Source organism: Providencia sp. PROV073 (assembly GCF_033688125.1).
GTDB lineage: Bacteria > Pseudomonadota > Gammaproteobacteria > Enterobacterales > Enterobacteriaceae > Providencia > Providencia hangzhouensis.
Map to the genome: position 1 here is coordinate 576,716 of NZ_CP096353.1, position 230,686 is coordinate 807,401.

Sequence of the window (230,686 nt, forward strand, 5' to 3'; positions counted from 1 at the left end):
GTGACAATTGCTACACTCGCGCTGGCACCTACACGGTTTGCGCCAGCTTCAATCATTTTAATTGCGGTTTCACGGTCACGCACACCACCGGAGGCTTTTACACCGACTTCATCACCAACCACTTTACGCATCAGGGCGACATGGTGCTCTGTTGCACCCATTGTACTGAAACCTGTTGAAGTTTTCACAAAACCGACTTTAATTGTGCGGCAAATTTCACAAACTTGTGTAATTTCTTCATCAGTTAATAGGCAGTTTTCTAAAATAACTTTTAATGTTGCTTTACCGCAGGCTGCAAATACCGCTTCGATATCACGACGGACAAAGTCTAAGTCGCCACTTTTTAGCATGCCAATGTTGATAACCATATCGACTTCATCAGCGCCACGGCGGACAGCTTCTGCGGCTTCAAATGCTTTGGCTTCAGTTAAGCATGCCCCTAGTGGAAAGCCTACCACACAGCAAACTTTAACGTCGCTGTTTTTTAAAAGTTCGCTGGCTAAAGGAACATAACCTGTGTTCACACATACAGAGGCAAAATGGTGTTCAGCAGCTTCCGTACACAGTTTAGTAATATCGCTGACAGTCGCATTCGCAGCAAGTAAAGTGTGATCAATATATTTTGCTAAGTCTTGCATTTTCAACTTTCCTATATAAATGTGGGATAGACAACAAAGAATGAGGAAATGTGGTAGATATAACACTTGATCATTCGTTATTCGAGATCCTAATCACAAATGATATTTTTGCAACATGATAATGTTACTATCATATCATTATGTGATTTATTTAACACGAGGGACATTATGGATATAGCAGTTATTGGTTCAAACATGGTTGATTTGATCACTTATATCGATCAAATGCCAAAAGAAGGCGAAACGTTAGAAGCGCCAGCTTTCAAAATTGGTTGCGGCGGTAAAGGTGCGAACCAAGCGGTTGCTGCTGCTAAGTTAAATTCAAAAGTGATCATGTTAACCAAAGTCGGCGATGATATTTTTGCAGATAATACGATCCGCAATCTTGAGTCTTACGGTATTAACACCCGTTATGTGGAAAAAGTACCTTGTACCTCAAGTGGTGTCGCGCCTATTTTTGTTAATCAAAATTCATCAAATAGCATTTTGATCGTCAAAGGGGCGAATAAATTTTTATCCCCGGAAGATATCGATCGCGCAGCGGAAGATCTGAAAAAATGTAAATTGATCGTCCTGCAATTAGAAGTCCAGCTTGAGACGGTTTATCACGCAATTTCATTCGGCAATAAACATGGGATCCCAGTGTTGCTCAACCCAGCTCCAGCGCAACGTACGCTCGATCTCGATTTTGCTTGCCGATGTGATTTCTTTGTACCTAATGAAACGGAATTAGAAATTTTAACCAATATGCCAGTAGACACGATGGATAACATCCGTCGTGCCGCACAGTCTTTGCTGGATAAAGGGTTAAAAAATGTCATCGTGACATTAGGAGATAAAGGGGCGTTATGGATGACTCGCGACAGTGAGTTACATATACCCGCAATTAAAGTGAATGCCATTGACACCAGTGGTGCAGGGGATGCCTTTATCGGCTGTTTCTCTCATTACTATGTCCATACGGGGAATATTGAAGAAGCACTGAAAAAAGCAGTGATGTTTTCGGCCTTCAGTGTGACAGGGAAAGGGACTCAATCTTCTTATCCAAGTGTTGAGCAATTTAATGAATTTGTGCAAATCAACACAGCTAATGAATAGCTAAATAATAATAGTCCAACGTAGCTATATACCCTTTGAATAATTAAGTGGTCATCAGAGCCACATAGCCACTCATCGGGTATAAATTATAAAAATATAAGGGTTACTATGAACATTAAGAACATCACTCAGTTACCGGATGGCTACCTGAGTAAGACTCCTCTATTCCAATTTATCCTACTATCGTGTCTGTTCCCATTATGGGGATGTGCTGCAGCATTAAATGATATTTTAATCACACAGTTTAAAAGTGTCTTTGAACTCAGTAACTTCGCCTCTGCTTTAGTGCAAAGTGCATTCTATGGCGGTTATTTCTTAATCGCTATTCCAGCGTCGTTAGTGATCAAAAAAACCAGTTATAAATATGCCATTATGGTGGGGCTGATCCTATACATCGCGGGTTGCAGTATGTTCTTCCCTGCGTCTCATATGGCGACTTACACCATGTTCTTGGCAGCTATTTTCGCCATTGCGATTGGTTTAAGCTTCCTTGAAACCGCAGCAAATACATATAGCTCAATGATAGGGCCTAAACAATACGCGACATTGCGTTTAAATATTAGCCAAACTTTCTACCCAATTGGCGCAGCGGGCGGGATCTTGCTAGGTAAGTATCTGGTATTTTCCGAGGGGGATAGCTTACAAAACCAAATGGCAGGAATGAATGCGGAACAAATTCATGAATTCCGTTTAGCCATGTTGGAAAATACCCTCGAACCTTACCGTTATATGATTATGGTATTGGTTGTGGTAATGATCTTATTCCTTATTACCAAGTTCCCTAAATGTAAAGTGGCAGAAACGCAAGATCATAAGCGTCCTACTGCATTAGAAACCTTAAAATATTTAGCGAAAAATAGTCGCTTTAGAAAAGGAATCATTGCCCAATTTTTATATGTCGGTATGCAAGTGGCTGTGTGGTCATTTACCATTCGTCTCGCATTAGAGATGGGGGATATTAACGAACGCGATGCCTCAAACTTTATGGTGTATAGCTTTGCCTGTTTCTTTATTGGGAAGTTTATCGCCAATATTCTAATGACTCGCTTTAATGCAGAAAAAGTCCTAATTATCTACTCGGTGATTGGGGCGTTGTTCCTGATTTATGTTGCGTTTATTCCGAGTTTCACTGCGGTGTATGCAGCGGTCATGGTGAGTATTTTGTTTGGACCTTGCTGGGCAACCATTTATGCAGGTACTTTGGATACCGTTGATAATGAGCATACCGAAATGGCTGGGGCGGTCATTGTGATGGCGATTGTCGGTGCTGCGGTTGTTCCTGCCGTTCAAGGCTATGTCGCAGATATGCTGCACTCATTACAACTTTCATTCCTCGTTTCCATGCTGTGCTTCGTGTATGTCGGTATTTACTTCGTTGGTGAACGCCGCTTTAAAGCCAAACAAGCTGCAAAATAGTGCTCAAATTGGGTAGTGTGAGCTACCCAATTCCATTTATCTTATTAAACCGTGAGTATGAAAATGAATACATTGATACCTCTTCACAAAAGCTTATTTACGGAAAACCCGACGCTTATTTTAAAAAATAACCAATTTACTGCCACTGCATTTCGTTACCAAACTGGCGTGGAAGGGCTACGAATTGAAAATCAGCAAGGGTATTTAACGATTTTACCTTTTTTAGGACAAATGATTTGGGATGCACAATTTTGTGGCCAAAATCTGAAAATGGAAAATATGTTTTCAGCGCCAAAACGTGTTCCAACGGTAGTTGAAACCTACGGTTGCTTTGCATTCCATTCAGGTTTAATCAGTAATGGTTGCCCTTCACCAGAAGATTCACATCCATTACATGGGGAAATGCCTTGTGCAGCAATGGATAGCGCTTGGCTTGAACTGACTGGCGAAAGTTTAAAAGTCGTCGGCGAATATGAGTATGTGATGGGTTTTGGTCATCATTATCGTGCGACACCGTCAGTGCAATTAAACTCAGATAGTGCATTATTTGATATTCATATGTCAGTCACCAATTTAGCATCGGTGCCTATGCCTCTCCAATATATGTGCCATATGAATTATGCTTACGTGGAGAATGCAACATTGACACAAAATATCCCCGAAAATGCGATTAAATTGCGTGAATCAATACCGGGGCATGTACAGCCAACTGAAAAATGGCTCGCATTTAATGAAGCGTTGAAATCTGGCAAAGTCTCATTAAATCAGCTTAATCAGCCACAAATGTGTGACCCTGAAATTGTGTTTTTTATGGATGACCTCAGCCAATATACCGCAACGCCTGAGTTTAGGATGATTTCACCCGCAGGAGATACGTTTGTAACGCGTTTTAAATCTAATGAGCTAAATTATGCAACTCGTTGGATTTTGTATAATGGTGACCAAAAAGTTGGCGCATTTGTACTCCCTGCAACTTGTCGTCCAGAAGGTTTCCTTGCGGCGAAAAATAACCAAACACTGATTTGGTTAGAGGCAGGGCAAACTCGTGAATTTACTGTCACTACTGGTGTTGAAAAGTAGTTTTTTACTTTAAAAAGGCAGCACATTGCTGCCTTTTACTCATATTGCTGACATTCTTCTTCTAAATCGCGCAGAAGCGCCGCGGCATCATAAACTAATGTTTTTTCCCCATCAGACTGCATCATCAATGCAACCTTAATATTTGCTTCATGCATATCAGGCAGAATTTCTGTCATCAGGTGTTTAAGGGTAAATAGCATTGGCGTAAAATTTGCCCATTCACCCGTTAAACACAACTCAACAAATGCTTTGGCAGGCCATAGGGGGAGAAAAAGACATTTTTCATCATTCCATGCGGTAACGATATTTTTCCCATCACCGAGGCTCCATACCTGTTCCCAGTCAGCGATTTTACCGACAAAATAGTTATACTGTTGGTATGGTCTAAGGGCATGGACATTTTTTATTTCTTTATCATTTGGGGAAAATAGGTTGTTATTCATTATTGGATAATCTAAAAAGTACCTGATAATTATTGGGAAAATTATCTTTATAATTGTTATCTTAATAACAAGATAACGAAAAACAATACACAGTAAAACAAATAAAAATAAGATCTATCAGGTAAATTTTAGGGCGGTTAGAAATGATAGAAGCATTACTTGAAAAATATGCGATTGGTATGACCTTAATTGCGACTTTTCTCGCAATCTATTTAGCTTTTGAGATTGTACATAAACGCCGTAAGCATAAACATAAACGCAAAAGTATTTTGATCAATGTGATTCAAACTGTTGTGCTGTGTGGCGTGGTTATTGTTATTGCTCAATATGTAGACATGGCCGCAAAAGATTTTGATTTAACCTTTATTTCCACTTCTTTGGTTAATTTTATTACCATCTCATTGATTGCATTGATTTTAATGCGAAAACTGTTCCAACTAGCGAACCGACTAGAAAAAGCACAGATTAAAAAAGGCAGTGACCCCACTTCGGCACGTATTGTTGCCCGCGTGTTTAAAACAGCGATATTTGTCATTATGGTACTGCTGTTTGGCGAGCATTTTGGGATGAGCCTTTCTGGTTTGATGGCGTTTGGCGGGATTGGCGGTATTGCTATCGGTATGGCCGGTAAAGATATCCTGAGTAATTTTTTCTCTGGGTTAATGCTCTACTTTGACCGGCCCTTCAATATTGGCGATTGGGTCAGCTCACCGGATAGAAACATTGAAGGCACGGTGGTTGAAATCGGCTGGCGGATCACTAAAATTATTACGTTTGACCACCGTCCGCTATACATTCCCAACTCGGTTTTTTCTTCTATTAGTGTGGAAAACCCGGGGCGCATGACTAACCGACGTATCAAAACTGAAATTGGTTTGCGTTACGAAGATTCAGACAAAATTGGAGCTATTGTCGATGATATCCGCACGATGTTACAACAAGATGTGAATATCGATACCAGCCAAACCTTATTAGTTTATTTCGATGCTTTTGCCGACTCTTCGTTAAATATTATGGTGTATTGCTTTACCAAAACAACGGTTTGGGCTGAATGGCTAGCCGCACAGCAAGCGGTGTATTTGAAGATCATTGAGATAGTTAAACGCCACGATGCTGACTTTGCATTCCCATCACAGACTTTGTATGTGGAAAAAAACAACTAACGTCCCATTACGGATAAATTGACCGATTAATTTGTGGTGTTCACAGGGTTAATTGGTTAATTTATCTTTTTATTATCTTTATGACGGCCTGAAGTATGGGGGAGTGGGGTGTGATGAGATAGAATTTTTATGCTATTAACCAGTGGCTTATAAAATATATTCGACTTTCCAAATCTTGCCCTCTTTTCTTACCATGCTAGTCATTTCAATTCCCTGATCTATCAAGTATATTGTCCGCCTCTTTTCCTCAGCTAACTAAGAGCCAGACTGCTATGAACAAAATCAATGTGGCATGTAGCCAGGGGGTCGCAATCTATTTCACTAATGAATTTCAGTGGGTAGATATTCGCGATGCACAGTTAAACAATATTGCCGCTGTCGTGCTATCTGAACAAGATGCCAACCAAGGGCTGTGGGAAAGAGTTGTTGAGAGTCAGCTGAGTATTCCGCTGTTTATCATTAGTGATAAACAGCTGCCAACCGATGAAAATTTACCACCTTATTTAACGGCGCTATTACCGCCAGCCCCGGCTGCTCGTGAAGAAAATAGCCGTCAATTGCTCGATGCTGCAAATCAGTACCTTGAGCAGTTATTACCGCCATTTTTTGCTCGAATGATGGATTATGCTGCGGGCCATAATGTGACTTTCGCCTGTCCGGGGCACCAAGGCGGCCAATTTTTCCGTCGCCACCCAACAGGGGAGCAGTTTTATCAATTTTATGGTGAAAACCTGTTTCGTACCGATTTATGCAATGCCGATGTGGCAATGGGCGATTTATTGATCCACGAGGGCGCAGCGAAAGAGGCACAAAAATTTGCCGCGAAAGTTTTCAATGCGGACAAAACTTATTTTGTCTTAAATGGCACCTCATCATCCAACAAAGTCGTGCTAAATGCGCTATTAACACCGGGTGATTTAGTTTTGTTCGATCGTAATAATCATAAATCAAACCACCATGGGGCGCTGATACAGGCGGGGGCAACACCGGTCTACCTAGAAACGGCACGTAATCCTTTTGGCTTTATTGGCGGTATTGATGCGCACTGCTTCGATGAAAGTTATTTACGTGGGCTTATCCAAGAAGTGATGCCTGAAAAAGCACAAGCCCAACGGCCATTTCGCTTAGCGGTGATCCAACTTGGAACTTATGACGGTACTGTGTATAACGCAAGGCAAGTGGTTGATAAAATTGGACATTTGTGTGATTACATTTTATTTGATTCTGCGTGGGTGGGGTATGAACAATTTATTCCAATGATGCGCCAGTGCTCGCCATTGCTACTTGAATTAAATGAAAATGACCCCGGTATTATGGTGACTCAGTCAGTTCATAAACAACTGGCTGGTTTCTCACAAGCGTCACAAATCCATAAAAAAGATAACCACATCAAGGGGCAAGAGCGCTTTGTTTCACACAAAAAACTCAACAATGCTTTTATGATGCACGCTTCGACGAGCCCATTTTATCCCTTGTTTGCCTCTTTAGATGTCAATGCACGTATTCACCAAGGTGATGCAGGCAAAATGATGTGGATGGACTGCGTGAAAGTGGGGATTGAGGTAAGAAAATCGATACTTCAGCACTGCCGTTATTTTAAGCCTTTTGTTCCTGAAATCGTTGATGGCAAGTTATGGCACGAATACCCAACAGAGCAAATCGCTGCTGAGCAACGCTTCTTTAACTTCATACCGCAAGAACGTTGGCATGCGTTTGATGGCTATGCACAGGACCAATACTTCGTTGACCCCTGTAAATTGATGCTAACGACGCCAGGTATTGATGTCGAAAGTGGAGAATATGACGCTTTTGGCGTGCCTGCGACGATTTTGGCGCATTTTTTACGTGAACACGGCGTGATCCCTGAAAAATGTGACTTAAATTCAATTTTATTTTTGTTAACACCCGCAGAAACCCGTGAAAAACTGGAACTGCTAGTATCCCATTTGGTCCGTTTCGAACAGTTACTGGATGAAGATGCGTTATTAGAAGATGTATTGCCTTCGGTTTATCAGCGTTATCAAGACCATTATCAGGGTTATACATTACGCCGTTTATGCCAAGAGATGCACCAACTCAGCATTAATGACAATATTAAACAGCTGCAAAAAGAGATGTTCCGTAAAGCTCACTTCCCGGAAGTGAAAATGGCACCTCAACAGGCACATTTAGAGTTTATTCGTGGTAACTGTGAATTATTGCCATTAGATGAATTGGAAGGGCGTATTGCCGTTGAAGGGGCATTACCGTACCCACCGGGCGTATTGTGTGTCGTACCTGGGGAAGTGTGGTCGGGGCCAGTACTGCGTTATTTCAAAGCACTAGAAACGGGTATTAATGCATTACCGGGCTTTGCTCCTGAGTTACAAGGTGTGTATATTTCGAAAAATGAAGGTGAGAAAAAACGTGTCTATGCGCATGTTTTAAAATAAATTTCTAAGTATTCAGATATTAAGCATAGATTTTACCTTGCTAGCTGGTTAAATTGGGGTCAGTGCCATTTCTGACTCCAATTTTAATAAGGTAAGGTATGAGCAAAAAAATAATCCTCGATTGTGACCCCGGCCATGACGATGCTATCGCGTTATTACTGGCTTATGGTAACCCTGACATTGAATTATTGGCGGTAACAACCGTTGCTGGTAATCAAACCCTCGAAAAAGTCACTCATAATGCACTGGCTATCGCTGAAATGGCGAAGATTAGCGGTATTCCATTTGCTGCGGGCTCGGTACGCCCTTTAGTTCGGGAAATTGAAGTTGCGCCTGATATTCATGGGGAATCAGGGCTTGATGGGCCTGTATTACCGACACCAACATTGAAGCTTGATGAAAGACATGCAGTTTCACTGATTATCGAAACCATTATGTCTCACCCGCCTAAAACGGTGACTTTAGTTCCTACTGGCGCATTAACGAATATTGCGCTTGCTGCTCGTCTTGAGCCTCGCATTGTCGAACGAGTTAAAGAAGTGGTGCTGATGGGAGGGGGCTATCATGTTGGGAATTGGAGTGCGGTAGCTGAATTTAACATCAAAATTGACCCAGAAGCGGCTCATATTGTTTTCAATGAAAAATGGCCGTTAACCATGGTGGGCTTAGACCTTACCCATCAAGCGCTAGCAACTCCTGATGTAGTGAAACAAATTGCTGCGATTGGCAGTGATTGTTCACAATTTGTCGTCGAACTACTGGATTTTTTTGGAAAAATGTACAAGCAAGCTCAAGGCTTTGATGCTCCGCCAGTACACGACCCTTGTGCGGTTGCTTATGTTATTGACCCTAACGTAATGACCACACAAAAAGTGCCTGTAAATATTGAACTGACTGGGACGCACACGTTAGGCATGACGGTGGCTGACTTCCGCTATCCTGCGCCTGAAAATAGCCATACTCAAGTTGCTGTTAAATTAGATCATCATAAATTTTGGCAGTTGATTATCAACGCATTAAAAAATATTGGGTAATAAATGGATAATGAAATAGAACAAATGCCTTATGAGGCATTAATTGAACGTAGCATGAATGCGTTACAGACCAAAAACCAATTTCATTGTGATACATGGAAATTAGATGAAGCCGATTGGTCAGTGAACCAAGACGAAGGAACCATTATTTTTCATGCGCCTGATAATATAATGGCAACAGCGCCCGTTCAAATTGTTGGTACTTATGACCAAAGCCAAGGCAGTTGGATGTGGAGCTGGGCAAACAGTTCTATCGACAGCGCTTTAACACAAGATGCAATCGCGGTGAAAGCTTATGGCGAGCGGAAAGACAACGCATTATTAACCGCCCGCATTAGTCAAATCGAGGAGTATGACGCATGGCAATTAACGGCATTGGCTTGCGAACTCAATAATCAGCAAGGGGTGTACCGTGGAATTGCGGGGCACACTTTGGTATTTATGACATTTGGTGAAGTTTCTCTTAAACAAATTTAGGTTGTATTGGTGCTTTATCTCTGGTCGATAAGGCATTTTAGCGCCTTTATTCCATAACCTATCCGTTATACTCATTTTCTTTTTCAATGAGGAGCTTGGTCATGTTAAATATTGCACTCGAAGCCGCTAAATTAGTCAAAACCATGACAGTAGACGCTTTTGAAGGGGCGGGAAAGTTTGATTATAAACCCGATCGTTCCGTAGTTACGGAAACGGATACCCGAGTTGAAGAAGAAATTAGGGCATTCTTTGCACAAAAAACACCGAATATCGCTGTTTTAGGTGAGGAGTTTGGCTTTGTCGGTGAGCAGCAATTCAGTTCTGGTTGGGTAATTGACCCGATTGATGGTACGCGTGCATTTATTTATGGAGTGCCGTTATTTAGTACGTTAATTACTTATGTGGAAAATGGGGAACCATTACTTAGTGTGATTAGTTTTCCCGCGATATCCACACTCTACTTTGCCTCACAAGGGGAAGGGTGCTGGGTGCAAACAGCTAGTCAGGCTCCAAGACAGCTTAAACTCGAAAGCCAATCGCCTAAATCATTATCAGAAGCAGTGGTAAGCGCATCAGGCATTCATAATAGTAATTATAATTCCCGAGAAGGGTCGCAAATTTATCATTTGGATGCGGTTGTGGGCCAAGCAAGGGACTTCATTTTTGCTAATGACGCTTATCAGCATGCCATGGTTGCCAGCGGTCGCATTCATGGTGCGATTGATACCATTATGAAACCTTGGGATAGTGCGGCACTTATTCCGTGTATCCGAGAGGCGGGCGGGGAAGTTTGTGCATTAAATGGACAGCGTAAGCAAGCCATGTTTGCGGGAAGCTTGCTATCAGCCGCAACGCCAGAATTAGCTGAGCAAATTATTGAGTTGATGAATAGTTGAAGATGAGAGCGTGAAGATAAGCCTCTTCACGCGATTTAGTTGATATAAATTAGCTAAAATCAAAATGCAAACGTAGTTTTTTGCAATGTAAACAACGGAATAAATAACCTTGAGCAGAGCTATCTTGATGGAGAATATTCGCGAGCTCTGAAATTGAAAAACCATAATCAGCGATATCATTTTCAAGGGAAACAAATTCATCGAGTCTATCTTTGATGTCATCCCAGTAAACATAGCCTATGAATTCACAAGGCTCTTGGCAGTGTGCGAGCCAAATTTCTTGTTGCCACCCTTGATAGCCCGGTGTTCGTTTAATTAGTTCATCAAACATTTCAGTAGGGTAGGGGTTTAGAGTATGTGAAAACTCGCCGTCCTCGTCATATTCGCAATCAATACCTTCAACACTGGCAGAGTCTTGAAACTCACCATCAAATTTTGCACTGGCAGAACCATCAGCAATACACCAAGGACACAAAGCATCAATATCCTCAGTAGAATAAAACGGGCTTTCATAATAAATATCAGTAGGTTGCTTACAACAATCACAGGTTACTGTTTTATCCGTCAGAAAAGCTTCTGTTTCAATAGGGTTCGGGTGGTACCTAAATGTAGGGAGTGTTCGGTTATTGAGTGGCATATACAGTTCCTATTAAAGGTTGCGCGAGAAGTAAACCAACTTTGGGAAAGCATACCACAAGGCTGCTTGATTATATCTTTCGGTTTTATTCCATTGTGAGTTTCAGATAAAGTACATTGTTCATTTAATTTGAATAAATTGAGCTATATTATTAGCTTTAACCTAAATAACATTGTCGATATGATGCCTTCATCGCAGACAACAAGGGTTGTCTCATCGAATAAAAAATGAAGGAATTAGACTATGAACATGTTAAAAACTTTGATGGCAGCTTCTGTATTATCTTTCGTCGCATTTGGTGCATCAGCAGCAACAATCACCGCAACAGGTGATACGCTAGCTTCAACAGAAGCGAAAATTGCAGCTAAAGCTAAAGCAGCGGGCGCAGATAGCTATACAATTACCAGTGCTCGTATGGGGAATTTTGTCACAATGAGCGCAGAAACTAAATAACGAATTGTGTGAATTCATCTTGTTGAAATATTTTTGATAAAAAGTGGTGTTTTAGGCGCGATAAGCAGATTAAATACCACTTTTGTTTTATCTGAACCCACATAGAGTACTTTTCTAATCATTGAGGAGTCGTTGATATGAGTTTCAAATATAACCGCCTAGATAAAGATAATGCAGCTGTATTACTTGTTGACCATCAAACGGGTTTGTTATCGCTAGTTCGTGACCAAGACCCAGATAAATTCAAGAACAGCGTGTTAGCACTGGCCGATTTGGCAAAATATTTTAACTTACCAACTATTTTGACTACATCTTTTGAAGATGGTCCTAATGGCCCGTTAGTTCCTGAATTAAAAGAAACATTTCCTGATGCCCCTTTCATTGCTCGCCCTGGTCAAATCAACGCGTGGGATAACGAAGAGTTCGTTAAAGCTGTCAAAGCCACAGGTAAAAAACAGCTGATTATTGCCGGTGTTGTGACAGAAGTATGCGTGGCATTTCCTGCACTATCTGCACTGGAAGAAGGCTATGAAGTTTTTGTGATCACTGATGCCTCAGGTACATTTAACCCGATTACACGTGATGCCGCGTGGGATAGAATGTCAAAAGCAGGTGCTCAATTGATGAGCTGGTTTGGTGCCGCTTGTGAATTACACCGTGATTGGCGTAATGATGTGGAAGGGTTAGGCACTTTGTTTTCAAACCATATCCCTGATTACCGCAACTTAATGACCAGCTATGCACTGCTTTCTGCGAAAAAATAGTGCGTAACTGGGTATTAAAATGACATAATTGGTTTAAAAATCCTCGATACGACATTGCTCATATCGGGGGTTATTTCGTTAAATTAACTGAGTTCAGCCGCTCATTTTCGTCATCATCGCACTTAATTCGCTCTATGTTATAATAGCCTGCTGTTTTTGCTTGGCTCCTTACTTTTGGGGGCTATCCATTTGATTTCAATACACAAGACCACCATGCATCAAAATACCTCAAAACAAGGCTACACCAACCTAAACCGATTTTCCGTTGCGCCGATGCTCGATTGGACAGATCGCCATTGCCGTTATTTTCATCGCTTATTAAGCAAAAACACCTTGCTGTATACCGAAATGGTCACAACAGGGGCGATTATTTACGGAAAAGGGGACTATCTTGCTTTTAGTGAGGAAGAGCATCCTGTTGCGTTACAGCTTGGTGGTAGCGATCCTGCCGCATTAGCGCAATGTGCCAAATTGGCACAAGAGCGTGGTTATGATGAAATTAACCTAAATGTAGGTTGCCCATCAGATCGCGTACAAAATGGGCGTTTTGGTGCTTGTTTAATGGGAGATGCGCAGCTTGTTGCTGATTGTGTGAAAGCCATGCAAGACGTGGTTTCTATTCCTGTAACCGTAAAAACTCGTATTGGTATTGATGAGCAAGACAGCTACGCGTTTTTATGTGATTTTATTGAAACTGTTTCTGATAAAGGCGGCTGTGAAATGTTTATTATCCATGCACGTAAAGCATGGTTGTCCGGCCTTAGCCCAAAAGAAAATCGCGAAATCCCACCACTTGATTACCCGCGAGTTTATCAATTAAAACGTGATTTTCCTCATTTGACCATGGCGATTAATGGTGGAGTCAAAACGCTGGAAGAAGCAAAAGAGCATCTTCAACACCTAGATGGCGTCATGGTGGGGCGCGAAGCCTATCAAAACCCGTCTATTTTAACGGCGGTTGATAACCAATTGTTTGGTGAGCACTTTCCTGTCACTAATGGTGTTGACGCTGTTAGAGCGATGTACCCTTACATCGAAAAAGAGTTATCGAAAGGCGCTTATTTAGGCCATATGACCCGCCATATGTTAGGGATTTTCCAAGGTATCCCCGGCGCACGTCAGTGGCGTCGTCATTTAAGTGAAAATGCGCATAAAAAAGGGGCTGACTTAGTCGTTGTTGAGCAAGCTCTCGAGTTTGTGACGCGTGGCGAATAGCTATCATGTGGGGAAAAAAGCGCCATTTGGCGCTTTTTGCATATTGAGTCGCTTATTATGGAACCAATAAACTCGAACCTTGGGTTTTTCTTGATTCGATAGTGAGGTGAGCTTTTTGTGCATCTTTTAAAGCAAAAATTTGTGATTGCGGCACATCTACATTCACTTTTCCGCTTAAAATCATATCAAATAAGGCATTACTAGCTTGGTCTAGCTCAGCACGGTTAGTCACATAGACACCAAGTGATGGGCGAGTGACGTATAATCCGCCTTTTTGGTTTAAAATTCCTAAGTTTACACCGGTAACAGGACCAGAAGCGTTACCAAAACTCACCATTAAGCCGCGACGCTTGAGCGAGTCTAAAGAAGCAATCCATGTGGATTGGCCCACTGAGTCATACGCCACATTCACTTTCTCGCCATTAGTGATTTCTTTCACGCGAGCTGCAATGTCTTCTGTTTGGTAATTGATGACTTCCCATGCTCCGGCATCTTTGGCTCTTAACGCTTTATCTGCAGAACCCACCGTGCCTATCATCTTGGCGCCTAGCGCGTTTGCCCATTGGCAAGCTATCAACCCAACGCCACCTGCAGCGGCGTGGAACAGAAAGACTTCGTCACGTTTCAGTTGATATGTCTGATGGAATAAATAATAAACCGTCATGCCTTTTAATGAGCTGGCTGCGGCTTGTTCAAACGTAATGCCATCAGGGAGATGGGCTACAGCATTTTCAGGAACATTATGGACTTCGCTATAAGCACCTAGAGGGCCTTGCGCATAAACGACACGGTCACCGGGCTTGAAACCTGTGACATGGGCACCAGTTTTCACAACAACACCTGCCGCTTCTGTACCAAGGCCACTTGGTAGCTTAGCAACAGGGTATAAACCGCTGCGAACATAGGTGTCGATAAAGTTAATCCCGATAGCACGGTTTTCTATTTGAATTTCATTATCTGCTGGGTTTGCTGGGGAATAATCTACTAAGTTAAGTACATCAGCGCCGCCATGTTGCGCGAATTCAATACGTTTTGCCATGACAATCTCCAATAAGGACTATTCATTTTAATTACAATAACAATCGTTTTATCATAACGCCATGTTTCAATCAGAAGAATTATAGGTTTGTGCTTTCAGTGATGTATTTTATCTTGTGATTACTTTGCGCAAAGACGCAAAGAAAACCACAAAAAAATAAGATTGGCGTATACTAAGCGCAGATCGTTAATTATAGACTTGGATATTAATGTATGGCTAAAAAACCCTCATCAAATTTTAAAACGGATGCCCCACGAGACCACCAAATGGAAGGGTTAAAACTTCCACCACATTCTCTCGAAGCGGAGCAGTCTGTTTTAGGGGGGTTAATGTTAGATAACGAGCGTTGGGATACCGTTTCTGAACGTGTGACCCACGCTGATTTCTTTAGCCGCCCCCACCGTACCATTTTCTCACAGATGCAATTTTTGCTTGAGCAAGGCAAACCTATTGACCTTATCACCTTATCAGAATCACTAGAACAGCAGGGTGAGTTGGATAGCGTCGGTGGTTTTGCTTATTTGGCTGAGCTATCTAAAAATACGCCAAGTGCGGCGAATATTAATGCTTATGCAGACATCGTCCGCGAACGTGCGATTGTTCGGGATATGATTTCAGTCGCTAATGAAATTGCAGATGCAGGTTATGATCCACAAGGGCGAAGCAGTGAAGATCTCCTCGATTTAGCCGAAACCAAAGTATTCCAAATCGCTGAGTCAAGAGCGAATAAAGACGAGGGACCAAAAGGTATTGAAGCCATTTTGTCTGAAACCGTTGAAAAAATTGAGCAACTTTACCAACAACCGCACGACGGTGTTACTGGGGTTTCAACAGGTTACCAAGACCTCGATAAAAAAACCGCAGGTTTACAAGGTTCTGATTTAATTATTGTGGCCGCGCGTCCATCGATGGGGAAAACCACTTTTGCAATGAACTTGTGCGAAAACGCGGCGATGACGGAAGAAAAACCTGTTTTAATCTTCAGTTTAGAGATGCCAGGAAACCAAATCATGATGCGTATGTTGGCATCATTATCCCGTGTTGACCAAACCCGTATTCGTACTGGGCAACTTGATGATGAGGATTGGGCGCGAATTTCAAGCACGATGGGTATTTTGATGGAAAAGCGCAATATGTACATCGATGACTCTTCGGGCCTGACTCCCACAGAGGTTCGTTCACGTGCGAGGCGTATTTATCGTGAACATGGTGGTTTAAGTTTGATCATGATTGACTACCTCCAATTGATGCGAGTTCCTGCTCTTTCTGACAACCGTACGTTAGAAATTGCCGAAATTTCACGTTCACTTAAGGCGCTAGCGAAAGAATTAAATGTACCTGTGGTGGCTCTGTCGCAGTTAAACCGTAGTCTTGAGCAACGTGCCGATAAGCGCCCTGTTAACTCGGATTTACGTGAATCAGGGTCTATCGAGCAGGATGCGGACTTAATCATGTTTATCTATCGTGATGAGGTTTATCACGATAATAGTGAGCTCAAAGGGGTTGCGGAAATCATTCTCGGTAAACAGCGTAATGGGCCGATTGGTACGGTGCGGTTGACGTTTAATGGGCAGTGGTCGCGCTTCGATAATTATGCAGGGCCAGCTTATAATGATGAGGACTAAATCCTCATCATAAATACTCGTCATATTTTGCGCTGTCACGGTGTTGGCTGCACTCGGCTACGCGAATCATATACTTATGTATGCTTCTTGGATTAGCTCAATCGCCGCCTAGCGACAATGCAAACTATTTAGAGTATTAAAGTTAAACTAGTTTGAATAATTTTTTCTTTATACAGAAACAAGATCGAATGGAAATTGATATTTTTTAGCGTATAACAAATAGAGAATATATTGGGCTGCCAAAGGGCAGCTTAATTTTTAGCGGGTTTAGAGAAAAAGAACGAGGAAACAATGAAAGCGGCAACCGCATTGATAAACCGCCGCGCTCTGCGACACAACTTGCAACGGGTGAAAGAAATTGCACCAAATAGCCAGATGATTGCAGTTGTCAAAGCAAACGCTTATGGTCATGGGTTAGTAGGGGTTGGTCAGGCAGTAGAAGAGCTGGTGGATGGCTTTGGTGTGGCAAGACTCAATGAGGCGCTACTATTACGGCAGCACGGTGTGATAAAACCGATTGTTTTACTGGAGGGTTTTTTTGAACAATCTGACTTGTTGTTAATGGCAGAACACCAGATTGACACCGTGATCCACTGTATAGAACAGCTTGAAATGCTAGAAGCTACCAAATTACCCTATCCTCTTAAAGTTTGGATGAAACTGGATACAGGTATGCACCGCCTTGGCATACTTCCTAAAGATGCCGAAGGCTTTTATCAACGTTTACAACGCTGCCAGCAAGTTCAGCTCCCTATCAATATTGTTAGTCATTTTTGCCAAGCGGATGCCCCCCATTTACCGACAACTGAAAAACAAATTGCCTGCTTTAAACAGTTTATTGACGGTAAAGAGGGTGAGAAATCCATTGCCGCCTCCGCAGGAATTTTACTTTGGCCAGAAGCTCACTATGACTGGGTTCGTCCAGGGATCATGATGTATGGCGCTTCGCCACAAGAAGGGAAAAGTGCAGAAGACTTCGGTTTGCTTCCTGTGATGACACTAAAATCAACATTAATTGCGGTTAGGGAGCATGCGGCAGGACAATGTGTAGGTTATGGTGAAACATGGTGTAGTGACAAAGACACACTGCTTGGTGTTGTTGCAATCGGCTATGGTGATGGTTATCCACGTAACGTACCTTCAGGCACACCGGTGTTAATTAATGGGCGAAAAGTGCCTATTGTTGGGCGAATTTCCATGGATATGACAGTGGTGGATTTGGGACTAAATGCCGATGATAAAGTGGGGGATGACGTTATTTTGTGGGGAAATCAACTACCGGTTGAAGAAATTGCCACACAAACAGGCATTATCAACTATGAGTTACTGACGAAGTTAACCTCTAGAGTTGCAATGGAATATGTAGACGAATAGCCAGCAAAGGGTTATTTTCAGATAACAACGTAAAAATGGCGCTAAATATGGCAAATCATCGCTTGGTTTATTTAGCGTAAAATAATGATTAGGAGATGTCCTGTGTTCGAACATGTTGATGCTTATCCGGGCGACCCAATTCTGTCGTTAATGGATGAATTTAATAAAGACTCTCGTGAAAATAAAATTAATTTGAGTATCGGTCTTTACTATGATGGTGACGGGAAAACCCCTGAACTGGCGACAGTCGGTACGGCAAAAGCGGCGTTAAATAAACTGCCTGCAAGCGCATCACTGTATTTGCCTATGGAAGGTTTGAAAGATTACCGTACTGAATTACAAAAATTAGTATTTGGTGAGGATTGCCCGCTAATTGCACAGGAACGTATCGCTACCGTCCAAACGATTGGTGGTTCTGGTGCGTTAAAAATTGGTGCTGATTTTTTACATCAATATTATCCCGATTCCGAAGTGTGGTGCAGTGACCCAACTTGGGAAAACCATGCCTCTATTTTTTCAGGTGCGGGAACAAAAGTGCATTACTACCCGTACTTTGATGAAAAAACCAAAGGTGTTAAATTTGATGAGATGCTAGCGACATTCAAACAATTGCCTGCTAATAGCATCATCCTAATGCACCCGTGCTGTCATAACCCAACAGGCTCCGACCTGACTCCTGCACAATGGGATGAAGTCACTAAGGTAGCATTAGAACGCAAATTGATCCCATTTTTAGATATTGCTTATCAAGGTTTTGCAGAAGGCATTAATGAAGATGCTTATGCTATCCGAGCGATGGTTAAAGCTGGCTTACCCGTGTTTGTCAGTAACTCATTTTCTAAAATCTTTGGTATCTACGGTGAACGTGCAGGTGGGCTTTCTGTGATCTGTGAAAACCAAGATGAACGTGACCGTGTGTTAGGCCAGTTAAAAGCGGGTGTTCGCCGTTTATATTCTAGCCCGCCATCTAATGGTGCAAAAATTGTTGCTGCGGTATTAACCAACAGCGCTGAAAAAGCCAAATGGTTAGCGGAAGTGGAAGAGATGCGCTTACGTATTTTAGACATGCGTACGGTATTGGTCGATGAGCTAAAAAAAGCATTACCAAATCAAAATTTCGATCACTTATTAAAGCAGCGCGGCATGTTCAGCTACACTGGTTTTTCTAAAGAGCAAGTGGCTCGCCTGAAAGACGAATTTGCGGTTTACTTGGTTGGAACTGGCCGTGTTTGTATGGCAGGTGTCAATCGCCATAATGTTAAACGCATTGTTGAAGCATTTGCTGCCGTTAGCCAATAATTCTTAGCTATCGTAATAATTATCAGGGAACAAAATGCTCCCTGATAATCTTCTTACTTATTTTTTAATGGCCTTTCTACTTAGTAGCCGCGTTCTAAAATCGTTTTTAAGAACCGTGCGGTGTGAGATTTTTCACACTCAGCCACTTCTTCTGGTGTGCCTGCAATTAAGATTTCACCGCCGCCACTACCCCCTTCAGGGCCTAAATCGACAATCCAGTCCGCTGTCTTAATGACATCAAGGTTGTGCTCAATCACCACAATGGTGTTTCCTTGGTCACGAAGCTGATGTAAAACGACTAAGAGCTGTTGAATATCAGCAAAGTGCAGGCCAGTTGTTGGTTCATCCAAAATATAGATAGTTTGCCCTGTACCGCGTTTAGATAACTCTTTAGCTAATTTCACACGCTGTGCTTCACCACCAGAAAGCGTCGTCGCTGATTGACCGAGGCGGATATAGGATAAACCAACGTCCATCAGCGTTTGTAACTTGCGGGCAAGGGCAGGTACGGCATCAAAAAATTCACGAGACTCTTCGATGGTCATATCCAGCACTTCATGGATATTTTTACCTTTATATTTAATTTCTAGCGTTTCGCGGTTATAGCGTTTGCCTTTACATTGGTCACAAGGGACATACACATCAGGCAAGAAGTGCATTTCAACCTTGATAACCCCATCACCTTGGCAAGCTTCACAACGACCGCCTTTAACGTTAAAGCTAAAACGTCCTGGGTTATAACCACGAGTCCGAGACTCAGGCACACCGGCAAATAGTTCACGCACAGGTGTAAACACACCAGTATAGGTGGCAGGGTTCGAACGTGGTGTACGGCCTATTGGGCTCTGGTCAATATCAATGACCTTATCAAAGTGCTCTAAACCTTCTACATCTAAATAAGGGGCAGGGGTGATGGTTGTCGCCCCATTTAATTGGCGTTGAGCAATAGGGAATAGCGTATCGTTTATCAGTGTTGATTTACCTGAACCAGACACGCCAGTGATGCAGGTAAATAACCCAACAGGGACTTTTAACGTCACATTTTTCAGGTTATTACCCTTTGCCCCAAACACCGTCAGCATTTTATCTTTATTAATTGGAACGCGTTTCTGCGGGATATCAATTCTGCGCTCACCACTTAAAAATTTACCAGTGAGTGAATCAGGGTTTGCGACAATATCTTCCAGTGTTCCTTGGGCAACAATTTGCCCACCATGCACCCCAGCACCCGGGCCGATATCAATCACATGGTCTGCGGCGCGGATCGCGTCTTCGTCATGTTCAACGACGATCACGGTATTTCCTAGATCACGCAGGTGGATCAAGGTTTCAAGTAAGCGGTCATTATCACGTTGGTGTAAGCCAATTGAAGGTTCATCAAGGACATACATCACACCGACTAAACCTGCTCCAATTTGGCTTGCTAAACGAATGCGTTGTGCTTCGCCACCAGACAAGGTGTCAGCAGAGCGTGAAAGTGTCAGATAATTAAGCCCAACATTGACGAGAAATTTCAGGCGATCGCCAATTTCTTTTAAAACTTTTTCTGCGATTTGAGCGCGCTGGCCTGTGAGTTTTAGATTTTGGAAAAATTCCATTGCGTGGCCAATGCTGTAATCTGCGATTTCGGGCAATGTTGTATTTTCAACAAATACAAAGCGCGCCTCTTTACGTAAGCGCGTCCCATGGCAAGAGACACATGGACGGTTGCTGATATATTTTGCTAATTCTTCACGGACAGCCGTTGATTCTGTTTCTTTATAACGGCGTTCCATATTATTGAGCACGCCTTCAAAAGGGTGCCGGCGCACAGTGATGTCGCCACGGTCATTACGGTATTTAAACTCAATCGTTTCTTTGCCTGAACCATATAAAATAATTTTTTGAATGGCAGGACTCAGACTGTCATAAGGCGCTTCCACATCAAATTTATAATGCTCAGCTAATGACATCAGCATTTGGAAATAGTAAAAATTACGGCGATCCCAACCCCGAATTGCACCACCTGCGAGTGAGATTTCAGTATTTTGAATGACTCTTTCGGGATCAAAAAACTGCTGAACACCTAAGCCATCACAGCTTGGACAGGCCCCTGCAGGGTTGTTAAAAGAAAATAGGCGAGGCTCAAGTTCCACCATACTGTAGCCGCAAACAGAGCAGGCAAAATTGGCAGAAAAAACCAGTTCTTCTGCATTCGCATCATCCATATCCGCGACAATTGCGGTACCGCCAGAGAGTTCTAGTGCAGTTTCAAAGGATTCGGCTAAACGCTGAGCGATGTCATCACGAATTTTAAAACGATCGACAATGACTTCAATCGTATGTTTTTTCTGTAATTCGAGCTTTGGTGGATCGGATAGATCGCAAACTTCCCCATCAATTCGGGCACGGATATAGCCTTGGCTGGCTAAGTTATCGAGTAACTTAACGTGCTCCCCTTTACGTTCTTTAACGACAGGAGCAAGTAGCATCATTCGGCGATCGGTGGGTTGAGCCAGAACATTATCGACCATCTGGCTAACAGTTTGAGCCGCAAGCGGTATGTCGTGATCAGGGCAGCGAGGTTCACCAACACGTGCAAATAATAGCCGCAGATAGTCATGAATTTCTGTGATGGTTCCGACCGTCGAACGTGGGTTGTGTGAAGTGGATTTTTGTTCAATCGAAATTGCAGGGGATAACCCTTCAATATGATCGACATCCGGTTTCTCCATTAAAGAAAGAAACTGGCGAGCATAAGCAGATAAAGATTCAACATAACGGCGCTGACCCTCTGCATACAGGGTATCAAAAGCTAAAGATGATTTCCCTGAACCAGATAACCCAGTAATAACAATGAGTTTGTCGCGAGGGATGATGAGATTGATGTTTTTCAGATTATGCGTGCGTGCGCCGCGGACTTCGATATTATCCATTTACCACTTCCCGGATGATTTGATATTGAACAATCGCAAGAGACTATTATCACATATTTATGGCTGAATGGATATACAGTATTTCCTATTCGTCATATTTCAAACCGTGGCGTTGTTGGCTGCTCTCAGCTACGCAGGTCACATACTTTTGTATGCTCCCCGCGATACCTTCGCTTGCCGCCTAGCCACAGCTTGAACTATTTAGAATAGGTTCTGCTCGTCATATTTCAAACAGTGGCGGTGTTGGCTGCTCTCAGCTACGCAGGTCACATACTTTTGTATGCTCCCCGCGATACCTTCGCTTGCCGCCTAGCCACAGCTTGAACTATTTAGAATAGGTTCTGCTCATCATATTTCAAACCGTGGTGTTGTTGGCTGCTCTCAGCTACGTAGGTCACATACTTTTGTATGCTCGCTGCGATATCTTCGCTTGCCGCCTAGCCACTGCTTGAACTATTTAGAGTAAGATTTTAATGGTGAAACAGAAAAACAGAAAAACAGAAAAACAGAAAAACAGCGATCTGAATTTATCGAAAAGATAGATGCGGTGTGTATTATTTTGTGTCTATACTGACAAAAGCACTATGGAATTTCACTAAAAGCTGGAAAGCGTTTCGCAAATTAACAAGCTTAATTTCAAATATTGGTGCAAATCAGCTCTGTCGTGGTAAACTTCACGGCTAATCCAGAGATTAAAATTCAATGCATCAGGAGTAATAAATGGCCAGCAGAGGCGTAAATAAAGTAATTCTTATCGGTAACCTAGGACAAGATCCAGAAATCCGTTATATGCCTAACGGCGGAGCTGTGGCAAACCTGACTCTGGCAACTTCTGAAAGTTGGCGTGACAAGCAAACCGGTGAGATGCGTGAAAAAACCGAATGGCACCGCGTGGTTATTTTCGGCAAATTAGCGGAAGTGGCAGGTGAATACCTGAAAAAAGGTTCACAAGTCTATATCGAAGGTTCTCTGCAAACACGTAAATGGCAAGACCAAAGTGGTCAAGACCGTTACACGACAGAAGTTGTTGTGAATATCGGCGGCTCAATGCAAATGCTAGGTGGCCGTGGCGGTGATGCAGCATCACAAGGTCAAGGCGGCCAAGGCGGTTGGGGCCAACCTCAACAGCCGCAAGCAGCACAGCAATTTAGTGGTGGCGGAGCTCCAGCCGCACGCTCATCAGCGCCTGCTCCACAGACTAATGAACCACCAATGGATTTCGATGACGATATTCCGTTCTAATTTATTTGCTGATTAGAATGCACAAAAAATAAAGGCTTCCTTGTGAAGCCTTTATTTTTTAATAAAGATAAATGTATAAAATTATATATCCAAAAAATTATTATTTTTTTATTAAGATAGTAAAGTAAATATAAAACTGAAACCTTAAGGTTTTATTAATTTTAAATTAAGGTTTTCTTAACTAAATGGGAAATAATAAAGCCCCAGTAGTTAACTTACATGGGGCTTTGTATTGGTAGTGTTATTAAAAAAGGAAATATAAATTTTATTTTCATATTAGCGTATCAAGCTACTTTAGGTTCCAGTAGTAATGGGTCATTTTGACTTTCACCCGATAGGCGATAGATTGACGGTGACGTACCTAAATAAGCTCTAAATCGCTTTGCAAAAGATTGTTGGGAGTCGAATTGGTATTTTAATGCAATATCAATAACTTGAAGCTCGGTGGAACATAGGTCTTTAGCAGCTTCACAAATTCTCCTTCGGCGAATATATTCACCTAAAGGCATACCTACGACTTTTCTAAATACTCTTTGTAAATGCCATTTTGTATATCCTGATCTGAGTGCGATATCATCGAGTAATAAACGACTGGTTAAGTTCATTTCAATCCAAACTAATATTTCATTAACAACTGTAGATTGAAATTCTGTGTATTTCCCATTACAGGGAACAGGGATTTCTTTATACATAATATCTTCCTATTAGTTACTTTTTAATCTTATCCGTCATTAAGTCAATAGCCAATAAATAAATGGTAAACAAAACCGAATACAGTTTGTTAATTTGTAAAATAGACAAAACACCGATTTTTAATTAGTTTATAGCCAGTAGAGTTTATCTTAAGGAGATATATTCATAATGATATCGATTAGCAACAGATGAAACTATTACGCCCTTTGAATATAAAAACACGGTACTATGGTAAAGCTCTTCATTGGTTGCTGGGGATATATTTCTTTAGCTTCCAGAAACTAATTAAAATTATGGCTGAGATGACGACAGATAGGGTATTCATCGTCTGCCAACCGAATGTGAAGAAAAGAACCCCTGCTCCTAAGCTACCTATTCCACCGAAGAAATAGATAAGAAAATCGGTCATTCCCTGCACTTTAGCGCGTTCATGAGCTTCATAGGTATGTGGTAATAGGTTAGTAGTGCTGATTAAAATTAAATTCCAGGCGACACCGACAAAAATACCCGCCAACAAATAATTGTAAAAATGGTTACCTAGCAGGTTCATAGTCGCTGATAAAATTAACAATATGATACCGCAGAAAATAATGCGTTTTGTCCCTAAATGATGAATTAATGTTCCAGTGAAAAATGACGGTGCAAACATACCTAATACATGGAATTGAAATACAATTGCAATAGAGGAAAAGGCGAAATCATGTTGTTTCATAGATAACGGTATCGAGGCAAAGGTGAAAACCACAATGGCATATCCAACCGCGCTAACAATGGCGATTAATTTTAAAATAGGTTGTGAATACAATGCACTGTAGTCGCGTTTGACTAACACTTCATCCGATGGCGTTTTCACTATTTTCTTTAATGGCACAATTAATAATAGAATAAATGCGATTACATAAATGGCGGCTAACGTGATGAACGGCCCTGCAAACGGGTATTCTGTAAAAAATCGTTGGGTGGTAATAGCTAATGTTGGGCCGATTAAGGCTGCGGCAATGCCTCCACTCATAACTAGGCCAATGGCTTTTGCTCGTAAAGAAATGGGGGCTTCTTCAATTGCGGCAAAACGGAATTGTTGTGCAGTACCAATAGCAATCCCAGTAAAAAACAGTCCAATAGAAAAATAAATTAAATGGCTTTCTATCACGCCCAGAATAGAAAAGCCTGCGCCGATTAACCCACCGATGTTACCAATAATAAAGCCTACTCTTCTCGAATACTTTTGCATTAAAAACGCGATCGGAATAGTTGCTAGGATTAAGCCAACGTACTGGCTTACCAGTGGAATTGTTGCATAAGTTGGGTTGGTAGCCAGTTTTTCGCCAATAACCACTGCTACAGAAAGGACAATAGCATTTCCTGTGATAAATAATGCAAGTGTGATGGCTAACCACCAAACGGATTTTGGCATATATCCCTCTTTTTATTAATTAAAAATCAATTAGTTAATATTTCCATCAAGGGCGCAATCCCCTTGATTGGAGCAAAGGATACAACTTGAAGTTGACTTTAAGTCAAGGTTTTTTGGGTGATTTAAAATAGCGATTAATGCTGTATTTTTTTGTTTTTGTAGATAATATCTCCATTAGAGTGGTGTGTGATGAATGTCGCAATTATCATTCCTTTGGAATAAAACAAGAAAAAATGATTGTCATCCTGAGAAATTTATGTTTTCTTAAGAAAAGAAATTGAAAAACAATAATCAATAAATTAGACAGACTAAACAGGAAAATCCCGTGAACATGATTACTAATCACTCAAACCTACTACTAACCGCGCCATGTGCCGCGGTGGTCGTGCGTGTGGTGGTGGTCGTGGGCTTAGCGCCGTAACGGGTACAAATCAACGCAGATTTAGAAACCCCGCCGGCGCAAACCGAGCGGGGTTTTTTATCACCTCTCGCTCGGATCCGCAGGCTAGCAAAGGATAATTATGATGAGCGAATCGGGCACCACAACATCACATAAAACCCGCTTTACGGGTGCGGAATTAATCGTACATTTACTGGAAAAACACGGTATTACTATCGTTTCAGGCATTCCAGGTGGAGCGGCTTTACCTTTTTATGACGCATTAGGTCAAAGCCAGAGAATCCGCCACATACTGGCACGTCATGAGCAAGGCGCAGGTTTTATAGCTCAGGGAATTGCTCGTACCACGGGAAAAGCCGCGGTTTGTATCTCTTCAAGTGGCCCTGGTGCGACAAACTTAGTGACCGCTATCGCAGATGCAAAGCTGGACTCTATCCCGCTGGTTTGTATTACTGCTCAAGTTTCTTCATCAATGATTGGTACAGATGCTTTCCAAGAAGTTGATACCTATGGTATTTCGATTCCAGTAACGAAACATAACTATTTGGTTCGTAATATCAATGAATTGCCACAAGTGATATGTGATGCTTTTCGTATTGCAGAGTCAGGCCGCCCTGGACCTGTTTGGATTGATATTCCAAAAGATGTTCAAACAGCCACAATTGAACTAACTGAAATACCAGAAGTATTACCGAAAGATAAAGCCCCTGCATTTGACATGGAAAAAGTGCTACAAGCGGCTGAAATGATTAATAACGCGAAACGTCCAGTACTGTATTTTGGTGGTGGAGTAATTAGCTCCGATTCTACAGAAACGGCGATTGCATTTGCGGAAAAAGCATCATTACCGACAACCATGACACTAATGGCACTTGGTACTATCCCGATGCGAAACCCCTTATATTTAGGGATGTTAGGTATGCATGCTGCCGCAAGTACTAACATGATTATGGAAGAATCAGATTTATTAATTGTGATTGGCGCGCGTTTTGATGATAGGGCGATAGGGAAAGCTGAGAAATTTTGCCCTAACGCGAAAATCATCCATGTGGATATCGATAAAGCAGAAATTAGCAAAATTAAGCGCCCAGATATCGCCATTCATGCTGATGCGGGTCAAATATTGGAATTGTTATTGCCTTTAGTTGAACGTAATGAGCGCACAGAATGGATGGCGCAAGTTAATCAATTAAAAGAGAAATATCCATTGAATTTTAGCGAGGCTGATAACCCGTTAAACCATTATGGTTTAGTTCTGTCTACGGCACGTGCAGCAGGCGAAGATGCGATTGTGACAACGGATGTTGGTCAGCACCAAATGTGGGCAGCCCAAGCTTATCCTCTGTCTCGCCCACGTCAATGGCTGACATCAGGTGGGTTAGGTACCATGGGTTTTGGTCTGCCTGCCGCCATTGGTGCTGCGCTGGCAAAGCCCGAAAAAACCATTGTGTGTTTTTCCGGTGATGGCAGTTTGATGATGAATATTCAAGAGTTGGCAACCGCAGCGGAGCATCAACTGAATATCAAAATCATCTTAATGAATAACCAAGCGTTAGGAATGGTACATCAACAGCAAGATTTATTTTTTGAAAACCGCATATTTGCTGCAGCTTATCCGTATCAAACGGATTTTATCAAGATTGCGGAAGGGTTTGGTCTGCAAACTTGCGATTTAAATAATGAAGCAGACCCAGAAATGGCATTAGAAGCGATAATGAATACCAAAGGTCCATGTTTGATCCATGCCTTGATTGATGTTAATCAAAAGGTATATCCAATGGTTCCGCCGGGTGCAGCTAACATTGATATGATTGGAGCGTAATTATGGTATTTGAACATCATCCGATTGCTTTAGAGCTAATTGTTCGTAACCACCCAGGTGTTATGTCACATATTTGTGGTTTATTTGCCCGTAGAGCATTTAACGTTGATGGCATTCTATGTATGCCGATTAAAGATAAAGATGAGAGCCGTATATGGCTATTAGTACAAAAAGATGAGCGCTTGTCGCAAATGATTAACCAAGTTGAAAAATTAGAAGATGTTCGGGAAGTACGCTTTAGTGATGATTTGCGTCTTTTCGAAACAATGGAAAATTATTTGCAGTAATTCTGATATTAAACTTTATGACTTAAATAGCCCATTCAATTGCATGGGCTATTTTCTTTTACATTTAATTATAGTGATAATTTAGGGTTTCCTAAAACGAACAAGGATGATATAAAATCAGCTACTGAATAATGATTCTCTGAATGTATTGCAGGTTTGTATTTCGCAATATGAATAATAAACAGGTATAAAATTATGCAAAATAATATCTATTTGTCGGACACCTATCAGTATGAAGTTGAAACATCCCTACTGGTACAAGGGCATGATGATGAAGGTCATTGGATAGCTTTAAAAGATAACATTTTTCACCCACAAGGCGGCGGACAACCCATGGATACAGCATGGGTGAATGATATACCTGTTCGTATTAAGAAACAATCGGGTGGGCTAATTGTAGGATACATACCTGAAGGTGTTACTTTTAGCCAAGAAAATAATGTGGTTGCAAGGGTGGACAAAGAAAAACGTCAGCGCTACGCTGCTCTTCATACCGCCGGTCATTTGTTGAATTGGGAATTGCGTCGTTTTGGCTGGCTTGCACAAAAAGGCCATCATTTTCCTGATGAATCTCGAGTGGAATTTAGCATGATGGAAGGGGATGTTACTCCTTTTGATGAACTCGATAGCCAATATATTGAAGATATTGTTAACCAAAGCATTCGTAGTGGACGCTCCGTTGCAATAAAGCAAAAGGATGATTTACGGATCAGTTATATCGACCAAACTGAAGAAATGCCTTGTGGTGGAACACATGTTTCTTCGCTAGATAATATTCAGCATTTTTCAATTAAGTCGATGAAATTTAAAAAGGGGACACTGCGCATTAGTTATGATGCACAACATGCCGTAATTTAAACGCTATCACTAAGATGGGAGTAGGTCATAACAACAGTTGCTTGAAGTTCTCCTTCCATACAGAGATAACTATGTGGGAAATCACCACTGAAAGCATAAAAGTCCCCCGCCTCTAAGACGATATTTTGGTCGTTATGCAGTCGTAACATGAGTGAGCCAGAATTCACCATAATGTGTTCATGGGTTCCACTCATATGGGCGGGGCTATTGATGATAGCGCCTCTCTTCATGGTCAATTGCCAAATTTCAGAGATATTTCCCATGCTAATGCGAAATTTAAACTGTTGTGAATACTCTTTTTCGCTGGGAGTGGCTTTGAGGAAATAGGGATAAGCCTCATGTTGCCGAGTAAACAGGTCGCTAAGTGGAAAGCGTAGGGCAATAGCAATCGACTCTAATGTATCAATACGTGGGTTTGAGTCACCGGACTCCAGTTTGGATAAAGCCGCTTTCGATATTCCTGATATACGCGATAGTTCGTTTAGCGAAAGGTCTCTTGCTTGCCTCAGTAAGCGAATTTTTTGCCCGATTTTTATATTAATTTTTTTATCCACAATGTGTCTTTACCTGAATTTTAATTTATTGTGCTAATTCTGTATTACTCAGAGAAGCAAATTATACACGCTTAATTGTATATTGTATTTAAAGCGGCTATTTTGTTTTTTGATATAGATTTGAAATTTAAAACCCTACAAAAATAAAACTATTTTCTGTATTTGAAAGAAACTATAGTGAGGATGTTAAAAAACGTCTGGAGTTTAGGTCATGCCGTTTGAATTATTATCACCAGAAATGGCGATTTGTTTCTCAACACTGCTTTTTGCTTATTTGGTTTTTGGCATGGCGGGCTTTGGTTCAGCCCTGATTGCAACACCAGTATTAGCAATGTATTTGCCGTTAAATATGATTGTTCCAATTTTGGCGTTAATTGATTTAACTGCCGCGATTTTAAATTTATTTAAAGATGGTAAAAATGCGGATTATCAGGAAATTAAATGGATAATTCCACTAATGATAGTGGGGAGTTTAGTCGGTGCTGCGATTTTATTAAAAACTCGCCCCGATATACTCGTATTACTACTTGGGTTATTCGTTGTAGGCTATGTACTCCATGCTTTCTTTTCTAAAAAAGCAAAATCACCCTTTTCAAAAGCATTGGTTGTTCCATTTAGTTTAGTGGGTGGTGTTTTTAGTGCTTTATTTGGTAGTGGTGGCTTTATTTATGCCATGTATTTATCTAGCCGAATTGAAGATAAACAGCGTTTTCGTATCACTCAAATGACATTAATTGGGTTTAGCACACTAACTCGAGTCGTGATATTTTTAGTGATGGGGGTGTATCTCAATCTAGATATTTTATTGATTGCTTTAGCGTTTTCTCCCGCCATGTTAATTGGTACGTGGGCTGGACGGCATATAACATTAAGAATTTCACGTGAAAGCTTTTTAAAAGTTATTAATGTCATCATTTTATTATCAGGTGTTGTGCTGCTTTATCGGTATTTTTTCGTCCTTTAAGTATTTAGAACGTCAAAAATAGTTTCATAAAGATAAATAGCAGAATATATAAGTCGTGTTACAATCACCGCAAACATTATTAGTTTCACTAGTAATGATGTGGTTTTTTATTTTTCATAATAATCTATTTTATGGAGTTAAAATCTGTTCTTTTGTAAAAAAGAAACGGGTTAATTTCAACATGAGCTCTGATAATCAGCGTTTACAAAATTTTCGTCGTTCCCCATCTTTTGCTATTTTTACTATCACTATGAGTATTGCGGTCATTGGTATCGTTATTGGGCTAAGTATTCCAATGGTTGCGCTTAGGCTAAATAACTATGGTTTCAATGAGTTGTATATTGGCATTATTTCGGCGGCACCTGCATTAGGCATGTTTTTAATTGCACCAGTGGTTCAACGTATTGTGCGTTGGTCAGGTAAGCGAAAAGCAATGCTATTGGCAACGATTGTTTCTGCCATTAGCTTATTACCATTATTGAGTACGTTACCTCTTTGGTTATTATTTCCGTTACGGTTAGTAATGGGCTTAGCGAGTGGTGTGATGATTTGCTTGGGGGAAACGTGGATTAACGAATTATCGCCTGAAAATAAACGGGGCCGTATTTTGGCAATTTACACTACAGTCTTCACAGTAAGCCAGCTACTTGGGCCTTCATTTATTGCTTATTATGGTGTGGAAGATAAATCACCTTTATTGATTTGTACGTTGATCCATTTAATCTCTGTGGTGCTATTTATTTTAATGGATCAAAAAGTCGGTGACCGTTTAGCTGAAAATGCCGCGAAATCTAATTTTTCAATTATTCAATTTGTAAAAATCGCACCGGGTATTTGTGGTGGAATTTTATTTTTTGCCTTCTTTGATGGAACCATTTTATCGATGTTCCCGATTTATGGTATGGGAATGGGGCATACAGAGGCGGTTGCTGCATTAATGATTAGCGCCATTCTTGCTGGGGATGCCATTATGCAGTTACCTTTTGGCTGGCTAGCAGATCATATGAATAGAGAAAAACTGTACCGAATTTGTGGCATTATCACACTTGCAGCCAGTCTATTATTGCCCTTCCTTATTACTCAACCTTATCTAATTTGGGTATTGTTGTTTGTTTTAGGGGCGACTGCAGGGGCAATTTATACCATTGCTTTGGTTCAAATCGGCCAATATTTCAAAGGGAATGAGTTGATCATCGCTAATGCAGCTGCCGCTATGCTGTGGGGAATTGGCAATTTATCAGGGCCATTACTTGCTGGGGTTGCGACTTCAATCTCACCTGTAGGTTTACCGGTGTTATTGGTTCTGTCTGTAACAGTATTTTTATGGTTCACACGAGAAAAATACAGCGCCCAAACGGTTGAACAAGTTACCCAATAAGTTGATTTGCGGTGCTTTACTCAAATTAGCGAGCACCGCATATAAATTATTCAATAACTTTATACACAACTAGATTTTCTCGGAATTCATCTGGGCGGTGATTGTGCCAGAATAACTCCATGCCTTGTGGTGCAGGTTTAATCGTTTTTGAGAGTACAATTAGCCAGCGGCATTGTTCAGGTTTTTCAAACCGGTCTTGGCGTTGGTGTAATACGCCAGTGTAATAGTAGAGCATTGGCGCTTCAGATTCGCCAATATTATCAGAAGCCATACAATCATTTTCTGTAAATTGGCCAGATAAATGCTGGTTTAAATCGACAAAAACCCCTTCGAAACCTTTTGCGTAGTCTATCCACCCCAAAAACAAGGTTAAAATTACCCCCCAAACAGCACATAAGCCTAATAACCAGTTTTTCATCATATGAAAAGCAGGTGGTATAGGGTTTGGAATAATTTTATTGCGTAAAAACCATACCAATGTAATTAACAAAGCGCAGATAAATGCAATGGGAGAAAATGGCATTTGGTAGCTCATGGGGAGCCAGCGGCTAAATGGAGCTAACCATTCTTGTTGATGACCAGTCAAGGCGATGAAATAGCAAGCCCATAAAAAAAGAATGAGTACAGACCATAAAATAGCCGCAAATCGGGCAATTCCATTAAGGATTTTTTCAGGGAAACTAAGTAGTGTTTGGGTTCCTAAAACGGCCATTGGGGCAATAAAAGGCAATAAATATAGTGCGCGACCAGAAGCTGATATCTGTAGGAAAACAACGCCTAATAAAGGAAATAGCGCTAACAGAAATTCGTTTGAATTAAATAAACGCTTAATTGGGTGCCTTAGAAAATAAGCGACAGCTAGTAAACCGGAAGGAAAGGCAAATAAGGAAACCGCTGCAGGGATCCGCGTTAGGTTAGCTTTTGCGCCTAATTTCTCAACAGAAAAACCAAAGAAACGGCCGATATTATTTTCCCAAAACCACACTATAAATAAATCAGGATGCTGAAGGTAGAGTTGGATAGGCCAAGGTAAAATAGCGATAAGGGCGATTAAGCCTGCGGTTAAGCTGTACAACCAAAATTGCTTAGTCCGGCACTGAGCAAGAAAAATGGGAGATAAGAACAGGCAAATCCAGAGAACTCCGGGGATGAAAACGCCTTTTGACAACATGGTGACGATGGTTCCAAGAGATAACCAAAGTGCAGACATGCGCATTTTTTGTTGTTGTATCAGCCCCAATAACCCATACAGACCAATGGTTGCGCCTGCCATCAGTGCAACATCGGTAAACATATCATGACTATGCCTGATAATCCCGGGGGCACAGGCATACAGTGCAAAAGCGACCCAAATGCGAATATCAGTGAAGTCTGTGGCTTGGAAAAAACGACGTGCCAAAAGAATAAAAAATGAAAAATTGATCACCGAAAAAAATAAGCTTGCACTACGAGCTGCATCATAAAGTGGCATGAAGCTTGAAAATAAATGAGAGGTAATAGCTGCAACCCAATAATAAAGCGGGGGTTTTTCCATAAATGGCTCACCCGCATTTGTAGGTACTAACCATTTACCAGTCTCATACATAGTTTGAATAATACCAAAACTATAATTTTCATCTTGTTTCCAAGGGCTGTGGCTATATATTCCTGGTAATAAATACATAGCAAGAAAACTAATGAAAAGTAGTAAAATACTCCGTTGTAATATGATTAATGGTGCATTCTTATTTGACATTTTTAATATGTTTTATGTGTTTTTTACTTGATTAAATTGAAACTATAACTGCAGTTGATAATAATTCAGGTTATATACTTAAATATATATTTACTCAGCAAGTGATATTTATTTTTTAATAAAAAACAACAGGAACTGTTTTTTTAGCTCTATTTTTAGAAGACGCATATTACCACCAGTAAATAAGTTTTTAGCTATTGGTTTTGTAAGCAAATATTCTGGGATTGTATCAAAAAAATGATCCCCCTCTTTAAACAGACACTATATGAAAGGTATTTAGCTATTTTTACGTAAAGTAAATGTAACTAAAAAGAATCATTATTTGAAAATAATCTTTATTGCATAAGAATCTGCATATTTGGGTGCTAAAAACAGCAAATGGGTAAGAAATGCTAAAAATACTTGATCATTCCCCCTGTTTAGAATGATAATTACCCCCCTCACGATACGTTTTATTCTATTTTAAAAGCCAAACGATTGCGCAACTGTTTTTATTGGGTTTTTTTCTCAGTTAGTTTATTTTTTCTTAAAAACGTAATCGTTTACGTCAACGTATAGGTTAGTTGTTAGCAGTATTTGAGAATCTTCGTTTTCCATTAACAGCAGAGGTATACCATGTCAGGCCAACAGGCTTCATCCAGTTGCAAATTGGATTCATTTTTCAAGATAACAGCGCGCGGCTCTTCAGTTCGCCGTGAAATCATTGCAGGATTAACCACATTCTTAGCGATGGTTTATTCTGTCATCGTTGTACCTGGCATGTTAGGGCAAGCAGGGTTCCCTCCAACTGCGGTCTTTATTGCAACCTGCTTAGTGGCTGGTTTTGGTTCTTTATTGATGGGGTTATGGGCCAATCTACCAATGGCGATTGGCTGTGCTATTTCACTGACTGCATTTACCGCATTTAGTTTGGTATTAGGGCAGCAAATTAGTATTCCTGTGGCATTAGGTGCCGTATTTTTAATGGGGTGTTTGTTCACCATCATTTCTGTTACAGGTATTCGTAGTTGGATATTACGCAATATGCCAATGGGTATTGCACATGGTACAGGTATTGGTATCGGTTTATTTTTACTGTTAATCGCTGCTAATGGAGTGGGTTTAGTGATCAAAAACCCAAATGCAGGCCTGCCTGTTGCTCTTGGTGAATTTACGTCTTTCCCTGTTTTGATGTCACTCATTGGTTTAGCGGTTATTTTTGGTTTAGAAAAACGTCGTGTTCCGGGTGGTGTACTCCTCGTTATTATTGCAATTTCAATTATTGGTTTAATTTTTGATCCCGCAGTGAAATATCAAGGTTTCTTCAAGTTGCCTTCATTGGGTGATGACGGGCTTTCATTGGTTTTCAATATGGATATCATGGGCGCATTACAGCCAATGGTATTGCCAAGCTTACTTGCATTAGTCATGACGGCGGTTTTTGATGCGACAGGCACTATTCGTGCGGTGGCGGGGCAAGCGAATTTATTGGATAAAGACGGTCAAATTATTGATGGTGGTAAAGCGTTAACTGCAGACTCTGTAAGCAGTATCTTTGCGGGTGCGATTGGTGCATCTCCTGCGGCGGTATATATTGAATCTGCAGCAGGTACCGCCGCTGGTGGTCGCACAGGTTTAACCGCCGTGGTTGTCGGCGTACTGTTCTTACTTATTCTCTTTTTATCGCCGCTATCTTATTTGGTGCCTGCCTATGCAACAGCTCCAGCATTGATGTATGTTGGGCTTTTAATGTTAAGTAATGTCTCTAAGCTTGATTTCGATGATTTTGTGGATTCAATGTCTGGCTTATTGTGTGCCGTATTCATTGTTCTGACTTGTAATATCGTCACGGGGATCATGTTAGGCTTTGCTGCTTTGGTTATCGGCCGCATTTGCGCAGGCGAATGGCGCAAATTGAATATTGGTACTGTGATTATTGCTGTACTTTTAGTGGTGTTTTACGCTTCAGGTCTGGCAATCTAAAGTGGATTATTTCAAAAAGGTGGCTAATGTTGCCACCTTTTTAACTTATTGTATTAATTAATCATAAAGTCTCAATTTTTTCCCCGAAAATGGATGGCTAGGGATAAAATAGAGAGAAGGCGGTTAATCAAGTGGATGTGCATGATTTCCACTGGTTACTGGCTTAGTCTTAATTATCATGGTCTGGACGGTGCTATCTCTTACTATGCGGCGGCAGGCAAAATTTTAGGTTCTAGTCGCTAGGTTAATTCAGTAAGGGCAACATGGAAATTTTCTTTACTATTCTTATTTTGATTTTAGCTGTCTCTGTTTCAGGGGTAGCCGCTAAAATTCTTCCTATTCGTATTCCTCTTCCTCTCATTCAAATTGCTATCGGTGCGCTGTTGGCTTGGCCTCAATTCGGCCTGCATGTCACCTTTGACCCAGAACTTTTTATGGTTCTGTTAATCCCACCTTTGTTGTTTGTTGATGGGTGGAAAACCCCAACACGCGAGTTCTTTCAAAATGGTCGAGAAATTTTTATTTTAGTGTTGGTTCTCGTGCTGGTTACAGTGATTGGGATTGGTTATTTAATTTACTGGTTGATGCCAGGTATTCCATTGATTGCTGCGTTTGCTCTAGCGGCTGTGCTATCTCCAACTGATGCCGTTGCGTTATCTTCAATTGTTGGAAAAGGGCGTATCCCTAAACGGATGATGAGTGTGCTAGAAGGGGAGGCATTGATGAATGATGCCTCTGGTCTGGTTGCATTAAAATTTGCGGTAGCAATTGCCATGGGAACCATGGTGTTTAGTGCTTCTGGTGTTACCATTGAATTTTTCAAAGTTGCGGTTGGCGGGCTACTCGCAGGTATTATCGTGACTTGGCTGTACAGCAAATCGTTACGTTTAATGAGCCGTTGGAGTGGTGATGACCCAGCAACCCAAATTGTATTTATGCTATTGCTGCCATTTGCATCATACATGATTGCGGAACATATTGGGTTTTCAGGTATTTTAGCCGCCGTAGCGGCGGGTATGACCATCACAAAATCGGGGGTTATCCGTAACGCTCCATTAGCGATGAGGCTACGTGCTGATAGCGTTTGGTCGATGCTTGAATTTGTCTTTAACGGGTTGGTTTTCATCATGTTAGGGCTTCAATTGCCCGGTATTTGGGAAACGTCTGTTATCCAAGCAGATCTTGACCCAAGCGTAGAAACGTGGATGCTATTTGCCGCGGTGGCAATTATCTATTTTGCTTTACTGTTATTGCGTTTTTGTTGGCTATGGCTGATGAAAAGGTTTAGCCGTTTATTCTTAAAGAAAAGACCACTGCAATTTGCGAACTATACCGTACGTGAGCTTTGGCTAGCCTCTTTTGCAGGGGTACGCGGGGCGATTACCTTAGCGGGTGTGCTCTCTATTCCGTTATTTTTAACGGATGGCTCGCCATTCCCTGCTCGTTACCAGCTCGTGTTTATTGCCGCGGGAGTTATCTTATTTTCCATTTTTGCAGGTGTGGTCGCTTTACCGCTTCTGCTGCGTAATTTTAAAGTAGGAGATAAAGAAGCGGATGCCAATGAAATTCGCATGGCAAAAGCCGCGATGGCGGAAGTGGCGATTGTCAGCTTAAATAAAATGCAGGAACGTTTATCTGCTGACGTTGATGAAAAACTCGATTCAGAAGATATCAGTGAAGTCGCTTCCCGCGTGACGGGTTATTTAAGGCGACGTACCGCAGGACAAGATGAAATTGACCATAATTTGCTGGTTGAAGACCTTGAACGGCGTTTCCGTTTAACGGCATTACGCGCAGAACGTGGTGAGCTTTATCACTTGCGCGCAACCAAGAAAATCAGTAATGAAACGCTACAAACGTTACTGGTTGACCTGGATTTATTAGAAGCCGTCTTGATCGAAAAAGAGCATTAAAACCAAAAAGCGAGTATTCTAGCCAACATTCTTAAGTTTGGGGCGAAATACAGCATTATGTGGTTACTTGTTATCACGACGCTGCTTTGGGCAGCGTCGTTTAGTCTTATCGGCGAATACCTTGCGGGTCAAGTAGATAGTTGGTTTTCAGTGTTAGTGCGGGTTGCACTGGCTTCGCTGGTTTTTTTACCTTTCCTACGTTGGCGCCAATTTAGCGCTAAAGTGATTGCGCTCTATATGCTAGTGGGCGCTTGCCAACTAGGTATCATGTACCTGTTTGTCTTCCATGCTTATCAATACCTTACTGTTGCTGAATTTTTGCTTTTTACGGTATTAACGCCGCTATATGTCACGTTAATTTATGACTTATTAGAACGGCAAAAGCTGCGTAAAGGCTATTTGTTTAGCTCACTATTAGCGGTAATCGGCGCTGCAATTATTCGTTATGACCACTTGAGTGAATCTTTTTGGTTAGGTTTACTTTTTGTGCAGTTAGCAAATATCTTTTTTGCGATTGGGCAGGTGGGGTATAAACGTCTGATGGAGGTGCATCCAATCCCTCAACATCAGGCTTTCTCATGGTTTTACCTTGGTGCAACGCTAATTGCATTACTTGGATGGCTGCTATTTGGTAATAAATCGATGATGCCGACAACGACTCTCCAGTGGGGCGTCTTACTGTGGTTGGGTATTGCAGCTTCAGGCATTGGCTACTTTATGTGGAATTATGGCGCAACCAAAGTGGATGCCGGAACCCTTGCTATTATGAATAACATGATGGTCCCAGCGGGGTTATTAGTGAATTTTGCTATCTGGCAACAACATCCGGATTGGCTGAGTTTTACCATAGGATCGAGCCTGATAGTTGCTTCTCTTTGGGTGCATAAGCGTTGGATCCTTTCGCGGCCTTCACATAAGACAAGTTCTCCACGGCGTGGTCCGTCGTCGTCTCAGTAAACGCTTCAATAGCTGGCTGGCGCTGTTCTCCTTCACGGCAAGCTGCATACAGCCGGCTCCATAAACCGCTACCCAAGGTTTTGGTTTTTACTAGCCCTTGTTTTTCAAATGAATCAACCGCCCAGTGAGGTAGTGCGGCAATGCCCATTTTGGCTGCAACCATTTGGATTAAAATTAATGTGTTATCGACATTTTTCACATTAGGTGACACGCCCGCAGGTTGCAGAAAATGGCGCCAAACATCGAAGCGATCCCGTTGTACAGGGTAGATAAGCAGTGTTTCATCTGCCAAATCATGGGGCTCAATATGCGGCCTTTTGGCTAACGGGTGGTCATTCGCTACAATCAATTTCACTTCATAATCAAACATTGGCGTATAGTGGATGCCTTGATCTGGCAAAATGTCAGAGGTCATCACAATATCCAATTCCCTTGACAGTAATTCAGGTTGAGGGTCGAACGTCACCCCTGACTTAAAATCTACGCTGACTTGTGGCCAAGTTTGTCTGAATTGTTGTAATGCAGGGGTTAACCACTGAATGCAGCTATGGCATTCAATCGCGATGCGTAATGCACAAACCCCAGGCTCATTACATACTCGAATAGCATCTTTCACCAATGGCAGAACCTGTTGCGCCAATTGTAATAAGACTTCCCCTTGTGGCGTAAAGCGCAATGGCTGGCTTTTACGAACAAATAACCGGAAACCTAGCCGATGCTCTAAATCACTAAACTGATGTGATAAAGCAGATTGTGTCTGGTGCAAGTGAGTTGCTGTTGCCGCTAATGAACCGTATTGGCTGAGCGCTTGCAATGTTTTTAAATGTTTTAGTTCGATCATGAGAAACCTTCACGGTGACAATGAAAAATTTGCGCTTGTGCTTTATACAGTACCTGTTGATTATGGATGTGTAAACATCTAGACGGCTAAATATTTTAAGGGGTCAATATGTCTGTTATAAATCATACACTTGGTTTTCCACGTGTCGGTCTAAAAAGAGAGCTAAAACGTGCACAAGAAGATTATTGGGCAGGCAAGATTGACCAAGCCGCTCTATTAGAAACTGGTTATCAACTACGTGCACGCCATTGGCAGCAACAAAAAGAGGCGGGTGTTGAGCTATTACCCGTTGGTGATTTCGCTTGGTATGACCAAGTGCTGACAACCAGTTTGTTATTAGGCAATGTGCCGCCACGCCATCAAAATGATGATGGTTCGATTGATTTAGATACCTTATTTCGAGTAGCCCGCGGTCGCGCACCAACGGGCAAACCCGCTCCAGCAGGTGAGATGACGAAGTGGTTCAATACTAACTACCACTACATCGTGCCTGAATTTCAAAAAGGGCAACAATTTTCCCTGTCTTGGACACAACTGTTTGACGAAGTCGATGAGGCATTAGCATTAGGCCATAATGTGAAACCGGTTATCATTGGCCCTATAACCTACCTTTGGTTAGGTAAAGTGAAAGGGGAACTATTTGACCGCTTATCATTATTGAATGAATTATTACCTGTTTATCAGGAGATCTTGTCGCGCTTAGCAGAAAAAGGTCTTGAGTGGGTGCAAATTGATGAGCCTGCATTAGTGTTAGATTTACCAGATCAATGGCAGCAAGCTTATCAGCAGGCTTACCAAGCGCTATCAGGCCAAATAAAAATACTGCTAACCACCTATTTCGATGGTATTAGTCACCATGTAGACTTGATTAAGCAACTCCCTGTGCAAGGTTTACATGTTGATGTGGTTGCAGGTGCTGATAATATTGAAAAACTACATCAAATACTGCCAGCAGACTGGGTATTATCACTAGGAATCATTAATGGTCGTAACGTATGGAAGGCTGACTTAGGGGAAAAATTCTTACAGGTGAAGCCGCTCTTAGGTCAGCGTGATATATGGGTAGGAACGTCATGTTCATTACTGCACAGCCCAATTGACTTAAATGATGAGACACGTTTAGATGCTGAAGTGAAAAGCTGGTTTGCTTTCGCTATCCAAAAATGCGAAGAACTTGCTCTGTTAACAAAAGCGTTAAATCAGCCAACAGACAGCCATATTGCTGAATTAGATACATACAGCGCACCTATTCGAGCGCGTAGAACATCAGCTCGTGTGAATAATGCATCAGTGGCTCAGCGTTTGGCCGCAATCAGTGTAGGGGATACCGAGCGTTATAGCCCGTATCCACAGCGAGCAGCGCGCCAACGTCAACGCTTTAACTTACCATTATGGCCAACAACCACGATTGGCTCATTTCCTCAAACAAGTGAAATCAGAACATTACGTTTAGACTTCAAAAAAGGGAATGTGGATAAAACCTACTATCGCACCAATATTAGTGAACATATTAAGCAAGCCATTAAAGAACAAGAAATTTTAGATATCGATGTCCTTGTGCATGGTGAAGCTGAACGTAATGACATGGTGGAATACTTTGGTGAGCACTTTGATGGCTATGTATTTACCCAAAATGGTTGGGTGCAAAGTTACGGTTCACGTTGTGTAAAACCACCGGTGATTATTGGTGATATTAGTCGCCCAGAGGCCATTACCGTGGAGTGGGCGAAATATGCTCAGTCCTTAACGGAGAAACCCGTCAAAGGGATGTTAACTGGTCCTGTCACTATTCTATGTTGGTCATTCCCACGTGAAGATGTTAGCCGCGAAACGATAGCGAAACAAATTGCGCTAGCGTTACGTGATGAAGTGGACGACTTACAAAAAGCGGGTATCGGTATTATTCAAATCGATGAGCCTGCACTGCGTGAAGGGTTACCATTGCGTCGAGACGAGTGGGCAGCTTACCTCAAATGGGCGGTTGATGCTTTCAAGCTCAGTGCTGCGATTGCGGATGACGACACGCAAATTCACACCCATATGTGCTATTGCGAATTCAATGACATCATGGATTCCATTGCGGCATTGGATGCCGACGTGATTACGATTGAAACATCACGTTCAGATATGGATTTGTTAGATGCATTCGAAGATTTTGATTATCCAAATGAAATTGGACCCGGTGTTTATGATATTCACTCACCAAATGTACCGAATGTGGAATGGATTGTTGCGCTATTAAGAAAGGCGGCGAAGCGTGTTCCGGTTGAGCGCTTATGGGTTAACCCAGATTGCGGCTTGAAAACTCGTGGCTGGCCAGAAACTCGCCAAGCATTAGCTAACATGGTTGAAGCAGCGAAACAGCTCAGAAATGAGCAGTAAAATGGTGATTAGTTAGTGTGTCAAAAAGGCAGGTTTTCCCTGCCTTTTTAGAAAATATTAACCAAATAATTTAGATTTCAGTAAGTTCATACCGATAGAAGCCAAATCTAGGTTTTCTGGGACTTCGCCATTTGGTGTGGCGCTATCAACCAACTGAGGAAGATATTTAGCAATCATTTCTGAGGTTGCTTGAGGCTCTAAGCCAACCTGTTGAGCTAATTCTTGGATATTTGCATTTCCAAAAACTTGCATTAATTGGCTGGCATCGATAGGTAAATTATTTCCTTCACTGATCCACGATGCAATAACACCGCCTAAGCCTTGCTCGTTAAATTTTTCGATAACACCTTGAAGGCCACCTTGCTCCTCAACCCAGTTTATTACTGATTGAAATTGTTGCATTTTATCGCCTGCAACCATACCCATCATTTGCTCAAATAACCCCATGTTATCTCCTAGGCAATCCGCCAATTTATGCTCTCATCCATAGTATGGAGCATTATTCAAAAAATTGTAGTCGGCTATTTTCAGCAATTTGAGTTTTAGGTCAATAGAAATGATGCATTGAATATAGCCCAGTAGAGAAACAAAGATTTTTCATTTGTGAATTAAACGTGAATAAACATAACGAGCGTCACATTTTCTATCACATTATTCTGTGAAAGCACTCTCAAGGTGGTTTTGTATTTATTTTGTTTAAATTCAATATATTATGATTTAATTGTTTGTTTTTTATATTATCTCGAATGTGATATTAGTCATGTGTTTGTGAATTTTATTGTGTGAAAATTCACATCAGTCACGAAGATTAACAACATCAGGGGTTATTATGGGAAATTTCGTTAATAAAATTGGCGTGATTGGCCTAGGTTCTATGGGGATGGGGATCGCACAATCTCTTATAAAAAATAACATTCCTACCTATGGATTTGATTTAAACCAAGATGCATGCAAAACCCTACTTAACGCAGGCGCAATTGCAGTGGGGCCAAATGCAGCGGAATTTGCCCATGAAATTGATGCTTTGTTGCTGGTGGTGGTCAATGGCCGTCAAGTTGAAGCCATTTTATTTTCGGGTGAACAGCCTTTAGTTGAACAACTACGCCCCGGTACGGTTATTGTGTTGCACAGTACCTTGGCTGCGGAACAAACTAAAAATATCGCTCAGCGTCTTGCTGTATATCAATTACCGCTTGTTGATGCGCCTATTTCAGGTGGCTCAATTAAAGCGGCTGAAGGGAAATTGACTGTAATGGCTTCAGGTGAACCGGCTCTATTTGAGCAGCTTTCACCCGTATTTAACGCTATTGCTGAGCGCTTATATCGCGTAGGGGATGAAGTTGGCTTAGGTTCAACCGTCAAAACGATTCACCAGTTATTAGCTGGGGTGCATATAGCTGTTGCCGCAGAAAGTATGGCTTTAGCCGCCAAGGCGGGTATTGACCTTGACGTGATGTACGACATTGTTACCCATGCAGCTGGAAATTCATGGATGTTTGAAAACCGTATGCAACATGTCTTAGACGGTGATTATACCCCAAAATCATCAGTTGACATTTTTGTCAAAGACTTAGGGCTAGTGATGGAAACAGGGAAAGCATTAAATTTCCCGCTACCACTTGCTTCAACAGCCCATCAAATGTTTATTTCAGCGAGCAATGAAGGCTTTGGTCAGCAGGATGACAGCGCGGTGATCAAAACATTTAAAGGTATTACTTTACCGGAGAAAAAAGCATGACAGTGAAGTTAGGCGTAATAGCGGATGATTTTACCGGTGCGACAGATATTGCAGGCTTTATGGTGCAAAACGGTTGGAAGGTTGTTCAGCTATTGAATGAACCTGATGAAAATACACCAGTACCAGAAGATGTTGATGCGATAGTGATCAGTTTGAAAAGCCGCTCTTGTCCTGTCGATGAAGCTGTTAGTGCATCGACCAATGCGTGCAAGTGGCTGAAGCAGAAAGCAAATTGTCAGCAAATTTTCTTTAAATATTGCTCAACGTTTGATTCAACCGAAAAAGGCAATATTGGCCCCGTTACAGATGCATTAATGGCCCAACTGGGAACAGATTTAGCATTAGTTTGCCCAGCGTTACCTGTGAACGGCAGAACGGTTATTCACGGTCATTTATTTGTGAATGGCCAGCTACTTAATGAAAGTGGCATGCAGCATCACCCTGTAACCCCAATGACCGACGCAAATTTATTGCGTGTGATGGAAAAACAATCAAAAGGTAAAGCAGGTTTAGTCAAACTTGAAGATATTCAAAAAGGCAGTGACGTTGTTAGCCAAAAGCTTGCCGAGTTAGCTCAACGAGGTGTGAGTTACGCGGTCGTTGATAGCTTAACGATGGATGATTTGCTTCCTATCGCACAAGCGGTTAAAGCCATGCCACTGTTAACTGGGGGCTCCGGCCTCGGCGCTGCATTAGCGAATGTGGATAGCCAATGCCCATGGGGCGGCACAACACAACGTGGCGAAAAACCAACAGGTAAAAACAGAAAAACGGTTGTTTTATCGGGGAGTTGCTCGGTAATGACCAACAAACAAGTGCAAGCTTATCAGCAAGTTGCTCCTGCAAAAATGTTGGATGTGGGTGAATGTTTAAATAACTCAGAGTATGCCAAAACATTAGCTGATTGGGTGCAAGCACAGCAACTAACCGGTTTAGCGCCAATGCTTTATGCCACTCAATCCCCTGAATTATTGAAACAGACACAAGAAAAATATGGCGCAGCGGAATCAAGTTTCGCGGTCGAGAAGGTATTTGGTGAAGTTGTCGCACTGTTGCAAGCGAAAGGGTATGACACCTTTATTATTGCGGGTGGCGAAACCTCAGGAAAAGTGGTTCAAAGCCTTGGAACAGAACAATTAAGTATTGGTTCACCAATTGCCCCTGGTGTGCCATGGGTACAGGATTTAGCAAGCGGTAACTGGTTGGCGCTGAAATCAGGTAATTTCGGCCAAGAAAATTTCTTCCAGTTTGCACAGGAGATGTTTAATGAGTGATGAAAAGGCGCTGCGCCAAGAGTTAGTCGATTGGGCTAAATCAATGTTTAACCGCGGATACAGTAGTGGTGGTGCAGGAAATATTAGTGCTCGGTTACCTGATGGTTCGATTATTGTGACACCGACAAACTCCAGTTTTGGTGATTTAGACCCTAACAAACTGAGTAAACTCGATGCACAAGGCAATTGGATTGGGGGTGATAAGCCGACAAAAGAAGTTTCTATGCATATGGCGATGTATTTGCAACGCCCTGATTGCCAAGCAGTTGTTCACCTTCACTCACCTTGGTTAACGGCGTTGTCTTGCTTACCGGGGTTAGATACAACAAATTGTTTACCTCCCATCACACCTTATTATGTGATGCGAGTGGGGAAATTACCATTGATTGAATACTTGCCACCGGGGGATGACCGAATTGGTGAGGAAATTGCAAAATTAGCACCGACACATAATGCGGTATTGCTATCAAATCATGGTCCGGTCGTGGGTGGCAAAACGTTAAGACAAGCTTTCTTCAATGCAGAAGAGTTAGAAGATACCGCTCGCTTATATATCACATTACGCCCACATGGCTTTACAACATTAACGCAAGAGCAAGTTGAACAGCTCGAAAGTCGTTATCCACAAAAGTAGCGAGGCGAAAATGGCTAAATTTGCTGCAAATTTAAGCATGATGTTTACCGAAGTGCCTTTTATACAGCGCTTTGAACGTGCTGCAAATGCGGGGTTCAAAGGTGTCGAATACCTCTTCCCTTATGAAGAAGATGCCGATGTCATTGCGGGGGAGCTGAGTAAACACCATCTAACACAAGCTCTGTTTAATATGCCAGCGGGAAATTGGGCACAAGGGGAGCGTGGTATGGCTTCGATCCCAGGTCGTGAGAAAGAATTTGCCGAAGGCGTACAAACGGCCTTGAAATACGCAAAAGCCTTAGGCTGTAAACAAGTTCATGCGATGGCGGGGAAAGTGAATGAAAACTATACACTTGAACAGCAAACTGCATGCTATATCAAAAATATTCAATATGCGGCGGATGTGATGGCTGAGCACGGTATTCGTGTGCTTATCGAACCCATCAATACCCGCGATATGCCTGGATACTTTTTGACGACACAAAAACAAGCTGAAGCATTACTACCTGAAATTGCTCGTGAAAATGTATTTATCCAGTTGGATTTATATCACTGCCAAATTATGGAAGGTGATTTATTGAAAACAATTGAACGTTTATGGGGTAAATTTAGTCACATTCAGATAGCGTCAGTTCCTTATCGTCATGAACCGGATAGCGGTGAAGTCAATTACCCATGGATTTTTAAGCAGTTGGATGAAATGGGGTATGAAGGCTGGTTAGGATGTGAATACCATCCTGCAGGCCGCACCGAAGATGGATTAGGCTGGCTTAAACAAGCAAATTCATAATTAGGAGAACCTATGCTCCCTTCTGAGCGTCGTGATTTTATTTACCGTTACGTGCATGAACATCAAACCGTATCGATCAGTGACTTGGTTGAGCTAATGAATGTCTCTCATATGACAGTGCGACGTGATATTCGGATGTTAGAAGAAGAAGGGAAGGTACTCAGTATTAGTGGTGGCGTTAAGTTAAATGATGTGCTGCGCCAAGAGTTACCTTGGAGTGAAAAAGCGCGGTTACATCATCGCCATAAGCGTGAAATTGGCCAGTTTGCCAGCTCACTAGTTGAAGATGGGCAAGTGGTGTATCTCGATGCGGGAACAACTACCTTTGAGATAGCACGCGTACTCGGCGAGCGTTTCAACTTAACGATTGTCACTAATGATTTTTCGATTATGCAGTACTTAATGAATAAGTCGCAGCTAAACCTATACCACACCGGGGGATTGGTGGATAAACGTAACCATTCTAGTGTAGGAAATACGGCTGCGATGATGCTGAAAACCCTCAATGTTGATATTGCTTTTATCAGCACCAGTTCATGGGATTTGCAGCACGGGGTTTCTACCCCGCATGAGGAAAAGGTTCAGATAAAACAAACGCTATTGGATGTTGCTCGCCGTTGTGTGCTGGTTTCAGACAGTAGTAAGTTCGGCAAATATGGCATGTTTCGTGTTTGCCCATTGAATCAATTGCACGACATCATTTGTGATGACCAATTACCAACTGATGTGGTGCAGCGGATAACAGAACAAAACATAAAACTTCATTTAATCAAGACATAAAACATAAATAATCTTACCTAAAACTGCATAGCCAGTTAAAAGGCTATAGCAAGGAGAATTACAATGAAAGTTATTATTACTGGTGGCGCAGGCTTTCTGGGCCAGCAGCTAGCCGCTGCTTTGCTTAAAAATAGCCAGGGTTTAAAATTTGACCACCTTGTTTTAGCCGATATTCAATGCCCTACATCACCGGTTGAAGATGCCAGAGTCAGTTGCGTCGCGTTAGATTTAACGCAAGCAGGGGCGGCTGATAAACTGATTGATGCACAAACCGATGTGGTTTTCCACCTTGCAGCTATCGTAAGTAGCCATGCTGAAAGTGATTTTGACTTGGGTATGAAGGTTAACTTTGAAGCCACTCGTCAATTATTGGAAGTCGCTCGTGCCAAGAACCCTGCAATCAAATTTATGTTCACCAGCTCCCTCGCTGTGTTTGGTGGTGAGCTACCTGATGTCATCACAGACTTGTGTGTCGTTAACCCACAATCGTCCTATGGTGCTCAAAAAGCCATGTGTGAATTGATGGTCAATGACTATTCACGTAAAGGCTTTGTTGATGGCCGTGTGATGCGTTTACCAACCATTAGTATTCGTCCGGGTGTGCCAAATAAAGCGGCCTCTTCATTCGCAAGTGGCATTATTCGCGAGCCATTAAATGGGGTTGAAAGTGTTTGTCCTGTCTCCCCTGACCTAGCGCTGTGGTTATCTAGCCCTGAAACTGTGATTAACAACTTTATTCATGCGGTCAGTATCCCTGCTGAAAAATTTGGTAAATCACGCACTGTGAACCTGCCAGGTATCACCGTTACCGTCCAAGGTATGATCGATGCTCTGCGTGATGTTGCAGGCCAAGAAGCTGTGGATCTTATTCGCTTTGAGCCTGATGAAGCCATTAACCGTATTGTGGCGAGCTGGCCGGGCAAATTTGATATCAGCCGTGCATTGGATCTCGGTTTTCGTGCAGATGGCTCGTTTGGTGATGCGATCCGTTCGTTTATCACCCACCACGGTTCGTCTAAGTAGGAGATAGCCTATGTCCTATATTCCTATTATTGGCCTCGCAGTGGCCATATTTGTCCTGATCTTCTTAGTATTACGAACGCGTGTTCATGCGTTATTAGCAATGCTAATTGCCGCAGCAATCGCAGGTATATCCGGTGGTTTGACCGCAGCAGAGACAGTGACAGTCATTACAAAAGGCTTTGGGTCAACACTCGGTAGCATCGGTATTGTTATCGGACTCGGGGTAATGATGGGAAGGGTGCTGGAAGTTTCAGGTGCTGCTGAACAGATCGCTTATAGCTTTATCAAATGGTTAGGAAAAAAGCGTGAAGAATGGGCGTTGGCAATTACCGGTTATATTGTCAGTATTCCTATCTTCGTTGATTCCGCTTTTGTGATTTTATACCCATTGGCAAAAGCATTAGCCAAAAATGGTAAACGTAGCATACTGACTTTAGGCGTTGCACTCGCTGGTGGGTTAGTGGTGACACACCACACCGTTCCACCAACACCTGGGCCTTTAGGCGTGGCAGGGATCTTTGGTGTCGATGTTGGCGCAATGATCCTGGCAGGAATGAGCCTCGCTATTCCTTGTGTTATCGGTATTGTTCTTTACGCAAAATGGTTAGGGACTAAATACCCTGAATTTATGCCAGATGAAACGGGTAGTGAAGACCTGAAAGAAGTTCACGCTCGTTATATGGAAGAAAAAGCGAATAAACCATTACCAAGCCTGTTCTTATCGCTTTTACCGATTATTACGCCTATTTTGTTAATTTTCATAAATGCAATTAATGGATTAATTCTTAAAACAGAATCTTTCCAAGGTATGGAAAGCAATTGGTATTTCCAAACATTTGAATTTTTAGGCGCACCCATTATTGCATTATCAATTAGTGTGTTGATCTCTGTTTACACATTAATGCCAAAAGCAACGAAAGAAGAAGTCATCGACCGTATGGAAGAAGGCTTACAAGCAGCCGGTATTATTCTGCTTGTTACGGGGGCTGGTGGTGCATTAGGCGCGGTACTGCGCGATAGTGGCACAGGAAACATTCTTGCTGAGCATGTAGCAAATCTGCCAATTACACCTGTATTGATTCCGTTTATCATCGCGACGTTGGTTCGTTTGATTCAAGGTTCGGGTACAGTAGCAATGATTACCGCAGCATCTATTTCTGCACCAATCATTAGCCAAATACCTGATATTAACTTATTGGTCGCAGCGCAAGCGGCAACCATGGGGTCTCTGTTCTTCGGTTACTTTAACGACAGCCTGTATTGGGTTGTGAACAGAATGATGGGAATTAAGGACGTTAAACAGCAAATCATTGTTTGGTCTATTCCGACCACCATTGCGTGGGCAATAGGTCTAGTTGGTGTCCTCGTTCTTGATGTAATTCTCTAATATAGCGTTACTACTTTTAGTTCTGCCAAATAATCAAAGCGCCCAGCAATCAGGGGCGCTTTTGTCGTTATGTCAAACTTTCATCTATACTGATGACAATGGATTTTAAAGAGAAATAAAACCAATGAATAAATGTGATGTAAATCACTTAATGATGAAATCAAGCTTTTATTGTTTTCATTAAAAGTGACATTCATCACTAAAAAATTATGGCTTTATCGCTATATTATAAATAACGATTAATCAGTATTGACTGATTTAATGATGCCATTGTGTAAAGGAGTTTGAAATGTCTGACGTTTTCCACTTAGGTTTAAAGAAAAGTGACTTACAGGGTGCGACCGTAGCGATTGTTCCTGGGGATCCTAACCGTGTTGAAAAAATTGCACGTCTGATGGATAACCCTGTACACCTTGCGTCATTGCGTGAATACACCTCTTGGCGTGGTGAGGTTGACGGAAAAGCCGTTATTGTTTGTTCAACCGGTATCGGTGGCCCATCAACGTCTATTGCAGTCGAAGAACTTGCGCAGCTTGGTATTCGCACTTTCTTACGTATTGGTACAACAGGTGCAATCCAAGAAGATATCAATGTCGGTGATGTTTTAGTGACAACTGGAGCAGTTCGCTTAGACGGTGCTAGCCAACACTTCGCGCCATTAGAATACCCAGCAGTTGCCGATTTTGATTGTACCAATGCGCTTTATGCCGCAGCGAAAGATGCAGGTGCAACCGTTCATGTTGGTGTAACTGCATCATCTGATACCTTCTACCCAGGTCAAGAGCGTTATGATACCTATACTGGCCGTGTGATGCGTCATTTCAGAGGTTCGATGAAAGAGTGGCAAGACATGGGCGTGATGAACTACGAAATGGAATCAGCCACATTGCTGACTATGTGTTCTAGTAGTAAAGGGTTACGTGCTGGTATGGTTGCGGGTGTTATCGTAAATCGTACCCAACAAGAAATTCCAAATGAAGCGTTACTGAAGAAAACTGAAGGTAACGTATTAAGTATTGTGGTTGAAGCTGCACGCCGCTTACTGTAGTCCGTGATTTACTGGCCCGTTTACTTGACTTTCACTCGGTTGTGGACAAAAAGTAAGCGGGCTTAGTCCTTTTACATACCTCTTATTTCTCTTTATTTCCTTTATAAATGTTACAATTGTTAATCAATTTACAGGAAATATTCTGATCCTCTTATTCGCTAGATCTGTTATTGTCATAAAAACAATTATCAATATTATGTGCCCTTAAATTGTTCAGGTTACATTTGTTTTATTGCTAACTGGAATGAAAGCTGTAGGGCGAAAAGGAATTATTATGTCAACAACACCTTATCTTCATCCTTCTGTTTTGCCTTTAAAAGGCGGTATTAACTTCCGCGATCTTGGTGGTAAAAAACTCGCTAATGGTGGGAAGATCAAGCCTGGAGTCCTGTTTCGTTCCGGTGCGTTAGACCGATTAACTCAAGAGGACGAAGCTGTTCTACGTTCACAAAATCTTTTCCAAATCATTGATTATCGTGATGAAGCTGAAATCTTAGATAAGCCTGATGTCATTTGGCAAGGCGCGCATTATGTGCATGCACCAGCAAATCCGTTAGCAAAAGAGGTCACAGCAAATTTAGATAAACTTACGCCAGAAATATTGGAACAATTTGACCCGCAAGCTTTTATGTTCCGTTTATATGAATTATTACCACTGAACAATCCTGCTTATCACCAATTGGTCAATTTACTCAAACAGCCAGAAAAAGGTGGTATCGTACAACACTGTGCGGTAGGAAAAGACCGTACAGGCGTCGGGTCCGCATTAGTATTATTTGCTTTAGGTGCAGATTTAGACACTGTAATGGAAGATTACTTACTGACTAATGAAACACTTGCACCATACCGCAAGCATTTACTCGAAGAGCATGCAAAAACGATGGACGAAAGCATTGTGAAAAAATTTGAGTATGTCTATTCGGTACGTGAAGACTTTTTAAGAACGGCTCTAAACAGTATTGAAAGCCATTATGGCAATGTTGACCAATGGCTAGAAAAAGATTTTGGCTTAGGAAGGCAACAACGAGAAGCACTGCAGAGTCAGTTTTTGGACTAAGTTTCACTAACTGTAAGATGAGTTGTGGATAATCCATTTTTCCGTATCCACAACTTAGTTTTTCTAAAAGTGTTTCTGCTTTGTTTAATCTTGATTTACCACTTTTTCGCTACAGTATTCTGATTATTCCCTAATGAAAGGAACTGACCGTGACACTCAATGAAATTGTCACCATAGTGACGGACTTTACACGCGAACATGAAGTATGGGCGCTTCCTATTATTTTCTTTTTGGCGTTTGGGGAATCTTTGGCATTTTTGTCACTCCTGTTACCAGCAACGGTTATTTTACTCGCGCTTGGCGCTTTAATTGGTGAAAGTAATATTACTTTCTGGCCAATATGGTTAGCAGCAGCTCTCGGTGCTTTCTTTGGGGACTGGCTCTCTTATTGGATTGGTTATCATTACAAAGAAAATGTACGCCATATGTGGCCGATTTCTCGTAACCCACAAATGATTGATAAAGGGCAGCGTTTCTTTGACCGATGGGGTATTTGGGGAATTTTCTTTGGGCGCTTCTTCGGGCCGTTACGAGCTATTGTTCCCTTGGTTGCAGGGATTTGCGCCATGCCACAACGGCATTTCCAACTTGCGAATATTGCTTCTGCGATGATTTGGGCATTTGGTATTTTAGCGCCGGGAGCGCTCGGCCTGAAATGGTTCGCAAGTTGGATAGGCTAAGCTTGCGAAGTGCTTCGCAAAATTTTCTTCGATGGCTAAATTACCTCTGGACACTTATACAGTATCCCATTACCTTACACTAGACTTTGTAAAGTAAGGATTTAACCGTGGATACCTCTCTTTTATATGCTGTTATTGGTGCGTTGAGTGGCGTTTTAGTTGGTGGTTTAGCCGCTTGGTTCTCTATTGCCCAAAAAATTGCGCAAAAAGATCAGGAACTACAACAACTCAACCGCCAACTTGCTGCAAGTGACGAAAAAAACATCCACCTTGCGCAATGGAAAGAAGAGTATGACAGGCTAGATCAAGAATTGCGCACTCAAAGGGATATTAACCGAGAACAAGAAGCGGAGCTTCGCGAAGTTATCACTCGTTTTGAACAGAACCAGCTAGCCAACGAAGAAAAACAGCGAATTTTACAAAATAGCGAACAACGGCTGACAGCACAATTCGAAAACTTAGCAAATCGTATTTTTGAACAAAATGAGCGTCGTGCATCAGAGCAACAACAAAAAAGCCTATTGGCGATGCTGTCACCTTTTCGTGAGCAATTAGAAGGTTTTCGTCAGCAAGTTCAGCAAAGTTTTGGTGAAGAAGCGAAAGAACGCCACACTTTAGCCTATGAAATTCGGCAATTACAGCAGCTCAATAATCAAATGACCAAAGAAGCGGTTAACCTGACACGAGCCTTGAAAGGGGATAACAAAATTCAAGGAAACTGGGGGGAAACTATTCTTACCAGGATCCTCGAAGTCTCAGGTTTACGTGAAGGAAGTGAGTTTGAAACCCAAGTTAGCATCAATACAAGTTATAATAGCCGCTATCAACCGGATGTGATTATCCATCTTCCTGAAGGGAAAGATGTGGTTGTTGATGCCAAAATGTCGTTGGTTTCCTATGAACAGTACTTCAATAGCGAAGATCCACATGAACAGCAACAGGCGTTAAAAAACCATGTGGCATCTATCCGCAATCACATGCGTATGCTAAGCCGCAAGGATTACCATCAGTTACCGGGAATTCGTTCATTAGATTACGTTTTAATGTTTATCCCTATTGAACCTGCGTATTTACTGGCTTTGAAAGAAGCACCTGAGTTACTTGATGAAGGAATTAAACAGAATATTATGTTAGTTTGTCCTTCGACATTGTTAGTGGCGGTGAGGACAATTAATAATATTTGGCGGTATGAACGCCAAGGGCAAAATGCCCAGGAGATAGCAAATAGAGCAGCGAAAATGTATGACAAGCTGCGCTTGTTTGTGGATGATATGCAGGTTTTAGGCACCAGTCTTGATAAAGCAAATAATACTTACCTATCGGCAATGAAACGCCTTGCCGAAGGGCGTGGAAATTTAATTAGCCAGGCGGAAAGTTTTAAAGAGCTTGGGGTCGAAATTAAACAACCTATCCAGCCCCAATTGGTTGAGCGATCAGATACGTCTAATTGTGCGGAATCTTAGACTTCTGATAGGGTTTTGGCCCAAAGACTGTTACACTTCCTACAAAAGTTTGAATGATAAGCAGGCATAAGAGAAATGACTGAACCAACTAAAGAAACCATTGATTTCGGTTTCCGTACTGTCGGCAAAGAAGATAAAGCTGGCCTAGTAGCGAATGTTTTTCACTCAGTAGCATCAAAATATGACTTAATGAATGATTTGATGTCATTCGGTATCCATCGTATTTGGAAGCGTTTTACCATTGAAGCGAGTGGGGTACGTCGTAATCAACGAGTACTTGACCTTGCAGGTGGAACGGGTGACTTAACCGCTAAATTTTCACGTTTAGTCGGTGAAAAAGGTGAGGTCATACTCGCAGATATTAATGATTCAATGCTAAAAATGGGGCGTGAGAAATTACGTGACCTAGGCATTGTTGGTAATGTTAATTATGTACAAGCCAATGCAGAAGAACTGCCATTCCCTGATAACTATTTTGATTGCATTACTATCTCTTTTGGTTTGCGTAATGTCACCGATAAAGACAAAGCGCTACGCTCTATGTTCCGAGTGTTAAAGCCGGGTGGGCGCTTATTGGTGTTAGAGTTCTCTAAGCCAATTATTGAGCCACTGAATAAAGCTTATGATGCCTATTCATTCCATATACTCCCTCGTATTGGTCAGGCGATCGTTAATGATCCCGATAGCTATCGCTATTTAGCTGAGTCAATCCGTATGCATCCAAACCAAGAAACACTAAAAGGTATGATGGAAAATGCAGGGTTTGAACAGGTGACGTACACTAATATGACAGGTGGAATTGTCGCATTGCATAAAGGGTTTAAATTCTAAGATGGAAGCACCATCAACACATACCGAAAATCAAAATACAGTTTTGTATTCTTTGATAACAGCATTGATGGAAACCTCTCTTAACCACATGTTGTTTAAAGAAAAAGTTCTACAGCCAGCTAGAATGCGCTTGGCCGGCAAGGTTATGGCTATTGAACTTAAAGAACTGAATAAAACGTTAACACTCGTTTTTGCTGAAAATCATGTTGATGTGTTAAGCCAGTGGGTTGAGCCTGCGGACTGTACCATTAAAACATCCATCTTTACGCTAGTTAAATTGAAAGACAAACAGCAATTATCTCAACTTATCAATCGTGGTGATATCGTGATTGAAGGGGATATGCAAATTGTACAGCACTGGTCTTCTTTACTTGACTTAGCAATTTGGAATCCTGCTCATTATCTATCACCTTACATTGGTGATGTTGCGGCAGAAGGTCTTAGCAAGTTCCTGAATAAAGGTGCTTGTCTTGCATCTCATTTAGTAAAACGGCAAAAAACGTATATCAAAGACGCAATAATTGAAGAATGGAAGATGGCGCCTAGCCAGCTTGAACTTGCTCATTTTAGTGATGAAGTTGAGCAAGTAGAAAATTCAATGAGTGCACTTGAGCAACGTTTAAGCCAGTTGGAGGAGAAGAATGACACCCGGTGAAATAAAACGACTTTACTTCATTATTCGGGTTTTTCTCTCTTACGGATTAGATGAGTTAATCCCCAAAACTAAACTAACGTTACCATTAAGAATAGGTCGCTTAGGTTTCTTTTGGATTAAAAATAAGCATAAAGACAAAACATTGGGCGAAAGACTTCGTCTCGCCCTTCAAGAACTCGGGCCAGTTTGGATCAAATTTGGCCAAATGCTATCGACTCGCCGAGATCTTTTCCCACCTGCAATCGCAGATCAATTGTCATTATTACAAGACAAAGTGGCAAGTTTTGATGGCAAACTGGCACGAGGCTATATTGAGGAATCTCTCGAAGGGCCTTTAGAACAGTGGTTTGATGACTTCGATGAACAAGCTTTAGCTTCTGCGTCTATTGCTCAGGTGCATACCGCAACGTTAAAAGAAAATGGTAAAGATGTTGTCATCAAGGTTATTCGTCCTGATATTCTGCCAATTATTAAAGCTGATATTAAGTTAATGTATCGTATTGCAAATTGGGTTCCTTTGCTGCCAGATGGGCGGCGATTAAGACCCAAAGAAGTCGTGCGTGAATACGAAAAAACCTTGATCGATGAGCTGAATTTGCTCCGTGAATCGGCAAATGCCATTCAGCTTCGTCGTAACTTTGAAAATAGCGCCATGCTGTATATACCAGAGGTATATCCAGATTATTGCCGTGAAAACGTGATGGTGATGGAGCGTATCTACGGGATCCCAGTTTCCGATATTACTGCGCTTAAAGCGCAGGGAACGAATATGAAACTGCTGGCAGAGCGTGGTGTTAAGGTCTTCTTTACACAGGTTTTCCGCGACAGCTTTTTCCATGCTGACATGCATCCAGGAAATATCTTTGTTAGTTACGATCATCCAGAGGACCCTAAATACATAGGGATAGACTGTGGGATAGTCGGCTCATTAAACAAAGAAGATAAGCGTTATTTGGCAGAAAACTTCATTGCTTTTTTTAATCGTGATTATCGTAAGGTAGCAGAACTGCACGTTGACTCCGGCTGGGTTCCTTCAGACACAAATGTGGAAGACTTTGAGTTTGCTATCCGTACCGTATGTGAGCCTATTTTTGAAAAACCATTAGCTGAAATTTCGTTTGGGCAAGTATTATTGAATTTATTTAATACAGCACGTCGTTTCAACATGGAAGTTCAACCACAGTTGGTATTATTACAAAAAACATTATTGTATGTAGAAGGCCTAGGACGGCAGCTTTACCCACAGCTTGATCTCTGGAAAACCGCAAAACCATTTCTAGAGGACTGGGTTCATAGCCAAGTAGGGATACCTGCAATTACTCAGGCATTAAAAGAAAAAGCACCTTATTGGGCAGAAAAAATGCCTGAAATACCGGATTTAATTTATGGTGCATTACGGCAGCATAAGTACTTACAATCAAATATCGATCAACTAACTCAACAACTGAAAAGTCAGCGTAATAAGCAGCGTAAATCTCAGTACCTTTTAGGTATCGGTGCTACATTTATTCTCTGTGGGACTCTATTCCTCATTTCTAATCTCACACCGTTTGGAATTGTATTTATGGTGGCAGGTGCACTGTCTTGGTTGTTTGGTTGGTGTAAAACCGGCGGAAATTAAGTAAACTTTGTTTTGCGACAAGTTTATAAGGCTGTGAACATTTCCGTATTTTGTGTTGGTTGTATATAATAGATCTAATAACAATTGATCCCAAAACTATATAGAGGTATTAACAATGGAATCAACTATTGCAATGGCTGCTTTCGGTAGTCCTTGGCAACTCATTATCATTGCTTTACTTATTATTTTAATTTTCGGCACCAAAAAATTGCGTTCTTTAGGCTCAGATTTGGGTGAGTCACTCAAAGGCTTTAAAAAAGCAATGAGTGATGACGAAAAAGCAAAAGCAGAACAAGAAAAGCAAGATGCTGACTTCGCACCTAAAAATATTACTGAACAACAGGCTGCTGAAAAGAAAGAAAGCCCAGTTGAGAGCAAAAACAAAGAGCAGGGTTAAACCGTGTTTGACATAGGTTTTAGTGAACTGTTGCTTATTGCAGTTATTGGTCTCGTTGTATTAGGCCCTGAGCGGTTACCAGTGGCAGTGAGAACTGTCGCTGGGTGGATCCGTGCGATGCGCTCTATGGCTGCAAATGTACAAAACGAGTTATCGCAAGAGTTAAAGCTGCAGGAGCTGCAAGAAACGCTGAAAAAGGTGGAAGAAAAAGCTAATTTAGAAGCGCTTTCTCCTGAACTTAAGCAGTCAATGGAAGAACTGCGTACAGCGGCACAATCGCTTAAAAGCGATTACCAAGCGACAACCAATGATATTGAAACAGAGTTAAACAAAGCAAAAGAGATCACTGACAGTTACGATAGTGCTGTAAAGGAAGCGAAAGATAATACTCAGCAGTCACCTGAAGAGTCTGATCCAAACCCAGAGCATGCTGCTAAAATGGCGGCTGTTGTTGAGGATGAAAAGCCAGAAGATTCAGTTGCCGTGAAAACAGTAGAATCACTCGATGCTAAAGTAAAAAACTCTAATCAAACTGAAAGTGAAAAATAACACATGGCTGTAAATGATACACAACCACTTATTAGCCACCTCATTGAACTTCGCAAACGGCTGTTAAACTGTTTAATTACAGTTTTAATTGTTTTTGCTGCGCTTGCTTATTTTTCAAATGATATCTATCGGCTGGTAGCAGCCCCTTTGATTGATAAGCTACCAGTAGGTTCGCAAATGAGTGCGACAGATGTGGCGTCAACATTCTTTACCCCAATTAAATTGACAATGATGGTTTCGGTTTTTGTATCGATACCGGTTATTCTCTATCAAATTTGGGCTTTTATTGCACCTGCCTTATACAAGCATGAACGCAAACTCATGTTGCCTTTGCTTGTTTCAAGTAGTTTCTTGTTTTATTTGGGAATGGCATTTGCCTACTTCGTTGTTTTTCCGCTCGCATTTGGTTTCTTTGTTAAAACGACCCCAGATAGCGTTAACTTTATTCCCGATATCAGTAAATATCTTAGTTTCGTCATGACATTATTCATGGCTTTTGGTGCGGCATTTGAAGTACCTATTGCAATTATTTTACTGTGTTGGACAGGCGTGACTACACCCGAATCTCTGAAACGTAAACGTCCTTATATTTTAGTTGGGGCATTTATCGTTGGGATGTTTTTAACGCCGCCAGATGTACTCTCTCAAACTTTGCTTGCTGTTCCAATGTATTTGCTTTTCGAGCTCGGAGTTTTACTATCCAATTTCTATGTTGGTAAAGGTAGAAACCGGCAAGAAGGGGCAGAGGAAGAAGAAAAAGAAGAGTCTTGATTTGCATTAAATTATCTTTAATTTGCAATGCAAAAAGGTGAAAAGCCCTTTAAGAAGGGCTTTTGATTGCTTAAAGCGTTCAATCTGTATTTTTTTTAAATTGCGTATTATCAACCACTTTAGGTACACTTTTATTTAAAATATTCAGTAAAAGAATAGAACGATACTCTCCATTAGGCTCATCAAAAATAGCTTGTACTCCCGCGAAAATACCTTCGGTAATTGTCACTTGGTCGCCATGTTTTGGTATATCTGGTGCGACGGAATAACTAACGGGGGTTTGTTGTAATAGCTCAATAATTTCTTCGGGGACTTCCGTCGGAAATTGGCCAAAACGAATAAAATGGCTAACCCCTCTTGTTGATTGGATAGTTGTCGTATGAATTTCATTATGATCAAATTTCACAAATAAGTAGTTTGGAAACAGGGCTTCTTGCACTGTCACCCTTTTCCCTCTAACCACCTTTTCCATTTCAGTCATGGGCGTCATACAAACAACATTCTGTCGGTTTAAATGCTCCATAGCCCGTTCAATTTGGCCGCGTTTGCAATAAAGCAAATACCATTTTTCCATTTTTTTGAATTCCATCTGACAAAACTATGTTTATGATAACAAATTACGACATAACAATGTGACTAATGAAGAACAGAACCATATTATTGATATGCTTAGGTCTATATTAACCGAATATAGTCTTATGATAACTGTAATGCAAAAACCAAATCAGTAGGAGACATAATGGATATCTTTTTGTTGAGTAACGGTAAGCTACCAGGCAACCCGGTATGGCTCAGCTACGCCTTACCTCGAATCAAAGAAATGATTGTTCGTAAGAACATAAAGTCAGCAGTTTTGGTTCCGTATGCAGTTCTTCTCGGTTCACATGACGAAAGAGCAGAACAGCTTTCAGATGCGTTGGGAATAAAAGTTACGTCTATTGAGCACTTTTCTAGTCCTGTGGAAGCGATTGAGCAGGCAGAATGTATTCTTGTGAGTGGTGGTAACACTTGGTGGTTGAATAAATGCCTACATGAGAACGGGTTGATAGTTGCGATTCAACGTGCGGTTCGTGAGCGTGGTGTGCCATATATCGGCTGGAGTGCAGGATGCAATGTAGCGACTCCAAGTATCCGTACTACGAATGATATGCCTGTTAGTAATGCTGCAATTATGCCATCTCTGGGGCTATTTCCATTACAAATTAACCCTCATTATATTGATGCTCATATTTCTGGTCATATGGGCGAAACTCGTGATGAACGATTACAAGAATTTTGTGTGATTAATCCTCATGAAGTTGTTGTTGCGCTCAGGGAAGGAAGTGGGTTACAAATTAAAGATAATGAACTTCATTATTTCAGCGGAAAAGATGAAGGTTTTAAACTATTTCAGCATAATAAAACATTCTCAGAACAATTTGATACTTTACTATTAGAAAAATTAGTCCCTTTTGATTGCCAGTAAAATGGTATACTAAACCAGAAAAAGATTGATTTTAAAGTATTTTATACCCTAAATAATTTGAGCTACAGGAAGGCGACAAGGGAAGATAGGCGAAGAGCATAGATAAACTATGTGACTCGGCTAGGCTAGCTGAGCGTAGTCACTTATACTTCAACGAAAAGCGCTGTAACTTGAAGGATTAAGGGTATAGACAGTAACTTGTAACCTTGGCCGGACGTCTTATAATGGGACTCCCTCTGTAACAGTAAAAGAAGATAATGAAATACCGTGACCTTAGAGATTTCATCTCGCAACTTGAGAAACAAGGCGAGCTAAAACGCATTACAATGGAAGTCGACCCCTATTTGGAAATGACTGAAATTGCAGATCGCACACTAAGAGCAGGGGGACCGGCCCTATTATTTGAAAATCCCAAAGGCTATAACATGCCAGTCTTGTGTAACCTTTTCGGAACAACTAAACGTGTTGCAATGGGGATGGGGCAAGAAGACATAAAAGCATTACATGATGTAGGCAAATTACTCGCTTTTCTGAAAGAGCCCGATCCTCCGAAAGGCTTTCGTGACCTTTTCGATAAACTACCAAAATTCAAGCAAGTGCTAAATATGCCTGCAAAACGGCTAAGCTCTGCGCCTTGTCAGGAACAAATTTGGGCTGGTGAAGACGTTGATCTTACAAAAATCCCAGTTATGCATTGTTGGCCTGAAGATGCCGCTCCTTTAATTACATGGGGGCTGACAGTGACTAAAGGCCCACATAAAGAAAGGCAAAACTTAGGTATTTATCGTCAGCAAGTTCTTGGAAAAAACAAAGTTATTATGCGTTGGTTGTCTCATCGCGGTGGCGCTCTGGATTTTCAAGAATGGTGCCAAGCGCATCCCGGTGAAAAATTTCCTGTTGCAGTCGCCCTGGGTGCAGACCCAGCAACCATTTTAGGCGCGGTAACACCGGTCCCTGACACATTGTCAGAATATGCTTTTGCGGGGTTATTACGTGGTAATAAAACCGAGGTTGTTAAATGCATATCGAATGACCTTGAAGTTCCCGCTGGCGCTGAAATTATTTTAGAAGGGTATATTGAGCCAGGTGAAATGGCTCCCGAAGGTCCTTATGGTGACCATACCGGTTATTATAATGAAATAGACAGTTTCCCGGTATTTACTGTGACTCATGTGACTCAGCGTCGTGATGCAATTTATCATTCAACTTATACGGGAAGGCCACCAGATGAGCCCGCAGTATTAGGGGAGGCGTTAAACGAAGTCCTTGTTCCCATTCTTCAAAAACAATTTCCTGAAATTGTTGATTTTTATCTTCCTCCTGAAGGGTGCTCGTATCGTCTTGCCGTTGTGACAATGAAAAAACAATATGCAGGACATGCCAAAAGGGTCATGATGGGGGTCTGGTCATACCTGCGCCAATTCATGTACACTAAGTTTGTTATTGTTTGTGATGACGACATTAATGCACGGGACTGGAAAGATGTTATCTGGGCAATTACAACTCGGATGGACCCTGCTCGTGATACCGTGATGATGGAAAACACACCAATAGATTATCTCGACTTCGCTTCCCCTGTGTCTGGGCTGGGTTCAAAAATGGGGCTTGATGCCACCAATAAATGGCCGGGTGAGACAGATCGTGAATGGGGGCGTCCTATCGTAATGACAGAGAGCGTTAAATCTCGCATTGATGATATTTGGGAACAATTAAATATTTTTGACAAAAAATAAGAGGGAAACCATGGCAACTTTAAGCTGTAAAGTAACATCTGTTGAATCTATCACGGATACGGTTTATCGGGTGATTTTGTTGCCAGATGGTCCTTTTCATTTTAAAGCAGGCCAATATTTAATGGTCGTGATGGATGAGCGTGACAAACGACCATTTTCAATGGCTTCAACTCCTCACAATAAAGAAACTATTGAGTTACATATCGGTGCTTCTGAAATCAATCTATATGCAATGGCAGTAATGGATAGAATTTTGGATCAAAAACGTATTGATATCGACATCCCACATGGTAAAGCTTGGTTTCGAGAAAATAGCAGTAATGCCATGATCTTAATTGCTGGTGGGACAGGTTTTTCCTATACCCACTCAGTATTGCTTGCGGCTTTAGCTGAAAACCCGAATCGTGATATCACTTTCTATTGGGGTGGTCGTCAATTGGAGCACTTATACGATCTTGGCGAATTACAGGCTCTTAGTGAAAACTATCCTAATTTAAAGATCACACCAGTTGTAGAGCAACCAGATGAACTATGGCGAGGCAGAACAGGAACGGTTCTGAGTGCAGTGCTAGAAGATTTCGGTGACTTATCAGGTCATGATATCTATATTGCAGGCCGTTTTGAAATGGCGAAAATAGCTAGAGAACGGTTTTGTAATGAGCGCGGAGGTAAACCGGAGCAGTTATTCGGTGATGCTTATGAATTCATTTAACCCGTCCTAGTTCGAATTGTAGGGGTGTTGGCTTCATTCATTCGCCCTAGTCACATACTTTTGTATGCTCCTAGGGGCTCATTCACTTGCCGCCTACCTACAATTCAAACTATGAGGGTTAAACTTGTTATGGCTTTTGCGTGAAAACAGGCCAGTTCAAATTGTCGGGGTGTTGGCTTCATTCATTCGCCCTAGTCACATACTTTTGTATGCTCCTAGGGGCTCATTCACTTGCCGCCTACCTACAATTCGAACTATGAGGGTTAAACTTGTTATGGCTTTTGCGTGAAAACAGGCCAGTTCAAATTGTCGGGGGGTTGGCTTCATTCATTCGCCCTAGTCACATACTTTTGTATGCTCCTAGGGTCTCATTCATTTGCCGCCTACCTACAATTCGAACTATGAGGGTTAAACTTGTTGTGGATATTTGGCTAGAAAGAGGCAAAAAAAACCCGCCCCTGACTAGGCGGGAACATCGACAAAATACAATGTTTGCGAAAACTAAAAATAAATTGTTAAACTCGTTCGATAATTGTGGCTATACCTTGGCCGAACCCGATACACATGGTGGCTAAACCAAACTGTTTATCGTTTTGTTCTAAATGATTAAGCAAAGCTGTTGAAATTCTTGCTCCTGAGCATCCCAAAGGGTGGCCAAGTGCAATAGCCCCTCCGCTGAGATTTACTTTATCATCTAATTGGTTTTCTGATAGCTTCAAGCCTTTTAGACATGCAATAGATTGTGCCGCAAAAGCTTCATTTAATTCAATAATATCAATATCATTTAAAGTTAGTCCTGCTCGCTTTAAAGCGAGCTCACTTGCTGGCACAGGCCCAAATCCCATGATTGATGGGTCACAGCCAACAACGGCCATTGCGCGTATTTTAGCTCGTGGTTTAATTCCTTGCTGAGTGGCATAACTTTCGCTGGTCAGTAACATCGCAGACGCACCGTCAGATAGAGCAGATGAATTACCTGCGGTCACCGTCCCACTAACAGGGTCGAAGGCAGGGCGAAGAGCCGCTAAACCTTGCAAGCTTGCATCAAAGCGAATCACTTCATCATAATTTACTGAAATGAGGTTACCTGTGGCATCATGGCCATTAATTGGAACGATCTCGTTATTGAACTTCCCTTTTTCCGTTGCAAGGGCTGCAAGCTGGTGAGACCTTAATGCAAATGCATCTTGCTCTTCTCGGCTAATTTTATACATTTTGGCAAGCATTTCAGCGGTCAGTCCCATAGCGCCTGCGGCTTTAGCAACTCGTAAAGTCAGTTTAGGGTTGAAATCTATACCATGAGTCATTGGTACGTGACCCATATGCTCCACTCCACCAATGAGTACTGATTTTGCATCACCCGTCATAATTAACCGGCTCGCATCATGTATTGCTTGCATTGATGAACCACAAAGGCGATTTACTGTAACGGCAGGAACCGTATGAGGTATAGCCGTGAGTAATGCTGCATTTTTAGCAATATTAAACCCTTGCTCCAGTGTTTGCTGAACACAACCCCAGATGATGTCATCCAATTCTTTGTTACTTGCGTTTGGATTACGTTCAAAAATCGCATTCATGAGGTGTGCAGAAAGGTCTTCAGCTCTAACATGGCGAAATACCCCACCTTTTGAACGGCCCATTGGTGTACGTATTCCATCAATAATGACGACATTTTCCATAAAATTAACCTCTCGCAACTTTTTTGACATCAATCGCCACTACAGGTGGCTGTGGGTAATATCTTGCATTGGTAGCCGCTTTTTCTTTTAAGCCATTAGGCGCATGATATAGAGGACTTAAATGCTGTAAAGATTCCGTCGTTTTTAAGTAAGACTGGCTGCCTAAGGTATCTAAATAGCAGAACACCCCTCCTCTGAATGGTGGAAAGCCTAAACCATAAACTAAAGCAATATCTGCATCTGAAGGGCTTTGAATAATACCTTCCTCTAAGCAACGAACAACTTCGTTAATCATAGGAGCCATCATTCGAGCAATAATTTCTTCTTTGGTGAAAGTGCGCTTTGTTGGGCAAATAGTAGCAAGTAATTCATCAGCCCTAGGGTCATTAATTTTTTTCGGTTTCCCTTTTTTATCTTTTTCATATTGATAAAACCCTTGGCCATTCTTTTGACCAAAGCGTTGTTGTTCATACATCACATCGATGGCATTTTTGCCTTTTTTCCCCATTCGTTCAGGAAAACCTTGAGCCATAACTTGCTCTGCATGAAAAGCAGTATCAATACCAACAACATCAAGAAGATAAGCAGGCCCCATTGGCCAGCCAAACTCTTTTTCCATGACTTTGTCTATTTCTCTAAAGTCAGCTCCATCTTGTAGCAGTAAGTTAAAGCCCGCAAAATAAGGAAAAAGTACCCGGTTAACAAAGAAGCCAGGGCAGTCATTGACAACAATAGGGGTTTTCCCCATTTTATTGGCGTAGGCAACAACCTTGGCAACAGTGTTATCAGAAGTTTGTTCTCCTCGGATAATTTCAACTAATGGCATCCGATGCACTGGGTTAAAAAAGTGCATACCGCAGAAATTTTCTGGGCGTTTTAGTGATTTTGCGAGGGTTGAAATTGGAATAGTTGATGTATTTGAAGCCAGTATAGTTTCACTTGTTACTAAGGACTCAACTTCAGATAATACAGCGGCTTTGACTTTCGGGTTCTCAACAACGGCTTCAACGACGATTTGGCTATTTTCCACCCCGTTGTAAGATAATGAGGGATGAATAGATGATAAGGTTGCCGCCATTTTCGCTGCGGTGATTTTTCCACGCTCAAATTGATTACTTAATAGCTTTTGTGCTTCTTCAATTCCTAAGTCTAATGACTTAACATTAATATCCTTCATTAAGACAGGTACGCCTTTACTGGCAGATTGATATGCAATGCCTCCGCCCATAATCCCTGCACCTAATACGGTAGCATGCGTTGGAATATCAACATGTTGTGCGATTTTTTTACTGTTTGACTTAACTTGTTGGTCATTTAGAAAAATATTCACTAACGCACGTGCAACATCACTATGCGCTAGAGGAACAAATGCAGCTGTTTCATGCTTCAAGGCTTCATCACGAGTGCAATTTGCTGCCTTTTCAATCGTATTTACAGCAGTCATAGGCGCTGGATAGTGTTTGCCTGCAACCTTGTACACCATCCCCTTAGCGACATTGAAACTCATCGTTTGCTCAATAGGTTTCAATTGTAGAGGGCTAAGCTTAGGTTGACGTTTTTTATGCCAATTGAAGGCCCCAGCAATTGCAGATTCAATGACTTGCAGCGCTGACTGTGCGAGAGCTTCTGTATTAACAACCGCGTCAACAAGGCCTAGTTTTAAAGCTTGCGAGGCATCGACATCTTTACCCGCAGTAATAATTTCTAATGCGCTATCCAAACCAATTAATCGAGGAAGCCGAACGGACCCACCAAAGCCAGGCATGATCCCAAGTTTTGTTTCAGGAAGCCCAATTCGAGCATCAGGTGAAGCGATGCGAAAATCAGTGGATAAAATGCATTCACAGCCACCACCTAATGCATAGCCATTAATGGCACAAATCGTTGGAACAGGTAGGTCTTCAATGCGATTAAAAATACTATTAGCGTAGTGCAACCAATCGCTTAGTGTTTCTTTTGACGCTTCAAAGAGTGAAAGAAATTCTTTGATATCAGCGCCAACAATAAAAGCGGGTTTATCAGAACGGAAAATTACACCTTGCAGCTCGGTTTGTTGCTCAAGAACAGACACGGCTTCATCAAGTGAAGCAACGGTGTGGGTATCCAATTTATTAATTGGCCCTGGTGAGTTAAAAACCAGTTCTGCAATCCCTTGTTTCAACCATTGAATATAGATAGTGTCACTTTGATAAAGCATTCTGCTCTCCTCTACGTGGTAGTGTTATCTGGTACGACCAGATGAGGTGAGTGTGACTAGAATGTTAATTAATTGCAAACTTTTAATAACAAAAATGGAAGGTTGGTCACAGCAATTAAGCGAAATAATTAATGATTTAAATGATAAAGGTATTATATATCAATTAATTAATGATGGTTTGCAACAGAGTGCATATCCGTTAATAACAGAACGTGGTAAGCTTGATTTTTCTAATTAATGCTGAAAGGTTGAAAGAAATGGAAAAACTGACTGCACTCTACGCTGAACACATTAAAACGTTACAAAACAGAACTCAGCAAGTTTTACAGCGCAGCAAATTAGATGCCATATTGATTCATTCGGGTGAACCCCTACGCATCTTTCTTGACGATAGCGACTATCCTTTTAAAGTTAATCCTCATTTCAAAGCGTGGGTGCCTGTTACTGATGTTCCACATTCATGGTTATTAGTTGATGGCGTAAATAAGCCTAAGCTATGGTTTTATTCACCTGTTGATTATTGGCATAGTGTTGAACCACTGCCGAACAGTTTTTGGACCAAAGATATTGAGTTAATCCATTTAAAAAATGCAGATGACATTAAAACCTTCCTAGCAAGTCTACCGAAAGAAAATGTGGCTTATATTGGTTCTGCAACTGCAAGGGCTGAGTCATTAGGGATTTCGCTACATAATATCAATCCCAAACCTGTTTTAGATTACTATCATTATCATCGTTCTTATAAAACAGATTATGAACTTTACTGCATGCGTGAAGCGCAAAAAATGGCTGTAAATGGGCACCTCGCTGCTCTTGAAGCATTTCGCGCAGGAATGAGTGAGTTTGATATTAATATCAGTTATTTACAATCAACCGGGCATCGAGATACCAATGTCCCTTATGGTAACATTGTTGCACTGAATGAAAATGCAGCTGTATTGCATTACACTAAACTACAGCAAACGGTACCGAACGAATTACGCAGCTTTCTTATTGATGCAGGTGCTGAATATAACGGTTATGCTGCTGATATTACGAGAACTTATGCTGCAAAAGGGAAAGATGAATTTGCTGAATTAGTTGCGGATGTCAATACGGAACAGCTCGCTTTAATTGATACAATCAAGGCGGGAGTACGCTACACAGACTATCATGTAGATATGCATCATAGAATTGCTAAGATACTGACTAAACATGATATTATTAAAGGTATTAGTGAAGAGTCAATGGTGGAAAGTGGTTTAACAACGCCATTTTTGCCTCACGGTTTAGGGCATCCGCTTGGTTTACAAGTTCATGATGCTGCTGGTTTTATGCAGGATGACAGTGGTACACATCTCGCGGCTCCTAAAATGTATCCATTCTTGCGTTGTACTCGTGTTTTAGAACCTAAAATGGTGTTAACTATTGAGCCTGGGCTCTACTTCATTGAATCTCTATTATCTGAATGGAGAAATGGGGAGTTTAGCCAGCACTTTAATTGGGATAAAATCGAGTTCTTCAAACCTTACGGTGGTATTCGTATTGAAGATAATATTGTGATCCACGCAAATCGTATTGAAAATATGACTCGAGACTTACATTTACGTTAATGAAACCTTATTTAATACCGGCTGAAACTATTTCTTTTACAGAAGAGATCAAAAAAAGCCAATTTATTACGTATTTAGCTCATACAGATGGTATTGAAGCGGCAAAAGATTATATTCAATCAATTAAAACTCAATACCCAGATGCCCGGCACCATTGCTGGGCATTTGTTGCTGGCCGGCCTGATGATTCACAAAAGTTAGGGTTCTCTGATGACGGGGAACCGACAGGAACAGCAGGAAAGCCCATTATGGCGCAACTATTAGGTAGCAACCTAGGGGAGGTTACCTGTGTCGTCGTGCGTTATTTTGGTGGAATAAAGCTAGGGACGGGGGGGCTCGTTAAAGCCTATGGAAATGGTGCCCAGCAAGCATTAAAAATATTACCCACAAAGACAAAAGTACCACAAAAAATCTTTAACTTAGAGTGTGACTATTCATTGATTAATGCAATTGAACAACTGCTTGTTCAAGTGAATGGCACGGTTTTGCACAGTGATTATAATGAAACTGTCTCTTTACAAATTGCAATTCCTGCTACTCTTGAGCAGGAGGTCAATGATAAATTACGCGATGTAAGTCGTGGAGCCTTAACGCTCACGCCAGAATCGGAATAGTAAACAGTTTTATCAAGGAACCTGCCGAATGCATTTTCGTGCAATAACCCGTATAGTCGGGCTGCTTGTCATCATCTTTTCTTTTACCATGGTTATTCCTGGTATTGTTGCGCTAATTTATCGTGATGGTGCAGGGCGAGCTTTTAGCCAGACTTTTGTCACGGCTTTGCTAATTGGCCTTTTTTTGTGGCTACCAACCCGTAATAGCCGGCACGAACTTAAAGCAAAAGAAGGTTTTCTTATTGTTGTTTTATTTTGGACTGTGCTGGGAAGCGTTGGGGCATTGCCGTTTATTTTTTCGGAAAGACCCAATCTTTCGGTAACTGATGCTTTTTTTGAATCGTTTTCAGGCTTGACTACAACTGGTGCGACAACGCTAACAGGGCTTGATTCCTTGCCCAAAGCTATTTTGTTTTATCGGCAAATGCTTCAATGGCTTGGGGGGATGGGGATAATTGTACTCGCTGTTGCAATCTTACCGCTTTTGGGCGTTGGGGGAATGCAGCTATACCGCGCAGAAATGCCGGGTCCTTTGAAAGACAATAAAATGCGCCCTCGTATTGCAGAGACGGCAAAAACATTATGGCTTATATATGTACTACTCACAATTGCTTGTGCGGTGGCTTTATGGATAGCCGGAATGGATGTTTTTGATGCCATTTCTCACAGCTTTTCAACCATTGCTATCGGTGGGTTTTCAACTCATGATGCCAGTATTGGTTATTTCAACAGCCCTGCGATTAACACTATTATTGGTATTTTCCTGATTATCTCTGGTTGTAACTTCGGTTTGCACTTTGCTGTATTAACCGGACGTAGTTTGGGAATTTATTGGCGCGATCCTGAATTTAGAATGTTCATAAGTTTCCAATTTGTCTTAGTGGTCATTTGTACTTTAGTGCTTATGTTTCATTCTGTTTATAGTAGTTTTGGTCAAACGCTTGACCAAGCCTTCTTCCAAGTTGTTTCAATGGCAACGACGGCTGGTTTTACAACGGATAGCTTTTCGGGATGGCCTCTTTTCTTACCAATGCTTCTATTATGTGCTGCATTTGTTGGGGGGTGTGCAGGCTCGACAGGTGGTGGGTTAAAAGTTATTCGTATCTTGTTACTTTTCTTACAAGGTTCGCGTGAGTTAAAACGCTTAGTTCATCCTAATGCAGTCTACACAATCAAACTGGGGCAAAGAGCATTACCAGAAAGAATAATTGAAGCCGTTTGGGGGTTCTTTTCTGCCTATGCACTTGTTTTTGTTGTTAGCTTATTATTGCTGATCGCAACAGGTGTTGATGAGTTTTCTGCGTTCTCAGCAATAGCGACCACACTCAATAACTTGGGACCAGGTCTTGGGACTGTCGCAGATAACTTCACATCAATGAATCCAACTGGGAAATGGATTCTAGTGGTGACTATGTTATTTGGGCGCTTAGAGGTTTTCACTTTATTAGTGTTACTGACTCCCACTTTTTGGCGTGAATAGTCGAGCGCAACTAATAAATAATATTACCTATATAGAAATGATAATAATCTAGGAACAATAATGAGCTATTTACTTTTACATTCCAGTACGGATGGGCAAACTAAAAAAATTATTTTAAAAATAGCAGAACAACTGAGGAATTCAGGTCGTGAATGCGATATTCGTGATTTAAATACTGACCAACAGCTTAATTTATCAGGTTACGATAAAGTATTGGTAGGAGCATCCATTCGTTATGGGCATTTCAATAAAAAACTACAACGTTTTGTGACCTCCCATCAAAATCAATTGAACTCAATGAAAACAGGTTTTTTTGCTGTAAATTTGACGGCAAGAAAAGAAGGTAAGAATACAGTAGAAACTAACGCATATACGCGGAAGTTTTTAGAAGCGTGCCCTTGGAAGCCAACATTGAAATCTGTTTTTGCCGGAGCACTGTTTTACCCTCGTTATACATGGTTTGATAGAATGATGATCCGCCTAATTATGAAAATGACAGATGGCCCAACCGACCCAAAAACAGAAGTTGAATATACTAATTGGGAAAAGGTAGCCGAATTCGCAACTGAATTTGATAGTTTGTAGGTCGTAATTTCAACAAAATGTAGTTATTTTATGTTTTTTGTTTAATAAATCATCGCTTGGTAAAATAAATCAAAAAAACACTTGCGAGAATTTTTCGACTCCCTATAATGCGCATCCGTTGTCACGACAAACCGGTTAGAAGAAAGCTTCATAACCCAGTGATAACAGAGGTGAGAAAGAAAAAAGTTGAAAATAAACGCTTGACTTTCTAAATAAAAAACGTATTATACGACACCTCGCGACAACGACCGTGATTCACGGAATCCGGTTCAAAAATCGAAAGATTCAGTCGCAACGCTCTTTAACAATTTATCAGACAATCTGTGTGGGCACTCACAGGACACTATCAAAAAAATATTTGATTTTAAGTCTTGAAGAGTGACTAACACGTTAATTCATATATATGAACTAATAGGTAATATGTTTTCGCAAGAAGACATACGACAGTAAACATTCTTTGAGCATCAAGCTTTTTAATTGAAGAGTTTGATCATGGCTCAGATTGAACGCTGGCGGCAGGCCTAACACATGCAAGTCGAGCGGTAACAGGGGAAGCTTGCTTCCCGCTGACGAGCGGCGGACGGGTGAGTAATGTATGGGGATCTGCCCGATAGAGGGGGATAACTACTGGAAACGGTAGCTAATACCGCATAATCTCTCAGGAGCAAAGCAGGGGAACTTCGGTCCTTGCGCTATCGGATGAACCCATATGGGATTAGCTAGTTGGTGAGGTAATGGCTCACCAAGGCGACGATCCCTAGCTGGTCTGAGAGGATGATCAGCCACACTGGGACTGAGACACGGCCCAGACTCCTACGGGAGGCAGCAGTGGGGAATATTGCACAATGGGCGCAAGCCTGATGCAGCCATGCCGCGTGTATGAAGAAGGCCCTAGGGTTGTAAAGTACTTTCAGTCGGGAGGAAGGCGCTGATGCTAATATCATCAGCGATTGACGTTACCGACAGAAGAAGCACCGGCTAACTCCGTGCCAGCAGCCGCGGTAATACGGAGGGTGCAAGCGTTAATCGGAATTACTGGGCGTAAAGCGCACGCAGGCGGTTGATTAAGTTAGATGTGAAATCCCCGGGCTTAACCTGGGAATGGCATCTAAGACTGGTCAGCTAGAGTCTTGTAGAGGGGGGTAGAATTCCATGTGTAGCGGTGAAATGCGTAGAGATGTGGAGGAATACCGGTGGCGAAGGCGGCCCCCTGGACAAAGACTGACGCTCAGGTGCGAAAGCGTGGGGAGCAAACAGGATTAGATACCCTGGTAGTCCACGCTGTAAACGATGTCGATTTGAAGGTTGTTCCCTAGAGGAGTGGCTTTCGGAGCTAACGCGTTAAATCGACCGCCTGGGGAGTACGGCCGCAAGGTTAAAACTCAAATGAATTGACGGGGGCCCGCACAAGCGGTGGAGCATGTGGTTTAATTCGATGCAACGCGAAGAACCTTACCTACTCTTGACATCCAGAGAATTTAGCAGAGATGCTTTAGTGCCTTCGGGAACTCTGAGACAGGTGCTGCATGGCTGTCGTCAGCTCGTGTTGTGAAATGTTGGGTTAAGTCCCGCAACGAGCGCAACCCTTATCCTTTGTTGCCAGCGATTCGGTCGGGAACTCAAAGGAGACTGCCGGTGATAAACCGGAGGAAGGTGGGGATGACGTCAAGTCATCATGGCCCTTACGAGTAGGGCTACACACGTGCTACAATGGCGTATACAAAGAGAAGCGACCTCGCGAGAGTAAGCGGAACTCATAAAGTACGTCGTAGTCCGGATTGGAGTCTGCAACTCGACTCCATGAAGTCGGAATCGCTAGTAATCGTAGATCAGAATGCTACGGTGAATACGTTCCCGGGCCTTGTACACACCGCCCGTCACACCATGGGAGTGGGTTGCAAAAGAAGTAGGTAGCTTAACCTTCGGGAGGGCGCTTACCACTTTGTGATTCATGACTGGGGTGAAGTCGTAACAAGGTAACCGTAGGGGAACCTGCGGTTGGATCACCTCCTTACCATTGAAGTGTACTTGTGAAGTGCTCACACAGATTGTCTGATAGAAAGTAGAGCAATGGCTTTACGTGGGAGACTTATTCGGAAGAATAGGACTTACATGAGATAAGCAACGAAATAGTTGTGCAATATCTTGTGTCCCCTTCGTCTAGAGGCCTAGGACACCGCCCTTTCACGGCGGTAACAGGGGTTCGAATCCCCTAGGGGACGCCAATTGCGCCGATATCGAGTGAAAGACGATGTCCCCAATAATGATTAAGCCAATTATATTGTAGTTGGTTTAACAATTATGCTCTTTAACAATCTGGAACAAGCTGAAAATTGAAAACAACGCACATTGTTTATCGCTTAAACAATGTGAGAGTCTCTCAAAATTTCAGACCTGAAATTTTCGGTCACAAACTCGAGTGGCATGAGCGAGCAGTCAGTCCTTCGCGGCGGCCAGCGCACAGCAAGCGCAGCATACATAAGTATGTGAGCATTGCGAGCACTGCCCAACAAAGAAGGAATGCACGCACAGCCATGACAGTAAAGTGAACGTTGAAACAATTTCGGGTTGTGAGGTTAAGCGACTAAGCGTATACGGTGGATGCCTAGGCAATCAGAGGCGATGAAGGACGTGCTAATCTGCGATAAGCGTCGGTAAGGTGATATGAACCGTTACAACCGACGATTTCCGAATGGGGAAACCCAGTGCAATCCGTTGCACTATCGTTTGATGAATACATAGTCAAACGAAGCGAACCGGGGGAACTGAAACATCTCAGTACCCCGAGGAAAAGAAATCAACCGAGATTCCCCTAGTAGCGGCGAGCGAACGGGGAGCAGCCCAGAGTCTTAATCAGCATTAGCATCAGGAGAACGGTCTGGAAAGTCCGGCAGTAAAGGGTGATAGCCCCGTATCCGAAGGTGTTAGTGTTGTGAACTCGACGAGTAGGGCGGGACACGTGTTATCCTGTCTGAATATGGGGGGACCATCCTCCAAGGCTAAATACTCCTGATTGACCGATAGTGAACCAGTACCGTGAGGGAAAGGCGAAAAGAACCCCGGCGAGGGGAGTGAAATAGAACCTGAAACCGTGTACGTACAAGCAGTGGGAGCCTTGATTTATCAGGGTGACTGCGTACCTTTTGTATAATGGGTCAGCGACTTATATTCTGTAGCAAGGTTAACCGTATAGGGGAGCCGTAGGGAAACCGAGTCTTAACTGGGCGAATAAGTTGCAGGGTATAGACCCGAAACCCGGTGATCTAGCCATGGGCAGGTTGAAGGTTGGGTAACACTAACTGGAGGACCGAACCGACTAATGTTGAAAAATTAGCGGATGACTTGTGGCTGGGGGTGAAAGGCCAATCAAACCGGGAGATAGCTGGTTCTCCCCGAAAGCTATTTAGGTAGCGCCTCGTGAACTCATCTTCGGGGGTAGAGCACTGTTTCGACTAGGGGGTCATCCCGACTTACCAACTCGATGCAAACTACGAATACCGAAGAATGTTATCACGGGAGACACACGGCGGGTGCTAACGTTCGTCGTGAAGAGGGAAACAACCCAGACCGCCAGCTAAGGTCCCAAAGTCATAGTTAAGTGGGAAACGAAGTGGGAAGGCTCAGACAGCCAGGATGTTGGCTTAGAAGCAGCCATCATTTAAAGAAAGCGTAATAGCTCACTGGTCGAGTCGGCCTGCGCGGAAGATGTAACGGGGCTAAACTATGCACCGAAGCTGCGGCAGCGATATGTAAATATTGTTGGGTAGGGGAGCGTTCTGTAAGCCTGTGAAGGTGTGCTGTGAGGCATGCTGGAGGTATCAGAAGTGCGAATGCTGACATAAGTAACGATAATGCGGGTGAAAAACCCGCACGCCGGAAGACCAAGGGTTCCTGTCCAACGTTAATCGGGGCAGGGTGAGTCGACCCCTAAGGCGAGGCAGAAATGCGTAGTCGATGGGAAACGGGTTAATATTCCCGTACTGGTGATAATTGCGATGGGGGGACGGAGAAGGCTAGGCTATCCGGGCGACGGTTGTCCCGGTTTAAGGATGTAGGCAGGTGAATTAGGCAAATCCGGTTCACTATATGCTGAGGTCCGACGACGAGTCACTACGGTGATGAAGTAGCTCATGCCCCGCTTCCAGGAAAAGCCTCTAAGCTCTAGATTATCATTAATCGTACCCCAAACCGACACAGGTGGTCAGGTAGAGAATACTCAGGCGCTTGAGAGAACTCGGGTGAAGGAACTAGGCAAAATGGTGCCGTAACTTCGGGAGAAGGCACGCTGGCATTAGGTGAAGTGATTTACTCATGGAGCTGAAGCCAGTCGCAGATACCAGCTGGCTGCAACTGTTTATTAAAAACACAGCACTGTGCAAACACGAAAGTGGACGTATACGGTGTGACGCCTGCCCGGTGCTGGAAGGTTAATTGATGGGGTTATCCGTAAGGAGAAGCTCTTGATCGAAGCCCCAGTAAACGGCGGCCGTAACTATAACGGTCCTAAGGTAGCGAAATTCCTTGTCGGGTAAGTTCCGACCTGCACGAATGGCGTAATGATGGCCAGGCTGTCTCCACCCGAGACTCAGTGAAATTGAACTCGCTGTGAAGATGCAGTGTACCCGCGGCAAGACGGAAAGACCCCGTGAACCTTTACTATAGCTTGACACTGAACATTGAGCCTTGATGTGTAGGATAGGTGGGAGGCTTTGAAGCGTGGACGCCAGTCTGCGTGGAGCCAACCTTGAAATACCACCCTTTAATGTTTGATGTTCTAACGTTGCCCCGTTATCCGGGGTGCGGACAGTGTCTGGTGGGTAGTTTGACTGGGGCGGTCTCCTCCCAAAGAGTAACGGAGGAGCACGAAGGTTGGCTAAGCATGGTCGGACATCATGCGGTTAGTGCAAAGGCATAAGCCAGCTTGACTGCGAGAGTGACGGCTCGAGCAGGTACGAAAGTAGGTCTTAGTGATCCGGTGGTTCTGAATGGAAGGGCCATCGCTCAACGGATAAAAGGTACTCCGGGGATAACAGGCTGATACCGCCCAAGAGTTCATATCGACGGCGGTGTTTGGCACCTCGATGTCGGCTCATCACATCCTGGGGCTGAAGTAGGTCCCAAGGGTACGGCTGTTCGCCGTTTAAAGTGGTACGCGAGCTGGGTTTAGAACGTCGTGAGACAGTTCGGTCCCTATCTGCCGTGGGCGTTGGAAGATTGAAAGGGGCTGCTCCTAGTACGAGAGGACCGGAGTGGACGCACCACTGGTGTTCGGGTTGTCATGCCAATGGCATTGCCCGGTAGCTAAGTGCGGAAGAGATAACCGCTGAAAGCATCTAAGCGGGAAACTTGCCTTGAGATGAGTCTTCCCTGACTCTTAAAGAGTCCTAAAGGAACGTTTAAGACTAAGACGTTGATAGGTTGGGTGTGTAAGCGTAGCGATACGTTGAGCTAACCAATACTAATGAACCGTGAGGCTTAACCTGACAACACCGAAGGTGTTTTAGAGAGATAGAGTTGTTTTCGAGAGAAGTGAGAAGCCGAAAGGTGAAGGACACACAGCTTGTTTGAGATTGAGGTTCTGGTTTGCGAAGAGTAATAAGCGCAAACGGGAACGAAACAGAATTTGTCTGGCGGCAATAGCGCGGTGGTCCCACCTGACCCCATGCCGAACTCAGCAGTGAAACGCCGTAGCGCCGATGGTAGTGTGGGGTCTCCCCATGTGAGAGTAGGGAACTGCCAGACATTAAATTAGTGAGAAAGCCACCCATAGGGTGGCTTTTTTGCGTTTGGAGAAAAAAAGAAAAACAGTGGATGTTGAGGTTAGGTGGGGTGCCTAAGCTTTAGTTCCTCAGTTCCTTAATGCTTTACTCCCTAATTTTAATCCCCTTTTTATCGCTTACTTTCTCATTAGACGATGTATTACACGTCTCTTCATCTTTTTTAACTACTCTTGGGGCTCCCCTCTATCTATCACCATCATTAATGAGCGTGCGTGATGCAAAGTAGTGAGTAACAGCTCACAGATTGTTTAGGGTAGCGGAATTTTAATAAAATCAAATAAATATTGTGGGTTGGGTGTTTCCCCATCATGGTGATGAATGACATAGCTTGAATCAAAGAAGTCAGTAACAACTCACCTCTCTTTTGACCGGGACGAGGTGGGTAGGAGGAAAAACTCAATTCCTTGTATTTAAATGATGGATGCGATTAATAAACATAAAGTAGTCAGTAACAACTCACTTGTTGAAGGAGACGGTGGCTGTTGGTGAAGGTGGGATAACAGGGGCTAGGAGAAGTAATGGAGGGGAGCGGTTGTATTGGTGCGCTGAATGGATATTGTGAATACAAAGTAGTGAGTAACAGCTCACAGATTGTTTAGGGTAGCGGAATTTTAAGAATATCACGAGAGTACTGTGGATTGGGTGTTTCCCCATCACGGTGATGAATGATACCGCTTGAGCCAAAGTAGTCAGTAACAACTCACTTGTTGAAAGGGCGGTGGCTGTTGGCGATGGTGGGATGACAGGGGTAGGAGAAGTAATGGGGGGAGCAGTTGTATTGGTGTGCTGAATGGATATTGTGAATGCAAAGTAGTGAGTAACAGCTCACTAGTTATGGGAGTTGGACGTTTAAATACATAGTATTGTATACCATAGAATAGCTAACTTATTGCTAATGTATTGAAATGGGGAATGTATTTAGCAGATATAAAGTAGTGAGTAACAACTCATTTGGTATGGTAATTAAACGATATCTGGTAGTAGAATCAAAAAATATAGTGAGCAAGGTTGTAGTGAATTTTATATGATTACTTATTATATAAATAGGATAATATAAGGGAAGTTTACTGATAAATAGAATGTATTTGATAAGTTAAAGTTAAGGATAATATTTATTATTGAGGGTGGTGAAATATTAAATATTAACAAATTTATCATGCTTCTACCCTGAAATTAAACTAGTGCTATTATTAATTAATGATATTAAGAATAATTAATTAAATTATTTTTCCTCTATAATGTATTTTTATAATATTTCTAGGTTTAGATAAGTATTTTTATAATTAAAATGCAAGATTAGAAAATTAAGTTATAAATAAAAATATGATAAAACATATTTATTTGAAATCTAATAAAGGAAATTCTTCCAATATTTTTTTAAACCACGGTGTGAAAACTTCAGGATTAAGAAGGATCTCTTGTTTTAATTGAGTAAGATTTACCCACCTTATAGATGAGACTTCTTCTCTATTTGGTTGGATATCCTTGTTATAATGTCCAATAAAGATATGGTCATACTCATGTTCAATTAATCCTCCCTGAACATCAGCTTTATAAATTAAGGAACCTATATGCGTTAATGGAGTGACAAAGCCTAGCTCCTCTTGAAGTCTACGTTCAGCGGCTTTCTGAGTATCTTCATTAGGTTTAGGATGACTACAGCAAGAATTTGCCCATTGCCCAGCTGAATGATATTTATGAAGAGCTCGTTGCTGAATTAGTAGCTCATTTTGCTCATTAAAAATAAATACTGAAAATGCTCGGTGAAGATGACCGAGTTGATGCGCCAATAATTTAGGCATAACACCAATAGGTTCATCATGTTCATTTACTAAAATTAATTCATCTTCCATTTATATTATTTTCCTTCATAAAAATGATTTCAGTAGTTTAGTATAATTAAAAATATAAGTTTGCATATTAGAGCTATTTACTAATGAATATAATTATTTTTTACTCGCAGCTATCATAAGGTTATATAGCTGCGAGTATAAAATTATTTTTGTTGTAAAACCCAAACTGCAGCTTCGACCCTTGATTTTAAATTGAGTTTTTTAAGTAAATGTTTAACATGTACTTTTACTGTGCTTTCTGCAATATCTAGTTTACGAGCTATCATTTTATTTGATAAACCCTGAGAGATCAGTTCTAAAATATCGGCTTCTCTTGGTGTCAATGAAGCAATATTATTGTCATCCTGTGTGGTGTTATCTCTTAGTGATTCAGCAAGTACAGATGCTAATGTTGGGCTGACAACTAACTTACCGCTTGCTGCTTCTTTAAGGGCTACGATAAGCTCTTCAGGCTCCATATCTTTTAGTAAATAACCATCGGCACCTCTTTTTAGTGCATTGACTAAATCATCACTATAGTTAGAAACGGTAAAAAGAATAATTCTACCTGACAACTCTCGCTTCCTGAGTTCATCGAGAGTTTCAAAACCATTCATACCTGGCATGTTGAGATCCAGTAAGATAAGGTCAGGATCTTGCTCTTCAGCGATTTGGATACCTGTTTTACCATCTCCCGCCTCACCGATAACTTGTAATGAAGGTTCCAAACTAATCAATTGTTTGACTCCATTTCTTAGCATCGGATGATCATCAATAAGTAGAATGGTTGATTTTTCGTTCACTATATTTGTATTTTCCATAGATGATTTTTCCGGTATGTTAAGCGTCAGATAAAGGGAAGGTAACTTTTACCTCTGTTCCACCTTGAGGCCTAGGTGTAATACAACAGTTGCCATTAAGGCTTAATGCTCTTTCTCTCATAATAATAAGCCCATAATGATTAAGTTTATCAGTATTTGACGTGATCCCTGTACCATCGTCAGTAATTGTAATAGTCACAATACCATCATACTGGTTTAATGAAACCTCAGCCCATTTTGCATTAGCATGTTTTAAAATATTGGTTAATGCTTCTCGGACTATTTGTATAATATGAATAGATTGATGCGGTGAAATACTTTTTGCGGGTAGGTCGTAATTTAAGTCTATTTTATACCCCATACGTTCGCTAAATTCATTAATGGTACTTTCTAATGAGGGAAGCAGACCTGGTTCCGTTAGTTTAAGCCTAAATGTGGTTAATAGCTCTCTCAATTGACTATATGCGGTATTAATCTCGCTACGCATTTCCGTTAACAACTGTTGTGGCTTTTCTGGTAATGGATCAGGTTGTAATTGCAGGTAACTAATTTGCATCTTCAAGCAAGATAGAGACTGGGCGATAGAGTCATGAAGTTCTCTGGCAATAGCAGAACGTTCATCCATGATAAGCAACTGTTGCTGTTGTTCTATTTGGTGTTCCATTGCTAACATGCCAGAAATTTGTTTTGCTAAAACAGAAACGAGATTGTTTTGTTCATCTGAAAGTATTTGATTATCTTCAATCTCACCAATAATAATGCCATAACGATGCATATTGTCTGATAAATCCCATTGCAAGCTAAGAGGTTTCTCGGTTGTGACTTGTTGTTTTAGTTGCTTTGTATTTGCTTCAGATAATCCGGTTGAATGGCAGCATATTTCATGAAAATATGCTTCATTGCTTTCTTCATACAACCGTAAACTCAGATTTTTGAGTATGGTAATGTTTTCTAGTTCAATAAGAACTTTTTGTAATCGCAAGTAGAGGGGATCCGAGGAATGAAGGATTTGGTTTGATTGATATAAATAAGATAACACCTTATTTTTTGTGATTAAGTCTGCAGTTTTTTCTGCGACTCTTTCTTCAAGCTGATGATAACTTAGCGCTAATTCATCTGACATCTGGTTCAGAGTTTCTCCTAGCGCATTTAATTCATCTTGCCTATTATTTTTAGGGTAGCGTTGGCTAAAATCTTTTCGTCCAATTGCATTGACCATTGATAATAATTTAACCCATGGGTAATAAATTTTTCTTCTCAGGTGCCAGATAGTTCCCATCAGTAATAAGAATACTAAACTGATAAAAATCAGTTGTGTCATGGCAACATAAGCAATCTTTCTTTCCGTTTTCTCATCGATGTTATGAACTAATTCATCTAGTTTACTTACAAATGATATAACTTCGTATCTTGCATCGTTAGGTGCATTTGCTTCCATTAATGAGGGTTTTAAGATATGTAACCAATAATTGTAGAGTTCATCAAATTGAGGCGTTAAATTTTCGATCTTTACAACTTGAGTCAGCTCTGGGCTGATGAGGTCAGATTCTAATGCATCGAGATAACGCTGATTCTGGGTATTTAAAGGGACTAGAGAAAGCAATCTGTAGCTCTGCATTCGTAGTGAACCAGATTTATTTATTGCATGAGCGTTACCCTGCACACTTAAAATCATTCGATTGGAAATCGTCATCCCAATAATTCCTAAGATCGCAATAAGTAGCATAAGGCCGATCACTTGGTTAATAATTGAAAATCGACGATACAGTGTGGGCATGTGTCACTTCCTTAAAGAGTAGCGCTAGCGAACTTAAAATGCATATTTCTCGTATTGTTCATAAAGGGTCGAATATTAAATATACTACTTTGGTAGTAATTTTCTGGATCTATAACGATATAGATAATAAAAAATAAAATTTTTCTTTAAGTTTTATGCTTTTATTTATTGATATATAAGATTAAATTTGGTTTGACTGGAAATAGGTTTACGTATTATAGCGTAAATTAAAGATGAGTTTCTTTTGATTTAGATCAGTTTAAATATCGAAGTAAATCAATATGTAAAATAATATACATCGAAAGTGTCTTTGATAATCATATCAATGATAGAAAGAGAGGCAGCCCTAATTGATAGAGCTACCCTTTTGTTTTAAGCTTTTTTTAATTTTTTGAATAGTGAGATTATCGCAACAAGGATTAGACCTGTTACTAGCCCAAAAAATAAATTAATTATAGTCGGTAAGATAAACTGCATAGTACTGCCAATGATGGGCGTTAAGGTTGCTGTAAAAGATATTTCGGTGATCCATTCTGAAATATAGCTGATACCGTGGGTTAGAATACCACCACCGACCATAAACATCGCGGCAGTTCCTACAACAGATAATGTTTTCATCAGATAAGGAGTGACATAAATTAATGAATTACCACATTTTTTTAATAAAGAAGAGGTTTTCTTCTGTAAATAAAAACCTAAGTCATCTAATTTGACAATCCCTGCAACTAAGCCATATACACCGATAGTCATTACGATAGCAATGATAGAGAGTACGGCCACTTGGTTGATAAAAGTGGTAGTGGAAACAATACCTAGTGTGATGGCAATAATTTCGGCTGATAAAACAAAATCAGTACGTATAGCCCCTTTGATTTTTTTACTTTCAAATTCCTTAAGTTGTTCTTCTGATAACTGTAATTGATTTTGGGAAACAGTATCTTTTACGTTAGAATGCAAGAGCTTATGAGTTATTTTTTCTGCGCCTTCAAAACAAAGGTAGGCTCCACCAATCATAAGTAGTGGTGTGATAGCCCAAGGAAGAAAGGCACTGATTAATAACGCTAAAGGAACAAGTATTAATTTATTAATAAATGACCCTTTAGCAACGGACCAAACAACAGGAATCTCTCTATCTGCACGAACACCTGTGACTTGCTGGGCGTTTAGCGCGAGGTCATCACCTAAAACCCCAGAGGTTTTTTTGGCAGCCATTTTCGTCATGACGGAAACATCGTCTAGTACAGCGGCAATATCATCAAGTAATGTGAGTAAGCTACTTCCAGCCACAAGGGTATCCTCAATATTTTTTAAGGTGTCATTAATGTTTATTAGGTCAGTTAATGGATAATTAGTTCACTACAACATAAACCATATGTACAAATAAGATAATTCCACTGCAACTGATAAGTCTGAATTTTGAATTATTAAATTTTTATGACAGTGGAACCAATATGGTTTTTTCTTTTCTAACTTATTAATTTTAGTAAAGTAACATATTGCTATCTGCTATTTTACTTTATATTCGGTTTAATTATTTAGTTTATAAATAAATTTTAATAGATAGGTATAGGGTTAATACATGTCTTCTCAGCCAGTTTTGAGTATTGTCGTTGCTGTATATAATGGTGAAAAATTTTTACCTCAGTTTTTTGATAGCTTAATTGCGCAAAAGCTAGAAAATTGGGAGCTGATCGTTGTAAATGACGGCTCTAAAGATAAAAGTGAAGATATCATTAAGTCTTATGCAGATAAATTTGTACATTTGAAAGTGCTTTATCAAGAAAACCAAGGTGTCTCAGTTGCTCGTAATACGGGGATGGCTGAGGCTACGGGAAAATACATTACATTTCCTGATATTGATGATGAAATTAGCCCACAAATGTACGGACGTTTATTAGAAATCGCATTATCAAATGACCTCGATGTTGCAACTTGTAATGGGACTTATGTTTATACTAATGGCGATGCTCCAAAGGCAATTTTCCCACCGAATAAAGTCCCGTCAACTGGGGTGATTTCAGGCCCTGAGTGGCTTGAAATTGGCTTAAGTTCACGCAAGTTTTTGCATGTAACTTGGCTGAATTTATATCGTTTAGACATGTTGCGCCAACACAAATTTTTCTTTGAGCCCAAATTACATCACCAAGACATTCCTTGGACAACAGAAGTGTTGCTCGTGGCGAAGCGCGTGCAATTTATTAATGAACAATATTATCGATATTTAATCCATAACCAATCTGTTTCACACTCATTGAGTGGTGATGAGCGCTCAGTCCGTAAGATAAAAACCTATTTGAAGATTATTGATATGCTGTTAAATATTTACCAGCGTTATCCTGAACAAGTTAAGCAAGCCCCTGCTTGTTTATGGCAGGTAGGAAAGGAAGGCTTAGGGGTGATTCAAGCGCTATTAGCTATCAAATCACCAGATGTACAGAAGGAAATGGTACAACTATTTTTTGATAAGGGTTATTGGCAAATTGTGTGGGCGCATGCAACTACAGTAAAATTAAAATGGCGATTAATTAGACGTTACACAAAACTAAAAGAAATTATCAAATCATAATTTACTGAAAAGGTAGCTATTTTTATAGGCTACCTTTTTTGTTTCTATTTTGCTAATTGCTTTAGAGAAGCAATAAACATATCCCATAACTTTGGGTTATCTAACTTTGTAGCGACTTGTGTGTGGCAATCTGCTTTAGCGGGGTGGCGAAAGTCAGTCACCGTCATACCCGTTGTTAAAGCACCTTGCAGTTCGATATCAATCGGAGCTTTAATCGTTTCCATTATGGATGGGTCGATAACATAAGCAACAGCACATAGGTCGTGGACAGGGGCATGGTTAGTATAGCCATTACGTCTGCGGTAACCTGCAGTGTAGTAATTTAGGGATTCAACAACAAAATCACTTACAGGTGTGTTTAACGCTGCAATTGTTTCCATTATTTGGTCGTCTGGCCTTGCTTGATGTGTAAGATCTAACCCAATCATAGTGATAGGCCAAGTTTCATTAAACACAATATGAGCAGCCTCAGGGTCTATAAGGATATTGAATTCAGCGACTGCAGTTCGATTGCCTGTATGGTAGCCTCCTCCCATTAAAACAACTTCTTTTACTAATTCTACAATTTCAGGTGCTTTTCTCACTGCCAAAGCAATATTTGTTAGCCCCCCAATAGGAACGAGAGTAATTGTTTTAGGCGGATGTGATTTGAGTGTATCAATAATTAGGTCAACAGCATGGCGCTGATCAATAGGGAGCTTGGGGTCGGGGAGATGAGTACCGTCAAGGCCTGTTGTACCATGAACTTCTGGCGCAGTCTGTATTGTTCTCACTAGTGGCCTAGAGCAACCTGCAGCGATAGGGATATCATTTGCACTAACGAATTCCATAATTGCGCGTGCGTTATGAGTGACTTTATCTAACGTTTGGTTTCCGACGACTGTAGTTACCGCAAGTAACTCTATATTTGAATTGCCTAATGCTAAGAAAATTGCCATTGCATCATCGTGGCCGGGGTCACAATCGATAATAATTTTATTGTTAGACATTATTTCTCCATTTATTAGGTTATTTACGTTTAATTGACATAATATATGGATATATTTATTTTTATGTGATGTAAGTTCTATTTTTGTGAATACTAATGTAATGAAATTATTCATTAGGGTTACTAATGGAGAGTGATGTGATTAACATATTAATAACAATCGTGTTGAGTTTATAAAGATAATGTGTTCTTTATGTAGTTTTAAGCAATATAAATGAAACCGCCCAGATGGTTTTATTAACGACTTAATGATTGAGGAGGCAGAATGGAGAACTATCTAGAAAGATTACCTGATGTTATTGATTCTGTTGCAACTAATCAGTTTTATCCTAATTTATTATCATGGTTGTCTTCACTTATTGCATTCGATAATGCGATTGTTTACTCCTTTGAAAAAGGAGCTCCACCTCGATTTCTTTCCAAAGTAGAGCGCCGTAATAGCGATAGTATTAACAGAATCTATCAACGAGGTGCTTATTTAATGGACCCATTCTACCAAGAAATCCAAAAAGGCGGGGCTTCTAAAGTATTAACACTAAAAGAACTCGCACCTAAAGGATTTTATCATACAGACTATTATCTCAATTTTTATCGTAAAACAGGGTGGTGCGATGAGGCAGGGTTGCTGTTAGATATTTCAACTAATAGGCAGTTAGGTATTTTTTTTGGTAATGAAGATAGGCCTTTTTTCTCGGAAAAATATACGCAAGCGCCACTTAAAGACGCCTTCGATATCATTCGTAGTATGGTCAAACTTCATAAAGATGTTTCTCCTTCTTCGGTGTCGAATCACTACCAAAATACAGACATGCAAACACGATTTGGGTTAACACCGAGAGAGTGTGAAGTTGTCGAATTAATCTTAGCGGGCAAAGGTTCACCACAAATTGCACAGGCACTTTTCATTAGTTTAGGGACAGTGAAAAATCACCGTAAGAATATCTATCAAAAATTAAGTATTAATTCACAGGTTGAATTATTTAACTTATTAATGAATAGGTTAAGCTAAGTATAATGTGTTTTTATATTTATTTTAACCTAATGATTTAAAAGTGTTTTATGGCTGTTATCTTTTTTATTGCTGCGTTATTTTTTTGTTTTTGTCTAGATGACCTTAATAAACTAAAATTCAATTAATAATCATCATTATTAATATGGTAATAGTTGTATAACTAATTGTTTATAATCTTATATTTTTTGATTTTATAAATTTTATTATAATTTAAATATTCTACTTGCATCACAATTGTTAACTTTATGTTTCGAATGTCCCTAAAGGGATATGTAATTGTTAATTTAAGGTTAAGATAATCAGGTTATCGAAAGATACTAAACAGGGTATCCATAATGAATAACCAAGTAGAATCATTGACTTACTATGCTGCGACTAAGAAATATGACTTACGTTTTCCTACATTAAAGGAAGATCTTGATGTTGACGTCGTGATTATTGGTGGCGGCTTTTCTGGGATCCATACCGCACTTGAGTTGTGTGAGAAAGGGATTACCAATATCGCTATTTTGGAAGGACGGCATCTTGGCTACGGTGGCTCAGGGCGTAATGGCGGCCAAGTGATGGCGGGTATTGGTCATGATATCGATGCAATTAAAAAATATGTCGGGCCAGAGGGTTTAGAAACAATTTTTAAACTCAGTAATATGGGCGCAGGGATCATGCGTGATCGCATCGCTAAATATGATATTGATGCAGACTTTTGCCGTGGTTATGCATACTTAGGAAGCAATAAGCGCCAAGAAAAGACCTTGCGTAGTTGGTTAAAAGATTTCAAGTCTGTCGATCCTGAGGAAGAAATTGAATTTTACAGTGGTTCAGAGCTAAAACAGATTATTGGTTCTGATGCTTATACCTGTGGTATCAAACACATGGGCGGTGGGCATGTACATTCATTGAACTTATTGTTAGGTGAAGCGAAAGCGGTTAGTGAAATATATGGCGCTAAAATATTTGAGAATAGCCAAGTATTAAATGTTGAGTATGGTAATACCATCAAGGTTAGAACTGCGATGGGAACGGTCAAAGCACAAAAAATGCTGTGGGCTTGTGATTCATTTTTAAATGGCCTTGAGCCGACGATTTACCCTAAGACCATTAATACTTATGCATATCAATTAATGACGGAAGAGCTGCCTGATGAATTGATCGAGCAAATTAGCCCAATCCGTGGTGCTTATAGTGATATTCGTCCAGTTATTGATTACTACCGAGTGACGAATGAAAATCGCCTCTTATTCGGCAGTTCAACGCATTTTCTTGAATACATTCCATCTGACCTTAAAGCATGGAATCGTAACCTAATGCTAAAAGTCTTTCCCTATCTCAAAGATGTCAAAATTGAATTAGCTTGGGGTGGACCAATGGCATGTAGTGCAAATTTATTTCCACAAATTGGTTCATTACCACAACATAAAAATGTGTTTTATGCGCAGGGCTATTCAGGTTTTGGTGTTACGCCTAGCCAGATTGTGTGCAAAGTTCTGGCTGAAGGGATGGTAGAAGGTTCTCATCGTTATGACTTAATGAGTTCTATCCCGCACGCCAATATTATTGGTAAAGATAGCATGCGTAATGTGATTGTTTCACTGGCAAAAATAATGCATCAAACATCCGGTTATTGGCAAGGTCGCCGTTAATTCGTTATCCGCCTAACTAGTTTATTTAAATCGATTAAAGGTAAAAAATTATGATTAGTCCATTACTGTTAAACAAACCACTGCCAGAACTATTAAATATTGGTAGCGTGACAAATTTAGGTTCTGTGGTTGTTGAAGGCGATCCTCAAGCGAGTGTTGCGATGATCCACGGTGAACCAACGGATAATCTAACCTGTGGTATTTTTGCTTGCACTAAAGGTAAGTTCAAAATGGTGTATCCATTTGATGAAATGGCGACAGTCCATGAAGGTTCGGTGAAGTTAACGGATGTGAAAACCGGTGTGACGGTTGAATACCATAAAGGTGATACATGGTTTGCTGCGAAAGGTACCGAAGTTTTATGGGAAATTGATGTACCACGCTTCGTAAAACATTACCTAGCTTGTGTAAATGCCTAATTAGTTTCTATTGAGTGGAGTGATAACAATGAGTGAGTTAATCCTATTACCAGAAGTCAGCGAGTTCTTGAAGCGTCAACACGGCCATTTTATCAACGGGTTACCGGTTTCTGGCAAGGGCGATACTTTTTTTGATGTTGTTAACCCTGCCACTGAACAGGTTATTGCTAAAGTAAAAGAAGGGACTTTAGCAGAAGTTGATGCCGCAATGGATGCGGCTCATACCGCATTTAAAGGGGTTTGGGCAAATACCACACCAATGGAAAGAGGGAATTGCTTAAACCGCCTTGCTGACCTACTTGAAAAACACCTTGAAGAATTAGCCCAGCTAGAGACGTTATGTTCAGGTAAAACCATTCAATTATCTCGTTTTCTTGAAGTGGGCTCATCTGCCCAGTTCTTGCGTTATTTTGCCGGTTGGGCGACAAAAATCAGTGGAGAGACATTGAATGTCTCATTGCCTTCTTTTAATGGTGAGAAATATTCTGCATTTACTCAGCGTGAACCCGTTGGCGTTGTCGCCGGTATCATTCCTTGGAATTTTTCGATCATGATTTCCATTTGGAAATTAGCTGCCGCTTTAACATGCGGTTGCACGATTGTGTTGAAACCAAGTGAATTTACCCCGCTAACTATGCTAAGGGTGGTGGAATTAGCAAAAGAGGCAGGGGTACCTGACGGTGTAATTAATATCGTGAATGGTGGTGGTCGTGAAGTTGGACCTGCACTGATTCATCATCCACTTTGTTCTAAAGTGACATTTACGGGTTCAGTACCAACAGGTCTGGCGGTAGGGCGCTCAGCGATGGAAGGTAAATTAACCCGAGTCACACTTGAACTTGGTGGGAAAAACGGCGCTGCATTCTTAGCTGACCTACCGGTTGAAAAAATTGTTAATGGGATTATTGAAGCGGGATATCTAAATCAAGGACAAATTTGTGCGGCTGCTGAGCGGTTCTATATTCCCTCTAAATTGATGGATGAAGTACTAGCAGAACTAAAAACGCGTTTGTCTGCGATGAAAGTGGGTTCTCCATTAGATGAAACAACCGAAATGGGGCCGTTGGCAAATAAAGCGCATTATGAAAAAATCTTAGGTCTATTTGAAAAAGCTCGCCAAGATGGCAGTGAAATTATTTATGGTGGTCAGCCCATTGCAGGTGCTGGGTATTTTGTGCCTCCAACCATTATTCGTGCTAATAGCCCAAATGATGTATTGATGAAAGAGGAAACATTTGGGCCAATAGGGACTTTCTTAAGCTACGATGATGAAGAAGAACTTATTGAGATGATGAATAGCACTCCATTTGGTTTAGCTGCGAGTTTATGGACAAATGATCTCAGTAAAGCGATGCGTATGATTTCGCGCATTGAAGCGGGAACCGTATGGGTGAATATGCATACCTTCCTTGACCCAGCAGTCCCATTTGGTGGTGTTAAGTCATCGGGTATTGGCCGTGAATTTGGTAGCGCCTTTATTGAGTATTACACAGAGTTAAAATCTGTCATGGTGCGTTATTAGTGTTCGATTTATATTTAATTAATCAACATTTCCCGGCCATCGTGCCGGTTTTTTTTGTATTTCAATACAGGAAAAGTAAAAGCGTGAGTTATGAAGAAGGTGGATAATGATTAATTGTCGAGAAAGCGATGAAAATAGATGCCGTAGGTGGTCGTTAAACAAATTAGAGCTTTTCTTGGCGAATGATAAACCCTGATGATACAAGCTCGGTTCGGTTCGTCACATTCGCTTTAGTGAAGATATTGCGTAAGTGGGTTTTCACTGTTGATAGTGAAACTCCCAATAATAATGCAATTCGCTTATTACTTGCGCCTTCCCGTACTAAATGGATGATTTCTTGTTCTTTAGGGGTATAAGACACTAGCGAGTCGGGTAACACATCGAATGTCATTAGTTCAGCGACAGGCAAGATAGCATTTAATCGCATGATTTCTTGCTGGCTAAATGGGCTGTCTCGCAGCACCGAAATCCCCGCAATAATTTTATTTTTACGGCGAATAAATATTTCTGCCATATCAGCCATGTTATTTGGCTGCATAAAATCATGGAAAAAAGCCTGATTTTGCTGGCGTATTTCAGAATCCATTCTCACTAAGCGTAAGTCATCACTGCGAAAATGGTCAGGGTGCAAAGGGTCTAATTGGTGAAAATAAGTGAGATATTCTTCGTGCATTTTTGCTGAGATCCCATGAAGAACGTAGTTATCTGGCTGGCAATGATCATTCACGAGGTAATACACCAATGCGGAAACCGGAATAATATGAGCAATGGTATTTAGGCAGCAATCAATTAATGTTTGTTGATGAGGCTCGAATAATGGTGAAGTCATCATATTCCCTTGCGTATTAATCGAATTATTATCATGCCTCTTAATGCGGTTAACATAAAATAAACATATTAATAACGTGAAGTTGATAACAGTATTTAAAACTGATGAAAACCCCATAAATATTGATTTGGTGCTTTTTGGTATCTTTAGGGAGTTGTTTATTAATATATTAATGAGTAATTTATTTGCTATATATTGATATTACTTTGATTATTTTTTTTGCCCTTCAAAATATGGGTACTTTTCGCGAGTTGTATTTTATTTCCCCTCTCTCTAGGTATCGTTCTTTAGGACGATAGCAGCTTGTTTAGGCTTATTTCTATAGTGGATATGTAGTTACTTTGTTTTTACAAAAAATTCACATTTATGGCTGAGTAGAGAGTGAGAGGGATGTAAAATGAATTTATCCTCAAAATTGTCGACACATTTAGAAAAAGGGAAAGTTGGCTTTCCGACTACATTGGCGAGTTCTGCCGGCTTGATTATGGCTAGCCCCGTTATTTTAACCGTTACGAGTGGATTCGGTATTGGTGGTGATACATTCGCCCTAGCGGTGTTATTCAGCTTCATTATGATGCAAGCTCAGCTAACCACATTTTCGGAGGCTGCGGCTATTCTACCAACTTCAGGGTCGGTATATGACTATATATCGTGTGGAATGGGGCGTTTTTGGGCGATAACTGGCGCACTTTCGGCTTATTTGATTGTGCATGTGTTTGCAGGAACTGCCGAAACGATCCTTTCAGGAATTATGGCGCTCGTTAACTTTGAGCATCTCAATACTGTCCTAGAGACCAGTAATTCATCTTGGATGGTCGGCGTGGGATTAGTTGTCACGTTTGGGATTTTAAATGCATTTGGTATTGAGGCCTTTGGTAAGGTCGAGGTTGTACTGACATTCGCCATGTGGTCTACGTTAGTGATTTTTAGTGTGAGCGGTTTGATGTTGCCGTTTCATGTCGATATGGACGGCTGGTTTGGTCAGCCACTCAATACGGATCCAACGCTCATCCTTAGTTTTGTGGGGATGGCAATGTTTATGTTTGTTGGTTGTGAACTTGTTACTCCAATGGCGCCTGAAATTAAAAATTCTGCCAAGGTGATCCCTCGCGCGATGACCACGGGTTTATTCTGCGTCGCACTCTGTATGGTGTTATTCGGTGCAGCTCTAGCGAACCAAGTGGAAAATGTGGTCGTTGACCCACAAACAGGCACACGCTTACTTGAAACACCGATGGCAATCCCTGCATTCGCCGAAATTGTCATGGGTGAGTTTGGGAAGTATTGGATAGGTGTCGCATTATTATTGGCTGGTGGAGCAACCATTAATACGTTAATGGCAGCGGTTCCTCGTATTCTTTATGGAATGGCGCTTGATGGGGCATTGCCACGTATTTTTGCTTATTTGCATCCGCGTTTCAAAACCCCGGTATTCGGTATTTTAGTCGCTGTGATGATCCCATGTTTGCACGCTTTTGCTATTCAAGGTGACCTTGACCGTATCATTCCATTGGTACTGGCGGCAGTGTGTTCTTGGGGGACGGCTTACTTGTTGGTAACGATTTCAGTGGTGTTATTGCGCATTCGTCGACCTGACTTACATCGTGCCTATCGTTCGCCTTTTTTCCCTATACCGCAAATTATTTCGAGTGTCGGAATTATTTTAGCTATTGTGTATATCACTCCTCCTGGCATGAATGAGTCGGATGTCTATATTCCCTTTGCCATTATGTTAGGTTTAACAGCAGGATATGCATTAATTTGGACTGTTTTCGTACAGAAAGTTAACCCATTTAAACCTGTAGATGTTGAATCCGTTTTATCGAATTCCTTTACTGATGAAGAAATGGAAGGAGGCCAACTTGAGCCATTACGTAACCTCGCCTAAACCATCTTTGTGGGAAAGAATCGGTAAGCTCACTCAGCAACGTTTGCCTGCCGGATATCAAACAGGATTGACACTTAACCGTGTTGAAAAGGACATGGCGCCTTATCCATGTGAGTGGGGAGCACCCGGAGTGCTCCTTGTACAGCCTCAGCCTGAGCTAACCATTGAGGTAACTGAGCGACCAAGAAAATTGTTTCTCGCTTTTATCGTATATAGCCGCTTTGCCGTATCTGGCCAGTGTACTAATGATATCAATGCAACAATTGAAGTAAAAACCCGTGGGAGTATAAAGAAAAAACATATCCATTTCGTATCGAAACAAATGGATGGTCATAAAGTTATCGAGTGGTTGAATGAATATCCCGTTATTCGGCAAACATTAGAAGAGCTGGAATTTAATCATTGCAAGATAGAGTTTAGCAGTGGCCGTTGGCGTTGTGAAATAGAGCCTTATACGGCATCAGAAATGGTGAGCCGCATCCCAGCGACTCGTCGTTATTTGAGATTAATACAAAAACAACGTTATTATTTATTGAGTGCGCTGCAGTTAATTAACCAACTGATGGAAAAACGTGCTGTGAGCCATTGAGTTTAAAAGAGTTTTTTGATAGTAATAATTATTATCAATTGACTTGCTGGAATTTGATGTGAAATCTTTGCCTCTTTTAGGTTGTATGTTGTTGTCATCTGCTGCAATGGCAACGCATTCTGACTGCATACGTTTATCTGAGCTTTCCTTTGCTGAAGGGGTGCATGATAGCGAAGGTCATAGTTGCTTATCTTTTGAAGTATCACAGCAAGATTTTATAAAACAACGTGGTGAAGGTCTTTCCAAGGTCCTGTTATTGGATTCCAATAAGCAGCCAGTGCGTGCATTGCAAGAGTATGGTTCAGTACAAGAGCCCCATAGCGCGGATTATGTAGTATCAGAAAATGGGGTTTATTATCTAGTGTTGAATGGTGAGCCGGGTAAACCTTGGCAATTAAAGTTTGACATCAGCCAGTACCAGCCTTTAGCCATTAAAAAAGATAATGAACCTATTAGCCCGATGCTACAAAGTTTGCTTGATGAACATTATCAAAATGGTGATACAAGCGCATTTTGGCAAGCTGTCGCCGCGCAAGGAACCCCTCTGGTTGAAGCGTTTTCAAATCGACAAAAACGCGTGACATTTCTTTGGCGTGGCGCGAAAGCAAATGCCTATATTCTAGGGGCGCCGTCAGGTAATCACGAAAGAATGGCCCACTTGGCGGGAACGGATATTTGGTATCGTTCTTTTATCATTCCTAATGATACGTTATCACAATATAAAATTGCACCGGATATACCTTCTGTGCCTGAGGGCGGCTTTGCTCAACGTAAAGCGATTTTAGTCACAGCGCAGTCTGATCCTTATAATTCTCATGTTATTCCTTCGCAACGCGTAGATAAATATAACCGTTTTTCGTTGTTATCATTGGTACCGAACATACGCCAATGTCACTTCCCTGATGTAGAAAACAGGCAGATTAAAGGCCGTTTAGAGACATTTACGTTGACGAGCCAGGTATTAAAAAACGAAAGAAAAATAACGGTTTATCAGCCTAATATACCAATGGAAGCTCCGGCGCTATTGGTGTTATTAGATGGACAAATTTACCTGAAAGACTATCAGATGGAGAAATTTTTTGATAAGTGGATAAATCAGGGGAATTTTCCTGCTATGAATATTGTATTTGTGGATAGCATCAATTCAGCGCGTCGTGGTGATGAGCTTCCTCCTAATGATGCCTTTCCTAAGTTGCTGGCGGATGAACTTATGCCCCAACTCGCGGAAATGGGAATTCAAGCACCTGCAAGCCATACGATTATTGCGGGTTCCAGTTATGGAGGGCTTGGGGCGACATGGAATGCGTTACAGCATCCTGAAATTTTCGGTAATGTCATTAGCATGTCAGGATCTTATTGGTGGGCTCCGAAGGATAAAGACCCTGAATGGTTGATTCGTGAAATCGAAATGATGCCAACACAACCGATCCGTTTTTTCCTTGAGGCTGGCCTTTTTGAACAACGTGGTAGTTGGGGGGGAATTATTCAAAACCACTACCGGTTATTCGATGTTCTAAAACATAAAGGTTATCAAGTTGATGCCATTGAACTCCCTAGCGGGCACGACTACGTTTCTTGGTGTGAAACGCTTTATGAGGGAACAAACCAACTTGCGTCACAATGGTAAATAGCCCTAACGCTCATTCACAAAAAGCAGCTTATATTTAGCTGCTTTTTTACATTTATGACTAACGTCTTCATTTCGCCATAAAAGCGTCATTCAACTGTCATCTGGCTCCTTTAGCATGCCTTTCATTATTTGAAATATACATCTTCTCTTTTCATTATTGATTGGCAAGGAAACAGTTATGACTGGTAATTTTATGAAATCCCTTTTAGCTGTCACGGTAAGTACTTTAATTTTGGGGAGTACAGTCCCTGCCTACGCGGCTGATAAAAATGATGCGGTGTCAGAAAATCGTGCAGCGCAAGGTGATATCACCAAATTTGGTGGTGCGCGTCGTTTAGCGACAGAGCAAACTGATATCATGAAAGCCGCACTTCACAATGGCCAAGCCAAAAATGTGATTTTATTTATTGGTGATGGTATGGGTGACTCTGAGATTACTGTTGCTCGTAACTATGCAGAAGGCGCTTCAGGGTTCTTTAAAGGTATTGATGCCCTGCCAATCACTGGCCAATATACCCATTATGCGTTAGATAAAAAAACACAAAAACCCGACTATGTAACTGACTCTGCGGCGTCTGCCACCGCGTGGTCTTCCGGTGTGAAAACCTACAATGGTGCATTAGGGATTGATGTATTTGGTAATGACCATGAAACATTAATTGAGATAGCTAAACGTAATGGTAAAGCGACGGGTAACGTCACAACTTCCGAGATTCAAGATGCAACGCCTGCTGCGCAATTTTCGCATGTGAGTGCGCGTAAATGTTATGGCCCTGAGGAAACAACAGAAAAATGTGCGGCTAACGCGCTAGAAAATGGCGGTCGTGGTTCAATTTCAGAACAACTGTTGGTAACTCGTCCTGATGTCACGCTTGGTGGTGGCGCTAAGAGCTTCAAACAAGAAGCAAAGGCGGGTGACTACAAAGGTAAAACGTTGGAGCAACAGGCGATTGAGCGTGGGTATAATATTGTGCGTGATGCTAAGTCATTAGACAGCATCAAAGTTGCAAATCAAGATAAACCCGTTCTGGGCTTATTCCATGATGGTAACATGACCGTTGCATGGGAAGGCCCGAAAGCGGTTCACTACGGTAATATCAACAATGCGCCATTGGAATGTAAACCGAATGCGAAGTTAGACCCTAATGCACCAACATTGGCTCAAATGACGAAAAAAGCGATTGAGCTGTTAGAAGTCAATCCAAATGGTTTCTTTTTGCAGGTTGAAAGTGCCTCTATCGATAAGCAAGACCATAAAGCAAACCCATGTGGCCAAATTGGTGAAACTGTTGCTCTCGACCAAGCTGTACAAGTCGGCTTAGATTTCGCTAAAAAACATGGTGATACATTAGTTATCGTGACTGCTGACCATTCACATTCAAGCCAAATTATTCCAGAAGGAACAAAATCAACGGGCTTAACGCAAGCGTTGATTACTAAAGACGGCTCTGTGATGGTGGTAAATTACGGTAACTCTGAAGAAGATGATTCTCAAGAGCACACCGGTGCTCAGTTACGTGTGGCGGCTTATGGCCCACATGCGGCAAATGTAATGGGTCTAACTGACCAAACTGATTTGTTCTTTACCATGCGCGATGCAATGGGATTGAAGCAATAAACCAACCCTGTAGTGAAAATTCTCCGCAATAGGATGTTGCGGGGGATTTTTTTATTTTCTAGTATATTTTCTCCTTATTTTTCAACCGTTCCTCAATAAACTTACTAAATATTTGCACTTCTTTTTTTATCCGTTATCTTGAGAAATTGAATCATCTGATAACTATAAATGTGCTTCTTCATAGGCACAAATAATGAGAATGGCATAATGAGAGAAGTTCGCGAACTACAACGAGATGAAATCCCATCTGTTTGGTCTATCGACCGCACTGAATTAATTGAAAACCTTTATCTGTATCAAAATGGCGAATTGGTGCTATCCAAACAACGGTTTGATATGAAAGGTTGGCCAGAAGGCGAACCTGAAGCCTATACCCCTCATTTGTTGGAAAGTTACGACCTAGGGGCGATATTTCTTGGGGTTTTTGAGCAGGGCAAGTTAATTGCTGCCGCAAGTTTAGATAATGTGTGGCGCGGTGAGCAAAAAAATTTACTGCAATTATCTTTCCTGCATGTGAGCCACTCGTACCGTGGCCAAGGTTTAGCAGGGATGTTATTCCAACAATGCGCTGAAATGGCGATGCAAAAAGGGGCAAAGGGCTTATATATTTCTGCGACGCCTTCAGAAAATACAGTGCATTTTTATCAACACCTAGGCTGCACCTTAATTGCACAACCTGATCCTGAATTATTTGCATTAGAGCCCGAAGATATTCATTTTATTTATCTATTTTCGTAAGTTTTTATTTTGTAAAATAAGTGTTAATTTATAGGGGGTGAAATAAAAAAGCATTGAAATTTACTAAAAACTAGATATGATTGATAATCATTATCATTTAAGAGTGTTGAGGTCACTATGCCAACTAGCATATCAAAAACCACAGGTTTAAAGCGTATAGGCGCTGGCCTTTGGGGAGTCTTTGCTGTGATATTGTTGAGCATTGCTTATGTACTCAATAATATGGGCTTAGATAATCTAAAAATCATTATGATTATCATGATGGTAGCAACTGCAGGGATGTTATTTAATCGCGGTTCTCGTCGTTTATTGATTATCCCAGCTGTGATTTCACTTGCATGTTTTATGATGGCCTTTGTACTACAAAGGTAGCTCTATAATCTAATTAATAATTAAATAGAACAGAAGAAAGTGGTATCGAAAGATATTGATAATTGAATGCTATTCAATATAACGGTTTATTCAAATGATTTACTATTGTCTTATAGTAAATAGTCAGATAAGGCAGCGTTAGCATTACAGAGAAGGTCAAAAGGGCAAGACGTTATAAAAAAATGACTGACCAGTGGTGCGAAAGGGGGGACTTGAACCCCCACGTCCGAAGGACACTAACACCTGAAGCTAGCGCGTCTACCAATTCCGCCACCCTCGCAATACCTAACTAAACTTTGATTCATCAATGCTTTTAACCAGCAATAATGTGGTGCGGATTTTAGGCTAATTTCGACGAACGTCAATAATTTTTTTATGTAGTATCTTTGATTGATGAAAAAATGGCCGGTGAGGGTTCACCCGCCATTAAGTCGTATGAAAAATTGTGCTTTAGTTTAATTCATTCGCGAGTAAATTAACGCTTAACAGCTTGGTAAACTTTGAATTTTCCCGTTTTGGCAAGTACTTCATGGCTACCAAATGCTTTATCGAGTAAATCAGGGTACGGTAAGAAAGCATTCGCGACGATCCGCAAATGGCCACCTTTTTTCAGGTATTTAGGGGCTTGGTAAATCATATTTTCAACCGCACGATAACTGGTGTTTAGGCCATCATGGAATGGAGGGTTAGAAATAATCCAATCGAATTTATCGTTAATATCTGAGTAAGCATCACTTGCGATGATTTCGCCAGCCAGTTTGTTTGCCTCAAGAGTGGATGCAGCGGAATCTAGCGCAGACGCACTCACATCACTTAAGGTGAGTTTTAGCTCTGGATTTTGCGAGCCGAGAACTGCGGCGATCACCCCATTACCACAAGCGAGATCAAGCAGATCGCCGCTCATTGGATCAGTTAGCGTTGATAACAGTAGATCACTACCGATATCAAGCTCATTATGGCTAAATACCCCTGGTAGTGCGTTAATTCTAACATTATCAATCTGATAATGACGCCACCAGCGAGTAATATCAAAGGTTGTCGGTTGTTCTAATTCACCATAGTACAAGCCACAGCGGCGTGCTGAGTCAATTTTTTGTAAGCTAGCGATCCCTTCCATAATGGATTCGGCGCTTTTAACACCACTACGGTTTTCGCCAACGATAAAAATTTGGCTACCCGCAGCGAGGTGAGTACAGAGGTCATCGAGTTGGAAACAGGCTTCTTGCTTGTTTTTTTGCCAAAAATAAATGAGAGTATCGCAAGGCTGGATAAATTCCGCGGGTGTTGTGGCAGAGAATAACGCCATATCGCCCATTAACGGTTGTAAGCGTTGCCAGTGATGATACTGGTTGGTGATGACACGAACACTAGCTGCTTCTAAGGTTGCAGCGAGCTCATCCTGAATGTCACCAGCCAAAATGACATGACGATCTGTAAAATGTTCGAGATGGCGTTGAATAACTTCGCTGGCAGGTGTCAGTAATGACATATTCTGTCAATCTCCTAAAATAATAAAAAAACCGATGACCATCTTACCAAAGATAAGAGAAATAGCATTGCTCTGTTGGCGCTATTAATCCCCTTTGATAAGATGTGGTTGTAAAATTGCGACTGGAAAATCAAATGACACGACGTGACAGGCTTTTAGAACAAATGGGGATCACTCAATGGATGGTGAGAAATCCTGCCGTGTTACGTGGTGAACGTGGTGTAAGGATCCCAGCGTCGACTAAGCTTATTATTATTACTGATGAGAACCTTGATTTAAATAGCCAATTGCTAAAAGATATTTTTCTTTCCATGAATATTGCACAGGACGATGTGGTTTGTGTCAATTCAGAGCAATTAGGTTTAATCCCAACACCAATAATAACACCATGTTGGGTATTAGGTGATGAAATCCAGCCTGAAGGTTCAAAAGTCATGTTTACTTCACCTGTTTTGTCTGAGCTAAGTACAAGCTATAGCGCTAAACGGGCACTATGGAAACAAATTTATCAATATGATGAAAATTTCAACACTAAAGCAATCTGATCTCGCAACCGCCTACTTAATTGAGAAGTTAAGCCATGATTTTCCATGGACTGAGCGAGTTTTTTATGGGAACCAAGGGGAAAAGTACCATAACATAAAAATATCCGTTAATAATCAGATTATTGGTTATGCAATAACACAGTGTGTTCTTGATGAAGCGACCTTGTTTAATATTGCCATACACCCTGATTACCAAGGGAAAGGGTATGGCCGCTTGTTGATAGAACAGCTTATCGAAGAACTTGTAAAGAAAGGCATTCTCACGTTATGGCTAGAAGTGAGGGAATCAAATGCATCTGCTTTGCATCTATACGATAAGCTAGGTTTTCACCAAGTGACGGTACGTAAAGATTACTACCCTGCTAAAAAAGGCCGAGAAGATGCTTTAGTACTTGCTTTGACTCTATTTTCTGATGAATAAATTTAAGTAACGAATAATTTATTATTAATATAATTAAAACCCCAATATGTGTCATAACATATTGGGGTTTTGTGCTTTTATGGACGACTATTTTTCAATTTCAGGAAGAATAGGTTTATTAATTAGTTGGATATTATCTTTTAACTCTTTTTTTGCTGCAGCTTGTGCGTTAACTTCTTCATTGAGGCCTTTATATGTGGAATAACACATAATTAGCATCATGATGGATAACGGTACAGCCATGGCGACCAGTGCAGATTGCAAACCAGATAATCCGCCGGTCATAATTAGTACGATCGCGATTGCTGCAATAATGACACCCCAAATGGTTTTAGTGACATGAGACGGATTTGGGTTCCCATTTTCACTGACCATTCCCAGTACAAATACCGCCGAGTTAGCTGATGTGATAAAGAAAATCAGTACCAAGGCAATAGCTAAGACACTAATAAATGTCGATGCAGGGAAATAATCTAAGAACTTAAACAGTGCAGATGTGACATCGTTTTTTACAGCATCTGCTAGTGCGGTTTGCCCTAAGTTTTGAATTAAATGGATGGCAGAACCGCCCATAACTGCAAACCATGCAAAAGCACTTAATACAGGAATAAATACTGCGCCAATCATAAATTCTTTGATTGTTCTTCCTTTTGAAATACGAGCCACAAAGCTGCCAACTAACGGTGCCCATGCTATCCACCAACCAAAGTAAAACAGTGTCCAGTTAGCAATCCAAGTACCGTCATTATAGGGTTCAGTACGAAATGACATACTGACAAAATTTTGGACGTAATCACCAATACCTTGGAATAAAACTTTTAAGATAGTTTGGGTTGGGCCAGATAGAAAGATAAATGCCATTAATCCGAGAGCAAGTATGATATTTAAGTTTGATAGGTGTTTTATTGCCCCTTGTAACCCGGAAATCGTCGAAGCAATATAAACAACAGTAATAATAGCAATCAAACCAATTTGTACATAAATACTAATGGGCAATCCCCATAAGTAATTCATACCACTGTTAACTTGTAGTGTACCAAAGCCTAATGATGTGGCGATACCAATGACGACGGATAACATCACCAATATATTGATCCATTTCCCGACAGAGCCGTAGATCCGATCCCCAATCAATGGATAGAAAACAGAGCTGAGTGAAGATGGTAGTTTTTTTCTAAATTGGAAATAGCCTAAAGCTACACCGACAAGCGCATAACAGGCCCATGCAGAAACCCCCCAATGCAGATAGACATATTGCATGGCTGCTTTAGCAGACTGTTCTGTTGAACCTTGGCCAATCGGCGGGCTGATATAATAGGAAACAGGCTCTGCTACCCCCCAGAACATCAAACTTATACCAATTGAGGCACTGAATAACATCGCAATCCAAGTGACTGTACGGTATTCCGGTTTGTCATTATCATCGCCAAGGCGTATGTGACCAAATTTGGAAAAACCAAGAAACATACAGAAGCTGAAAAAGATAAAAACGGAACCTAGAATAAACCAACCTAGATTGTTATAGATAAAACTTAAGGCGGAATTTGAAAAAGCTTCCAGCTTATCAGGAATAAATGCACCAAAACTGATTAACGCTAGGCTAAAAGCTAGCGACACGTAAAATACGGATTTTTTGTTATTCATCATACCTCTTCTCCAGTTGCTCACTTATTTTTCTTTTATGAGAGTTGGCTTGCAGGGAATACTCGTTGTGTTTTAAGGATACTTTTTTATTAGATGCTACTTTTGGTTTACAAAGAATAGCCATGCAAAGATTGTGCAGTCAACAAGAAATTAACCAATTATTAACATGTGAGTTAAGGGTGATTGGTTTAACTGATTGTTATTATTAATTTAATCGTTTTTGGTTAAAAAATTATCAATATTTCATTTGATCATTAATGCGATCTGCATTAACATTCCTAAAAAAGATGTTAACTATAAGTTTACATAAGTGAGGGCAATTATGAGCAATGCAGCTAAAGTCATTTCGATTAATGATCACCTTGATATTGATAACGCATGGACAATCCCTGCGCGTTATTACACGTCTAATGATGTTTTTGAGTATGAAAAAGAAAAAATATTTGCTAATTCATGGGTTTGTGTCGCTCATGTTAGTGAAGTAAAAGAAAAAAATTCCTATATCACTCGTGAGCTCATTGGCGAAAGCCTTGTGATTGTTCGTGGTCGTGATGATGTATTACGTGGTTTTTATAATGTATGTCCACACCGTGGACACCAGTTGATCAGCGGTGAAAGTGGCAAAGTCAAAAATGTGATTACTTGCCCTTACCACGCGTGGGCATTCAAGCTAGATGGCCAATTAGCACATGCGACTAATTGTGAAAATGTGAATAATTTTGAAGCCGATGCAATGTCATTAAGTAGCTTCCATGTTATTGAACATGCAGGGTTTATCTATGTAAATATGACTGTAGGTGAGCCTCAGCCTATTGAAGAGCAACTTCCTGGCTTAGCCGAAAAAATGCAAGAAGCTTGTGGAGTCATTAGCGATTTAAAATTGGCAGCGCGTTTTGTTAGCCATACTCCTGCTAATTGGAAAACTATCGTTGATAACTATATTGAATGTTATCACTGCCCAACCAATCATGTGAGTTTCGCCAGTTCCGTGGATGTCAACGTATACGAACACCAATTATTGGATAATTGGACTGTTCAAATTGGCAAGGCAAAACCCTCTGAATCCTCCTATCAGTTTGATGAATCTGTTTTAGACCCACGTTTCTTTGGTTTTTGGATTTGGCCAAGCACCATGTTCAATATGCCTCCAGGCGGGGATTTCATGACGGTAATTTATGAGTTTCCAGTGAACGCAGGGGAAACCTTGCAGCACTATGATATTTATTTCCTCAATGAAGAACTGACTGAATATCAGAAAAACTTAGTGGAATGGTATCGCACCGTATTCCGCCCAGAAGATCTGCGCTTGGTAGAAAGCGTACAAAAAGGATTACACTCACGGGGTTATCGTGGCCAAGGCCGCATTATGGCAGATAGGCAACGTAGCGGGATCAGCGAGCACGGCGTTGCCCATTTCCATAAAATCGTCGCTGGTGCGCACACTGAGTAATCACGTTATTTATTATAAAAATAAAAGGAGAAGTCACAAATGCATCATTTAACTCACCCTGCACTATTTCGTCAGTCATGTTACATCAATGGGCAATGGGTTGATTCAGATAAAAAAATCCCTGTGACTAATCCTTTTGACCAATCTGTGCTGGGAACGATCCCCAGCCTGTCTGCAACACAAGTGGATGAGGCTATTGAATATGCCCATTCTGCAATGGAAGGTTGGAGTAAGCTGACTGCTAAAGCGCGTTCTATCATTCTACGCCGCTGGTTTGAGCTGATTGAAGCCCATGTTGATGATCTTGGGCGTTTAATGACGCTCGAGCAAGGTAAGCCACTGAATGAGGCAAAAGGTGAAGTTCGCTACGCAGCTTCCTTTATTGAATGGTTTGCGGAAGAGGGGAAACGTGTTTATGGGGAAACCATCCCGCAAACAGTGGGAAGTAACCGCATTTCAACGATTAAACAACCGATCGGTGTGTGTAGTGCGATTACTCCGTGGAATTTCCCCGCAGCGATGATCACCCGTAAAGCAGCACCAGCACTGGCCGCAGGTTGTAGTATCATCATTAAGCCTGCAACAGAAACGCCTTTTACGGCGCTTGCCTTAGCACAGTTAGCAGATGAAGCGGGCATTCCTGCTGGAATATTTAACGTCATTACTGGGGACTCTCGCATTCTAGGCGAACGTCTAACTAAACATGAGCTTATCAGTAAATTTTCGTTCACCGGTTCAACGCAAGTTGGCCGAGTTCTGTCTGAGCAGTGTGCATCGACGATTAAGAAAACATCACTCGAACTGGGAGGAAATGCGCCTTTTATTGTTTTTGATGATGCTGATATCGATAAAGCGGTAAAAAGTGCGGTTCAAGCCAAATTTCGCAATGGTGGGCAAACCTGTGTTTGTGTGAACCGTTTTTATATTCAAGATACTATTTTCGATGAATTTCAGACCAAGTTCATTGCAGAAGTCGTTAAATTGCAAGTCGGTAATGGCCTTAAAGCAGGAACTGATATTGGGCCTATGATAACGACACGTGCCATTGATGGTATGAATGAGTTGTTGCAGGATGCATTAGCGAGAGGTGCACGCCAATTAACCTTAGGTAATGAAGTAGCGGAGTATGGCAATTTCTTTAATCCAAAAGTCCTTGTTGATGTTGATGACTCAATGAAGATTGTTCATGAGGAAATTTTTGGTCCCATTGCAACATTGATTCGTTTTAGTGATGAAAATGAAGTGATTACTCGCGCCAATAATACGATTTATGGCTTAGCGGCTTATTTCTTTTCTCGTGATGTGAGTCGTGTATATCGTGTAGCTGAAAAACTACAAAGTGGCATGGTCGGTATCAATACAGGCTTAATTTCTAATGAAGTTGCTCCCTTTGGTGGAGTGAAACAATCAGGTTTAGGAAAAGAAGGCTCTCGATATGGTATTGAGGATTATTTAAGTACTAAGTATCTGTGTTTAGATATTGAATGATGAGAGGGGCACTGTGATGAACCAACAAAAAATTGCAGTCAATGTCAGTCGAATTGAGCAAATTAGCCCAAATATTAAAATGTTCGAGTTTGTTGCACAAGAGGGCGCGCTAATGCCTTTTAGCGCAGGCAGTCACATTACCGTTCATATGGGCGAGCAGGCTGGTTTACAACGTGCATATTCGTTAATCAGCGACCCGCAGCAGTGTGGCAGTTATTGTATTTCTGTCTTGCGTGATGAAAACTCGAAAGGCGGTTCTGCATTTATGCATGAGCAGCTATCGCCAGGGGATAGCTTGTATCTGTCCCCAGCACAGAATTTTTTCTCGTTAGCACCGGATAACCAATGTAAGCATATTTTGATCGCCGGTGGGATTGGGATCACGCCATTTCTCTCTTATCTCTATGAATTAGAAGAAAATGGAATGGATTTTGAACTTCATTACTGTTTTCGTGATAGTACAACGGCGGCATTTCTTGAACATTTACAACAGCGTATTGGCTCGCGTTTATTTCTTTATGACGGTAGCCAAGGGCAGCGAATGTCTGTCGAACAGTTAGTTAAAGCACAAGGAAGTAATAGCCATCTGTATGTATGTGGCCCTCAATCATTAATTAATGAGGTGATTGAAAAGGGTCATCAGCACTTGGGTGAATCACAGGTTCATTTTGAAAATTTTGGCGAAGTTGCCAGCGAAGGGGACTCATTTGAAGTCTATTTCCAACGCTCAGGCTTTAGTTTAGAAGTCGGTAAAGATGAGTCTATTTTGCAGGTAATCGAAGCAGATAAGCGCATTAACGTGGAATGTTTATGCCGTAATGGGGTTTGTGGAACTTGCGAAACGGCAATACTTGAGGGAGAAGCTGATCATCGTGACCACTACCTTGATGATGATGAAAAAGCTGAGCAGAAAACGATGATGTTGTGCGTTTCACGAGCTAAATCTAAACGATTAGTCCTTGATTTATAATCAAAGTTGCCCCGCTTAGGCCATAAGTGGGGCAAAATACCTGTTTTAAATATCTTTTAATTCAAACATTAAAAAAGGCTGTTTTTCATCATTAAAGTGTTGATAAGCCGTAATTTGCTTGTCTTGAAATACGATTTGACCACGCCCTGTACGAAATACTTCATCTAACCATGGCTTATGGTTGATCACTAATTGATATAATAAACGTTGTAGTTCAAGGTAATCTATTTCAGTCGATTGATTGTGTAAGTTGCTGGCTAATATTTCGCCTGCTTTATCTGTAAATACGACTAAGTGATTGAAATGAGATAATAATACATCAAAATAGCATTTGATTTTACGTAGGCGTAGTTCGGTATTTTTACGTTCGGTGTTGTCTAAACTGATCCCAACCAGCTTTGTCACTTTGCCATTAGGGCCTCTGACTCCTGTTGCTCGGGATGTGATCCAACGGTAATCGCCTTCCCAGTTAATTTTAAAATCCATTTCATGGGCACCGCCTTCACGAATAATTTTAGAATATCCATTAACTAATTTTTCTTTGGAGTCATGGCTCATTAAAGCCCAGAAATCTTCATTACTGGTGATTTTGATACCATAAACGGCTTCAACGTTGTCCGAGTAGTTCAATTCCCCAGTTAATAAGTCCCACTCCCAGGTCACGATATCTGCGGATTCTTGAAGATGGACTTCGTTGATGTTGCGCATGACGCCTGAATTGCTAACAGTGACTTGGTTATTGGTATACTCACCGTATTTCAACCATATCTTGTCGACATCCAATAACGTGGCGAGCTTTTCAAGATTATCTTCATCAATCATGCCGCCTTTCGTCCATTTGTTAACCGCCGTTCGGGAAACACCAAGGGCTTCAGCGGCTTTTAATTGACTCATTTTTTTCTGTTTTAGCAATTTCAACAAACGTTCTTTGAATGTCTCTGTTTCTGTCATCAATTCATGTTTACCTTATAACTTATGGAGTTAACTAAAAACCATGTGATAAGTGAGTAGCAAGGTATTGCTCTAGATTTTCGATAAAGACTCTAAGATTAGCACTCGTTCGGAGACTTCTCGAATATACAGCATAAACATCTGCAGTTTGATGCCATTGCGGTAACACTCGTACTAATTGGCCTGACTGTAACTCAGGCTGCACACTCCATTGGGAGCGCAATAGGATCCCTTCACCACTTAAGCACCATTGCTTGGCGACTTCACCATTATTGACGGTTAATTTGCTATTGGGAGTGACCGTCATACTTTCTTGCTGATGTTCAAGCTTCCATACCGCGGGGGCTTGGTTACGTTCTTTAATCGCAATACAAAAGTGCTTTTGTTCCAGTTCTTGTGGGTATTTTGGGTAGCCGTGTGTTGTTAAGTAGGTTGGAGAAGCGCACAGAATACGTTGGTTCCGTGCAATTCGCCTAGCAATAAATTGCTCAGCTATCGTACCGCCAATACAGATATCAACGTCAATGTTTTCACTAATAATATCGACAGACTTATCGGTCAAAGTGAGATCAATACCTAATAAAGGATAACTCCCCCGGAGTGTGAGTATAAACGGGTTAATATAAGTACTGCCAAACCCTGTGCTACAACTGATACGTAGATTGCCGCGGATCTCTTCGCGACAGGCGTTCAGTTGTTGTTGCATCTGTTCCAGTTCAGCTAGCATCACTTCACTGCTACGTAAAATAATTTGCCCTTCGTGAGTCAGCTTAATTGAGCGAGCCGTTCTAAAAAATAAAGTTTGTCCTAAATTTTCTTCTAGCAACTTAATGCGTTTAGAAACATAAGCTGGGGATACCAACAGCTGTGATGCGGCTTGAGAGAAACTCATCAAACGGGCAACTGTGACAAAAACGCGGATATCCTCTAATGAAGGAAGCTTGTTCATAGTTTGTAAACCTAAGGATTACACTTCATATCTATACTTTATCACAGCAACCCCTAAACTGGAGAACAAACAGACATAATTCATTTATCAGAGGTTTTCACAATGTCACAATTTAACATAGCGGTTATTCCTGGTGATGGTATTGGTACCGAAGTGATCCCTGAAGGATTAAAAGTATTAGCAGCGGCAGCCAATAAACACAATGTAAAACTTAACTTTACCCATTTTGATTGGTCGTGTGAAACCTATCACCGTACAGGGCGTATGATGCCTGAAGATGGTTTAGAACAATTAAAGAAATTTGATGCGATTTTTCTCGGTGCGGTAGGGTTCCCTGGTGTTCCTGATCATATTTCGTTATGGGGGCTGTTATTACCTATCCGTCGTGCTTTCAACCAATATGTTAATTTGCGTCCTGTTCGTTTATTTGATGGCATTAAATGCCCATTAGCAGACAAAAAACCGGGAGATATTGATTTTTATGTCGTGCGTGAAAACGTTGAGGGGGAATACTCTGCGATTGGCGGTATTCAGTACGAAGGTACGGATGAAGAAATGGTACTGCAACAAAGCGTTTTTACCCGTAAAGGTACCGACCGTATCTTAAAATATGCTTTCGATTTGGCGCAGTCACGTGAGAAAAAACATTTAAGTTCAGCGACGAAATCCAATGGGCTATTTCATTCAATGCCTTATTGGGATAGCCGTGTAGCCGAAATGGCGAAGCAATACCCAGATATCAAAGTTGACCAATTTCATATTGATATCTTTGCTGCAAACTTAGTGAGAATGCCAGAGTTCTACGATGTGATTGTAGGGTCAAATCTATTTGGCGATATTTTGTCTGATTTAGGGCCTGCTTGTACGGGAACTATTGCGATTGCACCCTCGGCCAATATTAACCCAGAAAAACAATTCCCATCGATGTTTGAGCCGGTTCATGGGTCAGCACCTGATATCGCAGGGCAAAATATTGCCAACCCGATTGGTACAATTTGGGCAGCCGCCATGATGATGCAGCATTTGGGATGTCCTGAAATGCATGATTCGATTATGTCCGCAGTAGAAACAGCGATTAAACAGCGCCAACATTTGACTCGTGATATGGGCGGCGATGCCAGTACGCAGGCGTTAGGGGATGAAATAGCCCGTTTGGTTAGTGCTTAGTTGATGCATAAAGACGGTGTTTATTGAGTCAATTTAGTGAGCCATCGAGGGACTGTTTTGCCTGTTCCTCGATGCTTTGATTGTTAATACCCCCAAGATCTGCGAAAATATCCGCCAATTTTGATTAACAAGACGGATTTGCGACGCCAAGAGCCACATTGAGCCTCTTCGAATGCTTATACAAATCTGTATATAAACGAAAAGAACGGTTAAATGACAGATCAGAACTTTCTCCATGAAGTTAGCACACGCAGAACGTTTGCTATCATATCCCACCCCGATGCGGGTAAAACCACAATAACCGAAAAAGTGTTATTGTTTGGGCACGCTATTCAACGTGCTGGTACGGTAAAAGGCCGTGGCTCTAACCAACACGCTAAATCTGACTGGATGGAAATGGAAAAGCAGCGTGGTATTTCGATTACCACCTCTGTTATGCAGTTTCCTTATAATGATTGTCTTGTTAACTTATTGGATACCCCAGGTCACGAAGACTTCTCTGAAGATACTTATCGTACATTAACGGCAGTTGACTGCTGCTTGATGGTCATTGACTCGGGTAAAGGGGTTGAAGACCGGACACGTAAACTGATGGAAGTCACTCGTCTACGTGACACTCCAATCTTAACTTTCATGAATAAGTTGGACCGTGATATTCGTGACCCAATGGAATTAATGGATGAAGTGGAAAATGAGCTGAAAATTGCTTGTTGTCCAATCACATGGCCTATTGGTTGTGGTAAATTATTCAAGGGTGTTTATCATTTATTACGTGATGAAACAATCCTATACCAAACAGGCCAAGGTCACACTATTCAAGAAGTCCGTATAATTAAAGGGCTGAATAACCCAGATCTTGATGCTGCCGTAGGTGATGAATTAGCGGCACAGTTACGTGATGAGCTGGAATTGGTTCAAGGGGCATCTCATGAATTTGACCATGACGCATTCTTGCAGGGTGAATTAACCCCTGTCTTTTTCGGAACAGCGTTAGGTAACTTTGGTGTTGACCATATGCTAGATGGCCTAGTGGAATGGGCTCCTCAGCCACAACCGCGCCAAACAGATTTACGCCAAGTTAATGCGACAGAAGAAAAGTTCACTGGTTTCGTATTTAAAATCCAAGCAAATATGGACCCGAAACACCGTGATCGTGTTGCGTTTATGCGTATTGTTTCAGGTACTTATGAAAAAGGCATGAAACTACGCCAAGTGCGTATCAAAAAAGACGTGGTCATTTCTGATGCTTTAACCTTTATGGCGGGGGATCGCTCTCAGGTCGAAAACGCCTATGCAGGGGACATCATTGGGTTACATAACCATGGTACGATTCAAATCGGTGATACCTTCACACAAGGTGAAGAGCTCAAATTTACGGGTATTCCTAACTTTGCCCCTGAATTATTCCGCCGTATTCGCTTACGTGATCCGCTAAAACAAAAACAACTGTTAAAAGGCCTCGTTCAGTTATCTGAAGAGGGTGCAGTACAGGTGTTCCGCCCGTTAACTAACAATGATTTAATTGTTGGTGCGGTAGGTGTGCTGCAGTTTGACGTGGTGGTTTCACGTTTAAAAAGCGAATATAACGTTGAAGCTATTTATGAAGCCGTTAACGTTTCTACTGCGCGTTGGGTTGAGTGTGATGATGCGAAGAAATTCGAAGAGTTTAAACGCAAAAATGAGCAAAACTTAGCCCTTGATGGTGGCGACAACTTGTCTTATATCGCACCGACTATGGTGAATTTGAACCTGACTAGTGAACGTTACCCTGACGTTAAATTCCGCAAAACACGCGAACACTAATTGTGTTTATGACCCACGACTAGCATAGTTAGTGGGTCATCTTATTTCGAACTTCATTTAAAGCAACTTTCCCTGTTTTTTTATGCTTATCATCAAGAATATTCTGTCTTTATCACCTTTCTCTTTATTTTTTATGTTTTTTTACTTAGGCTATATTATTCGTTGTCCATTGCAGTGAAAGGAAGGTTTTTATGAAAAAAGCAAAACTATTGAGTTTGTTAGGAGTTATTGGGTTGAGCTGGGCGCTCGCGGCTTGTAGCTCATCATCAGATAGCGCTTTGAAAAAACAAGCCTCAGAAACCTGGGACAGTGCATCTAAGACCGTTGAAATGGCAGGTAAAGATACTGGGAATGCCATTTCGAGTGGCGCTAAAAACACCGGTGACTACATTGATGACTCCGCGATTACGGCGGATGTAAAAGGAAAATTACTGGGTACGAAAGGTATTTCGAGTAACAGCGTATCAGTAAAAACAGTCAATGGTGTTGTTTACTTATCAGGCTTTGTTAAATCAGCCGATCAAATTGATAAAATTACCCAAGTGGCATCGCAAGTTAATGGGGTAAAATCAGTACAAAATGGTTTAGTCATCGCTAACTAATCAGTAAATAAATGTCTCAATAGCTCATATTGCTGAATATTTATTGTACAATGCGGATAGAATGGGCTTTCAAAGGGAAGCTCATTCTGTTTTTGAGCTATTTAAAGTGAACTTCTGTCATTCAGAGGCATTATGGGAAAACACGTTTCAGTTACACTCGGCACGATTGAGCCGCTTGCATTCTTTGATAATATCAACTCGGGAAAAACTGCTCTGATTTGTGAAGGTGGTGGTCAACGAGGGATTTTTACTGCGGGTGTACTGGATGAGTTTCTTATTTCTGATTTCAACCCTTTTGACCTGATGATAGGCACTTCAGCTGGGGCTCAAAATCTTTCTGCGTATATTTGTGGGCAAGCAGGTTATGCTCGCCGTGTGATCACGCGTTATACGACTAATTCGGCATTTTTCAATCCACTGCGCTTTATCCGCGGCGGCCATCTGATTGATTTAGATTGGCTCGTCGACACCACAGCAAAAGAATTCCCATTACGTATACAAGCAGGGCTCGATTTATTAAATTCAGGCCGTGAATTCTATATGGGAGCAAGCCGCAGTGATGATTTTTCCGCTGCTTTTCTAAAGCCTGACGCAGACAACTGGCTCGATATTATTCGTGCATCCAGCGCTATTCCGGGCTTTTATCGTGAAGGTGTCGAATTTGATGGCACGCTTTACCAAGATGGTGGCATTAGTGCTGCTATCCCAGTTGAAGAGGCATACCGCCGCGGTGCAGAGACTATTGTGGTGATCCGTACCGTTCCTTCCCAAATGTATTTTACCCCTGAATGGGTGAAAAGAATGACTCGGTGGCTGGAAGGGGATAAAAATGGCCTACAACGTATGGCCGCGATGCTAAAAGTTCATCTGAAAAGCTACCGTAGAACACAAGAATTTATTGAAAACCCACCAAAAGATGTACAGGTCTTTGAGATTTATCCACCTGTTCCACTGAAAAGTAGTGCGCTGGGTAGTAAGGTATCTTCGCTTAATCAAGATTACCATACGGGGCGCCGGTGTGGTCGCTATTTTATTGCAGCACTGGGTGATGCCTTTGACCACAACACAAATCGCTTTAGCCATACTTTGGCACAGAAAATTGAGTCTAACCCATTAGATATTCAGCTTGAGCCACAAGTACCGAATGAGCTCATTCCTGAATTGGCGGTGGAGCCTGTTACCTCAATGCCTTTGGCCGCAATATCCGCAAATGAAAATCGTGATGGCTAAACGTCAATTTATTGATACTCATTGCCATTTTGATTTCCCACCTTTTAGTGATTCCTTCACTGAAAGTTTGCAGCTTGCTCAACAAAGTGGGGTGAGTGATATTATCATTCCTACAGTGAGTATGGATAATTTTGCACGAGTTTGGCAACTGGCACAGCAGTACCCGCAGTTGCATGCCGCTATGGGGTTTCATCCGTTATACTTGAGTCAGTTTCAAGAGCAACATATTGATATATTGACTGATTATCTAGCTAAAAAGAATAAAAAGTGTGTGGCGATAGGGGAGATTGGGCTTGACCTCTATATGCAAAACCCGCAATTTGAGCGCCAGCAAGTGGTGTTGTCCGCACAATTAAAGTTAGCGAAACAGTTTGATTTACCAGTTATTTTACATTCACGTAAAAGCCATGACCCATTAGCTGCGATGCTACGTCGTTTTGATGTCCCAGCTCGTGGCGTTGTGCATGGTTTTGCCGGCAGTCTATCTCAAGCCCAAGCCTTTGTTAAACTTGGCTATTATATTGGTGTTGGTGGCACAATTACTTATGACAGAGCGAATAAAACTCGCCATGTGATGTCGCAACTCCCTTTGACTTCATTATTATTCGAAACGGATGCCCCTGATATGCCAGTTTCAGGTTTTCAAGGCGAACCAAATCGTCCTGAACGTATTGAGTGGGTTTTTCGTTCATTATGTGAGCTTCGCCACGAATCCCCTGCAGAAATAGCCCAACAACTTTACAACAATAGTTTGTCGTTATTTAATCTCACCAAGTAAAACCGCATACAGAATCATAAATAATATTTATATAATTTCACTAATTGGCTATTAAAATCTATTCGGTTTTTATTGTGCTTAATTGGGACTTTAGTGCCTTTCCAGATTAAACTGAATGGATTTTGTGACTTTTGTCACATTATGTGAATTTTTGTTGTTTATTGCAGTATGTATTTGTGATGAGTATTGCGGGTTATTGGTGATGACTAGGTATAATCATCAAATTAAGAGTCAAGGTGACTTACACGTTTCCTTATATATCAACCTAAAATAAAGTGAACAGGGATCCTTCCATGCAGCTCATTATGAGTATTATCGGAATGGCGGTACTTATCGCGATAGCTATTCTATTTTCCAGCAATCGCCGAGCAATTAGACTACGCACAGTTGGCGGCGCATTTTTAATTCAATTAGCCATTGGTGCATTTGTTCTTTATGTTCCAGCGGGGCGTAGTGTGCTCCAAGGGATGTCTGACGCGGTTTCTAAAGTTATTGGATATGGTCAAGATGGGATGAGCTTCATCTTTGGCGGCCTTGTTTCCGATAAAATGTTTGAACTGTTTGGTGGCGGTGGCTTTATTTTCGCTTTCCGCGTTTTACCAATTATTGTTTTCTTCTCATCATTAATTGCTGTCCTTTATTATTTAGGGATCATGCAGTTAGTGATTAAAGTTCTTGGTGGTGGTCTGCAAAAAATATTGGGAACCTCAAGAACAGAATCGTTATCTGCAACAGCAAATATCTTTGTTGGGCAAACGGAAGCACCATTGGTTGTTCGCCCTTATATTGCAACAATGACGACATCAGAGCTATTTGCCATTATGTGTGGTGGTTTAGCTTCTGTAGCAGGTTCAGTTTTGGCCGGCTACGCCCAAATGGGTGTACCAATGGAATACCTGATTGCTGCCTCCTTTATGGCCGCTCCAGGTGGTTTATTATTCGCCAAACTGATGGTTCCAGAAACAGAAGATGTAAAAGATAGGGTTGATGCGACAGATTTAGTCGCTGAAGATGAACGCCCTGCCAATATCATTGATGCGGCCGCTTCTGGGGCATCATCAGGGATGCAACTGGCGCTGAACGTAGGGGCAATGTTATTGGCCTTTATCGCTTTGATTGCATTGATCAATGGCATCTTAGGTGGTATTGGTGGCTGGTTTGATTATCCACAATTATCACTGGAATTATTATTAGGTTGGCTATTTGCCCCAATCGCATACTTGATTGGTGTGCCGTGGAGTGAAGCGACAATTGCCGGTTCTTTTATCGGCCAAAAAGTTGTTGTGAATGAGTTTGTCGCATTCATGAACTTCGGTGAATACATGAAAGCGGATGCTGAAGTACTGGCGGCAGGTAAACAAGTGCTTTCCGACCATACTAAAGCGATTATTTCGTTTGCATTATGTGGTTTTGCTAACCTTTCATCCGTCGCTATCTTACTCGGTGGTTTAGGCGGAATGGCGCCAAATCGCCGTGGTGATGTCGCTCGTTTAGGTATGAAAGCGGTTATGGCTGGTACCCTGTCTAACTTAATGAGTGCAACCATTGCTGGCTTTTTCTTGACGTTAGGCGCAGCAGCCGTAATTTAATTTATATTTGCTATCAGCTAATCCAATTAAACGGAAGGGGAATAATCCTTCCGTTTCCATTTTGATTCGTTATATTTTTTTATGACTTTTTATATTAATCGTAAATTTTCAACTATTCTTAACTTAGTCAATTAATGATAAAGAAAATATTGAAAAAGCCATTTGAGAGAAGAATTGGTGGCGATAGATGGTATAATTTGATCTATATCACATTTTTTATTTTAATAATGTAACATTCAGTCGATTAATGTGATTTGTAGCACATAAAATGGCATCATTCCATGGTCAAATAGGCATTAGTAAGCTGCTATGGAACTGCTAGTTCTCAGAGTCTAGGACTCTAGGGCATGATGCGGTGAGAAGGATCTCAGCTGCTCAGTTCGGAAAGAATCCGACTAGCATCTTTAAGGAACCAAGCCCGCTCGCCAACAAAGAACGTGTCGTTCTGAAGAATTAACAACGTTGGAGAGTTATATGACTGATTTAAAAGCGGCCGCACAACGCGCGCTGTCACTTATGGATTTAACCACTTTAAATGATGACGATACTGATGCGAAAGTCATCGCACTGTGTCATCAGGCGAAAAGCCCAGCAGGCAATACCGCTGCAATCTGTATTTACCCTCGTTTTATTCCCATTGCACGTAAAACATTACGTGAGCAAGGCACTCCAGATGTGCGTATTGCAACGGTTACGAATTTCCCACACGGTAACGATGATATTGATATCGCATTAGCTGAAACCAAAGCAGCAATTGCTTACGGTGCGGATGAAGTTGATGTTGTTTTCCCTTATCGTGCGCTGATTGCCGGTAATGAACAAATTGGTTTTGATTTAGTGAAAGCCTGTAAAGACGCTTGTGCGGCTGCGAATGTGTTGCTGAAAGTAATCATTGAGACAGGTGAGTTAAAAGATGCAGCACTAATCCGTAAGGCTTCTGAAATTTCAATTAAAGCGGGCGCTGATTTTATTAAAACCTCGACAGGTAAAGTACCTGTTAATGCAACATTAGAAAGCGCGGAAATCATGATGCAAGTCATCCGTGATATGGGCGTTGAAAAAACAGTCGGCTTTAAACCTGCTGGTGGTGTACGTACCGCAGAAGAAGCAGCAGAATACTTAGCGTTAGCGGGACGAATTTTAGGTGACAATTGGGCAGATAGCCGCCACTTCCGTTTTGGTGCTTCTAGCCTATTAGCAAATTTATTAAATACGCTAGGTTTTGACGTTAAAAAATCAAGCAGCAGTTATTAATTTTCGCAATATTGTTAGCCGATAAATTCGACTTTAAAGGAGAATATTGTGTTTCTGGCACAAGAAATTATCCGTAAAAAACGTGATGGTAAGCCATTAAGCGAAGAAGAAATTCGTTTCTTTATCAATGGTGTTCGCGATAACTCAGTTTCAGAAGGTCAAATTGCTGCATTGGCAATGACTATCTATTTTAATGATATGACCATGCCTGAGCGCGTTGCATTAACGTTAGCAATGCGTGATTCAGGTACGGTTCTGAACTGGAAATCACTCAACCTCAATGGCCCATTAGTTGATAAACACTCAACTGGCGGCGTGGGTGATGTGACTTCACTGATGCTTGGCCCTATGGTCGCTGCTTGTGGCGGTTATGTACCGATGATCTCAGGCCGTGGTTTAGGCCATACTGGTGGAACACTAGACAAGCTTGAAGCGATCCCTAATTTCGATATCTTCCCGGATGACCTTCGTTTCCGCGACATTATCAAAGATGTCGGGGTGGCAATTATTGGGCAAACTAATTCATTAGCACCTGCCGATAAACGTTTCTATGCGACCCGTGATATTACAGCGACAGTGGATTCAATTCCGCTAATTACCGCTTCAATCTTAGGTAAAAAATTGGCTGAAGGCCTTGATGCTCTGGTGATGGACGTTAAAGTCGGCTCAGGCGCATTTATGCCAACTTATGAGAAGTCAGAAGAGTTGGCTGAGTCAATTGTGAAGGTCGCTAATGGGGCGGGTTGTAAAACTACGGCATTATTGACTGACATGAATGAAGTGCTAGCTTCCAGCGCAGGTAACGCAGTTGAAGTTCGTGAAGCGGTTCAATTCTTAACGGGTGAATACCGTAACCCACGTCTTTATGAAGTCACCATGGCGTTATGTGTAGAAATGCTGGTATCTGGTTCATTAGCAGCAAACCGCGAAGAAGCACGCCAAAAATTACAGGCAGTATTAGACAATGGTAAAGCGGCAGAAGTGTTTGGCCGTATGGTAGCAGCTCAAAAAGGGCCTGCTGATTTTGTTGAAAATTACAACAAATACCTGCCGACTGCGGTACTGAGCAAAGCCGTTTATGCACCAAAAGATGGCATTATCACGCAAATGGATACACGTGCGCTGGGAATGTCCGTAGTGACGTTAGGCGGTGGTCGCCGTAAAGCGACAGACCCAATTGATTATAGCGTTGGTTTGAGTGATATCGCTGCGTTAGGCGCCAAAGTGGATACCCAAACGCCACTGGCAATTATCCATGCAAATAGTGAAAAAGCGTGGGAAGAAGCGGCGAAAGAAGTGCGTGAAGCGATGGTGATTGGAGACAAATCTCCTGAAACAACACCAATGGTTTATCGCCAAATCAGCGAGTAATACAAATAGATTTTAGTGGTATATCGTTTTAAAAATACCGCAGGAGAAAAATATGAAACGCACATTTATTATGGTTTTGGATTCCTTTGGGATCGGTGCAGCACATGATGCACATAAATTTGGTGATGAAGGTTCCAATACATTGGGTCACATCGCAGATGCTTGCGCCCGTGGCGAAGCGGATATTGGTCGTAAAGGGCCTCTGCATTTACCTAATTTAACAAAATTAGGTTTAGGTAAAGCAGGAGAAGAATCAAGCGGTTCATTCCCTGCAGGTCTTGACCCTAATGCAGAAATTATTGGTGCGTATGGTTATGCGAGCGAAATTTCTTCAGGCAAAGATACGCCATCAGGCCACTGGGAAATCGCAGGTGTTCCTGTGTTATTCGATTGGGGATATTTTTCTGATGAAGAAAATAGTTTCCCTCAAGAGTTACTGGATACGTTAGTTGAGAAAGCGAATTTACCGGGTTACTTAGGTAACTGCCACTCATCAGGTACGGTTATTTTGGATCAACTGGGTGAAGAGCATATGAAAACCGGGAAACCTATTTTCTATACCTCTGCTGACTCCGTATTCCAAATTGCGTGTCACGAAGAAACTTACGGCTTAGATAAACTGTATGAGCTGTGTGAAATTGCGCGTGAAGAGTTAACCAAAGGTGGTTATAACATTGGCCGTGTTATCGCGCGTCCATTTGTTGGCGACAAAGCGGGTAACTTCACACGTACAGGTAACCGTCATGATTTAGCGGTAGAGCCACCAGCACCAACCGTATTGAAAAAATTAGTTGATGAAAAACAAGGTGAAGTTGTTTCTATCGGTAAAATTGCGGATATTTACGCTCATGTCGGTATCACCAAGAAAATTAAAGCCACTGGTATCGATGCGCTATTCGATGCAACGGTAGAAGAAATGAAACTGGCAGGTGACAACACTATCGTTTTCACTAACTTTGTGGACTTTGACTCTGCATATGGCCACCGCCGTGATGTGGCAGGTTATGCTGCGGCATTAGAATTATTTGACCGCCGTTTACCTGAACTAATGAAATTAGTTAAAGAAGACGACATTCTAATTTTAACGGCAGACCACGGTTGTGACCCAACCTGGCCAGGTACAGACCATACCCGTGAGCACATCCCAGTGTTGATTTATGGTCCAAAAGTGAAACCAGGTTCATTAGGTCACCGTGAAACTTTCGCAGATATTGGCCAGACTGTCGCGAAATACTTTGATTTGTCGCCGATGGATTATGGTAAACCAATGCTCTAACACCCATTACCCGTCATACTTTGAGCTGTAGCGGTGTTGGCTGCATAAAATCCCCCTAATCACATACTGATGTATGCTCATAGGGATGATTTTCTTTGCCGCCTAGCTACAACTCAAATTATTTAGGGTAATGGCGGGGAATTAAAGGTAATGGGCAAAGCTTTGTCGTCATACTTTAAGTTGTAGAGCGGTGTTGGCTGCACAAAACCACCCTAATCACATACTTGTGTATGCTCATAGGGATGGTTTTGCTTGCCGCCTTGCTACAACTCAAATTATTTAGGGTAATGGCGGGGAATTAAAGGTAATGGGCAAAGCTTTGTCGTCATACTTTAAGTTGTAGAGTGGTGTTGGCTGCACAAAACTACCCTAATCACATACTGATGTATGCTCATAGGGATGGTTTTGCTTGCCGCCTAGCTACAACTCAAATTATTTAGGGTAATAGGTAAGTATGAAAGGTAGTGAGCGAGCTATTGAAGGGTAATAAGCTAGCTGTAGTTCGTTGGCTACGATTCAAATTGCTTAGGCCAGTAAGATACAGATTATTAATAATAAGGTGGGAAGCCACCTTATTCATTTGAAAATATTTAATCGTTTAAAGGGAAATAATCATGGCAACTCCACATATTAATGCAGAAATGGGTGATTTCGCTGATGTCGTTCTGATGCCAGGCGATCCATTACGTGCAAAATACATCGCTGAAACCTTCCTTCAGGATGTTCGCCAAGTCAATAATGTGCGTGGCATGTTAGGTTTTACAGGGACTTATAAAGGTCGTAAAATTTCTGTTATGGGTCACGGTATGGGGATCCCTTCATGCTCCATTTATGCGAAAGAACTGATCACTGATTTTGGTGTAAAAGTGATTATTCGTGTGGGTTCATGTGGCGCAGTAATGGATGACGTAAAATTGCGTGATGTTGTGATCGGTATGGGCGCTTGTACTGATTCACGCGTTAACCGTCAACGCTTTAAAGAAAATGATTTTGCAGCGATCGCAGACTATGACTTAGTTCATAATGCCGTTGAAGCAGCAAAAGCAAGAAACGTGAATGTACGTGTGGGTAACCTATTCTCAGCAGACCTATTCTACTCACCAGATCCTGATATGTTCAAAGTGATGGAAAAATACGGCATCCTGGGCGTTGAAATGGAAGCCGCGGGTATCTATGGTGTTGCCGCGGAGTTTGGCGCACGCGCACTGACGATTTGTACTGTTTCTGATCACATCAAAACTGGCGAACAAACAACATCAGAAGAACGTCAAACCACATTCAATGAAATGATTGAGATTGCACTGGATTCAGTGTTGTTAGGCGATAAATAGTCGTTAATTACATACTGAGATGATTTTTTAAATGCCACGTATAGCGTGGCATTTTTTGTGAAATAAAAGCTCTAAATCCCCGAAATGATCATGTCAACAGCCGAAATAATTTTTGCATGAACATTCGGGATGATACAGACGAGGTCACGTGGTTTAAGTTTATTAATGGAAATAGTGGTTATGGATTTAGTGATAATTACATGGTGAATACCATTAATATAAACCACAGGGGTTAGAGCCTTAACTTGTGAATTGTTATGCAATAATGGCGATATAGGCATGATAACACGTGAGTGATAGTCACTCAGTAGGTCATTTTGGATATCAATAAGATAAGGATATTGGTCTTTCGACCTGATTGATTTATTACGATAAACAGCATATTGAGACATTAAATCACCCCATACTCATTATCATCAGTAAATAGCCCTGCTTGTTGTTCAAATTCGTTAAAGCTATCAATGTTTGTTCTATTTTTTTCTTTCCATTTGGCATCAGAGCTTTGTTTGATAGTAAGGGGGAAATCTTGTTGTAGGTTTGCCTTATTTTGCATCTCAGTGAAATGATTTTGCGTTTTCATGGGCTACCTTAAATTAAGTGGATAAGATGGGTATTACTTTAGGGTAGCACCACTATGCTGGCAACTGCGCTGGGCGTTTTAAGACTAACTTTTTATCCGGCTCATCATCACGGCATCAACATATTGCCCATCACGAAATGCATAATCTTTCATGCGGCCTTCTAGCTCGAAGCCAAACTTTTCATACAGCCCAATGCCACTGCCATTTGCTGCGAATACTTCTAGCTCTATGCGATGGACATTGAGCCAGTTATCGCAGTAATCCACCATTACTTGCATCAGTTGTGAGCCAATACCTTTGCCTTGGTGAGTTTCACTAACGGTAATTCCGAAAGTTGCAACATGGCGACGGCGCACTTGGCTCGGTTGGCTAATTACAAGCAAACCCACAACGTCGTCACCAATAGTAGCAACAAACTGGGTAACGAGCGGGTCATTTGCCCCAAGGCGAGCCTCCCACGTTTTTTCTGTTGGGTAAGGTAGCTGTAAGGTGTTGGCATACGCCGAATAGGCAGCGTGCATCTGGGTAACTGCCGGGACATCGTTTAATGTTGCTCTGCGGATGGTTATGTTGCCCACATCAAGTCTCTTTATCATTATTTATTACATATAAGGATATTAATCCCACTCAATTGCCGCTGTGTCAATTAGATTATGCTAGATATCAATGTGTTATTTAAATATACCATCTATGCATGGGAGTAGCGCTATCTGATATCGAATGTTTATCTATTTATCTATTATTTCTAAATATAATTTTCTATTAAAAAAGAGGAATAAAATTATGGGGATTAATTTCATGAAAAATGATACAAAGATAGTCAGCAGTGACACATTGGCTATGATGATTCAAAAGAAAGGAAATAAAGATAGCATAACTAAAAAAACAAAAAAAATAATTACTAATGAAATAGAAAGGTTAATACAGACTAAATCAGAAGAAAATTCAAAGATGTTATGTAGTAGCTGGTTATCTTTGGATAAGATAAAGTCTTATAAAGTAAAGCAAGAGTTAATGATGTGTTTTTCTGATAATATGATTAAAGTTGATAATGCTCACCCAACCATAGGGAGTAGAAAATCAAATCATGAGGTTAATGAACCTATAGCTTTATCAGGAGAAGACAATCAAAAATCAAACAGTAGTAATGGAATTGAAAAAGGAAAACCAATGAATCTAAATGATAATTATTTAGATTCATCATCTATAGATGGAGAATTACAGTTGAGGATATCACTTAACTGTGACTCTTCTATAAAGAAACTGAAAGAGTCTTTGATATCTTACTTGGCAGGAAAGGAAATAACGGAATGTAAAATCAAAAAAATCACAAAACTAATTGATGAGTTAAATAAAAAACAAGATTTAATCGTGATTAAAACAAGAATAGCAGAAGCGTTTGGAATTACTTCATTAAATGATAGTAATCCTGAAGAAATAGTGAATATCTTCATTGGTAAACTAAATGGTAAAATTAGTAATATTGAATTTAAAAATAAGGCTACATCAACTACTGATCTGATGGAATTCCATATTAACAATGTTGTAAATTACAATGACTTAATGGATGATTTTAAACCGGAAATCCCTATTGAATTAAAGGAGGACATTGATTCGGCTATTGAGAGAAATGATTTTCATAGAGTTAAATCTCTATTGAATAAAATAAAAAGAAATAAAGTTTCAGATATTTACTCATCAGTCAGAAGTTACTTGAGGTATGGGAAAATTTTTCCGAATGGAAGTGACGATGATGAGAAAATAGAAAAAATCATTCATGAGATAGAAAACCCAAGTGTTAAATACAGAATTTTAAATTTTTTTATGGATATGAAATTTAAAATATTAAAATTATATAATAAATTATTTTAAATGGACTCTGCTTAGAGAGTTATATAAAAAAAGTCAATCTTAGAAAGAATGGCTAACAGCTGTTTGATAGCCATTCTTTTATTTATTAGACAATCAAGGCGTCATCATAAACACTTTTGAATTTCGCCCTAAATATTGACGAGCTAAACGATTAATATCTTCAACTGTAAGTTGGTGAATAATATCTTTCTGTTGGTTTAAACGCTGATATTGCCCATCATCGCTGGCAATCTGCGCTAGAGCCTCAGTCCAGTAGCTCGAGCTATCAGTGACTTGTGAATTTTCAGTGAGCCAAGTATTTTTCGCTTCGGTTAATTCTTTTTCACTTATACCCGTTTGACGAATTTGCCCAATCGTTTTTTGGGCGATTTGCGTCATTTCCTGTGCACGTTCTGGCGAGGTGGTGAAATTCAAGCGCGCGAGGTAATACGGTTGCGGTTTCTTCGCGAGCATCTGTGAAAAGCCAAGCGCATAAATACCACTCGCTTTCTCACGTAGTTCACCACGTAAGCGTTGGCTCACAATGGTATCAATTAATTGAATCGCTAAGCTGTCTTGCTGGTTCCAGACAGCAGGTGACGCGAACTGAATACTCACCATGCTCTTATCGCTGCTGCTGATAGGATAAGTTTTATTAAAACTCGCCATTTTTGGCATGATCCCTTGGTCGCGAGATACCAGTTTTTGGTTACTGTGTGGCAGTGAGGCAACCCATTGCTCTAACAGAGGTTTTAGATCACGGCTATTCATTGCACCTGTAATGACCAGTGTCATATCTGCTGTTGAGGTGAGTAATTGGCGGTTAGCTTGCTGCAACTGCTGAGCCGTAAATTGCTGCCAGCTGCCCTTTGGGTTAATCACCAAAAATTCACCGTGGGTATAGCTTTCCCGATTAATATTATCAAGGAAAGTGCGTTCTACGGGAGTTTTGGATAAGTTTAAAGTAAAAGATTGTTTTTGTTGCTCTAATTTTTCACCACTAAATTGCGGAGCGGTGAGTTTTAAATTGAGTAACTGTAGCGCTGTTTCGAGGTTATCGACAGGGGCTTTTCCGCGAAAACCATGTGTCAGCAATTCACTGTATGGGCGAACGCTAATTTGGTTTTGTTTTGCCAGCAGAGCCAGATCACGCGCACTGTAATTTCCATAACCGCTGCTTTCAGGAAGTTTCAACGCCCAATCCGTTAAACCTGCCGTTTGTTGTGTTTCTAACGAACGGCCACCCGGTAATTGCAAGTTAAATTGAATATCATCTTTCAGGTTTTTATCTGTTTTAACAATTACCTGAATGCCATTACTCAAAGTCCAATGTTCCGTTTTTTCAACGGGCAGCTTAGATTGATCAACAATACTGCCTTTTATGGATTGGGGTAATTGCAGTTGAATGGCTTTGGAGCGCAGCGTAAATGGCCCTGGTGTGCTTTGGCGTATTTTAAGCCATTGCTGATTAAATGCCGATTTATCAATAGTAGGGGCATCAGTATCAGGCCCAATTAATGCTAAACGCGGGGAAGCGGTTTGTAGGAATTTAGCGACATGCTGTTGTAAGTCCTGCGGCTTAACGGATTTCATTAACTGGTAGCTGTTATCTAACTGTTGGCGCTTATTCCACATTGGCATGTCGTATTCAAGCGCCGTCGTCAGTTGCCCTGCTAAATATTCATTACTATAACGTTGCTCTGAAGCGGCTTGCAGGCTGAATTTTTTCAACATCGCTTGCTTTGCAGAATCAAGTTCTTCTTGGGTAACCGGCTCAGTAGCAAGGCGTTGTAATTCTGTAAATAAAATCTCAGTTGCACCTTGGTAATCATTACCTTTCGGGTGGATGATCATCAACTGTTGTAAGCGCTGGTTATCTAACATTGCCCCTTGTTCATTGATGCTAATCGACGGCAAAATGCCGTTATCCACCATAACGGAGAAACGTTGGTTTAAAATGGCCAACCAGAGGTTATCCAGTAAATCTTCCGACTGCCCTAAACGGGTATTTAGCGGTGCGCTAACATCCTTTTGTAAAGCAAATTGCACATAACGCGCCCCTTGCTCTTTATCAAACACACCTTGGACTAACATATTGGTTGTGCTAGTAAATTGCTTCCACTGAGGGTCATCTTTTGCCACTTTTTCAGGTTTAGGGAGCGCAAATAAATTATTAACCTGATTGCGTACTGATGAACTATTGAAATCACCAATAATTAATAGTGACATTCGCTGAGGCTGATACCATGTTTGATAATAGTCTTTCGCTTGCTCAATCGGAGCATTGCGTACCACATCTAATGAGCCAATTGGGTTGCGATCGACGTAACGGCTACCGTGGTAGCGTAATTTTTCTAAGCTGTCATTGATGCGATAGCCCATCCCTTGGCGTAAGCGCCACTCTTCGACAATCACAGGGCGCTCTTTTTCGAAGGCTTCTTGGTCAAAGGTCATATTTGATGCCCAATCGGCCATCACTTGTAAGCCTGTGGCGACTTGTGCTGTCGTGGCTTCGGGGAGTGATAATTTATATAGCGTGGAATTTAAACTCGTAATGGCATTCACATGGCTACCGAGTTTAAGTCCTTGGTGTTCCAGTTGTTTGAACCCCGTGGTTCCCGGAAAATGTTTGGTGCCTTTAAACGCCATATGTTCAGTAAAGTGTGCGAGGCCAAGCTGCTGTTCATTTTCTTGTAATGAACCGCTGCTGACCAGTAAACGCAGTTCAACTCCGGGTTGATTACGTTGCAGAAGGTAAACTTGCAGCCCATTGTCGAGTTGGTAGTGTTGAAGGTCACCGCGCACAGGCAATAGTGAGGTCGAATTTTTGCTCACCGATGTGCTGCCTGCGCAGCCACCGAGCAGAATACTTATCAATGCTGCGAAGGTAATTTTATGAAGCATATTCAGGCGTTCCTGTATTTAAGGATTTTTCACTCGTAGGCTCCACGAGCAATATGTGTTGTTCCGCAAATTGAGCAACGAAGCTCTGATGACTAACCAAAACAATGGCGCTGTCATGTAACTCAGCTTTCAATAGAGCGAGGAGTTCTAATGCGCTGTTTTCATCAAGGGCGGAGGTGGTTTCATCCAATAAAAGCAGTTTTGGTCGGTTGAGCAATAAACGCGCAAACATAATGCGCTGCTGTTCTCCACCAGATAGGCGGTTGTTCCAATCGGTTTCGAGTGCTAATTGATGATGCAGTTTTTCCAAACCGACTAACATCAATGCATATTGAAAATCTTGCTGGCTAAATTGGGATGCCGCTTTGGGATAAGCTAATAAGCTATCAAGCCGACTAATTGGTAAATAGAGACGCTGTGGGATCCACATAACTTTTTCTGTTCGGCTAATAGTACCGTTGAAGAAAGGCCAATGCCCACTTAGCGTACGTAATAAGGTGGATTTTCCAATGCCAGAACGGCCACTAATCAAGGTTAATTCACCTTGTTTGGCGGTGATATTCACGGAATTAATTAAACAGCGGTTGTCTGCGGTAGAAATGGATAACTTAGCCACCAGAGGTGGCGATTTTTCGTCGATAGTAACCACAGCTTTGTTATCGTTTTCCAATAAAACCACAAAGTTGTATAAACGGGAGACCGTGGCTTGCCATGCGGCGATTTCTTTATAGGCAAAAATAAACCAACCGAGTGAAGTCGCAACACTGGTAAAGGCTTGGCGCAATTGCATTAAGCCACCTAACATGATTTCACCCGCAAGGAATTTAGGCAGTGCGAGTAATACAGGTGCTAAAGCGGTAACTTGTTGGTAACCCACTGTATAAAAAGATAAATTTCTTTCACAGCGAATAAGGCGGTTCCAGTTGCTGATAATCTCACCAAAGCGCCCCATCAGTTCTTTTCTATCTTGAGTTTCACCGCGTTGCCCTGCGATGGCATCACCGTGTTGGCGGCAATTAATTAGCGAGCTACGGTAATCCGCTTCGCGGCGCTGCTTATCCATATGCAAACGGCGTAGCGGAAAACCTATCCATTGGGTAAGTGCAATACCAATGAGGGTATAAATAATACAAGCCCAGAACATATACCCGGGGATGGTCCAGTCGCTATCGGCAAAATTAAACGACAGGCTACCGGAAAGCGTCCAAAGAATGGCGGCAAATGAAATCAGCGTTAGCATTGAGTGAAGGAATGTCACCACTAAATTTAATGTTGATTCAATCAGTAAACGGATATCTTCAGCGATACGTTGGTCTGGGTTATCGGGTTCTTGTGATGTCAGCCTTAACAGGTAATGTTTACTGTTGGGGGATAACCAACGGCTAAGTACTTGCTCAGTCATGCCTTTGCGCCAGCGGATAATCAGCATTTGTTTTAGGTAATTACCCATAACGACGACAAAAATCAGCCCACTAACTAAGATCACAAAGTACTGCAACAGTCCATATAGGGCTTGGCCGTCGAGTTTTTGTAGGGCGTTATAAAAGTCGCCGTTCCACATGTTCATTTTGACGTTGAACCACACCGAGGACAAGGTGAGCCCGAGTGAGGCAAACAGCAGTATCCAGCACAAAAGGGCAGCACGCTGCCCCCAAAAAGGTTTTACTAAATAGAAAAATTGTTTCAGTGTCTTCATGACGTTTTATTCATTTGTTGTTTTAATTGTTTAACGAGTTTTATTGCTCACATTGCTGGGAATTACAGGTCGTAATTGACTTGTAACCAGAACTGACGGCCCGGATCGTAAGATTTCAATACGCGATCTTCAAATACGAAGCGGTCAGCAACATTTTTATTGTTAAGAATATTGTTCACTTCGACGGAGAAGCCAAAACCGTGAGCAAATTCAGGCTTCCAGCCAAGACGGGTATCCCACGTATATTTACTGGAGAAATGTTGCTTGGTGTACTTACGAACTTGTCCATACTCAGGGTCGACTGCGTAGGCATTGTCGTAGCGAACCGCTTGGTCTCGGGCTCCCCACCATTGCAGGCGGTTATACCAAGTTAGATCATAATCGTCCCAAACACTGGTCAGTTCTAAGTTAAATTTGAACGGAGAGTTAAAGCTAGTTGAAGGCAACTTTGATGCGTCAATAATTTTGCCGTCATACCAAACTTTGTTGAGGTTAACTTTATTGGCTGGATCGAATGAGTTATAGCCAGAATCTTTTGGCGTATTACTTTCACTTTGCTGCCATGTGAGTGATGCTGTCATTACATGGGAAGCTTCTGCCCACTCCCAAGGTTGGCTGTTATTAACGGATAGGGTTACGGTGTCGTGTGAGCTACGGCCGCCATTGTCATACATACGAATACTGCGTTTATCGGCATCACGAGTATCATATTTGGTACGAGTTCGAACTTCATCGTAACCTTCACGATGCACATATTGTAAACGCCATGTGGTTGACATTACTTCTTGTTGTAAGGCAAGGGTAAGTTCATCGTTATACGGTGTTTTTAGTGAATCTATGCCTTCGTAGTCTTTTTTATTATCCCAATCATTTAAATTTGGATCTAATGAACAGCCCCAATTACAGTTTTGCATACCTGCATTTTGTGCACCATATAAGGCATAGGTTAGCATTGAACGGCCATAATAACGGTTAGCACCAGCGATCAATAACGTTGAATTGTCGCCAAAAATGTCATATGAACCAGAAAATCGAGGGGCAATATTTGTACGACTCACAAAGTCATCACGATCTAAACGGATGCCAGGACGTAGTGTTAATTTGCCATATTGTAAGTTGTCATCGAGAAATAATGCGTAGTTAGTATAATCTGCGGAATGCTTACCTGCTTGGAACCGAGTGATATTGGTAAGTTGGCCATTCCAATAATCATTTTTATCAATGACACCTGAATAGTTATAACGATAGAAATCACTATCTCGTTTATACGTCCCTTTAGTATAGCTGAGCTCACTACCAATAGTTGGCTTATGCGTAATACCTAACCCATCTTCCATTGAAGTGAATCTCATAACTGCTTTTGCTGTTTGGCTATTTTGTTCAGAGATTAAATCACCTTGTCCGCCACTACGTAGGTATTTCCGGTTATCCCAGTTATAGTCAGAGTCCATTGCGAGAACTTCGACATAATAGTTTTGGTCATTGACTCGTTCATCTTTTAGTTGCTGAGTACTTGCTGTTAGCTCTAACTGACCAACTTCAAATTGGTGTTTGAAAACGCCCGTAAAACCTAAACCTTTATGTGTGCTGTCATAGCCTGAATTCATGATAGTGGAAGTAAATAAGCGACTATCATAGTCAGCATAGTTTGCAGAAAGGTCTAAGGAACTTTTATCAGAGAGATCAATGGTATACTTCAAAAAATAGTTATCAGAAATCCTTTTTTGATCTTTTTTTCCAGTTAGGCCGTCTGTCATTTCCAATTCACCATCGCCATTGATCATTGCGGCGCCATCATTGGCGAGCGTCATTGGAATAGTCGAACTACGACGTGAGGCCGAGAATACGAGCCCTGAATTTTCACTCACCCCTAATTCAAACCAGCCACCAAAGTCATTTTTATCATAGCGGTTTTGGAAACGAGCAGGATTTGCCGTATCATTTTTGGTAGTATCAATCCTTTGCGATGAATCGTGGAACAAATTATTCCAACCAGAGCGGGTTAGGCGGTAATAGGCGTGAGCACTATTTTCTCCTTGCCAGCGGCGGCTGTTCACCTCAACGGTGCCCCCTGTAAATCCACCAAATTCGACAGGAATATTATTGTCATACACTGTCATGCTGTCGATCAGACGGCTGTCTATGTAGATCCCTTGGTCGCTACTGCTCAGACGGGTAGTTGTTTCACCGAGACCACTGTCTGCGGGGTCAAAATCGTTGTTAAAGCTCACTCCATCAAGGCGATAGGCGTTTTGGTAGCTGCTTGAACCGTGGATTGAGATGCGGGAAGGCTTGATTTCCCCTTGGTTCATCGAGTTACTGTCATTGTTAGCAAATTGGACAGCAGGGTTAGTCTTCATTAAATCGGTGATATTGCCATCACCGGTATTTTTCTGGCTAATCTCTTCAGAAGTCACGTATTGTGGTGCGGACATCACATCTGTTGCGGGGTGATTCTGAACAACGCCAGAGACTTGAGTTTCCGGTAATACCAATGTGCCTTGGCTTAAATTTTGCTGACGAATAACGAAAACACCATTTTCATTGACTAACTCTAAGCCGCTACCGATGAGTATTTTTTGTAATGCAGTTTGAGCGGAGTAGTTACCAGACAAGGCAGGTGCTCGTAAGCCATTTAACTGACCTTTATCATAAATCAATTGAATTTGGCCTTGGCGGCTAATTTCAGCCACTGAGGTCGCCAGTGATTGTTCTGGTAGTGAAAATGCGAGTTCTTGTGCTGATGCAGACTGACAAACAATGGCGCTACTCACCGCAATAGCAAGGGCGAGCGGCCTTAATCGGCTTTGAGTAAACTGAATAGACATGGTTATCCCTTATTCTTAAGCTGCACAAAAAGTGTGCGAAAATAGGTCAGCAAAATGATGACTAGTTAAGAAGAGGGTGAAATGAGAATTATCCTCACCTGCAAATGAAAATATTTTTTATTTATTTTTTTTATTTTGAATAATCAATACGTTATTTTTATCTCGATAGACGACTTGTACCGGAAGTAATGAAGGAAGGGCTTGAAAAAACTGTTCTGGCTGATGGGTATTGATGCGACCTGAGATTTTACTCTTCGCTAATTGAGCGGGAGAAAGCTCGATATTTATCGATGAATAGTTTTAAGTTCATCGAGGACTTCTGAAAGTGGTTTATCGACAAAAATTAATTCACCAAAACGCCAACGAGCCACATCTAGCGGGTTGATGTGTTGGCGAGCGATTGGGCTGTTCGGCGATTGACTGACTGCACTGTCACCAGCAAGTAGGAAAACGGGTTGTTTGCTTGCGGCATCTTCAAAGCTGACAATGCCTTGGCTGACATTCACAGCAACTTGCTGAGCCACTTTGTTAACTTCAAATTCGGTTCCTACCACTTGAATACGCCGGTTATCAGCTTGAATTATAAAAGGCCGATAGGGGTTGGATTTGACTTTAAAATAAACATTTCCCTGTTCCAGATACAGGTTACGTACTGGAGTTTCATAGGCGACATGAATACGGGTATTGCGGTTAAGAAACAGCTGGGAACCATCAGATAAAGTAACTTCTTTAGGCGTATCCGTTGCCACTAAGGTCATATTATTGAGCAACATTGAAGGTAAGTGGCTGTATGGCAAAAACAAAATAGCCGCAATAAAAAATGCTGCAAAAGTATTGCCCAAAGGGCGCCATAAGCGAAAAAAAGGGCGTTTTTCCTTGGGAAGTATTGTGCTAGCAGGGCGCGGCATGTGATCAAAATCGCGCCATAGTCCAGCAATGGCATCATACGCTTTTGCATGTTCAGGTGATGCAGCAATCCATTGTTTGAATTGCTCTGTTTCAAGGGCGCTGATACGTTGGCTGTGCATGCGGGTAAACCACAGCGCGGCTTCTTCATCAATGCGGCTTTCATCATCTGATGTTTGCAAAGAGTCGTGAGTCATTACGAATTATTGCCCTGATTATCAAGGTGTTTTTTACAGTGAACAAGCGCCGCCGCAATATGTTTTTCCACCATACTGATTGAAATTTCCATTCGTTCAGCAATCTCACTTTGAGATAAGCCATCAAAACGATACAGCAAAAATGCTTCTCGTCGACGGGGTGGTAACGTTTCAAGCGCTTCGCTTAGCCGTTGGATGCGTTGCTGATGTTCCAAGATTTCACTGGGATCAGCTTGGCTTTGTTCAAAATGCGGTTCATGAGTAACATCATCAATGGATGTTTCTGATTTAGTTTGGCGCTGGTTACGTCGCCAATGGTCAATCAAAACATGATTCGCAATTTTAAACAGATAAGCGCGGCTCTCTTTTACAGGCGTTTGTTCTTTACGGTTTAGCCATAGTGTAAACACATCCTGTGATAAATCATCAGCATCATTGCTGTTATCTAGCCGATTGCGGAAAAAGCGCACAAGTTGGCTATATGTTGACTGATACGCACCGCTAATTTTACGGGCAAGAGATTTATCAATAGTCATTTTACTGGTGTTAATGTCTTAAAAGAGCACAATTGTGCTGATTAATAATCTGCTCAGATTACTTTATTATTTAAATCAATAAGTTGTTTTAATAATTATGTTTTTACTAATAATAATGAATATCATTTTTGTTTGTATTATGCCTATAATCTGCAAAAAATAAAGTCGTGAGGCAGAATATGAGCAGTATGACGGGTCAGTTAGAGCGCCCGATTTTCCGTCCACTAGGCGGTTTGGTTTTAAGTTGTCTTTTCCATGGAACACTGGCAATCATTTTTATCGGCTGGTTTACTTCTTCAATTCCGAAGACCGGAGTACTACCACCAGCAATTTCGTTGCAGCTGGGTGTTTATCAGCTTGAAAAACAGGCAGAGCCTGAAATTAATCATGCCCCTAAACAACACATGACGACGCGTGAAGAGTCATTGCCTGAAGTGGTTGAAAAGGTAGATAAATTGCCTGAAACTGCGATCGTAGATAATGGCACATTGACGAAAGTCAGTGAGAAAAAACGACCACCGAAAAAGACAATTCCACAAGAGAAAAAAGTGATCGACGAAGCCCCTGTAACTACGCAGGAATCGATGGTGACTTCCGCTCCTGCATCAGGGAGTGAATCCAGTAGCAGTGCGAATTTCTCCAGTAATGCGTCTGCGGCAGTGAGTGGGCACCAAGGCTGGCAAAGTGAGGTTCATCAGCGGATAGCCAAGACCAAACGCTATCCACGTGCAGCGTTGCGTTACCGCTCAACTGGGGTCTCTCATATAAAAGTGGTTTTGGATAGTCGGGGTGAAGTGATTGCCGCCAGCTTATTGAATTCATCCGGTACGAAAATATTGGATAAAGAAGCGTTGGCGACAATTTCACGTGCTGCGCCTTTTCCTACCCCGCCAGAAACATTGTTGGTAGATGGCCGGGTCGAGTTTATTGCGCCAATCGTGTTCGATACAACGTCTATTTAAATTCAACTAAATAGCCCTTTTTAGGGCTATTTATCAGGTGAATTTGGTCTGTTTTTTGGGGTCGGTCGTTTAGGGCGATAAGGACGAGGTTCTTTCTTTCGTTTCAAACGTGCTGGCTTAGTAGCAGGTGTCCCTTTGCTCTCTTGCTTGCCATCTTCATTACTGTCGTCATCTCCATTATCATCTTGATTTTCCTCTGTATTAACGACGAGCGGAGGGGCTTGTTTGTGGCCTTTCTTTTTCTTTAAACGCAGTAATGTATTTGCTAAAACGAAGCCAATACATAAGGCAAGTAGAATAAAAATTCGTAATACATTGGTGCTGTTATCCGCTTGTTGAATTTCAGCGGCAAGGAGCTCCGTATCAATGGTTAAACGCAAATAGCCTTTTGGCTCTTTTGTGCCTTGGATGGGAACGACAAGCTGGTATTGAAAGTTTTGTAGTGAGGAGTTGTCATCGATGGCCAGCCGTTCTTTCACCGTTGTCGGCTCACCGACTTGAGTGACCAGTGTGCCACTGGCAGTATAGATACTGGCATCTAAAATATACCTATCTTTCACCACGTTATTTAAATTGGCATTAATTCGCTCTAAATTAAAATCTTTACTGCCGGGAACAATATAATCAGATAAGCTGAAAGCAACTTGCTCAGCAAGAACATAAGTCAATTGTTTAAATTGCTCAATTCTGCCTTGGTTTTGGCTATTTCCTAAATAAGAAATACCATGCATAAGTAAAGTTACCAACGCAACGCAGATAACGATAATGACTGTTTTGTGGAGCCTAAAGGTAAGTTTCATTGCTTTATTGGTGCTCTCGACTTATTTTGAGTATAAAGATGCCGTTATACTTTAGCGAATATGGGGTTATCTTCAGTTTTAACAGTAAATACATAAGGTCACAAAGCCTTAAAATTTAGTATAGTGGCTTCGTTCGGCTGCTCGCAACTTATCATTATAAAAAAGTTACACTCTAAATAATTCGAGTTGTATGTAGGCGACAAACGAAGATAGTCCGATGAGCATACATAAGTATGTGATTCGGCTAGCTGAGCGTAGTCAACAACCAGACAACTTGAAGTATGACGAGTATATCGATTACAGGAGCTAATTTTCATGTCAACGAGCTTGACCTATTGTTATCTACCCGACGAAATCCAAAAATGGCCAGGGTTGCCATTGTCATTAAGTGGTGAAGAAGTGATGCCATTGGATTATCGTGCTGGGGATAGTGGGTGGTTACTATATGGCCGCGGCTTAGATAAAGCGCGGATTAGTAATTTCCAACAGCGATTAGGGATCGCTATCGTAATTGTCTCTTCGTGGCGTATTGATGACTACCAAGTGGTCAGAATCGCTGGGAGTATTACACCTCGAATTAAAAAACTCGCTGACGAATGTTTATTAGATGTCGTGCCATTAGGGCAAATTCCACGTTTGCGTTCACCGGGCCTATTACTGATGGATATGGACTCGACAGCGATTCAAATTGAATGTATCGATGAAATTGCTCGCTTAGCAGGGGTAGGGGAGCAGGTTGCTGAAGTGACCGAGCGAGCCATGCTAGGGGAACTCGATTTTACGGAAAGTTTACGAGCACGCGTTAGCTTACTTGAAGGTGCCGACGCCGCTATTCTTGACCAAGTGATGGAAACATTACCTTTAATGCCAGGTTTAACGAACCTTGTGCGTAAGTTACAAGCGATGAATTGGCACATTGCGATAGCCTCCGGCGGTTTTACTTTCTTTGCGGATAATTTACGCCAACGGCTAAAATTGGTAGCTGCAGTTGCTAACCAGCTAGAAGTGAAAAACGGTAAGTTAACAGGCAAAGTCAAAGGCCCAATTGTAGATGCTAAATATAAAGCGCAAACCTTGATCAAACTGGCGGAAAAACTGGAAATTCCCATTGAGCAAACTGTTGCCATCGGTGACGGGGCAAATGACCTGAAAATGATCCGTAAAGCAGGGCTGGGTATTGCATATCATGCGAAACCAAAGGTGTATGCAAGGGCGAAGGTTGCGATTCGTCATGCAGATCTGATGGGGGTGATGTGTGTGTTGAGTGGGGGCCTCAAACACGAAGAACGCTAAATATTCTTCCTATTTCGTGCTGTGGCGGTGTTGGCTGCACTCGGCTGCTTGGGTCACATACTGGTGTATGCTCCCCAAGACATCCTCTTTTGCCGCCTAGCCACAACCCGAACTATTTTGAATATTGATATCGATATTTTATGGTTTGTGCTGTGGCGGTGTTGGCTGCACTCGGCTGCTTGGGTCACATACTAGTGTATGCTCCCCAAGACATCCTCTTTTGCCGCCTAGCCACAACGTGAACTATCTAGAGTATTACGGCTAAAGTGTTATGGATAATAAGAACTAAGAACTAAGAACTAAGAACTAAGAACTAAGAACTAAGAACTAAGAACTAAGAACTAAGAACTAAGAACTAAGAACTAAGAACTAAGAACTAAGAACTAAGAACTAAGAACTAAGAACTAAGAACTAAGAACTAAGAACAAAATTGAATTTTATGAGGGGGTTGCTGTGGCGAAAGGGGTTAAAAGGGCATTTGTCTGTAATGATTGCGGGGCGGATTATCCGCGTTGGCAAGGGCAGTGTAGTGCTTGTCATGCATGGAATACCATTACAGAAGTGCGTCTGGCCTCTGCAAGCTCTTCATCGCGTAATGACCGCTTAACGGGGTATGCAGGGAATGCGGCTGGGGTAAGTAAGGTTCAGAAGTTGTCTGATATTAGCCTTGAAGAACTGCCTCGTTTTACTACGGGTTTTAAAGAGTTTGACCGCGTACTTGGCGGGGGAGTCGTACCGGGTAGTGCCATCCTAATTGGAGGTAACCCGGGAGCGGGTAAGAGTACCTTATTACTGCAAACTATGTGTTTGTTGTCCCGTGAAATGAAAACCTTATATGTGACAGGGGAAGAGTCACTTCAACAAGTTGCGATGCGAGCGCACCGTTTAGGGCTACCGACTGACTCACTCAATATGCTGTCAGAAACCAGTATTGAGCAAATTTGTTTAACAGCGGAGCAAGAACAGCCCAAACTGATGGTGATTGACTCCATCCAAGTGATGCATATGGCAGATATTCAATCCTCTCCGGGCAGTGTGGCACAAGTCAGGGAAACCGCGGCTTATCTTACCCGTTTTGCGAAAACCCGTGGCGTTGCCATTATTATGGTTGGTCACGTCACTAAAGATGGCTCATTAGCAGGACCTAAAGTCCTCGAACACTGTATTGACTGTTCTATCATGCTAGATGGTGATGCGGATAACCGCTTTCGTACCTTACGTAGCCATAAAAACCGCTTTGGGGCAGTCAATGAGTTAGGCGTATTTGCCATGACAGAACAAGGGCTTAAAGAGGTCAGTAATCCTTCTGCAATTTTCCTAAGTCGTGGTGACGAAATTACCTCGGGTAGCTCCGTGATGGTAGTATGGGAAGGGACAAGACCGCTGCTGGTGGAGATACAAGCGCTAGTAGACCATTCGATGATGTCTAACCCACGGCGTGTTGCGGTCGGGCTTGAACAAAACCGTTTGGCCATTTTATTGGCAGTATTACACCGTCATGGTGGCTTGCAAATGTCAGACCAAGACGTTTTTGTCAACGTCGTGGGTGGGGTAAAAGTAACTGAAACCAGTGCGGATTTAGCATTATTACTTTCTTTGGTTTCGAGTTTTCGCGACCGCCCATTACCTAGAGATCTGGTGGTCTTTGGTGAGGTGGGGCTTGCAGGGGAAATTCGTCCAGTTCCAAGTGGTCAGGAACGTATCTCTGAAGCAGCAAAACATGGTTTTAAGCGTGCTATTGTGCCCCATGCGAATATGCCAAAGAAATCACCGCCAGATATGAAAGTGTATGGCGTGAAAAAGTTAGCGGACGCATTAAGTATTTTGGATGAACTATAAGCTTTTAATCTAGGGTAAAAGGAAAATACATGGCTGAATTTGACTATCTTAAAAACGCAATCAAACGAGCGGGTTACACGCTCCAGCAAGTTGCGGATGCGACAGATATGACCAAAGGCTATCTCAGCCAGTTGATTAACGACAAAATTAAAAGCCCCAGCGCACAAAAAATCGCGGCATTGCATCGTTTTTTAGGCCTTGAATACCCTATTCAGCAAAAAACGATTGGCGTGGTGTTTGGCAAATTTTATCCATTACATACTGGGCATATTTATTTGATTCAACGGGCATGTAGCCAAGTCGATGAGCTCCACGTCATTCTCTGCCATGATGAACCCCGTGATAAGGACTTGTTTGTTAACAGTTCTATGTCTCAACAACCCACAGTAAGCGACCGTTTACGCTGGTTATTACAAACTTTTAAATATCAAAAGAATATTCATATTCACTCATTTGATGAAAATGGCATAGAGCCATATCCACACGGTTGGGAAGTGTGGAGTGATGGAATGAAAGGCTTTTTGAAAAAGCATAATATTAATCCAAGTTTTATCTATTCAGGGGAAGTGAATGACGTGCCGCGGTATAAAAAATACTTAGGTATCGAAACCATCTTGATTGACCCTGAGCGCACGTTTATGAATATCAGTGGTAACCAAATTCGCCAAGCGCCATTTCGTTATTGGGAATATATTCCAACAGAAGTGAAACCCTTCTTTGTGCGTAAAGTCGCCATTCTTGGTGGTGAGTCAAGTGGTAAATCGACATTAGTCAATAAGTTAGCCAATATTTTCAATACATCCAGTGCATGGGAATATGGCCGAGACTATGTGTTTAGCCACTTAGGTGGTGATGAGATGGCATTGCAATATTCTGACTACGACAAAATCGCCTTGGGACACGCTCAATATATTGATTTTGCAGTGAAATATGCTAATAAAGTGGCATTTATTGATACCGACTTTGTCACGACTCAAGCCTTTTGTTTGCGCTATGAAGGCAAAGAGCATCCATTTGTTCAGGCATTGATAGACGAATACCGATTCGATTTAGTAATAGTTTTAGAGAATAACACCCCTTGGGTCGCTGATGGTTTAAGAAGCTTGGGGAGTGATAAAGACCGGAAAGCGTTCCAAGGCTTACTCATTGAAATGCTTAAGAAAAACAATATTGAATTTGTGCGTGTAGAATCCTCAGATTATGACACACGTTTCTTGGAGTGCGTCACCCTTGTTCAGCAGTTACTGATGTTGGATGACTTATAAATAAAGTCACCCAATGAAAAACGGCATCGAATGATGCCGTTTTGATTCTATCTATATGATATCGATCCCTTAAATAATTTGAATTATAGGTAGGCGGCAAGAGAGTGAGTCCCTAGGAGCATACACCAGTATGTGACTAGGGCTCACGAAAGCAGCCAACACCGCTATAATTCTAAATTATGACAGGGATTATTTGGTCATACGCTTATACTTCATACGATGTGGCTGCAACGCTTCCGCGCCTAACGTCCGTTTTTTGTAATCTTCATATTCAGAGAAGTTACCTTCGAAGAACGTAATATTACCTTCGTCTTGGTAATCAATGATATGCGTTGCAATACGGTCAAGGAACCAACGGTCATGGGAAATAACCATGGCACAGCCCGGGAACTCTAACAGGGCGTTTTCCAGCGCACGTAAAGTTTCAACGTCGAGGTCGTTGGTTGGTTCATCGAGTAACAGGACGTTACCGCCCACTTGCAGTAATTTGGCTAAGTGTAAACGGCCACGTTCACCACCAGATAACTCACCAACACGTTTACCTTGGTCAACGCCTTTAAAGTTAAAGCGACCCACATAAGCGCGACTTGGAATTTCAAAGTTACCAATACGCATGATGTCTTGGCCGTTAGAAATTTCTTCCCAGACAGTTTTGCTGTCGTCCATCGCATCACGGAACTGGTCAACAGAGGCAATTTTCACGGTGTCACCTAACGTGATTGAGCCAGAGTCCGGTTGCTCTTGGCCCGATATCATACGGAACAGAGTGGATTTACCTGCACCGTTAGGACCGATAATTCCCACAATTGCCCCTTTCGGGATTGAGAAATTCAGGTTATCAATCAGAACACGATCACCATAGGATTTACTTAGGTTTTCAACCTCGATAACTTTATCCCCTAAACGTGGTCCAGGTGGAATAAAGAGTTCGCTGGTTTCATTACGTTTTTGATATTCCACGCTATTGAGTTCTTCAAATCGAGCCAAACGCGCCTTACCTTTAGCCTGACGGCCTTTTGGATTTTGGCGGATCCACTCAAGCTCTTTTTCGATAGATTTACGACGAGCGGCTTCTGTAGAGGCTTCTTGCGCCAAACGTTCATCTTTTTGCTCAAGCCAAGAAGAGTAGTTACCTTCCCAAGGAATACCTTCACCACGGTCAAGTTCGAGGATCCAACCCGCGACGTTATCTAAGAAGTAACGGTCATGCGTGATAGCCACAACAGTACCTTCGTAGTCGTGTAAGAAACGCTCTAACCAGGCAACAGACTCGGCATCCAAGTGGTTGGTTGGCTCATCGAGCAGCAACATATCGGGTTTTTCGAGTAGTAAGCGGCAAATGGCGACACGACGACGTTCACCCCCAGAAAGGTTTTCAATTTTAGCATCCCAAGCTGGCAGGCGCAGTGCATCCGCCGCTCGCTCTAATTGGTTGTCTAAATTATGACCATCTTGTGCGGAGATAATGGCTTCTAACTCGCCTTGCTCTTTCGCGAGTTTATCGAAATCTGCCCCTTCTTCCGCGTAAGCTGCATAAACTTCGTCTAAGCGTGTTAATGCATTTTTCACTTCGCTAACCGCTTCTTCAACAGCTTCGCGTACGGTGTGCTCAAGGTTTAGCTTCGGTTCTTGCGGAAGATAACCGATTTTCAGACCCGGTTGTGGACGTGCTTCACCTTCAATATCGGTATCAATACCCGCCATAATACGCAGTAACGTTGATTTACCGGCACCGTTAAGACCTAAAACACCGATCTTAGCCCCCGGAAAGAAGCTCAGAGAGATATTTTTTAAAATATGACGTTTCGGTGGAACAATTTTTCCAACCCGATACATACTGTAGACGTATTGAGCCAATTTATTTACCTTTTGATTTGTAAAGGGAATTTTAGTTTTTTAGTCTATTTTTGCTTTAACAAGCTTAGGCTGAAAAGCATTTAATAAACAGCTATATAATTTTCTAGAACTATACCTGAACATCAGAAGATCATCCATCCCTCTCAGTGATACAAGCTTGATGACTTTCTATTATCAATTTGTGGGTGTATAGTGTGTCTATACGCTATACAAGGAGTTGGCCATGATAAAAAGTTTTAAACATAAAGGAATTGAACACTTTTTTAAAATGGGCATTACGTCTGGTATTCAATCGAAGCACATAACAAAGTTACGGGTACAACTGACTGCGCTCAATGTTGCTAAAAAACCACAAGATATGTCTGCACCAAGTTGGAATCTCCATCAATTAAAACGGGGAGATTTGCAGCATCATTGGGCAATATCAGTGAATGGAAACTGGCGACTCACATTTAAATTTGAGGGTGAAGATGCCATTCTCGTTGATTATCAAGATTATCATTAAGTAAGGTGAACATAATGAGCAAAATGCATAATCCAGTACATCCGGGTATCGTTTTACGTGAATATTTAGAGGGTATTTCAGTCACTGAAGCTGCAAAAGCATTGGAGGTAACACGTACAACTCTCTCGCGTATTCTCAACGGTAATAGCGGTATTTCGGCAGATATGGCGATACGATTAGAAATGGCACTCGGAACCAGTGCTGAAATGTGGGTTGAGATGCAAGCCCAGTATGAACTTTGGCGAGCTTCTTTGGAAAAACGCCCCGCCATTAAACCTTTATTTCCGCGGAGGGAAGGTTGTAAGTCATTCATGGACTGAATGGTACGTAAAAGACTGTAAAGTCGAAAAATTCAAGAACTCTCTGCTGTTACTAAATAAAAACTTTCGGTAGCATTAACATTATTGATATATGTTTAATATACCCATAATCCTTCAAGTCGCAGCGCTTTTCGTTGAGGTATAAGTGACTACGCTCAGCTAGCCGAGTCGCATAGTTTATCTATGCTCCCTGTCTATCTTCGCTTGTCGCTGGCCTGTAACTCGAATTATTTGGGGTATATATAGGTTAAGGTCTTTCCTGTATTTTGACTTTAGTTTAGCGATGGAGCGAGTGAATATGAAAGGTTGGTTAGCGGCAGTACCTGTGACAATGTTGCTGGTTTCCAGCGCAGTATGGGCGGATTCCTTACAGGCACAACGGGAGCGTTATCAGGCAATTAAGGTTGCATGGGATGCCAATAAAATGGATGAAGTCGAGCGCTTGCTGCCGACCTTGCATGATTACCCACTTTACCCTTATCTCGCTTATCGTGAGTTAACTCAAGACTTGGATATTATCTCGCCACGACAAGTTCAGGAGTTTATTAATACCTACCCAACCTTGCCTGTCGCTAAAAATCTCAAAACACGCTTTGTCAACGAACTAGCTCGCCGCCAAGAGTGGAAATCGCTGCTTGAATTTAGCCCTGAGGCGCCAAAACCTGCCGAAGCCCAATGTAATTTTTATTTTGCTAATTGGGCTGTGGGAAATAAACAAGTTGCTTGGCAAGGGGCAGAAAAAGCTTGGTTAAATGGCCGTTCAATGCCGAGTGCTTGTGATAAATTATTTAACGAATGGGAAAAAGCGGGTTATTTAACCCCTGAGATGACCCTTGAACGTATTAATTTAGCCATAAAAGAGGGCAATACATCGATTGCTAGTTATTTAGCAAAACGCTTACCAACCAGTTATAAAACGATTGGTGATGCGCTAGTGAAATTACAAAATGACCCAGCCTCAGTCGTGACATTCGCTAAAACGATGACGCCAACGGATTTTACTCGCCAAGCCACCATCGCGGCCTTTAGCCGTTATGCGCGCCAATCTCCTGATGCGGCTCGTACAGTACTTAATAGCATAAGTTCTGCACAAAAAATGAATATGGCAGAAAAGCAGTTACTTAAAGACAGTATTGCTTGGCAATATATGGGTGATGTGACCCCTGAACAGGCCCAATGGCGTGATGAGACCATTCAAGAAAGCAATTCATCGTCATTGAAAGAGCGTCGTGTTCGTTTAGCGTTGGGAGCTGGTGATAAAACCGGTGTCGCGTCATGGTTAAAACGCTTGCCAGCGGAAGTGAAAAATAAAGAAGAGTGGCAATATTGGCAGGCCATCACGTTAATTGATGCAGGTAAAAAAGCAGAAGGTGAGACGTTACTTCGCCAATTAACTGAAAAACGCGGTTTCTACCCAATGGTTGCAGCACAAGTCTTAGAAGTAGATTACCCTGTATACGTTAAAACGGCCGTTAAGCCAGACTCAAGCATTAATAAACTCCCAGAAGTTCAGCGGGTTAGAGAGTTAATGTATTGGGAGCTAGACAACCTCGCTCGTTCTGAATGGGTGAGTTTAGTGGCATCGCTTCCAGCAAACCAGCAAGAGCAATTGGCTCGTTATGCGTTTGATAATAAATGGGCTGACCTCAGTGTTCAAGCGACTATCACAGCTAAACTTTGGGATCACCTAGAAGAACGTTTCCCATTAGCATGGGATAAAGAATTCAATTTATATACCAAGTCGAAAGATATTCAAAAAAGCTATGCAATGGCCATTGCTCGCCAAGAAAGTGCATGGAACCCACAAGCTCGCTCGCCCGTTGGTGCGACAGGTTTGATGCAGTTGATGCCAGCGACAGCAAAACATACCGCACAAAAGCAAGGTATTAATTATGTGAATGCGAGCCAGTTGACCAATCCTACGACCAATATTGAACTAGGGACGGCGTATCTGGAAGATGTTTATCAGCAATTTGGTAATAACCGTATTTTAGCCAGTGCGGCTTATAATGCAGGCCCATCCCGTGTGACTCGTTGGTTAGGTAACAGTGGTGGGCGTATTGATGCAGTCGCATTTGTTGAAAGCATCCCGTTCTCAGAAACCCGCGGTTATGTGAAAAATGTTCTATCGTATGATTTATTTTATCGACATTTTATGGGGCAGAAGAATAGTAAGGTGTTGCTTTCGAATGAATGGAATATGAAATACTAAAAATACTCTTCATATTTCGAATTGTAGGGGTGTTGGCTACGTTTGCTAACCCTAGTCACATACTTGTGTATGCTCCTAGGGCTTAGCATCACTTGCCGCCTACCTACAATCCGAACTATTTTGAGTATTCATATTTTTATATTTCGATTTATAGGGGCTTCGTATGTTAGCTTTAGTTGCATACAGGTGTATGCTCCCCGAGCTATCCTCGCTGGTCGCCTAGTCACAACTCAAACTATTTAGCGTATTAACGCAGTAACTAAATGAAATTTGGTTATTTTTTGTATTGTTGAAGCTTGAAAAGCGTTTGGTTGATGATTTCTAATAAGAGTGTGTTATTATTTGTACTAGTTAAATAGTATGGGTGGATAAACGATGACAGCAAATCAACAACATGACCCGGCGCTGACTGCCGATGAGAACGCTGACTGGCTGCGCTTTGTGAATTTATTACAATTGGCATTTGAACAAGATATTCATCTGCCAGTTCTTCAGTTATTACTCACGCCAGATGAGCGTACAGCGTTAGCGACTCGCGTTAAAATTGTACAAGAACTGATGCGCGGTGAAATGAGCCAAAGAGAACTGAAAAATGAGCTAGGAGTGGGAATAGCAACTATTACTCGGGGTTCGAATAGCTTAAAGTCAGCGCCTATTTCTGTGAAGGAGTGGTTAGAGCAGCAACTTCTCTAAAATACGCGTCATATTTTGCGCTGTGGCGTTGTTGGCTGCATTCGGTTACCCGAATCGCATACTTGTGTATGCTCATCGGGATAACCTCACTTGCCGCCTAGCCACAACCCAAACTATTTAGCGTATTGGTATTTATTGTATTTCAAATTGTAGGGGTGTTGGCTACGTTTGCTAACCCTAGTCACATACTTGTGTATGCTCCTAGGGCTTAGCATCACTTGCCGCCGACCTACAATTCGAACTATTTTGAGTATTCATATTTTTATATTTCAATTTGTAGGGGGGTTGGCTTAGTTCATTCGCCCTAGTCACATACTTGTGTATGCTGCTGCTCTCTTGCCGCTTTTTTCCCACAATCCGAACTATTTAGAATATGAAAGGGATGTATATTTCAGGTAAATAGGTACAAAAAAAGTATGGTTTCCCATACTTTAGTGTGAAAAGAGTGGTGTTTAATCGCACATGCAATTTTAATTATTTTAAGTATAATTAATCTTCTACTTGGTTTAGCTCTTTATAAATTTCATGCTTAATGGGAACTAAGGCCAATATCAAGGCTTGTTGGTAAACACTAGTGCGAGTTAATACCCCATCAGTGAAAAAACCAATGGCACCACCTTGTTGTTTGATATTATCGATGCCTGTTAAAAAGGCCATTTCATCACCGAGTTCGCGGCCTTCACGAATACCCGCCAGAATTTTTTCTGGGATCATAATACTGGCAGAGCGAGATTCGCCGCGTATTTGCTTATGCTCAATCACTATCCAAGCAAATGTCATATCGTCTTCGATACCTGCTTCAATACCAACCCAAAAATCCGCTTCGGGGCGAACTTGCCTAGAGGCCATAACGCGCTGTCTAGCCCCAGTACGGGTTTCATTATTACCGATAGGTTGCTGTGGAACACTGCTATCGACATTAATATCTTCAATTTGATAACTGCCAGCCCCAAAAACAGCATCGAAAGCAAGATGAATCGCTTTAATTTTGGCAGGATTAGTCGTTGCAGCTATAACTTGGTACATTAATTATTTTCCTTTGAACACATACTTCGAAAAGTAATAACGGAACACATCTATGTTACAGGTTTATCTTGTTCGCCATGGCGAAACTGAATGGAATTTAGCTCGTCGCATCCAGGGACAATCCGATAGCCCTCTGACCGCCACTGGACGACTGCAAGCAAGGCAGGTGGCTGAGAGGATAAAGTCAGAAGGCATTACCCATATTATCACTAGTGATATGGGACGCACACTGGAAACTGCACAAATAATTGCAAGTGTATGCGAATGTGAAATTACCACAGAACCGCGTCTACGTGAACTAAATATGGGCGTTCTTGAACAAAGAGCAATAGAGTCGTTAACGCCAGAGGAAGAACAGTGGCGCAAAAGCTTAATTGATGGGACTCGTGGAGGACGAATTCCAGAGGGTGAATCAATGGAGGAGCTGTATACACGTATGTTTGCAGCACTAAATAGCTGTTTAGATTTGCCTGAAGGTAGCCGCCCACTGATTGTTAGCCATGGTATTGCGCTAAGTACGTTAATTAGCCGTATTATGGGGGTTCCTGCCTATTCAGAACGCCGTCTACGTTTACGTAACTGTTCGTTATCTCGTGTTGATTACCAAAATAGCCCATGGCTTGCGAATGGTTGGATAGTTGAAACAGCCGGTGAGGTTACACACTTATCGCAGCCAGCTCTCGATGAGCAACAAGGTTAACTATTTAGAAAAAGGAGTTTCAACAAACTGAAACTCCTCTGCTTTAAGGGGTTATGGTCGAACCTGTTTTGATTGGTACATAATAATCAAAGGTATCGATGTGTGTCTTGGGGTCATCATTTTCTGGGGTGATATGACGTAAATCGATGTTTTTTAATCGATAATGTTCGATATCATAACCTGGTCGACGCGTTAAATTCAGCTTAGGCAAATATACGCCATAAATTTGGTACAAAAACTCTTGTAATGCATCTCGAGTTGGCGTCCCATTGAACGAAAATTTAACATAATGGCCACTTGGTAACGTTAAACTCGTGTACTGGTCAGTGTTAAAACTCGCATCCTCAGGTTTTACCGCAGTGGTATAGAATACCGTTTGTTCATCTTCTTTTTCTGGATTATGAATGGCATGGTGCAAGCCAAAAACTTCAGACGCAATAGTCGTCGTATTATCCAAATAGTAGTGCCAAAATGTTTGGCGCATTTGGGAACAAGCGGTCGGCCACTCTTCTAGTGCATAAGAGCAACTTTGTTCCAAGCCAACCAGCTCTTGTGCTGGCATTTGTAGGAATTCATGTTCAATATTGGTGTGATTATCTAAAATAATCGGTGGGCAAATACCTGCAGCGCACCATTCTTCACTCCGACGATAAAACGCTGGAGTTAGGTTAAATTGCTTTTTAAAGGCTCGAGTAAAAGTTTGTTGCGAATCAAATCGATACTGCAGAGCAATATCAAGAATTGGTCGGCTTGTTAGCCGCAATGCAACCGCTGCACGAGAAAGCCTTCTAGCTCGAATATAAGCCCCAATCGCTTGGTCTGTCACCTCTTTGAACATTCTTTGTAAATGCCACTTAGAGTAGCCCGCTTTTGCGGCAACATTATCTAGCGAGAGTGGTTTATCCAGATTGTCATCTATCCAGCGAAGCAAGTCGCGAATAATATTAGTTTGATCCATGTATATCCCCAGCCAATGCGACTTATAGAACAGATATAATCTATCAATGAATTGCTATTCTATATCAAGTTATCTTTTTCGTTTATAGTAAATGAGTTGTATTTGATAATTAGTTAAGAAAGTGAATAATAAATCTTGTGCCACTACGAGGTTTTATCGATTTTTAGTTGAATAGGAAATTCAGTATGCGTTGTTCCAGATTAAAAAATATCATACTTGCGGCATTATTATCAGTGTTGCCGAGCATCACATTTGCTGAGGAAATTGGTTCAGTCGATACTGTTTTTAAAATTTTCGGCCCTGATCATAAAATTGTTGTTGAAGCATTTGATGACCCTGATGTTGACAATGTGACTTGTTATTTAAGTCGTTCAAAAACAGGGGGGATCAAAGGGGGCTTAGGTTTAGCAGAAGACACCTCTGATGCTGCCATTTCATGTCAGCAAGTTGGGCCGATCGAGTTAAATGACCGTGTCAAACGCAAACCGACGAAAGGGCAAGTTGTCTTTCAAAAACGAACGTCTTTAGTATTCAAAAAATTACAAGTTGTACGCTTTTACGATCCAAAACGTAATGCATTAATTTATTTGACTTATTCAGATAAGATGATCGACGGCTCACCAAAAAATGCGTTAAGTGCAGTACCAATTATGCCTTGGTGATTAATTTAGATGATAAAAAACCGGCTATTTAGCCGGTTTTTTGAATATCAATTCAAAATTGATTATTCGTCTAAATCACCGCAAAAGCGATAGCCTTCACCGTGGATGGTTGCAATGATTTCTGGCGTATCAGGTGTTGATTCAAAATGTTTACGAATACGACGGATCGTTACGTCAACAGTTCTATCATGTGGTTTCAATTCACGGCCTGTCATTTTCTTCAGCAGGTCTGCGCGAGTCTGAATTTTTCCTGGGTTTTCACAGAAATGTAGCATCGCACGGAATTCACTACGTGGTAATTTGTAGTGTTCACCAGCAGGGCTGACTAATGAACGGCTGTTGATGTCTAATTCCCAACCATTAAACTTATAGCTTTCCACTAAACGACGTTCTTCCGTACCACCCGCTAAATTCATAGTACGAGACAGTAGGTTGCGCGCACGAATAGTCAGTTCACGTGGGTTAAATGGTTTAGTGATATAGTCATCAGCACCAATTTCAAGGCCAAGGATTTTATCGACTTCGTTATCACGTCCTGTTAAGAACATTAACGCAATGCTTTCTTGTTCACGAAGTTCGCGAGCAAGTAGTAAACCGTTTTTACCTGGTAAATTAATATCCATGATGACTAAATTGATGTCATGCTCAGAGAGAACATTATTCATCTCTTCGCCATCAGTTGCCTCATGAACCACATAGCCTTCCGCTTCAAATATGCTTTTAAGCGTATTGCGTGTGACAATTTCATCTTCAACAATCAAAATGTGTGGGGTCTGCATAGTTGCTACCTAAAGTATTAAAATAAAAATACTGAACTCACAAGCCGTTTCCAGTTAGGTGGTTATTGATATTTTTCTCTGGAAAAACACGTTTATGAGTATAAATTTGTTTTGAAATTCAATAGTGCCATTATGTTGCCATCTTGGGCAAAAGACTTTAACAACAAGCCAAAATATAAGCACTTTCCCAATATTGTACTGTTAACAGCAATATAACAGCTAATACTGCATTTACCACCTAAAAAACTAACTTTTGTTGATACATATCAAAATCAATTGTAGCACGTTAACAAAAATTGTTAGGTAGATAATTATATAAATTAATGCAGTGTTTAGGAATCAGATAGCGTCTAAAAAAGGGGAATAGTTGATACCCAAGGGGGCTTCGGCTGGGTATTAATGAATATAGTCTTCAATGGGTTAAATATACCATCATAAATAATGTTTAATTTGTGACCTACCTCCAATTTTGAAATGTTATTTTGCTACAAAAAAAGGTGAAAAATTTATCTTGTTAGAGATAACGGGATGTAAATATTTAGTCTGTAATTTTTTGTTTCATTTAATTAGGAAAAATACTTATTTTGTTTTGATGTGACTATTTTTTAACAATTCCATAGCATCTGTTTGTAATTTAAACGAATGAAAAAGTCATGAGGCTAAGTATTAATACGTACCTGTGTAATCTGTTGCTATTGGCGCTCATATATTGATGAACATGGGGGTAAATGATAAGAAATATAGCTGCTAAATGCATCAATTAAGCTGGTCGTTGTTGCTCATCTTCTCATCTTGATTCTCTTCACAGGAAATTACTGAAGGCTATCTCTATTGCCTATTTAATAGTCATTTTGGTTTTTTATTGAGTAAAAAATTATTAATCTTTAAATATTTGTTATCTTGGTTTTTAACACTGCATTTGATGTAATGAGTGTCTTTTTGTGGATGAGTTTTTCGTGCTGGTAGATAATTTATCGAATAAAAAAAGGGAGATAAAAGGGATGTTTTGCAAATAAATTTGACAAAATATACCAATTGCTTTAACCGTATAGAGAGAAACTTAAAGAATCTAAGAGACAGACAGAATCTATGCGTAATATCAGCCTGACTATTATTATTACCACCACCACCGTAACCACAGGAAACGGGGCGGGCTGACGCATCCAAAAAATAAAAATGAAAAAGCCCGCATACTTAACCGATGCGGGCTTTTTTTTGGTGTTAATTCAGGAGAGAAATACCATGCGTGTGCTTAAATTTGGCGGTACTTCGGTTGCAAATGACGAACGAGTACTGAATGTTGCTGACATCGCTGAAAGTAAACTAGCAGATGGACAAGTGGCTTTGGTGCTATCTGCACCAGCAAAAATCACAAACCATCTGGTTGCTATGATTGAAAAAACGGTTGCAGGACAAGATGTCATCACGCATGTTAATGATGCTGAAATGATTTTTGCTAACCTTTTAAAAGGATTAAAAGAAAAACAACCTGGTTTTGAATATGATCGGTTAAAAAAACTGACAGAACAAGAATTCGCACAAATCAAACAAGTACTGCATGGTATTACTCTTCTCGGGCAATGTCCGGACAGCATTAACGCATCAATTATCTGCCGTGGTGAAAAGCTCTCTATCGCCATTATGGAATCAGTGCTAAAAGCACGCGGCCATAATGTGACGGTTATTAACCCAGTTGAGAGCTTACTCGCGAAAGGTCATTATCTTGAATCTACGGTTGATATAAATGAGTCAACTAAACGTATTGCCGATTTAAATATACCGAAAGATCATTTTGTTTTAATGGCAGGTTTCACAGCGGGTAATGAAAAAGGTGAATTAGTAGTATTAGGCCGTAATGGGTCTGATTATTCTGCTGCGGTTTTAGCGGCCTGCTTACGTGCTGATTGTTGTGAAATTTGGACTGATGTTGATGGGGTCTATACTTGTGACCCGCGTTTGGTGCCTGATGCGCGTTTGTTAAAAGGTATGTCATACCAAGAGGCCATGGAGTTATCCTACTTCGGAGCCAAAGTCCTTCACCCTCGTACCATCGCCCCAATTGCTCAATTCCAAATCCCTTGCCTGATAAAAAACACCACTAATTTAAGCGCTCCAGGTACTTTAATTGGTGATGGGCAAACCGATGAGAGCACGCCAGTGAAAGGGATCACCAATCTGAATAACATGGCGATGATCAACGTATCCGGCCCCGGAATGAAGGGGATGGTGGGGATGGCAGCTCGCATTTTCTCCGTCATGTCTCGCAAAGGGATCTCTGTCGTTCTGATCACACAGTCTTCATCGGAATACAGTATTAGTTTTTGTGTTCCGCAAAATGAGTTAGTGAGAGCTCGCGCTGCACTGGAAGAAGAATTTTACTTAGAGCTGAAAGATGGCGTACTTGATCCACTGGATGTGATGGAGCAGTTAGCGATTATTTCAGTTGTGGGGGATGGAATGCGCACTTTGAAGGGCATTTCGGCGCGTTTCTTCTCGGCTTTAACTCGCGGTAACATCAACATTGTCGCTATCGCACAGGGGTCTTCTGAACGTTCTATTTCTGCCGTTATTGCCAATGAGTCTGCCACAACAGCGGTACGCTTATGTCACCAAATGCTATTTAATGCAGAGCAAGTTATCGAAGCCTTTATCATCGGTGTGGGTGGTGTTGGTAATGCATTAATTGAACAAATTCACCGCCAGCAACAATGGTTAAAACAAAAGCATATTGATCTGCGTGTATGTGGTATTGCAAATTCACGTGCAATGTTAACGGATATGCAAGGGATTGATTTAGATAACTGGAAAGCGGAGCTAGCGGAAGCGAAAGAGCCATTTAGTTTAAGCCGTTTAATTCGCTTAGAACGTGAATACCATTTCTTGAACCCTGTCATTATTGATTGCACATCAAATCAGGAAATCGCAGAGCAGTATGTCAATTTCTTGAAAGACGGCTTTAATGTGGTTACACCGAATAAAAAAGCCAATACATTATCGATGGATTACTACCATCAATTACGTGCGGCAAGTGAAACCTCAAAACGTAAATTCCTCTATGACACTAACGTAGGTGCAGGGTTGCCAGTTATTGAAAACCTACAAAACTTACTGAATGCAGGGGATGAACTGGTTCACTTTAGCGGAATTTTATCAGGCTCTTTATCATTCATTTTTGGTAAATTAGACGAAGGTATGTCTTTATCAGAAGCCACAACACTTGCGAAAGAAAAAGGTTTCACAGAACCAGATCCTCGTGATGATTTATCAGGTATGGATGTTGCGCGTAAATTATTAATTTTAGCGCGTGAAGCGGGTTATCATTTAGAATTGCAAGATATTGAAATTGAACCTGTTTTACCTTCGGACTTTGATAGCAGTGGCCCTGTTTCTGAGTTTATGGCACGTTTGCCACAACTGGACGAGCAATTTGCACAGCGTATAAAAGCCGCAGAAGCGGAAGAAAAAGTGTTACGCTATGTTGGGCTGATTGAAGAAGGGCGCTGCCAAGTGAAAATCGTCGCTGTTGATGGCAATGACCCACTCTTCAAGGTTAAAAATGGTGAAAATGCACTGGCTTTCTATACACGCTATTACCAACCAATTCCTTTAGTATTAAGAGGTTATGGCGCAGGTAATGATGTTACTGCTGCTGGTGTATTTGCGGATATGCTGCGTACCCTTTCATGGAAATTGGGAGTTTAATAAGTGATTAAAGTTTATGCACCGGCTTCAATTGGTAATGTGAGCGTCGGGTTTGATGTCCTTGGGGCAGCTGTTTCGCCTGCTGACGGTTCACTATTAGGTGATTGTGTAACAATTGAAGCTGCGGATACTTTTTCCCTGACGAATCAAGGAAAATTCGTTGCTAAGCTGCCGGAAAAAAATGAACACAATATTGTTTACCAGTGCTGGCAGTTGTTTTGTGAGCGCCTTGGTAGGCCATTAAATGTCGCGATGACGCTTGAAAAAAATATGCCAATTGGTTCAGGGCTCGGTTCTAGCGCCTGTTCTGTTGTCGCTGCACTGATGGCGCTTAACGAATTTGCAGAGAAACCATTCGATGATACTCAACTGCTTGGCATGATGGGGGAGCTCGAAGGGCGTATTTCAGGAAGTGTGCACTATGATAACGTCGCACCGTGTTTTTTAGGTGGTTTGCAGCTGATTATCGAACAAAATGGCATTATTTCTCAGCCTGTACCTGCATTTGAAAATTGGTATTGGGTTATGGCTTACCCTGGAATTAAGGTATCGACAGCAGAAGCGCGTGCGATCCTGCCTGATAGCTATCCACGCCACGATATAGTAAACCATGGCCGATACTTATCAGGGTTTATTCATGCATGCCATACAAACCAGCCGTTACTTGCCGCAACGATGATCCAAGATGTTGTCGCAGAACCTTATCGTACACAATTATTACCCGGTTTTGCGGCAGCACGTCAAAATGCAAAAGAAATCGGTGCATTGGCTTGTGGTATCTCTGGCTCAGGGCCAACATTGTTTGCTATTTGCGATGAGAAACATATCGCTGAAAAAATGGCGAGCTACTTGCAACAACATTATATTCAGAATGATGAAGGCTTTGTGCATATCTGCCGTTTGGATCTGGCCGGGGCAAGGACAATAGGGTAAATAATGAAACTGTATAATTTAAAAGATAACAATGAACAAGTAAGTTTTGCACAAGCGGTTAAGCAGGGGTTAGGTAAGCAACAAGGTTTATTTTTTCCTCAAGACTTACCTGAGTTTACAGCGGCTGAAATCGACGAATTATTAAAATTAGATTTCGTCACACGTAGCAGCCGAATTTTAAGTGCCTTTATTGGTGATGAAATTCCACAAGAAGAATTAGCTGCACGTGTTAAAACCGCGTTTGCTTTTCCTGCGCCAGTTTCTAAGGTTGAAGGTGATGTAGCAACGTTGGAGTTATATCATGGGCCAACACTCGCATTTAAAGACTTCGGTGGCAGATTTATGGCTCAGGCATTGGGCCAAGTAGCTGGTGAGCAGCCGGTGACCATTTTGACTGCTACTTCTGGGGATACAGGAGCCGCGGTTGCACACGCATTCTATCGTCTTAAAAACGTGCAAGTTGTTATTCTCTATCCAGAAGGAAAAATTAGCCCGCTGCAAGAGAAACTCTTCTGCACGCTGGGTGAAAATATTCATACGGTTGCGATTAAAGATGACTTCGATGCATGCCAGGCATTAGTAAAACAATCATTTGATGATGAAGAGCTGAAAAAGGCGTTGTATTTAAACTCGGCGAACTCGATCAATATCAGTCGTTTGTTAGCACAAATTTGTTATTACTTCGAAGCCGTCGCGCAGATCCCAGCAGAAAAACGTGATCAATTAGTGATCTCGGTTCCGAGTGGTAATTTTGGTGACCTTACGGCAGGTTTATTAGCTAAATCAATGGGCCTACCTGTTAAACGCTTTATTGCAGCAACTAACGTAAATGACACTGTGCCGCGTTACCTTGTTGATGGGCAATGGAAACCAAAGCAAACTGTGGCAACATTATCGAACGCCATGGATGTTAGCCAGCCAAACAACTGGCCTCGTATTGAAGAGTTATTCCGCCGTAAAGGTTGGTCCCTTGATGAATTAGGCCATGGAGCGGTGAGTGACGACGTGACTAAAGAGACAGTACGTGAATTAGATAAAAAAGGGTATTTATCTGAGCCACATGCTGCGGTTGCTTATCGTGTGCTTCGTGACCAGTTGCAAGAAGGTGAATACGGGCTGTTTTTAGGCACGGCACACCCAGCTAAGTTTAAAGAAAGTGTTGAAGAAATTCTTAATAAGGCAATACCTTTACCGAAAGAGTTAGCAGAGCGTGAGGAACTACCACTACTCTCACACTTTTTACCATCTGACTTTGCACAATTACGCGCATTTTTAATGAAATTAGCACCTAAGCAATAAAAATTGCAAGTGTACGAAAAACGGAAGCGAAAGCTTCCGTTTTTATTGGTAATACCATCTTTTATAAAGATAATTATATGGTTTCATATTGCCACATCACTTATTCACTTCTAACGGATTTATTTGTCACATTGAGCTAATGCTAATACCATCGTGCCCATCTCTACCGCCATCAGGTCCACCGCGTCCTCCTTTTCCTCCTTGGCTACCATTGCCCCCATTGCCACCATTACCACTACCAGAGCCGTTGCCCCCATTACCTCCGTTACCACCATTAGTTCCACCATGTCCCCCATTTCCCCCATTGCCATTTACAGTTCCATTCCCGCCGTTCCCACCACTACCACCACCATCTCCATCACCGCCATTTCCACCATCACCTCCAGTTACACTGCCATTACCGCCATTTCCTCCATTGCCATTACTGCCTTTTTCTGCGTTTCCGCCATTGCTACCATTACCGTTATTTGATCCTGTTCCGCCATTCCCTCCATTTTGGCCATCACCACCGTGTCCACCATGACCACCGTTACCACCATGGCCACCTTGACTATCATTTCCAGCGTGACCCGAATTTCCGTTTTGTCCATAACTTATGTAACTATCCCGTAAAATAATACAGCTCACTCGTAGAATTTCTTGTAAACTAAAACAAAGGAGTTTTACGATGAGCAAACGCATGACTGAAAGCCAGATTGTGGCGATTTTAAAAGAAGCCGAAGCGGGTATGCCGGTGAAAGATATTTGTCGTAAGTACGGCATCAGTAATTCAACGTTTTATAAATGGCGCGAAAAATACGGCGGTATGGAAGCGTCTGATGTGCGCCGCTTGAAAGAGCTTGAAGAAGAGAACCGTCGACTTAAGCAGATGTATGCTGAGTTGAGTCTCAAGTCACAGATGCAAGAAGACATCATAAAAAAGCTCTAGCGCCTGTGGCAGAACGGAAAGTCTGGGCACACGAGTTACAGGTGCAGTATAACGCAAGCGTAGTGAAGTGCTGTCATGTGGTTGGTATCAGTCGTACCGCTTACTATTACGAGCCAAAGCTGACCGATGATGACGAAATCATTGATGCCTTGAATGCTTTAATCGACAAGCATTATCGGTGGGGGTTCCCGAAGTGCTTTAAACGCCTTCGAAAGCTAGGCCACAGTTGGAACCACAAACGTGTTTATCGCGTTTATAAGGAGCTAAAACTGAACCTGCGACGCAAAGGCAAAAAGCGACTGCCCAACCGTAACCCAGAGCCGTTAGCTGCACCGAATGCATTGGGAAAATCTTGGTCAATGGACTTTATGAGTGACAGCTTACACAACAAAGTCAGGTTCCGCACATTTAACGTTATTGATGACTTTAATCGCGAAGTTTTAGGTATTGATATTGCGACCAGCATGCCGTCATTGCGTGTCATACGCTATCTTGACCAACTTGCTGAGTGGCACGGTTACCCTGAGAAAATTCGGGTTGATAATGGCAGCGAATTCACCTCGGAAGTGTTTGTAAATTGGGCAAAAGCACATGACATTATGATTGATTACATTAAACCCGGTTGCCCATATCAAAACGCATACATTGAACGATTTAACCGAACTTATCGCGATGATGTACTCAATTGCTACATTTTCAACAACCTGAACGAAGTGAAGCAAATAACCGAAGACTGGATTGAGCTATACAACAACGAACGGCCGCACGATTCACTCAATGACATGACGCCATTTGAGTACCGAAGTGCGGCATAAATATTCTACGAGATGACTGTGTTATAAATGGGGTATTTACACTTACAAAGCTAAACATTTTAGAATAGTAATATTGGCCATGGAGTATCGAACATACTTTATTATTAATTTCATTTATATTGAGTTCATTTTTTAATAAACAATTAGATGGAGTATTAAATAAGGAGTGAGAGTATGCTGAAAATGAAATAGAACTAATTAATAAGACGCCAAGTGAAATGTAATTTTTATACATGGTAAATTCCTCCGTTCCCCCCTCATCGAGTGAGGAGGGAAATATTTAGTGACGAGATATATTATCTACCGTTGCCGCCATTACCGCCGTTACCACCATGGCCGCCATTCCCTCCATTACCACCATTTCCTCCATTACCACCGTGACCGCCATTCCCTCCATTTCCTCCATGGTTTTGTTCATAAATAGTAGAATAAGTCGAAGTATTGTCAGAATGTTTTTCTTGGAAAGAAGTTGCAGATGCTAGAATTGGGAATAATAAAGATACTATGACAATAGATGCTTTATACATATAAAATCCTCGATTAAAAGTTTAAATTGAAGTGAACTGCAAGGAAATTGTAATTCATGATTTTGAATAAGTAATTAATATTTTCATCTAAGAGTGAAATTAAATTTAGTCCACTGTTAATATAAAATAACATTATTTATTTTTTTTGTGCGTATTTTAAATGATTTATTAATAATGAATCATTTGAGATAATTAATTAATAATTTGCCAGGTAATGTTTTGTTTTAAAATTAATTATCATAAGATTAGGGTTTTATGGGGTAGGATAGTAAAGTGGAATATATTAAAATACAATTCCACTTTACCATTGATTTTAACAGCATATAGGCCTATGTTTCCTAATGTAGTATATTAAAAGGATATAAGGCTATATATTATGAAGGGAATTACCTTAAGCTTTGTTTGATGTCTTCTGAATTTTATTTGATGTTCAGCCAAACATCATCATCATCTCCTTTTACGTTAAACCAAACATCATCATCATCCCCGTTATAGGCTACGTTTACGTCTATATCTAGGATAGGTGGCTCTGGTGGGAAAGGAAGAATAGGAGTAGCGAAAGAGAGAGTTGGAAATAATAAAAATGCAAATATGATTGATTTTTTAAACATATAATCACCTTTTAAAGTTAGTATTGAAATGAACTGCCTAGAAATAATAACTTATTTTTCTTGATGTTCAATAAATATTCAATCAATTTAGTAATAAAAAATGAAATTGGTCAAATAAAAATCTATTTGTTGTGTCTATAACTAAATTTTATTTTTTTAATTTAAAACCATATTAATATTTATTTAATAATATGGTTTTAAAGTTCTAATTAATTATTTTTTGAATATCCTATTATTTTACTTTGTATAGAAGCAGATGAACTATTTTTATGAAAGTTTAACATGGTGACGGCTTTTTCATTTTCATTCATATCGGAAAATGGTTTTGCAACTTTTACCATCGATTTTTTATAGTTAGGTGATTGGTTTTGGTGGCTACTGATCATATTCTGCATTGCTGGGGAGGTACTATTTTGAGTAAAATTCAATGCGGTAGCAGCTTGAGTATGTCTATCTAATTGAAGAAATGATTGGGTTGAGTTGATATTATCGTTGACTGAAATACCCGCCTTACTCAAGTGGTCATTAATCGATTTTTGATTAGAATACGATGTGTTATTCTCAGTGAAATTTAATGCATTCGCTGCATTATAATGTATTTCTTTTTCTGTTTGAGCGGTTGCTACATGTGTTGTTACAGTTACAAGTGTTAAAGCAAAAATAATTTTTTTCATTACAAATCCTTATTAAGTTAGATAATTTATCTTGTAACTATAATAAGGCTTTATTTCTGTCTGAATACTGACAACAAGATGACAAAATTGCCATTTATGGTAGATATTTAATTTGGTTCCTTAGGTAAAAATACAGTAAAACGTGTTGAAAAATCATCTGATGTTACAGTGATTCTTCCCTTATGCGCTAATATGATTGATTTGACGATAGCCAACCCAATTCCGCTCCCTTCATTTTTTCTTTGTCTTGATTTATCTACTCGATAAAATCTGTCAAAGAGTTTTGCTAAATGTTCTTCTGGTATTTTCATGCCGGGATTGCTGATAATTAATTCAATACCATTTTTTACATTCGAAATATTAATACTGACAGAATCCCCCTTTGGGGTATAGCGGATAGCATTTGATATTAAGTTAGTAATTGCTCTTCTTAACATATCTTTATCGGCCATAATAGGGTCTGTATCACCAATTAGCTTAAGCTTTATTTCATTCTCTTCCGCGAGATATTCAAAATAATCAAATATGAGCTCTATTTCAGTTTTAATATTAATAACTTTTTTCTCAGGGATAAGCCTATTATCATCTGCTTGAGCAAGAAAAAGCATATCAGAGATCATTCGTGATAGACGGTTATATTCTTCTAAATTAGAATATAACACTTCAACGAGTTCTTCTTTACTGCGATTTTTACTCAAAGATATTTGGGTTTCAGTCATTAAATTAGTGATAGGTGTACGCATTTCATGAGCTATATCTGCTGAGAAATTCGTTTGTCTTACGAAAACATCTTCAATTTTGACTAACATCTGATTAAATGATTTTGTTAATTGTTTTAATTCATTAGGTACAGAATCAGGGTCTAAACGCACACTTAAGTTTTCGGAAGTGACATTTTTGATTTCATCGCTCACATCTTTAAGGGGTTTTAATCCTTTAATTACAAGGAAATAAACGACAAGAATAGTAAATAAGCACAATATAATAGCGCTGACAATTAAATTATTTATTAATGAACTCAGATAATCATGATGAAAATTTAATGATAATGCAGTAACCAACCGATATTGTTTAGACTCTGAAGGGGAATCTACCTGAATAATAATTTCAGATAGGCGATAATTTTTAAGCTCTTCTTGGTTATTTTTATGAGGATCATAATTTTTTAAGTACGTAATGAGCTTATCTGTTGCATTGGGAGATATTAATTCATTTCCTTTTTTATCAATGAGATAAATAGTAATGTCTTGGTGCTCATTAATAATGGTTTTAATACGTGCATATTGTTCACTTTGTGAGTCTGTATTGTTATTTAACAAGCTACGGATCGTTAGGTTCAACTGGTTAAGTGTGTATTCATCTTGCTGTTTAAAATGCAACATAACCGAATTGATCATGATCGAGCTAAATAGTAACAAGGCGAGGGAGAGAGTAATACTGATCAAAACAATAAGACGAATTGAAATTGAGACAGGAGATCGAAAAAATTTAATCATTTTCAGGGATCTCAAGTAAATAGCCCATTCCCCTAATGGTATGGATCAATTTAGGCTCATAGCCTTGATCTATTTTAGCTCTTAATCTTTTCACTGCTACATCAATCACATTGGTATCACTATCAAAATTCATATCCCACACTTTTGAAGCGATAAGAGAACGAGAAAGTACTTCACCTTGGTGAAGAATAAAAAATTCCAATAAAGAAAACTCTTTACTGGTGAGTATAATTTTATCATTTTCACGGGTAACGCGTCGCTTAATCAGGTCAACATGCAAGTTAGCAATGGTAAACTGTGTTTTTTGGATGCTGCTGTTGCCTCTGCGTAATAAAGTTCTTACTCGAGCGAGTAACTCCGAAAAATCAAATGGTTTAACGAGATAATCATCAGCACCTAACTCTAGTCCTTTGACTCGATGCTCAACATTACCTAATGCAGTGAGCATCAGTATTGGTGTATTTTTTCCTGAATTGCGTAAGCTCTTTGCAATTTCCCAGCCGTTAATATCAGGTAACATCACATCAAGAATAATTAAATCATAATCTTCAGTTGTGGCCATATGCAGGCCTGTAATACCATTTTCGATTGCATCAACAATAAACCCGGACTCACTTAAGCCTTTAGACAGGTATTCTCTCGTTTTATGTTCATCTTCAACAATAAGTAATTTCATCTCAGACCTATCAGCCAGGTAAATAATGCAGCCATTCTAAGCACTACAGCAACGAAATGTAAAATGACAAATTTGTCATTTTCATGTCATCAATCTAACAGGAGGTCTTTTTTACTATAGCTCCAATTTTAATTACTAGAGGCATGGCTATACCATGTATTCCCCAAAAATATTAATAATAGCTTATGCCTTAACTTTGACGGGCTGTGTTTCGCTCGCTCCTGAATATCAACGCCCTAACCTTAATTTACCTCATCAATTCAATAGTCATTTTTCTGATGCAGCAAAGCAGGCTCAAACTGAATTATTGATCCCTAGTTGGGAACAGTTTATTCAAGACCCTCAAATGAAAAACGTGATAGAAATTGCACTAGAGAAAAACAGCGATTTATACCTTGCTGCGTTAGATGTAGAGGAAGCTCGTGTACGTTTTGGGCTCGCGGGGGCAGAAAAATATCCTCAAGTTAATTCATCGATGAGTGGTGATTATAGTCAGTCGTTAGAGACCGGGTCATCCCTTAATAAGAAATACAGCGTAGGCATTGATATCAGCTATGAGCTGGATTTTTTTGGGCGTATCAAAAATTTATCTGATGCAGACAAAGCAAAGTTTATTGCTTCTCAAGAGATGAGCCGTGCGACACAAATTATCACGATTAAAACGGTAGCAGAAGCGTACTTAGATGTGGTGTATAACCAAAAGCTATTATTAATTGCACAAGAGACGAAACAAAGTTATCTCAATAGTCAATCGATTGTAATGCAAAAAGTGGCGGCAGGAAAAGCCGCACTATCAGACTTAGAACAAGCTAAAGGGCAAGTACAGTCTATTTCTATTAATATCGAAAAAATTGAAAGTGAAATTGCAAAAAATGAAAATTTACTGAATTTTTTGACAAATGACTATGCAACAAAAATAAACTTAGATCTAGGACGCTACGAGCCAAACTATCCTTTAATTACGACACCTCCAGATATTCCTTCTGAAATATTGCTAAAGCGCCCGGATATTATGGCTGCGGAGCAAAACATTATTTCTGAGAATGCCAACATCGGTGTAGCGAGAGCGGCTTTCTTTCCTTCTATTTCCTTTAATACGGGAGTTGCAAACAGTAATGGTTCTTTAACGGGGTTATTTGACTCTTCAAATGGTATTTGGAATTTTATTCCTAAAATTACGTTACCTATCTTTACTGGGGGGACTAATAGTCGAAATTTAGAGTTGGCAAATATTAGAAAAAATAAAGCGATTGCTAATTACGAAAAAAGTATTCAAGTAGCGTTTCGAGAAGTGAAAGATGCCTTAGTGATCAAATTGAGTTTAGAAAAACAACTTATCTCCCAAGAGCAATATGTCAACACGCTACAAAACGTCTTAACACAGAAACAAGCAAGTTATCGATATGGTGGTTTAAGTTATCTCGATGTTCTCGAAGCGCAGCGTAGCTTATTTACAGAACAGCAAAACTTATTGATGTTGAAAATAGAACAGCAGAAGAATGAAATAAATTTATTCTCTGCATTAGGTGGCGGATTAATCAAATCATGAGGGTAAAAATGAAAAAACTAAATACGGTATTTTTTGTAATTTCAATGGCGATATTAACAGCAACCAGCTATGCAAATGCAGCTGAACATAATCACTCTATTTATCCAGAAAAAGCGGCGGAACCAACAATTAACACTGAAGGAAAGCTAATCTCGATTGACAAAGATAATAAAAAATTAACGATAAATCATAAAGAAATAGAAAGCATTGGTTGGCCACCAATGACGATGCGTTTTACATATGAAGATGAAAATATGATCAACGGTTTACAAGAAAATGATGAATTGAAATTTTCATTTGTACAACAAGGTAATCTTTCAATGTTGAAATCCGTCGAAAAAATAAACTAAATAGGTAGAGAGATGTTATGTCATTAGTTAACCTGACCAAATTGCTATTGGTAATTATTTTATCGAGCGTTATTTCAATTTTATTTTACCGTTATTTTTTCGTTATAGAAAATAATAGCCAATCAGTTGAAAAACAAGAACGCACCGTATTGTATTGGTATGATCCCATGTATCCCAATACCAAGTTTGATCAACCAGGGAAATCCCCTTTTATGGACATGGATCTTGTTCCTAAATATGCGGATGAAAACTTGGCTTCAGCGAATAGCAAAGGGGTAACAATTAACCCAACACAGACACAAAATTTAGGGCTTAAAACGGTGGATGTGAAGTGGGGGAAATTAAACTATGACTTAACATTTCCAGCCGAAATTGCGTTTAATGACCATCAATTTGCTATTGTACAAGCACGCGAAAATGGTTTTGTTGAAAAAGTTTATCCATTCACAGTAGGTGAGAGGATCCAAAAAGGTGTTCCTATTGCTGAGCTAACGATCCCTGCATGGGTTGAAGCACAAAGCGAATATCTTGCGCTTAAGCAAATGAATGCGAGCCAACAAGATCTTAATAGTGTCATTGAGCGTTTACGTTTAAATGGCATGCCAGAAGGCGCGCTTTCTCAGTTTATTAAAACAGGAAAAGTGCAAACACGTTTTACTATTCAAGCTCCTATTTCTGGGGTAATTACTGCACTTAATCTACGTTTAGGGATGAATGTATCCAAAGAAGTCGTTATCGCACAAATACAAGGAACAGATCCATTATGGATTAATGCATCTGTTCCTCAGTCAGTTGCTGAATTACTTAATCAACAAACACAATTTACAGTTTCTATTCCTGCCTATCCTTCGCAGTTATTTACTGTAAAAAACTGGTTGATATTACCCAGTGCAGATCAAGCAAGTCGTACAATTAATATTCGTACAGAAATTGCTGATCCTAACCATTTATTAAAACCAGGTATGACAGCATATTTAAATTTAGTTGCAGAAGGTAATGAAAGTTTATTGATCCCTTCACAAGCCATTGTGGACTCTGGGAAAGAACAGCATGTTATTGCTGTTGGTGAGAATGGTGAATTTATTCCCAAAAGAGTACGAGTGCTGAGTGAATCTCAACAAATGACAGCAATATCTGAAGGCTTACAAGTGGGTGAGCATATAGTGACTCAGGGTATTTTCCTGATTGATTCTGAAGCGAATATTGCTGGTGCATTAGCCAAGATGGAAGCGCTTCCTGAAGTATCAGCGTCATCTAATCATTCATCACATAAATCTCAGGAGTAGAGTATGTTGGAATGGATTATAAGACGCTCGGTTGCTAACCGATTTCTAGTGTTAATGGGAGTCGTGTTTTTAGTCATTGCGGGTATTTGGAGCATTCGCAGTACACCAGTTGATGCATTACCTGACTTATCTGATGTACAAGTGATCATCAAAACCACTTATCCAGGGCAAGCGCCGCAACTGGTCGAAAACCAAGTTACCTACCCGATAACGACGACGATGCTATCTGTGCCGGGAGCAAAAACGGTGCGGGGGTTTTCTGCATTTGGTGACTCATATGTTTATGTTATTTTTGAAGATAATACAGATTTATACTGGGCTCGTTCACGAGTTTTAGAATATTTAAATCAAGTCCAAAACCAATTACCCAAAGGTGCAGTAGCCTCCATTGGCCCTGATGCGACAGGTGTTGGTTGGATTTTTGAATATGCTTTAGTGGATAAAACTGGAAAACATAATCTAGCAGAACTACGTTCATTACAAGATTGGTTTTTGAAATATGAATTGAAGGCTTTGCCTAATGTTTCAGAAGTGGCAACCGTTGGCGGTGTGGTTAAATCTTACCAAATCTTAGTTGACCCACTCAAGCTCAGCCAATTTTCAGTGACATTACCTGAAATAAAACAGGCCGTTGAAATGGCTAACCAAGAAGCTGGTGGTTCATCGATTGAAATTGCTGAAGCTGAATATATGGTTAGAGCAAGTGGTTATCTTCAATCTATTGATGACTTCAATAAAATCTACCTAAAAACGCCAGAAAATGGTGTACCTATTTACCTACAAGATGTTGCTCGAATACAGGAAGGCCCCGAAATGCGTCGTGGGGTTGCTGAGCTAAATGGAGAAGGAGAGGTCGTTGGGGGAATTATTCTGCTTCGCTCTGGTGAAAATGCACGTAATGTGATTCAGGATGTAAAACAGAAACTTGAAGATTTAAGTGCTAGCTTGCCGGAAGGCATCGAAATTATCACGACTTATGATAGAAGCATTCTTATTGATAACGCGATTGATAATTTAAGTTATAAGTTACTAGAAGAATTTATTGTTGTCGCATTAGTGTGTGCCGTTTTTTTATGGCATTTCCGTTCTGCTCTCGTGGCAATTATTTCTTTGCCCCTTGGATTATTTATTGCCTTTATCGTCATGCGCTACCAAGGAATAAATGCAAATATTATGTCGTTAGGGGGCATTGCAATTGCGATCGGAGCAATGGTGGATGCCGCCATTGTTATGATCGAAAATGCACATAAAAAATTAGAAAAATGGCAACATGAAAATGAAGATAAAGTCATTGATAATGCCCAGCGTTGGAAAGTTATTACGGATTCCGCTGTTGAAGTTGGGCCTGCATTATTTATCAGTTTATTAATTATCACATTGTCTTTTATTCCTATCTTTACGTTGGAAGGGCAAGAAGGCCGTTTATTTGGTCCACTTGCATTCACAAAAACCTATGCCATGGCGGGTGCTGCGGCTTTAGCGCTGATTGTTATTCCAATTCTAATGGGATATTGGATCCGCGGTAATATTCCAAATGAAAATAAAAACCCACTGAATCGTTGGTTGATCTCACTCTATAGCCCTATTTTAATTAAGGTATTAGCGTGGCCGAAAACCACCTTATTAATTGGTTTCTTATCTTTATTTACGGTGATATGGCCATTAAAAAATTTAGGTGGTGAATTTCTTCCTGCAATTAATGAAGGTGACTTACTTTATATGCCTTCAACATTACCGGGTGTTTCGCCTGCACAAGCGGCATTTTTACTACAAAATACGGATAAGTTAATCAAAACTATTCCAGAGGTGGATACGGTATTTGGAAAAGTTGGTAAAGCTGAAACAGCAACGGATTCAGCCCCGATGGAAATGATTGAAACAACGATACGTTTGAAGCCGCAAGCACAGTGGCGAGAAGGAATGACACTCGAAAAAATTATTGATGAGCTCGATGAAACTGTACGTTTACCTGGGGTTGCAAACTTATGGGTTCCACCTATTCGTAACCGTATTGATATGTTATCTACGGGAGTCAAAAGCCCTATAGGTATTAAAGTATCAGGCAGGGATCTTGAAGAAATCGATGCATTAGCCCAAGAAATTGAAAAAGTCACAAAATCGGTACCGGGGGTGGTTTCAGTTTTGGCTGAGAGGTTGGTAGGCGGACGCTATATTGATGTCAAAATTGATAGAGAAAAAGCGGCTCGTTTTGGTATGAGTGTCAGCGACGTACAAGTGTATATTTCAATGGCCACTGGTGGGGAAATGATTGGGGAAACAGTTGAAGGGATTGAGCGTTACCCAATTAGCATAAGATATCCTCAAGATTACCGAAATAGTGTATCTGCGATGAAGTTATTACCAATTTTAACGCCAAACAAACAGCAAATAGTACTTAGTGATGTTGCAGATGTCTCCGTGAATATGGGCGCTCCCATGTTGAAAACAGAGAACGCCAGACCGACTAGTTGGATTTATATTGATGCACGTGATCGTGATATGGTTTCTGTTATTAAAGATATTGATACAGCAATAAAAGATAATATTCAAATGAGGCCGGGTCTTAGCTATTCCTTTACGGGGCAATTTGAATTACTCGAAAGGGCTAACCAAAAATTAATGTTAATGGTTCCCGCGACCATCATGATTATTTTTGTACTACTTTATTTAGCCTTTAGACGATTTAGTGAAGCTTTACTGATTTTATTAAGTTTACCTTTTGCTTTAGTGGGCGCGATTTGGTTCCTTTATTGGATGAACTTTAATTTATCAGTTGCAACAGGAACTGGATTTATTGCATTGGCAGGTGTCGCGGCTGAATTTGGCGTAGTTATGTTGATTTATTTACGCCATGCAATCGAAGATAAAGAAAAACAGCAAGGAATAAGCAAGCTATCAAACCAAGATTTAGACCGTGCATTATATGAAGGTGCAGTTTTACGTGTTCGCCCTAAAGCCATGACGGTTGCCGTAATTTTAGCCGGTTTATTGCCAATATTACTTGGAACAGGAGTCGGTTCAGAAGTGATGAGCCGTATTGCTGCACCGATGATTGGTGGAATGATAACTGCACCGTTATTATCCCTATTTATCATTCCTGCGGCTTATAAATTAATCTGTCAGTTACGCCATAAAAAATAGACACTTTTTAAGTACTAGTCATTATTATTGATAAGGTAAATAGCAATGAAGAAGATAATTTTAGGTGGAATGTTTTTACTGTCATTTTCTGCATTTTCTCAAAACCAGAGCGTGCAATTGTATAAAGATGCAAACTGTGGTTGCTGCCAATTATGGGGAGAAGGAGTTAAAAAAGCAGGGTATGACGTTGTGGTCAATGAAATCAGTTATGATGAGTTGAACAAACTGAATGATGAGCTGAATGTGCCTTATAACTTACGCAGCTGTCATATCGCTAAATACAAAGGTAAAGTGATTGTTGGCCATGTTCCTGTCAGCAGTCTTGATGCGATTGATGCCTTACCAGCGGATGTGGTAGGGATTTCTGTTCCGGGTATGCCAATTGGTAGCCTAGGGATGGAGCAGCCAGATGGCCGTACTCAGCCTTATTCTGTGGTGCAGTTTAAAGCAAATGGGGAATATCGTTAATTGAGATAAAATTTATTAAGTTGCAGGATATCCTGCAACTTGTGTGTTTTATTCGCCTTCTAATATTAATTCGATGGCTTTGAGCTCTTCTTGCGTAAAATTACGATTTTTTAGTATCCCCATTGCATCATCAATTTGGCTGATACGGCTTGCGCCAATGAGAACGGAAGTGATCCTGTCGTGTCTCAGTAGCCATGCTAATGCCATTTGGTTTAGCTTTTGTCCTCTTTTTGTTGCCAGTTCATTCAGTTGTTTAACCTTTGATAAAATGTTTGACGTGAGTCTTTCTGGGGGCAAAGAAGGATTACCTGCAGCACGTGAATCAGCAGGGATGCCATTAAGGTAGCGATCGGTTAATATCCCACCAGCCAATGGAGAGTATGCGATAGAGCCAACGCCTTCTTCTTCCAGTAAATCGAGTAAATCTTCTTCGGGAGTACGTTCTAGCATGGAATATCTAGGTTGGTGAATCAGGCAAGGGGTTCCTAATTCATTGAGAATATTAATGGCTTCTTTGGCTAAATTGGTTGGGTAATTAGAAATCCCCACATACAGGGCTTTTCCTTGGCGAACAATGAGATCTAGCGCTCCCATGGTTTCTTCTAGTGGGGTATTGGGATCAGGTCGATGATGATAAAATATATCTACATAATCTAATCCCATTCGCTTCAAACTTTGGTTTAGGCTTGCAACTAAGTATTTTTTACTTCCCCAGTCACCATAAGGGCCGTCCCACATAGTGAAACCCGCTTTTGATGAAATAACCATTTCATCGCGATAAGGCAGAAAATCCCGCTGCATAATTTTGCCAAATGTACTTTCGGCAGAGCCTGGTGGTGGCCCATAATTATTAGCAAGATCAAAATGGGTGATCCCAAGGTCAAAAGCATGGCGAAGCATGGCTTGGCAATTATCAAAGGGTTTGTTATCGCCAAAGTTGTGCCATAACCCTAATGAAATCAGTGGCAAGCGTAATCCGCTACGGCCACATAAACGATATTCCATTTCAGTATAGCGCTTTGATGATGCAACATAAGGCATACTTCACCTCCAAAATAGTGGGTAAAACTCAATTTATACTGTCATAAAGCTAAAAAGTAGGCTGAGGAATCAATGCTAATTTGTTCTTGACTAGAAGGTTTATGAGTAAATTGTGATAGAGCCCGAAAAAAGAGTGAAGTATTTTGGCATTCGTGGGTATCGGCTGCGTACCAATCCCCACGTTTTGTATATTAGGCTTGCTCTGAGCGGGTAAATACCAGCTCGTTACCTTTAGATTGGCTTTCATCAAATTGATAGCCTTCTAAATTAAAATCAGCTAGTTGGTCTGTTTTCGTTAATTTATTTTGGATGATAAAGCGGCTCATTAAACCCCGCGCTTTTTTTGCATAAAAACTGATAACTTTATATTTACCATTTTTTTCATCAAGGAAAATAGGCTTGATAATTTGCCCGTCCAATTTCTTTGTATTCACCGATTTAAAATATTCATCTGAGGCAAGGTTGACTAATATTTGATCTTTTTGCTCCGCTAATGCGTGATTTAATTGCTTGGTAATGATGTCTCCCCAAAACTCATATAAATCTTTTCCACGGGTATTTTTTAATCGAATTCCCATTTCTAAGCGATAAGGTTGCATTAAATCTAGCGGTCTTAAGATACCGTAAAGACCTGATAATATGCGTAAATGAGATTGAGCAAACGCAAAATCGTCTTGAGAAAAGGTTTCTGCTTGCATACCCGTATACACATCCCCTTTGAAGGCAAGGATCGCTTGGCGTGCATTTTCTGGGGTAAAGTCCGCATGCCATTCTGCAAAACGGGCAGCATTGAGCCCCGCAAGCTTGTCGCTAATTTTCATTAAACTGGCAATATCTGCAGGGGTTAATTTACGACAGACATTAATTAATTTTTGTGACTCAGTAAGTAATTCAGGCTGAGTAAACTGCTGTGTCGCAAGTGGGCTTTCGTAGTCTAATGTTTTTGCAGGTGAAATTGTAATAAGCATGACTTGACCCTTTATAAAGAATGATACTGCTTACTTTAGCAAAAATTCTTCCTAATTGGCTAATTGATACGATAAGCCAAACCAATATTATTCTTTATTACAATGACAGCACAATATAACTAGCTAAAAGGATTCAGTTTCTAATTGGCTAGCGAAATCGATTGCCAATCAAATAGTTGCTTTTGACTAGATTTACTTGCTTGCAGCAATATGGATGCATGATATTATCTGTAGACGGTGCGGCGATAGCCACAATTCCTTTATAATACGCAAAGTAATTCAAGTTGCAGTTTGTTAGCCTACACCACAAGAGTCGCAAGAATTGTAGGTAGCTAACCACCGCTACAACTTGGAATATGACGGGTATAACAACGAGATTAAAGAAATGACCGATAAACTAACCTCATTACGTAGTCTGACAACTGTTGTTGCTGATACTGGCGACATCGAAGCGATGAAGCTTTACAAACCACAAGACGCGACCACAAATCCCTCGCTGATCTTAAATGCTGCACAAATTCCTGAGTACCGTAAATTAATTGATGAAGCGGTAGAATGGGCTCGTAAGCAAAGCAATAATCGCGAGCAACAAATTGTTGATGCTTGTGACAAGCTGGCTGTTAATATCGGTCTGGAAATTCTGAAATTAGTTCCGGGTCGTATTTCTACTGAAGTTGATGCGCGCCTGTCTTATGATGAAGAAGCTTGTATTGCTAAAGCGCGTCACTTAATCAAAATGTATAACGATGCAGGCATCAGCAATGACCGTATTCTGATCAAACTGGCTTCAACTTGGCAGGGTATCCGTGCTGCAGAGAAACTGGAAAAAGAAGGCATTAACTGTAACCTGACTTTATTATTCTCTTTTGCTCAAGCTCGTGCTTGTGCGGAAGCGGGTGTATACCTGATTTCTCCATTTGTGGGCCGTATTCTTGACTGGTACAAAGCGAATACAGATAAGAAAGAATTCGCACCACATGAAGACCCAGGTGTGGTTTCTGTTACTGAAATCTACAACTACTACAAAGCTCACGGTTATAAAACTGTGGTTATGGGCGCAAGCTTCCGTAACGTGGGTGAAATCATTGAACTAGCAGGTTGTGACCGTTTAACTATCTCTCCAGGCTTATTAAAAGAGCTGTCTGAATCACAAGGTGAATTAGTACGTAAACTGACTGATACAGGTAAAACTAAAGAGCCAGGCGCTAAGTTGACTGAAGCAGAGTTCTATTGGCAGCACAACCAAGACCCAATGGCGGTTGATAAACTGTCTGACGGTATCCGTAAGTTTGCAGTAGACCAAGAAAAACTAGAAAAAATGATTGCAGACTTACTGTAATTTATTTCATTTTTCCTTAAAACCCAGCCTGTTGGTTGGGTTTTTTTATGCCTATTTTTCATTGAGTTAGTTCTCAATTTCAAGATATAAAATCAAGGGCGCTTTATGCAATCGTTCATCATGGTATGATATTGCCCCTGTTTATTATTAAGTGAACAGTTTTTGATTGAATAATTTCTTTGAGGTTTGTATGGATGAATTGCGCATAGGTCTGGTTTCCGTTTCTGATCGTGCTTCGAGTGGTATTTATGAAGACAAAGGCATTCCCGCATTAGAAGAGTGGTTAGCGAAAACGTTGACAACCCCTTTTCGTATCGAAACTCGCCTGATCCCTGATGAGCAAATCATGATAGAGCAAACATTATGTGAGCTGGTGGATGAGTTTGCTTGCCATTTAGTCCTAACCACAGGCGGCACAGGACCTGCTCGCCGTGATGTCACGCCTGATGCAACCCTTGCGATTGCAGACCGTGAAATGCCAGGTTTTGGCGAACAAATGCGCCAAATTAGCCTAAAGTTCGTCCCTACTGCGATACTGTCACGCCAAGTAGGGGTAATACGCAACCAGGCTTTGATTTTAAATTTACCTGGGCAGCCTAAAGCGATCGCGGAAACTCTGGAAGGTTTAAAAGACAAAGAAGGGAATGTGGTAGTTTCTGGTATTTTTGCCAGTGTTCCTTATTGTATTCAATTGCTTGACGGCCCATATGTAGAAACAGACCCTACGGTTGTGAAGGCATTTAGGCCTAAATCCGCAATTCGTCCTGAATAGTTTGCGATGTAATCAGGTGAGGCTTAGCTCACCTGATTAATAATATTTAATGCATAAAATCACATACGTTAGTTAAATTTAACCACGTTGGCCAATCGGTAATACCGTTTTGCCATATTGCTCATTTAATATTTCTGCGACCGCTAAATAAAATGCGCTAGCGCCACAGATAATTCCTTCAAAACCAGCAAATTTTAGTAATGCTGCATTTCCCGTAATATTGCCAATCGCTAATAAAGCGAATAATACAGTTAAGCTACCAAAGACAAATTGCAAAACAAAATTAGCTTTGAAGGTTCCTAAAAACATGAAAAAGGTAAAAATTCCCCAAATAGCGAGGAAAACACCTAAAAACTCAGGTGAAGTTGCTTCGGCTAATCCCATTGAAGGCAAAAATAATAACCCCACTAATGCAATCCAAAACATACCGTAAGAGGTAAATGCAGTTGCACCGAATGTATTGCCTTTTTTGTATTCAATCAGACCTGCAATAAATTGAGCAATACCACCATAAAAAATGCCCATACTTAAAATAACGGATGAAAGAGGGAAAAAACCTGCATTATGAATATTCAGCAGGATGGTTGTCATACCAAAGCCTAGTAAACCAAGTGGGCCTGGATTTGCAAGAGAGCTAGACTGCATATAACCTCTGGTAAAATATAAAAAATTCAAATAGATAAAAAACAAAAAGGTTTTGCCAAAGTGACAGCGGCGGCGCATCATACGCAGTTTTAATTGTTTAAACCATGATCACAAGACAGGTTTTTTTGCAATAAATGCAAATTTTTTTGATTCTCCCCCTTGATGAATGAATTTGTGACCCCATCTTAAAAGCATCAACTGATATCAATCCAAATTATTGCGTATTGAAAAATAATTTAGGCTCAGAGTGAAAACTCCCTTGAAAATGAAATATTGAGCCTCATATAGATTGATATCGAAATCATAGTGAAAAGAATTCCTTTGGAGGCGTTTTAGATGGGTAAAATTATTGGTATCGACTTGGGTACAACTAACTCATGCGTTGCAATTATGGATGGTACTACAGCTCGTGTTCTGGAGAACAGCGAAGGTGATAGAACTACTCCTTCCATCATTGCGTACACTCAAGATGGTGAAATTTTAGTTGGTCAGCCAGCGAAACGTCAGGCAGTGACTAACCCAGAAAATACTTTATTTGCAATTAAACGTTTGATTGGTCGTCGTTTCCAAGACGAAGAAGTTCAGCGCGACGTTTCTATCATGCCATATAAAATCATTGCGGCTGATAACGGCGATGCTTGGTTAGATGTGAAAGGCCAAAAAATGGCTCCACCACAAGTTTCAGCTGAAGTTCTGAAAAAAATGAAGAAAACAGCAGAAGACTATTTAGGTGAGCCAGTAACAGAAGCAGTTATTACTGTACCAGCTTACTTTAACGATGCTCAGCGTCAAGCGACTAAAGATGCTGGCCGTATTGCTGGTTTAGAAGTAAAACGTATCATTAACGAACCAACAGCAGCTGCATTAGCATATGGCTTAGACAGAGAAGTTGGTAACCGTACTATCGCGGTTTATGACTTAGGTGGTGGTACATTCGACTTATCAATCATCGAAATCGATGAAGTTGATGGCGAAAAAACGTATGAAGTTCTGGCTACCAATGGTGACACACACTTAGGTGGTGAAGACTTTGATACACGTTTAATCAACTACTTAGTTGAAGAATTTAAGAAAGAACAAGGTGTTGACCTGCGTAACGACCCGTTAGCAATGCAACGTCTGAAAGAAGCTGCAGAAAAAGCGAAAATTGAGCTGTCTTCTGCACAACAAACAGATGTTAACCTGCCGTATATTACAGCAGATGCAACAGGTCCTAAACACATGAATATTAAAGTGACTCGTGCGAAATTAGAGTCACTGGTAGAAGATTTAGTTAAGCGTTCTATGGAGCCAGTTAAAGTTGCTCTGCAAGACGCAGGCTTAAGCGTGAGCGAAATCAACGATGTTATCTTAGTTGGTGGTCAAACACGTATGCCAATGGTTCAAAAAGTTGTTGCTGATTTCTTTGGTAAAGAACCACGTAAAGACGTTAACCCAGATGAAGCAGTTGCAATGGGTGCGGCAGTTCAAGGTGGTGTTTTAGCGGGTGATGTTAAAGACGTTCTGTTACTTGACGTAACTCCTCTGTCTTTAGGTATCGAAACCATGGGTGGCGTGATGACTTCGTTAATTGCGAAGAATACCACTATCCCAACTAAACATAGCCAAGTGTTCTCAACAGCTGAAGATAACCAAGCAGCGGTAACTATCCATGTTCTGCAAGGTGAGCGTAAACGCGCAAGTGACAACAAATCACTGGGGCAGTTTAACTTAGATGGTATTCAACCTGCACCACGTGGTATGCCACAAATCGAAGTGACTTTTGATATCGATGCGGATGGTATCTTGCATGTTTCTGCTAAAGATAAAAATAGTGGACGTGAGCAAAACATCACCATTAAGGCTTCTTCAGGTCTGAATGATGAGGAAATCGAAAAAATGGTACGTGACGCAGAAGCAAACGCTGAAGCTGACCGTAAATTTGAAGAGCTAGTTCAGGTTCGTAACCAAGCTGACCAATTAGTTCACGGTACTCGTAAACAAATCGAAGAAGCCGGTGATAAATTACCAGCTGAAGATAAAGCGAATATCGAAAAAGCAACTTCTGAATTAGAAGCAGCAGCAAAAGGTGAAGACAAAGCGGATATTGAAGCGAAAATCCAAGCTTTAGTCACGGCATCTGCAAAACTTCTGGAAATCGCACAGCAACAAGCTCAAGCGGGCGGTGCAGCTGGCGCTGGCGCAGAAGCGAAAAAAGATGATGATGTTGTTGATGCTGAATTCGAAGAAGTTAACGACAAAGACAAAAAATAATGCCCTTAGCGGGCGCAGTAACTATAGCAAATGATAGTTAATGGTTACTGATACCGGATACGGGCGTCGAGGCAACTCTACGCCCGTTCCGCATGTTAAGGGTAAAATTAAATGGCAAAAAGAGATTTTTATGAGGTATTAGGCCTCGAAAGAAATGCATCGGATAAAGATATTAAGCGTGCTTATAAGCGCTTAGCGATGAAGCATCACCCTGACCGTAATCAGGGTGATAAAGGTTCAGAAGATAAATTTAAAGAGATCAAAGAAGCTTACGAAGTTCTTTCTGACGAGCAAAAACGTGCGGCTTATGACCAGTATGGTCATGCTGCGTTTGAGCAAGGTGGAATGGGCGGAGGCGGTGGCTTCGGTGGTGGCGCAGACTTTAGTGATATCTTTGGTGACGTCTTCGGTGATATTTTTGGAGGCGGCCGCAGACAGCAGCGCCCAAGCCGTGGTTCTGACCTACAGTACAACATGGAACTGACTCTCGAAGAGGCTGTCCGTGGAGTGACCAAAGAAATCCGTATTCCAACCTTGGAAACCTGTGACGTTTGTCATGGTAATGGTGCGAAACCAGGAACTAGTGCGGATACGTGCTCAACCTGTCACGGTATGGGCCAAGTCCATATGCGCCAAGGCTTTTTCTCTGTACAACAGCCTTGTCCAACGTGTCATGGTCGCGGTAAAGTTATCAAAGATCCATGCAACAAATGTCATGGCCATGGCCGTGTTGAAAGATATAAAACACTGTCAGTTAAAATTCCAGCAGGTGTAGATACAGGTGACCGTGTTCGCTTGTCAGGAGAAGGTGAGGCCGGAGAAAACGGGGCACCAGCAGGAGATTTATTCGTTCAGGTTCATGTATTGCCTCATAATATTTTTGAGCGTGATGGTAATAACCTGCACTGTGAGGTTCCAATTAACTTTGCTGATGCAGCACTGGGTGGCGAAATTGAAGTACCAACCCTTGATGGCCGTGTAAAACTGAAAATCCCAGCAGAAACCCAAACTGGTAAAATTTTCCGTATGAAAGGAAAAGGTGTGAAATCGGTACGTGGTGGTCTGCAAGGTGATTTAATGTGCCACATTGTTGTTGAAACCCCCGTTAAACTCAATGAGAAACAAAAAGAGTTGCTCAAAGAGTTTGGTGAATCACTAGGTGGAAAGAGTGGTGAGAAGAACAGCCCGCGCTCTAAAAGCTTTTTAGATGGCGTTAAGAAATTCTTTGATGATTTAACTAATAAATAATTAGTTAATAATTGGAAAAGCTAGAATGGCTGACTGAGCATATTGCCAAGTCAGCCATTTTTTTATCTTATTTTACGACTTCACCACTAGCAACCACAGTTTCGCGGACTTTACTGGCAAAATCTTGAGCTTCTTTGATAATTGTATTTTCATCAGCAGTCAGTATTTTACGGTCTTGCATCAATACTTTGCCATCAACAATAGTATGGCGAACATTGGCTCCATTTGCGCCATAGACTAATGCGGCATAGGGGCTATACATAGGAACCATGTTTGGTGATTTGGTATCAATAACAATGATATCAGCTAATTTCCCTGCTTCGAGAGAGCCGAGTTTGTCTTCCATATGTAATACCCGCGCAGAGCCCATGGTCGCCATCTCAACAACAGTGATTGGTGGCATCGCTGCTCTATCTTTATTGGCTAGTTTGTGAATTTTACCGACTAAATTTAGCTCATTTAACGTCGTTAGCGTATTACTCGACATTGGTCCATCCGTTCCCAAACCAACGCGGATCCCTTTTTCCAGCATGGTTGTTACAGGGGCAACACCTTTAGCAGACTTAGTATTCGCACTGATATTATGCGCAACGCCGACATCATACTGCTTGAGTAGATCCATATCCTTTTCATCAACCATAATGGCGTGTGCTGCAATAACTTTATTATTCAGTGCACCAATGTCAGCCATATATTGTACAGGGCTTTTCCCTCCTGTACGTTTGGCTATTTCTTCTTGTTCACGGTCAGTTTCCGCCAGATGGATCATTACTGGAACATTAAGTTCTTGAGATAATTTTGCTATTTTCTGTAAATGCTCTGTTGTATTGGTATAAGGCGCATGAGGCGCAAAAGCAGGGGTGATACGTGGGTGATCTTTGTATTGATTGATAAAGTTGACTGCATAATCGATACCTTCATCTGCATTTTTTGCATCAGCGACGGGAAATTGAATCACTGATTCCCCAAGAACCGCTCTTAGTCCAATTTTATCAACGGTTTTAGCCACTTCATCTTCAAAGTAATACATATCAACGTAAGTTGTGACTCCACCTTTAATCATTTCAATATTCGCAAGGTTGGCCCCAACTCGTACCATTTCACGGGAAACCATTTTATTTTCTAATGGGAAAATATAACGGTGTAAACGGTCTGGCACATCATCAGCTAAGGAACGAAACACGGTCATAGATGCATGTGTGTGAGTGTTAATTAGCCCTGGCATGACAATATCGCCATTAACATTCAGGACATTAGGTGCTTGATAATTTTGAGCAAGTTCAGGGCCACCAACCGCAATAATTTTATTGCCTTTGATGACAACTGTACCATGGTCAATAACCTGCTTTTTAGCATCCATTGTTAAGATGGTTCCATCTACAATTATGGTGTCCGCGGGGATAGCTGAAAAACTAGGAAAAGAAGCACTAATAATGGAAATAGCCAGTAAAGATTTTAAAAGCGACATTTTGGCCTCATATCTGGTGAGAAAATATAACAATTATGGGTAAATAAAAAGCAATAATACGATTTTGAATAAAGCTAAATTAGTTGCTTGATAACCAAACATTCAAATAATAACAATTTTATTAATGACTTAATTTTGCTAATAAAACACCAAAAACAATAACAACACAGGCAATGACTCGCATGACGTTGAATTTTTCTTTAAGAAAAGCAATGGATAAAAACATGGCAAAGAGTACGCTAGTTTCTCTAACTGCGGCGACCATGACAATCGGTGCTTGGCTCATCGCCCATATGGCAATGCCATAGCTAATGAGTTGCATTAACCCACCTAGCAACCCTGAACGCCAGTATTGTTGAATTCCAACAAGTAGGGTACCACGATATTTGATAAGGCCAGGTACAGCTAACACAATTCCATTTAAAAGAAACAGCCAAAGCGTGTACACGACAGGGTCTTCACTTGCTCTGGCACCATAGCCATCGGATAGGGTATAGCAAGCCGTAAAGAAGGCGGTTGATAAGGCAAAAACTAGTGCTTTTCCCTTAATATTCAATGTGAATTTTTTACCCGCAAAAGCAATGAGCACTACGCCACTAATAATGCACAAAACACCAATAAGACCCATTAGTGGAATTAGCTCATTAAATAGCAAAGCACCTAGTACTGCTGTCATTAATGGCGCAGAACCACGTGATATTGGGTAAATTTGGCTTAAATCGCCATGTGTATAAGCCTGACTTAAAAAATAGGTATAGCCAATATGAAACAGTACCGATAACGCTAACCAATGGATAGCTTCTGGTGATGGTAGGCCTAACCAAAGTATTGCTGGTATCGCTAAGGCGCCAGAAAAAACAGAAATCATGACCAGGCCGAAAAAACGGTCATTACCAAATTTAACTATAGCGTTCCAGCTTGCATGGCAAAAAGCTGCAAACAGCACAGAAAGTAATACGTAAGTTGTCATCGTTAAATTGTAATCATTAGTATTTTATTAGCAATCTAAACACATTGTTTTGCGAAACGTTTGGCAAATATTTTGTAAATAGTCTTCCATATTTATCGTTTTTACAAAAGGTATCGAAGAAAGAAACAGGCAAGTTTTTCTTGTGCAAATAAAAGGGATAAATTTTGATGTACTAGAAAAGTTGAATTTATAAAGTCTGTTTATCACAAAATTTATTATTTGTTTTTATAAAAGTTGTCTATAGTAAAATTAACGTTTTTTTCTCATTTGCCGTGATCTCTAACCCAAATAAGTCGGTAATTCCGAGTGTTAAGCGATAAATAAACGATTTTTTACGAATTAATAATTAGCATAGTATTAACATTCAAAAAAACATTGGGGTTAACTATATGACAGCAATTATTCGTAAATTTTTAAGGTTAGAAGCAGCAGGGGGCTTACTTCTGATTATTGCTGCCATAGTCGCTTTAATAATGGCTAACTCACCATTACAAGGGGCTTATCAGCAATTTTTAGATATTCCTGTATCCATTAAAATATCAGAGTTTGGTTTAGATAAGCCGCTGATATTATGGATTAATGACTTCCTAATGGCGATTTTCTTTTTGGTGGTCGGCCTTGAAGTAAAGCGCGAATTATTAGAAGGATCCCTTGCAGGACGTGATAAAGCGATATTTCCAGCAATCGCAGCTTTAGGAGGGATGATTGCCCCAGCATTAATTTACTTATTATTTAATGGTGGAGATGCAGTTACCCAGCAAGGTTGGGCAATACCTGCCGCTACAGACATTGCTTTCGCGCTAGGTGTGATGGCCTTATTAGGTAAGCGAGTACCAACAGAACTTAAGGTGTTCTTATTAGCATTAGCTATTATTGATGACCTTGGTGTTATTGTGATTATTGCCTTTTTCTATACAAGTTCTGTTTCCTTGGTTGCATTGGGGCTGTCAGCACTGTGTATTGCCATTCTCTGTATGATGAATTGGCGTAGAGTAGAGAATACAGCGGCTTACTTAGTTATTGGGTTAATATTATGGGTGTGCATTTTGAAATCTGGAGTGCATGCCACATTAGCAGGGGTCATTGTTGGCTTCTTGATCCCTTTACATGGTACTAACCAGACCAAGCCTTCAGAAGAATTGGAACACGTTTTACATCCATGGGTTGTTTACTTAATTCTACCTATTTTTGCGTTTGCTAATTCGGGTGTGCAACTTCAAGGTGTGACTTTTGAAGGTTTGTTGAGCCCACTGCCATTAGGAGTCGCTGCGGGGCTAATTTTGGGTAAGCCAATTGGGATTTTTCTGTTTAGTTGGATTTCGGTAAAACTTGGGTTTGCAAAATTGCCAGAGTCGATTAACTTAAAACAAGTTTTTGCCGTTTCTGTACTGTGTGGGATCGGTTTTACTATGTCTATTTTTATAACCGGCCTCGCATTTGATGGGCTGGATGAGGTGTATAGTACCTATTCGCGCCTAGGAATCTTGATTGGTTCTACGCTAGCTGCATTTTTAGGTTACTTTATGTTAAGAGTAGTGTTACCGAAACAAAAAGAACTAACCTAGTACAAGCTTATTGTGTAATTTTGCAAATTATTAGTAAGAATTTCCGAACTAATAATCTATGATATACCGTAGTGTGTTTTTTAATACACTACGGTATTCATTTTAAAGGCTCTGAAAAGTATGAGCTGCGGGTAAATGTGTATGGTCAATAGCGGGTTACATAGCTAGTGACGGTACCGAAGGAATCGATATGCGGGTTTCACATCTTAATTTTAACCATCTTTACTACTTCTGGCATGTATGTAAAGAAGGCTCTGTCGTCGGAGCAGCAGAAGCGCTTTACCTGACTCCTCAGACAATTACAGGGCAAATAAAAGCATTGGAAGAGCGATTAGGTGGAAAGTTATTCAAAAGGCAGGGGCGAGGTTTGGTGCCATCTGAGCTTGGGCAATTAATTTTTCGCTATGCAGATAAAATGTTCATGCTTAGCCAAGAAATGCTAGATATCGTCAATTACAGCCGTGAATCTAATTTATTGTTTGATGTTGGGGTCGCAGACACGCTCTCAAAACAGCTAGTTAGTAAAATATTAGAGACTACGGTTGTTGAGCATGAACAAATTCATTTACGTTGTTTTGAATCAACGCATGAATTACTATTAGAACAGCTTAGCCAACATAAATTAGATATGATTTTGTCTGACTGCCCTGTGGACTCATCACAACAAGAAGGCTTGTTCTCGGTGAAGTTGGGCGAGTGCAATATGAGTTTCTTTTGTCGTCAGCCGATCCCTAAAAAGCCATTTCCTGAATGTTTAGAGGAACGTCGCTTATTGATTCCAGGGCGGCGATATTTGTTAGGTAGGCATATCTTAGCTTGGATACGAAATAAAAACCTGCAAGTAGAAGTGTTAGGTGAGTTTGATGACGCAGCGCTTATGAAAGCATTTGGCATGCATTATAACGCGATTTTTGTTGCTCCATCGCAGTATACACCTGACCTTTTAGGTGGCGAAGATATTGTAGAGTTAGGCCGTTTAGAGAGCGTAAAAGAAGAGTACTACGTTATTTTTGCAGAAAGAATGATCCAGCACCCAGCCGTGCAGCGAGTGTGTAATAAAGATTTCTCAGATTTATTTTCAGTTCCGCTTGATAGCTTAGATAAAAAATAGTAACAAATAAAAAACCGGCATAAGCCGGTTTTTTTAAGCTAATCAAGAAGCAAAATTACATTGCTTTGATTTGAGCAACTAAGTTAGCTTTATGACGTGCTGCTTTATTTTTGTGGATCAGGCCTTTAGTAGCATGGCGATCAACAATAGGTTGCATGTCATTGAATGCTTTCTGAGCAGCTTCTTTATCGCCTGCAGCGATAGCAAGGTAAACTTTCTTGATAAAAGTACGTACCATAGAGCGACGGCTAGCGTTATGCTGGCGACGTTTCTCTGACTGAACGGCACGTTTCTTAGCTGATTTGATATTAGCCAAGGTCCAACTCCCAAATGTATTCTATTGAGGACAATTCAAAGGTCGAGGAATATGCCCTTTCGCCCTTCATTTGTCAATGGATTTGTGCAAATAAACATCGTGTACTTCGATGCTCATGCGTTGTGAATGGTGCAAGATTCTATCAGCAAATATAAGAAGAATACAGATCTTAGCGTGAAAAAATGCATAATTGATGGCAGAAATTTAAAAAGAACTAAGGGTAAAAATATTTTTTAGTCTGTCAATCAGTGGGTAGTATGAAAATTAAACATGTTGTGGTTGCTTTTTGTTCTTTTTAATCGTTTGGTTATAACCATTGAAGTGTAAAACATAAAAATATAATATTTTTAGAGACCTTGGAACAAATTTGTTGTATTGATAATCCATTGGTTACCCCAAAGTTTTTGATATTCGAATCCAATAGCTCTGCTTGGGAGCGTAATAACCCACTAATTGCATAAAAATAGTGCGGAAAAAATCGTGTAGAGATCAAAAAAATAGGGTTTAATGAAACCTTTTGCGAACTAAGGTTAACCTTATGCGTCGTACAAGGTATAATCCTGCAATTTCCTCGGTATTGAGCCTGTTATGGAGCTAATTCGCGGTATACAGAATATCCGGGCGTGCCACCATGGTTGCGTGCTGACTATCGGTAATTTTGATGGTGTTCATCGTGGGCATCAGGTTTTACTTCAAAATTTGAAACTTAAGGGTGCGCAGTTAGGGTTGCCAACTGTCGTGATGATATTTGAGCCACAGCCCCTTGAATTTTTTATTGGTGACAAAGCGCCAGCGCGTTTGACGCGTTTGCGAGACAAAGTTAAATACCTTGCAGATAGTGGTATTGATTACCTCTTATGTGTTGAATTTAACCAGCACTTTGCGTCATTAACACCTGCTGAGTTTGTTTCTGACTTACTTGTCAGTAAGCTTGGTGTAAAGTACCTCGCTATAGGTGATGATTTCCGCTTTGGGAAAAATCGCATGGGGGACTTTGCTTTTTTACAACAAGCGGGTAGTGAATTTGGTTTTGAAGTTGCAGATACAGAAAGCTTTTGTGATTCAGGGCTCCGTATCAGCAGTACAGCGATACGAAAAGCCATTCAAGAAAATAATCTTGAATTAGCAGAAAGCCTGTTAGGGCACTCTTATCGTATTAGCGGGCGTGTGGTTCATGGTAACCAACTTGGTAGGACAATAGGTTTTCCAACGGCAAACCTACCGTTAAAACGTTTAGTCACACCAGTAACTGGTGTATATGCTGTAGAAGTTTACGGTTTAGGTGATAAGCCTTTACCGGGTGTGGCAAATATTGGCACACGTCCGACTGTATCTGGAAAAGGAACACAGTTAGAAGTTCATCTGATTGATGCAAATATGGATTTATATGGGCGTCATATCGATGTAGTGTTACGTAAGAAATTACGTGATGAGCAGCGGTTTGCTTCGTTGGAAGCGCTTAAGGAGCAAATTGCTAATGATGTAATTGCAGCGAGAGAGTATCTTACTGCAATAGGAATCAGATAATTTAGCGGAAAATTGGAACTGAGAATCGATGAGTGACTATAAAAATACCCTGAATCTACCGGAAACAGGGTTCCCAATGCGTGGCGATCTCGCTAAACGCGAACCACAGATGTTAGAGCGCTGGTACAAAGAAGGTTTGTATCAGGCAATCCGTAAAGCAAAATCGGGCAAGAAAACCTTTATTCTGCACGATGGTCCTCCGTATGCTAACGGCAGTATTCATATTGGTCACTCAGTTAACAAAATTCTCAAAGATATTATTATTAAGTCCAAAGGGTTGGCGGGTTATGATTCCCCATACATCCCAGGTTGGGACTGCCATGGATTACCGATTGAACATAAAGTTGAACAAATCGTCGGTAAGCCAGGGGAAAAAGTTTCCGCTGCTGAATTTCGTGCACAATGCCGTCAATACGCTAAAGAGCAAATTGAAGGGCAAAAAGCTGATTTCATGCGTCTTGGTGTTTTAGGTGAGTGGGATAAACCTTATCTAACAATGGATTTTAAAACCGAAGCTCATATTATCCGAGCATTGGCTAAAACCATTGCAAATGGCCATTTAGTGAAGGGGGCAAAACCTGTTCACTGGTGTACTGCTTGCGGTTCTTCATTAGCGGAAGCTGAAGTTGAATATTATGATAAAACCTCACCATCTATCTATGTTCGCTTCCCAGCCGTAGATGGCAAGGCTGTGTGCGAAAAATTTGGCATTGTTAGCGAAAAAACACCTTCGTTAGTCATCTGGACAACAACGCCTTGGACTTTGCCAGCTAACCGCGCGATTTCTTTAAACCCTGAGTTTAAATATGATTTAATCGAAGCAAATGGTGAGTTACTCATTTTAGCTGCTGACCTTGTCGAAGAGGTAATGAAAACGATAGGGGTTGAAGCGTGGGCAGTTCTAGGGGAGTGTGAGGGTTCTGCACTTGAACTTTTACGTTTCAATCATCCATTTATGGGCTTTGATGTGCCTGCAATTTTGGGTGACCATGTGACATTAGACGCGGGTACTGGTGCTGTTCATACTGCACCAGGCCACGGTCCTGAAGACTATGTGGTTGGTCAGAAATATGGCTTAGAAACAGCGAACCCTGTAGGGCCAGATGGTTGCTTCTTACCAAATACTTACCCAACATTAGATGGCGTGTTTATTTTTAAAGCTAATGACCTTATCGTTGAATTATTGAACGAAAAAGGCGCATTACTATACAAACAAGCGATTCAACACAGCTATCCATGCTGCTGGCGCCATAAGACTCCAGTTATCTTCCGTGCTACGCCACAGTGGTTTATCGGTATGGATAAAAATGGTTTACGTGAACAATCGCTGAAAGAAATTGATATTGTTCAATGGATCCCGGGTTGGGGGCGCGCACGTATTGAATCAATGGTTGAAAACCGCCCAGACTGGTGTATTTCTCGTCAACGTACTTGGGGTACCCCAATGTCGTTGTTTGTTCATAAAGACACTGAAGAGTTACACCCTCGTACATTAGAATTAATGGAAGAAGTGGCTAAGCGTGTTGAAGTGGATGGCATCCAAGCATGGTGGGATCTTGACCCTGCTGAGCTGTTGGGTGATGAAGCCGAAACATATCGTAAAGTACCTGATACCTTAGACGTATGGTTTGACTCAGGTTCAACGCACTTTGCGGTTGTGGACGCACGTCCTGAATTCCATGGTAATTCAGCGGATATGTACCTTGAAGGGTCAGATCAACACCGCGGCTGGTTTATGTCATCATTGATGTTATCAACCGCAATGAAAGGTAAAGCACCTTATCGCCAAGTATTGACACATGGCTTCACTGTTGATGGCCAAGGCCGCAAAATGTCTAAATCTTTAGGCAACACAGTGAGCCCTCAAGATGTCATGAATAAACTGGGTGCAGATATCTTACGTTTATGGGTTGCATCAACGGATTACACTGGCGAAATCGCGGTTTCAGATGAAATTTTAAAACGCGCGGCTGACTCATACCGCCGTATTCGTAATACTGCACGTTTCTTACTGGCTAACTTAAATGGTTTTAATCCTGAAACCGACATGGTGAAACCAGAAGATATGGTGGTTTTAGACCGCTGGGCGGTGAGCCGTGCTTTAGAAGCTCAGCAAGAGATAGCCAAAGCTTATGATGAGTACGATTTCTTATCTGTTATCCAAAGATTAATGCATTTCTGCTCCATTGAAATGGGGTCATTTTATCTGGATATCATCAAAGACCGTCAATACACCGCGAAAAGTGATAGCTTAGCGCGCCGTAGCTGCCAAACTGCGTTATTCCACATTGTTGAAGCATTAGTGCGTTGGATGGCTCCGGTTCTGTCGTTTACTTCTGATGAAATTTGGAATGAGTTACCAGGAAAACGCGCTCAATTTGTTCTTACCGAAGAGTGGTATGACGGCTTATTTGGTTTAGATGAATCAAATGAAATGAACAACAGCTTCTGGGCTGAGTTGTTAGCGGTTCGTGGTGAAGTGAATAAGGTGTTAGAACAAGCGCGTACTGATAAGCTTATCGGGGGCTCATTAGAAGCCGCTGTGACTTTGTATGCCGATAAAGCTCTGGCTGAAAAACTACAAAGCCTTGGTGATGAATTACGCTTTGTTTTACTGACATCACAAGCCCATGTCGCTGATATTGCAACGGCTCCAGCAGATGCGCAAGAAAGCGAATTGAAAGGCCTAAAAATTGCTTTCAGTAAAGCGGCGGGTGAAAAATGCCCTCGTTGCTGGCATTATGCAAGTGATATCGGTTCTTCGAGCGAGCAACCAGAAATTTGTGGTCGCTGTGTCACTAACGTAGCCGGTAACGGCGAAACGCGTAAGTTTGCTTAATGAAGACGCCAGTTTGTTCTACCGGTTTGCGTTGGTTATGGTTGACCATTGTGATCATCGTTGCGGATTTAGGCATTAAGCAATTAGTGCTTAGTGATCTAAATCTGTACGAGCCACACCCGATAATGCCATTTTTCAACATAATGTACGCACAAAATTTCGGAGCGGCATTCAGTTTCTTGGCTGATGAAGGTGGTTGGCAACGTTGGTTCTTTGCGGGTATTGCAATTGGGATATCTGTAATCTTGATGGTTATGATGTATCGCCAAAGTGCACAAAAACGCCTATCAAATATTGCTTATGCATTGATTATTGGCGGTGCTATCGGTAATTTAAGCGACCGTTTAGTCCATGGCTTCGTTATCGATTACCTTGATTTTTACGTTGGTAATTGGCATTGGCCGACATTTAACCTAGCGGATATGGCGATATGTATTGGTGCGGCACTTGTCATTTTTGAAGGTTTTTTACCTGATAAATCAAAGCAAGAAAAAGCCAAATAAGATGGCAGCGTACTAGGTTAGAATGTAATAACTCACAGCCCAGATTTTCTGGGCTGAATTTTATGATAAATAGGTTTGGTTTATGTCTACTCAAATACAGGCACAGAGCTCTGTTTTACTGCATTTCACATTGAAATTGGAAGATGGCTCTACGGCTGACTCCTCGCACGCACAAGGAAAGCCTGCGTTATTTGTTTTAGGGAATGACTCCTTATCGCCAGAACTTGAAGCCCAATTGATTGGCCTTAATGAAGGTGAAAAGAAAAGTTTTTCGCTGCCCGGAGATACTGTTTTTGGGAAACATAACCCTGACTTAGTTCAATATTTTTCATTGCGTGATTTTATAGAAACAGGCATTCCTGAAATTGGTACGATAATGCTATTTACGGCGATGAATGGCAGTGAAATGCCAGGTGTAGTAAAATCAATTGAAGGTGAGTCGATTACTATTGATTTTAATCACCCTCTCGCAGAGCAGCAGATTAGTTTTGATATCGAAGTGCTTGAAGTAGACCCGCAATTGGAGAATCACAATGCAAATATTAATGGCTAACCCTCGTGGGTTTTGTGCAGGCGTAGACCGCGCAATTAGCATCGTAGAAAGGGCGTTAGAAATATATGGTGCTCCGATTTACGTTCGTCACGAAGTGGTTCATAACCGTTATGTTGTTGATGATTTACGTCAACGTGGTGCTATCTTTATTGAGGAAATCTCAGAAGTACCAGATGGGTCTATTTTGATTTTTTCTGCGCATGGCGTTTCCCAAGCTATTCGTCAAGAAGCTCGCTCTCGCGATCTCACCATGTTATTTGATGCGACTTGTCCTTTGGTTACGAAAGTTCATATGGAAGTTGCACGCGCTAGCCGTAAAGGCAAAGAGGCTATTTTAATTGGCCACGCTGGGCATCCAGAGGTCGAAGGTACGATGGGGCAATATAGCAACCCTGAAGGTGGGATGTATCTTGTTGAAAGCCCAGAAGATGTTTGGAAACTGAAAGTGAAAGATGAAAATAATCTCTCTTTCATGACACAAACAACGCTTTCTGTTGATGATACTTCTGATGTCATTGATGCGCTGACATCTCGCTTTCCAAGTATCGTTGGGCCTCGTAAAGACGATATTTGTTATGCAACGACTAACCGCCAAGAAGCAGCGAGAGAGCTTGCAGAACGCGCTGATGTTGTTTTAGTCGTCGGTTCTAAAAACTCATCAAACTCAAATCGTCTTGCAGAGTTAGCTTCGCGTATGCAAAAACCAGCCTATTTAATTGATGGTGCAGAAGATATTAAAACGGAATGGTTAGCGGATAAAAATATTATTGGCTTAACTGCTGGGGCATCTGCTCCTGATATTCTAGTTAGGCAAGTTATTGATAGACTTAAAGAATTAGGGGCTGATTCTGTTGTTGAATTGCAAGGGCGTGAAGAAAATATCGTCTTTGAGGTTCCTAAAGAATTAAGAGTTGAGGTTAAAGAGATTAATTAATCATTTGATTTCAATTACAGGAACAGCCGCTTTATGATCCCGATCTCGCGGCTGTTTTAACCTTTCCATTCAAATAGTTCCTTTCGAATATCCTCTGAATTAAAACTTTTACTGATAATCCTTTCTCTCTCTACGCTTTTGTTAATAACGATACATTTTTGCTAGCGGAATATGGTCAGGATAGTTAATCTGTATCACAATCATTTCTAAACTATGGGTAAAAATAGTTTTTTTATCCTAAACAACAGTTCAAATTTATCGATTTGCATTAATTAAAAAAGGATAAGCCATGGCAAATTCAATGGTACGAGTCGCAATAGTTGGTGCCGGTGGGCGTATGGGGCGCCAGCTAATTCAAGCCGCGCAACAACAAGATGGAATTCAATTAGGTGCCGCGATTGAGCGCGAGGGCTCATCACTTATCGGGACTGATGCAGGGGAGCTCGCAGGTATCGGTAAGCTAGGTATTGCCATTGTTGATTCACTTAATCAGGTTGTTAATGATTTTGATGTTGTCATTGATTTCACGCGCCCAGAAGGGACTTTACACTATCTTGCATTTTGTAAAGCAAACCAAAAAGCCATGGTAATTGGAACGACAGGGTTTGATGAGCAAGGTAAGCAAGCCATTGCCGAAGCGGCGAAATCTATTCCTATTGTCTTTGCGGCAAATTTCAGTGTTGGTGTCAATGTGGTGCTGAAATTACTGGAAAAAGCAGCAAAAGTGATGGGAAATTACACTGATATTGAAATTGTTGAAGCACATCACCGCCATAAAGTGGATGCGCCATCAGGTACGGCTTTGGCTATGGGAGAGTCTATTGCTAGTGCACTTGGGAAAGACTTAAAAGAGTGTGCGGTATATACCCGTGAAGGTTACACCGGGGAACGAGAACCTGGAACTATTGGCTTTGCAACTATCCGTGCTGGGGATATTGTGGGTGAACATACTGCAATGTTTGCAGATATTGGGGAGCGAGTTGAAATTAGCCATAAAGCCTCTAGCCGTATGACCTTTGCAAATGGCGCAATAAAAGCCTCAGGGTGGGTTTGTGCTAAAAATAATGGGTTATATGATATGAAAGATGTGCTTAATCTAGATGGTTTGTAGTTTTTTTATTTTTTATTTTTCTTTTAAATTATAATCTTAAAATTGATTTTTGTTATTATGATATCGATTTGAATTATTTTTATTCAAATCGATATTAATTTATGTTTTAATGGTTTTTATCTTCAGTTTTGCTCGTTAATTATCCTTTCTTCCTTCTTTTAGCTGGGTTATTATCAATAAACTAGTTATCTTGCTTTGCAACCGTTTACTTATTCATATTTACTGCTATTTATACTACTCATCCAACTAAAAGTGAGGTAGTTAAGTAAAAAAGTAAGATAAAAGTGAAAAAAATGCATTTTTTTCTAGACAAGACCCTATCTCATCATTAGAATGCGCGCAATTTGCCAAAAATTTGCTTAAAAACTCATTTTGGCATTGATTTAGATCGTAAAATCTGAATTAATATGCAAAAAACGTGATTTATTATTCTCCGGAGGGTGTTTTGATTAAGTCAGCTATATTGGTTCTGGAAGACGGAACCCAATTCCACGGGCGTGCTATCGGTGCAGAAGGCGCTGCAGTTGGAGAAGTCGTTTTCAACACGTCGATGACCGGATATCAAGAAATAATTACAGACCCTTCCTATTCCCGCCAAATTGTTACTCTCACTTATCCCCATATTGGTAATGTCGGCACTAATGCTGATGACGAAGAATCCCCAAATGTTCATGCACAAGGCTTAATCATTCGTGACTTACCATTGGTTTACAGTAACTTCCGCGGGCAAGAAGGGTTATCCGAATATCTAAAACGCCATAATGTCGTGGCGATTGCGGATATCGATACACGTAAATTAACACGTTTACTGAGAGAAAAAGGCGCTCAAAACGGTTGTATCATTGCGGGTGATAACCCTGATGTTGCACTCGCATTGGAAAAAGCGCGTAGTTTTTCAGGTTTGAATGGGTTGGACTTGGCAAAAGAAGTCTGCACTAAAGAGATTTATAACTGGTCCCAAGGTTCATGGACGCTGGAAAATGGCCAGCAAGGCGCGAAAACTGCGGAAGAACTCCCTCTACATGTTGTTGCTTATGACTTCGGTGCAAAGCGTAATATCTTACGTATGTTAGTTGACCGTGGTTGCCGTTTAACGGTGGTGCCAGCAACTACACCAGCAGAAACCGTATTGGCGATGAACCCCGATGGTATTTTCTTATCGAATGGCCCTGGTGACCCGGCTCCTTGTGATTATGCAATCAAGGCAATTGAAACATTCTTAACCACAGAAATCCCAGTATTTGGTATTTGTTTAGGGCACCAATTACTCGCTTTGGCCAGCGGTGCTAATACCATGAAAATGAAGTTTGGCCATCATGGCGCTAACCATCCGGTTAAAGATTTAGACAAAGATGTGGTGATGATCACGGCGCAAAACCATGGTTTTGCGGTTGATGAATCGACACTTCCCGACACACTGCGCGTGACTCACAAGTCACTGTTTGATGGAACATTGCAAGGTATTCACCGTACGGATAAACCAGCATTTAGTTTTCAAGGCCATCCAGAAGCAAGCTCAGGGCCACATGATGCGGCAAATTTGTTCGACCATTTCATTGAATTAATTAATGAATACCGTCAAAACACACCTCGTCAAAACGCACAATAATCGGGAGCAAAAAAATGGCAAAACGTACTGATATAAAAAGCATTCTGATTTTAGGTGCCGGCCCAATTGTAATTGGCCAAGCATGTGAATTTGACTATTCAGGTGCCCAAGCGTGTAAAGCACTGCGTGAAGAAGGTTACCGCGTAATCTTAGTTAACTCGAACCCAGCGACTATTATGACAGACCCAGAAATGGCGGATGCAACTTACATCGAGCCGATTCACTGGGAAGTTGTGCGTAAAATTATTGAAAAAGAGCGCCCAGATGCAGTATTACCGACCATGGGGGGCCAAACCGCATTGAACTGTGCGCTTGAATTAGAGCGTAAAGGCGTTTTAGCCGAGTTCGGTGTCACCATGATTGGGGCGACTGCTGATGCAATAGATAAAGCAGAAGATCGCCAACGCTTTGATAAAGCAATGAAAAAAATCGGCTTGGGCACTGCACGCTCAGGTATCGCACATAATATGGAAGAAGCATTTGCTGTTGCCGATGCGGTAGGCTTTCCCTGTATTATTCGCCCATCATTTACGATGGGAGGTACCGGTGGCGGTATCGCCTATAATCGCGAAGAGTTTGAAGAAATTTGTACTCGCGGTTTAGATTTATCCCCGACTAACGAATTATTGATAGATGAATCGCTGATTGGTTGGAAAGAATACGAAATGGAAGTTGTCCGCGATAAAAAAGACAACTGTATTATCGTTTGTTCCATTGAAAACTTCGATGCCATGGGGATCCATACAGGTGACTCTATCACCGTAGCACCAGCTCAAACACTGACTGATAAAGAATACCAAATCATGCGTGACGCATCGATGGCAGTATTGCGTGAAATCGGCGTTGAAACAGGTGGCTCTAACGTTCAATTTGCGGTAAACCCTAAAGATGGGCGCTTAATTGTTATTGAAATGAACCCGCGGGTTTCGCGTTCATCAGCGCTTGCCTCTAAAGCAACAGGCTTCCCAATTGCAAAGATTGCGGCAAAATTAGCCGTGGGCTATACCCTTGATGAGTTAATGAATGATATCACTGGTGGCCGTACCCCTGCATCATTTGAACCTTCCATTGACTACGTTGTGACAAAAATTCCGCGCTTTAACTTTGAAAAATTTGCGGGCACGAATGACCGACTCACAACGCAAATGAAATCGGTTGGCGAAGTGATGGCTATCGGTCGCACATTCCAAGAATCAATGCAAAAAGCGTTACGTGGGTTAGAAGTGGGCGCAACAGGCTTTGACCCGAAAGTGGCTCAAGAGGACCCTGAAGCTCTGACTCGTATCCGTCGTGAATTAAAAGATGCTGGTGGAGAGCGTATTTGGTTTATTGCGGATGCATTCCGTGCGGGGCTTTCTGTTGATGGTGTTTTCAATTTAACCAATATTGACCGCTGGTTCTTAGTGCAAATCGAAGAACTGGTACGTTTAGAAGAAGAAGTGGCTGAATTAGGTATCAATGGCCTGACCAAAGACTTCTTACGTGTACTCAAACGGAAAGGTTTTGCAGATGCCCGTTTAGCTAGTCTAGTCGGGGTTTCTGAAGCAGAACTGCGTAAATTACGTCAAGGCTATGATTTACATCCTGTATATAAACGTGTTGATACCTGTGCGGCAGAATTTGCAACAGATACGGCTTATATGTATTCCACTTATGAAGATGAGTGCGAGTCAAACCCAAATAATGCTAAACCGAAGGTGATGGTATTAGGCGGTGGGCCAAACCGGATTGGGCAAGGGATTGAATTTGACTATTGCTGCGTGCATGCATCTTTAGCGTTACGCGAAGACGGCTATGAAACCATTATGGTCAACTGTAATCCTGAAACCGTTTCAACTGACTATGATACATCAGATCGCCTCTATTTTGAGCCAGTGACACTGGAAGACGTACTTGAAATTGTGCGTATCGAGCAGCCAAAAGGCGTGATTGTGCAATATGGTGGTCAAACACCATTGAAATTAGCGAGAGCGTTGGAAGCTGCCGGTGTTCCTGTTATTGGTACGAGCCCAGATGCCATCGACCGCGCAGAAGATCGTGAACGTTTCCAGCAGGCCGTTAATCGCTTGAACTTGAAGCAACCACAGAACGCAACTGTCACAGCGATTGAGCAAGCCGTTGAAAAAGCAGCTGTTATTGGCTACCCGCTGGTTGTTCGTCCATCCTATGTACTAGGTGGCCGAGCAATGGAAATTGTATATGATGAAATCGATTTACGTCGCTATTTCCAAACCGCGGTAAGTGTCTCTAACGATGCGCCAGTGCTACTTGACCGTTTCCTAGACGATGCGGTTGAAGTTGACGTAGATGCGATTTGTGACGGTGAGATGGTACTGATCGGCGGTATCATGGAACACATTGAGCAAGCTGGTGTGCACTCTGGTGACTCCGCATGTTCTCTACCTGCTTATACGCTTAGCCAAGAAATCCAAGATGTAATGCGTGAACAAGTTCGTAACCTTGCCTTTGAGTTACGTGTGCGTGGCTTGATGAACGTGCAGTTTGCAGTCAAAAATAATGAAGTTTACTTAATTGAAGTCAATCCACGTGCGGCAAGGACTGTGCCTTTTGTTTCTAAAGCAACGGGTGTGCCATTAGCGAAAGTTGCAGCGCGTGTGATGGTAGGGCAAACCTTGGCACAGCAAGGGGTGACGGAAGAGGTTATTCCACCATATTACTCTGTGAAAGAGGTGGTATTGCCATTCAATAAATTCCCTGGTGTTGACCCAATTCTTGGGCCTGAAATGCGTTCAACAGGCGAAGTAATGGGCGTCGGCCGGACATTTGCTGAAGCTTTTGCTAAAGCGATGTTAGGCAGTAGCTCGACGATGAAAAAATCAGGCCGTGCACTGTTATCTGTTCGTGAGGGAGATAAAACTCGCGTGGTTGATTTAGCTGCTAAGCTGTTAAAACACGGCTTTGAGCTGGATGCTACTCACGGCACTGCGATTGTGTTAGGAGAGGCTGGTATTAACCCACGCCTCGTCAATAAAGTTCATGAAGGTCGTCCACACATTCAAGATAGAATTAAGAATGGTGAATATGATTACATTGTGAATACCACCGCAGGGCGTCAAGCCATTGAAGACTCAAAATTAATTCGTCGCAGTGCATTGCGTTATAAAGTCCACTATGACACGACGTTGAATGGTGGGTTTGCCACTACGATGTCGCTCAGTGCAGACCCAACCGATACGGTAATCTCTGTACAAGAAATGCATGCATTAATTAAGTAATAATTTAACGTTATCTATATAAGCCTCAGTATTCAATCTACTGGGGCTTTTTTATTGCTATTCTATAAAGCCATCTCCTGACGAGAGGGAAATTGTCTGCTGATATAATGGATAAGATGGAATTTTAATAAAAAGTGCAAAGTGGTGATTGACTCTCACGTAACGTGAGGCACTAACCTTAGTCGCAATTACAGGAGGAACATATGCTATTTCAAGTTGGTGAGATCGCGGAAAAAACAGGATTAACCATCCGTACACTTCATCATTATGAAGAAATTGGCTTATTGGTACCAACTGCAAGAACCGATGCAGGTTATCGGCTTTACAACATGCAATGCATAGAGCGTTTAACGCAAATTCAATTGTTACGGCAAGTTGGAGTCAAACTGAAAAACATCGGTGAATTACTGGATGGCCAGAGTGGAGATATGACGAGTTTGCTGCAAGAGCGAATTGCACTATTAACGGAACAAATGGAGCAAATGGCGACATTACGTAATCGATTAGAGCAATTACACAGGCAAATGCAAACGGGGAATACTTTAACTCAGGCTGATTGGTTTTCTGTATTGGAGATGATGTCGATGTTTGATAAATATTTTACCCCTCAAGAATTGGAACAATTGCCATTATATACGGCGCATACGCTGAAAAACCAAGAGTGGCAACAGCGAGTAGCAACGGTAAGCAAGCTGATGGAACAAGGTGCAACACCTCAATCTACAGAGGTGCAACAAATTGCACATGAATGGATGACAGCGTTAGAAAGAGATACCGGAGGAAACCCTGATTTCTTTGCACGACTGAATCAAATTCATTTATCGGATAACACGTTAGCTTATTCATCAGGCATTTCTGTCGCAATGATCCAATTTGTTGCAGAGGGTTTTAGTGAATACCAATTATCACTGTTTAAACCCCATTTAACCGCGGAGCAATTTGCTTTTGTTCAGCAACATTATTTTGCTTCAGGGCAGGTGTGGCCTGAGTTAATTGCGGGTTTATATAATGCATTAAAAGCCCAAAAATCCCCAGATTCACCTGAAGTACAACAATTAGCACAAACATGGTTAACGATGTTCAACCAGTTTACGGGGGGAGATCCTGAGCTACAAGAGAGAATTCGGGCTATTTATCGTGAAGATCCCAAAATTTCTCAAGGGACATGGATGACTGCAGAAATTGGTCAGTACTTATTTTCTGCTATTAGTAGTTTGATGACTGAATAACCTCAATGGCCGCTGACTAGCGGCCATTGAGGTTGTTGACAAAGCGGGATAAAAGCTTGGTTTTTCCCGCTTTGTGTTATCAGCCGAAAATCAATAAATTGATTTTTCTAGTTTATTTTCAAAACCTATTCGACTTGCCGCCAAACATAATATGTTTGTCAGCAGTCTGAATGGCTGCTGACTAGCGGCCATTGTTCAGTCATATTATGATTTCTCTTTGCTACTCGAGAGTGCTTTGCGGTGTTTCCAGTACATTACAATTGAGCCAATTAGGCCACTAATCAGTAGGATAACTGGGATAATCATCAGAGCACTAATCACAATTTGCTCGTGTTCTTTCACAAAAGGAATTTGGTTTAGGGCATACCCTAAGGTGACAATCAAACCAACCCATAACAAACCACTTAACCAGTTAAAAAACTGGAAACGGCGGTGGCTTAATTCAGATAACCCAGCAAGCAAAGGTAATATCGTTCTGACAAATGCAAGAAAGCGCCCTATAAGTAGCGCGTATAAACCTTGCTTATTAAACATATTGTTTGCTTTGGTGTGATATTCCTCAGGGATTTGTGCTAACCAGCGCTTCACAACCTTAGTTTCACTTAACCATCGGCCTTGCAGAAAGCCCAGCCAGCAACCTAAACTGGCTGCGGTTGTTAGCAATAATATCGTGGGTATAAAGTGCAAAACCCCTTTGGCAATTAATGCACCAGAAAGGATCAACAAGGTATCACCGGGTAAGAAAGCGGCGGGAAGGACGCCATTTTCTAAAACAATGACAACAAAAAGTACGGTATAAATAACCCAAAGCACTTCAGGGTTGGAGAGTTTAAGGAAATCGTGGTGCCAAAGTGCCAGTACGATTTCGCGTAGGACTTCCATAATCATTCCTGTATCTGCGTAAAAGCGAATTTCTTTATTATCTATATTACAGGAAAAAAAGGGTTCAAGTTTGATTTGTTTGAAGAATTAATCATTTAGTGAAAAAATTGCAGGAAACATTTAACGCAGCTCCTGCAATTAATATATTGATTTTTAATTTAAATTCTTTCGAAAGCTAATTGTAAGTCGTGAATTAAATCATCGGTGTGCTCTAGGCCTATATGCACTCGGAAGAAGGTTCCTTCTTTTGGTGAAAAATCATACTGCCGCATATTGAGTAAATCTTCTTTTTGGTATCCCAAAATTAGCGACTCAAAACCACCCCATGAATAACCCATTTTAAAATGATTAAAATTATCAAGAAAAGCGGTAAATTGCTCAGTGGTTAAGCGTGATTTTAGTTGGAAAGAGAAAAGGCCATTAGCACCTGTAAAATCACGGATAAAGAATTCATGGCCAGGTGAATTCTCTAGTGCAGGGTGAAATACCTGTTCAACTTCAGGGCGTTGTTGTAACCAGTTAGCGACTTGTAAGCTATTAATTTGATGCTGCTTTAAGCGAGTCGGCAATGTATGTAGTCCTCGATTAGCCATATAAACGGTGTCTGGATCAGCCGTTTGGCCTAAGAGATATGAATTTTCGCGCAATGTTTCAATACAGCGTTGGTTTGCCACAGCAAGGCCGAGCATACCGTCGGAATGGCCATTGATATATTTAGTTGCTGATTGGATTGATACGTCAACATCAAATAATAAAGGTTTAAGTAAAACACCAGCAGCCCAAGTGTTATCAATCATAATCACAATTTCAGGGGATTTCGCACGTATTGTCTTTACGATTGTCGGTAAATCATGAACTTCCATGGTGATAGAACCGGGGGACTCTAAGAATACAATACGCGTATTAGGCTGAATTAAATCAGCGATACCCGTTCCGATGAGTGGATCAAAATACGTGGTTTGGATATTTAACTTAGTGAGAATATTGTCGCAAAAATTTTGAGTTGGGTCATAAGCTGAGCCTGTAACAAGGATATGTTCGTCAGCAGAAATAAACGACAAAATGGCATTTGTGATAGCTGCTGCGCCTGATGGGTAAAGGACGCATCCAGCACCTGATTCTAATTCTGTCATGGCCTCTTGAAAAGCGAAATGAGTTTGCGTACCACGACGCCCATAAAATAATACGCTATTTGCACGATGGCGAGTTGCATGACGTTTCTCTTCGAGCGTATCAAAAATGATAGAAGATGCTCTCTGAATTACGGGATTTACCCCTTTTTGTGTGTACTTAGGGTTCCGACCAATATGGACTAATTGTGTTTCAGGTTTTATTTCTGCCATGATTTTTCCCTACACAGAGTGTGAACTGGTTAAACTTAGAGGTGATTTATACTAAGACGTTAAATGATCCTGATAGAAATGTAACTTGAGTATTCTTCAACTTTCAAACAGTAGGTAAATTTTAATTGTAAGATTGGGAATGAACATTTAATTGAACCGCGAATTATTAAGGAAAATAACCGCATAGTAGAGAAGGTCATGTTTGTCTAAACGCAAAAAAATATAAAAAAATCGCGAATACTAATGATAATTACTATCAATTCGCGCTGTGTTTGATATCATCAGCACCGTCTTTTTGAAAAGAGACGGACAGCGCGAGTCAAATTTCGCTTTTAAAGGTTAGTCGATGAATGGCACAATCATCGATATGAATTTTATTATACAACACTAAAAAGAGAGTAAAGGCCAACTGATGCGTAAACTAACAGCTTCTATTCTATTGGCGTTCGGCTTGATGGGTACGGCAGTCGCTGAAACCACACCTGCAACAACACCAGCTGCGTCTCAAAACACACCATCAACACAACCGGCAGTAAATTCAGCCGCACCAACAACAACGACACCAAGTGCTGAAGTTGCATCAGTACCTGCTGAGCCTGCGCAAGGCGAAGCCGTGAACACAACAGTTGTTAATGAAAACATTGAAATTGCAACAGAAGCACCAACAGGGGGTTTTGATCAAGACTTATCTGTTTGGGGAATGTACCAAAATGCAGATAACGTGGTTAAAACCGTTATGATTGGTTTGGTGATTGCTTCTGTCATTACATGGGCTCTATTTTTCTCAAAAGGTTTGGAAATATTAGTCGCTCGTCGCCGCTTAAAAGCAGAAGCAAAAGCGATTGCTGAGGTGAAGTCACTTGATGAGGCGGTCAGTATCGCAGAAGGCTTCAAAGCAAATAGCATTACGCGTATGTTATTAAATGAAGCTGTTACTGAGCGGGCTTTATCAGCCAATAGCTCTGATTTATCAGGCACAAAAGAGCGCACATCATTCCGTTTAGAAAGAGCTGTTGCTGCGATTAGCCGTTATATGGGGCGCGGTAATGGCTATTTGGCGACTATTGGTGCGATTTCTCCATTCGTCGGTCTATTTGGGACGGTCTGGGGGATCATGAACAGTTTTATCGGGATTGCCCACTCGCAAACGACTAACCTCGCTGTTGTTGCCCCTGGTATTGCAGAAGCATTATTAGCGACAGCAATTGGTCTTATTGCCGCTATCCCTGCGGTTGTGATTTATAATATTTTTGCCCGTATGATCAACAACTATCGTGGTCAAGTAGGGGATGTCGCTGCTCAGTCCGCATTGTTACTGGGGCGTGATCTTGATCTGGCAAATAGCAAAGCAAGGTAATTATTATGGCAATGCGTTTAGGTGACGAACAAGACGATAGCGGTGAAATGCATGAAATTAACGTAACACCTTTTATTGATGTTATGTTGGTTTTATTGATTATCTTTATGGTTGCGGCACCATTGGCAACAGTTGATATTAAAGTCGACTTACCCGCCTCGACAGCGAAGCCGCAGCCGCGTCCTGAAAAACCTGTATTTCTAACGGTTAAATCGGATAGCCAGCTTTTTATTGGTGACCAAGCTGTGACAAAGGAACAGCTTGCTTCTACACTTGACCAAGCAACGAGTTCCAATAAGGAAACAACAATCTTTTTCCAAGCGGACAAGAGTGTTGATTATGAAACTATGATGGATGTAATGAATGCATTGCGTCAATCAGGGTACTTGAAGATTGGTTTAGTGGGAATGGAAGCGACATCATCCTCAAAATAAGCTGATTAAGCCATATAAACGCGTTTTATCATTAAGGGTAAAACGCGTTTTTTTATGATCTAACCATACCACTAAGATAAGTTCGTGTCTTACTAACCTCCCTTAGGTACTATTTGTGAAAATCCAAGCTCATTTATTTATCTAATTAATTTTTTTTAAAGAATTTTATTCTTATTTGACACTTTTTATTCGCAATTTGATAAGGTAGCTTGACCATTGTGCCCATTTTTTTACTCTATTTTGGATGTTTTCGCTTGTATTCCCGATAAGTAATAAAGATTTTCATTAGTTTTTATAATGAATTGTTATATGTTTCTCCTTTCTTATGATAGTAATTTCTATTGATATTACCTTTTTTTCTACCTACTCATTAGTCATATTGATTCATTTTCTTGGTTTTTTAATTTATAAATACGAGTTAAATGACCTATTAATTCTGGTTATTTTATCAATGACAATGCAATAATGATGTAAAACTTTATTAAAAATAAACCATGTTACCAATAAGGATTTATATAAGTATTATTTTTAATCTATTTTTGTATATTCCCTTATTAATAGGGTGGTTATTTAATAAAAGAGAGATTGGTCAAAAAATGATTGTTTATCATAGGTCTGGTTGTTTTTATTTTTAATTTTTAGGTTGATAAATCTTAATTACGTAAATACTACTAATAAATTATAATGAAAAATATGTTAATTTTATTAATGTTCAAAAAGTTTTATTATTCCAGGGAATATATTTTTAAAGCTAATTTATATATTTAATTAATATTAAATTTATTTTTAAATTTGAAATGAATTCTTTTTTATAAAAAATGTAAATTGTTTGTAATATCTTAACTATAGGTTAAATATTTTGCCTCATTCTTATGTTCTTGCTGTATCTTTTTGATTTAAATTGATTTTGTGTTTTATCCTGTATCTTGTCATGAAAATAAAAAAACACTTGCGCAACAAAAGTGTTGCGCTATAATGCAATCAATAACATTTAGAAACACTTTTAAATACTTTATTATACTGAGTTATCTATTTTTATAATTTACTTATGCTAGGGAATTAATAAGGCCAACACTAATTTGGGAATCATACAAAGTTAGTGAATATTTAGGTCTTAACATTAAAAATAGATATAGTTACTTAACAGTTAGCTCAGCTAAGTAAATGTATTTAGACCGTGATATAAGTGTTATTACTGGAGTCAAATGGGCTGACTACAGACTACGCATAGCAAGCGTCGCCGTAATACGGCAATTTCATATTATACTCTTCTATAGATAAAATAAGATTACACTTCCAGCGTTATCATTGAGATAGCGCTTTTTTTTTATTCCTAACTATCTCTTTAAATCTGGCTGTGCTCGAGATCAATTTGCCTCTCGTTTTATGATGAAATAACTTCACGAAAAAATTTATCGGAGTATGATGTTGCCACTTCGCTGTGGGGATCGATATAAATACTTATAACGATAATTATACAACGGCGAGTTTCTCTGCCAAGGTCTGGCGTGAATGAATTGGAAGTAACAATGACTTGGTCTGATTTTAAATCTCGCTATCTCATCGGTTTTTGGAAACCATTACCTGCAGTTATTGCCGCAGGTATCTTATCAACCTATTATTTTGGCTTGACTGGCACGTTTTGGGCAGTTACGGGTGAGTTTACGCGTTGGGGCGGGCACATCATGCAATTATTTGGCGCTGAACCAGAGACATGGGGCTATTTCAAAGTTATTGGTTTTGAAGGTACACCATTGGATCGCATTGATGGTGTGATGATTATTGGTATGTTTGCTGGGTGTTTTGCCGCTGCGTTATGGGCAAATAATATCAAATTACGAATGCCTCAGCACCGTATCCGTATTTTTCAAGCTATTTTGGGCGGTATTATCGCTGGATTTGGTGCTCGTTTGGCAATGGGGTGTAATTTAGCCGCATTCTTTACTGGGATCCCTCAATTCTCATTACACGCGTGGTACTTTGCTGTTGCTACTGCGGCAGGGTCATATTTTGGTGCGAAATTTACACTAATGCCAATGTTTCGCATCCCTGTGAAACTGAAAAAAGTCAGCACCGCATCGCCGTTAACACAAAATCATAATGTGGCGAAAAGACGCTTTAAACTAGGAATGGTGATTTTCACATTAGCACTAGCTTGGGGTTTTTATACTTTATTAGACTCCCCTGTGATGGGTTTTGCTATCTTATGTGGTATTGGCTTCGGGTTACTGATTGAAAGAGCGCAAATTTGTTTTACCTCCGCATTCCGTGATCTGTGGATCACCGGACGCACACATATGGCCAAAGCTATCATTATTGGTATGGCAGTCAGTGCAATTGGTATCTTCAGCTATGTACAGTTAGGCGCAACGCCAAAAATTTTATGGGCTGGGCCGAATGCAGTGATTGGTGGATTACTGTTTGGCTTCGGTATTGTGCTCGCTGGTGGTTGTGAAACGGGCTGGATGTACCGTGCGGTCGAGGGCCAAGTCCATTATTGGTGGGTTGGTTTTGGTAATATCATTGGTGCTACGGTGCTGGCTTATTACTGGGATGATTTAGGTCCTTGGTTGGCGACTGATTTTGACAAAGTTAATTTACTTGAAACCTTTGGACCAGAAGGTGGATTGCTAGTCACTTATGGATTATTAGCGGTAGCATTTGTGTTGATGTTGGTCTGGGAAAAACATTTTTTCCGTAAACGTTCTCAAAAAGCATCTAATGTATCCGTGGAGGTAATATGAGTAATAAAGACATTATCCCTGATTATCGTTTAGATATGGTCGGAGAACCTTGCCCATATCCAGCAGTAGCAACACTAGAAGCAATGCCATCGTTGAAAAAAGGCGAAATATTAGAAGTGGTAAGTGATTGCCCGCAGTCGATTAATAATATTCCTCTAGATGCGAAAAACTACGGTTATACGGTGTTGGATATTCAGCAAGATGGGCCGACTATTCGTTATCTTATCCAAAAATAACGAATACGCGTCATATTTTGCACTGTCGCGGTGTTGGCTTCATGCGTTAGCCCTAGTCACATACTTGTGTATGCTCCTAGGTTCTAACTCATTTGCCGCCTTGCGACAGCACAAACTATTTAGCGTATTGGTATTGGTCATACTTCGCACTGTCGCGGTGTTGGCTTCATGCGTTAGCCCTAGTCACATACTTGTGTATGCTCCTAGGTTCTAACGCATTTGCCGCCTTGCGACAGCACAAACTATTTAGCGTATTGGTATTGGTCATACTTCGTGCTGTAGCGTTGTTGACTGCACTTATAGGCTTACTCTTCTTGTTCTTGCCAATTAGTAATATCTAGGACCAGCTCGCATTCATCATCCATATAAGCGCCTGTTGGTACAAAACCAAGTTTTTTGTAGAACTCAAATGGGCTTTCTTCCCCTTCACCACAGCTATTATAAAGGCGTGGATATCCTTTTCTTTTTAAATAATGGATGACTTGAACTAGGGCTTCACGGCCGAATCCCAGCTTTTGGTAGGGTTCAGCAATCATAAAACGCCAAAGCATAATACCGTTATATTCTAATTCATCATCATCTAACCCAGAATGCAGCATGATGAAACCGACAGGGACATCATCGGCGTAAATGCCTCGATACCATGCGCAATCAGAAAACTGGGCTTCCACCATGGAATAGGCATTGTCAGCCACCATATTACGTTGTGCTTCACTAAGCGTATGACTTAGTAAGCAAATTTCAGAAAAATTATCGGCGGTGACTTTTTGTAGGGTAACCAGTGAATTTTCATCTAATTCAGGTTCGATGAGCTCTTTCATAACATTTCCTTCGACAGAATATTGACCATAATCATCAGTGATGGGCTATTTTTATTATTGTTGTTGAACATAATTAAATATTAGAAATTTGCGATATGGATATAAATCAATCAACCAGAGATTTCACTACCAGTCAATGACTTAATTGTGGCTATGTAAGCGGGATCTAAAAAGTGATGGCAACTTACTTAAGTGTGAGTTGCCATTGTGAGGGCGATAGAGGGGATAGAAACAAATTAGTGCTCGGCTTCGCCACCTAATACATCAATCAAGCGAGCGATTAATGCACTAAGTTCACCTGTCATTAATACGTAATCAGCATCAAATTTTTGCGCGTAGTCTTCTTTAGCGATGTCGTCATTTTGGTCTTTTAATGTATCGCTAAATTTGAGGCGCTTCAGGGAACCATCATCAGATAACATGAACTGGATACGCTCTTCCCAATCCAAGGCCAGTTTGGTAACGAGTTTACCGGCTTCAATGTGGGTGGCAATTTCATCAGAAATGAGTTCTTGCTTCTTACAGCGGATAATACCACCTTCTTCTAAGATAGCTTTTAGCTCCGCTTCATCCATGACGGCAAAACCTTGTGGTAATGAGCCCGAACGGATCCATTCAGTGAGTGTTAGCTCTATTGGGTCTTTAAAAGTCAGAGGGACGACAGGTAAGGAACCTAAGCTTTTGCGGAGTAAGGCTAAATTGTCTTCAGCGCGTTTTGCACTTGCGGCATCAACAATAATTAATTGATTTACTGTATCAATCCAAATGTAGGTTTTACTGAATTTACTGAATGCACGAGGAAGGAGTGAGTGAACAACTTCATCTTTTAGTGAATCTTTTTCTGTTTTCTTCAGCTTACGGCCTTGGTCAGCTTCCAATTTTTCGATTTTATCCTGCAATTCTTGCTTAATTACAGGAGATGGCAGCATTTTTTCTTCTTTTTTAGCACAGATAAGAATTTGATTACCCGCTGCATGTGTCAATGTATCACCACCATTCATAGGGGAAACCCAGCCAGTTTGCATCATATCTTGGCTACCACAAGGGTGATAGGCGAGGGCGGCAAGCTGTTTCTCTAAATCATCTGCGGAGAGTGCCAAATCCCGATTCAGGCGATAGACCAATATATTCTTGAACCACATGAAAAACCTACCTTTGTTGATAAATAGCCAGTTAGAGCAGGGGGCTATGATAGCGAATTGTCTGTTATTAAGCGAAAAAAAATGCGCTGTCGTTGAGGGCTGCTATCATTTCATTGGTTAACTATTGATAATACCCCTCAAAGCAAGCCATGATAGCTATAGAAGCCCTGACATAAAAACTTTAAATAGTAGAGAACATCATAATGAGAATAGGTATTGACCTTGGTGGAACCAAAATTGAAGTTATTGCATTAGATGACAGTGGCAATACTTTGTTTCGTAAACGTATTCCAACACCTCGTGGTGATTATGACGCGACACTTAAAGCGATAGCAAGTTTAGTGGCAGATGCAGAAACGGCGACTGGGTTGTCAGGTAGTGTTGGTGTGGGGATCCCTGGAACTTTGTCTCCTGTGACTGGTAAAGTTAAAAATGCCAATTCCACATGGCTTAATGGTAAACAGTTTGATGCCGATTTAAGTCATCTATTAAACCGTGAAGTAAAAATGGCGAATGACGCTAATTGCCTAGCTGTTTCAGAAGCGGTTGATGGTGCAGGAGCGGGTGAGAAGGTCGTGTTTGCTGTTATTATCGGAACCGGTTGTGGTGCAGGAATTGCGATAAATGGGCAAGTGCATTCAGGGGGAAATGGCGTTGCAGGGGAATGGGGGCATAACCCTTTACCATGGCAAGATGAGCAAGATAGGCAGTTTCTAGTATCAGAAAGCTGTTATTGCGGGCTGACGGGCTGCACCGAATTGTTTGTTTCAGGTACAGGGTTTATGGCGGATTATGCAAAAATGTCAGGAAGCCAAAAAACGGGGATGGAAATTGTTGCATTAGCTCAAACAGGTGATAAGCATGCCACCATTGCACTGGAAAATTACCTTAATCGCCTTGCAAAAGCCCTTGGACAAGCCATTAATATGTTAGACCCAGATGTGATAGTGCTAGGGGGCGGAATGAGTAATGTTGATTGCCTCTATGAAGAGCTACCAAAGCGTATTCGTCAGTGGGTGTTTGGTAGGGAGTGTGATACACCGATTCGTAAGGCGGTGCATGGCGATTCGAGTGGGGTTCGCGGAGCTGCTTGGTTGTTTTCGTCCTAATTTACGCTGTCGCGGTGTTGGCTTCATTCGGTTACTCGGGTCACATACTTGTGTATGCTCCCCGAGATACCCTCTTTTGCCGCCTAGCGACAACGTAAATTAGTTAGAAAATAGAGCCTGTGAGATGGTTGCGGTGTTGGCTTCATTCAGTCACTCTAGTCACATACTTATGTATGCTCCCCGAGATACCCTCTTTTGCCGCCTAGCGACAACGTAAATTAGTTAGAAAATAGAGCCTGTGAGATGGTCGCGGTGTTGGCTTCATTCGGCTACTCGGGTCACATACTTATGTATGCTCCTAGAGATGACCTCATTTTGCCGCCTTGCCACAACTCGAATTATTTAGAAAAAATACTTGGTTTCTAATCAAATGAAAGTTCTTTAGGAAAAATACTTAATTTCTAATCAAATGAAAAATATGTATAAAACTAATGATTAAATAATCATCTTTTATTTCTTAAATTAAATTTAGATTAATTGAAAATAATTTGATGGATATATTTATAGAATAAAAAGGATAAGTAAAAATAAAGGTGCTTTCTTGGCTAAATAAAGCACAGAAATTTAAGTTAAATAAGTTTCTTTAATACTCAGTGATATAAATCACAGTTCTTTTTTTCCTACGAAAAATATTCACAACTCCTCAATGGAATAAGTTGAGTTAATTAAGGTGAATTTGTCATCATTAATTCATTTTTGTGAGCTATATAAAAATCAAGCTCAATAAAAAGATGAAAACCGTGATTTAGTCACAAAAAATGGTTACTGTTTGCAGTGTATTATCATTAAAAATTGACGTCATGCACATAGTGTAAAATTTTAACGCTAACTTTGTTGTTTATTTGTTCAATTTTACAGGGTAGGTACTCAGATTTGAGAGGCAATTTTCTCTCAATAATGGCAACTAAGGGGATTACATGAATAAAGTATTAAAACTTTCAACACTTGCTATGTTAGTCGCATTTAATGCGAACGCAGCAACAGTTGATTTACGCGTAATGGAAACATCGGATGTTCACAGCAACCTCATTGATTTTGACTATTATAGAGACAAGCCGACAGAGCAATTTGGTTACGTTCGTACCGCGACATTAATTAAAGCCGCTAAACAAGAAGCGACAAACTCAGTATTAGTGGACAACGGAGATTTAATCCAAGGTAGCCCATTAGCAGACTATATAGTAGGTGAAGGTTTAAAAGACGGTGAATCTCACCCTGCACATAAACTTTTAAATACTATGGGTTACACCGTAGGTAACTTCGGTAACCATGAGTTTAACTTTGGATTAGAATTCTTACATAAAGCTATTGATGGCGCAAAATTCCCATACATTAACGCTAATATTATTGATGCGAAAACGGGTAAAAACTACTTTAACCCATACATTATTGTAGATACACCGGTTAAAGATAGAGACGGTAAAACGCACACTATCAAGATTGGTTACATTGGTTTTGTTCCCCCACAAATTCTTATTTGGGATAAACCAAATTTAGAAGGCAAAGTTTTAGTTAATGACATTACTGAAACTGCGAAAAAATTTGTACCACAAATGAAAAAAGAAGGTGCGGATTTAGTTGTTGCTATTCCTCACTCTGGTTTTTCTCAAGAGCCATATAAAGCAATGGCTGAAAACTCAGTTTATTACCTCAGTGAAGTCCCAGGTATCGACGCTATCATGTTTGGCCACTCACACGGCGTGTTCCCTAGCAAAGATTTCAGCGATATCAAAGGTGTTGATATTGCAAAGGGAACAGTTAATGGTGTACCTGCGGTTATGCCAGGACAGTGGGGTGATCATTTAGGTGTGGTTGATTTAGTGGTCAATAATGATGATGGCGCGTGGAAAGTGGTTGATGCAACAGCTCATGCACGCCCTGTCTATGATAAACCAAATAAGAAAGCCTTGGTTGAGCGTGATGGCGACCTAGCAAAAATTATTGAACAAGAACACCAAGATACTCGTAAGTTTGTCGGAAAACATATCGGTAAAGCATCCGAAAATATGTACAGCTACTTAGCATTGGTTCAAAGCGACCCAACTGTACAAATCGTGAATGATGCTCAAATCGATTACACCAAAAACTTTATTCAAGGTGACCCTGACCTCGCAGATTTACCAGTTCTTGCAGCCGCAGCGCCATTTAAAGCGGGTGGACGTAAAAATTCACCGACTGAATTTATTGAAGTCGAAAAAGGTGATTTAACTTTCCGTAATGCTGCTGACTTATATTTATATCCAAATACATTAGTTGTAGTTAAAGCCACAGGTGCGGATGTCGTCGAGTGGTTAGAATGTTCAGCCGGGATGTTCAATCAAATCAACCCACAATCAACAGCACCACAAAGCTTATTGAATTGGAATGGTTTCAGAACTTATAATTTCGATACAATTAGTGGTGTAAATTACCAAATCGACCTGACTCAGCCAGCGAAATACGATGTTGATTGCCAAACAGTCAACAAAGATGCTAACCGAATCAAAAACGTAACCTACCAAGGTAAACCGATTGATCCAAAAGCAACTTTCTTAGTGGCAACGAATAACTACCGTGGCTACGGCGGTAAATTTGCTGGAACAGGTGATAATAATGTTGCATTTGCATCACCGGATGAAAACCGTTCTATTTTAGCGGCTTATATTGCTAAAGAGTCTAAAGATAAAGGACAAATTGCGACTAAAGCGGCTAATAATTGGTCATTCACTCCAATTAAAACAGACAAAAAACTGGATATTCGCTTTGAAACTGCACCGAGTGAAAAAGCAGCAAAATTCATCAAAGAGAATGCACAGTATCCGATGAAACAAGTCGGTACTGATGATATTGGTTTCGCTATTTATCAAATAGATTTAACCGAGAAGTAATCTGAACACATTGATATCATTCAAGCCTACCTACGGGTGGGCTTTTTAGTGGCTAAATAATGTGTTTAAGAGGTACTTTTTAGAGGGGAAAATAGTGCTCGGAATATTAAGACAATTTTTACATTAAATATTCCGAGCAGTTATGATTAAGGTAACCATTATGGAGCTACTCATAAAAGACATTTAACATAGGTAATTTAGTGTGTTTATCATACTCAACTTTCACATATTCAGATTCTACCTTTTGGCCATTTTTTAAAGACCCAGTTATTGAAACATCTTTACCTTTTCGGTAACACGTAATATTCACTTGCTCTTTATGTTCAACTTTGACTGAACATTGTGGCTCATAGATATAACCTGTAAATGTAATTGTACCTCCTGATGAATTATTACTTGCATAGGTGAAAGAACAACTTGAAATGATTATAGCAACAACAGATGTTAGTAAAGATAAACCTTTCATAGTCCACCCCCCTTAATAACACTTACACGATGGAACGTGTTTTTGTGCTCTCACTTTTAGTGTAGTTCAAATATCTATAATGCAAAACTAAAAATGAAAATATACTTAGAGTTTAGTAGGGTGATTGGCTAATGAATTGATAAATATCAACTTATGTAGTTGTCAAATTTCGCATGTTCAATTAATAGTCAGACGGTAACACGAGTGTAATAATAATAGTATAATTGTAAATATTTCTTTTTATTTCGATAAACTATTTTGAATAAATATGTTTTATTGAGGGTGCGGATTAATTTAGAATAAGTTATAAGTTAAAACTATGATCATCATTGGTGATGACATTGAATTATTCACCTTGATTATATCAAATAAATAAAATCCTCTCGTAAATATATTACGAGAGGATTATTTAAATTCTTAGTATTCTAGTTTATTTGAAAACTTTGAAACGAACATCGTCGTCCATAAAGTCTTTATCACCAGCGGGTGCATTAATCGAACCAAATACCATTTGAGCGCGTAATATCCAGTTAGCTGGTACATTCCATGTTGTTTGAACGTCATTATCAATCAGTGGATTGTAATGTTGCAAAGATGCACCGATATTTTCTTGTGATAATGCTGTCCAGACTGCAAATTGTGCGATACCACTGGCTTGTTCAGACCAAATTGGGAAATTATCCGCATATAAAGGGAATTGTTCTTGTAAACCTTTTACGATGTTTTCGTCTTCAAAAAACAGAATAGAACCAGCCCCTGCAGCAAAGCTATCAATTTTTTGTTCTGTTGAAGCGAAGGCTTGCTCAGGAACAATTTTACGCAGTGCTTCTTTAGTCATATTCCACAATTTTTTGTGTTCAGCACCAAATAAAATTACCACACGAGACGTTTGCGAGTTAAATGATGATGGTGAATGTTTAACTGCTTCTTTAATTAGTTTCGTGACGTGTTCTTCTGATACTGGTAAAGCATCGCCGAGGTTATAAATAGTACGACGATTTTTAATCATTTCGATAAATGCGTTAGACATTTTAGTCTCCTAGCTTTTCATTAGCGCACGGCATTTTATTGAATAAATCTTAGAAGCCGTAGTGTGTTTCAATGGTTATTACTATAACTTGGCGAATGAAAAATCATAGAAAAAAAATTTAACGATAAGGTTCAAATTTTTGCACTAAGTTAAGCTTTGCTTTTAATTTGTTTAAAATCAATATATTAAATATGTTTCTGGTGAGGTTTTATGATGGGAGATGACATTAATAGGCACAAATGAATAATATACATATAAAATAATTGAGCATAGAAAAAGAGAGAATAGATGGGGCATTAAAGAGCCTAGCAAGAGGCGTAATCCTGCTAGGCAAGAATGATAACTAGTTTTACTTAATTGAGTTCACTAACATTTTTGGTTATTTCGATTTTAGTTCCACCAAAATTATCAATGATGTACTTTCTTACCGCTTCAGTGTGGTACAGTTCTGCTAATTTGGCAAATTTAGGGTTATCCTTGTTATCTGTTTTAACAACTAATAAATTGATATTATTAATAATAGTCTCATCATTCTCTTCCCTAAATAACGAGTCAGTTAAAACGTTTAACCCGCCTTCTTGTGCAGCGGTATTACCTATGACTGCAATATCAACATCAGGCAATGCTCTTGGGCCATGAGCATATTTTATTTGCCTAAAAACTAAGTCCTTAGGGTTCGAGACAATATCATTAGTAGACCCTGTGGCTTGGTTAAAATTAGGTTTTAATGCAATTAACCCCGACTTTTCAAGTAATTTAAGTGCACGTATATGGTTGGCGGCATCATTGGGAATGGCAACGATAGATTGCTTAGGTAAATCAGCTAATTTTTTATGTTTTACCGAATATATGCCCATTGGCTCAAAGTAGGTGGTTGAGATCGCCGTTAATTGGTTATTATGATTTTTATTAAAATCTTTTAAAAACCCCCAAGATTGAAATGCATTAACATCAACATCTCCGTCAATGGTAGCGACGTTGAGTGTTATTCCATCGTCAATAATTTTGACATCAATATCGAGGTTGGCTTGTTTAGCTTCCGGTGATTGGGCAATAAATTTCCATATATCCGCATCACTACCGTGGCTGCCAATAATAATTTTTTGTGAAGTTACTTTTTGTGGTTCTGTAATTTCATTGGTGTCTTCTTCTTGGGAGCAAGCCACTAAGGCTGATAACGACAAGGACAATAACACTGCAGGTAGTTTTTTCATTTGATGATCTCTAATTGGTTTTGTTCTCGGTATCTAACCAAATAAAAATAACGCTTTATAAATAATATTTTTTTCATATTTCTTATTTTCAGTTATATAAGATGTGAACTGTTACAAAAAGTTATATCGATATAGTTTTAAATTATTTTTAGTAATATCAGATGTGGTATTTAATCGAGTGATAAATATATCTTGAATTTTATTCATTATTTAAATAAATATTTTAGAAGGTCGATTAATATGTCTATAACACAATTACCCATTATTGATTTACAAGAACTCGAAAACCCTGAAACACGAGAGAATTTCTACAAAAAATTACGGGTTATTGCTAGAGAAATTGGTTTTTTTTATCTTGTTGGGCACAATATTCCTGTTGGTACACGTGAGCAACTATTAGCCACAACTAAACAATTTTTTGCCTTACCTCAAAGCGAAAAAGAAAGCATTTCTATGGAGCACTCAAAGCATTTTCGTGGGTATACAGCATCCACGGAAGAGAGCACTCGTAGCCAGCCGGATTACCGTGAACAGATTGATATTGGTGAAGAGTTACCTGCATTGCAACTTAATCAAGATGACCCTATCTGGTTTAATTTACACGGGCCAAACCAATGGCCGCAATCTTTACCTGAACTTAAATCTCAGGCACTTGCGTGGCAAAGTGAAATGCGAACCATTGCAGTAAAATTAATTAAAGCGTTTTTAGTTGCACTAGAATTACCTGAAAATAGTTTTGATAAAATTATTGCCGAGCCGGCACAACATTTATTAAAACTTATTCATTACCCGGCAAGAGAAAATAATAATGAAGGAGAGCAAGGCGTTGGCGCACATAAAGATGCGGGGATCTTAACCTTATTATGGCAGGACAATAGTGGAGGCCTACAAGTTGAAACAGATGTAGGCTGGATAGATGTTGAACCTTTGGAAAATGCATTTGTGGTAAATATTGGAGAAGTATTTGAATTAGCCACTAATGGCTATTTACGTGCGAATGTTCATCAAGTTGTTAGGCGTAAAAATAGTCATTCTCGTTATTCTATTGCTTATTTTATTACGCCAAATATTTTTGCAGAAGAAGTCCCATTATTAAATTTACCCCATTATTTAGCGCAACAAGCGTTAGGGCCTGATAGCGATCCATTGAATCCATTATTTACCAACCTCGGAAAAAATGTCATTAAAGGGCGCTTGCGCTCCCATTTAACGGTCACACGTCGCTTTTATCCTAAGGAATATGAGCAAATAATAAGTAATAATAATATTATCTGAGCAGTCGAGTCGTTAGAGATATGATGATAAACCATATTGGAGCTAAAAATGTCAGAACAGAGCTATAAAAAGGACTTACAAGGTAAAGAATTATCTCCAGAAACCTTAATGATGAGTTATGGCTATGACCCTAAGCTTTCAGAAGGGTCAATTAAGCCACCTGTTTTTCTGACATCCACATTTGTATTTAAAACCGCTCAGGAAGGGAAAGATTTTTTTAACTTAGTTAGTGGGCGCACACAAACGAGCGAAAACCATAAACAAGGATTGGTGTATTCACGTTTTAACCACCCAAATAGTGAGATTGTCGAAGACAGACTCGCCCTGTATGAGGGGGCAGAAAGCGCAGCGCTATTTTCTTCTGGTATGTCGGCAATTACAACGTGCTTAATGGCAGTATTGCAACCGGGTGATGTGTTACTCCATTCTCAGCCACTTTATGGTGGAACTGAAACCTTATTTTTAAACACGTTAGCCCGTTTTGGAATAACTTCGGTTCCTTTTCAAAATGGTTATGAGCAAGAATCTATTTTAGACGTTGCTAAACGTATCGAAAAAGGTAAAAAAGTCGCGGCTATCTATATTGAAACGCCGTCTAATCCATTGAATACACTTGTTGATATTGAATTAATTAGCCAAGTGGCAAAGCAGATATCGACGAACCAAAATGGACAAATTCCATTAGTCATTTGCGATAATACGTTGCTAGGGCCTGTATTTCAAAAGCCGTTGTCATTAGGCGCAGATTTAAGTGTGTACTCACTAACTAAATATGTGGGAGGGCATTCAGACCTAGTTGCGGGTGCTGTGGTTGGAAGTCAGGAGTTAGTCAAGAAAGTGAAGGCGCAACGTAATGCCATCGGTACACAGCTTGACCCCCATTCTAGCTGGATGTTAGGGCGGTCATTAGAAACATTACAGTTACGTATGGAAAGGGCAAATGAGAGTGCAAAAATATTGGCTGAATATCTCCATCAGCACCCTAAAGTCAGCAAAGTGCATTTTCCTGCTTTTTTTCCGGAAGGGAGTGTGGAACATCAAGTTTATCAAAAACAATGCACTGGTGCAGGCTCAACCTTCTCTATCAATGTGGGGAGTAATGAAGCGGATGCATTTCGTTTTCTAGACAACTTAGCTATCTTTAAATTAGCAGTTAGCTTAGGAGGGACTGAGTCGCTCGCCAGCCATCCGGCGTCCACAACCCATTCAGGTGTTGCTCAAAAGGTCCGGGAACATATTGGTATTAGTGATAATTTAGTGCGCTTATCAATTGGTATTGAAAATGTGAATGACCTTAAATATGCATTGGAACTAGCATTAGAGGCGATTTAATCATCAGGGTGGGCTTTCCCACCCTGAATAATCACAAAATTGCGTTAACTGATGCGGTATTGTGCGGGAAGTTCGCTAAAACCAAGTCCATTGCCTTTTTTCACTGCAATTTGTACGGGGATGCGCTCTTTCATTGCTTCCACATGGCTAATTACGCCAATAGTTTTGCCGGATGCATTCAAACTTTCTAATGCATCTAGGGCAATATCTAACGTTTCTGCATCTAAAGTCCCAAAACCTTCGTCTAAAAAGAGCGATTCCAATTGTGTACGGTGACTCACCATATCGGATAGCGCTAGGGCCAATGCTAAACTCACTAAAAAGCTTTCCCCGCCAGAAAGCGTTTTAATGTCTCTAATGCTATCTGCTTGCCAGCCATCAATAACTTGTAACTCAAGGTTTGCTTGGTGGCTACGCTGTAATAAATAACGGCCATGAAGTTTTTCAAGTTGTTGATTGGCTAAAGAAACTAAACAATCCAAAGTTAGGCCTTGTGCATAACGTCGGAATTTATCCCCTTCAGCGGAGCCGATAAGTAAACTGAGATAGCTCCAATCGTCATAACTTAATTGGCTTTTCTCTATTTCTTGCAGTAAATCTTGTTGCTGATGGCGCAGTTGCTTATCTGCACTGAGTTGGTTAATTATCTGGCCTTGCTTTTGGTTTATTTGCTTAATTTCTTCATCAAGTTGAGTGACTACTGTTTGTAATTGCGTTTCAGTAAGCGCCGAAAAATCAGCAATACGCTGTTGATTCAGTGCTTCAATCGCCTGTAGCCCCTCTTTATAACGTGTTTCACACTGAATACGAGCTTGGTTTATGCGCTGTTTTAGCTCTTCTAATTGTTGCTTTTCTTCGTGGCTTATTAACGCATCAAGAAAGGCTTGTTGATGGCTAAATGGGCTATCTGTAAGTGATTGAGTGAACAGGGTATTGGCTTGTTTTTGTGCCAGTTTTGTTTTTTCACTGGCGTCAATGAGCTCTTGATAGCTTCCATTCATTGAGGCGATGGCTTTATCAATCTCATTGAGTTGTTTACTTAATTGTTCCTGAGTTTGGAAAAGGATGGTTTGTTTATCATTCAATTGCTGAATGAATTGGCTGATAGCTAAACCAGAAAGCAGTGTTTTCCGTTGCGCTATTTTTTGCTCTAAACCTAACTCAATTTGTTTAAGTCGATTTTCTTCTTGTTCAATTTGTTGAGTGAGAATACGGAGTTGTGCTGACTCAACTTTTAATGTGGCATTATTGACTTCAATTTGTTGGCTAAGTGTTTGCGCCGCCATTTTTTGGTTATTAAAGCGCTCACTTCGCTGAGTAACTTCGCGAAACCATTCATCAAACTTATCTTTATCTGGCGCGCTTAAGTTAAATGGATCTAGGGTGGATTGCCATTGCTCTATTTGTATCTGTTTACGCTGTTGGAGCTGATTATGTTCTTTTTGGAGCTCATCAAGTTGTTGCGTTTGGTTTTTTAAACGCTCTTCGACTAATAACAGTTCTGATTGCAGCTGTGTAAAGCTAGCTTGTTGTTCATGTAAATGATGTTTGGCTTGCTGATATTCACGTTCTAGAGCCGCCATATCCGCCACTATTCTCTGTTGCGTAGCTAATTGATCCGTTAATTGATTAACTAAGAGGGTGACGGCTTGCTCATTTTGGGCTAACTCAGGAGTGAGTGCTTGCTCACATGCCTTTTGCCACTGTTGGTTAAAAGCATCGAATTGTTCATTGGTTTGCTGTTGTTGCTGTAAGTTTTCGTTCTGACGTTGTTTTTGTGTGTGAAGTTGTGATTCTAACTGAGCTTGTTGCTGTTTTAATTGGTCGAGTTTATCTGTTAGTTCAATGAGTTGTTGCTGCGTTTCACTGAGATGGATTGATTGATAATCGTTAACTGCAGGGTGCTCTGTTGCACCACATAATGGGCAGGGGTTACCTGCTATGAGTTGCTGGCGCTCATGCTCTAGGCTGACAATTTTTTGTTCTAATTGTAATTTATCATTGGTTAGTTTGACGCGTGGGGCTAACTCATTAATACGTGTCAGGGCAATGCTCAACTCTTTTTGCGTTGCAGTGATACTTTGTGCTAATTCAGCATCTTTTTGAATTTCTTTCTGTTTTTGTGTTTGAGTATTAAGGCATTGAGATAATATTAGGGGTAATAACTTGGCATGCTGTAATCGAGCTTGTAGCTGTTCAATGTGTTGATTGATGGTGTTAACATTATGTTTTTCTTGATTTTGTTTGTAGGTTTCTTCTTGTTTTTTGAATGCGACGGTGCTGCGCTCTAACTCGAGACGTTTTTGGGCTAATTTTTCAGTTTGCAGCTGTTGTTGCCGTTGTAACTGTGCGACGCCATTTGAAAGTATTTGTTGTTTATTGTGTAAACTTGCCAGTTTGTCGGCTAATTCGAAAATAAAATGACCTTGTTGTTGCCAACTACCTATTTGGGAACTCAGTTCAGCGTCTTTTGGGTGCGCTTCTAGGAATAGGTTGTGTTTCTTTAACTCAATGTGAGCATTTTGGATCTGACTCTGTGTCTCATTAACTAAGTGTTGTTTTTGCTGAAGAGTTGTGTGTTGTTGTTCAATTTGCTGCGTAATTTCAGACTGTTGCTGTTTCAATTGTGCAATTTGGTTATCCAGAGGCCTGACTGTTTCATCAATCAATTGATGTTGTTGTTTGGCAAAATCAAGGTGTTGTTGATACTCGGATTGTGATTTCAACAACTTCTCTTGCAGTGGGGCACGTTCAGCTTGCTGAGTTTGCAAGCTAAGTTGCAAACGTTGTTGTTTATTCGTGTATTCAGTGAGTTGTAGTTGCTGGCGTTCAACTTCCTGCCACAACGGACGAAGGGATTCTGCCGGAGCGCTGTCCGCCAACCGTTTCAACTGAGGCTGAGCGGCTTGGAACTCAAGCTCGTTTTTTTTAAGCTCATCATCAAGTGATTGCATGCGCTGGGTGAGTTGGTGATATTGTTGCCACCAATTAACCCCTTGTTGGTGGCGAGCCCGCTGTTGCTTGGTTTGAGTCTCTTGTTCAAGTAAATGGTTTTGTTGTGCCAATAACTCTTGATGTTCTGCTTCAGTGAGTAAATTAATGCTTTGCGCTTTCGCTTTTAGCAAATCTAAGTCAATTTTAGCTTGCTTGTGTTGATTAAAAACATAAATTGAAATTTGGCTATAAATTTCAGTGCCTGTAATTTCTTCAAGTAAATCAGCGCGTTCTTTCTCTGAAGCATTTAAAAACGCAGCAAAATCACCTTGAGAGAGTAAAATTGATTTAGTAAAACGCTCATAATCAAGCCCAGTTATTTGTGCTACTAATTCCTTTATCTCTGTGATTTTTACGGTCAATATTTTACCATCAGTAACCGTTGCAAGTTCCGCCTTAGGCTGTTGTAAATTGCCGTCAGGTTTTCCTCCTGCTCGTCTTTGGCTCCAAAAGGCACGATAAGCTTTGCCTTTGACCTCAAACTCCACCTCCGCAAGGCATTCCCCAGTGTGGCGAGTCATCAGTTCATTTTGTGCGTTAGAAATGGTTTTTAAACGCGGTGTTCGGTGATAAAGCGCGAGGCAAATTGCATCCAATAAAGTGGTTTTTCCTGCACCTGTGGCACCTGTAATGGCAAATAGCCCATTGCTAGCAAATGGCTCTTCAGTGAAATCAATTTTCCATTCACCTCTAAGGGAGTTAATATTTTTTAAACGTAAACTTAAAATCTTCATATTAACTTTCCTTGCTCATTTGTAATGCGTCATAAGATTGTTGAAATAACTGCACTAGGCGCTGTTCACGCTCAGGATCTTCTAATGACTCTTGGGCAAGGCGACGTAAAAAAACGTCTTCTACGGTGAGTTCACTCAATGTTTCATTGGCCAAGGTTTGGTTTTGTCCCTGTATTTGCTTGCGTGCACGGCGTAGTATCACGATTTCGACAGGGAGGTCTTGTGTCAACGCTTCAATACGTTGTTGGATATCAGCGAGGTAATCTTGTGAAGCGACTTCAATATCAAGCCAAACCGGTTTATCACCTTGGTAATCTTTCCATATCTCTAATTGCTGTTCTATTTGGCTTAAGGATCCTTTAATGCTTTGTAATGGCTGAATAATGGGGATTTTCAAGGGGGTAATTTGAGTTAATTCACTTCCAGTGAATTCAATAAGGCAGACACTTTTTTGTTGCGCTGTTTCGTCAAAACTTAATGCAATAGGTGAACCGCAGTAGCGAATATTTTCTTGTCCTCCAATCACTTGGGGGCGATGAATATGGCCAAGGGCAATATAGTCAGCAGGGGGAAAGGCCCCAGAAGGAAACGCATCTAACGTACCAATATAAATGTCTCTCACAGAGTCAGTTAAGGCTGCGCCGACAACGGTTAAATGGCCAGTTGCAATAATTGGGATATCCAACCCTAAAGCGGCTCGTTGTTCTAGTGCGAGTTGGTAGCTGGCTTGGTAATGATCATGAATAGCGCTTTGTAGTGAGCGTTGTTTCTCTTCAATATCTTGCCCTGCGATACTCAGTTGAATATCCCGAGGACGTAAAAAAGGAATGGCACAAACTAAGCCGATAGGTTGTGTTTGTTTATTCACTAAGGTAATAACATGCGGCTCACTTCCAGACGTAATGACTTGTGTATTCAAGTAACGAAGTAGAGCACTTGACTCATTGAGTACAGAAACAGAGTCGTGATTACCGCTTAAAATAACCAGTTGGCAACCTGTTTTTTGTAAGTCGACAATAAATTTGTTGTACAGCTCACGTGCATAGCTCGGTGGTGAACCTGTATCAAATATATCACCTGCAACGATGACGGCATCAACATGGTGTAGTTCTACTTGCTCAACTAGCCAATTTAAGAAATGTTGGTGCTCAGGCGCACGGCTTTTGGTAAAAAAATACTGACCAAGGTGCCAGTCTGAGGTATGAATAATGCGCATGAGTTATCAATTCCTATCATCAATAATGAGCATGAACGTTCGATAATGAGAGTATACCTGATCCATATAATGGGTGAGGGGTGTTTGTGACTTTATTACCATGTTGCGGAAATATTTCACTTAAATGACATTTAACCGTTAAAATAAAGATTAATATGCGTTTTACCCATTGATATTCATAATTCTGTCATAAAAGTGACGCATAATGCTTTCACATTTTAAATGTCTTCTTAATTTTACAGGAACAATCATGGCAAGACGCATTCTAGTTGTTGAAGATGAAGCGCCCATCCGAGAAATGGTTTGTTTTGTATTAGAACAGAATGGTTTTCAGCCTATTGAAGCTGATGATTATGACAGTGCGATTGCACAACTCGTTGACCCGCTACCCGACCTCGTCCTACTGGATTGGATGATCCCAGGGGGCTCCGGTATCCAAGTAATTAAACATATGAAGCGTGATAGCGCAACACGTGACGTTCCTGTCATGATGTTAACTGCACGAGGAGAAGAAGAAGACCGCGTAAAAGGTTTGGAAGTTGGCGCGGATGACTATCTTATCAAGCCATTTTCACCGAAGGAATTAATTGCTCGGGTAAAGGCAATTTTACGTCGTATTTCACCAATGGCGACGGAAGATATTATTGAAATGAATGGGTTAACATTAGACCCTACCTCTCATCGTGTGACCAGCAATGACATCCCTATTGATATGGGGCCAACTGAATATAAATTACTACATTTTTTCATGACTCACCCTGAACGCGTATATAGTAGAGAACAGCTACTAAATTATGTCTGGGGAGCCAATGTGTATGTTGAGGATAGAACCGTTGACGTGCATATTCGGCGGTTAAGAAAGGCACTAGAGACGGAAGGTCATGATAAAATGGTACAAACTGTACGTGGTACAGGTTATCGTTTTTCTATCCGTTATTAAAACCCACAAAGGGAGAGGCATGCGTGCTTGAACGTTTATCGATTAAGCAGCTGATTTGGGGGCTGTTTTTATTTATCTTACCCGCCCTTATTTTATCGGTTTTTATTGGCCACCTAGCGTGGCTATTAGTGATATCGCTACTTGCTGCACTGATATGGCATGGGTATAACCTGCTCAAGCTTTCTTACTGGTTATGGCTAGATAAAAGTATGTTGCCCCCTGAAGGGCGAGGTGGGTGGGAACCCATTTTTTATGGTATCTACCAGATGCAGCAACGTAATCGAAAACGCCGCCGTGAATTAGGCCAGTTAATTAAACGGTTTCGTAGTGGTGCAGAATCACTACCTGATGCAGTGGTAATGATGACAACCGAAGGGAATATCTTCTGGTGTAATCGCCATGCGCAGGCTTTGCTTGGCTTTCGTTGGCCTGAAGATAATGGTCAACATATTTTTAATTTACTACGTTATCCTGATTTTAGCCGTTACTTCACCATCAAACGTTATGACCAAGCGCTGACTATCGAGCTCAATAGTGGTGAAATCGTTGAGTTTCGTATCTTGCCATATACCGAAGGGCAGTTATTGATGGTTGCGCGAGATGTGACAGAAAAACGTCGTTTGGAAAAGGCGCGTAGGGACTTTTTTGCGAATGTGAGCCATGAATTACGGACTCCCCTCACTGTCATTCAAGGTTACCTAGAGGTTATGGATGACCAAGAAAACGTGACTGCGGTCAATAAAAAAGCACTGCATGTTATGCAAGAGCAAACGCACCGCATGGATAACTTAGTTAAGCAGCTTTTGCAGCTATCACGCATCGAAATTGCCCCTCAAATTAACCTTGATGAGCAAGTGAATATCCCTGTCATTCTCAAAATGATTGAGCAAGAAGCGCTTAGTTTAAGCCAAGGGCGTCATCAATTTGAATTTCATGTTGATGAAAAATTGCGTGTTCATGGTAATGAAGAGCAATTACGTAGTGCAGTGGCGAACTTAGTCTATAACGCGATCAGCCATACGCCTGAAGGCACCAAAATTTGGGTTGATTGGCAGAGAAGCGGGCAAGGGGCGCGTTTTAGTGTGAGAGATAACGGGCAAGGGATACCCGCAGAGCATATCCCTCGTTTAACCGAACGTTTTTATCGAGTAGATAAAGCACGTTCCCGCCAAGGCGGTGGAGGTACTGGCCTTGGGTTAGCTATTGTTAAACATGCATTACAACATCATAGTAGTCAGTTGGTGGTGACGAGCCAGTTAGGTAAAGGGAGTGAGTTTTCATTTACGTTACCAACAGTACTAATTGTTGATGATAAAAAACTTAAAAATGGGTAAATAATTCCACTTTATTAATATAATCAAAATATTAATAAAGTGGATTATTTCTATTCACCAATCCATATGCATATTCAATTCAATATTCATATATTTAATGCTTATAATTGCTGTCACATTAATTATATATTCTGTTAAATAATCAATTCTAATCACTAGAAAAAGATGAGTTGTTCATTTTTCGAACAAAGTATATAACGAGTATTGGGATTTTGCTGAAAGTAATCACTAGTTCTGAAAATTAGTTTAGTTATTTATTCTTGTTTTTAGGTTTGCTATTGCCTTTTTGCCCTATAAAAGTTCTACTTGTTGTCAGTTATTGGCGAATTTTTCTGTTTTTTGACTTTTCATTTCGTGTGATACAGGCAAATATACTTTTTTATATTGTTAACAGTATGTTTATCAGAATTCTATCTCGCTATATATATTTCAAAGGGTTGCTAAGTGTAAACCCATAATTTTCTATTTTGTCACTTAAAAATAACATAATATGGCTCATCGTTTATCATCAAGAGATATCATCGCATTAGGCTTTATGACTTTTGCGTTATTCGTCGGGGCAGGAAACATTATCTTTCCCCCTATGGTTGGTTTGCAGGCAGGGGAACAAGTTTGGACTGCGGCACTAGGGTTTTTGGTTACTGGTGTGGGTTTACCTGTTTTGACGGTTATTGCGCTGGCTAAAGTGGGTGGGGGTATTGAAGCGCTCAGTACGCCTGTCGGCAAAACTGCAGGGCTACTATTGGCGGTTGTTGCTTATTTGTCGGTAGGGCCTCTATTCGCAACGCCAAGAACGGCAACTGTATCTTATAAAGTCGGTATCGCACCATTATTCGGTGGTGAGTCCGATATGCTATTACTGATCTACAGCGTGGTTTACTTCGTTCTAGTTATTGGTATTTCATTATACCCAGGAAAACTGCTCGATAGCGTTGGGCACATTTTAGCGCCTGTAAAAATGCTAGCTTTGGCTATTTTGGGTATTGCGGCTGTCATGTGGCCTGCGGGTGATCCGATTCCGTCAACAATAGAATATCGTGAGATGGCTTTCTCGAACGGCTTTATCAATGGTTATCTGACAATGGATACCCTCGGTGCGATGGTATTTGGTATCGTTATTGTTAATGCGGCGCGTTCAAGGGGTATCGAAAACTCTTCATTATTAACTCGTTATACTATGTGGGCAGGGTTAATTGCAGGGGTATTATTGACGCTGGTCTATTTGTCATTGTTTAAGCTTGGTGAGAATAGTGGTTCGTTAATTCCAAACCCTGCTGATGGCGCTGACATTTTACATACCTACGTCCAATATACTTTTGGTAATTACGGTAGCTTCTTCCTCGCGGTATTAATATTTGTTGCTTGTATGGTAACTGCCGTCGGCTTAACTTGTGCTTGTGCAGAGTTCTTCAGCCGGTATGTACCGATTTCTTACCGTAAACTGGTATTGATCCTAGGTGTGTTCTCCATGGTGATCTCAAACTTAGGTTTGAGTAAGTTAATCGCCTTCTCATTACCCGTGCTAGTTTCAATTTATCCACCTTGTATTGTCTTAATTTTATTAAGCTTTACTTTGAAGTGGTGGAAAAACCCAACAATAGTGATTGCGCCGACAATGTTAGTCAGCTTTGTGGTCGGTCTAATTGGCGCCGTAAAAGCGTCAGATCATCTGAAAGGTTATATTCCTGAATGGATGACAGCAATGCCACTGTATAAGCAAGATTTAGTCTGGGTATTACCAACTGTTGTTGTGATGGTCGTGGCAATTTTATGCGATAAGTTTGTGGCACCCGCTGCGCAGCATAAACAAGTATAGTAATTTCAATTATTGAATCGAAGGGCCGCTAATGTTAGCGGCCTTTTTTTGTGTAACCAGAGCGGTTACATAACTCGTTTTGAATGGGGCTAATGATATTTTTTTGTTGAAGTTAGTACGGAGTACTAGTAGATTGGATGGGAAATGCGCAAGGAGGTGCAAATGAATTATTTAGAGTTTGTTGAAACTAGAATTTTTAGTCAGCAACGTAAACTAATTATGGAAGATAATGAATTTCAATTATTTCAGGCCTTCTTATTAGAAAACTATGAGTATGGTGACGTAATAAGCCGCTCTGGAGGATGTAGAAAAATACGTTGGAGAGCCTTAAATAAAGGAAAACGTGGTGGTGTTAGGGTTATCTATTATAACAGAACCATGAGCGGTAGGTTGTATTTGCTTACGATTTATACTAAGAACGCAAAGGAAGATTTGAATGAACAAGAAAAAGCGATTTTACGAGCAATCATTCAAAAGCTTGCTTAATGGTTAAATATACTCGTAATCTTTCAAGTTGCAGCGGTGTTGATTACGCTCAGATAGCCGAGTCACATAGTTTATCTATGCTTTCCGTCTATCTTCCTTTATCACCTAACTGCCGCTCGAATTATTTAAAATATAGAATTGAATGAGTTATGTAATAAGGATAATGGTATGGGAAAAAAGCTTTTTGACGATTTAGTGAGTAGCTTAGAAGAGATGGTTGCTATCGAGAAAGGTGAATTAGTTCCTGCTAGTGAAAATATTCATCGCTTCGAACTACCAGATGTTAAAGCTATTCGTAAACACTCTGGTATGAAACAACAAGAGTTTGCAGAAGCGATAGGTTCTAGTGTTGATTTGGTCCGTAGCTGGGAACAACAACGTCGGTTTCCATCAGGAATAGCCCTCAAATTGTTGTATCTTTTAGAAAAGAAACCAAGCCTGATTAATGAGTTGAGGGCCATTCATATTTAATCCAACCCCATCAGTGAAGGGGTTGGATCCTTCGACAGCGATTAATCAACCCCAACTGCACTACCTGCTGGACGGCGTACATCGTTAGAGCCATAAATGAAGCCTTCACGAACTTTCCCCGAAACAGCGGAATCATTACCTGAAGATTTGGCACTAACACCAGCGCCTTCAGGGATCGCGACCATAATCAGCTCGGCGGCACCCCATGGTGTTTGTTCAACCATCTGGTAACCCATTTTATCGAGGAGCGCTAAGGTGTCTTTAGAAACGCCTCTTTGCTCATAATAAACCTCATCAGGGAGCCACTGGTGGTGAATACGCGGTGCATTAACGGCTTCTTGTGGCGGCATACCATGGTCGATAATATTTAAAGCGGTTTGCAGCGTAATTGAAATAATCCGTGAGCCTCCCGGTGAACCGAGAACTAAAAATACCTTGCCATTTTTCGTCACGATAGTCGGGCTCATGGATGATAATGGGCGTTTACCCGGTGCAATAGCGTTGCGTTCCCCTTGTACTAAGCCATATAAATTCTTCTCGCCGACTTTCGTGGTGAAATCATCCATTTCATCGTTTAAGAAGAACCCTGTCCCCGGAGGGATAACAACAGAACCGAATCGGCCATTAATCGTATAAGTCGTTGAAACCGCATTTCCTTTTTCATCTACTACAGAGTAATGTGTTGTCTCTGGTTTTTCGTGTGGCCCTATTCCCGGTTGAACTTGGGTTGATGGCGTTGCTTGGTTGGGTTTGATTTCTTTGCGTAACTCTTCTGCATAAGCTTTACTGAGTAATTTTTCGGTTGGATTATCGACAAATTCAGGGTCACCAAGGAAGGTGTTTCTATCCATGTAGGCATGGCGCATTGCTTCTGTAAGAGTATGAATATAGTCCGCAGAGTTAAAGCCCATTTCCTTGAGGTCATACCCTTCTAAGATATTAAGCGTTTGGCAGATAGTTACCCCGCCTGAACTAGGTGGTGGAGCAGAGATAAATTGATACCCTCTATAGGTACAACTGACAGGCGCTGTATCTGTAATTGTAAAATCCGCAAAATCTTTTGCTGTTAAGATACCACCATTTTTTTTCGATGCTTCTTCAACAATTTTGGGGATTTCACCTTCATAAAAAGCGGATGGGCCATTCTGGGCAATTTTTTCTAAGGTATTGGCTAAATCTGTTTGGACTAGTAAGTCTCCCGGTTGGAAGGCACTACCATCAGGCTTTAAGAAGATACGAGCCACTTCAGGGTCTTGTTTAAAACGTTCTGTCGTGGTGTCGAGAACATCGGTATCTGCACGGGTTAGAGTAAAGCCTTCTCTGGCTAATTTTATGGCAGGAGCCATCACCTGTTGGCGGCTCATTGTCCCGTATTTTTCTAAAGCATAGTCTAGGCCTTTAACGGTACCGGGTACACCTGACGCAAGATAGCCATAGAGGCTGGCATCTTTAATCAATTTACCGTCTTTATCTAAATACATATCTGCGCTAGCGGCAGCAGGGGCAGTTTCTCGAAAGTTAATGAATAAGTCTTTCCCATCGGCTAGGTGGATAGTCATAAAGCCGCCACCGCCAATATTACCGCAGCAAGGGTTAACCACGGCTTGTGCATACCCTACCGCAACAGCTGCATCAATGGCATTACCGCCTGATTTTAGAATATCAGCCCCAATTTGTGATGCTAAATGTTGGGAAGAAACGACCATGCCTTTTTTCGCTTCAACCGCAGGTTCGGAGGCGGCATATAGTTGACTGGAAACAAGTAAGGAAAGAAGTAGAACCGCAGGGCGTAATGATGTTTTTATCATTCGTATCTCCCAGTTAAGGTTAGGTGAGGTGTTTTATCGCACAAATATTCAATATGAATAATTTGTTAATTATTTGTGCTTTTAATGTATAGCACACAATAATACAAAACATTGAGTATTTGAGTTAAGAATTGTTAACTGAGTGGAATAATTGCTAGCAGGAAGAGAAAAGATAGACTTGGTTCACAAAAAGTAAAAAGCGGGCCTAATGCCCGCTTTTCTAAAACTCGCGTAACGAATTACAGTTTTGCAGAGTTTTTAGTCAGGTAGTCAGCAACGCCTTTTGGAGATGCATTCATACCTTCTTGGCCTTTTTCCCACTGAGCTGGGCAAACATCACCGTGCTCTTCGTGGAATTGCAGCGCGTCAACCATACGCAGCATTTCGTCAATGTTACGGCCTAATGGCAGGTCATTAACGACTTGGTGACGGACAACGCCGTTTTTGTCAACGAGGAAAGAACCACGCAGTGCAACGCCTGCATCTGGGTGTTCGATACCGTAAGCTTTGATGATTTCGCGTTTGATATCAGCAACCATTGGGTATTTAACTTCACCAATACCGCCGTTATCTACTGGTGTTTTACGCCATGCGTTATGAACAAACTCAGAGTCAAAAGAAACACCAACAACTTCTACGCCACGTTTTTTGAATTCTTCGTAGCGGTGGTCGAATGCGATCAGCTCTGAAGGACAAACAAAAGTAAAGTCCATTGGCCAGAAAAAGATCACAGCTGGACGGCCGTTTAGGTGGGTTTTCAGGTTGAAGTTATCAACGATTTCACCATTACCTAAAACAGCTGCAGCAGTAAAGTCAGGGGCTTGACGTGTTACCAGAACCATAATTTACTCCTATGAGTTTGAATTAAAGTTTTTTGTCCTGTCTATTTAATCACTGATAAATAGTGTGGACATAGACTGCCAAAAGAATAGAAAAATATCTTTTGATAATAAAGACATTTAAACCGATTATTGTGATAGGTTTTGGCTATCAATCATACTGGTTTATTAAATTAATATCAATAAGATAGTTTTATTCCATTAAAGTGCAAGCTTTAATTTATTCCTTTGTGTTAATTGTGACATTTTGTACAAAAAAATGTTGCAGCGCATTAGCCATCATTTCTGGATAAAATTGAAAGAAAATATTTTCTAACGCATCATACTGTAATAAAAAATCGTCAAATGAACCACTTAGCGCTCCAAGCTTGGGGCGCCTTCTCGCCATACCATTCAGTGATTTACCAATATAATTTTTATCCGCATAGCGTATCAGCCACTGCTGAGGCCAAAGGAATTCATTTAACTCCTGAAATTTTTCAGGAGTATGACAAAGTTGTGGCTCAATTATTGTTCGGCAGTCGCGTACAAAGCCCGCTAGCGATATTGATGGCTCAATAGTCGACCAGTGCAGCGACAAAAAATGATCCCAGACTAAATCCAAGGTTATGGGCGCAACACGGCGATATTCATCACGAAACAACAACTTAGCTTCTTTGACTAAAGGGTGGGTATCCGTGGTTCTGTCCACAGCTCTGTGCATAAAAATACCCGCAACAATCTCGGGGGAGTAAAGACCCGTAGGATTGCCACGCACGTAGTCAGCCATGATGTTGCCGAGCAAGGAGCTGTCAGCGAGGTGGGCCAGGTGGAGGTGCGCTAGGTAATTCATCCTCCTATGATATACCCGATGCCTTTCAAATTATAGCTGTGTTAGCTGCACAAATCGACCCTAGTCACATACTGATGTATGCTCCTAGGGATCAATTTGCTTGCTGCCTTGCTCTAATTCGAAATTCATGGGGTATATTTATTTAGTAGAAAGAAAAAGAAAAAGAAAAAGAAAAAGAAAAAGAAAAAAGACGGAAGTTAATGTGTCATAAAAGTTTATTGAAATTGAAATAATTCATTCTTTGAATGGACAAATAGCGTACAGAATTTTTTGCTAACAAAATATTTGTTAAATAATGGTGTTTTTCTGTACTATTTTACGCTTATTTCTTGCGCCAAAGTCAGCGCGGCACTAGACTAGTCGCCTGTTTTTTTAGATTGATGTCAATACAATGCGTGTTTCTGATTTTACTTTTGAATTACCTGAAGAACTGATTGCCCACTATCCGCAGGCTGAACGTAGTGCTTGCCGTTTATTAAGCCTCGATGGCGGTTCAGGGCAGCTCACGCATGGTGTTTTTACCGATATTCTAGAAAAATTGGAGCACGGTGACTTGCTAGTGTTCAATAACACTCGCGTGATCCCTGCACGGTTATTTGGGCGCAAAGTTAGCGGTGGTAAAATTGAAGTTCTGATTGAGCGTATGCTGGATGAACACCGCGTATTAGCCCATGTTAGGGCATCAAAAGCGCCAAAAGAAGGGGCTGAATTACTGTTAGGTGAAGATGAAAGCGTGAAGGCGACCATGGTCGCGCGTCATGGTGCATTGTTTGAACTGCGCTTTGATGATGAACGTGATGTATTAAGCATTCTAAACCAAATTGGTCATATGCCTCTGCCGCCTTATATTGATCGCCCTGATGAAGAGTCAGATAAAGAACTTTATCAAACCGTGTATAGTGAAAAACCAGGGGCTGTCGCAGCACCAACGGCAGGTTTACACTTTGATGAGCCGTTACTTGAAGCATTGCGCCAAAAAGGCGTAGAAATGGCGTTTGTGACATTACATGTGGGAGCCGGTACCTTTCAACCAGTACGTGTTGATACTATCGAAGATCACATTATGCATTCTGAATATGCAGAAGTGCCACAAGAGGTCGTGGATGCCGTTTTAGCCTGTAAAGCTCGAGGTAATCGCGTTATCGCTGTTGGAACAACGTCGGTTCGGTCACTAGAAAGTGCCGCAAAAGCAAGCCAAGACGCTTTAATTGCTCCATTTTTTGATGATACCCAAATCTTTATTTACCCTGGGTATGAATATCAGGTGATAGATGCACTAATCACCAACTTCCACTTACCTGAATCTACATTAATTATGTTGGTTTCTGCGTTTGCTGGATATAAAAACACCATGAATGCATACGAAGAAGCCGTTAAACAAAAATACCGTTTCTTTAGTTATGGTGATGCTATGTTTATTACCCCCAATACAAACGCTCGATTTGAGAAAATTGGTGAGTAATCAGTTTTATAAGCGGTGGCATCGGCTGCTTGCTTAGCAAATTAATATTATCGATAGCAACAGACTGTTTTTCTGCTGCTAGGAGGCAAATGTGAAATATGAATTACAAACGACTGACGGCAATGCACGCCGTGGTCGCTTAGTCTTTGAGCGCGGCGTGGTGGAAACCCCTGCATTTATGCCAGTAGGAACCTACGGTACAGTTAAGGGGATGACCCCTGAAGAAGTGAAAGAAACTGGCGCTCAAATCTTATTAGGGAATACTTTCCACCTGTGGTTACGCCCGGGTCAAGAAATCATGAAGTTACATGGTGATCTCCATGACTTTATGCAATGGCAAGGGCCAATTTTAACCGATTCAGGTGGCTTTCAGGTCTTTAGTCTTGGTGCGATGCGCAAAATTAAAGAAGAAGGTGTGCATTTTCGCAACCCTATCAACGGTGAAAAAGTTTTCCTAAGTCCTGAAAAGTCGATGGAAATTCAGTATGACCTCGGCTCAGACATTGTCATGATTTTTGACGAGTGTACGCCGTATCCAGCAGATTGGGACTATGCAAAGACATCAATGGAAATGTCGTTGCGTTGGGCTGCACGTAGCCGCCAACGCTTTGACGAACTAAACAATAAAAATGCTTTGTTCGGTATTATTCAAGGTAGTGTTTACGAAGATTTACGTGATATTTCAGTTAAGGGACTGGTGGAAATCGGCTTTGATGGGTACGCTGTAGGCGGCTTAGCCGTAGGCGAACCGAAAGAAGATATGCACCGAATTTTAGAACATGTCTGCCCGCAAATTCCAGCTGACAAACCTCGTTATTTAATGGGAGTTGGCAAACCTGAAGATTTAGTTGAAGGGGTTCGCCGTGGTATCGATATGTTCGATTGTGTGATGCCAACACGAAATGCACGAAATGGGCATTTATTTGTGACAAATGGCGTGGTAAAAATTCGTAATGCTAAGTATAAATCAGACACATCAACACTGGATGCTGATTGTGACTGTTATACTTGTCGTCATTATAGCCGTGCTTATCTGCATCACCTTGATAGATGTAATGAAATCCTTGGTGCAAGGCTCAATACCATCCATAATTTACGTTATTACCAGCGTTTGATGGCCGGTATTCGCCAAGCCATAGAAAATGGGAATTTTGAAGAGTTTGCTAAAGATTTTTACCAAAAGATTGGTAAACCCGAACCTTCATTAAATATCGAGTGAATTTAAGTGCGAAATGCCACTAATCTGTGTAGCATATCAAACTTAGCTTTTTTGTATGTAAAATTGCTTTCAATAAAACAATGAGGAAAGTTGAATGAGTTTTTTTATTTCTGAAGCAGCGGCGTCAGCAGGTGCACCAGCGCAAGGTAGTCCATACACCATGGTTATCATGCTTGTTGTTTTCGCGCTGATCTTCTATTTCATGATTTTGCGTCCACAGCAAAAACGTGCGAAAGAACACCGTAAATTGATGGAATCTATCACTAAAGGTGATGAAGTTTTAACAACTGGCGGTTTAATCGGGCGTGTAACTAAAGTGTCTGAAACCGGTTATGTGGTTCTTGAGTTGAGTGAGAACACAGAAGTAACCATCAAACGTGATTTCGTTGCTGCTGTTTTACCTAAAGGCACAATGAAAGCAATTTAATTCTGATTCTCCCGAAGGGAACTGCCGTGCTAAACCGTTATCCTTTGTGGAAGTATCTGATGTTGATCTTTGCGATCCTCATCGGTTTGCTTTATGCACTTCCAAACCTATATGGTGAGGATCCGGCTGTTCAGATCACTGGCGTGCGGGGAACCGCCGCCAATGAACAAACGCTGATCCAAGTCCAAAAATCGTTAAAAGACGATAAAATTGAGAGTAAATCTATCTCTCTAGAAAATGGGGCAATTTTAGCCCGATTCAACAACTCTGATGTTCAGTTACGTGCGCGTGAAGTGATCATGAATGCACTGGGTGACCAGTATGTTGTTGCATTAAACCTTGCACCTGCAACGCCTAAGTGGCTCGAAGCGATCGGTGGTGAACCGATGAAGCTTGGTCTTGATCTGCGTGGTGGGGTTCACTTCCTGATGGAAGTTGATATGGACACTGCATTAGGTAAATTGCAGGAACAAAACATGGATGGTTTGCGTAATGACCTGCGTCAAGAAGGCATTGCGTACTCTTCTATTCGTAAAGGCAATGATTACAGCGTGGAAGTTCGCTTCCGTAACGCGGACGATCGTAGCCAAGCTGAAAAAGCATTGTCTCGTAAATACCCAGACTTAGTCTTTAGTGATGGCAGCGATAACACCATGATTGCTGTTATGACCGACGAGCGTTTACGTGAAGCACGTAACTATGCAGTTTCTCAGAACATTACTATTATTCGCAACCGTGTAAACCAATTAGGTGTTGCGGAGCCACTCGTTCAACGCCAAGGTGCTGACCGAATTGTGGTTGAATTACCCGGTATCCAAGATACTGCTCGCGCAAAAGAAATTTTAGGTGCGACTGCGACATTAGAATTCCGTTTGGTGAATACTTCAGTCGATTCTTCCGCAGCAGAAAGTGGCCGTGTACCAGGTGATTCAGAAGTTAAATATGACCGTGAAGGCATGCCTTACGTTTTATATAAGCGTGTGATCTTAACGGGTGACCATATTACGGATTCAACCTCTGAAGCGGATGAAAATGGCCAACCACAAGTGAGTATCAGTCTTGATAGTGCTGGTGGTTCTATCATGTCTGACTTTACACGTGATAACCAAGACAAGCTGATGGCAACGCTGTTTGTTGAATACAAAGACAGTGGTAAAAAAGATGCAACTGGCCGTTCAATTTTGGTGAAAGATGAAAAGGTCATCAATGCGGCACGTATTTCTGCGCGTTTTGGTAGCAAATTCCGTATTACGGGTATTACTAACGGTACTGAAGCTCGCCAGCTTTCATTACTGTTACGTGCTGGTGCGTTGATTGCGCCAATCCAAATTGTTGAAGAACGTACCATTGGTCCAACACTGGGTATGCAAAATATCGAGCAAGGGCTAAAAGCGTGTATCGCAGGTCTGTTAGCTTCTATCCTGTTTATGATTATTTATTATCGTAAATTTGGTCTGATTGCGAGTAGTGCGCTGTTAGCAAACTTGGTGTTAATTGTTGGTGTTATGTCCTTATTACCGGGGGCAACGCTGACCATGCCAGGTATTGCGGGGATTGTATTAACCCTTGCAGTTGCAGTCGATGCTAACGTTCTTATTAACGAACGGATTAAAGAAGAGCTCAAGAACGGTCGATCTGTTCAGCAAGCGATTCATGAAGGGTATAAAGGCGCCTTCTCAAGTATTACAGACGCAAACTTAACGACACTTATCACTGCGATTATTCTATATGCAGTGGGTACTGGGTCTATTAAAGGCTTTGCGATTACGACAGCGATTGGTGTCGCAACCTCTATGTTTACAGCTATCGTCGGTACACGTGCTATCGTGAACCTGCTTTACGGCGGTAAACGTATTAACAAGCTGTCAATTTAAGGAGCACGTTGTGGCACAGGATTATACTGTTGAACAATTGAACTATGGTCGTAAAGTTTATGACTTTATGCGCTGGGACAACGTTGCCTTTAGCATTTCTATCGTATTACTGATTGCTTCTTTTGTGATTATCGGCGTCAAGGGTTTTAACTGGGGCTTAGATTTCACAGGTGGTACGGTAATTGAAATCAACTTAAGTCAGCCAGCTGATTTGGATAAAATTCGTGATAGCTTGTCTAACTCGAACCATAAAGATCCACTAATCCAAAACTTTGGTAGCAGCCGCGACATCATGATCCGTATCCCGCCTATTGAAGGCACCGCGGGTCAAGAAGTCGGCAAAGAAATTATCACGATTATCAACCAAAGTGTGGATGATAAAGCAACCGTAAAACGCATTGAATTCGTGGGGCCAAGTGTTGGGGCTGAATTGGCGCAAACAGGGGCTTTGGCTCTGTTAACTGCGTTGATTTGTATCCTAATCTATGTTGGGTTCCGTTTTGAATGGCGCTTGGCTGCGGGTGCCGTGCTATCTCTTGCGCATGACGTGGTGATTACTTTAGGTATTCTGTCTTTGTTCCATATTGAGATAGATATGACTATCGTGGCGTCATTGATGTCGGTTATCGGTTACTCGCTGAACGACAGTATCGTTGTATCAGACCGTATCCGTGAAAACTTCCGTAAAATTCGTCGTGGGACACCGTACGAAATCATGAACGTCTCTTTGACGCAAACATTGAGCCGTACCATTATGACATCAGCAACCACATTATTAGTGGTTCTGATGCTATACCTGTTCGGTGGCGCAATGTTGGAAGGCTTCTCATTGGTTATGTTAATCGGTGTAACTATCGGTACTATCTCATCTATTTACGTGGCTTCTGCACTAGCACTGAAGATGGGTATGAAGCGTGAACACTTGATGCAAGCGAAAGTCGAAAAAGAAGGTGCAGACCAAGAGTCGTTACTGCCTTAGTTCTTAAAATAGTTCGTGTGTGAGTAGGCAGCAAGTGAACGACATCCCTAGGAACCATAGTAAACTATGTGACTAGGGTATCGGAGTGCAGCTAATACTCTCACAACGCGAAATATGAAGAGCAACGAGAACACCCTAGGAGGCATCTTCTAGGGTGTTTTTTCTCGCATAGTAGGGTAAACTATCTCCCCCTAAATAGATTCAGGAAACGCTATGCACTGCCCATTCTGCTCAGCTGTAGATACGAAAGTTATTGACTCGCGTCTGGTCGGTGAAGGGTCCCAAGTCCGTAGACGCCGCCAATGCTTACTGTGCCATGAACGCTTCACAACCTTTGAAGTGGCTGAACTTGTCATGCCTAGAGTCATTAAAAGCGACGATATTCGTGAGCCTTTTGATGAAGAAAAGCTTAATCGTGGTATGCAAAAGGCATTAGAAAAACGGCCTGTAAGTTCTGATGATATTGAACAAGCTATTATTTCTATTAAATCCCAGCTTAGGGCTACCGGGGAGCGCGAAGTTCCGTCGAAATTAATTGGCAGTTTGGTCATGGATGAGCTGAAAAAGCTCGATAAAGTTGCCTATATCCGTTTTGCTTCTGTTTATCGCAGCTTTGAAGATGTGCGTGAATTTGGCGAAGAAATCGCTAAATTACAGGATTAACGCCAATGATTGAACAAGACAACATGTATATGGCTCGTGCTTTTGAGTTGGCACGAAAAGGGTGTTTTACCACATCACCTAATCCAAATGTCGGGTGTGTGATTGTGCGTGATGGTATTATTGTCGGTGAAGGGTATCATCAAAAAGCGGGGGAACCCCACGCTGAAGTCCATGCACTAAGAATGGCAGGAGATAAAGCGCAAGGGGCAACGGCTTATGTCACCCTTGAGCCTTGCAGTCATCATGGTCGTACCCCACCTTGTGCAGAGGCGCTGATCAAAGCGGGTGTAAGCCGCGTTGTTGCTGCCATGCAAGACCCAAACCCTCAAGTTGCGGGCCGTGGCCTGTATATGTTGTCGCAAGCAGGGATTGAAACGCGCAGTAATGTTTTATTAAACGATGCTGAAGCGGCAAACCGCGGCTTTTTAAAACGTATGCGTACCGGGTTTCCTTATATCCAGTTGAAACTTGCCGCTTCACTCGATGGCAAAACCGCCCTTGAATCAGGGGAAAGTAAATGGATTACCAGCTCGGCAGCTCGCAAAGATGTACAAGCTCTTCGAGCCGAGGCTAGCGCTATCTTAAGTACGAGCAGCACGGTTGTTGCTGATGACCCTTCTTTAACGGTACGTTGGAACGAGCTCCCATCAGACATCCAACAAGTTTATCCAGAAAACCAAGTGCGCCAGCCCATTCGTATTGTGTTGGATAACCACAATCGTGTGACTTCTGGCCATAAAGTCACTCAATTAGATGGTGAATGCTGGTTAGTGCGTTCAAACCCAGATGAA

Annotated in this window: 193 protein-coding genes, 2 tRNA genes, 3 rRNA genes and 1 other annotated feature (2 of these 199 cut by a window edge); of the genes, 136 read left to right on the forward strand and 62 right to left on the reverse strand. The window is 41.0% G+C overall.

Features of this window, described 5'->3' with window-relative positions:
• Nucleotides 1-638, reverse strand: the 5' portion of a protein-coding gene (gene deoC, locus M1F17_RS02440; RefSeq protein ID WP_096864595.1) for a deoxyribose-phosphate aldolase. It extends 31 nt beyond the left edge of the window; the window shows 638 of its 669 coding nt (coding positions 1-638); it begins with the start codon at nt 636-638; the stop codon falls past the left edge of the window.
• A gap of 168 nt (nt 639-806) precedes the next feature.
• On the opposite strand from deoC (M1F17_RS02440), the gene rbsK reads away from it, so the two are divergent.
• The 3 genes from rbsK to M1F17_RS02455 all read left to right on the forward strand — a co-directional run bounded on the left by rbsK (nt 807) and on the right by M1F17_RS02455 (nt 4,232).
• Nucleotides 807-1,736, forward strand: coding sequence for a ribokinase (rbsK, locus tag M1F17_RS02445; protein ID WP_094961414.1), 930 nt, complete (start codon nt 807-809; stop codon nt 1,734-1,736).
• 108 nt (nt 1,737-1,844) lie between these two features.
• Nucleotides 1,845-3,152 carry an L-fucose:H+ symporter permease gene (gene fucP / locus M1F17_RS02450; protein WP_144139531.1) on the forward strand — a complete coding sequence of 436 codons (1,308 nt, stop codon included), beginning with the start codon at nt 1,845-1,847 and terminating at the stop codon, nt 3,150-3,152.
• A 63-nt stretch (nt 3,153-3,215) separates the two neighbouring features.
• Nucleotides 3,216-4,232, forward strand: coding sequence for an aldose 1-epimerase family protein (locus tag M1F17_RS02455; protein WP_167732467.1), 1,017 nt, complete (start codon nt 3,216-3,218; stop codon nt 4,230-4,232).
• 35 nt (nt 4,233-4,267) lie between these two features.
• On the opposite strand, the gene M1F17_RS02460 is transcribed toward M1F17_RS02455, so the two are convergent.
• Nucleotides 4,268-4,675, reverse strand: coding sequence for a DUF2750 domain-containing protein (locus tag M1F17_RS02460; RefSeq protein ID WP_318837221.1), 408 nt, complete (start codon nt 4,673-4,675; stop codon nt 4,268-4,270).
• Nucleotides 4,676-4,818: 143 nt separating this feature from the next.
• Between M1F17_RS02460 and M1F17_RS02465 the strand changes: the two genes are divergently transcribed.
• The 5 genes from M1F17_RS02465 to M1F17_RS02485 all read left to right on the forward strand — a co-directional run bounded on the left by M1F17_RS02465 (nt 4,819) and on the right by M1F17_RS02485 (nt 10,677).
• A complete protein-coding gene (locus M1F17_RS02465; RefSeq protein ID WP_004260937.1) occupies nt 4,819-5,838 on the forward strand; it encodes a mechanosensitive ion channel family protein in 1,020 nt (339 codons plus the stop codon).
• Nucleotides 5,839-6,110: 272 nt separating this feature from the next.
• Entirely contained in the window at nt 6,111-8,270 is a 2,160-nt protein-coding gene (locus M1F17_RS02470; RefSeq protein WP_004260934.1) for an ornithine decarboxylase, read from the forward strand.
• Between the two features lie 98 nt (nt 8,271-8,368).
• Nucleotides 8,369-9,304 (forward strand): nucleoside hydrolase, encoded by a 936-nt coding sequence (locus tag M1F17_RS02475; protein ID WP_004260931.1) that lies wholly within the window; start codon nt 8,369-8,371, stop codon nt 9,302-9,304.
• A 3-nt stretch (nt 9,305-9,307) separates the two neighbouring features.
• Nucleotides 9,308-9,781, forward strand: coding sequence for a DUF6882 domain-containing protein (locus M1F17_RS02480; RefSeq protein ID WP_004260928.1), 474 nt, complete (start codon nt 9,308-9,310; stop codon nt 9,779-9,781).
• A gap of 101 nt (nt 9,782-9,882) precedes the next feature.
• The gene (locus M1F17_RS02485; RefSeq protein WP_004260926.1) at nt 9,883-10,677 is read left to right on the forward strand and encodes an inositol monophosphatase family protein; all 795 of its coding nucleotides are present in this window, start codon (nt 9,883-9,885) and stop codon (nt 10,675-10,677) included.
• Nucleotides 10,678-10,726: 49 nt separating this feature from the next.
• On the opposite strand, the gene cbrC is transcribed toward M1F17_RS02485, so the two are convergent.
• Nucleotides 10,727-11,314, reverse strand: coding sequence for a PF03691 family colicin E2 tolerance protein CbrC (gene cbrC / locus M1F17_RS02490; RefSeq protein ID WP_004260923.1), 588 nt, complete (start codon nt 11,312-11,314; stop codon nt 10,727-10,729).
• A gap of 243 nt (nt 11,315-11,557) precedes the next feature.
• Here cbrC and M1F17_RS02495 point away from each other — a divergent pair, with 243 nt between their 5' ends.
• From M1F17_RS02495 to dusA, 3 genes are all read left to right on the forward strand, one after another.
• A complete protein-coding gene (locus M1F17_RS02495; protein WP_004260921.1) occupies nt 11,558-11,767 on the forward strand; it encodes a YdgH/BhsA/McbA-like domain containing protein in 210 nt (69 codons plus the stop codon).
• A 137-nt stretch (nt 11,768-11,904) separates the two neighbouring features.
• The gene (gene ycaC / locus M1F17_RS02500; RefSeq protein ID WP_004260919.1) at nt 11,905-12,531 is read left to right on the forward strand and encodes an isochorismate family cysteine hydrolase YcaC; all 627 of its coding nucleotides are present in this window, start codon (nt 11,905-11,907) and stop codon (nt 12,529-12,531) included.
• A 213-nt stretch (nt 12,532-12,744) separates the two neighbouring features.
• Nucleotides 12,745-13,746 (forward strand): tRNA dihydrouridine(20/20a) synthase DusA, encoded by a 1,002-nt coding sequence (dusA, locus tag M1F17_RS02505; protein WP_109912593.1) that lies wholly within the window; start codon nt 12,745-12,747, stop codon nt 13,744-13,746.
• A gap of 55 nt (nt 13,747-13,801) precedes the next feature.
• On the opposite strand, the gene M1F17_RS02510 is transcribed toward dusA, so the two are convergent.
• Nucleotides 13,802-14,785, reverse strand: a complete 984-nt coding sequence (locus M1F17_RS02510) for a quinone oxidoreductase (protein WP_318837222.1) — start codon at nt 14,783-14,785, stop codon at nt 13,802-13,804.
• Nucleotides 14,786-14,997: 212 nt separating this feature from the next.
• Here M1F17_RS02510 and dnaB point away from each other — a divergent pair, with 212 nt between their 5' ends.
• From dnaB to M1F17_RS02525, 3 genes are all read left to right on the forward strand, one after another.
• Entirely contained in the window at nt 14,998-16,410 is a 1,413-nt protein-coding gene (gene dnaB / locus M1F17_RS02515) for a replicative DNA helicase (protein WP_004260904.1), read from the forward strand.
• Between the two features lie 291 nt (nt 16,411-16,701).
• A complete protein-coding gene (alr, locus tag M1F17_RS02520; RefSeq protein WP_004260901.1) occupies nt 16,702-17,784 on the forward strand; it encodes an alanine racemase in 1,083 nt (360 codons plus the stop codon).
• A gap of 102 nt (nt 17,785-17,886) precedes the next feature.
• Nucleotides 17,887-19,083: an aromatic amino acid transaminase gene (locus M1F17_RS02525; RefSeq protein ID WP_036958319.1), complete on the forward strand. Its 1,197-nt coding sequence runs from the start codon at nt 17,887-17,889 to the stop codon at nt 19,081-19,083.
• A gap of 80 nt (nt 19,084-19,163) precedes the next feature.
• Here the strand turns inward: M1F17_RS02525 and uvrA are convergent, their stop codons facing one another.
• Nucleotides 19,164-21,998, reverse strand: a complete 2,835-nt coding sequence (uvrA, locus tag M1F17_RS02530; RefSeq protein ID WP_112307708.1) for an excinuclease ABC subunit UvrA — start codon at nt 21,996-21,998, stop codon at nt 19,164-19,166.
• A gap of 720 nt (nt 21,999-22,718) precedes the next feature.
• Here uvrA and M1F17_RS02535 point away from each other — a divergent pair.
• On the forward strand, nt 22,719-23,240 hold the full coding sequence (locus M1F17_RS02535; RefSeq protein ID WP_094961402.1) for a single-stranded DNA-binding protein: 522 nt from the start codon (nt 22,719-22,721) through the stop codon (nt 23,238-23,240).
• A gap of 284 nt (nt 23,241-23,524) precedes the next feature.
• Here the strand turns inward: M1F17_RS02535 and M1F17_RS02540 are convergent, their stop codons facing one another.
• Together M1F17_RS02540 and M1F17_RS02545 are read right to left on the reverse strand one after the other, a co-directional pair.
• Nucleotides 23,525-23,932 carry a helix-turn-helix domain-containing protein gene (locus M1F17_RS02540; protein WP_004260890.1) on the reverse strand — a complete coding sequence of 136 codons (408 nt, stop codon included), beginning with the start codon at nt 23,930-23,932 and terminating at the stop codon, nt 23,525-23,527.
• Nucleotides 23,933-24,174: 242 nt separating this feature from the next.
• Nucleotides 24,175-25,347, reverse strand: a complete 1,173-nt coding sequence (locus M1F17_RS02545; protein WP_004260887.1) for an MFS transporter — start codon at nt 25,345-25,347, stop codon at nt 24,175-24,177.
• A 331-nt stretch (nt 25,348-25,678) separates the two neighbouring features.
• Here M1F17_RS02545 and ivbL point away from each other — a divergent pair, with 331 nt between their 5' ends.
• The 4 genes from ivbL (at nt 25,679) to M1F17_RS02565 (ending at nt 28,714) form a co-directional block, all read left to right on the forward strand.
• Complete coding sequence (gene ivbL, locus M1F17_RS02550) at nt 25,679-25,768, forward strand: ilvB operon leader peptide IvbL (RefSeq protein ID WP_099975407.1); 90 nt, start codon at nt 25,679-25,681, stop codon at nt 25,766-25,768.
• Nucleotides 25,769-25,871: 103 nt separating this feature from the next.
• Nucleotides 25,872-27,569 carry an acetolactate synthase large subunit gene (ilvB, locus tag M1F17_RS02555; protein WP_094961401.1) on the forward strand — a complete coding sequence of 566 codons (1,698 nt, stop codon included), beginning with the start codon at nt 25,872-25,874 and terminating at the stop codon, nt 27,567-27,569.
• A 2-nt stretch (nt 27,570-27,571) separates the two neighbouring features.
• A complete protein-coding gene (gene ilvN, locus M1F17_RS02560) occupies nt 27,572-27,856 on the forward strand; it encodes an acetolactate synthase small subunit (protein WP_004260877.1) in 285 nt (94 codons plus the stop codon).
• Between the two features lie 195 nt (nt 27,857-28,051).
• Nucleotides 28,052-28,714 (forward strand): hypothetical protein, encoded by a 663-nt coding sequence (locus M1F17_RS02565; RefSeq protein ID WP_004260874.1) that lies wholly within the window; start codon nt 28,052-28,054, stop codon nt 28,712-28,714.
• Here M1F17_RS02565 and M1F17_RS02570 read toward each other — a convergent pair.
• Complete coding sequence (locus M1F17_RS02570; RefSeq protein ID WP_004260872.1) at nt 28,711-29,268, reverse strand: helix-turn-helix domain-containing protein; 558 nt, start codon at nt 29,266-29,268, stop codon at nt 28,711-28,713. The two genes, M1F17_RS02565 and M1F17_RS02570, sit on opposite strands and share 4 nt — an antisense overlap.
• A gap of 211 nt (nt 29,269-29,479) precedes the next feature.
• On the opposite strand from M1F17_RS02570, the gene M1F17_RS02575 reads away from it, so the two are divergent.
• The gene (locus tag M1F17_RS02575) at nt 29,480-30,232 is read left to right on the forward strand and encodes a sulfite exporter TauE/SafE family protein (protein ID WP_094961400.1); all 753 of its coding nucleotides are present in this window, start codon (nt 29,480-29,482) and stop codon (nt 30,230-30,232) included.
• Between the two features lie 94 nt (nt 30,233-30,326).
• On the forward strand, nt 30,327-31,610 hold the full coding sequence (locus M1F17_RS02580; RefSeq protein WP_144139590.1) for an MFS transporter: 1,284 nt from the start codon (nt 30,327-30,329) through the stop codon (nt 31,608-31,610).
• A gap of 46 nt (nt 31,611-31,656) precedes the next feature.
• Here M1F17_RS02580 and M1F17_RS02585 read toward each other — a convergent pair whose 3' ends face one another.
• A complete protein-coding gene (locus tag M1F17_RS02585; protein ID WP_094961398.1) occupies nt 31,657-33,345 on the reverse strand; it encodes an ArnT family glycosyltransferase in 1,689 nt (562 codons plus the stop codon).
• A 615-nt stretch (nt 33,346-33,960) separates the two neighbouring features.
• Here M1F17_RS02585 and M1F17_RS02590 point away from each other — a divergent pair.
• The 3 genes from M1F17_RS02590 (at nt 33,961) to M1F17_RS02600 (ending at nt 38,177) form a co-directional block, all read left to right on the forward strand.
• Entirely contained in the window at nt 33,961-35,307 is a 1,347-nt protein-coding gene (locus tag M1F17_RS02590) for an NCS2 family permease (RefSeq protein WP_004260863.1), read from the forward strand.
• Between the two features lie 263 nt (nt 35,308-35,570).
• Nucleotides 35,571-37,220, forward strand: a complete 1,650-nt coding sequence (locus M1F17_RS02595) for a Na+/H+ antiporter (protein ID WP_004260862.1) — start codon at nt 35,571-35,573, stop codon at nt 37,218-37,220.
• 57 nt (nt 37,221-37,277) lie between these two features.
• The gene (locus M1F17_RS02600) at nt 37,278-38,177 is read left to right on the forward strand and encodes a carboxylate/amino acid/amine transporter (RefSeq protein WP_004260860.1); all 900 of its coding nucleotides are present in this window, start codon (nt 37,278-37,280) and stop codon (nt 38,175-38,177) included.
• Here M1F17_RS02600 and metR read toward each other — a convergent pair.
• Nucleotides 38,062-39,018 carry an HTH-type transcriptional regulator MetR gene (gene metR / locus M1F17_RS02605; RefSeq protein ID WP_004260859.1) on the reverse strand — a complete coding sequence of 319 codons (957 nt, stop codon included), beginning with the start codon at nt 39,016-39,018 and terminating at the stop codon, nt 38,062-38,064. The two genes, M1F17_RS02600 and metR, sit on opposite strands and share 116 nt — an antisense overlap.
• Before the next feature lie 108 nt (nt 39,019-39,126).
• Between metR and metE the strand changes: the two genes are divergently transcribed.
• The gene (metE, locus tag M1F17_RS02610; RefSeq protein ID WP_180312348.1) at nt 39,127-41,400 is read left to right on the forward strand and encodes a 5-methyltetrahydropteroyltriglutamate--homocysteine S-methyltransferase; all 2,274 of its coding nucleotides are present in this window, start codon (nt 39,127-39,129) and stop codon (nt 41,398-41,400) included.
• Nucleotides 41,401-41,457: 57 nt separating this feature from the next.
• Here metE and M1F17_RS02615 read toward each other — a convergent pair whose 3' ends face one another.
• Nucleotides 41,458-41,847 carry a YidB family protein gene (locus M1F17_RS02615; protein WP_004260854.1) on the reverse strand — a complete coding sequence of 130 codons (390 nt, stop codon included), beginning with the start codon at nt 41,845-41,847 and terminating at the stop codon, nt 41,458-41,460.
• A gap of 382 nt (nt 41,848-42,229) precedes the next feature.
• Here M1F17_RS02615 and ltnD point away from each other — a divergent pair, with 382 nt between their 5' ends.
• From ltnD to tatC, 17 genes are all read left to right on the forward strand, one after another.
• A complete protein-coding gene (gene ltnD / locus M1F17_RS02620; protein ID WP_144139511.1) occupies nt 42,230-43,138 on the forward strand; it encodes an L-threonate dehydrogenase in 909 nt (302 codons plus the stop codon).
• Nucleotides 43,135-44,412, forward strand: coding sequence for a 3-oxo-tetronate kinase (gene otnK / locus M1F17_RS02625; protein WP_096865129.1), 1,278 nt, complete (start codon nt 43,135-43,137; stop codon nt 44,410-44,412). The genes ltnD and otnK overlap by 4 nt, the downstream gene beginning before the upstream one ends.
• Nucleotides 44,405-45,046 carry an aldolase gene (locus tag M1F17_RS02630; protein ID WP_110592465.1) on the forward strand — a complete coding sequence of 214 codons (642 nt, stop codon included), beginning with the start codon at nt 44,405-44,407 and terminating at the stop codon, nt 45,044-45,046. The genes otnK and M1F17_RS02630 overlap by 8 nt, the downstream gene beginning before the upstream one ends.
• 10 nt (nt 45,047-45,056) lie before the next feature.
• Nucleotides 45,057-45,836 carry a 2-oxo-tetronate isomerase gene (gene otnI, locus M1F17_RS02635; protein WP_004260839.1) on the forward strand — a complete coding sequence of 260 codons (780 nt, stop codon included), beginning with the start codon at nt 45,057-45,059 and terminating at the stop codon, nt 45,834-45,836.
• A gap of 12 nt (nt 45,837-45,848) precedes the next feature.
• Complete coding sequence (locus M1F17_RS02640) at nt 45,849-46,616, forward strand: DeoR/GlpR family DNA-binding transcription regulator (protein WP_004260836.1); 768 nt, start codon at nt 45,849-45,851, stop codon at nt 46,614-46,616.
• Nucleotides 46,617-46,679: 63 nt separating this feature from the next.
• Nucleotides 46,680-47,639: a D-erythronate dehydrogenase gene (gene denD / locus M1F17_RS02645; protein ID WP_004260834.1), complete on the forward strand. Its 960-nt coding sequence runs from the start codon at nt 46,680-46,682 to the stop codon at nt 47,637-47,639.
• 10 nt (nt 47,640-47,649) lie between these two features.
• Nucleotides 47,650-49,026, forward strand: a complete 1,377-nt coding sequence (locus M1F17_RS02650) for a GntP family permease (protein WP_094961394.1) — start codon at nt 47,650-47,652, stop codon at nt 49,024-49,026.
• Nucleotides 49,027-49,315: 289 nt separating this feature from the next.
• Nucleotides 49,316-50,074, forward strand: coding sequence for a uridine phosphorylase (udp, locus tag M1F17_RS02655; RefSeq protein ID WP_004260826.1), 759 nt, complete (start codon nt 49,316-49,318; stop codon nt 50,072-50,074).
• Nucleotides 50,075-50,348: 274 nt separating this feature from the next.
• Nucleotides 50,349-51,131: a tyrosine-protein phosphatase gene (locus tag M1F17_RS02660; protein ID WP_096865127.1), complete on the forward strand. Its 783-nt coding sequence runs from the start codon at nt 50,349-50,351 to the stop codon at nt 51,129-51,131.
• A gap of 149 nt (nt 51,132-51,280) precedes the next feature.
• A complete protein-coding gene (locus M1F17_RS02665; protein ID WP_004260821.1) occupies nt 51,281-51,811 on the forward strand; it encodes a DedA family protein in 531 nt (176 codons plus the stop codon).
• Nucleotides 51,812-51,918: 107 nt separating this feature from the next.
• Nucleotides 51,919-53,274, forward strand: coding sequence for a DNA recombination protein RmuC (gene rmuC / locus M1F17_RS02670; protein ID WP_096865126.1), 1,356 nt, complete (start codon nt 51,919-51,921; stop codon nt 53,272-53,274).
• A 75-nt stretch (nt 53,275-53,349) separates the two neighbouring features.
• Complete coding sequence (gene ubiE / locus M1F17_RS02675; RefSeq protein ID WP_004260818.1) at nt 53,350-54,105, forward strand: bifunctional demethylmenaquinone methyltransferase/2-methoxy-6-polyprenyl-1,4-benzoquinol methylase UbiE; 756 nt, start codon at nt 53,350-53,352, stop codon at nt 54,103-54,105.
• A gap of 1 nt (nt 54,106) precedes the next feature.
• Entirely contained in the window at nt 54,107-54,760 is a 654-nt protein-coding gene (locus tag M1F17_RS02680; protein ID WP_094961391.1) for an SCP2 domain-containing protein, read from the forward strand.
• The gene (ubiB, locus tag M1F17_RS02685) at nt 54,747-56,381 is read left to right on the forward strand and encodes a ubiquinone biosynthesis regulatory protein kinase UbiB (RefSeq protein WP_004260814.1); all 1,635 of its coding nucleotides are present in this window, start codon (nt 54,747-54,749) and stop codon (nt 56,379-56,381) included. Before M1F17_RS02680 ends, ubiB begins: the two co-directional genes overlap by 14 nt.
• Before the next feature lie 115 nt (nt 56,382-56,496).
• Nucleotides 56,497-56,778, forward strand: coding sequence for a twin-arginine translocase TatA/TatE family subunit (tatA, locus tag M1F17_RS02690; RefSeq protein ID WP_096865125.1), 282 nt, complete (start codon nt 56,497-56,499; stop codon nt 56,776-56,778).
• A gap of 3 nt (nt 56,779-56,781) precedes the next feature.
• Entirely contained in the window at nt 56,782-57,327 is a 546-nt protein-coding gene (tatB, locus tag M1F17_RS02695; RefSeq protein WP_094961390.1) for a Sec-independent protein translocase protein TatB, read from the forward strand.
• Between the two features lie 3 nt (nt 57,328-57,330).
• Nucleotides 57,331-58,098: a Sec-independent protein translocase subunit TatC gene (gene tatC, locus M1F17_RS02700; RefSeq protein ID WP_004260806.1), complete on the forward strand. Its 768-nt coding sequence runs from the start codon at nt 57,331-57,333 to the stop codon at nt 58,096-58,098.
• Nucleotides 58,099-58,177: 79 nt separating this feature from the next.
• Here tatC and rfaH read toward each other — a convergent pair whose 3' ends face one another.
• Nucleotides 58,178-58,672 carry a transcription/translation regulatory transformer protein RfaH gene (gene rfaH, locus M1F17_RS02705; protein ID WP_036958310.1) on the reverse strand — a complete coding sequence of 165 codons (495 nt, stop codon included), beginning with the start codon at nt 58,670-58,672 and terminating at the stop codon, nt 58,178-58,180.
• Nucleotides 58,673-58,837: 165 nt separating this feature from the next.
• Here rfaH and pepE point away from each other — a divergent pair, with 165 nt between their 5' ends.
• The 3 genes from pepE (at nt 58,838) to fre (ending at nt 62,008) form a co-directional block, all read left to right on the forward strand.
• The gene (gene pepE / locus M1F17_RS02710) at nt 58,838-59,563 is read left to right on the forward strand and encodes a dipeptidase PepE (protein ID WP_318837223.1); all 726 of its coding nucleotides are present in this window, start codon (nt 58,838-58,840) and stop codon (nt 59,561-59,563) included.
• 257 nt (nt 59,564-59,820) lie between these two features.
• Nucleotides 59,821-61,296 (forward strand): 4-hydroxy-3-polyprenylbenzoate decarboxylase, encoded by a 1,476-nt coding sequence (gene ubiD, locus M1F17_RS02715; protein WP_004260801.1) that lies wholly within the window; start codon nt 59,821-59,823, stop codon nt 61,294-61,296.
• A gap of 10 nt (nt 61,297-61,306) precedes the next feature.
• Nucleotides 61,307-62,008, forward strand: a complete 702-nt coding sequence (fre, locus tag M1F17_RS02720) for an NAD(P)H-flavin reductase (protein ID WP_036958308.1) — start codon at nt 61,307-61,309, stop codon at nt 62,006-62,008.
• A gap of 515 nt (nt 62,009-62,523) precedes the next feature.
• On the opposite strand, the gene fadA is transcribed toward fre, so the two are convergent.
• A complete protein-coding gene (gene fadA / locus M1F17_RS02725) occupies nt 62,524-63,690 on the reverse strand; it encodes an acetyl-CoA C-acyltransferase FadA (protein WP_094961386.1) in 1,167 nt (388 codons plus the stop codon).
• Nucleotides 63,691-63,694: 4 nt separating this feature from the next.
• The gene (gene fadB / locus M1F17_RS02730) at nt 63,695-65,887 is read right to left on the reverse strand and encodes a fatty acid oxidation complex subunit alpha FadB (RefSeq protein ID WP_180312351.1); all 2,193 of its coding nucleotides are present in this window, start codon (nt 65,885-65,887) and stop codon (nt 63,695-63,697) included.
• A 52-nt stretch (nt 65,888-65,939) separates the two neighbouring features.
• Between fadB and M1F17_RS02735 the strand changes: the two genes are divergently transcribed.
• The 9 genes from M1F17_RS02735 to rrf all read left to right on the forward strand — a co-directional run bounded on the left by M1F17_RS02735 (nt 65,940) and on the right by rrf (nt 75,900).
• Nucleotides 65,940-66,125: a hypothetical protein gene (locus tag M1F17_RS02735; protein WP_141240669.1), complete on the forward strand. Its 186-nt coding sequence runs from the start codon at nt 65,940-65,942 to the stop codon at nt 66,123-66,125.
• 19 nt (nt 66,126-66,144) lie between these two features.
• Nucleotides 66,145-67,479: a Xaa-Pro dipeptidase gene (gene pepQ, locus M1F17_RS02740; RefSeq protein ID WP_096865120.1), complete on the forward strand. Its 1,335-nt coding sequence runs from the start codon at nt 66,145-66,147 to the stop codon at nt 67,477-67,479.
• Entirely contained in the window at nt 67,479-68,093 is a 615-nt protein-coding gene (locus tag M1F17_RS02745; protein ID WP_094961383.1) for an IMPACT family protein, read from the forward strand. The genes pepQ and M1F17_RS02745 overlap by 1 nt, the downstream gene beginning before the upstream one ends.
• Before the next feature lie 28 nt (nt 68,094-68,121).
• Nucleotides 68,122-69,573: a Trk system potassium transporter TrkH gene (trkH, locus tag M1F17_RS02750; protein ID WP_004260787.1), complete on the forward strand. Its 1,452-nt coding sequence runs from the start codon at nt 68,122-68,124 to the stop codon at nt 69,571-69,573.
• A 60-nt stretch (nt 69,574-69,633) separates the two neighbouring features.
• Nucleotides 69,634-70,158, forward strand: a complete 525-nt coding sequence (gene hemG, locus M1F17_RS02755; RefSeq protein WP_004260786.1) for a menaquinone-dependent protoporphyrinogen IX dehydrogenase — start codon at nt 69,634-69,636, stop codon at nt 70,156-70,158.
• A gap of 474 nt (nt 70,159-70,632) precedes the next feature.
• A 16S ribosomal RNA gene (locus M1F17_RS02760) occupies nt 70,633-72,172 on the forward strand.
• Between the two features lie 135 nt (nt 72,173-72,307).
• Nucleotides 72,308-72,383: transfer RNA gene (locus M1F17_RS02765), tRNA-Glu, on the forward strand.
• Nucleotides 72,384-72,732: 349 nt separating this feature from the next.
• Nucleotides 72,733-75,641: ribosomal RNA gene (locus M1F17_RS02770) — 23S ribosomal RNA — on the forward strand.
• Between the two features lie 143 nt (nt 75,642-75,784).
• A 5S ribosomal RNA gene (rrf, locus tag M1F17_RS02775) occupies nt 75,785-75,900 on the forward strand.
• Together the 16S, 23S and 5S rRNA genes with 1 tRNA gene alongside form the textbook arrangement of a ribosomal RNA operon.
• A gap of 1,375 nt (nt 75,901-77,275) precedes the next feature.
• On the opposite strand, the gene idi is transcribed toward rrf, so the two are convergent.
• The 4 genes from idi to M1F17_RS02795 all read right to left on the reverse strand — a co-directional run bounded on the left by idi (nt 77,276) and on the right by M1F17_RS02795 (nt 81,655).
• Nucleotides 77,276-77,791, reverse strand: coding sequence for an isopentenyl-diphosphate Delta-isomerase (gene idi, locus M1F17_RS02780; protein WP_094962709.1), 516 nt, complete (start codon nt 77,789-77,791; stop codon nt 77,276-77,278).
• A gap of 143 nt (nt 77,792-77,934) precedes the next feature.
• Nucleotides 77,935-78,591, reverse strand: coding sequence for a two-component system response regulator NarL (narL, locus tag M1F17_RS02785; protein ID WP_004905790.1), 657 nt, complete (start codon nt 78,589-78,591; stop codon nt 77,935-77,937).
• Nucleotides 78,592-78,610: 19 nt separating this feature from the next.
• Nucleotides 78,611-80,368: a nitrate/nitrite two-component system sensor histidine kinase NarX gene (gene narX, locus M1F17_RS02790; RefSeq protein ID WP_036958572.1), complete on the reverse strand. Its 1,758-nt coding sequence runs from the start codon at nt 80,366-80,368 to the stop codon at nt 78,611-78,613.
• 372 nt (nt 80,369-80,740) lie between these two features.
• On the reverse strand, nt 80,741-81,655 hold the full coding sequence (locus M1F17_RS02795) for a DUF808 domain-containing protein (protein WP_094962710.1): 915 nt from the start codon (nt 81,653-81,655) through the stop codon (nt 80,741-80,743).
• 292 nt (nt 81,656-81,947) lie between these two features.
• On the opposite strand from M1F17_RS02795, the gene M1F17_RS02800 reads away from it, so the two are divergent.
• The gene (locus tag M1F17_RS02800; RefSeq protein ID WP_096865187.1) at nt 81,948-82,934 is read left to right on the forward strand and encodes a glycosyltransferase; all 987 of its coding nucleotides are present in this window, start codon (nt 81,948-81,950) and stop codon (nt 82,932-82,934) included.
• 44 nt (nt 82,935-82,978) lie between these two features.
• On the opposite strand, the gene M1F17_RS02805 is transcribed toward M1F17_RS02800, so the two are convergent.
• Entirely contained in the window at nt 82,979-83,923 is a 945-nt protein-coding gene (locus tag M1F17_RS02805) for a nucleoside hydrolase (RefSeq protein WP_094962712.1), read from the reverse strand.
• A gap of 264 nt (nt 83,924-84,187) precedes the next feature.
• On the opposite strand from M1F17_RS02805, the gene M1F17_RS02810 reads away from it, so the two are divergent.
• The 4 genes from M1F17_RS02810 to M1F17_RS02825 all read left to right on the forward strand — a co-directional run bounded on the left by M1F17_RS02810 (nt 84,188) and on the right by M1F17_RS02825 (nt 88,515).
• Nucleotides 84,188-84,931, forward strand: coding sequence for a helix-turn-helix transcriptional regulator (locus M1F17_RS02810; RefSeq protein ID WP_004905785.1), 744 nt, complete (start codon nt 84,188-84,190; stop codon nt 84,929-84,931).
• A 338-nt stretch (nt 84,932-85,269) separates the two neighbouring features.
• Complete coding sequence (locus M1F17_RS02815) at nt 85,270-86,574, forward strand: NAD(P)/FAD-dependent oxidoreductase (RefSeq protein WP_004905784.1); 1,305 nt, start codon at nt 85,270-85,272, stop codon at nt 86,572-86,574.
• A 50-nt stretch (nt 86,575-86,624) separates the two neighbouring features.
• The gene (locus tag M1F17_RS02820) at nt 86,625-86,993 is read left to right on the forward strand and encodes a cupin domain-containing protein (protein WP_004905783.1); all 369 of its coding nucleotides are present in this window, start codon (nt 86,625-86,627) and stop codon (nt 86,991-86,993) included.
• Between the two features lie 28 nt (nt 86,994-87,021).
• Nucleotides 87,022-88,515 carry an aldehyde dehydrogenase family protein gene (locus M1F17_RS02825; protein ID WP_318837224.1) on the forward strand — a complete coding sequence of 498 codons (1,494 nt, stop codon included), beginning with the start codon at nt 87,022-87,024 and terminating at the stop codon, nt 88,513-88,515.
• Between the two features lie 163 nt (nt 88,516-88,678).
• Here the strand turns inward: M1F17_RS02825 and M1F17_RS02830 are convergent, their stop codons facing one another.
• Nucleotides 88,679-89,344 (reverse strand): helix-turn-helix transcriptional regulator, encoded by a 666-nt coding sequence (locus tag M1F17_RS02830; RefSeq protein ID WP_094962715.1) that lies wholly within the window; start codon nt 89,342-89,344, stop codon nt 88,679-88,681.
• Nucleotides 89,345-89,741: 397 nt separating this feature from the next.
• Between M1F17_RS02830 and M1F17_RS02835 the strand changes: the two genes are divergently transcribed.
• The 6 genes from M1F17_RS02835 to M1F17_RS02860 all read left to right on the forward strand — a co-directional run bounded on the left by M1F17_RS02835 (nt 89,742) and on the right by M1F17_RS02860 (nt 96,179).
• Nucleotides 89,742-91,232, forward strand: coding sequence for an APC family permease (locus M1F17_RS02835; RefSeq protein WP_004905776.1), 1,491 nt, complete (start codon nt 89,742-89,744; stop codon nt 91,230-91,232).
• A complete protein-coding gene (locus tag M1F17_RS02840) occupies nt 91,207-91,821 on the forward strand; it encodes a DUF3156 family protein (protein ID WP_228677488.1) in 615 nt (204 codons plus the stop codon). The genes M1F17_RS02835 and M1F17_RS02840 overlap by 26 nt, the downstream gene beginning before the upstream one ends.
• A gap of 58 nt (nt 91,822-91,879) precedes the next feature.
• Nucleotides 91,880-93,448, forward strand: a complete 1,569-nt coding sequence (locus M1F17_RS02845) for an alpha/beta hydrolase-fold protein (protein WP_272674256.1) — start codon at nt 91,880-91,882, stop codon at nt 93,446-93,448.
• Nucleotides 93,449-93,629: 181 nt separating this feature from the next.
• Entirely contained in the window at nt 93,630-95,069 is a 1,440-nt protein-coding gene (gene phoA / locus M1F17_RS02850; protein WP_272674255.1) for an alkaline phosphatase, read from the forward strand.
• A gap of 207 nt (nt 95,070-95,276) precedes the next feature.
• The gene (locus M1F17_RS02855; RefSeq protein WP_036958570.1) at nt 95,277-95,807 is read left to right on the forward strand and encodes a GNAT family N-acetyltransferase; all 531 of its coding nucleotides are present in this window, start codon (nt 95,277-95,279) and stop codon (nt 95,805-95,807) included.
• 117 nt (nt 95,808-95,924) lie between these two features.
• Nucleotides 95,925-96,179, forward strand: coding sequence for a DUF1435 family protein (locus tag M1F17_RS02860; protein ID WP_004905763.1), 255 nt, complete (start codon nt 95,925-95,927; stop codon nt 96,177-96,179).
• A gap of 194 nt (nt 96,180-96,373) precedes the next feature.
• Here M1F17_RS02860 and M1F17_RS02865 read toward each other — a convergent pair.
• Nucleotides 96,374-96,459: transfer RNA gene (locus M1F17_RS02865), tRNA-Leu, on the reverse strand.
• A 195-nt stretch (nt 96,460-96,654) separates the two neighbouring features.
• Complete coding sequence (rsmC, locus tag M1F17_RS02870) at nt 96,655-97,668, reverse strand: 16S rRNA (guanine(1207)-N(2))-methyltransferase RsmC (protein ID WP_144141068.1); 1,014 nt, start codon at nt 97,666-97,668, stop codon at nt 96,655-96,657.
• A 134-nt stretch (nt 97,669-97,802) separates the two neighbouring features.
• Between rsmC and M1F17_RS02875 the strand changes: the two genes are divergently transcribed.
• On the forward strand, nt 97,803-98,213 hold the full coding sequence (locus M1F17_RS02875) for a DNA polymerase III subunit psi (RefSeq protein WP_036958569.1): 411 nt from the start codon (nt 97,803-97,805) through the stop codon (nt 98,211-98,213).
• Entirely contained in the window at nt 98,182-98,634 is a 453-nt protein-coding gene (gene rimI / locus M1F17_RS02880; protein WP_004905758.1) for a ribosomal protein S18-alanine N-acetyltransferase, read from the forward strand. Before M1F17_RS02875 ends, rimI begins: the two co-directional genes overlap by 32 nt.
• 87 nt (nt 98,635-98,721) lie before the next feature.
• Here rimI and M1F17_RS02885 read toward each other — a convergent pair whose 3' ends face one another.
• On the reverse strand, nt 98,722-100,281 hold the full coding sequence (locus tag M1F17_RS02885; protein ID WP_197739541.1) for a BCCT family transporter: 1,560 nt from the start codon (nt 100,279-100,281) through the stop codon (nt 98,722-98,724).
• A gap of 319 nt (nt 100,282-100,600) precedes the next feature.
• Here M1F17_RS02885 and M1F17_RS02890 point away from each other — a divergent pair, with 319 nt between their 5' ends.
• The 3 genes from M1F17_RS02890 to M1F17_RS02900 are packed head-to-tail and all read left to right on the forward strand — an operon-like array spanning nt 100,601 to nt 104,186.
• Nucleotides 100,601-101,728, forward strand: coding sequence for an aromatic ring-hydroxylating oxygenase subunit alpha (locus M1F17_RS02890; protein ID WP_164454965.1), 1,128 nt, complete (start codon nt 100,601-100,603; stop codon nt 101,726-101,728).
• A gap of 39 nt (nt 101,729-101,767) precedes the next feature.
• Nucleotides 101,768-103,216 carry an NAD-dependent succinate-semialdehyde dehydrogenase gene (locus M1F17_RS02895; protein ID WP_136134492.1) on the forward strand — a complete coding sequence of 483 codons (1,449 nt, stop codon included), beginning with the start codon at nt 101,768-101,770 and terminating at the stop codon, nt 103,214-103,216.
• 16 nt (nt 103,217-103,232) lie between these two features.
• Nucleotides 103,233-104,186, forward strand: a complete 954-nt coding sequence (locus M1F17_RS02900) for a PDR/VanB family oxidoreductase (protein ID WP_036958568.1) — start codon at nt 103,233-103,235, stop codon at nt 104,184-104,186.
• A 45-nt stretch (nt 104,187-104,231) separates the two neighbouring features.
• On the opposite strand, the gene M1F17_RS02905 is transcribed toward M1F17_RS02900, so the two are convergent.
• On the reverse strand, nt 104,232-105,137 hold the full coding sequence (locus M1F17_RS02905) for a helix-turn-helix domain-containing protein (RefSeq protein WP_004905746.1): 906 nt from the start codon (nt 105,135-105,137) through the stop codon (nt 104,232-104,234).
• A 34-nt stretch (nt 105,138-105,171) separates the two neighbouring features.
• Nucleotides 105,172-106,086: a LysR substrate-binding domain-containing protein gene (locus M1F17_RS02910; protein WP_094962723.1), complete on the reverse strand. Its 915-nt coding sequence runs from the start codon at nt 106,084-106,086 to the stop codon at nt 105,172-105,174.
• 102 nt (nt 106,087-106,188) lie between these two features.
• Between M1F17_RS02910 and M1F17_RS02915 the strand changes: the two genes are divergently transcribed.
• The 10 genes from M1F17_RS02915 (at nt 106,189) to deoD (ending at nt 118,487) form a co-directional block, all read left to right on the forward strand.
• Nucleotides 106,189-107,253 carry a tartrate dehydrogenase gene (locus tag M1F17_RS02915; protein ID WP_094962724.1) on the forward strand — a complete coding sequence of 355 codons (1,065 nt, stop codon included), beginning with the start codon at nt 106,189-106,191 and terminating at the stop codon, nt 107,251-107,253.
• Between the two features lie 213 nt (nt 107,254-107,466).
• Nucleotides 107,467-109,056, forward strand: coding sequence for a peptide chain release factor 3 (prfC, locus tag M1F17_RS02920; RefSeq protein ID WP_094962725.1), 1,590 nt, complete (start codon nt 107,467-107,469; stop codon nt 109,054-109,056).
• Between the two features lie 191 nt (nt 109,057-109,247).
• Entirely contained in the window at nt 109,248-109,658 is a 411-nt protein-coding gene (locus M1F17_RS02925) for a BON domain-containing protein (RefSeq protein WP_004905738.1), read from the forward strand.
• Nucleotides 109,659-109,790: 132 nt separating this feature from the next.
• Nucleotides 109,791-110,888 carry a patatin family protein gene (locus tag M1F17_RS02930; protein ID WP_318837225.1) on the forward strand — a complete coding sequence of 366 codons (1,098 nt, stop codon included), beginning with the start codon at nt 109,791-109,793 and terminating at the stop codon, nt 110,886-110,888.
• Nucleotides 110,881-111,666 (forward strand): TatD family hydrolase, encoded by a 786-nt coding sequence (locus M1F17_RS02935; RefSeq protein WP_036958567.1) that lies wholly within the window; start codon nt 110,881-110,883, stop codon nt 111,664-111,666. Before M1F17_RS02930 ends, M1F17_RS02935 begins: the two co-directional genes overlap by 8 nt.
• Before the next feature lie 305 nt (nt 111,667-111,971).
• Nucleotides 111,972-113,255: a NupC/NupG family nucleoside CNT transporter gene (locus M1F17_RS02940; protein WP_172412291.1), complete on the forward strand. Its 1,284-nt coding sequence runs from the start codon at nt 111,972-111,974 to the stop codon at nt 113,253-113,255.
• 474 nt (nt 113,256-113,729) lie between these two features.
• A complete protein-coding gene (gene deoC, locus M1F17_RS02945) occupies nt 113,730-114,509 on the forward strand; it encodes a deoxyribose-phosphate aldolase (RefSeq protein WP_094962728.1) in 780 nt (259 codons plus the stop codon).
• A 48-nt stretch (nt 114,510-114,557) separates the two neighbouring features.
• Nucleotides 114,558-115,880 (forward strand): thymidine phosphorylase, encoded by a 1,323-nt coding sequence (gene deoA, locus M1F17_RS02950; RefSeq protein WP_144141064.1) that lies wholly within the window; start codon nt 114,558-114,560, stop codon nt 115,878-115,880.
• Between the two features lie 52 nt (nt 115,881-115,932).
• Nucleotides 115,933-117,156 (forward strand): phosphopentomutase, encoded by a 1,224-nt coding sequence (gene deoB / locus M1F17_RS02955; RefSeq protein ID WP_004905728.1) that lies wholly within the window; start codon nt 115,933-115,935, stop codon nt 117,154-117,156.
• A 614-nt stretch (nt 117,157-117,770) separates the two neighbouring features.
• Nucleotides 117,771-118,487 carry a purine-nucleoside phosphorylase gene (gene deoD / locus M1F17_RS02960; protein WP_004914779.1) on the forward strand — a complete coding sequence of 239 codons (717 nt, stop codon included), beginning with the start codon at nt 117,771-117,773 and terminating at the stop codon, nt 118,485-118,487.
• Between the two features lie 71 nt (nt 118,488-118,558).
• On the opposite strand, the gene M1F17_RS02965 is transcribed toward deoD, so the two are convergent.
• The 3 genes from M1F17_RS02965 to M1F17_RS02975 all read right to left on the reverse strand — a co-directional run bounded on the left by M1F17_RS02965 (nt 118,559) and on the right by M1F17_RS02975 (nt 119,589).
• On the reverse strand, nt 118,559-118,879 hold the full coding sequence (locus M1F17_RS02965) for a CcdB family protein (protein WP_094962729.1): 321 nt from the start codon (nt 118,877-118,879) through the stop codon (nt 118,559-118,561).
• On the reverse strand, nt 118,879-119,067 hold the full coding sequence (locus M1F17_RS02970) for a type II toxin-antitoxin system CcdA family antitoxin (RefSeq protein WP_094962730.1): 189 nt from the start codon (nt 119,065-119,067) through the stop codon (nt 118,879-118,881). Before M1F17_RS02970 ends, M1F17_RS02965 begins: the two co-directional genes overlap by 1 nt.
• Nucleotides 119,068-119,151: 84 nt before the next feature.
• Nucleotides 119,152-119,589, reverse strand: a complete 438-nt coding sequence (locus tag M1F17_RS02975; RefSeq protein WP_241098208.1) for a GNAT family N-acetyltransferase — start codon at nt 119,587-119,589, stop codon at nt 119,152-119,154.
• 277 nt (nt 119,590-119,866) lie between these two features.
• Between M1F17_RS02975 and M1F17_RS02980 the strand changes: the two genes are divergently transcribed.
• A complete protein-coding gene (locus M1F17_RS02980) occupies nt 119,867-120,940 on the forward strand; it encodes a hypothetical protein (protein WP_140172059.1) in 1,074 nt (357 codons plus the stop codon).
• A gap of 93 nt (nt 120,941-121,033) precedes the next feature.
• Here the strand turns inward: M1F17_RS02980 and M1F17_RS02985 are convergent, their stop codons facing one another.
• The 5 genes from M1F17_RS02985 to M1F17_RS03005 form a co-directional block, all read right to left on the reverse strand.
• Complete coding sequence (locus M1F17_RS02985; protein ID WP_318837226.1) at nt 121,034-123,823, reverse strand: insulinase family protein; 2,790 nt, start codon at nt 123,821-123,823, stop codon at nt 121,034-121,036.
• Nucleotides 123,813-125,519, reverse strand: coding sequence for an ABC transporter ATP-binding protein/permease (locus M1F17_RS02990; protein WP_094962734.1), 1,707 nt, complete (start codon nt 125,517-125,519; stop codon nt 123,813-123,815). The genes M1F17_RS02985 and M1F17_RS02990 overlap by 11 nt, the downstream gene beginning before the upstream one ends.
• Nucleotides 125,520-125,581: 62 nt before the next feature.
• Complete coding sequence (locus M1F17_RS02995; RefSeq protein WP_318837227.1) at nt 125,582-128,347, reverse strand: secretin and TonB N-terminal domain-containing protein; 2,766 nt, start codon at nt 128,345-128,347, stop codon at nt 125,582-125,584.
• Between the two features lie 284 nt (nt 128,348-128,631).
• Nucleotides 128,632-129,450, reverse strand: a complete 819-nt coding sequence (locus M1F17_RS03000; protein WP_318837228.1) for a FecR family protein — start codon at nt 129,448-129,450, stop codon at nt 128,632-128,634.
• Nucleotides 129,450-129,986, reverse strand: coding sequence for an RNA polymerase sigma factor (locus M1F17_RS03005; RefSeq protein WP_096864546.1), 537 nt, complete (start codon nt 129,984-129,986; stop codon nt 129,450-129,452). Before M1F17_RS03005 ends, M1F17_RS03000 begins: the two co-directional genes overlap by 1 nt.
• Nucleotides 129,987-130,165: 179 nt before the next feature.
• Here M1F17_RS03005 and M1F17_RS03010 point away from each other — a divergent pair, with 179 nt between their 5' ends.
• Nucleotides 130,166-130,948, forward strand: coding sequence for an energy transducer TonB (locus tag M1F17_RS03010; protein ID WP_094962738.1), 783 nt, complete (start codon nt 130,166-130,168; stop codon nt 130,946-130,948).
• A gap of 26 nt (nt 130,949-130,974) precedes the next feature.
• On the opposite strand, the gene M1F17_RS03015 is transcribed toward M1F17_RS03010, so the two are convergent.
• Entirely contained in the window at nt 130,975-131,748 is a 774-nt protein-coding gene (locus M1F17_RS03015; RefSeq protein WP_004905710.1) for an AhpA/YtjB family protein, read from the reverse strand.
• A gap of 315 nt (nt 131,749-132,063) precedes the next feature.
• Here M1F17_RS03015 and serB point away from each other — a divergent pair, with 315 nt between their 5' ends.
• From serB to nadR, 3 genes are all read left to right on the forward strand, one after another.
• Entirely contained in the window at nt 132,064-133,041 is a 978-nt protein-coding gene (gene serB, locus M1F17_RS03020) for a phosphoserine phosphatase (protein WP_094962739.1), read from the forward strand.
• 453 nt (nt 133,042-133,494) lie between these two features.
• Nucleotides 133,495-134,880: a DNA repair protein RadA gene (radA, locus tag M1F17_RS03025; RefSeq protein ID WP_094962741.1), complete on the forward strand. Its 1,386-nt coding sequence runs from the start codon at nt 133,495-133,497 to the stop codon at nt 134,878-134,880.
• Between the two features lie 29 nt (nt 134,881-134,909).
• Nucleotides 134,910-136,145, forward strand: coding sequence for a multifunctional transcriptional regulator/nicotinamide-nucleotide adenylyltransferase/ribosylnicotinamide kinase NadR (nadR, locus tag M1F17_RS03030; protein ID WP_094962742.1), 1,236 nt, complete (start codon nt 134,910-134,912; stop codon nt 136,143-136,145).
• A 189-nt stretch (nt 136,146-136,334) separates the two neighbouring features.
• Here the strand turns inward: nadR and ettA are convergent, their stop codons facing one another.
• On the reverse strand, nt 136,335-138,002 hold the full coding sequence (gene ettA / locus M1F17_RS03035; protein ID WP_004914750.1) for an energy-dependent translational throttle protein EttA: 1,668 nt from the start codon (nt 138,000-138,002) through the stop codon (nt 136,335-136,337).
• 223 nt (nt 138,003-138,225) lie between these two features.
• Between ettA and M1F17_RS03040 the strand changes: the two genes are divergently transcribed.
• The 4 genes from M1F17_RS03040 (at nt 138,226) to trpR (ending at nt 141,732) form a co-directional block, all read left to right on the forward strand.
• A complete protein-coding gene (locus M1F17_RS03040; protein WP_004905698.1) occupies nt 138,226-138,507 on the forward strand; it encodes a type II toxin-antitoxin system RelE/ParE family toxin in 282 nt (93 codons plus the stop codon).
• A gap of 14 nt (nt 138,508-138,521) precedes the next feature.
• On the forward strand, nt 138,522-138,827 hold the full coding sequence (locus tag M1F17_RS03045; RefSeq protein WP_144141484.1) for a HigA family addiction module antitoxin: 306 nt from the start codon (nt 138,522-138,524) through the stop codon (nt 138,825-138,827).
• Nucleotides 138,828-139,125: 298 nt separating this feature from the next.
• Nucleotides 139,126-141,039, forward strand: coding sequence for a murein transglycosylase (sltY, locus tag M1F17_RS03050; RefSeq protein WP_164454971.1), 1,914 nt, complete (start codon nt 139,126-139,128; stop codon nt 141,037-141,039).
• Between the two features lie 375 nt (nt 141,040-141,414).
• The gene (gene trpR, locus M1F17_RS03055) at nt 141,415-141,732 is read left to right on the forward strand and encodes a trp operon repressor (protein ID WP_004905694.1); all 318 of its coding nucleotides are present in this window, start codon (nt 141,415-141,417) and stop codon (nt 141,730-141,732) included.
• A gap of 489 nt (nt 141,733-142,221) precedes the next feature.
• Here trpR and yjjX read toward each other — a convergent pair whose 3' ends face one another.
• Nucleotides 142,222-142,758 carry an inosine/xanthosine triphosphatase gene (gene yjjX / locus M1F17_RS03060; RefSeq protein WP_004914743.1) on the reverse strand — a complete coding sequence of 179 codons (537 nt, stop codon included), beginning with the start codon at nt 142,756-142,758 and terminating at the stop codon, nt 142,222-142,224.
• Nucleotides 142,759-142,810: 52 nt separating this feature from the next.
• Here yjjX and gpmB point away from each other — a divergent pair, with 52 nt between their 5' ends.
• Nucleotides 142,811-143,458, forward strand: coding sequence for a 2,3-diphosphoglycerate-dependent phosphoglycerate mutase GpmB (gene gpmB, locus M1F17_RS03065; protein ID WP_004905690.1), 648 nt, complete (start codon nt 142,811-142,813; stop codon nt 143,456-143,458).
• A 43-nt stretch (nt 143,459-143,501) separates the two neighbouring features.
• Here gpmB and robA read toward each other — a convergent pair whose 3' ends face one another.
• The gene (gene robA, locus M1F17_RS03070; protein ID WP_318837230.1) at nt 143,502-144,416 is read right to left on the reverse strand and encodes an MDR efflux pump AcrAB transcriptional activator RobA; all 915 of its coding nucleotides are present in this window, start codon (nt 144,414-144,416) and stop codon (nt 143,502-143,504) included.
• A gap of 185 nt (nt 144,417-144,601) precedes the next feature.
• Between robA and creA the strand changes: the two genes are divergently transcribed.
• On the forward strand, nt 144,602-145,078 hold the full coding sequence (gene creA, locus M1F17_RS03075; RefSeq protein ID WP_094961919.1) for a protein CreA: 477 nt from the start codon (nt 144,602-144,604) through the stop codon (nt 145,076-145,078).
• Nucleotides 145,079-145,140: 62 nt separating this feature from the next.
• On the opposite strand, the gene arcA is transcribed toward creA, so the two are convergent.
• Entirely contained in the window at nt 145,141-145,857 is a 717-nt protein-coding gene (gene arcA / locus M1F17_RS03080) for a two-component system response regulator ArcA (RefSeq protein ID WP_004905684.1), read from the reverse strand.
• A gap of 1,089 nt (nt 145,858-146,946) precedes the next feature.
• On the opposite strand from arcA, the gene thrL reads away from it, so the two are divergent.
• The 4 genes from thrL (at nt 146,947) to thrC (ending at nt 151,791) form a co-directional block, all read left to right on the forward strand.
• Nucleotides 146,947-147,015: a thr operon leader peptide gene (thrL, locus tag M1F17_RS22540; protein ID WP_071548816.1), complete on the forward strand. Its 69-nt coding sequence runs from the start codon at nt 146,947-146,949 to the stop codon at nt 147,013-147,015.
• Nucleotides 146,954-147,075: a sequence feature (Thr leader region), on the forward strand. (Overlaps the previous gene by 62 nt.)
• 24 nt (nt 147,076-147,099) lie before the next feature.
• Nucleotides 147,100-149,559 (forward strand): bifunctional aspartate kinase/homoserine dehydrogenase I, encoded by a 2,460-nt coding sequence (gene thrA / locus M1F17_RS03085; protein WP_096864560.1) that lies wholly within the window; start codon nt 147,100-147,102, stop codon nt 149,557-149,559.
• Between the two features lie 3 nt (nt 149,560-149,562).
• Nucleotides 149,563-150,492 carry a homoserine kinase gene (gene thrB, locus M1F17_RS03090; RefSeq protein WP_318837231.1) on the forward strand — a complete coding sequence of 310 codons (930 nt, stop codon included), beginning with the start codon at nt 149,563-149,565 and terminating at the stop codon, nt 150,490-150,492.
• Nucleotides 150,493-150,495: 3 nt separating this feature from the next.
• The gene (thrC, locus tag M1F17_RS03095) at nt 150,496-151,791 is read left to right on the forward strand and encodes a threonine synthase (protein ID WP_318837232.1); all 1,296 of its coding nucleotides are present in this window, start codon (nt 150,496-150,498) and stop codon (nt 151,789-151,791) included.
• Nucleotides 151,792-151,917: 126 nt separating this feature from the next.
• On the opposite strand, the gene M1F17_RS03100 is transcribed toward thrC, so the two are convergent.
• The gene (locus M1F17_RS03100) at nt 151,918-152,418 is read right to left on the reverse strand and encodes a hypothetical protein (protein ID WP_318837233.1); all 501 of its coding nucleotides are present in this window, start codon (nt 152,416-152,418) and stop codon (nt 151,918-151,920) included.
• A gap of 40 nt (nt 152,419-152,458) precedes the next feature.
• On the opposite strand from M1F17_RS03100, the gene M1F17_RS03105 reads away from it, so the two are divergent.
• Nucleotides 152,459-153,534, forward strand: a protein-coding gene (locus M1F17_RS03105) for an IS3 family transposase (RefSeq protein WP_413242978.1) whose coding sequence is annotated in 2 segments (ribosomal slippage) — nt 152,459-152,708 and nt 152,708-153,534 — 1,077 coding nt in all. Because the reading frame shifts where the segments join, the coding sequence is not laid out codon by codon here.
• Between the two features lie 296 nt (nt 153,535-153,830).
• Here the strand turns inward: M1F17_RS03105 and M1F17_RS03110 are convergent.
• The 5 genes from M1F17_RS03110 to M1F17_RS03130 form a co-directional block, all read right to left on the reverse strand.
• Entirely contained in the window at nt 153,831-154,061 is a 231-nt protein-coding gene (locus tag M1F17_RS03110) for a hypothetical protein (RefSeq protein ID WP_036958562.1), read from the reverse strand.
• A gap of 419 nt (nt 154,062-154,480) precedes the next feature.
• Nucleotides 154,481-154,672, reverse strand: a complete 192-nt coding sequence (locus M1F17_RS03115) for a hypothetical protein (RefSeq protein ID WP_004905671.1) — start codon at nt 154,670-154,672, stop codon at nt 154,481-154,483.
• Nucleotides 154,673-154,881: 209 nt separating this feature from the next.
• Nucleotides 154,882-155,346, reverse strand: a complete 465-nt coding sequence (locus tag M1F17_RS03120; protein WP_094961922.1) for a hypothetical protein — start codon at nt 155,344-155,346, stop codon at nt 154,882-154,884.
• 107 nt (nt 155,347-155,453) lie between these two features.
• Nucleotides 155,454-156,842, reverse strand: coding sequence for a Cu(+)/Ag(+) sensor histidine kinase (locus M1F17_RS03125; RefSeq protein ID WP_094961923.1), 1,389 nt, complete (start codon nt 156,840-156,842; stop codon nt 155,454-155,456).
• Nucleotides 156,835-157,518 (reverse strand): heavy metal response regulator transcription factor, encoded by a 684-nt coding sequence (locus M1F17_RS03130; RefSeq protein ID WP_004905666.1) that lies wholly within the window; start codon nt 157,516-157,518, stop codon nt 156,835-156,837. Before M1F17_RS03130 ends, M1F17_RS03125 begins: the two co-directional genes overlap by 8 nt.
• Nucleotides 157,519-157,672: 154 nt before the next feature.
• Here M1F17_RS03130 and M1F17_RS03135 point away from each other — a divergent pair, with 154 nt between their 5' ends.
• Genes M1F17_RS03135 through M1F17_RS03155 form a run of 5 tightly spaced genes read left to right on the forward strand, consistent with a single transcriptional unit; the run spans nt 157,673 to nt 164,312 of the window.
• Nucleotides 157,673-159,067, forward strand: coding sequence for an efflux transporter outer membrane subunit (locus tag M1F17_RS03135; protein ID WP_318837234.1), 1,395 nt, complete (start codon nt 157,673-157,675; stop codon nt 159,065-159,067).
• A gap of 8 nt (nt 159,068-159,075) precedes the next feature.
• On the forward strand, nt 159,076-159,417 hold the full coding sequence (locus tag M1F17_RS03140) for a copper-binding protein (protein ID WP_144140925.1): 342 nt from the start codon (nt 159,076-159,078) through the stop codon (nt 159,415-159,417).
• 17 nt (nt 159,418-159,434) lie between these two features.
• Nucleotides 159,435-160,703 (forward strand): efflux RND transporter periplasmic adaptor subunit, encoded by a 1,269-nt coding sequence (locus M1F17_RS03145; protein WP_164454978.1) that lies wholly within the window; start codon nt 159,435-159,437, stop codon nt 160,701-160,703.
• 3 nt (nt 160,704-160,706) lie between these two features.
• Entirely contained in the window at nt 160,707-163,844 is a 3,138-nt protein-coding gene (locus M1F17_RS03150; protein ID WP_164561220.1) for an efflux RND transporter permease subunit, read from the forward strand.
• A gap of 45 nt (nt 163,845-163,889) precedes the next feature.
• The gene (locus M1F17_RS03155; RefSeq protein WP_004905661.1) at nt 163,890-164,312 is read left to right on the forward strand and encodes a DUF411 domain-containing protein; all 423 of its coding nucleotides are present in this window, start codon (nt 163,890-163,892) and stop codon (nt 164,310-164,312) included.
• A 48-nt stretch (nt 164,313-164,360) separates the two neighbouring features.
• Here the strand turns inward: M1F17_RS03155 and M1F17_RS03160 are convergent, their stop codons facing one another.
• Together M1F17_RS03160 and yaaA are read right to left on the reverse strand one after the other, a co-directional pair.
• A complete protein-coding gene (locus M1F17_RS03160) occupies nt 164,361-165,353 on the reverse strand; it encodes an aldo/keto reductase (protein WP_094961928.1) in 993 nt (330 codons plus the stop codon).
• A 191-nt stretch (nt 165,354-165,544) separates the two neighbouring features.
• On the reverse strand, nt 165,545-166,321 hold the full coding sequence (yaaA, locus tag M1F17_RS03165) for a peroxide stress protein YaaA (RefSeq protein WP_004905658.1): 777 nt from the start codon (nt 166,319-166,321) through the stop codon (nt 165,545-165,547).
• Nucleotides 166,322-166,706: 385 nt separating this feature from the next.
• Between yaaA and tal the strand changes: the two genes are divergently transcribed.
• Together tal and mog are read left to right on the forward strand one after the other, a co-directional pair.
• Nucleotides 166,707-167,660 carry a transaldolase gene (tal, locus tag M1F17_RS03170; RefSeq protein ID WP_036958561.1) on the forward strand — a complete coding sequence of 318 codons (954 nt, stop codon included), beginning with the start codon at nt 166,707-166,709 and terminating at the stop codon, nt 167,658-167,660.
• Between the two features lie 190 nt (nt 167,661-167,850).
• Nucleotides 167,851-168,432 carry a molybdopterin adenylyltransferase gene (gene mog / locus M1F17_RS03175; protein WP_004905653.1) on the forward strand — a complete coding sequence of 194 codons (582 nt, stop codon included), beginning with the start codon at nt 167,851-167,853 and terminating at the stop codon, nt 168,430-168,432.
• 78 nt (nt 168,433-168,510) lie between these two features.
• Here the strand turns inward: mog and satP are convergent, their stop codons facing one another.
• Nucleotides 168,511-169,077: an acetate uptake transporter gene (satP, locus tag M1F17_RS03180; protein WP_004905651.1), complete on the reverse strand. Its 567-nt coding sequence runs from the start codon at nt 169,075-169,077 to the stop codon at nt 168,511-168,513.
• A 336-nt stretch (nt 169,078-169,413) separates the two neighbouring features.
• On the opposite strand from satP, the gene dnaK reads away from it, so the two are divergent.
• Complete coding sequence (gene dnaK / locus M1F17_RS03185) at nt 169,414-171,330, forward strand: molecular chaperone DnaK (protein ID WP_004905650.1); 1,917 nt, start codon at nt 169,414-169,416, stop codon at nt 171,328-171,330.
• A 111-nt stretch (nt 171,331-171,441) separates the two neighbouring features.
• Nucleotides 171,442-172,578: a molecular chaperone DnaJ gene (gene dnaJ / locus M1F17_RS03190; protein ID WP_112307826.1), complete on the forward strand. Its 1,137-nt coding sequence runs from the start codon at nt 171,442-171,444 to the stop codon at nt 172,576-172,578.
• A gap of 67 nt (nt 172,579-172,645) precedes the next feature.
• Here dnaJ and M1F17_RS03195 read toward each other — a convergent pair whose 3' ends face one another.
• Nucleotides 172,646-174,046 (reverse strand): amidohydrolase, encoded by a 1,401-nt coding sequence (locus M1F17_RS03195; protein ID WP_094961931.1) that lies wholly within the window; start codon nt 174,044-174,046, stop codon nt 172,646-172,648.
• A gap of 121 nt (nt 174,047-174,167) precedes the next feature.
• The gene (locus M1F17_RS03200; RefSeq protein ID WP_094961932.1) at nt 174,168-175,016 is read right to left on the reverse strand and encodes an EamA family transporter; all 849 of its coding nucleotides are present in this window, start codon (nt 175,014-175,016) and stop codon (nt 174,168-174,170) included.
• A gap of 389 nt (nt 175,017-175,405) precedes the next feature.
• On the opposite strand from M1F17_RS03200, the gene nhaA reads away from it, so the two are divergent.
• Both nhaA and nhaR read left to right on the forward strand, forming a co-directional pair.
• Complete coding sequence (gene nhaA, locus M1F17_RS03205; protein ID WP_004905642.1) at nt 175,406-176,581, forward strand: Na+/H+ antiporter NhaA; 1,176 nt, start codon at nt 175,406-175,408, stop codon at nt 176,579-176,581.
• A gap of 190 nt (nt 176,582-176,771) precedes the next feature.
• Complete coding sequence (nhaR, locus tag M1F17_RS03210) at nt 176,772-177,692, forward strand: transcriptional activator NhaR (protein WP_004914690.1); 921 nt, start codon at nt 176,772-176,774, stop codon at nt 177,690-177,692.
• Between the two features lie 55 nt (nt 177,693-177,747).
• Here the strand turns inward: nhaR and rpsT are convergent, their stop codons facing one another.
• Entirely contained in the window at nt 177,748-178,008 is a 261-nt protein-coding gene (gene rpsT, locus M1F17_RS03215) for a 30S ribosomal protein S20 (protein ID WP_004914688.1), read from the reverse strand.
• A gap of 588 nt (nt 178,009-178,596) precedes the next feature.
• Between rpsT and ribF the strand changes: the two genes are divergently transcribed.
• The 9 genes from ribF (at nt 178,597) to M1F17_RS03260 (ending at nt 191,549) form a co-directional block, all read left to right on the forward strand.
• Nucleotides 178,597-179,535 carry a bifunctional riboflavin kinase/FAD synthetase gene (gene ribF, locus M1F17_RS03220; RefSeq protein WP_096864532.1) on the forward strand — a complete coding sequence of 313 codons (939 nt, stop codon included), beginning with the start codon at nt 178,597-178,599 and terminating at the stop codon, nt 179,533-179,535.
• Between the two features lie 28 nt (nt 179,536-179,563).
• On the forward strand, nt 179,564-182,374 hold the full coding sequence (gene ileS, locus M1F17_RS03225) for an isoleucine--tRNA ligase (protein ID WP_110592418.1): 2,811 nt from the start codon (nt 179,564-179,566) through the stop codon (nt 182,372-182,374).
• Nucleotides 182,374-182,877 (forward strand): signal peptidase II, encoded by a 504-nt coding sequence (lspA, locus tag M1F17_RS03230; RefSeq protein ID WP_004905631.1) that lies wholly within the window; start codon nt 182,374-182,376, stop codon nt 182,875-182,877. The genes ileS and lspA overlap by 1 nt, the downstream gene beginning before the upstream one ends.
• An 82-nt stretch (nt 182,878-182,959) precedes the next feature.
• Complete coding sequence (gene fkpB, locus M1F17_RS03235; RefSeq protein WP_004905629.1) at nt 182,960-183,430, forward strand: FKBP-type peptidyl-prolyl cis-trans isomerase; 471 nt, start codon at nt 182,960-182,962, stop codon at nt 183,428-183,430.
• Entirely contained in the window at nt 183,411-184,364 is a 954-nt protein-coding gene (gene ispH, locus M1F17_RS03240) for a 4-hydroxy-3-methylbut-2-enyl diphosphate reductase (protein WP_004905626.1), read from the forward strand. The genes fkpB and ispH overlap by 20 nt, the downstream gene beginning before the upstream one ends.
• A 289-nt stretch (nt 184,365-184,653) precedes the next feature.
• Nucleotides 184,654-185,475, forward strand: coding sequence for a 4-hydroxy-tetrahydrodipicolinate reductase (gene dapB, locus M1F17_RS03245; RefSeq protein WP_004905622.1), 822 nt, complete (start codon nt 184,654-184,656; stop codon nt 185,473-185,475).
• Nucleotides 185,476-185,920: 445 nt separating this feature from the next.
• A complete protein-coding gene (gene carA, locus M1F17_RS03250) occupies nt 185,921-187,084 on the forward strand; it encodes a glutamine-hydrolyzing carbamoyl-phosphate synthase small subunit (protein WP_153673989.1) in 1,164 nt (387 codons plus the stop codon).
• Between the two features lie 14 nt (nt 187,085-187,098).
• Complete coding sequence (carB, locus tag M1F17_RS03255; RefSeq protein WP_004905617.1) at nt 187,099-190,320, forward strand: carbamoyl-phosphate synthase large subunit; 3,222 nt, start codon at nt 187,099-187,101, stop codon at nt 190,318-190,320.
• Between the two features lie 203 nt (nt 190,321-190,523).
• Nucleotides 190,524-191,549, forward strand: coding sequence for a MerR family transcriptional regulator (locus tag M1F17_RS03260; protein WP_004905612.1), 1,026 nt, complete (start codon nt 190,524-190,526; stop codon nt 191,547-191,549).
• Nucleotides 191,550-191,753: 204 nt separating this feature from the next.
• Here the strand turns inward: M1F17_RS03260 and M1F17_RS03265 are convergent, their stop codons facing one another.
• On the reverse strand, nt 191,754-192,431 hold the full coding sequence (locus tag M1F17_RS03265; RefSeq protein ID WP_004905610.1) for a DedA family protein: 678 nt from the start codon (nt 192,429-192,431) through the stop codon (nt 191,754-191,756).
• 158 nt (nt 192,432-192,589) lie between these two features.
• Nucleotides 192,590-193,774: a cystathionine beta-lyase gene (gene metC, locus M1F17_RS03270; RefSeq protein ID WP_112307829.1), complete on the reverse strand. Its 1,185-nt coding sequence runs from the start codon at nt 193,772-193,774 to the stop codon at nt 192,590-192,592.
• 412 nt (nt 193,775-194,186) lie between these two features.
• Between metC and exbB the strand changes: the two genes are divergently transcribed.
• The 4 genes from exbB (at nt 194,187) to yedF (ending at nt 198,545) form a co-directional block, all read left to right on the forward strand.
• Nucleotides 194,187-195,131 carry a tonB-system energizer ExbB gene (gene exbB / locus M1F17_RS03275; RefSeq protein WP_004905606.1) on the forward strand — a complete coding sequence of 315 codons (945 nt, stop codon included), beginning with the start codon at nt 194,187-194,189 and terminating at the stop codon, nt 195,129-195,131.
• Between the two features lie 5 nt (nt 195,132-195,136).
• A complete protein-coding gene (gene exbD / locus M1F17_RS03280; protein WP_094961939.1) occupies nt 195,137-195,565 on the forward strand; it encodes a TonB system transport protein ExbD in 429 nt (142 codons plus the stop codon).
• A gap of 1,529 nt (nt 195,566-197,094) precedes the next feature.
• Nucleotides 197,095-198,309: a selenium metabolism membrane protein YedE/FdhT gene (yedE, locus tag M1F17_RS03285; protein WP_004905600.1), complete on the forward strand. Its 1,215-nt coding sequence runs from the start codon at nt 197,095-197,097 to the stop codon at nt 198,307-198,309.
• Nucleotides 198,306-198,545 (forward strand): sulfurtransferase-like selenium metabolism protein YedF, encoded by a 240-nt coding sequence (yedF, locus tag M1F17_RS03290; RefSeq protein WP_004905598.1) that lies wholly within the window; start codon nt 198,306-198,308, stop codon nt 198,543-198,545. The genes yedE and yedF overlap by 4 nt, the downstream gene beginning before the upstream one ends.
• 305 nt (nt 198,546-198,850) lie before the next feature.
• Here yedF and M1F17_RS03295 read toward each other — a convergent pair whose 3' ends face one another.
• Nucleotides 198,851-199,366, reverse strand: coding sequence for a GNAT family N-acetyltransferase (locus tag M1F17_RS03295; protein WP_004905596.1), 516 nt, complete (start codon nt 199,364-199,366; stop codon nt 198,851-198,853).
• 236 nt (nt 199,367-199,602) lie between these two features.
• Nucleotides 199,603-200,508: a recombination-associated protein RdgC gene (rdgC, locus tag M1F17_RS03300; protein WP_094961941.1), complete on the reverse strand. Its 906-nt coding sequence runs from the start codon at nt 200,506-200,508 to the stop codon at nt 199,603-199,605.
• Nucleotides 200,509-200,711: 203 nt separating this feature from the next.
• On the opposite strand from rdgC, the gene mak reads away from it, so the two are divergent.
• Both mak and M1F17_RS03310 read left to right on the forward strand, forming a co-directional pair.
• A complete protein-coding gene (gene mak, locus M1F17_RS03305) occupies nt 200,712-201,617 on the forward strand; it encodes a fructokinase (RefSeq protein ID WP_094961942.1) in 906 nt (301 codons plus the stop codon).
• Nucleotides 201,618-202,534: 917 nt separating this feature from the next.
• Nucleotides 202,535-204,484, forward strand: coding sequence for a bifunctional 2',3'-cyclic-nucleotide 2'-phosphodiesterase/3'-nucleotidase (locus tag M1F17_RS03310; RefSeq protein ID WP_004905590.1), 1,950 nt, complete (start codon nt 202,535-202,537; stop codon nt 204,482-204,484).
• 166 nt (nt 204,485-204,650) lie between these two features.
• On the opposite strand, the gene M1F17_RS03315 is transcribed toward M1F17_RS03310, so the two are convergent.
• The 3 genes from M1F17_RS03315 to M1F17_RS03325 all read right to left on the reverse strand — a co-directional run bounded on the left by M1F17_RS03315 (nt 204,651) and on the right by M1F17_RS03325 (nt 207,194).
• Nucleotides 204,651-204,950, reverse strand: a complete 300-nt coding sequence (locus tag M1F17_RS03315) for a hypothetical protein (protein WP_004905588.1) — start codon at nt 204,948-204,950, stop codon at nt 204,651-204,653.
• A 430-nt stretch (nt 204,951-205,380) separates the two neighbouring features.
• Nucleotides 205,381-205,980 carry a nitroreductase family protein gene (locus M1F17_RS03320; RefSeq protein ID WP_004905586.1) on the reverse strand — a complete coding sequence of 200 codons (600 nt, stop codon included), beginning with the start codon at nt 205,978-205,980 and terminating at the stop codon, nt 205,381-205,383.
• Between the two features lie 353 nt (nt 205,981-206,333).
• Entirely contained in the window at nt 206,334-207,194 is an 861-nt protein-coding gene (locus M1F17_RS03325) for a MetQ/NlpA family ABC transporter substrate-binding protein (protein WP_112307834.1), read from the reverse strand.
• A 240-nt stretch (nt 207,195-207,434) separates the two neighbouring features.
• Here M1F17_RS03325 and M1F17_RS03330 point away from each other — a divergent pair, with 240 nt between their 5' ends.
• Complete coding sequence (locus tag M1F17_RS03330) at nt 207,435-208,469, forward strand: isopenicillin N synthase family dioxygenase (protein ID WP_318837235.1); 1,035 nt, start codon at nt 207,435-207,437, stop codon at nt 208,467-208,469.
• Between the two features lie 48 nt (nt 208,470-208,517).
• Nucleotides 208,518-209,801 (forward strand): cystathionine gamma-synthase family protein, encoded by a 1,284-nt coding sequence (locus M1F17_RS03335; RefSeq protein WP_094961946.1) that lies wholly within the window; start codon nt 208,518-208,520, stop codon nt 209,799-209,801.
• Nucleotides 209,802-209,845: 44 nt separating this feature from the next.
• Here the strand turns inward: M1F17_RS03335 and M1F17_RS03340 are convergent, their stop codons facing one another.
• Complete coding sequence (locus M1F17_RS03340; RefSeq protein WP_318837236.1) at nt 209,846-213,529, reverse strand: AAA family ATPase; 3,684 nt, start codon at nt 213,527-213,529, stop codon at nt 209,846-209,848.
• 1 nt (nt 213,530) lies between these two features.
• Nucleotides 213,531-214,745 (reverse strand): exonuclease subunit SbcD, encoded by a 1,215-nt coding sequence (gene sbcD, locus M1F17_RS03345; RefSeq protein WP_094961948.1) that lies wholly within the window; start codon nt 214,743-214,745, stop codon nt 213,531-213,533.
• A gap of 250 nt (nt 214,746-214,995) precedes the next feature.
• Here sbcD and phoB point away from each other — a divergent pair, with 250 nt between their 5' ends.
• The 5 genes from phoB (at nt 214,996) to nadS (ending at nt 219,792) form a co-directional block, all read left to right on the forward strand.
• Nucleotides 214,996-215,685, forward strand: coding sequence for a phosphate regulon transcriptional regulator PhoB (phoB, locus tag M1F17_RS03350; protein WP_036958559.1), 690 nt, complete (start codon nt 214,996-214,998; stop codon nt 215,683-215,685).
• Nucleotides 215,686-215,708: 23 nt separating this feature from the next.
• A complete protein-coding gene (phoR, locus tag M1F17_RS03355; RefSeq protein WP_004905567.1) occupies nt 215,709-217,019 on the forward strand; it encodes a phosphate regulon sensor histidine kinase PhoR in 1,311 nt (436 codons plus the stop codon).
• Between the two features lie 490 nt (nt 217,020-217,509).
• Complete coding sequence (brnQ, locus tag M1F17_RS03360; protein ID WP_004905565.1) at nt 217,510-218,835, forward strand: branched-chain amino acid transport system II carrier protein; 1,326 nt, start codon at nt 217,510-217,512, stop codon at nt 218,833-218,835.
• A 162-nt stretch (nt 218,836-218,997) separates the two neighbouring features.
• Nucleotides 218,998-219,321: a type II toxin-antitoxin system RelE/ParE family toxin gene (locus M1F17_RS03365; RefSeq protein ID WP_164454990.1), complete on the forward strand. Its 324-nt coding sequence runs from the start codon at nt 218,998-219,000 to the stop codon at nt 219,319-219,321.
• Nucleotides 219,322-219,489: 168 nt separating this feature from the next.
• Entirely contained in the window at nt 219,490-219,792 is a 303-nt protein-coding gene (gene nadS, locus M1F17_RS03370) for a NadS family protein (RefSeq protein WP_004905562.1), read from the forward strand.
• A 41-nt stretch (nt 219,793-219,833) separates the two neighbouring features.
• On the opposite strand, the gene ggt is transcribed toward nadS, so the two are convergent.
• The 3 genes from ggt to M1F17_RS03385 form a co-directional block, all read right to left on the reverse strand.
• The gene (gene ggt, locus M1F17_RS03375; RefSeq protein WP_004905560.1) at nt 219,834-221,600 is read right to left on the reverse strand and encodes a gamma-glutamyltransferase; all 1,767 of its coding nucleotides are present in this window, start codon (nt 221,598-221,600) and stop codon (nt 219,834-219,836) included.
• Nucleotides 221,601-221,839: 239 nt separating this feature from the next.
• Entirely contained in the window at nt 221,840-222,442 is a 603-nt protein-coding gene (locus M1F17_RS03380; RefSeq protein WP_004905550.1) for a peroxiredoxin C, read from the reverse strand.
• 217 nt (nt 222,443-222,659) lie between these two features.
• A complete protein-coding gene (locus M1F17_RS03385) occupies nt 222,660-223,271 on the reverse strand; it encodes an ACP phosphodiesterase (protein ID WP_094961950.1) in 612 nt (203 codons plus the stop codon).
• Between the two features lie 391 nt (nt 223,272-223,662).
• On the opposite strand from M1F17_RS03385, the gene queA reads away from it, so the two are divergent.
• The 7 genes from queA to ribD all read left to right on the forward strand — a co-directional run.
• Nucleotides 223,663-224,733, forward strand: a complete 1,071-nt coding sequence (gene queA / locus M1F17_RS03390; RefSeq protein ID WP_004905546.1) for a tRNA preQ1(34) S-adenosylmethionine ribosyltransferase-isomerase QueA — start codon at nt 223,663-223,665, stop codon at nt 224,731-224,733.
• A 91-nt stretch (nt 224,734-224,824) separates the two neighbouring features.
• Nucleotides 224,825-225,952 (forward strand): tRNA guanosine(34) transglycosylase Tgt, encoded by a 1,128-nt coding sequence (tgt, locus tag M1F17_RS03395; RefSeq protein ID WP_004905543.1) that lies wholly within the window; start codon nt 224,825-224,827, stop codon nt 225,950-225,952.
• 94 nt (nt 225,953-226,046) lie between these two features.
• Nucleotides 226,047-226,379, forward strand: coding sequence for a preprotein translocase subunit YajC (gene yajC, locus M1F17_RS03400; RefSeq protein WP_004905542.1), 333 nt, complete (start codon nt 226,047-226,049; stop codon nt 226,377-226,379).
• A gap of 26 nt (nt 226,380-226,405) precedes the next feature.
• Nucleotides 226,406-228,253, forward strand: a complete 1,848-nt coding sequence (gene secD, locus M1F17_RS03405) for a protein translocase subunit SecD (protein WP_071585895.1) — start codon at nt 226,406-226,408, stop codon at nt 228,251-228,253.
• Between the two features lie 10 nt (nt 228,254-228,263).
• Nucleotides 228,264-229,232 (forward strand): protein translocase subunit SecF, encoded by a 969-nt coding sequence (gene secF, locus M1F17_RS03410; protein ID WP_004905538.1) that lies wholly within the window; start codon nt 228,264-228,266, stop codon nt 229,230-229,232.
• Between the two features lie 213 nt (nt 229,233-229,445).
• Nucleotides 229,446-229,895, forward strand: coding sequence for a transcriptional regulator NrdR (gene nrdR / locus M1F17_RS03415; RefSeq protein ID WP_004914623.1), 450 nt, complete (start codon nt 229,446-229,448; stop codon nt 229,893-229,895).
• Nucleotides 229,896-229,900: 5 nt separating this feature from the next.
• Nucleotides 229,901-230,686, forward strand: partial view of a bifunctional diaminohydroxyphosphoribosylaminopyrimidine deaminase/5-amino-6-(5-phosphoribosylamino)uracil reductase RibD gene (ribD, locus tag M1F17_RS03420; RefSeq protein ID WP_094961951.1) — the 5' portion only. The gene runs 330 nt beyond the window's last position; only the first 786 of its 1,116 coding nucleotides appear in the window; the start codon lies at nt 229,901-229,903; its stop codon lies off the right edge, out of view.

Coding starts and splice junctions, on each gene's coding strand:
- M1F17_RS03340 (WP_318837236.1), bottom strand. CDS start 213,529: ATGAAGATTTTAAGTTTACGTTTAAAAAATATTAACTCCCTTAGAGGT.
- fre (WP_036958308.1), top strand. CDS start 61,307: ATGGCAACTTTAAGCTGTAAAGTAACATCTGTTGAATCTATCACGGAT.
- deoB (WP_004905728.1), top strand. CDS start 115,933: ATGAAACGCACATTTATTATGGTTTTGGATTCCTTTGGGATCGGTGCA.
- M1F17_RS02985 (WP_318837226.1), bottom strand. CDS start 123,823: ATGCTTCATAAAATTACCTTCGCAGCATTGATAAGTATTCTGCTCGGT.
- exbB (WP_004905606.1), top strand. CDS start 194,187: ATGCGTAAACTAACAGCTTCTATTCTATTGGCGTTCGGCTTGATGGGT.
- M1F17_RS02820 (WP_004905783.1), top strand. CDS start 86,625: ATGATTAGTCCATTACTGTTAAACAAACCACTGCCAGAACTATTAAAT.
- M1F17_RS03335 (WP_094961946.1), top strand. CDS start 208,518: ATGTCAGAACAGAGCTATAAAAAGGACTTACAAGGTAAAGAATTATCT.
- M1F17_RS02915 (WP_094962724.1), top strand. CDS start 106,189: ATGTCACAATTTAACATAGCGGTTATTCCTGGTGATGGTATTGGTACC.
- M1F17_RS02935 (WP_036958567.1), top strand. CDS start 110,881: ATGGCTAAACGTCAATTTATTGATACTCATTGCCATTTTGATTTCCCA.
- ubiD (WP_004260801.1), top strand. CDS start 59,821: ATGAAATACCGTGACCTTAGAGATTTCATCTCGCAACTTGAGAAACAA.
- M1F17_RS03265 (WP_004905610.1), bottom strand. CDS start 192,431: ATGGAAGTCCTACGCGAAATCGTACTGGCACTTTGGCACCACGATTTC.
- M1F17_RS02995 (WP_318837227.1), bottom strand. CDS start 128,347: ATGTCTATTCAGTTTACTCAAAGCCGATTAAGGCCGCTCGCCCTTGCT.
- rsmC (WP_144141068.1), bottom strand. CDS start 97,668: ATGTCATTACTGACACCTGCCAGCGAAGTTATTCAACGCCATCTCGAA.
- M1F17_RS02815 (WP_004905784.1), top strand. CDS start 85,270: ATGAATAACCAAGTAGAATCATTGACTTACTATGCTGCGACTAAGAAA.
- ycaC (WP_004260919.1), top strand. CDS start 11,905: ATGAGTTTCAAATATAACCGCCTAGATAAAGATAATGCAGCTGTATTA.
- deoD (WP_004914779.1), top strand. CDS start 117,771: ATGGCAACTCCACATATTAATGCAGAAATGGGTGATTTCGCTGATGTC.
- M1F17_RS03160 (WP_094961928.1), bottom strand. CDS start 165,353: ATGCCTTATGTTGCATCATCAAAGCGCTATACTGAAATGGAATATCGT.
- M1F17_RS02940 (WP_172412291.1), top strand. CDS start 111,972: ATGAGTATTATCGGAATGGCGGTACTTATCGCGATAGCTATTCTATTT.
- brnQ (WP_004905565.1), top strand. CDS start 217,510: ATGGCTCATCGTTTATCATCAAGAGATATCATCGCATTAGGCTTTATG.
- M1F17_RS02835 (WP_004905776.1), top strand. CDS start 89,742: ATGAATTTATCCTCAAAATTGTCGACACATTTAGAAAAAGGGAAAGTT.
- otnI (WP_004260839.1), top strand. CDS start 45,057: ATGGCTAAATTTGCTGCAAATTTAAGCATGATGTTTACCGAAGTGCCT.
- M1F17_RS02830 (WP_094962715.1), bottom strand. CDS start 89,344: ATGACTTCACCATTATTCGAGCCTCATCAACAAACATTAATTGATTGC.
- sbcD (WP_094961948.1), bottom strand. CDS start 214,745: ATGCGCATTATTCATACCTCAGACTGGCACCTTGGTCAGTATTTTTTT.
- M1F17_RS03200 (WP_094961932.1), bottom strand. CDS start 175,016: ATGACAACTTACGTATTACTTTCTGTGCTGTTTGCAGCTTTTTGCCAT.
- dnaB (WP_004260904.1), top strand. CDS start 14,998: ATGGCTAAAAAACCCTCATCAAATTTTAAAACGGATGCCCCACGAGAC.
- creA (WP_094961919.1), top strand. CDS start 144,602: ATGCGTTGTTCCAGATTAAAAAATATCATACTTGCGGCATTATTATCA.
- M1F17_RS03135 (WP_318837234.1), top strand. CDS start 157,673: ATGTATTCCCCAAAAATATTAATAATAGCTTATGCCTTAACTTTGACG.
- uvrA (WP_112307708.1), bottom strand. CDS start 21,998: ATGGATAATATCGAAGTCCGCGGCGCACGCACGCATAATCTGAAAAAC.
- M1F17_RS02680 (WP_094961391.1), top strand. CDS start 54,107: ATGGAAGCACCATCAACACATACCGAAAATCAAAATACAGTTTTGTAT.
- rimI (WP_004905758.1), top strand. CDS start 98,182: ATGATGAAAATTTCAACACTAAAGCAATCTGATCTCGCAACCGCCTAC.
- M1F17_RS03000 (WP_318837228.1), bottom strand. CDS start 129,450: ATGACTCACGACTCTTTGCAAACATCAGATGATGAAAGCCGCATTGAT.
- nhaR (WP_004914690.1), top strand. CDS start 176,772: ATGCGGGTTTCACATCTTAATTTTAACCATCTTTACTACTTCTGGCAT.
- M1F17_RS03310 (WP_004905590.1), top strand. CDS start 202,535: ATGAATAAAGTATTAAAACTTTCAACACTTGCTATGTTAGTCGCATTT.
- M1F17_RS02510 (WP_318837222.1), bottom strand. CDS start 14,785: ATGGCAAAACGTATTGAATTCGCGCAACATGGCGGCGCTGATGTACTT.
- nrdR (WP_004914623.1), top strand. CDS start 229,446: ATGCACTGCCCATTCTGCTCAGCTGTAGATACGAAAGTTATTGACTCG.
- pepQ (WP_096865120.1), top strand. CDS start 66,145: ATGGAAAAACTGACTGCACTCTACGCTGAACACATTAAAACGTTACAA.
- M1F17_RS03380 (WP_004905550.1), bottom strand. CDS start 222,442: ATGGTTCTGGTAACACGTCAAGCCCCTGACTTTACTGCTGCAGCTGTT.
- M1F17_RS03195 (WP_094961931.1), bottom strand. CDS start 174,046: ATGTCGCTTTTAAAATCTTTACTGGCTATTTCCATTATTAGTGCTTCT.
- M1F17_RS02895 (WP_136134492.1), top strand. CDS start 101,768: ATGCATCATTTAACTCACCCTGCACTATTTCGTCAGTCATGTTACATC.
- M1F17_RS02805 (WP_094962712.1), bottom strand. CDS start 83,923: ATGTCTAACAATAAAATTATTATCGATTGTGACCCCGGCCACGATGAT.
- hemG (WP_004260786.1), top strand. CDS start 69,634: ATGAGCTATTTACTTTTACATTCCAGTACGGATGGGCAAACTAAAAAA.
- ubiB (WP_004260814.1), top strand. CDS start 54,747: ATGACACCCGGTGAAATAAAACGACTTTACTTCATTATTCGGGTTTTT.
- M1F17_RS02545 (WP_004260887.1), bottom strand. CDS start 25,347: ATGCCAAAATCCGTTTGGTGGTTAGCCATCACACTTGCATTATTTATC.
- M1F17_RS02535 (WP_094961402.1), top strand. CDS start 22,719: ATGGCCAGCAGAGGCGTAAATAAAGTAATTCTTATCGGTAACCTAGGA.
- M1F17_RS02810 (WP_004905785.1), top strand. CDS start 84,188: ATGGAGAACTATCTAGAAAGATTACCTGATGTTATTGATTCTGTTGCA.
- gpmB (WP_004905690.1), top strand. CDS start 142,811: ATGTTACAGGTTTATCTTGTTCGCCATGGCGAAACTGAATGGAATTTA.
- fadB (WP_180312351.1), bottom strand. CDS start 65,887: ATGCTTTATCAAAGTGACACTATCTATATTCAATGGTTGAAACAAGGG.
- satP (WP_004905651.1), bottom strand. CDS start 169,077: ATGCAGTCTAGCTCTCTTGCAAATCCAGGCCCACTTGGTTTACTAGGC.
- ltnD (WP_144139511.1), top strand. CDS start 42,230: ATGGGAAATTTCGTTAATAAAATTGGCGTGATTGGCCTAGGTTCTATG.
- M1F17_RS02455 (WP_167732467.1), top strand. CDS start 3,216: ATGAATACATTGATACCTCTTCACAAAAGCTTATTTACGGAAAACCCG.
- ilvB (WP_094961401.1), top strand. CDS start 25,872: ATGAGCGAATCGGGCACCACAACATCACATAAAACCCGCTTTACGGGT.
- yajC (WP_004905542.1), top strand. CDS start 226,047: ATGAGTTTTTTTATTTCTGAAGCAGCGGCGTCAGCAGGTGCACCAGCG.
- yedF (WP_004905598.1), top strand. CDS start 198,306: ATGAGTAATAAAGACATTATCCCTGATTATCGTTTAGATATGGTCGGA.
- M1F17_RS02475 (WP_004260931.1), top strand. CDS start 8,369: ATGAGCAAAAAAATAATCCTCGATTGTGACCCCGGCCATGACGATGCT.
- M1F17_RS03010 (WP_094962738.1), top strand. CDS start 130,166: ATGAGCAGTATGACGGGTCAGTTAGAGCGCCCGATTTTCCGTCCACTA.
- M1F17_RS03295 (WP_004905596.1), bottom strand. CDS start 199,366: ATGAAAGAGCTCATCGAACCTGAATTAGATGAAAATTCACTGGTTACC.
- otnK (WP_096865129.1), top strand. CDS start 43,135: ATGACAGTGAAGTTAGGCGTAATAGCGGATGATTTTACCGGTGCGACA.
- rfaH (WP_036958310.1), bottom strand. CDS start 58,672: ATGGAAAAATGGTATTTGCTTTATTGCAAACGCGGCCAAATTGAACGG.
- ivbL (WP_099975407.1), top strand. CDS start 25,679: ATGATTACTAATCACTCAAACCTACTACTAACCGCGCCATGTGCCGCG.
- phoA (WP_272674255.1), top strand. CDS start 93,630: ATGACTGGTAATTTTATGAAATCCCTTTTAGCTGTCACGGTAAGTACT.
- M1F17_RS02590 (WP_004260863.1), top strand. CDS start 33,961: ATGTCAGGCCAACAGGCTTCATCCAGTTGCAAATTGGATTCATTTTTC.
- deoC (WP_094962728.1), top strand. CDS start 113,730: ATGACTGATTTAAAAGCGGCCGCACAACGCGCGCTGTCACTTATGGAT.
- M1F17_RS03315 (WP_004905588.1), bottom strand. CDS start 204,950: ATGAAAGGTTTATCTTTACTAACATCTGTTGTTGCTATAATCATTTCA.
- M1F17_RS02615 (WP_004260854.1), bottom strand. CDS start 41,847: ATGGGGTTATTTGAGCAAATGATGGGTATGGTTGCAGGCGATAAAATG.
- ggt (WP_004905560.1), bottom strand. CDS start 221,600: ATGATAAAAACATCATTACGCCCTGCGGTTCTACTTCTTTCCTTACTT.
- yaaA (WP_004905658.1), bottom strand. CDS start 166,321: ATGCTTATTACAATTTCACCTGCAAAAACATTAGACTACGAAAGCCCA.
- M1F17_RS02465 (WP_004260937.1), top strand. CDS start 4,819: ATGATAGAAGCATTACTTGAAAAATATGCGATTGGTATGACCTTAATT.
- fucP (WP_144139531.1), top strand. CDS start 1,845: ATGAACATTAAGAACATCACTCAGTTACCGGATGGCTACCTGAGTAAG.
- M1F17_RS03125 (WP_094961923.1), bottom strand. CDS start 156,842: ATGATTAAATTTTTTCGATCTCCTGTCTCAATTTCAATTCGTCTTATT.
- M1F17_RS02990 (WP_094962734.1), bottom strand. CDS start 125,519: ATGAAGACACTGAAACAATTTTTCTATTTAGTAAAACCTTTTTGGGGG.
- M1F17_RS02660 (WP_096865127.1), top strand. CDS start 50,349: ATGTCAACAACACCTTATCTTCATCCTTCTGTTTTGCCTTTAAAAGGC.
- M1F17_RS03145 (WP_164454978.1), top strand. CDS start 159,435: ATGTCATTAGTTAACCTGACCAAATTGCTATTGGTAATTATTTTATCG.
- M1F17_RS02925 (WP_004905738.1), top strand. CDS start 109,248: ATGAAAAAAGCAAAACTATTGAGTTTGTTAGGAGTTATTGGGTTGAGC.
- M1F17_RS02975 (WP_241098208.1), bottom strand. CDS start 119,589: ATGCACGCTGCCTATTCGGCGTATGCCAACACCTTACAGCTACCTTAC.
- rdgC (WP_094961941.1), bottom strand. CDS start 200,508: ATGTGGTTCAAGAATATATTGGTCTATCGCCTGAATCGGGATTTGGCA.
- M1F17_RS03150 (WP_164561220.1), top strand. CDS start 160,707: ATGTTGGAATGGATTATAAGACGCTCGGTTGCTAACCGATTTCTAGTG.
- M1F17_RS02970 (WP_094962730.1), bottom strand. CDS start 119,067: ATGAAAACGCAAAATCATTTCACTGAGATGCAAAATAAGGCAAACCTA.
- tatC (WP_004260806.1), top strand. CDS start 57,331: ATGGCTGTAAATGATACACAACCACTTATTAGCCACCTCATTGAACTT.
- prfC (WP_094962725.1), top strand. CDS start 107,467: ATGACAGATCAGAACTTTCTCCATGAAGTTAGCACACGCAGAACGTTT.
- nadR (WP_094962742.1), top strand. CDS start 134,910: ATGGCTGAATTTGACTATCTTAAAAACGCAATCAAACGAGCGGGTTAC.
- idi (WP_094962709.1), bottom strand. CDS start 77,791: ATGGAAGATGAATTAATTTTAGTAAATGAACATGATGAACCTATTGGT.
- queA (WP_004905546.1), top strand. CDS start 223,663: ATGCGTGTTTCTGATTTTACTTTTGAATTACCTGAAGAACTGATTGCC.
- M1F17_RS02630 (WP_110592465.1), top strand. CDS start 44,405: ATGAGTGATGAAAAGGCGCTGCGCCAAGAGTTAGTCGATTGGGCTAAA.
- M1F17_RS02745 (WP_094961383.1), top strand. CDS start 67,479: ATGAAACCTTATTTAATACCGGCTGAAACTATTTCTTTTACAGAAGAG.
- M1F17_RS02890 (WP_164454965.1), top strand. CDS start 100,601: ATGAGCAATGCAGCTAAAGTCATTTCGATTAATGATCACCTTGATATT.
- M1F17_RS02910 (WP_094962723.1), bottom strand. CDS start 106,086: ATGAACAAGCTTCCTTCATTAGAGGATATCCGCGTTTTTGTCACAGTT.
- M1F17_RS02875 (WP_036958569.1), top strand. CDS start 97,803: ATGACACGACGTGACAGGCTTTTAGAACAAATGGGGATCACTCAATGG.
- mog (WP_004905653.1), top strand. CDS start 167,851: ATGGATGAATTGCGCATAGGTCTGGTTTCCGTTTCTGATCGTGCTTCG.
- fkpB (WP_004905629.1), top strand. CDS start 182,960: ATGTCTACTCAAATACAGGCACAGAGCTCTGTTTTACTGCATTTCACA.
- udp (WP_004260826.1), top strand. CDS start 49,316: ATGTCTGACGTTTTCCACTTAGGTTTAAAGAAAAGTGACTTACAGGGT.
- M1F17_RS02495 (WP_004260921.1), top strand. CDS start 11,558: ATGAACATGTTAAAAACTTTGATGGCAGCTTCTGTATTATCTTTCGTC.
- M1F17_RS03140 (WP_144140925.1), top strand. CDS start 159,076: ATGAAAAAACTAAATACGGTATTTTTTGTAATTTCAATGGCGATATTA.
- M1F17_RS03365 (WP_164454990.1), top strand. CDS start 218,998: ATGAATTATTTAGAGTTTGTTGAAACTAGAATTTTTAGTCAGCAACGT.
- robA (WP_318837230.1), bottom strand. CDS start 144,416: ATGGATCAAACTAATATTATTCGCGACTTGCTTCGCTGGATAGATGAC.
- M1F17_RS02640 (WP_004260836.1), top strand. CDS start 45,849: ATGCTCCCTTCTGAGCGTCGTGATTTTATTTACCGTTACGTGCATGAA.
- M1F17_RS02965 (WP_094962729.1), bottom strand. CDS start 118,879: ATGTCTCAATATGCTGTTTATCGTAATAAATCAATCAGGTCGAAAGAC.
- thrA (WP_096864560.1), top strand. CDS start 147,100: ATGCGTGTGCTTAAATTTGGCGGTACTTCGGTTGCAAATGACGAACGA.
- M1F17_RS02575 (WP_094961400.1), top strand. CDS start 29,480: ATGCCGTTTGAATTATTATCACCAGAAATGGCGATTTGTTTCTCAACA.
- M1F17_RS03115 (WP_004905671.1), bottom strand. CDS start 154,672: ATGTTTAAAAAATCAATCATATTTGCATTTTTATTATTTCCAACTCTC.
- mak (WP_094961942.1), top strand. CDS start 200,712: ATGAGAATAGGTATTGACCTTGGTGGAACCAAAATTGAAGTTATTGCA.
- yjjX (WP_004914743.1), bottom strand. CDS start 142,758: ATGTACCAAGTTATAGCTGCAACGACTAATCCTGCCAAAATTAAAGCG.
- M1F17_RS03015 (WP_004905710.1), bottom strand. CDS start 131,748: ATGAAACTTACCTTTAGGCTCCACAAAACAGTCATTATCGTTATCTGC.
- M1F17_RS02480 (WP_004260928.1), top strand. CDS start 9,308: ATGGATAATGAAATAGAACAAATGCCTTATGAGGCATTAATTGAACGT.
- M1F17_RS03110 (WP_036958562.1), bottom strand. CDS start 154,061: ATGTATAAAGCATCTATTGTCATAGTATCTTTATTATTCCCAATTCTA.
- M1F17_RS02885 (WP_197739541.1), bottom strand. CDS start 100,281: ATGATGAATAACAAAAAATCCGTATTTTACGTGTCGCTAGCTTTTAGC.
- ileS (WP_110592418.1), top strand. CDS start 179,564: ATGAGTGACTATAAAAATACCCTGAATCTACCGGAAACAGGGTTCCCA.
- sltY (WP_164454971.1), top strand. CDS start 139,126: ATGAAAGGTTGGTTAGCGGCAGTACCTGTGACAATGTTGCTGGTTTCC.
- M1F17_RS03155 (WP_004905661.1), top strand. CDS start 163,890: ATGAAGAAGATAATTTTAGGTGGAATGTTTTTACTGTCATTTTCTGCA.
- cbrC (WP_004260923.1), bottom strand. CDS start 11,314: ATGCCACTCAATAACCGAACACTCCCTACATTTAGGTACCACCCGAAC.
- arcA (WP_004905684.1), bottom strand. CDS start 145,857: ATGCAGACCCCACACATTTTGATTGTTGAAGATGAAATTGTCACACGC.
- M1F17_RS02980 (WP_140172059.1), top strand. CDS start 119,867: ATGAAAAATGATACAAAGATAGTCAGCAGTGACACATTGGCTATGATG.
- M1F17_RS02470 (WP_004260934.1), top strand. CDS start 6,111: ATGAACAAAATCAATGTGGCATGTAGCCAGGGGGTCGCAATCTATTTC.
- nadS (WP_004905562.1), top strand. CDS start 219,490: ATGGGAAAAAAGCTTTTTGACGATTTAGTGAGTAGCTTAGAAGAGATG.
- trkH (WP_004260787.1), top strand. CDS start 68,122: ATGCATTTTCGTGCAATAACCCGTATAGTCGGGCTGCTTGTCATCATC.
- narX (WP_036958572.1), bottom strand. CDS start 80,368: ATGCCCACACTGTATCGTCGATTTTCAATTATTAACCAAGTGATCGGC.
- M1F17_RS02460 (WP_318837221.1), bottom strand. CDS start 4,675: ATGAATAACAACCTATTTTCCCCAAATGATAAAGAAATAAAAAATGTC.
- serB (WP_094962739.1), top strand. CDS start 132,064: ATGTCAACGAGCTTGACCTATTGTTATCTACCCGACGAAATCCAAAAA.
- exbD (WP_094961939.1), top strand. CDS start 195,137: ATGGCAATGCGTTTAGGTGACGAACAAGACGATAGCGGTGAAATGCAT.
- M1F17_RS02800 (WP_096865187.1), top strand. CDS start 81,948: ATGTCTTCTCAGCCAGTTTTGAGTATTGTCGTTGCTGTATATAATGGT.
- lspA (WP_004905631.1), top strand. CDS start 182,374: ATGAAGACGCCAGTTTGTTCTACCGGTTTGCGTTGGTTATGGTTGACC.
- narL (WP_004905790.1), bottom strand. CDS start 78,591: ATGGAAAATACAAATATAGTGAACGAAAAATCAACCATTCTACTTATT.
- nhaA (WP_004905642.1), top strand. CDS start 175,406: ATGACAGCAATTATTCGTAAATTTTTAAGGTTAGAAGCAGCAGGGGGC.
- thrC (WP_318837232.1), top strand. CDS start 150,496: ATGAAACTGTATAATTTAAAAGATAACAATGAACAAGTAAGTTTTGCA.
- ubiE (WP_004260818.1), top strand. CDS start 53,350: ATGACTGAACCAACTAAAGAAACCATTGATTTCGGTTTCCGTACTGTC.
- rbsK (WP_094961414.1), top strand. CDS start 807: ATGGATATAGCAGTTATTGGTTCAAACATGGTTGATTTGATCACTTAT.
- yedE (WP_004905600.1), top strand. CDS start 197,095: ATGACTTGGTCTGATTTTAAATCTCGCTATCTCATCGGTTTTTGGAAA.
- M1F17_RS02930 (WP_318837225.1), top strand. CDS start 109,791: ATGGGAAAACACGTTTCAGTTACACTCGGCACGATTGAGCCGCTTGCA.
- dnaJ (WP_112307826.1), top strand. CDS start 171,442: ATGGCAAAAAGAGATTTTTATGAGGTATTAGGCCTCGAAAGAAATGCA.
- phoB (WP_036958559.1), top strand. CDS start 214,996: ATGGCAAGACGCATTCTAGTTGTTGAAGATGAAGCGCCCATCCGAGAA.
- M1F17_RS03385 (WP_094961950.1), bottom strand. CDS start 223,271: ATGAATTACCTAGCGCACCTCCACCTGGCCCACCTCGCTGACAGCTCC.
- M1F17_RS03330 (WP_318837235.1), top strand. CDS start 207,435: ATGTCTATAACACAATTACCCATTATTGATTTACAAGAACTCGAAAAC.
- M1F17_RS03045 (WP_144141484.1), top strand. CDS start 138,522: ATGAGCAAAATGCATAATCCAGTACATCCGGGTATCGTTTTACGTGAA.
- M1F17_RS03040 (WP_004905698.1), top strand. CDS start 138,226: ATGATAAAAAGTTTTAAACATAAAGGAATTGAACACTTTTTTAAAATG.
- M1F17_RS03320 (WP_004905586.1), bottom strand. CDS start 205,980: ATGTCTAACGCATTTATCGAAATGATTAAAAATCGTCGTACTATTTAT.
- ispH (WP_004905626.1), top strand. CDS start 183,411: ATGCAAATATTAATGGCTAACCCTCGTGGGTTTTGTGCAGGCGTAGAC.
- alr (WP_004260901.1), top strand. CDS start 16,702: ATGAAAGCGGCAACCGCATTGATAAACCGCCGCGCTCTGCGACACAAC.
- M1F17_RS03005 (WP_096864546.1), bottom strand. CDS start 129,986: ATGACTATTGATAAATCTCTTGCCCGTAAAATTAGCGGTGCGTATCAG.
- tal (WP_036958561.1), top strand. CDS start 166,707: ATGACCGATAAACTAACCTCATTACGTAGTCTGACAACTGTTGTTGCT.
- M1F17_RS02650 (WP_094961394.1), top strand. CDS start 47,650: ATGTCCTATATTCCTATTATTGGCCTCGCAGTGGCCATATTTGTCCTG.
- M1F17_RS02585 (WP_094961398.1), bottom strand. CDS start 33,345: ATGTCAAATAAGAATGCACCATTAATCATATTACAACGGAGTATTTTA.
- M1F17_RS02540 (WP_004260890.1), bottom strand. CDS start 23,932: ATGTATAAAGAAATCCCTGTTCCCTGTAATGGGAAATACACAGAATTT.
- M1F17_RS03260 (WP_004905612.1), top strand. CDS start 190,524: ATGCTATTTCAAGTTGGTGAGATCGCGGAAAAAACAGGATTAACCATC.
- M1F17_RS02860 (WP_004905763.1), top strand. CDS start 95,925: ATGCCAACTAGCATATCAAAAACCACAGGTTTAAAGCGTATAGGCGCT.
- metE (WP_180312348.1), top strand. CDS start 39,127: ATGTCTGTTATAAATCATACACTTGGTTTTCCACGTGTCGGTCTAAAA.
- M1F17_RS02905 (WP_004905746.1), bottom strand. CDS start 105,137: ATGACAGAAACAGAGACATTCAAAGAACGTTTGTTGAAATTGCTAAAA.
- ribF (WP_096864532.1), top strand. CDS start 178,597: ATGGAGCTAATTCGCGGTATACAGAATATCCGGGCGTGCCACCATGGT.
- dusA (WP_109912593.1), top strand. CDS start 12,745: ATGCATCAAAATACCTCAAAACAAGGCTACACCAACCTAAACCGATTT.
- M1F17_RS03120 (WP_094961922.1), bottom strand. CDS start 155,346: ATGAAAAAAATTATTTTTGCTTTAACACTTGTAACTGTAACAACACAT.
- denD (WP_004260834.1), top strand. CDS start 46,680: ATGAAAGTTATTATTACTGGTGGCGCAGGCTTTCTGGGCCAGCAGCTA.
- M1F17_RS02900 (WP_036958568.1), top strand. CDS start 103,233: ATGAACCAACAAAAAATTGCAGTCAATGTCAGTCGAATTGAGCAAATT.
- ilvN (WP_004260877.1), top strand. CDS start 27,572: ATGGTATTTGAACATCATCCGATTGCTTTAGAGCTAATTGTTCGTAAC.
- M1F17_RS02485 (WP_004260926.1), top strand. CDS start 9,883: ATGTTAAATATTGCACTCGAAGCCGCTAAATTAGTCAAAACCATGACA.
- metR (WP_004260859.1), bottom strand. CDS start 39,018: ATGATCGAACTAAAACATTTAAAAACATTGCAAGCGCTCAGCCAATAC.
- M1F17_RS02565 (WP_004260874.1), top strand. CDS start 28,052: ATGCAAAATAATATCTATTTGTCGGACACCTATCAGTATGAAGTTGAA.
- M1F17_RS02855 (WP_036958570.1), top strand. CDS start 95,277: ATGAGAGAAGTTCGCGAACTACAACGAGATGAAATCCCATCTGTTTGG.
- dapB (WP_004905622.1), top strand. CDS start 184,654: ATGGCAAATTCAATGGTACGAGTCGCAATAGTTGGTGCCGGTGGGCGT.
- fadA (WP_094961386.1), bottom strand. CDS start 63,690: ATGGAAAATGTCGTCATTATTGATGGAATACGTACACCAATGGGCCGT.
- tatA (WP_096865125.1), top strand. CDS start 56,497: ATGGAATCAACTATTGCAATGGCTGCTTTCGGTAGTCCTTGGCAACTC.
- M1F17_RS02600 (WP_004260860.1), top strand. CDS start 37,278: ATGTGGTTACTTGTTATCACGACGCTGCTTTGGGCAGCGTCGTTTAGT.
- M1F17_RS03325 (WP_112307834.1), bottom strand. CDS start 207,194: ATGAAAAAACTACCTGCAGTGTTATTGTCCTTGTCGTTATCAGCCTTA.
- pepE (WP_318837223.1), top strand. CDS start 58,838: ATGGATATCTTTTTGTTGAGTAACGGTAAGCTACCAGGCAACCCGGTA.
- M1F17_RS02595 (WP_004260862.1), top strand. CDS start 35,571: ATGGAAATTTTCTTTACTATTCTTATTTTGATTTTAGCTGTCTCTGTT.
- M1F17_RS02825 (WP_318837224.1), top strand. CDS start 87,022: ATGAGTGAGTTAATCCTATTACCAGAAGTCAGCGAGTTCTTGAAGCGT.
- M1F17_RS02580 (WP_144139590.1), top strand. CDS start 30,327: ATGATGTGGTTTTTTATTTTTCATAATAATCTATTTTATGGAGTTAAA.
- dnaK (WP_004905650.1), top strand. CDS start 169,414: ATGGGTAAAATTATTGGTATCGACTTGGGTACAACTAACTCATGCGTT.
- metC (WP_112307829.1), bottom strand. CDS start 193,774: ATGGCAGAAATAAAACCTGAAACACAATTAGTCCATATTGGTCGGAAC.
- trpR (WP_004905694.1), top strand. CDS start 141,415: ATGACAGCAAATCAACAACATGACCCGGCGCTGACTGCCGATGAGAAC.
- carB (WP_004905617.1), top strand. CDS start 187,099: ATGGCAAAACGTACTGATATAAAAAGCATTCTGATTTTAGGTGCCGGC.
- M1F17_RS03130 (WP_004905666.1), bottom strand. CDS start 157,518: ATGAAATTACTTATTGTTGAAGATGAACATAAAACGAGAGAATACCTG.